The 170,005-nt window shown below is 61.3% G+C and carries 140 protein-coding genes, 1 tRNA gene, 1 CRISPR repeat array and 1 riboswitch; of the genes, 22 read left to right on the top strand and 119 right to left on the bottom strand.

All coding sequences use genetic code 11. The features are described from left to right. The 6 genes from JQN68_RS11735 to JQN68_RS11710 form a co-directional block, all read right to left on the bottom strand. Positions 1-205 (bottom strand): four helix bundle protein (locus JQN68_RS11735; protein ID WP_249621200.1); only part of this gene is annotated, 205 nt, incomplete at its 3' end. A 526-nt stretch (positions 206-731) separates the two neighbouring features. Next, positions 732-1,628, bottom strand: a complete 897-nt coding sequence (locus tag JQN68_RS11730; protein ID WP_225072343.1) for a virulence RhuM family protein/type II toxin-antitoxin system death-on-curing family toxin — start codon at positions 1,626-1,628, stop codon at positions 732-734. Positions 1,629-1,682: 54 nt separating this feature from the next. Next, positions 1,683-1,874 carry a nucleotidyltransferase family protein gene (locus JQN68_RS11725; protein WP_225072344.1) on the bottom strand — a complete coding sequence of 64 codons (192 nt, stop codon included), beginning with the start codon at positions 1,872-1,874 and terminating at the stop codon, positions 1,683-1,685. Between the two features lie 179 nt (positions 1,875-2,053). Further along, positions 2,054-5,500: a pyruvate carboxylase gene (locus JQN68_RS11720; RefSeq protein ID WP_225072345.1), complete on the bottom strand. Its 3,447-nt coding sequence runs from the start codon at positions 5,498-5,500 to the stop codon at positions 2,054-2,056. Between the two features lie 298 nt (positions 5,501-5,798). Next, the gene (locus JQN68_RS11715) at positions 5,799-6,548 is read right to left on the bottom strand and encodes a slipin family protein (RefSeq protein ID WP_225072420.1); all 750 of its coding nucleotides are present in this window, start codon (positions 6,546-6,548) and stop codon (positions 5,799-5,801) included. Between the two features lie 54 nt (positions 6,549-6,602). Next, the gene (locus tag JQN68_RS11710) at positions 6,603-7,925 is read right to left on the bottom strand and encodes an NfeD family protein (RefSeq protein ID WP_225072346.1); all 1,323 of its coding nucleotides are present in this window, start codon (positions 7,923-7,925) and stop codon (positions 6,603-6,605) included. 161 nt (positions 7,926-8,086) lie between these two features. Here JQN68_RS11710 and JQN68_RS11705 point away from each other — a divergent pair, with 161 nt between their 5' ends. Continuing rightward, on the top strand, positions 8,087-9,478 hold the full coding sequence (locus JQN68_RS11705; RefSeq protein WP_225072347.1) for a sigma-54-dependent transcriptional regulator: 1,392 nt from the start codon (positions 8,087-8,089) through the stop codon (positions 9,476-9,478). Between the two features lie 41 nt (positions 9,479-9,519). Here JQN68_RS11705 and JQN68_RS11700 read toward each other — a convergent pair whose 3' ends face one another. The 12 genes from JQN68_RS11700 to JQN68_RS11645 all read right to left on the bottom strand — a co-directional run bounded on the left by JQN68_RS11700 (position 9,520) and on the right by JQN68_RS11645 (position 22,006). After that, complete coding sequence (locus tag JQN68_RS11700) at positions 9,520-10,734, bottom strand: M24 family metallopeptidase (protein WP_225072348.1); 1,215 nt, start codon at positions 10,732-10,734, stop codon at positions 9,520-9,522. A gap of 2 nt (positions 10,735-10,736) precedes the next feature. Beyond that, positions 10,737-12,401, bottom strand: coding sequence for an AMP-binding protein (locus JQN68_RS11695; RefSeq protein WP_225072349.1), 1,665 nt, complete (start codon positions 12,399-12,401; stop codon positions 10,737-10,739). A gap of 198 nt (positions 12,402-12,599) precedes the next feature. Beyond that, positions 12,600-13,334: a TIGR02266 family protein gene (locus JQN68_RS11690; protein ID WP_225072350.1), complete on the bottom strand. Its 735-nt coding sequence runs from the start codon at positions 13,332-13,334 to the stop codon at positions 12,600-12,602. 108 nt (positions 13,335-13,442) lie between these two features. Further along, on the bottom strand, positions 13,443-14,144 hold the full coding sequence (locus tag JQN68_RS11685) for an MgtC/SapB family protein (protein WP_225072351.1): 702 nt from the start codon (positions 14,142-14,144) through the stop codon (positions 13,443-13,445). A gap of 10 nt (positions 14,145-14,154) precedes the next feature. Continuing rightward, positions 14,155-14,652 carry a MogA/MoaB family molybdenum cofactor biosynthesis protein gene (locus tag JQN68_RS11680; RefSeq protein WP_225072352.1) on the bottom strand — a complete coding sequence of 166 codons (498 nt, stop codon included), beginning with the start codon at positions 14,650-14,652 and terminating at the stop codon, positions 14,155-14,157. Continuing rightward, entirely contained in the window at positions 14,649-15,110 is a 462-nt protein-coding gene (locus JQN68_RS11675; RefSeq protein WP_225072353.1) for an MOSC domain-containing protein, read from the bottom strand. The genes JQN68_RS11680 and JQN68_RS11675 overlap by 4 nt, the downstream gene beginning before the upstream one ends. Before the next feature lie 77 nt (positions 15,111-15,187). Then, positions 15,188-16,012 (bottom strand): hypothetical protein, encoded by an 825-nt coding sequence (locus JQN68_RS11670; protein ID WP_225072354.1) that lies wholly within the window; start codon positions 16,010-16,012, stop codon positions 15,188-15,190. Positions 16,013-16,175: 163 nt separating this feature from the next. Then, positions 16,176-18,254: an elongation factor G gene (gene fusA, locus JQN68_RS11665; RefSeq protein WP_225072355.1), complete on the bottom strand. Its 2,079-nt coding sequence runs from the start codon at positions 18,252-18,254 to the stop codon at positions 16,176-16,178. Between the two features lie 218 nt (positions 18,255-18,472). Next, the gene (locus tag JQN68_RS11660; RefSeq protein WP_225072356.1) at positions 18,473-19,240 is read right to left on the bottom strand and encodes a type III pantothenate kinase; all 768 of its coding nucleotides are present in this window, start codon (positions 19,238-19,240) and stop codon (positions 18,473-18,475) included. 69 nt (positions 19,241-19,309) lie between these two features. After that, complete coding sequence (locus JQN68_RS11655; protein WP_225072357.1) at positions 19,310-20,293, bottom strand: biotin--[acetyl-CoA-carboxylase] ligase; 984 nt, start codon at positions 20,291-20,293, stop codon at positions 19,310-19,312. 16 nt (positions 20,294-20,309) lie between these two features. Continuing rightward, positions 20,310-21,134, bottom strand: a complete 825-nt coding sequence (nadC, locus tag JQN68_RS11650; RefSeq protein ID WP_225072358.1) for a carboxylating nicotinate-nucleotide diphosphorylase — start codon at positions 21,132-21,134, stop codon at positions 20,310-20,312. 239 nt (positions 21,135-21,373) lie between these two features. Continuing rightward, complete coding sequence (locus JQN68_RS11645; RefSeq protein ID WP_225072359.1) at positions 21,374-22,006, bottom strand: hypothetical protein; 633 nt, start codon at positions 22,004-22,006, stop codon at positions 21,374-21,376. A gap of 576 nt (positions 22,007-22,582) precedes the next feature. On the opposite strand from JQN68_RS11645, the gene JQN68_RS11640 reads away from it, so the two are divergent. Beyond that, positions 22,583-25,984, top strand: a complete 3,402-nt coding sequence (locus tag JQN68_RS11640; protein ID WP_225072360.1) for a DEAD/DEAH box helicase — start codon at positions 22,583-22,585, stop codon at positions 25,982-25,984. A gap of 64 nt (positions 25,985-26,048) precedes the next feature. On the opposite strand, the gene JQN68_RS11635 is transcribed toward JQN68_RS11640, so the two are convergent. After that, complete coding sequence (locus tag JQN68_RS11635) at positions 26,049-26,321, bottom strand: 4Fe-4S dicluster domain-containing protein (protein WP_349632319.1); 273 nt, start codon at positions 26,319-26,321, stop codon at positions 26,049-26,051. Positions 26,322-26,543: 222 nt separating this feature from the next. Then, the gene (locus JQN68_RS11630; RefSeq protein WP_225072361.1) at positions 26,544-27,848 is read right to left on the bottom strand and encodes a hypothetical protein; all 1,305 of its coding nucleotides are present in this window, start codon (positions 27,846-27,848) and stop codon (positions 26,544-26,546) included. A 178-nt stretch (positions 27,849-28,026) separates the two neighbouring features. Between JQN68_RS11630 and JQN68_RS11625 the strand changes: the two genes are divergently transcribed. Further along, a complete protein-coding gene (locus JQN68_RS11625) occupies positions 28,027-28,749 on the top strand; it encodes a UDP-2,3-diacylglucosamine diphosphatase (RefSeq protein WP_225072362.1) in 723 nt (240 codons plus the stop codon). On the opposite strand, the gene JQN68_RS11620 is transcribed toward JQN68_RS11625, so the two are convergent. From JQN68_RS11620 to JQN68_RS11585, 8 genes are all read right to left on the bottom strand, one after another. Then, positions 28,725-30,062 (bottom strand): YihY/virulence factor BrkB family protein, encoded by a 1,338-nt coding sequence (locus JQN68_RS11620; RefSeq protein ID WP_249621199.1) that lies wholly within the window; start codon positions 30,060-30,062, stop codon positions 28,725-28,727. The genes JQN68_RS11625 and JQN68_RS11620 overlap by 25 nt on opposite strands. 86 nt (positions 30,063-30,148) lie before the next feature. Next, positions 30,149-30,703 carry a YkgJ family cysteine cluster protein gene (locus JQN68_RS11615; protein ID WP_225072364.1) on the bottom strand — a complete coding sequence of 185 codons (555 nt, stop codon included), beginning with the start codon at positions 30,701-30,703 and terminating at the stop codon, positions 30,149-30,151. A gap of 27 nt (positions 30,704-30,730) precedes the next feature. Further along, positions 30,731-32,143 (bottom strand): M16 family metallopeptidase, encoded by a 1,413-nt coding sequence (locus JQN68_RS11610; protein ID WP_225072365.1) that lies wholly within the window; start codon positions 32,141-32,143, stop codon positions 30,731-30,733. 2 nt (positions 32,144-32,145) lie between these two features. Beyond that, positions 32,146-33,636, bottom strand: a complete 1,491-nt coding sequence (locus JQN68_RS11605) for a M16 family metallopeptidase (RefSeq protein WP_225072366.1) — start codon at positions 33,634-33,636, stop codon at positions 32,146-32,148. Positions 33,637-33,710: 74 nt separating this feature from the next. Next, the gene (gene lon / locus JQN68_RS11600; protein WP_225072367.1) at positions 33,711-36,098 is read right to left on the bottom strand and encodes an endopeptidase La; all 2,388 of its coding nucleotides are present in this window, start codon (positions 36,096-36,098) and stop codon (positions 33,711-33,713) included. Positions 36,099-36,298: 200 nt separating this feature from the next. Beyond that, positions 36,299-37,267, bottom strand: a complete 969-nt coding sequence (locus JQN68_RS11595) for a polyprenyl synthetase family protein (RefSeq protein ID WP_225072368.1) — start codon at positions 37,265-37,267, stop codon at positions 36,299-36,301. A 59-nt stretch (positions 37,268-37,326) separates the two neighbouring features. Continuing rightward, positions 37,327-37,791, bottom strand: a complete 465-nt coding sequence (locus tag JQN68_RS11590) for a phosphate-starvation-inducible PsiE family protein (protein ID WP_225072369.1) — start codon at positions 37,789-37,791, stop codon at positions 37,327-37,329. Between the two features lie 80 nt (positions 37,792-37,871). Next, complete coding sequence (locus JQN68_RS11585) at positions 37,872-38,636, bottom strand: J domain-containing protein (protein WP_225072370.1); 765 nt, start codon at positions 38,634-38,636, stop codon at positions 37,872-37,874. A gap of 533 nt (positions 38,637-39,169) precedes the next feature. On the opposite strand from JQN68_RS11585, the gene JQN68_RS11580 reads away from it, so the two are divergent. Continuing rightward, positions 39,170-41,323, top strand: coding sequence for a methyl-accepting chemotaxis protein (locus tag JQN68_RS11580; RefSeq protein ID WP_225072371.1), 2,154 nt, complete (start codon positions 39,170-39,172; stop codon positions 41,321-41,323). Between the two features lie 212 nt (positions 41,324-41,535). Here the strand turns inward: JQN68_RS11580 and JQN68_RS11575 are convergent, their stop codons facing one another. Both JQN68_RS11575 and JQN68_RS11570 read right to left on the bottom strand, forming a co-directional pair. After that, entirely contained in the window at positions 41,536-42,219 is a 684-nt protein-coding gene (locus JQN68_RS11575; RefSeq protein ID WP_225072372.1) for a YkgJ family cysteine cluster protein, read from the bottom strand. Positions 42,220-42,292: 73 nt separating this feature from the next. Continuing rightward, positions 42,293-43,606: a citrate (Si)-synthase gene (locus JQN68_RS11570; protein WP_225072373.1), complete on the bottom strand. Its 1,314-nt coding sequence runs from the start codon at positions 43,604-43,606 to the stop codon at positions 42,293-42,295. 203 nt (positions 43,607-43,809) lie between these two features. On the opposite strand from JQN68_RS11570, the gene dusB reads away from it, so the two are divergent. The 3 genes from dusB to JQN68_RS11555 all read left to right on the top strand — a co-directional run bounded on the left by dusB (position 43,810) and on the right by JQN68_RS11555 (position 47,404). After that, entirely contained in the window at positions 43,810-44,787 is a 978-nt protein-coding gene (dusB, locus tag JQN68_RS11565) for a tRNA dihydrouridine synthase DusB (RefSeq protein WP_225072374.1), read from the top strand. Beyond that, positions 44,784-45,905 carry a two-component system sensor histidine kinase NtrB gene (locus JQN68_RS11560; RefSeq protein WP_225072375.1) on the top strand — a complete coding sequence of 374 codons (1,122 nt, stop codon included), beginning with the start codon at positions 44,784-44,786 and terminating at the stop codon, positions 45,903-45,905. The genes dusB and JQN68_RS11560 overlap by 4 nt, the downstream gene beginning before the upstream one ends. A 65-nt stretch (positions 45,906-45,970) precedes the next feature. Further along, positions 45,971-47,404 (top strand): sigma-54-dependent transcriptional regulator, encoded by a 1,434-nt coding sequence (locus JQN68_RS11555; RefSeq protein ID WP_225072376.1) that lies wholly within the window; start codon positions 45,971-45,973, stop codon positions 47,402-47,404. An 80-nt stretch (positions 47,405-47,484) separates the two neighbouring features. On the opposite strand, the gene dnaB is transcribed toward JQN68_RS11555, so the two are convergent. The 14 genes from dnaB to JQN68_RS11485 all read right to left on the bottom strand — a co-directional run bounded on the left by dnaB (position 47,485) and on the right by JQN68_RS11485 (position 60,148). Beyond that, positions 47,485-48,852, bottom strand: a complete 1,368-nt coding sequence (gene dnaB / locus JQN68_RS11550; RefSeq protein WP_225072377.1) for a replicative DNA helicase — start codon at positions 48,850-48,852, stop codon at positions 47,485-47,487. A gap of 68 nt (positions 48,853-48,920) precedes the next feature. After that, positions 48,921-49,367, bottom strand: coding sequence for a 50S ribosomal protein L9 (rplI, locus tag JQN68_RS11545; protein ID WP_225072378.1), 447 nt, complete (start codon positions 49,365-49,367; stop codon positions 48,921-48,923). Positions 49,368-49,387: 20 nt separating this feature from the next. After that, positions 49,388-50,353: a DUF2232 domain-containing protein gene (locus tag JQN68_RS11540; protein WP_225072379.1), complete on the bottom strand. Its 966-nt coding sequence runs from the start codon at positions 50,351-50,353 to the stop codon at positions 49,388-49,390. A 13-nt stretch (positions 50,354-50,366) separates the two neighbouring features. Beyond that, complete coding sequence (gene rpsR / locus JQN68_RS11535) at positions 50,367-50,645, bottom strand: 30S ribosomal protein S18 (RefSeq protein ID WP_225072380.1); 279 nt, start codon at positions 50,643-50,645, stop codon at positions 50,367-50,369. Positions 50,646-50,673: 28 nt separating this feature from the next. Further along, a complete protein-coding gene (gene rpsF / locus JQN68_RS11530; protein ID WP_225072381.1) occupies positions 50,674-51,042 on the bottom strand; it encodes a 30S ribosomal protein S6 in 369 nt (122 codons plus the stop codon). A gap of 137 nt (positions 51,043-51,179) precedes the next feature. Beyond that, entirely contained in the window at positions 51,180-52,274 is a 1,095-nt protein-coding gene (gene ychF / locus JQN68_RS11525) for a redox-regulated ATPase YchF (protein WP_225072382.1), read from the bottom strand. A gap of 79 nt (positions 52,275-52,353) precedes the next feature. After that, complete coding sequence (locus JQN68_RS11520) at positions 52,354-54,366, bottom strand: sodium-translocating pyrophosphatase (RefSeq protein WP_249621202.1); 2,013 nt, start codon at positions 54,364-54,366, stop codon at positions 52,354-52,356. 19 nt (positions 54,367-54,385) lie between these two features. Beyond that, positions 54,386-54,961, bottom strand: coding sequence for an aminoacyl-tRNA hydrolase (pth, locus tag JQN68_RS11515; RefSeq protein ID WP_225072383.1), 576 nt, complete (start codon positions 54,959-54,961; stop codon positions 54,386-54,388). Between the two features lie 14 nt (positions 54,962-54,975). Then, complete coding sequence (locus JQN68_RS11510; protein WP_225072384.1) at positions 54,976-55,572, bottom strand: 50S ribosomal protein L25/general stress protein Ctc; 597 nt, start codon at positions 55,570-55,572, stop codon at positions 54,976-54,978. 53 nt (positions 55,573-55,625) lie between these two features. After that, positions 55,626-56,564 (bottom strand): ribose-phosphate pyrophosphokinase, encoded by a 939-nt coding sequence (locus tag JQN68_RS11505; protein WP_225072385.1) that lies wholly within the window; start codon positions 56,562-56,564, stop codon positions 55,626-55,628. A gap of 142 nt (positions 56,565-56,706) precedes the next feature. Then, a tRNA-Gln gene (locus tag JQN68_RS11500) sits at positions 56,707-56,781 on the bottom strand. Between the two features lie 38 nt (positions 56,782-56,819). Then, complete coding sequence (ispE, locus tag JQN68_RS11495; protein WP_502799361.1) at positions 56,820-57,689, bottom strand: 4-(cytidine 5'-diphospho)-2-C-methyl-D-erythritol kinase; 870 nt, start codon at positions 57,687-57,689, stop codon at positions 56,820-56,822. A 133-nt stretch (positions 57,690-57,822) separates the two neighbouring features. Then, positions 57,823-59,229, bottom strand: a complete 1,407-nt coding sequence (locus JQN68_RS11490) for a DUF8689 domain-containing protein (RefSeq protein WP_225072387.1) — start codon at positions 59,227-59,229, stop codon at positions 57,823-57,825. 199 nt (positions 59,230-59,428) lie between these two features. Then, complete coding sequence (locus tag JQN68_RS11485) at positions 59,429-60,148, bottom strand: uracil-DNA glycosylase (protein WP_225072388.1); 720 nt, start codon at positions 60,146-60,148, stop codon at positions 59,429-59,431. A 59-nt stretch (positions 60,149-60,207) separates the two neighbouring features. On the opposite strand from JQN68_RS11485, the gene JQN68_RS11480 reads away from it, so the two are divergent. Further along, positions 60,208-61,122 carry a zinc dependent phospholipase C family protein gene (locus JQN68_RS11480; RefSeq protein ID WP_225072389.1) on the top strand — a complete coding sequence of 305 codons (915 nt, stop codon included), beginning with the start codon at positions 60,208-60,210 and terminating at the stop codon, positions 61,120-61,122. Here JQN68_RS11480 and coaBC read toward each other — a convergent pair. The 16 genes from coaBC to JQN68_RS11400 form a co-directional block, all read right to left on the bottom strand. Continuing rightward, positions 61,116-62,345, bottom strand: coding sequence for a bifunctional phosphopantothenoylcysteine decarboxylase/phosphopantothenate--cysteine ligase CoaBC (gene coaBC, locus JQN68_RS11475; protein ID WP_225072390.1), 1,230 nt, complete (start codon positions 62,343-62,345; stop codon positions 61,116-61,118). The genes JQN68_RS11480 and coaBC overlap by 7 nt on opposite strands. 10 nt (positions 62,346-62,355) lie before the next feature. Then, positions 62,356-62,997, bottom strand: a complete 642-nt coding sequence (locus JQN68_RS11470; protein WP_225072391.1) for an MBL fold metallo-hydrolase — start codon at positions 62,995-62,997, stop codon at positions 62,356-62,358. Continuing rightward, positions 62,994-64,133 carry a 3'-5' exoribonuclease YhaM family protein gene (locus JQN68_RS11465; RefSeq protein ID WP_225072392.1) on the bottom strand — a complete coding sequence of 380 codons (1,140 nt, stop codon included), beginning with the start codon at positions 64,131-64,133 and terminating at the stop codon, positions 62,994-62,996. The genes JQN68_RS11470 and JQN68_RS11465 overlap by 4 nt, the downstream gene beginning before the upstream one ends. Further along, positions 64,130-65,722 (bottom strand): NAD(P)/FAD-dependent oxidoreductase, encoded by a 1,593-nt coding sequence (locus JQN68_RS11460; RefSeq protein WP_225072393.1) that lies wholly within the window; start codon positions 65,720-65,722, stop codon positions 64,130-64,132. Before JQN68_RS11460 ends, JQN68_RS11465 begins: the two co-directional genes overlap by 4 nt. An 84-nt stretch (positions 65,723-65,806) precedes the next feature. Next, entirely contained in the window at positions 65,807-66,970 is a 1,164-nt protein-coding gene (locus JQN68_RS11455; protein ID WP_225072394.1) for a hybrid sensor histidine kinase/response regulator, read from the bottom strand. Positions 66,971-67,160: 190 nt separating this feature from the next. Next, positions 67,161-67,607 (bottom strand): universal stress protein, encoded by a 447-nt coding sequence (locus JQN68_RS11450; protein ID WP_225072395.1) that lies wholly within the window; start codon positions 67,605-67,607, stop codon positions 67,161-67,163. 31 nt (positions 67,608-67,638) lie between these two features. Next, entirely contained in the window at positions 67,639-68,031 is a 393-nt protein-coding gene (locus tag JQN68_RS11445; protein WP_225072396.1) for a response regulator, read from the bottom strand. Positions 68,032-68,137: 106 nt separating this feature from the next. Continuing rightward, complete coding sequence (locus JQN68_RS11440) at positions 68,138-68,977, bottom strand: purine-nucleoside phosphorylase (RefSeq protein WP_225072397.1); 840 nt, start codon at positions 68,975-68,977, stop codon at positions 68,138-68,140. After that, positions 68,970-69,671 (bottom strand): helix-turn-helix domain-containing protein, encoded by a 702-nt coding sequence (locus JQN68_RS11435; protein WP_249621198.1) that lies wholly within the window; start codon positions 69,669-69,671, stop codon positions 68,970-68,972. Before JQN68_RS11435 ends, JQN68_RS11440 begins: the two co-directional genes overlap by 8 nt. 3 nt (positions 69,672-69,674) lie before the next feature. Continuing rightward, positions 69,675-70,430 carry a tetratricopeptide repeat protein gene (locus tag JQN68_RS11430; RefSeq protein ID WP_225072399.1) on the bottom strand — a complete coding sequence of 252 codons (756 nt, stop codon included), beginning with the start codon at positions 70,428-70,430 and terminating at the stop codon, positions 69,675-69,677. 25 nt (positions 70,431-70,455) lie between these two features. Continuing rightward, positions 70,456-71,319 carry an S-methyl-5'-thioadenosine phosphorylase gene (gene mtnP, locus JQN68_RS11425; protein ID WP_225072400.1) on the bottom strand — a complete coding sequence of 288 codons (864 nt, stop codon included), beginning with the start codon at positions 71,317-71,319 and terminating at the stop codon, positions 70,456-70,458. 33 nt (positions 71,320-71,352) lie between these two features. After that, complete coding sequence (gene rlmN, locus JQN68_RS11420; RefSeq protein ID WP_225072401.1) at positions 71,353-72,396, bottom strand: dual-specificity RNA methyltransferase RlmN; 1,044 nt, start codon at positions 72,394-72,396, stop codon at positions 71,353-71,355. Positions 72,397-72,506: 110 nt separating this feature from the next. Continuing rightward, positions 72,507-72,920: a nucleoside-diphosphate kinase gene (gene ndk / locus JQN68_RS11415; RefSeq protein ID WP_225072402.1), complete on the bottom strand. Its 414-nt coding sequence runs from the start codon at positions 72,918-72,920 to the stop codon at positions 72,507-72,509. A gap of 21 nt (positions 72,921-72,941) precedes the next feature. Further along, positions 72,942-73,817 (bottom strand): ATP phosphoribosyltransferase, encoded by an 876-nt coding sequence (gene hisG / locus JQN68_RS11410; protein ID WP_225072403.1) that lies wholly within the window; start codon positions 73,815-73,817, stop codon positions 72,942-72,944. After that, positions 73,814-74,221 (bottom strand): phosphoribosyl-AMP cyclohydrolase, encoded by a 408-nt coding sequence (hisI, locus tag JQN68_RS11405; RefSeq protein ID WP_225072404.1) that lies wholly within the window; start codon positions 74,219-74,221, stop codon positions 73,814-73,816. Before hisI ends, hisG begins: the two co-directional genes overlap by 4 nt. Before the next feature lie 134 nt (positions 74,222-74,355). Further along, the gene (locus JQN68_RS11400) at positions 74,356-74,886 is read right to left on the bottom strand and encodes a ferritin family protein (protein ID WP_225072405.1); all 531 of its coding nucleotides are present in this window, start codon (positions 74,884-74,886) and stop codon (positions 74,356-74,358) included. Positions 74,887-75,725: 839 nt separating this feature from the next. Between JQN68_RS11400 and JQN68_RS11395 the strand changes: the two genes are divergently transcribed. Then, entirely contained in the window at positions 75,726-75,953 is a 228-nt protein-coding gene (locus JQN68_RS11395) for a ribbon-helix-helix domain-containing protein (protein WP_249621196.1), read from the top strand. 109 nt (positions 75,954-76,062) lie between these two features. Continuing rightward, positions 76,063-83,171: a CRISPR direct-repeat array (repeat unit 32 nt; unit sequence GTTTCAATCCACGCCCCCGCGCGGGGGGCGAC). A 175-nt stretch (positions 83,172-83,346) separates the two neighbouring features. Here the strand turns inward: JQN68_RS11395 and cas2 are convergent. From cas2 to JQN68_RS11325, 14 genes are all read right to left on the bottom strand, one after another. Next, positions 83,347-83,637, bottom strand: a complete 291-nt coding sequence (gene cas2 / locus JQN68_RS11390) for a CRISPR-associated endonuclease Cas2 (RefSeq protein WP_225073860.1) — start codon at positions 83,635-83,637, stop codon at positions 83,347-83,349. A 4-nt stretch (positions 83,638-83,641) separates the two neighbouring features. After that, on the bottom strand, positions 83,642-84,673 hold the full coding sequence (gene cas1c / locus JQN68_RS11385) for a type I-C CRISPR-associated endonuclease Cas1c (protein WP_349632317.1): 1,032 nt from the start codon (positions 84,671-84,673) through the stop codon (positions 83,642-83,644). Further along, entirely contained in the window at positions 84,609-85,292 is a 684-nt protein-coding gene (gene cas4 / locus JQN68_RS11380) for a CRISPR-associated protein Cas4 (RefSeq protein WP_225073384.1), read from the bottom strand. The genes cas1c and cas4 overlap by 65 nt, the downstream gene beginning before the upstream one ends. Before the next feature lie 21 nt (positions 85,293-85,313). Continuing rightward, positions 85,314-86,180 (bottom strand): HEAT repeat domain-containing protein, encoded by an 867-nt coding sequence (locus JQN68_RS11375; protein ID WP_225073385.1) that lies wholly within the window; start codon positions 86,178-86,180, stop codon positions 85,314-85,316. A gap of 91 nt (positions 86,181-86,271) precedes the next feature. Next, on the bottom strand, positions 86,272-87,132 hold the full coding sequence (gene cas7c / locus JQN68_RS11370; RefSeq protein WP_225073386.1) for a type I-C CRISPR-associated protein Cas7/Csd2: 861 nt from the start codon (positions 87,130-87,132) through the stop codon (positions 86,272-86,274). 2 nt (positions 87,133-87,134) lie between these two features. Continuing rightward, positions 87,135-88,883 (bottom strand): type I-C CRISPR-associated protein Cas8c/Csd1, encoded by a 1,749-nt coding sequence (cas8c, locus tag JQN68_RS11365; RefSeq protein ID WP_225073387.1) that lies wholly within the window; start codon positions 88,881-88,883, stop codon positions 87,135-87,137. After that, positions 88,880-89,545, bottom strand: a complete 666-nt coding sequence (gene cas5c, locus JQN68_RS11360) for a type I-C CRISPR-associated protein Cas5c (protein ID WP_225073388.1) — start codon at positions 89,543-89,545, stop codon at positions 88,880-88,882. The genes cas8c and cas5c overlap by 4 nt, the downstream gene beginning before the upstream one ends. Positions 89,546-89,841: 296 nt before the next feature. Further along, positions 89,842-92,037 (bottom strand): CRISPR-associated helicase Cas3', encoded by a 2,196-nt coding sequence (cas3, locus tag JQN68_RS11355; protein ID WP_225073389.1) that lies wholly within the window; start codon positions 92,035-92,037, stop codon positions 89,842-89,844. A gap of 155 nt (positions 92,038-92,192) precedes the next feature. Further along, on the bottom strand, positions 92,193-92,624 hold the full coding sequence (tnpA, locus tag JQN68_RS11350; RefSeq protein ID WP_225073390.1) for an IS200/IS605 family transposase: 432 nt from the start codon (positions 92,622-92,624) through the stop codon (positions 92,193-92,195). 447 nt (positions 92,625-93,071) lie between these two features. Then, positions 93,072-93,722, bottom strand: a complete 651-nt coding sequence (locus JQN68_RS11345; protein WP_225073391.1) for a transposase — start codon at positions 93,720-93,722, stop codon at positions 93,072-93,074. 67 nt (positions 93,723-93,789) lie between these two features. Further along, the gene (locus JQN68_RS11340; protein ID WP_225073392.1) at positions 93,790-93,936 is read right to left on the bottom strand and encodes a hypothetical protein; all 147 of its coding nucleotides are present in this window, start codon (positions 93,934-93,936) and stop codon (positions 93,790-93,792) included. Between the two features lie 203 nt (positions 93,937-94,139). Further along, on the bottom strand, positions 94,140-95,978 hold the full coding sequence (locus JQN68_RS11335) for a PAS domain-containing sensor histidine kinase (protein WP_225073393.1): 1,839 nt from the start codon (positions 95,976-95,978) through the stop codon (positions 94,140-94,142). A gap of 260 nt (positions 95,979-96,238) precedes the next feature. Continuing rightward, a complete protein-coding gene (locus JQN68_RS11330) occupies positions 96,239-100,144 on the bottom strand; it encodes a translocation/assembly module TamB domain-containing protein (RefSeq protein WP_225073394.1) in 3,906 nt (1,301 codons plus the stop codon). After that, complete coding sequence (locus JQN68_RS11325; protein WP_225073395.1) at positions 100,138-101,922, bottom strand: autotransporter assembly complex protein TamA; 1,785 nt, start codon at positions 101,920-101,922, stop codon at positions 100,138-100,140. The genes JQN68_RS11330 and JQN68_RS11325 overlap by 7 nt, the downstream gene beginning before the upstream one ends. Positions 101,923-102,178: 256 nt before the next feature. On the opposite strand from JQN68_RS11325, the gene JQN68_RS11320 reads away from it, so the two are divergent. Then, positions 102,179-103,105, top strand: a complete 927-nt coding sequence (locus JQN68_RS11320) for a L,D-transpeptidase family protein (RefSeq protein WP_225073396.1) — start codon at positions 102,179-102,181, stop codon at positions 103,103-103,105. A 28-nt stretch (positions 103,106-103,133) separates the two neighbouring features. Continuing rightward, the gene (locus JQN68_RS11315; protein WP_225073397.1) at positions 103,134-104,501 is read left to right on the top strand and encodes a sodium-dependent transporter; all 1,368 of its coding nucleotides are present in this window, start codon (positions 103,134-103,136) and stop codon (positions 104,499-104,501) included. Between the two features lie 47 nt (positions 104,502-104,548). On the opposite strand, the gene JQN68_RS11310 is transcribed toward JQN68_RS11315, so the two are convergent. The 10 genes from JQN68_RS11310 to JQN68_RS11265 all read right to left on the bottom strand — a co-directional run bounded on the left by JQN68_RS11310 (position 104,549) and on the right by JQN68_RS11265 (position 113,691). Further along, positions 104,549-104,878 (bottom strand): hypothetical protein, encoded by a 330-nt coding sequence (locus tag JQN68_RS11310; RefSeq protein ID WP_225073398.1) that lies wholly within the window; start codon positions 104,876-104,878, stop codon positions 104,549-104,551. Between the two features lie 154 nt (positions 104,879-105,032). Then, positions 105,033-105,620: an XTP/dITP diphosphatase gene (locus JQN68_RS11305; RefSeq protein WP_225073399.1), complete on the bottom strand. Its 588-nt coding sequence runs from the start codon at positions 105,618-105,620 to the stop codon at positions 105,033-105,035. A gap of 2 nt (positions 105,621-105,622) precedes the next feature. Then, entirely contained in the window at positions 105,623-106,357 is a 735-nt protein-coding gene (gene rph / locus JQN68_RS11300) for a ribonuclease PH (RefSeq protein ID WP_225073404.1), read from the bottom strand. 2 nt (positions 106,358-106,359) lie between these two features. After that, positions 106,360-107,418, bottom strand: coding sequence for an N-acetylmuramoyl-L-alanine amidase (locus JQN68_RS11295; protein ID WP_225073400.1), 1,059 nt, complete (start codon positions 107,416-107,418; stop codon positions 106,360-106,362). Between the two features lie 74 nt (positions 107,419-107,492). Further along, the gene (locus tag JQN68_RS11290; protein WP_225073401.1) at positions 107,493-108,563 is read right to left on the bottom strand and encodes a DHH family phosphoesterase; all 1,071 of its coding nucleotides are present in this window, start codon (positions 108,561-108,563) and stop codon (positions 107,493-107,495) included. A 1-nt stretch (position 108,564) separates the two neighbouring features. Next, positions 108,565-109,029: a TIGR00725 family protein gene (locus JQN68_RS11285; RefSeq protein ID WP_225073402.1), complete on the bottom strand. Its 465-nt coding sequence runs from the start codon at positions 109,027-109,029 to the stop codon at positions 108,565-108,567. 97 nt (positions 109,030-109,126) lie between these two features. After that, positions 109,127-110,377, bottom strand: coding sequence for a tetratricopeptide repeat protein (locus tag JQN68_RS11280; protein WP_225073403.1), 1,251 nt, complete (start codon positions 110,375-110,377; stop codon positions 109,127-109,129). A gap of 116 nt (positions 110,378-110,493) precedes the next feature. Next, entirely contained in the window at positions 110,494-111,030 is a 537-nt protein-coding gene (locus JQN68_RS11275) for an O-acetyl-ADP-ribose deacetylase (protein WP_249621194.1), read from the bottom strand. Positions 111,031-111,042: 12 nt separating this feature from the next. Next, the gene (locus JQN68_RS11270) at positions 111,043-111,720 is read right to left on the bottom strand and encodes a hypothetical protein (protein WP_225072899.1); all 678 of its coding nucleotides are present in this window, start codon (positions 111,718-111,720) and stop codon (positions 111,043-111,045) included. 48 nt (positions 111,721-111,768) lie between these two features. Beyond that, a complete protein-coding gene (locus tag JQN68_RS11265) occupies positions 111,769-113,691 on the bottom strand; it encodes an ABC-F family ATP-binding cassette domain-containing protein (RefSeq protein WP_225072900.1) in 1,923 nt (640 codons plus the stop codon). Between the two features lie 339 nt (positions 113,692-114,030). On the opposite strand from JQN68_RS11265, the gene JQN68_RS11260 reads away from it, so the two are divergent. Then, positions 114,031-116,361 carry a ribonuclease E/G gene (locus JQN68_RS11260; protein WP_225072901.1) on the top strand — a complete coding sequence of 777 codons (2,331 nt, stop codon included), beginning with the start codon at positions 114,031-114,033 and terminating at the stop codon, positions 116,359-116,361. Between the two features lie 47 nt (positions 116,362-116,408). Here JQN68_RS11260 and JQN68_RS11255 read toward each other — a convergent pair whose 3' ends face one another. The 5 genes from JQN68_RS11255 to JQN68_RS11235 form a co-directional block, all read right to left on the bottom strand. Beyond that, entirely contained in the window at positions 116,409-117,086 is a 678-nt protein-coding gene (locus JQN68_RS11255) for a Smr/MutS family protein (protein WP_225072902.1), read from the bottom strand. Between the two features lie 5 nt (positions 117,087-117,091). Further along, positions 117,092-117,817, bottom strand: coding sequence for a tetratricopeptide repeat protein (locus JQN68_RS11250; protein ID WP_225072903.1), 726 nt, complete (start codon positions 117,815-117,817; stop codon positions 117,092-117,094). A gap of 74 nt (positions 117,818-117,891) precedes the next feature. Continuing rightward, positions 117,892-119,565, bottom strand: a complete 1,674-nt coding sequence (locus JQN68_RS11245; protein ID WP_249621193.1) for a LysM peptidoglycan-binding domain-containing protein — start codon at positions 119,563-119,565, stop codon at positions 117,892-117,894. Then, positions 119,558-121,222, bottom strand: a complete 1,665-nt coding sequence (gene hflX, locus JQN68_RS11240) for a GTPase HflX (RefSeq protein ID WP_225072905.1) — start codon at positions 121,220-121,222, stop codon at positions 119,558-119,560. The genes JQN68_RS11245 and hflX overlap by 8 nt, the downstream gene beginning before the upstream one ends. Before the next feature lie 81 nt (positions 121,223-121,303). Further along, the gene (locus tag JQN68_RS11235) at positions 121,304-122,071 is read right to left on the bottom strand and encodes an enoyl-ACP reductase FabI (RefSeq protein WP_225072906.1); all 768 of its coding nucleotides are present in this window, start codon (positions 122,069-122,071) and stop codon (positions 121,304-121,306) included. Positions 122,072-122,329: 258 nt separating this feature from the next. Here JQN68_RS11235 and JQN68_RS11230 point away from each other — a divergent pair, with 258 nt between their 5' ends. Continuing rightward, a complete protein-coding gene (locus JQN68_RS11230; protein WP_225072907.1) occupies positions 122,330-122,446 on the top strand; it encodes an entericidin A/B family lipoprotein in 117 nt (38 codons plus the stop codon). 3 nt (positions 122,447-122,449) lie between these two features. Here the strand turns inward: JQN68_RS11230 and JQN68_RS11225 are convergent, their stop codons facing one another. From JQN68_RS11225 to JQN68_RS11215, 3 genes are all read right to left on the bottom strand, one after another. Next, on the bottom strand, positions 122,450-125,902 hold the full coding sequence (locus JQN68_RS11225; RefSeq protein ID WP_225072908.1) for an acyl-[ACP]--phospholipid O-acyltransferase: 3,453 nt from the start codon (positions 125,900-125,902) through the stop codon (positions 122,450-122,452). 246 nt (positions 125,903-126,148) lie between these two features. Continuing rightward, positions 126,149-126,718: a TetR/AcrR family transcriptional regulator gene (locus JQN68_RS11220; RefSeq protein ID WP_225072909.1), complete on the bottom strand. Its 570-nt coding sequence runs from the start codon at positions 126,716-126,718 to the stop codon at positions 126,149-126,151. Positions 126,719-126,825: 107 nt separating this feature from the next. Beyond that, on the bottom strand, positions 126,826-127,791 hold the full coding sequence (locus JQN68_RS11215) for a chemotaxis protein CheV (protein WP_225072910.1): 966 nt from the start codon (positions 127,789-127,791) through the stop codon (positions 126,826-126,828). Between the two features lie 353 nt (positions 127,792-128,144). On the opposite strand from JQN68_RS11215, the gene trpB reads away from it, so the two are divergent. Then, on the top strand, positions 128,145-129,368 hold the full coding sequence (gene trpB / locus JQN68_RS11210; RefSeq protein WP_225072911.1) for a tryptophan synthase subunit beta: 1,224 nt from the start codon (positions 128,145-128,147) through the stop codon (positions 129,366-129,368). A 117-nt stretch (positions 129,369-129,485) separates the two neighbouring features. Here the strand turns inward: trpB and JQN68_RS11205 are convergent, their stop codons facing one another. From JQN68_RS11205 to JQN68_RS11150, 12 genes are all read right to left on the bottom strand, one after another. After that, on the bottom strand, positions 129,486-130,295 hold the full coding sequence (locus JQN68_RS11205; RefSeq protein ID WP_225072912.1) for a DsbC family protein: 810 nt from the start codon (positions 130,293-130,295) through the stop codon (positions 129,486-129,488). 159 nt (positions 130,296-130,454) lie between these two features. Then, complete coding sequence (rlmKL, locus tag JQN68_RS11200; protein WP_225072913.1) at positions 130,455-132,596, bottom strand: bifunctional 23S rRNA (guanine(2069)-N(7))-methyltransferase RlmK/23S rRNA (guanine(2445)-N(2))-methyltransferase RlmL; 2,142 nt, start codon at positions 132,594-132,596, stop codon at positions 130,455-130,457. A gap of 113 nt (positions 132,597-132,709) precedes the next feature. After that, complete coding sequence (locus JQN68_RS11195) at positions 132,710-134,257, bottom strand: SLC13 family permease (protein ID WP_225072914.1); 1,548 nt, start codon at positions 134,255-134,257, stop codon at positions 132,710-132,712. Further along, positions 134,254-134,805: a molybdopterin adenylyltransferase gene (mog, locus tag JQN68_RS11190; RefSeq protein WP_225072915.1), complete on the bottom strand. Its 552-nt coding sequence runs from the start codon at positions 134,803-134,805 to the stop codon at positions 134,254-134,256. Before mog ends, JQN68_RS11195 begins: the two co-directional genes overlap by 4 nt. A 279-nt stretch (positions 134,806-135,084) precedes the next feature. Next, the gene (locus JQN68_RS11185; protein ID WP_225072916.1) at positions 135,085-135,585 is read right to left on the bottom strand and encodes an FKBP-type peptidyl-prolyl cis-trans isomerase; all 501 of its coding nucleotides are present in this window, start codon (positions 135,583-135,585) and stop codon (positions 135,085-135,087) included. 196 nt (positions 135,586-135,781) lie between these two features. Beyond that, positions 135,782-136,252 (bottom strand): FKBP-type peptidyl-prolyl cis-trans isomerase, encoded by a 471-nt coding sequence (locus JQN68_RS11180; protein ID WP_225072917.1) that lies wholly within the window; start codon positions 136,250-136,252, stop codon positions 135,782-135,784. Further along, the gene (locus JQN68_RS11175; protein ID WP_225072918.1) at positions 136,227-137,036 is read right to left on the bottom strand and encodes a phosphorylase family protein; all 810 of its coding nucleotides are present in this window, start codon (positions 137,034-137,036) and stop codon (positions 136,227-136,229) included. The genes JQN68_RS11180 and JQN68_RS11175 overlap by 26 nt, the downstream gene beginning before the upstream one ends. Positions 137,037-137,039: 3 nt before the next feature. Then, the gene (gene hpnH, locus JQN68_RS11170) at positions 137,040-138,059 is read right to left on the bottom strand and encodes an adenosyl-hopene transferase HpnH (RefSeq protein ID WP_225072919.1); all 1,020 of its coding nucleotides are present in this window, start codon (positions 138,057-138,059) and stop codon (positions 137,040-137,042) included. Positions 138,060-138,187: 128 nt separating this feature from the next. After that, positions 138,188-138,925, bottom strand: coding sequence for a tetratricopeptide repeat protein (locus tag JQN68_RS11165; protein WP_225072920.1), 738 nt, complete (start codon positions 138,923-138,925; stop codon positions 138,188-138,190). Further along, positions 138,922-139,749, bottom strand: a complete 828-nt coding sequence (locus tag JQN68_RS11160) for a phosphate/phosphite/phosphonate ABC transporter substrate-binding protein (protein ID WP_225072921.1) — start codon at positions 139,747-139,749, stop codon at positions 138,922-138,924. The genes JQN68_RS11165 and JQN68_RS11160 overlap by 4 nt, the downstream gene beginning before the upstream one ends. Before the next feature lie 2 nt (positions 139,750-139,751). Further along, a complete protein-coding gene (locus tag JQN68_RS11155) occupies positions 139,752-142,430 on the bottom strand; it encodes an MMPL family transporter (protein ID WP_225072922.1) in 2,679 nt (892 codons plus the stop codon). A 3-nt stretch (positions 142,431-142,433) separates the two neighbouring features. Further along, the gene (locus tag JQN68_RS11150; protein WP_225072923.1) at positions 142,434-143,810 is read right to left on the bottom strand and encodes an aspartate aminotransferase family protein; all 1,377 of its coding nucleotides are present in this window, start codon (positions 143,808-143,810) and stop codon (positions 142,434-142,436) included. 377 nt (positions 143,811-144,187) lie between these two features. On the opposite strand from JQN68_RS11150, the gene JQN68_RS11145 reads away from it, so the two are divergent. The 3 genes from JQN68_RS11145 to draG are packed head-to-tail and all read left to right on the top strand — an operon-like array spanning position 144,188 to position 146,520. Next, positions 144,188-144,751 carry an ANTAR domain-containing response regulator gene (locus JQN68_RS11145; protein WP_225072924.1) on the top strand — a complete coding sequence of 188 codons (564 nt, stop codon included), beginning with the start codon at positions 144,188-144,190 and terminating at the stop codon, positions 144,749-144,751. 10 nt (positions 144,752-144,761) lie between these two features. After that, complete coding sequence (locus JQN68_RS11140; RefSeq protein WP_225072925.1) at positions 144,762-145,556, top strand: NAD(+)--dinitrogen-reductase ADP-D-ribosyltransferase; 795 nt, start codon at positions 144,762-144,764, stop codon at positions 145,554-145,556. Positions 145,557-145,563: 7 nt separating this feature from the next. Continuing rightward, positions 145,564-146,520 (top strand): ADP-ribosyl-[dinitrogen reductase] hydrolase, encoded by a 957-nt coding sequence (draG, locus tag JQN68_RS11135; RefSeq protein ID WP_225072926.1) that lies wholly within the window; start codon positions 145,564-145,566, stop codon positions 146,518-146,520. A 92-nt stretch (positions 146,521-146,612) separates the two neighbouring features. Here draG and JQN68_RS11130 read toward each other — a convergent pair whose 3' ends face one another. The 3 genes from JQN68_RS11130 to JQN68_RS11120 are packed head-to-tail and all read right to left on the bottom strand — an operon-like array spanning position 146,613 to position 149,593. After that, positions 146,613-147,539 (bottom strand): glycosyltransferase family 2 protein, encoded by a 927-nt coding sequence (locus JQN68_RS11130; RefSeq protein WP_225072927.1) that lies wholly within the window; start codon positions 147,537-147,539, stop codon positions 146,613-146,615. Between the two features lie 13 nt (positions 147,540-147,552). Continuing rightward, the gene (locus tag JQN68_RS11125) at positions 147,553-148,563 is read right to left on the bottom strand and encodes a UDP-glucuronic acid decarboxylase family protein (RefSeq protein WP_225072928.1); all 1,011 of its coding nucleotides are present in this window, start codon (positions 148,561-148,563) and stop codon (positions 147,553-147,555) included. Positions 148,564-148,597: 34 nt separating this feature from the next. After that, entirely contained in the window at positions 148,598-149,593 is a 996-nt protein-coding gene (locus tag JQN68_RS11120) for a glycosyltransferase family 8 protein (protein WP_249621192.1), read from the bottom strand. 540 nt (positions 149,594-150,133) lie between these two features. On the opposite strand from JQN68_RS11120, the gene JQN68_RS11115 reads away from it, so the two are divergent. Next, entirely contained in the window at positions 150,134-151,192 is a 1,059-nt protein-coding gene (locus tag JQN68_RS11115) for a diguanylate cyclase domain-containing protein (protein ID WP_225072930.1), read from the top strand. Between the two features lie 47 nt (positions 151,193-151,239). On the opposite strand, the gene JQN68_RS11110 is transcribed toward JQN68_RS11115, so the two are convergent. The 4 genes from JQN68_RS11110 to JQN68_RS11095 all read right to left on the bottom strand — a co-directional run bounded on the left by JQN68_RS11110 (position 151,240) and on the right by JQN68_RS11095 (position 156,187). After that, on the bottom strand, positions 151,240-152,448 hold the full coding sequence (locus tag JQN68_RS11110) for a methionine adenosyltransferase (protein WP_225072931.1): 1,209 nt from the start codon (positions 152,446-152,448) through the stop codon (positions 151,240-151,242). Positions 152,449-152,517: 69 nt separating this feature from the next. Further along, complete coding sequence (locus tag JQN68_RS11105) at positions 152,518-153,831, bottom strand: hypothetical protein (RefSeq protein WP_225072932.1); 1,314 nt, start codon at positions 153,829-153,831, stop codon at positions 152,518-152,520. 310 nt (positions 153,832-154,141) lie between these two features. Continuing rightward, on the bottom strand, positions 154,142-155,332 hold the full coding sequence (locus tag JQN68_RS11100; RefSeq protein WP_225072933.1) for a vWA domain-containing protein: 1,191 nt from the start codon (positions 155,330-155,332) through the stop codon (positions 154,142-154,144). A 15-nt stretch (positions 155,333-155,347) separates the two neighbouring features. Further along, complete coding sequence (locus JQN68_RS11095) at positions 155,348-156,187, bottom strand: AAA family ATPase (RefSeq protein WP_225072934.1); 840 nt, start codon at positions 156,185-156,187, stop codon at positions 155,348-155,350. Between the two features lie 809 nt (positions 156,188-156,996). Beyond that, a riboswitch (cyclic di-GMP riboswitch) is annotated at positions 156,997-157,074 on the top strand. 36 nt (positions 157,075-157,110) lie between these two features. Between JQN68_RS11095 and JQN68_RS11090 the strand changes: the two genes are divergently transcribed. After that, entirely contained in the window at positions 157,111-158,805 is a 1,695-nt protein-coding gene (locus tag JQN68_RS11090) for a Calx-beta domain-containing protein (protein WP_225072935.1), read from the top strand. A 100-nt stretch (positions 158,806-158,905) separates the two neighbouring features. Here the strand turns inward: JQN68_RS11090 and JQN68_RS11085 are convergent, their stop codons facing one another. The 3 genes from JQN68_RS11085 to JQN68_RS11075 all read right to left on the bottom strand — a co-directional run bounded on the left by JQN68_RS11085 (position 158,906) and on the right by JQN68_RS11075 (position 163,160). Next, positions 158,906-159,682, bottom strand: a complete 777-nt coding sequence (locus JQN68_RS11085) for an SIR2 family NAD-dependent protein deacylase (RefSeq protein ID WP_225072936.1) — start codon at positions 159,680-159,682, stop codon at positions 158,906-158,908. 138 nt (positions 159,683-159,820) lie between these two features. Beyond that, complete coding sequence (locus JQN68_RS11080) at positions 159,821-161,449, bottom strand: tetratricopeptide repeat protein (RefSeq protein WP_225072937.1); 1,629 nt, start codon at positions 161,447-161,449, stop codon at positions 159,821-159,823. Positions 161,450-161,594: 145 nt separating this feature from the next. Beyond that, the gene (locus tag JQN68_RS11075; protein WP_249621191.1) at positions 161,595-163,160 is read right to left on the bottom strand and encodes an MASE3 domain-containing protein; all 1,566 of its coding nucleotides are present in this window, start codon (positions 163,158-163,160) and stop codon (positions 161,595-161,597) included. A gap of 32 nt (positions 163,161-163,192) precedes the next feature. Here JQN68_RS11075 and JQN68_RS11070 point away from each other — a divergent pair, with 32 nt between their 5' ends. Beyond that, a complete protein-coding gene (locus JQN68_RS11070; protein ID WP_249621190.1) occupies positions 163,193-163,378 on the top strand; it encodes a hypothetical protein in 186 nt (61 codons plus the stop codon). On the opposite strand, the gene JQN68_RS11065 is transcribed toward JQN68_RS11070, so the two are convergent. The 3 genes from JQN68_RS11065 to JQN68_RS11055 all read right to left on the bottom strand — a co-directional run bounded on the left by JQN68_RS11065 (position 163,359) and on the right by JQN68_RS11055 (position 166,621). Further along, on the bottom strand, positions 163,359-164,132 hold the full coding sequence (locus JQN68_RS11065) for an AMP nucleosidase (protein ID WP_349632318.1): 774 nt from the start codon (positions 164,130-164,132) through the stop codon (positions 163,359-163,361). The genes JQN68_RS11070 and JQN68_RS11065 overlap by 20 nt on opposite strands. 261 nt (positions 164,133-164,393) lie before the next feature. After that, on the bottom strand, positions 164,394-165,848 hold the full coding sequence (locus tag JQN68_RS11060; protein ID WP_225073758.1) for an SLC13 family permease: 1,455 nt from the start codon (positions 165,846-165,848) through the stop codon (positions 164,394-164,396). After that, entirely contained in the window at positions 165,848-166,621 is a 774-nt protein-coding gene (locus JQN68_RS11055) for a hypothetical protein (RefSeq protein WP_225073757.1), read from the bottom strand. The genes JQN68_RS11060 and JQN68_RS11055 overlap by 1 nt, the downstream gene beginning before the upstream one ends. Before the next feature lie 571 nt (positions 166,622-167,192). Between JQN68_RS11055 and JQN68_RS11050 the strand changes: the two genes are divergently transcribed. Beyond that, positions 167,193-167,759, top strand: a complete 567-nt coding sequence (locus JQN68_RS11050; RefSeq protein WP_225073756.1) for a retropepsin-like aspartic protease — start codon at positions 167,193-167,195, stop codon at positions 167,757-167,759. 48 nt (positions 167,760-167,807) lie between these two features. Here the strand turns inward: JQN68_RS11050 and JQN68_RS11045 are convergent, their stop codons facing one another. Then, positions 167,808-168,194, bottom strand: coding sequence for a YajD family HNH nuclease (locus JQN68_RS11045; protein ID WP_349632316.1), 387 nt, complete (start codon positions 168,192-168,194; stop codon positions 167,808-167,810). Between the two features lie 245 nt (positions 168,195-168,439). Between JQN68_RS11045 and JQN68_RS11040 the strand changes: the two genes are divergently transcribed. Beyond that, positions 168,440-168,922 carry a YchJ family protein gene (locus tag JQN68_RS11040; protein ID WP_225073755.1) on the top strand — a complete coding sequence of 161 codons (483 nt, stop codon included), beginning with the start codon at positions 168,440-168,442 and terminating at the stop codon, positions 168,920-168,922. A 126-nt stretch (positions 168,923-169,048) separates the two neighbouring features. Here the strand turns inward: JQN68_RS11040 and JQN68_RS11035 are convergent, their stop codons facing one another. After that, the gene (locus JQN68_RS11035; RefSeq protein ID WP_225073754.1) at positions 169,049-169,651 is read right to left on the bottom strand and encodes a VOC family protein; all 603 of its coding nucleotides are present in this window, start codon (positions 169,649-169,651) and stop codon (positions 169,049-169,051) included. Between the last annotated feature and the right edge of the window lie 354 nt (positions 169,652-170,005).

The raw sequence follows: 170,005 nt of genomic DNA, 5'->3' as shown, positions 1-170,005 counted from the left end.
GAGCAATCCTGAAAAACCGCTTACGATCCGCTGAAGGCGGCTTTCCATTGCCCTCGGCGATATTCAGCGGAATCGATTGAGAGGAGCGCAGGAGTTGATCCCGGGCATGACGGTCGATACCCTTGAGCCCCTTGCACAAACTATAGGCCCATGTAACAAACGTTATGCTGACCCGGTATGCATCGAGTTTTTCATGGTCGAACATTGTGTTTCCTGTCGAGTACGCGTACGAGTACGATTACCGCCCCTTCGGGGCTGAGTACGAGTACGCATCTAACAGCAGGAGCAGCAGAATTTGCCTGCTACCTTTTCCTGAATCATCAGCCCGAAAAACCAAAAAAACCGCCCGCGCCTTTCCGGCGCAGAGCGGTTTTTAAACACTTTTCGACCGATTTTCGATCAACACCCTACCCTCCCAAAAATCAGATCCTAAAAACAAAATTAATCCGGTTAAAAGTACCGCCGGCGCGGGCAGTGGGTCAAGGGTTCTAATGTGATAACGGCGGTCCCGGGTCAGAAATCTCCTGTCGGAAATCAGGCCCTGGTCCAGCCCAATTCTCTCCGCAGTGCGGAGAGAATTGGGAACGTCAGGAAAAAGTGACGGATGTTCCAGAGAGCCTGTTCGGAAAAACCTCTTCCAAACTTGAACTGAATGATTGCGGAACAGAAATGCGCCGTATTCTGCCGGCTCTTCCCCCTGCCGCCCCCCCGCCATCTGCCTCAAAAGGTCATCAATCGTTGCTTCGATTGATCAGGTTGACGATGACCTTGACGATAGTGTCCTTCTCCTCAGGTCGGCCTTCGGCAATCAGCAGGGTGAGCGCGACCAGCGCGTTGTCTGCCAGGCGTTTGCTGCCGTCGGGGCGGTAAAGAACACCGTTGCCGGCAAGAAAATAAATGAAGATGGCCGCGGCGATCCTTTTGTTGCCGTCGGTAAACGCATGGTTCTTGACGATGAAGTAGAGCAGATTGGCGCTCTTTTCCTCAACGGTTGGATATACATCCTTCCCGTCGAAATCACCCTTCATGGCGTGAACGATCGAGATGGCCTCTTCGTATTCGAGCATGAAACTTGCGGGCCCGCTAGTCTTTTCGATGGCCAGGGTGCCGTGGTCGTAACGGTCGAGGGTGGCCAAGGCGTAGGCGTAATCGGTGATGACCTGGAGGACATCTCGTCCGGTGGCGGTCACCAACTCGTGATTGGCCAGGGTGCGGGACAGCAGGTCGATGGTCTTCTGCATTTCCCTAAATTTGGCGCCCTCTTCCCGCAGACGCTGTTCGTTGAGGGTATAGCCCTTGACGAGATGTTCGCGCAGGATGCGTGTTGCCCACTGGCGAAACTGGGTACCGCGCTGCGATTTGACCCGGTAGCCGACAGAGATAATAACGTCGAGATTATAAAAAGCGACCGGTCTGTCGGAATTTGCAATGTGCATATTTTGCACATTGCTTTTTTTATTCAGCTCTCCCTCGCGAAATACATTGCCGAGATGTTTGGTGATGACCGAGCGCTCACGGCCGAAAAGTTCGGCCATCTGCGCCTGATTCAACCAGACCGTATCTTTTTCAAGCTGCACTTCGAGAGTCGTTTGTCCCTCCTCCACCTGATAAATGACAATCTCGCTCATCGCCCCCTCCCCATGCGTCTGCCGCCTCACTGACTTGAGATCGAAATTACGACTTCAAGCCCAAAAACTGCGAAACGTGTTGTCGCTTTGCAATCGGACGATGATATCAATGTCGCTTTCAGCGTTGGCATCGCCTCGAGCATAACTACCGACCAATCCCAGCCGTTTCACCCCGAAGCGCGCATGCATCTCGTCCTTATGATCCCTGAGAAACCCCAGGATTTGCTCTCTGTCGATTTTCACCATGCCCAACCTCCGGTCAGCAACCTGAGTTTGATGATATTCTGGCATGATTTCAGTAGGTTGTAAACTTTTGCTGGTTGTAGTGCACCAGACACGGCGCTACGCGCCGTCCTTAACGCACAAAACAAAACCGGATCCCTGGTTGGGGATCCGGTTTTGTTTTTACCCTTTGTGTAATACGCCTATTCCAGAACCACCAGCAGCTCTCCCTGCTCGGCGCGGGCGCCTTCCTTGACGAAGATTTCCGAGACCACGCCGTCGCGCGGGGCCTTGACGTTGGTTTCCATCTTCATGGCTTCCGTGGACAGCAGGATATCGCCGGTTTTGACCTTGTCGCCGATATTGACCATGATCCGGAACACCTTGCCGGCCATGGGCGCACCGACGTGATGCAGGTTGTCGGGATCGGCCTTACGGTGCTGCAGGGTCTCGGTACCGACGGACAGATCAGGCACGGAAACGGTGCGCGGTTCGCCGTTGAGTTCGAAGAAGATGTCGCGGCAGCCGTTTTCCATGATGCGGCCGATGGCGTTGAGCTGGACGATGAGGGATTTGCCCGGCTTGATGTCGATGCTGACCTCGTCGCCCAGATCCATGCCGTAGAAGAATACCGGCGTCGGCAGCACGGAGGTATCCTGGTATTCCTCGCGGTGCTTGTCGAATTCCTCGAACACCCCGGGATAGAGCACTGCCGTGACCACGTCCCGCTCGCTGACGGGATGGCCGAGCTTGCGCTCCAGTTCCTGCTGCTTGGCGGCAAAATCCACCGGCTCGAGGAATTCGCCCGGGCGGCAGGTGATGGGCTGTTCGCCCTTGAGGATGATCTTCTGCAGTTTTTCCGGGAAACCGCCCACCGGCTGGCCGATCATGCCCTTGAAGAAGTCCACCACGCCCTGGGGGAAGGTCAGTTCCTGGCCGCGCTCGTAGACGTCCTCGGGCTGCAGGTTGTTCTGCACCATGAACATGGCCATGTCGCCGACGATTTTCGAGGACGGCGTCACCTTGATGACATCCCCGAACATGTCGTTGACCTTGCGGTACATGGTCTTGCATTCCTCCCAGCGATCGCCCAGACCCAGGCCTTCGATCTGCGGCTTGTAGTTGGAATACTGGCCGCCGGGGATTTCATGCTCGTAGACGTCGGCGGTGCCGCTGCGCAGTTCCGATTCGAAGGGGGAATAGTAGGTGCGCACCGTCTCCCAGTAGTTGGCCAACTGCTGCAGGTTGCGCTCGTCCAGTTGCGGATCGCACTCCTGCCCCTTGAGGGCGGCCAGCAGGGCGTTGAGGTTGGGCTGGGCGGTCAGGCCGGATACGGAGGACAGGGCCGTATCGACGATGTCCACCCCGGCCTGGGCCGCCATCAGGTAGGTGGCGCCGCCGTTGCTGGAGGTGTCGTGGGTGTGCAGGTGGATGGGGATGCCGATTTCGTTCTTCAGCGCCCGCACCAGTTTTTCCGCCGCAAAGGGCTTGATGAGGCCGGCCATGTCCTTGATGGCCAGGATATGGGCGCCCATCTTTTCCAGTTCCTTGCCCAAATTGACATAGTAGGACAAGGGATATTTATCGCGCTTGGGATCGAGAATATCACCCGTGTAGCACATGGCCGCTTCGCAGATGGCGCCGGATTTGCGCACCGCTTCCATGGCGACCTGCATGCCCTTGGTCCAGTTGAGGGAATCGAACACGCGGAAGATGTCGATGCCGCCCTCCGCCGCCTTGGCGACGAACTCGCGCACCACGTTGTCCGGGTAGTTGCAGTAGCCGACGGCGTTGGATGCGCGCAGCAGCATCTGGAACAGGATGTTGGGGATCTTCCAGCGCAGGCGCTCAAGACGCTCCCAGGGATCCTCCTTGAGGAAGCGCATGGAGACGTCGAAGGTCGCCCCGCCCCACATCTCCAGGGAGAACAGGCCGCTGCCCAGATGGCTGGTGGCCGGCGCGATCTTCAGCAGATCATGGGTGCGGAAGCGGGTCGCCACCAGGGACTGGTGGGCGTCGCGCATGGTGGTATCGGTGATGAGCAGCTGCTTCTGCTGCAGAATCCACTCGACCAGGCCGTCGGCGCCCTTTTCCAGAAAGACATCGCGGCTGCCCCGCGGCCGCGGCAGGTCGTAGGGGATGCTGGGTACCTTCGGCGTCCGCAGATCCTTGTACTTGAGGGGCTCCTTGATGCCGGGGTAGCCGTTGACGGTAACGTGGCCGATGTAGGACAGCAGCTTGTGGGACTGATCCAGGACCACCCGGATCTGGAACAGTTCCGGATGCTCGTCGATGAAGGAGGTATCGCAGTTGCCGGACAGGAAGGTCGGGTGCCGGATGACGTTCTCCAAAAAGCCGATGTTGCTCTTCACCCCGCGCAGGCGGAACTCCTCGAGGCTGCGGTGCATGATCTGCGCCGCGTCCCGCAGGGTCAGGCCCCAGGTGCTCATCTTCACCAGCAGCGAATCGTAGTAGGGCGAAATGCGGGCGCCGGGATAGGCGCTGCCGGCATCCAGGCGCACGCCGTAGCCGCCGGAGCTGCGGTAGGCGGTGATGGTGCCGAAGTCCGGGGCGAAATTGTTTTCCGGATCCTCGGTGGTGACCCGGCACTGGATGGCAAAGCCGTACAGTTGGATGTCCTTCTGCCGCTTGATGCCGATTTCGGGATCGGACAGGCGATAGCCCTCGGCCACCCGAATCTGGCTCTGGACCAGGTTGCGGCCGGTGACCATTTCGGTGACCGTATGCTCCACCTGGATGCGGGTATTGACTTCGATGAAATAGAAATTGCTCTCGGCATCCATGAGAAATTCCACGGTGCCGGCATTCAGATAGTTGACGTGTTTGGCGATGCGCAGGGCGTGATCGCACAGTTCCTTGCGCTGGGCGGCGCTGAGATTGGGCGACGGCGCCACTTCGATGACCTTCTGGTGGCGGCGCTGGATGGAGCAGTCGCGGTCGTAGAAGTGCACCAGGTTACCGTAGCGGTCGCCGAGGATCTGTACTTCGACGTGCTTCGGCTTGATGATGTATTTTTCAAGGAATACCGAAGGGTTGCCGAAGGCGGCCCGGGCCTCCGAGGAAGCCGAACGCAACCCCTCCACCAGTTCCTGGCGATTGTTGGCGATGCGCATGCCGCGCCCGCCGCCGCCGGCGGCGGCCTTGATGATGATGGGATAGCCGCTCTTGGCGGCGAACAGCAGCGCCTCTTCCTCGCTGGTCACCGGGTCTTGAGTTCCCGGCACCACCGGGACCCCGGCGGCGATGGCTACCTTGCGGGCCGCGACCTTGTCCCCCAACTGCCGCTGGATATCGCCCGTCGGGCCGATGAAAACGATGCCGGCCCGTTCGCAGGCTTCGGCGAAATCGGGATTTTCCGAGAGGAAACCGTATCCGGGATGGATGGCATCGACCTCTTTTTTCTTCGCCAGATCGATGATTTCATCGATACCCAGGTAAGCCTCGATGGGACCCTTGCCCTTGCCGATGAGGTAGGCCTCGTCCGCCTTGTAGCGGTGCAGGGAGATGCGATCCTCCTCGGAATAGATGGCCACGGTCTTGATGCCCAGCTCGATGCAGGCCCGGAAGATCCGGATCGCGATCTCGCCGCGGTTGGCCACCATGATTTTATTGAATTTCCTTATTTCCATGCCATTGTCCTCCCTGATACCGATAATGTACGAAGTTTAGATCGTGAGTTTAACAGATACAGTCCTGGCCGGTCAATGCCGGCCTCCAGGCATTGGTCCGGCTGCGTGCTTTTTTCCGTGCCGAGGAGGCTGTCGGACTATCCATGCGCTGGCTGCAAATTCGGCTCTTTGGCCCATATTTCAGCTCCTTTTCGGCCCATAGCTACGGCTATGAACCTTCAAACGAGCTAAAATCTGTGCTCAAACATCCAAATTTTCGCTTCAACCCGGATAGTCCGACAGCCTCCCAGGAGCGGCCTTAATCCTGGCGTTTGGAATCCAGGAAGGGCTTCAGCAGATCGATGGGCATCGGAAAGATGATGGTCGAATTCTTTTCCGCGGCAATTTCCGTCAGGGTCTGCAAAAAGCGCAACTGCAGGGAACCGGTCTGGCTCGACATGATCTCCGCGGCGTTGGTCAGCTGCTGCGACGCCTGGAATTCCCCTTCCGCATGAATCACCTTGGAGCGCCGCTCCCGCTCGGCCTCGGCCTGGCGGGCCATGGCACGCTGCATTTCCGCCGGCAGATCGACATGCTTGATCTCCACGTTGGAGACCTTGACGCCCCAGGGGTCGGTCTGGCGATCGAGAATCTCCTGCAGGTGCTGGTTGATGCGATCCCGGTGGGCCAGCAGGTCGTCCAGTTCGGACTGACCGAGGACGCTGCGCAGGGAGGTCTGAGCCAACTGGCTGGTGGCATACAGGTAGTTCTCCACCTCGATGATGGCCTTTTCCGGTTTCACCACGCGGAAATAGATGACGGCGTTGACCTTGATGGACACGTTGTCGCGGGTGATGACATCCTGCGGCGGCACGTCCATGGCCACGGTACGCAGGCTGAGTTTCACCAGGCGATCCACCAGGGGAATGATGATGCGCAGGCCCGGTCCCTTGACACAACTGTAACGACCGAGACGAAACACCACGCCGCGCTCGTATTCGTACACGACCTTCACGGCGGTGACCAGCACCAGAACGGCCAACACCAGCAGAAACAACGGAAAAGCCATCATGTCCACACCTCCTGGCCGCCCTGCGGCGACCGTTAGGGGAAGAGTTTCCGATCAGGGCTCCGGATCAGGTGCGGCGGCACGCCGCACTTCCAGTCGCAGATTCTCGCCCATTTGCACCACTTCAATATTCTCACCGGCGGCGATGGGCTCGCGGGAGTAAGCCTGCCAGTATTCACCGTGCACGAATACCCGGCCGTCCGCGCCGATATCCGTCACCGCCTGCCCCCGTTCGCCGGTCATGCCTTCGGCGCCGGACTGGAAGGTGCCGCGCTGCGCCCGCACCACGGCGTACAGCACCAGCAGCAGCAGACCGCTGACCACCGCGACAGTGGCCGCAATCAGCAGCGGAGAAATGCGCCAGAAAGGTTCCAGACCGGCCGTCAGCATCATCGACCCCAGGGCCATGGAGATCACCCCGCCGATGGACAGCAGGCCGTAGGACTCCACGGAAATTTCCAGCACAAACAGCACCAAGGCCAGCAAAATCAGCAGCAACCCGGCGGTATTGACGGGCAGCGACTGAAACGCGAACAGGGCCAGCAGCAGGGCCATGGCCCCGATGGCGCCGGGGAAAATCGTCCCCGGTTGGGCAATCTCGAAGAAAATCCCGAGCATGCCCAGCATCAGCAGCAGGTAGGCGACATTCGGATGACTGATGGTTTTCAGCACCCGCTGCCGCCAGTTCATCGCCACCGGCCGTATCTCTATATCGGCGGTGGCCAGGATCCGACTGGCATCGCCGCGCCGGTAACTGCGCCCATCCAAGGCCCGCAGCAGGGCCGCCCGATCCTCGGCCACCAGATCCACGACCTGCAGCGCCACGGCCTCCTCGGCCGCCAGGGACAGACTGTCCCGCACCATGCGCTCCGCCTGCTCGGCGTTGCGGCCCCGGCGCTGGGCAATGCTGCGGGCATAGGCGGCGGCATCCTCGACAATCTTGCTGAGCAGTTCCTTCGGGGCCTGCTCTCCCTGGCTGCCGATGGGCAGGGGATGGGCCGCGCCAATATGGGTGCCGGGCGCCATGGCGGCAAAATCCGCCGCCAGGGTGATCAGAGCTCCAGCCGACGCCGCCCGGCCGCCCGAGGGATAAACATAAACGACCACCGGAATATCCGAGGTCAGAAACGCCTGGATGATGGTCCGCATGGCCCCATCCAGGCCGCCGGGGGTATCGAGCTCGACCAGAAACGCCCCATGTCCGGCCTGGTTGGCCTGAACCAGTTCGGCGGCCACGAAATCGGCCAACACCGGCGTGATGGGATCGGCGATGCGTACCGAACTCCAAACGCGGGAACCTTCGCCGGCGACCGCTGCCGAAAGCCATGACAACCACAGCAGCAGCGCAAAAACACCGGAACGACCAGGTTTTTTCATATTATCACCGATTCCAAAGCAGCTTGCGTCAAGAAAATGAATCGAAAATCAAAAAACCGCCATTTTTTTAACGCAACAGACTTGTATCAGCGGCTCCATCATGATACGTTTTCCCTCTGGCGTCAATAGGATGACAAAACATTTTTTTCGAGGTCACAACCATGAAGAATATTTCCCAGATTCTGGTCATCGAAGACGAGCCGGCCAATCGTGAAGCCATTGCCCTGCTGCTGGGCAACGCAGGCTACCAGGTCAAGACCGCGGAAAGCGGTGAAAATGCCCTGGAATTGCTCAAAAAGAACGCCTTTGAAGTGATCCTTACCGACCTCTGCCTGCCCGGCGTCAGCGGCATCGATATCCTGAAAAAGGTCAAGGAGGATTCCCCTTACACCAACGTCATCCTCATCACGGGCAAGGGCTCGGCCGAAAGCGCCGTGGAGGCCATGAAGGAAGGCGCCTTTGATTACATTACCAAACCTCTGCATTTTGAAAAGCTGCAGGTGTTGATTGCCAAGGCCTTGGAGAAAAGCCGACTGGTGGCGGAAAACCTCTATCTGCGGCAGCAATTGCGGGGCAAGTACCGGTTCGACAACATGATCGGCACCAGCCTGCCCATGCAGCAGGTGTTCTCACGCATGGAAAAAATCCTCAACACGGATTCCACCATCCTGATTCTGGGAGAATCGGGCACCGGCAAGGAATTGGTGGCCAAGGCCATCCATTTCAACGGTCACCGGCGCGAAAAGCCGTTTGTCGCCATCAATTGTGGCGCCATTCCCGCCGAACTGCTGGAAAGCGAACTGTTCGGCCACGTCCGCGGCTCCTTCACCGGCGCCGTGGCGGACAAGATCGGCAAGTTCGAACAGGCCAACCAGGGCACCATCTTTCTGGATGAAATCGCCACCATGCCCCTGCATCTGCAGACCAAACTGTTGCGGGTGCTGCAGGAGCAGGAACTGGAGCGGGTCGGCTCGACCAAGAAGATCAAGCTCAACGTGCGGGTCATTTCCGCCACCAATGCCAATCTGGAAGAGGAGATCGAGCAAGGCCGGTTCCGCAACGACCTCTATTACCGCCTCAACGTCATCCCCGTGCATCTGCCGGCCCTGCGCGAACGCCGGGAGGACATCGCCTTGCTGGCGCGCCACTTCCTGCAAAAAATCTGCGAGGAGATGAACCGGCCCATCATGTCCATCTCACCCACGGCCATGCGTTTTTTGGAAAGCTATCACTGGCCCGGCAACGTGCGCGAACTGGAGAACGTCATCGAACGGACCGTGACCCTGACCGATGGCATTGTCATCGAAAAGAAGGATCTGCCGGCCAACATTACCGGTTCGGCGGCCGAAGAGGAGGAGGAACCGGCCCTCACCTGCCCGGCCCTGACGGATGCCGGCGTCGACCTGCCGCAGGTGGTCGCCGACCTGGAACGCCAACTGATCCGCTCGGCCCTGGAGCTTTCCGCGGGCGTCAAGGCCCGGGCGGCGGATTTGCTCAGCATCAAGCGCACCACTCTGGTGGAAAAGATCAAACGCCTGGGTATCGAGGAGTAGAGGCGGGTCTGGAGGGCGGGGACGGGGCTCAGAAACTGCCCCTACAGAATGGCCAGGGCCGGATCGGAACAGGTCAGAGGTTGGAGCCCTTGGGCCGTGACCAGGTAGGTATTTTCGATGCCGACGGCGCCCAGACCGGCAAAAACCGCCTTGGGCTCGAAGGCGAAGGTCATGTTCTCTTCCAGCACCTGATCCCCGAAACCGCGGGCAATAAAGGGATACTCGTCGATCTCCAGGCCGATGCCATGCCCGATGAAGGCAACCTGCCAGCCGGGCAGGCCCATGAAATGGTCGGCATAGCCGGCCTGCCCCGCCAGGTCGCAACAGGATTCGTACAGCGCCCCCCAACTGATGCCCGGACGCGCCCGTTCCCGCAGGTGCGTCTCGATGGCGAGCATCTGGTCGTAGGCACGGCGCAGCCGGTCATCCAGTCCGCCAAAGGCCAGCACCCGGGTTTGATCCGCCAGATAGCCGCCCCACATACCCAGACAATCGACCACCACCGGCTCCCCTCGACGGATGGAGGCCCCGCCGCTGCCGAAGCCCACGGACGGATGCAGACCGGGACCACCCAGAGGCGTATTGCGGTAGGCGGGCACCGCCGCCTCGGCACCCGCCAGCACCAGGCCCATACCGCTTTCGCTGTTGAAAGCGCGCATGCGGGAGCGCCCCGGGTGACCGGCGCGGCGCGCTTCGGCATCCAGTTCGATGGTCAGTTCGAGACTGCTCATGCCTTCCCGAGCCACCTGCAGGGCATGGCGCCAGACCCGCTCCGTCTGTTTCCCGGCCACCCGCATCAGCTCGATTTCGTAAGGGGATTTCACGGCGCGAAGGGCGCGAATGAGGGGCGTGGCATCGACGCTGCACACCCCGGGCAGGGCTTGCATCAGGCTCTGATACAGGCGGACCGGCAGCACGTCCAGTTCCAGACCCAGGGTTGCAGGCTGGGGCAGACCGGCTTCGGCCAGCCGGACGGGCAGATCCCGCGGCGCACGGAAAGGCAGCACCGCCGTCAGGGCACTCTCGCAGCGGGCCCGTTCCAACTCCCGGCGCACCAAATAGAGCGGTTCACCAACGGCGGGGAGGTACAACAAACCGCTCTGCAGGGTACCGGAAAAATAATACAAATCGGCATTCTGCAGCACGATTACCGCATCCAGACCGGCCCGCTGCATCTGCTGCTGCAGTCGCCGGCAGCGCTCGCGCACTTCCCCCGCCGGTACCGGCGGGGGACTACCGGTCAGATCGGCGGTCACCTTCAGGCGGTTTCCACCGAAGCGGCATCCTGCAGGTTCAATTCCTTGATGGCCATCTCGCGCAGTTTGAAGACCTGGATTTTTCCGCTGGCCGTCATGGGGAATTCATCCACGAACTTGACGTAGTAGGGAATCTTGTAGTTGGCAATCTGGCCGCGGCAAAACTCGCGGATCTCGTCCTCCGAGGCATTCACCCCCTCCTTGAGCTTGACCGCCGCCATGACCTGTTCGCCGTATTTGCGATCCGGCACGCCATAGACCTGGACATCGGCAATCTTGGGATGGGTATAGAGAAACTCCTCGATTTCCCGGGGATAAATGTTCTCGCCGCCGCGAATGATCATGTTCTTGATGCGGCCGGTGATTTTGCAGTAGCCGTTTTCATCCATGACCGCCAAATCCCCGGTGTGCAGCCAGCCGTCGGCGTCGATGACCCGGGCGGTTTCCTCGGGCATTTTGTAATAGCCCTTCATGACATGGTAGCCGCGGGTGCAGAGTTCCCCCTGGCGGCCGGCCGGCAGGGTGGCGCCGGTATCGATGTCGACGATCTTCACTTCGACATCCGGCAGGGCCCGTCCGACGGTGGCCACCCGCAATTCCACCGGATCCTCGGTGCGGGTCTGGGTGATGACCGGCGAGGATTCCGTCTGGCCGTAGGCGATGGTGATCTCGCTCATGTACATTTCCCGGATGACGCGCTTCATGACCTCGATGGGACAGGGCGAGCCGGCCATGATGCCGGTGCGCAGGGAACTCAGATCATACCGGGCAAAGTTGGGGTGATCCAGTTCGGCGATGAACATGGTCGGAACGCCGTGCAGCGCCGTACAGCGCTCGGCTTCCACGGTGCGCAGCACCGTTTCGGGGTGGAAGGTTTCCACCGGCACCATGGCGCTGCCGTGGGTGACGCAGGCCATGACCGCCAGCACGCAGCCGAAGCAGTGGAAGAACGGCACCGGGATGCAGAGCCGGTCCTGCTCGGTGAATTTCATGCATTCACCGATATTGAAGCCGTTGTTGATGATATTGAAATGGGTCAGCATGACCCCTTTGGGGAAGCCGGTAGTGCCCGAAGTGTACTGCATGTTGATGACTTCATGGGCATCCAGTCCGGCCTTGATCTCATCCAGACGGGCCGTCGGCACCTGCTCCCCAAGGATCTCCAGTTCCGACCAGGCATGCATGCCCGCCGGCGCCTCATCCCCCAAAAACACCACCTGCCGCAGGCAGGGCAGTTTGTCGCTCTGCAAGCCGTCCTTGCCGGAGGTCGCCAATTCCGGCACCACGGCGCCAAGAGTGGCCACGTAATCCGTGTCCTTGAAACCCTGCACCAGGAACAGAGCCATGGCATCGGATTGCTTGAGGATGTATTCGAGTTCGGCGGCCTTGTAGTTGGTGTTGATGGTGACCAGAATGGCCCCGATTTTGGCGGTAGCGAACTGCAACACCACCCACTGGGGAACGTTGGTGGCCCAGATGGCGACATGATCGCCTTTGCCGATGCCCAGGGCCAGCAATCCTCGGGCAATGCCATCGCACAGCTCGTTGAACTGCCGGTAATTGTAGCGCAGGCCGCGCTCCGGATAGACCAGGGCATCGTGCCCGGGAAAGCGGCGGGCAATGTCTTCAAGGAGTTCGCCCATGGTACAATTCAGGGTTTTAGCCATATTTTCCATCCTTCTCGGTTAGCGGACTCCCAGAACGAAGTTTGAGGCCATCAAATTTCTGTAAAAACAGTGTTATTTTATGGGGTTCAATACCACAAAGGCGGATTCAGGTCAAACCCTGGTTGCCTGAGCAGAACAATTCCCCGCAACCCCTGCCGGCGCGGCGGCAACAATACGGAGCGGGCGTCAACCAACCGCCTACCATTCCGGGGTCACCAGGGCGCGGGTCACAAAGGAGCGGATGAGGGACATGTCCTTGAGGGATAGATCCTGAAACTGGACCCCCATGCCGGCCGGCAAACGCCGGTTTTTCTTGTCCGTCGGCTGGTTCACCCAGGCCACCTGGGCGCTGCAGCGGATGGGTTCCGTGTGGCCGGGCAGGGAAAATTCCAGGGACAGGGGCGTGCCGGGCGGCAACGGCTGCTGTGATTCGAGAAAAAACCCGCCGGTACTGACATTCACCGTGTAATCGGTCAGGTAATGCTCGCCGTCGGCAAGCCGAAAACGAACCTGGAGCCGCATTTCAACCCGCGGGGCCGCGCGCCGCGGCACCTGCAGGTGCTTTTCGACGGCCTGCAGAAACAGGTGCTGGCGGGGCGGTTTCAGCAACACGCCGTCGCAGCCGGCATGCCGGCAACGCAGCAGGTCCTCCGGGCTGTTGGACTGGATCAGCAACAGCACCGGCACATTGCAGAGCACGGCATGGGATTTGATGCGCAGGCAGACCTCGTCGCCGGCCATCTCCGGCATGTTCAGGTCGAGAAACACGATATCCGGCTCCTCGGACAGAACAATTTCGTAGGCGCGCCGGCCATTGTCGGCCAGGAGCACCCTGAAATCCTGCCGCCGGAAAAAGGATTTTTCCATCTCCAGCAGAGACTCGGAATCATCGGCCAGCAAAACCTTGATCTGATCGGCCGCAGCCAGTTCCATAACCAACCTCCACACGTATTGGATGCCATCCGGTAATCATTCAGTAACGGGTCTCGGCGCGCTGCCTGGCCCACCTGGCCGACCGGCGTTCTGACGGTCCGGTCCGCGTCAATGCAATCGGACTTTGCGCATGCCCGGCAGGCGGCTTGCCGCCTCGACCAGGGCCACACTGTCACACTGGCCGAAACAGGCGACCACCAAATCGAAGCGCAGGTGGCCGTTGACCAGATCCTTGTCCACGGCCATCTCGGTCACCCGCAGGCCGTTGCGCTGCAAAAACTCATCCACCCGCTGGCGCTGACCCGGCAGATCCTCGCAGAGCAGGGTCAGGTTGTCGTAATGCTCCCGCGCCAGACGCCGTTCCATCTTTTTGAGAAACAGCAGGCTGCCCAGCGCCAGGGCGGTAACGGCCAAACTCGGAATGTACAGCCCCACACCAACCGCCATGCCGATACCGGCGGCGACCCAGAGACAGGCCGCCGTGGTCATGCCCCGGACCAGGGCGCCGTCCTTGATGATGGCGCCGGCGCCCAGAAAACCGATGCCGGTGACAATCTGCGCCGCCACCCGCGCCGGGTCCAGACGCACCGCACTGAGGCTGTCGAGGGCATGGTATTTGACGAAAAAATGTTCCGACACCACCATCATCAGGCAGGCGCCGACGCTCACCAGCAAATGGGTGCGAAATCCGGCCGGCCGCCCATGCACCTCGCGCTCGACCCCGATGGCCGCGCCCAGCAAAGCCGCCAGCAGCAGGCGACCGATAACGACCAGATCGTACGGCCAGGGTTCCGGGAACCACCCCTGCATGCTCGATTCCTCAGCCGGCGCAGTCGGCCGGATCGCCCTGCAACTTGCGCAGGCCGTGTTCCAGCGCGGGCAGCACCACCGCCAGGTTTTCCCGCACCCCTTTCGGACTGCCGGGAAGGTTGATGATCATGGCCCGGCCCCGAACCCCGGCTTTGGCCCGGGACAGCATGGCGTGGGGGGTATGCTGGAGGCTGGCCATGCGCATGGCCTCGGCCATGCCCGGAATTTCCCAGTCCAGCACCCTCGCCGTCGCCTCTGGGGTGACATCGCGGGGGCTGAGTCCGGTGCCGCCGGTGGTCAGCACCAGGTCCAGCCGCTCCGTGTCGATCCATTCTACCAGAATTTTAACGATTGTTTCCACATCGTCCGGCACAACCTGGTAATGGGTGACCTCGCCGAGACCGGCGACCATCTCTCGCAGCACCTGTCCGCTCACATCTTCCCGCTCGCCGCGGGCGCCCTTGTCCGAAAGGGTCAGTACACCGATGGAGAAACCCCGCTGACTCATAGGCGCGGCCCCTGGGGCGCGAGAATAACTTGGATGTCATCGCCGCTGTGTACCGGACCGCCTTCGAGGACGATGGCGAACACCCCCTCACGAGGCATGACGCAATCACCGGCCTGGTAATAAATGGCACAGCGTTCATGGCAGACCTTCCCGATCTGGGAAATTTCCAGCAACGGTCCGCCGGCAAACTGCAACCGGGTACCGACGGGCAGATGGTACAGATCCACTCCGGATGTGGTCAGGTTTTCCGCGAAATCGCCGGGACCGACATCGAGGCCCTTGGCGCGCATCTTGTCGATACTCTCAATGGCCAGCAGACTCACCTGGCGATGCCAATCGCCGCCATGACCGTCCCCTTCCAGGCCGAAGCCCGTTACCAGCACACCCTGCCCCACATCCTTTTTGCGGCCGCCCTTCTCGGGACTGACACAGACCGCCACCACTTTTCCCTGCTGCATACTTCGCTCCTGTTAAGGCCGTCGGTTCCTGGCGAACCTCCGGTCGTATGATGGTTGTTGCGGATTTTTCGTACCCTTTATCCCTGCCGCTGTTTGCCGAGCAGCATGCGCCGGGCCTGGTTGACCAGCACCGGCGACACCTCGCGGCTTTTGGCCAGGCTCTTGAGGTCTTTTTCGCTCAAAATGCTCATGAATCGCAGGGCCTGGCCAACCGGAGTACGCGGATGGCAGACCAGGGCCTGCTTGATGGCATAACTCTTCATCCATTCCCGATTCAGCATGATCAACCGAATCAGTTCGTCCCCGGTACTGCGGTTGCGGGCCAAAGCCAGCACCTCGCCTTCGGTGATGCGGGGGTTCTTCAGCACCGCCGAGGAGACCAGTTTGTTGGTGTCGTTCACCAGCAGCGCCCGCCATTCCTTGTCGCCGGTCAGGGCAGCCTTGATTTTCTCGGCCACCCCCATGTGCAGGGATTGCTGGTATTTGCTTTCGTGTTCGTCCGTCGCGTCGTCCGGTTCGGCGCCGTCGGAGGCCTCGCCGCGCTCCAGCAACTGCTGCCGCCCGCTATCGGAAAGGGCCGGATTGGACAGCAGGACAGCCCGCAACGCGGGTTCGGCACCCCGCCGGGAAGCGATAAAATCGAGGATTGCGGGGTGCAGGGAAGCATCGCCCGCCAGCCGGCCGAGTTCCGCCACCGGCCAGTTCCGCAGAGTTTCAAGGGCCGCCTGGCGCAAATCCCCGTCGCGGCCGTGAGCCACATAAAACAGGATCGTCAACTGCTCCCGGCCCGCCACATCACCGCGCCCGCTGACGGCCTCCCGCAGGGCAGCGGACGAAGTCTGGCCGGAGAGCAGCTCTGCAACCCGGGGCGACACCTTTATGCGCACGGTTTTTTCCGACATGGACCTTTCTACAACAAACGGGGGAGTCATGGCCAGCAAAACCATGAGTCCGCCTGGAAATGCGGGAAAGCCGCCGGCCTGTTGCCAAGCCGGCGGCTTTCCCGGACCACTTCATTCCTCCCCGATAACGGTATCCGCGTGAGGTCAGGACCGTGCCGGAGGGTCAGGATTCCTTCTTGACCTCGGCCAGCACCTTTTCGGTCATGTGCGACGGCACTTCCTCATAATGGGAAAACTCCATGTTGAACATGCCGCGATCCGAGGTCATGGAACGCAGTTCGGGGGAATACTTGAGCACTTCGGCCAGGGGTACCAGCACATTGACCACCTGGCTGCCGGCCTTGGGGTCCATGCCCAGGACCTTGCCGCGCCGTGAGTTCATATCGCCGATAATATCACCGACGCATTCGTCCGGCACGGTGATTTCCATCTTCATGATGGGCTCCAACAGCACCGGACTGGCGGCTTCCATGCATTTCTTGAAGCCCATGGAGCCGGCAATCTTGAAGGCCATTTCCGAACTGTCGACGGAGTGATAGGAACCGTCGAACAGGGTCACCTGGAAATCGACGGTCGGGAAACCCGCCAGAATTCCCGTGCGGGCCGCCTCGGCGATGCCCTTTTCCACCGCCGGAATATACTGGCGCGGCACCACCCCGCCGACGATCTGATCGACAAAGCGGAAGCCCTCGCCACGCCCCAGGGGCTCCATTTCCAACCAAACATCGGCGAACTGGCCGCGGCCGCCGGACTGCTTCTTGTAGCGGCTCTGCAACTTGATCTTGCCGCGGATGGTTTCCCGGTAGGGTACCTTGGGCTCTTTGAGCTGCACCTCGGCATTGAATTTGCGCTTGAGCTTTTCGGTGGTGACTTCGATATGGATCTGCCCCATGCCCGACAGGATCAGCTCATGGGTTTCCTCGTCGCGATGCACCTGCAGGCTGGGGTCCTCCTCCACCAGGCGCTGCAGACCGCCGTGGATCTTGTCCTCATCGTTCTTGCTGCGGGCTTCGAGGGCAAAGGAGATGACCGGTTTCATGGGCGCGGGGAATTCGTAGCGAATCGGCTGGCCGGGATCGCACAGGGTATCACCGGTGACGGTCTCCTTGAGCTTGGCCACCGCGACGATGGCGCCGGGACCGGCTTCGGCCACCGGTTGCTGCTTTTTGCCCTGCAACTGGAACAATTGCCCGTAACGCTCGCTGAGATCCCGGTTGGGATTGAAGAAACTGCCGTCGGACTTGAGGGTTCCGGAGAAAATGCGCATCAGGGTCAGCTTGCCGGTATAGGGATCGCTGATGGTTTTGAAAACCAGGGCCGAAAAGGGCGCATCATCGGCCGGATGGCGCTCCGCCACATCCCCCGACTTCGGCGACGTTCCCAGAGTCGCCCCCCGCTCGACGGGCGACGGCAGACACAGGCCGATGGCATCGAGCAGTTGGATCACCCCGCGATTGCTCACGGCGCTGCCGCACAGCACCGGCAACAGGGTGCCGGAACTGGCGCCGGCCCGCAACCCCAGACGAATATCGTCATCCTCCAGGGTTTCCTCTTCCAGATATTTTTCCATCAGGCCGTCATCCGTTTCGGCGACGGCCTCGATGAGGATGATGCGCTGGGTCTCCGCTTCGTCCTGGTACTCGTCCGGAATGGCGATTTCCTTCAAGGGCCCCTGGGGGCCGTCGGGGAACAGGAAAGCCTTCATGTTGACCAGGTCAATGAGCCCACGGAAGCTGTCTTCAGCGCCGATGGGCAGCACCATGGGCACGGTCCGGCAGCCCAGATCTTCGCCCATGCTGCTCACCGCCTTGGCGAAATCGGCCCGTTCCCGGTCCATCTTGTTGACGAAGGCCACGGCCGGAATGCCGTACTCCCGGGCCCATTCCCAGACTTTGACAGTCTGGGCCTTGACCCCCGAAATGGCCGAAGCCACCACCACCAGGCCGTCCATGACCCGCACGCTGTTGCGGGTGTCATGCAGGAAGTTGGCGTAGCCGGGAGTGTCGATGATGTTCAGATGATAACCCTGCCAGTCGCAATGCCCGATGCCGGAGCTGATGGAAACATGGCGCTTGGTTTCTTCCGGTTCAAAGTCCATGGTGGAACTGCCCTCATCGACCCGCCCCAGCCGTTCGACGGCCCCGCTGTTGAACAGCATGGCCTCGACCAGGGAGGTCTTACCCGCACCGCCGTGGCCAACAACTCCCAGATTCCTCACTTTTGCCGTGTCGTACTTTCCCATAGTCTCTCCCTTCATGTTCCCCGTGGGGAAGTTGCCTAAGAGGATCGCATTTCAGGAAACAACGAACGTTCCGCGGAGTTCCTTGGGCTCCGCGTTTTGCCAAGGCTGCATCGGTGCCTGCGCACCGTTTCTATTGAATGAGGAAGGTACCTTGAACCGTTTCACACCGCCTTTGCCATGCAGAGCCCGGCCGGGCCCGGCCGAAAAAATGAAAAAAATCACCCTTTGTTGCGCAGGTACAAAATCCGCAAACCCTCCAGGGTCAGGTCCGGAACGACCTCTTCGATGGTCTGGGAGTCGCCGGCAATCAGCCCGGCCAGGCCGCCGGTGGCCACCACCTTGGGGCTGTCTCGCAACTCCTGCTTCATGCGACCGACGATGCCGTCCACCAGGCCCACATAGCCGTAATATAAACCGGATTGCATGCTTTGCACGGTATTCTTGGCCACCACCTGGGCGGGACGGGCAAGTTCCACCCGCGGCAGCTTGCTGGCCCGTTCGAACAGGGCCTCGGCGCTGATCTTGAGTCCGGGAGCGATGGCGCCGCCCTGGTACTGCCCTTTGGAGCTGACACAGTCGAAGGTGGTCGCGGTGCCGAAATCCACCACGATCAGGCTGCATTGCCAGCGCTCGTAGGCGGCCACGGCGTTGACGATGCGATCCGCGCCGACCTCGCGCGGATTGTCGTACAGGATGGGCATGCCGGTGCGGATGCCCGGTCCCACCACGTAGGGCGGCCGCCCGATATACTTGTGACAGAGGGTTTCCAGAGCGTACTGGGTGGGCGGGACGACGCTGGATATGATCACATCCTTGATGGCCCGAAAGGGAACCTCGGCCAAGCGCAGCAATTCATGCAGCAGCAGGGCGTATTCATCGCCGGTACGGGCCTTGTCCGTGGCGATGCGCCAGTTATGGGCCAGGGACTCGTCCTCATAGAGCCCGAGAACCGTGTTGGTGTTGCCGACATCGATGACCAGTAGCATGATACTCCTGCATCTTTGGAAAAGCAGCTGCAAACACAACTGTTCAGTAACGGGTCTCGGGGCGGGCCCTCAGAGGGGCCGCACATCCCCCGCCAGCACCCGTTCCGTCCGGCCGTCGGCCAACTCCAGCAACAGGGCGCCGTCCTCACCCAGGCCGGCCACCTTCCCGCGCAGCCGATATTCCTGACAGTCCACCTCCACCTGGCGTCCGACAAGATCGAAATACGCCTGCCAGGCGGCCATGATCGGAGCGAAGCCGGAACGCCGGTAGAGACCGTAGAGTTCATCGAGAGTCCGCAACAGGGTCCGGGTGAAGCGTTGCCGGGAAACGGGTTCGCCGCGTTCCAGCAGCAGGGAGGTCGCGGGATAGCGCAGATCGTCGGGAAACTGTTCGGCGGCCATGTTCAGGTTCACGCCGATCCCCAGCACCAGGTACCGGATGCGATCCGTCTCGGCATCCAGTTCATTGAGCAATCCTGCCAGCTTGCGACCGTTGACCAGGATGTCGTTGGGCCACTTGACCTGCGGTGTCACCTCACCGACGGCGGCCACCGTACGGGCCACGGCCACGGCGGAGAGAAAGGTCAAGTGGCAGGCATGGCGCGGTGCGATGGCCGGACGCAGCAACACCGAAAGATAGAGATTGACGCCGGGCGGCGACAGCCAGGAACGCCCCATGCGGCCGCGACCGGCATTCTGAGCGTCGGCGATGACCACGACGCCCTCCGCCACCCCGCTCTTGCCCAGTTCATGGACCCGCAGATTGGTCGAGTCCGTTTCACTGTAGAAAACGACCTCGCGGCCGATGCAGGCCGTGCCCAGTTCATTCTGCACCTCGGCGGCCAGCAATACGTCCGGGGCCTGCAGCAGGCGATAGCCCTTGGCCGGGGCGGCTTCGATTTGGTAGCCCAATTGCCGCAGTTGCCCGATCTGTTTCCAGACCGCGGTCCGGGACACACCCAACGCCGCGCTGATTCGGGCCCCGGAAACGAACTCCCGGTCCGCCTCCCGAAACAGCTTTAGAATGGTGGCTTGCGAGTGCGAATGGGTCATCCCGGCTCCCGGTGGCTCACTGAAACAGCATGGAGATATCGACGGCCGGACTCGAGTGGGTCAGGGCCCCGACGGAAATGAAATCGACCCCGGTTTCAGCGATTTCCCGCACCGTATCCAGGGTCACTCCACCCGACGCCTCGGTCAGGGCGCGGCCGTCGATGAGCAGCACGGCCTGGCGCAGTTCGGCGGGGGCCATGTTGTCCAGCATGATGATATCGGCACCGGCGGCCACGGCCTCCTCGACTTCCTGCAGATTACGGGTTTCCACCTCCACCCGCAGGGTATGGGGCGCGCGTTGACGGGCACGGGCCACCGCGGGGGCGATGCCGCCGGCAGCGACCACATGATTCTCCTTGATAAGGACCCCGTCATAGAGGGAGGTGCGGTGGTTGCGGCCGCCACCGACGCGCACCGCGTATTTTTCCAGCACGCGCAACCCCGGAGTGGTCTTACGGGTATCGACCACGGCCGTGCCGGTGCCTTCCAGGGCGGCCACGAACCGGGCGGTATGGGTGGCAATGCCGCTCAAGCGCTGCAACAGGTTGAGAGCGACCCGCTCGCCCTGCAGGAGCATGGCGGCATGGCCCTTGAGCCAGGCCAGCACCTCGCCGCGTTCGATGCGGCTGCCGTCCTCACGCAGCTTTTCAAAGGCCACCGTATCGTCCAGCAGCGTGAAAACGCGGCGCGCCACATCCATGCCGGCCAGTACGAAGGATTCCTTGGCCACCAGTTGCGCCCGGCCGGCGGTCCCGGGCGCCACCGTAGCCAGAGTGGTGATATCCCCGAGTCCGATATCCTCGTGCAGCGCGTTGCGGAGGATGGTATCGATTTCAAACATGCGCCCTCCCGGCCCAACTTGATTTGTTCCTACGGCTCTGCCATTGCGTTCCAACCTGGAAACCCGTTGTGACTTTATGCAGTTATATAGCATGCGGCAAGAACCGCCCGCAACCGAAAAGCCTGTCGCCCGGCGTTACCTTAGTGCCCGGCCGGCGCCCGACAAACCGCGCCGCAGGGTGATGCAAAGCACACCTGTTCAAAAGGACGGCATGGCAAGAACCACTGCGATTCGGACCTTTACAGGGCATCGAGTTCGGTCAGCAGGCGGGCCAGCGCGATTTCCTGGCGTGCCGCCACCCCGAAACATTCGAGAATGCCCAGAAAGATGGGCGCCGCATGGGGCAGACACAGGCCCTCCACCATGCGTGCTTCATGCTCGGTGGCAAAATCAAAACACAATCGCGCCAACTCCGGGCCCTTTTCCTCGCCCACCAGTTTTTTCAGGTGGGCGTTGTTGGTCAAAAAGATATCCCGCAGTGCGTCGAGGATATCCTGCTCGAGGGTGAACAGCCTGTTGACTTCGGTCAATGCTCGCGGCGAAAAGGGCGTACCTTCGGTGATCTGCTTCCGCATGGGCAATGCCAGCTCTCCCAGGGCCTCGGTCACCACCTGCAGATGGGAAAGCATGCTGGACAGCTTGATGAACAGACGGTGTTGGTCTCCGGGACCGACAGCCAGCAGGGCATCGATCTTTTCCGTGGTCAGGGCAATTTCCTGTTCCGTCTGCACCCGCTGCCGGATCAGCTCGTTGAGCAGGTGGTTGCTTTGCTGGTTGAAGGCGTTGCGCGCCGTTTCCAGCATGCGCTGTACCTGGTCGAGAACGACCATGAACAATTCCAGTTGTTTCTTCAGTTCCTCTTGGGCAATCATGCGCTTTCCTTCCCTGAAGGTTTTCCCTGCCGCCGTGACACGCCTTGGGGAAAGTTCCATCCGGCCTGGCCGGACCCGATAGAAATAGTATCAGATCCCTTCCGGCCCGCGCGTCACCGCAACAACTTTATGCAACGGTTGCGACAGAAGTTATCATGAGCCTCCATGACCCATTTCCTTCTGCCAAGACCAAGATAAAACATGCCCCGAAGCATGGCAACCTCCCTTTTACCTGCTGTCATGGCCGGATCGAATGGTCGGGGCAGAAAGATTTTTCCCGTGCATCCTGCCTGCCCATCGCCCCCAAAAAGGTAACGCTACGAGTAACGTTACTATATTGACAGTTAGTTTATCATTTCCATTCAATCAATTAACCATATAAGTTCATGTTATTTATATATTTTTATCCGTATCAGAATCGCCCTTGCGATTTCCGTTCCGCGCCCCGGAAAGGTCCCGAAGCTTGATGGGTGTCCCGTGCAATCTTGACCAGAGAATCCTTTTATCCTTGCAGCAGGAATGCTAAGGTAAGCGTTTCGCCCCCGGGAGCCCCCCTTTTCCCATAGCAGGCTTTGCATGGCCGAATCCATGGACACCAACCCAATGCCGCCGCTATTGAAGGCCATTCGCCAACTGCCCACCGGTTCCCTGTATGGCCGGGCGGACAAAGAGCAGATCACCGAGGCGCTGCACCTCTGCAACAGCAATGCCGTCGCGCCGCCCCAATGGGATCCGTCCCGGACGCAACTGTCCGTCGAGGTCGGCCTCAACCGGACCAGGACCGTCGTCCTGACCCTGCAGGACCAGATGCTGCACATCGATTGCACCTGCGGACAACCCCTGGACAGGCACCTGTGCCGGGATGCGCTGGCGGTGCTCTTCGCCCTGAAAAAAGCCCTGGATCCGCAAAGCGTGCCGGGCTGGCGAGGCTCTCAAAAGTCGCTTGAGGCCATTCGAAGCACCCTCTGCCAGCCCGCCGGGCTGACACACCGCAGCCCGTCGGAGCAGGCTGAGCCCACTCATCCTTTAGCCGTGGTGCTGGCTGTCGAGGACGACCTGTTGGCCATCGAGGTGTGGCACCATGGCCGGCCGGTGCAGCGCCCCGCATCCTTTCTGCCCGAGGAACTGCAATCCCTGCTTTCTTTGCCCCACGGCCCCTCCGCCTACTCCGGCCTGGTTTTGGGGCGACTGCTGGACCAAGGCCCCCCGGCTTGGCCCCTGCTGCTGCGCGACCAGCAGGGCCGGCGCCGGATCCAGGTGGAACCGCCCTTTGCGGAAGCCGGTGCCCTGCTGCTCGACGCATGTCAGGACGGCCTCTGGCTCAGCCGCATCCTGGCGGATGGCAGCCGCCTGGGCACCGCGTTGACGACCCTGGGCAACTGGCTCCTCGACATTCGGGCAGCGCGCCTGGTGAGATGCCCATGGTCGCCCGCCTGGGATCAATGGGAAGAACTTGCCGACCAGTGGACGCCGCAACCCGACGGCGCCCTCCGCCTGGCCTGGGACAGTTTTTTCGGCCTGCAGAGCCATGCTCCCCCGGGACAGGCGCCGCCCACGGCCGGATTCCTGCTGCAACGGCAGGGCACCCCCCAACAGCCCGCCAGGGAAACCCTGAAAAGCTACCTGCTGACCGCCGACACCTCGCAGGACGGCCAGGAAACCCGGATTCGGGCCGGCGCCCGCCACGGCTCAGCCATCCTGTCCCTGGATGGCCGCGGCCTGGCCCTGTTCGGCGAAGACCTCTACCGCCGGCTGAGCCCTGCCCTGCGCACCCTGAAACGTCGGCGCATCCTCTGCGAAGCCTTCCTGGCCGCCTGCCAGACCGACTCCGTTACGGAACAGGGAAAAATCCTGCGGCGATTCCTGAAAGGCCCCGAATTCATCAAGCGGGCGGTCACCCGCGAAGCCCGTGAATTGCTGAAATATCTTCTTGATTTTAAACACATGGAAAGCTGGAGCCTGAACTTTATCGACCGCCAATGGTGCTGCCTGCAACGGGATGGAAGCCTCGAAATCCGTCTGCTTGAGCTCCTTCTGAAGCATTTCGATCAGGCCACGTTTCGTAACAGCGAACATCCCGGCCGGTTTTCGGTGCCCAGTTCCCGTTTTCGCGAGCGCCTGCCGCAACTGCTGGCCGACCTGCACCGGGAGGGCATCGACCTGTTGTGCGACGGCCGACCGGCCATGCCGATCCAGTTCGACATCACCATTACCGCCACCGCCGCCGGTATCGACTGGTTTGAATTGCAGCCGGAAATCCGCTGCCAGGGCCAGCTGCTGGAGGAGAGCGAGTGGCAGCAAGCCCTGCAGGAGGGTTTCGTGCAGGTCGATGGGCGCCTCCTGCTGGTGGATTCCGCCAGCCAACAGGTCCTGCGCGAACTTCAGCTCCTGAGCGGCACGGAACGGCGCCAGCGACGCCGGGTCGTACGCATTCCCCGGCTGCATATTCTCGACTGTCTGGCCCTGCGACGGCTTGGAGCGACCCTGCGTCTGGCTCCGGAGGATGAGGCCATTCTGCAGCGCCTCGAACATTTCAGCAGCCTGCCCCAGGCGCCGCTGCCGGAGTTGGGCACCACCCTGCGGGATTATCAGCGTCAGGGCTATGACTGGCTGGCCTTTCTCTACCAGAACAAGTTCGGCGCCTGCCTGGCCGACGACATGGGCCTCGGCAAAACGGTCCAGGCCATCAGCCTGCTGGCGGCCCTGCATCAGGGGCGAATCCCGTCCCATGGGGCCGAGGGTTGGCCGCACCTGGTGGTGGTTCCGCCCAGCCTGCTGTTCAACTGGGAAATCGAATTCGCGCGCTTCGCTCCGGAATTGCGCATCGTCCTCTACCGCGGCCAACAGCGCAAAACGGACTTCAACGGCAGCGATGTGGTGCTGACCACCTATGATCTGGTGCGGCGCGACCTGGAGCAACTGGCCGCCCTGGACTTTCACGTCATCATCTTTGATGAAGCCCAGGCCATCAAAAATGTCCACGCCGCCGTAACCGGCGCCGTACGTCGCCTTCGCGGTACATTCAAACTGGCCCTGACCGGCACCCCGGTGGAAAACCACCTGGGTGAATTCTGGTCCATCATCGATTTGGCTCTGCCCGGTCTGCTGGGCGATTACCGCCGCTTCGGCGCCCTCCAGAAAGCCGCCGACCATGACGGCCTGTCCAGGCTCATCCAGCGTACCCGGCCCTTCGTGCTGCGCCGCAGCAAGGAAAAGATCGCCGACGAGTTGCCGGACAAGGTCGAAATCGATATGCACCTGGAAATGACCGACCTGCAGAAGCGGCTCTACCGGAAAACCGTTGAAGAGGTGCGCCGAACCGTGGACGACGCCTACCGTGGGCAATCGGCGGCCCAGGCACGGGTCACGGCCCTGGCCGCCCTGACCCGCCTGCGCCGCCTGTGCCTGGACCCGCGCCTGGTTGACGACCAGGCCGCGGAGGGGGTCGCCTCGCCCAAGATCGCCGCCTTATGCGAGCAGTTGTTGGAACTGCGGGACGAAGGTCACAGCGTGCTGGTCTTTTCCCAGTTCACCAGTTTTCTCGACCTGGTCGAGGAAGGACTGAACCATGCCGGCCTGCCCTGGCTGCGCCTGGACGGTCGCACACCCGTGGCCGCTCGTAAGGACCTGGTGCGGAACTTTCAGCACAGCAGCGAACCGCTGGTGTTTCTCCTCAGCCTCAAGGCCGGCGGCCGCGGCCTGAACCTGACCCGGGCCAGCTACGTGGTGCATCTGGACCCCTGGTGGAATCCGGCGGTGGAAAATCAGGCATCGGACCGCGCTCACCGCATCGGCCAGCAACGCAAGGTGACGGTATTGCGCCTGATCATGCGCCACAGCGTGGAAGAAAAGATGATGCTGCTGAAGGAGGGGAAACAACGGCTTTTTCGAGCGCTGCTGGAGGAAGGCAGGGATGTCGGCCGCATCCCCTTGAGTCGCGAGGATTTCGAATTCCTGACGGATCGAAGTCCGGAGTGATGGGTGGGCAGCAACGAACCGGCAAGCTTGGTGCGCGTTGAGAAGAGCCCCGGCGCGGACGTTGTCAGCCGCAGAGGGCGGAGACCATTCTGGAATAGGGACCGAAGGAACGGCCCAGGGTGCCGGTGAATTCGTTCTTCTGCGAGCTGAAGACCTTGATGGCCAAATCCGGACACATACCGGCGCATAATGCACAGCCGACGCATTTGGCTTCATCGACTATTTCAGCGTGGGGATATTCTTCGCCGTTCTGTTTATACCTCAATTGCAGCAACTTTCTTGGGCAGGCCATGGTACATAGTCCACAGCCTTTACAGATTGAAGAATCTATTTCCATATGAGCAAACATGTTTTCCCCCTAGGTAAATTCAAACACCAATTTGCCATATTCGAAGACAATCTAGCCTGAACTTCACTCGGGGTCAATCTCCACGGGTTGTATTAGGACCTTATTTTGATTGGACTAAAAAACATATTTGCTCATTCGAAAATTACTCTTAAGTATTCAGCATCGTGAGCAGGGTCTCGGGCCGCCCTCCCGGAAAACATGGCTGTCCGCCTAAAACTCCTTGGACCAGGACAGGCTCAGCGCCGAGGCCCCGAATTCCGCATTCTCGCCCCGCCGGCGCAACAGGCCGAAGTTGTAGCTGTAGCCCAACTCGATCTGGGAGTTCCAGGGCGCACCGCTGGTCAGGGCCACGGCCAGAGCCGGCAGCGAATCCGTCTGGCGGCTGACCGCACCACCCCGCAAGCGGAACCGATCCAGGACCGCCCATTGGCCGCGCAGGTGCAGAAAGCAGAAAAACAGCAGTTCCCGACGATATTCCAGGTTGGCGATGGCGTAACCCCGGCTGTAGAACTCATCGAACAGGGCGCCGAGCACATTCGGCCGCGCCAGGGCCTCGGTCTCCCCGCCGGCCGGCTCGCCCCCCAACCGGAAGGCGCTGAACCGATCCAGGTCCGTACCCAGGCCGCCGTAGAAGGAAGCGACCAGGCGGTGGCGGTCGTCTGCCAGGCCGGGGACCGGCAGGGCTGCCAGGGCATGAACCCGGGCCGCCGCCCAGGTGCGTTGCCCTGCCCCGCCCTGCCGACCGCCAAGGGTATCGCCGCCCCAATCCCGCCAGCGCGCACGATGTCCATACCAGCCGTCGAAACCGGCCGCCCACCCCCCATGGGGCAGTTCCAGCAGGTTGCGCTCCAGGGCATCGGCCCGCAAACGCAGGTGCACCCGTCCCTCGTAGGTATCCCGGGGCGGACGGAAATCCGCTGCCGTATCGCTGCCACGGCGAAACCAGAGCAGGCCCGGCTGGTAACTCAGGGCCGCCTCGAGGACGTTATCCTGGTGCCCCGGCGCCAAGGGGGTGCGCCAACCCAGCCCGATACCGAGATGTACCCGATGCCATTCCAGTTCCTCTTCATCGATGCGGGCCCCGTCGATGAATTCCTGGCGCGCGGTCGGTACCGTCAGGTTGTCCAGGGTCAGGATTAGATCCGTCGGCGCCAGCCAGGTCGGGCGCACATCGTAGCGGAGTTCGTTGTAGAGCCCCGCCAGCACCGCCCGCAGCCGACTGTGCCCGTCTTCCGGGTTGCGCCAGAGATACAGGGCGCCGAAGGGCAGCACTTCATAATCCTTGGGGGCCTGGGGCAGCCACTGCACCCCGAGGTTGAGAGCCGTTACGGAACGACGGTTACGCTCCGGAGCCCGCGCCGGAGTTCCGAAGAGCTCCGTGACATACGCCTCTCCGGCCCGCGGAGCCCGGTATTCTTCAGCCCAAACCGTTCCTGTCAAGAAGCCCGTCAGGGCACCGGTCAATACCCCAAAAAGCGCCGAACACCAGCAAATTTTTCGTAACAGACACCACATGGCAACCCTCCGCTACACAAGAAAAGGCCCGAGGCAGGCTCGGGCAGAACATTCCAAATTTTTACCTGTCGTACTTCCGCCTTCCGCCTTCCGTCTTCAGCCTTCAGCCTTCAGCCTTCAGCCGTCAGCCTTCAGCCTTTCTTGACTTCCACGCCTTCCCTCTCTATAGTGAGGCGCCATGAAACACCTATTTTTGGCCGACACCCATCTCAGTGATCCCGCCGATCCGATCTACCGCCAGGTCATGGACCTGCTGGAAGAACATGCCGGCCAATTGGGCACCCTGGTGCTGCTCGGGGATATCTTCGAGTTCTGGATCGGCTACCGCCACGTGGTGTTCAGCAATTACGTGCCGCTGTTGGAGAAACTGCGGCAACTGCGGGAAGCCGGTACCCAACTGGTGTTCGTCGAAGGCAATCACGACTTTCATCTCGGTCCCTATTTCCGGGACATCCTCGACTGCCGGATCCTGCCCGATGGCGGTCCTCTGGAACTGGACGGCCGGCGCATCTTCCTGACCCACGGCGATCTGGTCAATCCCCACGACAAAGGCTATCGTCGCCTGCGCCGGGTGCTGCGCCACCCCCTCACCCGCCGCCTGCTGTCCTGGATTCCGCCCGATGCGGCCTGGGCCGTCGCCCGCCGCGCCAGCCGTCTGAGTGCCCGGAAGGGCGGCGGCCGGCAGCGCCGCAGCATTCCGGAACAGGCCCTGCTGGCCTTTGCCGACGAGCGCTTCAAGGAAGGCTACGATACCGTCATCACCGGTCACTTCCATGTGCCCCTGCAGCGCTGCCGGGATGGAAAGTGTCTATTGGCCCTCGGCGACTGGGGCCACGGGCCTTCCTTCATCCTGCTGGAGCAGGGTGCCTTCACCTGCTATCCCGATGCCCCTTCCCCCTGAGCGGCGGCGCTCCCGGCCCGCGCCAGATCGCGCAAGGTCAATCCATCCAGAGCCTGGGCGGCGGCCCGCTCCAACCACGCCTCGACATCATCCACCACCGGCACGGCCGGAATCCGGAACTCCTCGGGGTAGGTCATCCCGTCAAGACGCAAAGCCGTGCGAATTTCCTGCAGGGTGATGGTCTCCGGCGCCCGGGCGGGATGATAGACCGTTGCCTCTTCCCCGGCTTCGTGCAGGGCGGCCAGAAACCCGAGCCGTTCCAGGTCCATGAGCAGATGCCGCGCCAGGCGCGGCGGCAGGCGCAGTTCGGTGCAAATTCGGGCATGGGTCCAGGACCGGTTTTTGCCGATGAACGACTCGGTCACCAGCAGCAGCACCGCCAGCGCCAGGCGCTCCCGGCTGGCGAAATTGACCGGCTTTTCCCCCAGCTCCTCACGCAGGATGGCCAGGTTCTGGACGGCGTAACTCAGTTCCAGACCGAGCAGAACAATCACCCAGGACACATACAGCCAGACCATGAAGATGGGCAGGGCCGCCATGGTGCCGTAAATGGCGTTGTACTTGGATACGCCGATCTGAAAGTTGACGTATAACCATTGCGCCAGTTGCCACAGGGTGCCGCCGAAAATGCCGCCGACCAGAGCCGGCCCGAAACGGACCCGGGTGTTGGGCATGAATAGATACATGAAGGTCAGGGCGGTCCACAGGGCCACGTAGGGGACCAACTGGAACAGGATCAGCAGCGCCTCCCCGACCACGGGGGTCTCCAGCAGGCTCTGCACCAACGCCTGGCTGCGCAGGGAGGTGCTGATGGAAAGCGCCGCCAGGACCAGCAGCGGGCTGAGCAGCACCACGGAAAAGTAATCGGCGAAGCGCCGCAGCAGGGACCGGGTTTCCCTGACCCCCCAGATATGATTGAAGCTCTGTTCAATGTTGGACAGCAGGGCCAGGACCGTGGCCACCAGCAGAATCAGCCCCAACGTTCCCAAACGACGGAAATTGGTATTCTCGATATAACTGAGGATGGCGGTGATGATTTCCTCGGAACCGCGGGCCAGATGGCCAAGCAGCAGGGGCTCGAGGATGTTCTGCCCCCCCAGGCCCTTGACCAGGGAAAACATCAAGGCCAGCAACGGTACGATGGACAGCAGGGTCGTGTAGGTCAGGGCCGAAGCGCGCATGATGCAGCCGTCGGCGACAAAACCGCGCGCCACCATGGCCACCACCTGCACATGGCGCAGCAAGACCAGGCGGAAGCGGCCCATTTCGCGGCCATCGCCGGCCCAAAGGCCCTCCTGAAAAAAACCCCGCATGCGTCCAAATCGTTTTTTCAGCACATCGCCTCCCAACTCGAGGTAACGGGGCCTGGCAGCCTCCCGATACCACTATGAATCCTGCATCAATCGGCCGTGGAAAGAATGATGGCGGCCATGGACAGCCGTTCACCGGCCGCCCCGGCTCCACCCGTTGCCGCCACGAACAGCCGATTGATGGCCGCCAGGGCGGCATTGATGCGATCCACATCGATGACCGCGCTGCCCGGCAGGGACGTACACCCGGAAAAGTTGGCCGGACAGGCGTCCACTCGGCGTTGACCGTCCAGGCAGGTCATCACCGGCAGGCCGTGAGTCCGGCAGATAATGGGTCGCGCCGCATAGACGCGACAGGCGCCGCTCTCATCCAGCAGCGGGCAGGCGTCCGCCGGACCGACCGAGCCGGCCCGGTCCTGCAGCGCCCGCAGCTCGTTGGGCGGCAACGCCAGCAGAGCCTCCCGCACCACCGCGACTTCGACGGGAAACAAGCTGATATGCCGACAACAATCGGCACAGCCCTTGCGGCAGGCCAGTTCCGATACATAACGTTCCGTAATGCTGCGGCACAAATCATCGACCCGCGATACCAATTGCCGATAGTTTTCCAGTTCGGGCCGCGCGGCGTTATTCATGGCTGACATGGCTCTCTCCCCCCTGAGCCTCCCGACTCAAGGTTGCTGGTTCAGGCGCCGCAAGGGCAACCCCAGCGCTCCGGCCAATTCATCCACGGCCGGCGGCGCCCCGACCAAAACCACCTCCTGCCGTTCCGGCTGCAGATGGCGGCGGGCGGCGGACTGGACATCGGCGGCGGTCACGGCGGCCAGGCGCTCCCGGTAGCGAAGCAGAAAATCGGCCTGGTAACCGTAAAAATCCAGATTCAGCACCTGGGTGACAACGGAGTGGCTGTCTTCAAAAGCGAAAACGAAGGAGTTGATGAGGCTGTCCTTGGCCAACCGCAATTCCTGCTCGGTAACGGGCTCCTCGGCCAGGTGCCGCATCTCGCTCCGCATCAGGCCGAGAACCTCCGCCACCGCTTCGTTCTTGGTCTCGCAGCCCATCAAAATCATCCCCGGCAGGCGCCGGCCAATCTGAACATGACTGTAGACCGAATAGGCCAGACCGCGATTGGAACGAATCTCCTGCATCAGCCGGGAGTTGAAGCCGCCCCCACCGAGAATGAAATCCATGACTCGCAGCGCGTAGAGCCCCGGATCGTCCTTGTCGATGCCCCGGGTTCCCAGCAGAATGGTGGTCTGGGGCAGTTGCCGGACGTCCAGCCACAACGCCGGCGATGCGGCCGGCGGCAGGTCCGGGACGGGTGGGTCGGAGCCGGCCGGTGCCTGCCAGTCGCCGCAGAGTTGCTGCAGCAGGGCCTCCAGGGTCGGTCCGTCGATGGCCCCGGAAACGGCCAGCCAGAGATTGTCCGGCCGGAAGAACCGGCGGTGAAAGGCCTCCAGGTCGCCGCGCCCGATGGCCGTAACGCTTTCCGGGGTGGCGCTGCGGCCCAGAAAATGTCCTTCGTAGAGGGCGGCGGCAAGGGCCCGGAAGGCCGTGCCGGAAGGCTGGTCGTTCTCCCGTCGGATGGCTTCCAACCGCTGCCGCCGGGCCAGTTCCACCCCCTCCGGCGCCAATCGGGGATGCCGCAGCAGGTCCAGCATCAGCCCCAAGCCTTGACGCAGGTCCGTATCCTGCACCGAAAGGCGCAGGGTGGTGGCGTAACTTTCGGCGCTGACAGTCAGGTCGGCGGCCAGGTCGGCCAGAGCGGCATCGACCTGCCGCGGATCCCGGGCACCCGCTCCACCGGCACGCAGGGCCGCGGCATGGAGTTGTGCCAGGCCGGCCCGATTTGCCGGCTCGCCGGCGGCTCCGGCCTCGACCATGGCCGTAACCGTCACCAGAGGCAATTCGTGATCTTCGCGCAGATAGACGCGGATGCCGTTGGCCAGGGTGAACCGCTGAACTTCGGGCAAACCAAACTCCAGGGCTGGTTCCGGCAGCAGATCGGGATGGGCGACCAGGTCGGGCCGACCGCAGGCCGTGAGCAGGAGCGCCAGGCTCAACAACATCAGCCAGGGCCGCATGGTCAGGATCCTTTCCGTTCGAGGGTGGCGACGGTACGGTTGGCGGTCCGGAAGGTCTTGCGGGCCAGGCCCATGATCTCCTCGGCGCTCACCGATGCAATCTGATCATCGTAATCCACCAGGTAACGCCAATCGCCGGCCACCACCTGAAAATAGGTCAGCATGCGCGCCAGACCGCTGTTGGACTGCAAAAAACGCAACCGATCGAGCCGGAGTCGGGTGCGGGCGCGCTGCAGTTCCTCGGCGCTGACCGGTTCCCGGCCCAGGCGCTCCAGTTCACGAAGGATGGCCTGTTCCACCTCGGCCAGGCTGTGGGGGTGTCGCGGAGTGGCGGCAATCACGTACAGATGGGGGTAGCGCGCCCCCGGAGCGGTATAGCCGGTCACCGCCGTTGCCAGATGCTGTTCCACAACCAGGGAGCGGTAGAGGCGTGAAGTACGTCCGGCGGTGAGAATCTGATCGAGGACGTCGAACACGTAATCCTCTCGCTGCGGCAGGGTGGCCTTGTGGAAGGCCAATGACAGCCGGGGTTCGGCATCGTAGAAAACCTGCACCCGTCGCTCGCCGCGCTGCTCGGGCTCCACAGCAGCTACCGGCGGACGCGGCAGGCCGGCGGGGATGGCACCGAAATAGCGTTCCACCAGGTCCCTGGCAACCTCGAAACGCAGATTGCCGACCAGGGCGATCACCGTGTTGGCCGGCGCATAGTAGGCATGCATGAATCGGCGGGCGGCCGCGGGCGACAGGTTGCGGATATCCGATTCCCAACCGATGATGGGATGCCGGTAGGGATGGACATTGAAGGCCGTCGCCAGCAGGTGCTCATAAAGCAGGCCATCCGGATCGCCGTCGTAATTGCGGCGGCGTTCCTCGAGCACCACCTCGCGCTCCGTGTAGAATTCCCGCAACACGGCGTTTCGCATCCGATCGGCTTCGATCCAGGCCCAGAGTTCCAGTTTGTTGGCCGGCAGGGAAACCACGTAGCTGGTCTGGTCCTTGCTGGTGAAGGCGTTGAACCCCACCGCGCCGTGCCGGGCGTAGATCTGCGCCGCCTCGTCGGTCACCACGAAACGCCGATGCTGTTGCTGCAGTTCCGCCAGACGCTCCTCGAGACGCTGCACTTCGTCCGCCGCCGGCCGTGGCTGCCGACGCAGGGCATCGAGGGCGTTTCCGGTGGCCTCGATGGCTTCCAGCAGCGGCTGCTCCGCCCGATAGTCGGTGACCCCCAGCACCCGGGTGCCCTTGAAACGCAGGTGTTCCAGGAAATGCGCCAGGCCGCGATTGTTCTCGCTCTCGTCTACGGAGCCGACATTGACGGTGAGTTGGGCGCTGAAGGTCGCCGCGTCGGGACGTTCCACCACCAGCAGGCGCAGGCCGTTGGCCAGAGTGTGTTCCTGAACCTTCTCGACCAGAGTGGCGGCACCAACGGCACCGGCCGGCAGCAGACACAGCAAAACAGCGGCCAGCAGCCGCCTTGGGGAAAAGGCGCTCAAGATATCCTCCCAAAAAAGCAAGTTTCTGAATATACCGGAGAAGGTTCCGACAGGCAAGGACTCAGGCTCTGAGCTCAGGAGCCGGGCGGTACCGCCACGGGCGGGCGCTCGACGAAGCGCGGCGCCAGGGTCGCGGTGGCGGCAGGCAACAGGGCATGCGCCACGACTTCGGTCATGCTGTCGACCAGGATGAGTTCCATTTCCCGGCGGGCCTCTTCGCCCAGTTCCCGCAGGTTCTCACCATTGCGGGCCGGCAGCAGCACGGTCCGCACACCGGCCCGTCGGGCCGCGAGGATTTTCTCCTTGACGCCGCCGACGGGCAGCAAGCGCCCGGACAGGGTCAATTCGCCGGTCAGAGCGACACTGCAGCGGGCCGGCCGCCCGGTGAGCAGGGAAATCAGCGCCGTGGCGATGGTGATGCCGGCCGAGGGGCCGTCCTTGGGAATGGCCCCGGACGGCACATGGATATGGATGTCCCGGTGCTCGAAAAAGTCCGCGTCAAACCCGAACTCCTCATGCCGGGAACGGACATAGGACAGGGCGGTTTTGGCGGATTCCTGCATCACTCCGCCGAGACTGCCGGTCAGGGTCAGACCTTTGCTGCCGGTCATGGCCGACGCTTCGACGAACATGATATCGCCGCCCGATTCGGTCCAGGCCAGGCCGGTCACCACCCCGACCCGATCCTCTTCCGCCGCCACATCGCTGAAATAGCGGCGCGGTCCCAGCAACCGCTCCACATCCGCTGCGACGATGCGGTCGAGGGACGGGCGGTGGCGGGCGATGTCCCGGGCCACCTTGCGACAAACCGAGGCAATCTGGCGCTCCAGGCCGCGAACCCCGGCTTCGCGGGTATAGTCCTTGATGATTTTGAACAGCGCCGCTTCCTCGAAGACCAGGGCATAGTCCTCCAGGCCGTTGGCCTGGCGCTGTTTATCGACCAGATAGCGGAAGGCGATATGCAGTTTTTCCTCATCACTGTAGCCCGCCAGGCGCAGCACCTCCATGCGATCGCGCAGGGGCGGCGGCACCGTGTCCATGACGTTGGCGGTGGTGATGAACATCACCCGGGACAGGTCGAAAGGCACGTCGAGATAATGGTCGGTGAAGGAATCGTTCTGTTCCGGATCCAGGACTTCCAGCAGGGCCGCGGCCGGATCACCGCGGAAATCCTGGCCGATCTTGTCCACCTCGTCAAGCATGAAGACCGGATTGTTGGCCTCGGCGCGGCAGATCTCCTGCATGATGCGGCCCGGCAGGGCGCCGATATAGGTGCGCCGGTGTCCGCGGATTTCCGCCTCGTCCTTCATGCCGCCGAGGGAGATGCGGATGAACTTGCGCCCCAGGGCCCTGGCGATGGAACGCCCCAGGGAGGTCTTGCCCACCCCGGGCGGCCCCACCAGGCAGAGAATCGGCCCCCGCAGAGCGGCCTTGAGGGAGTGGACCGCCAGGAATTCGAGGATCCGCTCCTTGATTTCTTCCAGGTCGTAATGGTCCTCATCCAGCACCTGTTCGGCGCGATCCATATCCAGCAGATCTTCCGTGCCCCGCTGCCAGGGCACATGACAGAGGGTGTCGATATAGGTGCGGGCGACGGTGTATTCGGGCGAAGACGGATTGATGCGCTCCAGCCGCGCCAGCTCCTTTTCCGCCACGCTGCGCACATAGTCGGGCATCTCGCCCTGCTCCACCAGGAGCTTGAAATGACGCAGGTCGGCCTGGTGCGGATCTTCGTCCCCCAACTCGTTCTGAAGCTGCCGGAGTTGCTCCCGCAGCAGAGACTCTTTCTGGTTGCGGCCGCCCCGCCGTCCGGCATCCGTTCCGGTCTGGTTCTGCAGCTGCAGGCGCTGTACCTCGGCCGCCAGATGAAGATGGATTTCCCGGATCCGCTCCAGGGGATCGAGGAGTTCCAACAGGCGCTGCTGCTCCTTGAGTTCCAGGTTGAGATGCACGGCCAGGATGTCCGCCAACCGGCCCGCCTCATCGTTCTGTTCCAGGGCCCGCTGGACCTCTTCCACGACCGGCTGACCGAAGGATTGGATAATCTTCAACAGGGCGGCAATGCTCTGCATCAGAGCCTGGGCCACGGGGTTGCGATTGGCCCGCACCGGAATGAGACTGACAGCAGCGGTGAGAACCGGTACGGACTGGCGGGTGGCGATCATCCGGATGCGGTGCAGGCCCTCCAGCAGCACCTTACAGCCCCCCTCGGGGAACCGCAGCACCTGACTGATGCGGCAGACCGTGCCGATGCGCGCCAGCTGTTCGCGGCCGCTCAGGGGATCCACCGCCAGCACCGTCATCACCCCGAGCAGGCGATCCGCCGTCAGGGCTTCCTCCACCGTCGGCAACAGAGGCTTGTCGACGAACAGGGGGAATACCATGTGCGGGAAGATCACCTGGTCGTGAAGGGGATAAATGGGCAAAACCGGAGGAATGAGATCCAGAGGTTGCTGAGGCATGGCGTTCTCCCGCGGAAAAGAATGATGGCGCAGTTCCGCGGCCAATGCCGGGTCCACGCCCCTCCCTTTCAAAGGATAACAACCGTCAGGAACCTGTCAAGAAACGGAAAAGACTGTTTTTTCAGCAGGTTGGAATGCAATCGCCGGCAAAAGCGAAGCCCTGTTGCACCTCTGGCAGGCCGCTCCGCCAGCCCCGCGGCTCAGCCGCGTCTTGCCAGCAAGCTATCCGCCAGCTCTTCCAGGGCGTCCCGGCTCGGATCGGCGGCGAAGCCGGCCAGATGCTCCCGGCCCTCTTGAACCATTTGGCGGGCGCGGCGGCGGGTATAACCGATGCCGTCATGCTGCAGAATCAGCCCGATGATGAAACGGCGTTCCGACTCCTCGAAATGCCGTCGGGTCAGAATCTCCGCCACCCGCTGCCGGTCGGCGGGCCGGCAGCAGCGCAGCGCATGAATCAGGGGCAGAGTCAACTTGCCCTCAGCCAGATCGTGGCAGGGGAGCTTGCCGGAATCCGCTTCGGCGGCGACATAGTCGAGGACATCATCCAGCAGTTGAAAAGCCATGCCGAGACGCAAGCCGAAGGCGGCCAGGGACTCCTCGTCCGCCCCTCCCCGCGCGGCAAGAATCGCCCCCAACCGGCAGGCGGCGGAAAACAGGGCGGCGGTCTTGCCGATGACGACGTCGAGATAACGGCCTTCATCCAGCTGCACGTCCCTGCGGTTCATCAACTGCAGGACTTCCCCTTCCGCCATGCGGCCGGCAGTCGACGCCAGCACCTCCGCCAGGCGCAAATCGCCCGCGGCCACGGCCAGGCTGAAGCAGCGTGCAAACAGATAGTCGCCGACCAGCACGGCGGCCTGGTTGCCCCAGGTGACATTGGCCGAGACCCGGCCACGGCGCACGGCCGCTTCGTCGACCACATCGTCGTGCAACAGGGTGGCCATGTGCAGCAGTTCCACCACCCCGGCCAGGGCGATGCGGGCCTCGCCCCGGTAACCGCAGAGCCGGGCACTGAGCAACAACAGCATGGGGCGGATACGCTTGCCGCCGCTGCCCAGCAGGTGCTCGCCGACCTGCCCGATGAGCGGCGCGCCTGCAGCCAGGACGCCCTGCAGAAAGAGTTGCACGCGGGCCAGATCGTCCTTCAGCCACCCTGCGGCGCGTTCCATGTGAATACCGACTCCATATCACGTAACGAGGCCCGCCCGAAGGGCGCCTCAGGTCCGGATCAAGGTTGTTTATCGCTGCTGCCCGCCTCCGACCGCAACCAGGACAGGCCCAGCAACGGCCCTCGCCCCGAAGCCCGCTTGATGATGGCGTAGGTGAGAGCCAGGGCCAGCAGCATGGCTGCCAGACCGAACAATTGCATTATATTGTATTCGGAAAACTCCCACACGATCACCTTGCGGGAAATGGCGATGATGGCCACCAGCACCACGATTTCCACGTGCACCATTTCCTCCTTCAAAAAGGCCTTGACGGTGTCCAGCAGTTCGATGCCGATGAGGATCACCAGAAACAGGCCGAACAGTTCCTGCAACTTGGCCGCCGAGAATGCCACCAGCGGGTTCATCACCAAACCGGTCACAATGGTCAAAAACACATTGATGGTCGCCACCAGCAGGATCAGGGACATGAGAAACAGCAATAAAAAGATGATGGCCTTCTGAAGAAGCTTCACATACTTGAGCATGGGACCCCATTTCGTCGCCGTCTGCGGTCCCGCCCCCGGGACAGCTCCGGCAGCGTGCAACCGGATTTGCCGCGTGAATATTAAAAAGAGGAAAAAGCGCCGGACACCTGAAAGTTGTGCTCGCGCAGTTCAGCGACCAAATCTTCCATGGCCGTCGGCGACAGCAAGCCCTGCTCGACAAAAAACTGGCCGAATTTGCGCTGTTGAGAACGCTGGTAATACAGCAGGGTGGTCAACTGGCGGTGGTCCAGATAATTCAGGGACACCGCCTTCTCACCGAAACGCGTCACATTGCCGCGATAAGCCAGAATTTCGCGCACATGCTGCGCCTGCAGCCAGCCCCAGCGTTGCGCGATATCGCCGAGGTTCGGCCGTTGCCGGCGCTGCCAGACCAAGGCTTCGATCAACTGATGATAACGGATGATGCCGCGGTAATAAAGAAACAGCCCGGTGGGCAGCGCCCGCTCCGGAACCTGTTCCATACCGGCGTAAAACCGGCCGGAATCCTCTGCGGCCGCGGCCCGAAACCCGGCCGAAGGCGGTTCGGATGGAGCCGGCGCCGGTGCTTCCGGCCGCCACAAGCCCCGTTCCCGCTCAGAAAAAAAATCTTGAATCAGCTCATAGGAGGCCACCACATCCTGAAAAGCGGTCGCGGTCGAAGCCGCGCCGGCGGCCGGAAATCCACCCAGGGCATCGGGATGGGTCTCCTTGACCCGCTGACGAAAGGCGGATTTTGCGCCGCTCGGCTGCAGATAGGCCAGAAACTCCGAACTCAGTTGCACGTCCGGCCCGAACAGCAATCGGCAAGCCTGCAACAGCTCGTTATCAGAAATGCGAAAGGCCAATCCCGCTCACTCCATTTTGACGGCCGACGTCCCGGCCCTGCATCCCGAACCAATCAATGCAATAATTCCCTCGCCAAATCCGTTGTCGCGTTCTGCCGTGTACCCTTTTGTCGTAATTTTGTCAACGCTTTTGCGCATTCTTGTCAAAGTCATGACTTAAAACGCCTTGTCAAAATGAGCGAATCGGGTTCAGCATCTTGACACGCGGCCCGTTTTACTTGAGACAACCGCTCCACAACGGGGTCCATGGAGGCAACAACCGTCCGCGCCGGATCTGCAAGCAAAATTTCTGCCGTAGACGCCAAAGCCGGTTATTTTCCCCTACTTAAGGTCAGGCAAAGCCCTCTATTTCCGGACCGACGAAAAAAACCGCCCAAATTTCAAGTCTTACCTCGGCACGGAACCCCGGTGGCGGCTCACTGCCGGGGCGAAGACACGGCCCAGGCAGCCAGGATGGTTCGCAACGGAAAATCCGGCCGACTTTTTGCAGTGAGCATTGACAACTCTGTCATGCAACGTCAAGGGAGGCGACATTGAAAAACCTTAAAATTTCCACCAAGATTTTCCTGCTCTGCGGCGGCATCGTTTTCATCTTCAGTCTGGTGGCGACCTGGGTCTATATCAAGGCGCGCAGCAACCTGATCGAGAACCGTCGTGCTGAAATCCAGCACATCGTCGAAACCGCCTCGGGCACCCTGGAATATTATGCCCAGCAGGCCCGCAGCGGCCGGATGGATGGGGAACAGGCCCGGGAACAGGCGCGCAGCCAGCTGCGCAACCAGCGTTTCGGCGACAACCACTATTTCTGGATCAACGACCTGGAACCGCGCATGATCATGCATCCCATGCAGCCGGAACTGGAAGGCAAATCCCTGACGGACCTGACGGACCCCCACGGCAAGCGCATGTTCGTGGAGATGGCCGAACTGGGCCGTCAACAGGGTCAGGGCTTCGTCGAGTATGCCTGGGCCAAGGAGGGTTCGAAAAAACCCGTCGACAAAATCTCCTTTGTCAAGGTGGTGCCGGAATGGAACTGGATGGTCGGCGCCGGGGTCTACAACGACGACATCCAACGGGCCCTGCGACACATCTTCTATGCCACCTTCGGCACCCTGGCGGGCGTGATCATCGTTGCCTTGCTGCTGGCCTATTTCGTGACCCGGGCCATTGCCCGTTCCCTGGCGGAAACCGCCGAAGCCATGGAGAAGATCGGCAAGGGCGATTTCAGCCTGCGCCTGAACCTGGACCGCGAGGATGAAATCGGCCGTCTGGCCAAGGCCATCAACGAATGCGTCGACAGCGTACGGGACATGTTCCTCAACATCCGCACCATGGGAGTCAGGATCGCGGTCAATTCCCTGCAACTGAACAGCAAGGTGAAGGTCTCCTCGGAAAACGCCCAGGAACAGGGCAAACTGGCCCAGGACATCTTCGCCAGCAGCGAGGAAACCACCTCGGCCCACGGCGAAATCGCCACCAACACCCAGCACATCTGCGCGTCGACCTCCAGCAACCTGGAAACAGCCAAATCCTCCTTCAAGGAGATGATGGATACCAATGCCGGCATCACCAGCATGACCGACAAGATCGCCAGTTATACCGTCACCATCGGCAAGATGGACGCCGAATCCCAGGACATCAAGAAGATCGTCTCCCTGATCAAGTCCATCGCCACCCAGACCTCCCTGCTGTCCCTCAACGCCGCCATCGAAGCCGCCCGGGCCGGCCAGGCCGGCAAGGGCTTTGCCATCGTCGCCGACGAAGTCAAGAATCTGGCCGAGCAGGTCAACCTGGCCAGCGAGGACATCGCCAGCAAAATCAACACCATGCTCGCCCACATTGAAAGCTGCATCGGCGAGACCCAGGAAATCAGCGAAGCGGCCCAAAATGCCCGCGCCGCCGTGACCCGCTCCTGTGAGCGGTTCAAGACCATGATCGCGGATTTTGAGAAAACCGACGATCAGCTGCAGAGCATCACCGCCTCCGTCGAGGAGCTTTCGGCGGCCAACGACGAGGTGCACAACAAGGTCACCCATATCAACCAGATGAGCCGCGAAGTCGCCGAGTTCATGGATGAAGCGCGCCATTCGGCGCAGGAGTTGCGGCTCGTCACCGAGGATCTGCAGCGCCTCAACGCCCGCTTCAAGACCGGCCGCGGTTACGGTGAGCAGATCGTCCTCCAGGGCCTGGCGGCCCGCAAAAAAATCGGCCAGGCCCTGCAAGGACTGGTCGACCGCGGCATCGACCTGTTCGACCAGGACTACCGGCCATTGCCCGGCACCAATCCGCAAAAGTTCCAGACCGCCTACAGCGAGGCCTTTGCCCGGGATATCCAGCCCCTGCTGGACAAACTGGTCGGCGAGGTGCGCGGCGGCGCCTTTGCCCTGTGCGTCGACAGCAACGGTTATGCGCCCACCCACAACAGTTGGCTGAGCCATCCGCCCACCGGGGACCCGGCCATCGACAGCAAGCAGAGTCGCGACGGCCGCATTTTCAACGATGACACCGGCCTCAAGGCGGCCCGCAACACCATGCCGGTACTGCTGCACACCTATCAGCAGGGCGACACCGGCCTGATCTTCAGCGAGTTCGTCCTGCCCATCAAAGTGGCCGGCAAGCAATGGGGTGCCCTGCGCATCGCCTGCGATCCGGAGGTGGCCGCCGATATGGAATACAAGGTTTCCTGATCCCTGCCGGCTATTCTGTTCCAAAGCCCCGAAGCCATCCGCCTGTCGGCGGGCAAGGCTTCGGGGCTTTGTCATTGGGGACCCAGGTGGCAGGTCAATCGACCCGAGGCGGCATACGGACGGGAAACCCAGGCGCACGGATGGCGCGAGCCCCTCTGATGAATAATGACAAGGCTCTCAGTTTGCCAAAGGCGGCGGCAACGGGCGGATCGTCAAGGATTGGGCAATTGACCCGGCGCCGGCGGACGGGAAAAGTCGATGAGCAGGGCGGTGGGGATAAAGGTATCCAGCTCGTTGCGCGGCTGACCCAGCCAGGCCTGCGTGAACTCGCGGAACAGAGCCAGTTCTTTTTCGAAGACGGTCCGAAAATGCCAGCGCAGATGCGCTATAAGCATGGGATCGCCGTCACTGAAATTCAAGGTGCAGCACAGATCGGAAAAACATTCTCCGGAGTAGTCCAAATTGGGCAGGCCATGGGTCCGGCAGATCATGGGACGCCAGGCATACACCAGGCAGCGCCCATCGTCACCCAGCAGCGGGCATGGGGTGGGATCGTCCTCCGGCATCTCCGTCCAGTGTTCGTCGGCCATGGTGTTCAGGACAAAGGGCGGACCGAAAGCGGGCCAAGCGACCTGCAGCTCGGCCAGGCGCGTTCGGGCCCGTTCCCGTACGCGTTTTTGCACTGCGGCGGGCAAACGGGCGAGCCCCTGCTGCAGCAGAAAAGCATCCAGCAGGGTGATGTCGAACAGTCCCCGACAGCAGTCGGCACACCCCGGACCGCAGCGCACGGCCGCACCGGACCGGGCCTGGCAGCCGGCGAACCAGCCGTCCACTTCGGCCAACAAGGCCTGGTAGCGACGGGCGATGGGGAGCAATGCGTTCCGCTTGCCCCTCATCGCTTCCCATGCCGGGATTGCGGCCGGGGCGGAGACGGCCGCACCCGGCCTCGAAAACAGGTCCGGTTTGACATCAGCCCCGGCCTGAGATGCCGGCCGCAGCTTCCAGCATGTCGAGGGTCACGGACTTGGGGCGCTCGATGGGATAGCCCAGGGCGCGGTCCCAGGTGATGTTGGCCAGCACCCCGATGGCCCGGCCGACGGCAAACAGCACCGTATAAAAATCGTATTCCTTGACACCGAAATACCATTGGATGACCCCCGACTGGGCGTCGACGTTGGGCCAGGGATTGCGTGCCTTGCCGTGCTCCTCCAGCACCCTGGGCGCAATGCGGTAGATCATGCGGACCAGTTGGAACATGGGATCGTCGGGCAGATGCTTTTCGCAGAAGTCCATCTGGGCGGTAAAGCGCGGGTCGGTGCGGCGCAGTACGGCGTGACCGTAGCCGGGAATGACCTGACCGCTGTTGAGGGTATCCCAGAGGAATTTTTCCAACTCCGCCTCCGTCGGCAGCACGCCGCCGAGCTTGTCCATGGCCGCCTGGATCCAGCGCAGGACCTCCTGGTTGGCCAATCCGTGCAGCGGCCCGGACAGGCCGTTGACACCTGCCGAAAAGCTGTAATAGGCATCGGCCAGGGCCGAGGCGACCAGACGGGTGGTATGAGCCGAAACGTTGCCCGATTCATGATCCGAATGCAGGATGAAATACATGCGGGCAACGTCGTCATAAGGCGGCGCAATGCCCATCATATGGGCGAAATCGGCCCCCAGATCCAGCTCCGGACTGGAGGGAATGGAGGTATCGCCCTGGTATTTAAGGCGGTAGATGAAGGCGGCAATGGCCGGCAGCTTGGCCAACAGGTTGCAGGCATCCTCGTACATGGGATCCCAGTAGTCGCCTTTGCTCATGCCTTCGCTGTAGCGGCGGGTGAAGATGGATTCCCGCTGCATGACCACTACCGCGGCCGACAGCATGGCCATGGGGTGAAGATCGCGCGGCATGGCCCGAAGCGCCTCGAACACATAGGCGGGCACCTCCCGGCGCCGCTGGAAGTCCGCCACCACCGCCAGGGTCTGGGCCATGGTCGGCACCTGACCGGTGAGGAGAAAGAACCAGAACCCCTCGACGAAGGGATAGGCCGAACCGGGAGCCTTGGGCAATGCGGCGAAGGTTTCGCCGATGGTCTTGCCGCGAAACCTTACGCCCTCCTCGGGATCCAGGTAGGAAATATCCGTCACCAGGCACTTTACCCCGCGAGCTCCGCCGATGGCCTGGGCGATGGTCACCTGATCGATGAGGACCTTGCCGTATTCCTTGCTCAACCGCCGGACCCGCGGGCGCTGTTCGAGAATCTTGCCGTACAGTACCTGTTTCAGTTCATCCATGCACCACTCCTTTACGGCACGAAGGGCGTTCCCAGGCCCGTTTGCCAGGCCCTTCGCCCGCAGGAAAAGACCCATTCCATGATAAGCGTTCGGCGATTATAGGGCCAAGCCGGTTTTCAATCAATCCCGGCGGGCACGCTGCGGACTGGAAATTTTCTTGCATTCTCAAAATGCCGTGATAAACTGCGCAAAAATTGTGCAATATGAAGATTCAAAACCTGAACCTAGTCAATAATATCCTGCTGGCTCCCATGGCCGGCATTACCGATCTGCCCAGCCGGTTAATCGCCCGACAATATGGCGTCGGCCTGGCCTTCACGGAGATGGTCAGCGCCAACGGTCTGATCCGGGAAGGGATCCGTTCCGTGGAACTGCTGCGCACGATCCCCGAGGATCGGCCCCTGGGCATCCAGCTGTTCGGGGAAGACCCGGCGGTGCTGGCCGAAGCGGCGCGCATGGTGGAAGGTTGGGGCGATTTGCTGGACATCAACATGGGCTGTCCGGTGAAGAAAGTGGTCCGCTCCGGCGCCGGCAGTGCCCTCATGCAGACCCCGCAACGCGTGGCTGCCATCGTCGCCGCGGTGCGCAAGGCCACCGCCGGACCCCTGACGGTCAAGCTGCGGGCCGGCTGGGATGCCCAGTCCGTCAACTTCCTGGAGGTCGCCCGCATCGCCGTGGCGGAGGGCGCGGATGCCGTCATTCTGCATCCCCGCACCCGCAGCCAGGCTTTTTCCGGCCAGGCCGACTGGCGTTTGATCGCCGAGTTGAAAGCGGCACTGCCGGTGCCCGTCATCGGCAGCGGGGATGTCTTCTGCGCCGCCGACGGTCTGCGCATGCTGCGGGAAACCGCCTGCGACGGCATCATGATCGGTCGCGGCAGCTACGGCAACCCCTGGTTGATCCGGGACTTGCTGCTGGCCCTGCAGGAGCGGCCGGCACCGCCCTGCACGCCACGTGAGCGCCTGGCAACGGCCATGCGCCACCTGCAGTTGACCGTCACCTGGCGCGGTCCGCGCCGGGCGCTGTTGGAGATGCGCAAACATTTGTGCTGGTACGTGCGGGGCATGCCGGGTGCCGCGACTTTCCGCATCCAGGTCAACCAGGCTGCCGACATTCCAGAACTCATGACCGCCCTGGAACACTTTTTCCGGGCTGTTGAAAAAGGCGAATCGCAACCATGACCGATGAACGCCCGCAGGATCTTTCCCTCTACATGAGGGTTCTGGAGAACATGGAGGAAGCGGTCATCGCCGTCGACGACCTGGAACGTGTCGTGCTGTTCAATCCCGCCGCCCAGGTTTGCTGCGGTTTTTCCGAGCGCCAGGCGCTGGGACGTCACCTCGCCGACCTGTTCAGCGACCAAAGCGAGCTGTTGAGCATGACCCGCACCGTGCTGGAGACGGGTCGCTCCTTCACCAGCCACGAGGACGTGTTGCTGCCACGCTATCTCGGCGACCCTTTGCCGGTGGGTCTGTCCGTGGCGCCCTTGTACAGCCTGCAGGGAAGGCTGGAGGGCGCCGTCCTGATCCTGCGGGACCAATCCCAGGTACGGCAACTGGAAGATACGGTTCGTCAAGCCGATCGACTGGCCATGCTCGGCACCCTGGCCGCCGGTCTGGCCCATGAAATCAAGAACCCCCTCGGCGGCATCAAGGGCGCCGCCCAACTGCTGGATTTGGAACTGCCACCGGAAAGCCCCCTGCGGGAATACACCACGGTCATGACCCGCGAGGTCAACCGGGTCAACGATCTCATCGAGGAACTCCTGGATCTGGCGCGCCCCCACCCCCTGCGGCCGGGCGCGGTCAATTTGTCCCGGGTGCTGAGTGACCTGGTACTGTTGCAGAAGCAGAGCTATCCGAACAAGAGCATCGACTTCCAGATGCAACTCGACCCCAGTATTCCTCCCATCCGCGGCGACGAGAGCCTGCTGGTCCGACTGTTTCTGAATCTGCTCAAAAATGCCGCCGAGGCCATCGACGAGGCAGGCACGGTGACCATCACCTCGCGGGTCTCGGGCCAGTACCGCATCAACCGCTCCAGCGATCAGCGACCGGTCCCGCTGGTGACCATCGAGATCCGCGACACGGGCCGCGGTATCGAACCAGACGCCCTGGATCGCATCTTTACCCCGTTTTTTTCCACCAAGGTCAAAGGCTGCGGCCTGGGTCTGGCCATCTGTCAGAAGATCGTCACTGATCACGAAGGGTTTCTCAAGGTGGAAAGCACCTCCGGGCAAGGCACGGTATGTACCGTGGCGTTGCCCATGCACCGCGGCCCGTTCCAGGCAGGCGCCTGATTCGCCCTGCAGCAAACGTTCCGGCCGGGATTTCGCTCCCCACGCCGCCAATTCAGGATTTGCCCATGTCCATCCAACGTATTCTGGTCGCCGATGATGAAGAAAGCATTCGCTGGGTACTCCGCAAGGCTTTGACCAAGCAGGGTTTTACTGTCGATCTGGCGGCCGACGGGGCTGAAGCCAAGGCCCTTTTCCTGCGGCGTCGCTATGACCTGGCCATCCTCGACATCAAGATGCCGGATGTCTCCGGTCTGGAATTGCTGAAATTTTTCCAGGAGCAGCGACCGGAGATGCTGGTCATCATCATCACCGCCGAATCCTCCATGAAGAACGCCGTCGAGGCCATGAAACTGGGCGCCTACGACTACCTCACCAAACCCTTTGACCTGGACGCCCTGGACGCCATCATCGTCAAGGCGCAGAAGGCCGCCGTGGCCGCCGAGGAGGTCTACCGCCTGAAGTCAGAGCTCAAGGACCAGTATCCTCTGGAGCGGGCCATCATCGGCAAAAGCAAGCCGATGCAGGAGATCTACAAGATGCTCGGCCGGGTCGCGCCGACGGACGTCACCGTCCTGATAACCGGAGAAAGCGGTACCGGCAAGGAACTGGTGGCGCGGGCCATCCATTACAACAGCCCGCGCGTCGGCAAGGCCTTTCTGGCCCTGAACTGCGCCGCCATTCCCCGGGAGTTGCTGGAGAGCGAACTGTTCGGCCACGAAAAGGGCGCCTTTACCGGCGCGACGGAGCGCAAAATCGGCAAGTTCGAACAGGCCGGCGGCGGCACCCTGTTTCTCGATGAAATCGGCGACATGCCTCTGGATCTGCAGGCCAAGCTGCTGCGGGTGCTGCAGGAACGGGAGATCACCCGCACCGGCGGCACCACCTCCATTCCCGTCGACGTGCGCATCGTTGCCGCCACCAACCAGAATCTGCGCGAGCAGGTCCACAACCGCGAATTCCGGGAAGATCTCTTCTACCGCCTCAACGTGGTGCCCATTGCCATCCCGCCCCTGCGCGAGCGACGGGACGACATCCCGCTGCTGGTGGAATATTTCATCACCCGCGCCCAGGAAGAGCTGAACGTGACCGCCCGGGGCTGCACCAAGGAAGCCATTGCCCTGCTGAAACGCTACGATTGGCCGGGCAACGTGCGGGAACTGGAAAACACCCTCAAGCGAGCCGCCCTGCTCTCGTCCGACCAGTTGCTGACTCCGGCGGATTTCCCCGGACTGTCCGCGGACGCCCCGCGCAAGGAAGCGGATGAATCCCTGGAGGCCCTCATTACCAACAAGCTTCAGGCCACCTTCTCGCCCATGGACGTCAACGAACTCTGCAATCTCTATCAGATGGTTCTGCACCAGATGGAGCGGCCCCTGCTATCCCTGATCCTCGAGAAGACTCGCGGCAACCAGGTTCGGGCCGCCGAAATCCTCGGCATCAACCGCAACACCCTGCGCAAGAAAATTCAGGTGCTGGACATTGATCTGAAGCAGTTCTGATCCGGCCCGACCAGAATGCGACACGGCCCCGCAGGTGATTCCTGCGGGGCCGTGTCGTTGGTATCATTGCAGCCGTAACGCTACCCGTCCGTGCGTCGCGACTGGTTTTCAAAGCGCGTGAACTGGCCAAGGAAAGTCAGGTGCACGGTGCCGATGGGACCGTTACGCTGCTTGCCGATGATGATTTCGGCATCCTTTTCATGCCCCTTGTCGCAGGTTCGCTCCTTGCTGCGGCAATCGTCGCAATAGACCGCCTCACGATAGATGAACATGATGACGTCGGCATCCTGTTCGATGGCGCCGGATTCACGCAGGTCGGCCATGATGGGACGTTTGTCGGTACGGTTTTCCAGGGAGCGGTTCAGCTGCGAGAGCGCCACCACCGGGACGTTCAATTCCTTGGCCAGAGCCTTGAGGGAACGGGAAATCTCCGAGATCTCCTGCTGACGGTTCTCGGAGTTGCGGCCCTGCATCAGTTGCAGATAGTCGACCACGATCAGTCCCAGATTCCGCTCCGCCTTCAGGCGACGGGCCTTGGCACGCAATTCCAAAACCGTGATGGCCGGCGTATCGTCGATGAAGATGGGCGCTTCCGAGAGCCGATCGGCACCGTCGGTCAGCTTCTGCCAGTCGGAATCCACCAGATGACCGGTGCGCAGGCGGCTGGCATCGACTCGGGATACGGAGCAGAGCAGGCGCTGCACCAGCTGCTCCTTGCTCATTTCCAGGGAGAACACCACCGTCGGCACCGGCGTGCCGGCATGCACCCCGGCATTTTCGATGAGATTGAGCACGAAGGCGGTCTTGCCCATGGACGGGCGACCGGCGATGATGATCAGATCCGCCGGCTGCAGGCCGGCCGTCATGTTGTCCAGATCGGCAAAGCCGGTGGGCACCCCGGTGACCAACTCCTTGCGGTGATAGAGCTGTTCGATCATCTCGAAGGTGCTCTTCATGATTTCCCGCGTGGAGAAATAGGACGGCCGGTTCTGCATGCCGCTGATTTCGAAGATGGATTTTTCCGCCCAGTCGAGGGTCGCCTCGATGTCCCCGCCTTCATAGCCGCGGCTGGCGATCTCCGTAGCCACATTGATCATCTGCCGGGCCAGGGACTTCTCCTTGACCAGTTTGCAGTAATAACCGATGTTGGCGGCGGTGGGGACGAAATCCACCAGGGTTCCCAGATAGGAGGGACCGCCGATGGCCTCCAACTCGCCCTTTTTCTGCAGCTCGGCGGTCAGGGTCACCAGATCGGCGGGTTCGCCCCGTTCGGACAGGTCGATAAGAGCGGAAAAGATGCGGCGATGGCTGTCCCGGTAGAAATCCTCGGGCCGCAGGATTTCCAGGGCCTTGTTGAGGGCGGCGTTTTCCAGCAGGACGCCGCCCAGGACGGACATCTCCCCTTCCAGGTACTGCGGCGGGAGACGGTGAGCGTTCAAGTCGGTCATGGAGGCATCAACGGCAAAGATGGGAAACGGGCTCACCGGACGCGAAGGACCGGTGAGCCCGCGGGGTATTACTCAGCGGCCGCGACGGTGACGCGAACGGTGGCGATGACGCCGGCATCCAGTTTCACCGGCACTTCGAAATCGCCGAGGGTTTTCAGGGGTTCCGCCAGCTGGATCTTCTTGCGGTCGACGTCGACCCCCTTGTCGGCCAGTTGCTGCTGGATTTCCATGCTGGTCACGGAACCGAACAGCTTGCCGTCTTCGCCGGCACGCATGGCAAAAGTGCAGGACAGTTTTTCGATCTGCGCCTTGAGCACCTGGGCCCCTTCCAGGACCTTCTGAGCCTTACGCTCCAGCTGCCGTTTTTGATGTTCCAGTTCCTTCACGTTGCGCAGGCTGGCTTCAACGGCCAGCTTGCGGGGCAGCAGAAAGTTACGGGCATAACCGGGCTTGACCTTGACCAGGTCACCGATCTGACCGAGACCTTCCACGTTTTCCACCAAGATGATGTCCATAGGTTCCTCCAATAAGGATCTCAATCCTTACGAATTCTGGGTTTACGGAAGTCAATCCATAAATCGAACACGCCGACTCCGGCCAGAAGCAGCCGCAGGGGGAAATAGGCCAGCAACATGAAATAGCCCATGCCCCGCAGAATCGACGGTGTGCCTTTTACGCCAAAATAATACCGGACAATTGCCAGCCCCTGAAGAAAATAGAGGCTCAGGATCACCAGCAGCATGTTCCAGGCCAGCCGCTGCAGGCCGCCGCCGAAGAACTGGCTGCCCAGACCGCAGACAATCAGCAGCCAGATCAAGTGCTCCGGCGCCTTCCACAGGGGGAAGGGTTTGCCGGCCGGCTCCCAACGGCCCCGGTTCAAACGAACCAGCATCAGGGTCAGCAGCAGCAACACGCTGCCAACCATGATCGCCGCCATGGCCGGATAAACGGCCATGATGGTATTTCCCGCCTGGCGCATGGCCGTTTCCCAGCTGGACGCGATCTCGCTCCCGGGGGCATTCTGGCCGATGACCGTCACGGTGCGGTCGATCTGCTGACGAACCCAACTGTCGGCCAGGATCAGAGGATTCTGTCCGCGGCGCCAGGCCCAGACCCCCCAACCCGCACCGGCACCGGTCAGGACGACACCGGCAGTCAGAGCCACGGCCCGATCCCAGGGCTGGTTGCGCCGCAGCAGCAACGGCAGCAGCCAGGAACCCAGGCCAAATTGCGCCAGGTACAGAAGCACCGCCGAGAAGGGCGCCAACCCGGCCAGGACCAGGGTAACCGTTGCCAGCGCCAAACCTGCCGCCACCGGTCCGCCCCGCAAACCCAGCAGGGCGACGGGGAGCGGTGTCAGGAACACCAGCGGCCCGCCCAGCAGCAGATGCATCTCAACCGGAACCGGACCAATGAGCCCCAAGGCCAAGGCCTGCAGGAGCAAAGTGGCCCCGACGGCGTACATCCAGGGCACCACCAGCCGGGTCAGGTCAACGCGCATGCCGCCCCGGCTGTCAGTCGAGGTAATGACCGGCGGTAAAGGGCATCAGGGCAATATTGCGGGCGCGCTTGATGGCCTCGCGAACCTTGCGCTGATGATCGGCACAATTGCCGGAAATACGCCGCGGCACGATTTTCCCGCGCTCGGTGACGAAATAACGCAGGGTCCGGACTTCCTTGTAGTCGATGGTCAGAGCCTTGTCGGCACAAAACCGGCAACCTTTGCGGCGGGTGAAGCGGCGCTTGAAAGGGGTGCGACCGGCGGCGCCGGAGGGTTTTCTATCTTCAGCCATGTGCATGTCTCCTTTGAGTGATGGGGGCTTATTCCGCTTCTTCCGCGTCAGCTTCTTCTTCGTCCTCATCGGTCATTTCGACCGAGGCGGCCGGAGCCGGCGCCTGCAGACCGTTTTCCAGCAGTACCGTCTGGAATTTGATGATGGACTCATCGATGCGCATGCGCCGTTCGAATTCCGCCACGATACCGGGTTCGCCTTCGAACACGGTCAGCACATAGCTGCCGCGACCCTGCTTCTTGACGGGATAGGCCAGCTTGCGCACCCCCCACTCCTCCTGCTTCAGGATGGTCGCGCCCAGTTCATTGAGCACCCCCTGAAACTTTCCGACCACGGCCGCGTACTCGTCACCGACCTTGTCCGGATGCACGATCAAGATGTTTTCGTAAGTCCTCATGCAACAATTCTCCTCTCGAGTGTTTAGCCCCGGTCCAGCCGGAGCAAGGAGTCGGCACCGAGGTGCCGCCAAAATTCCGAATTACGCTTAATAGCATATCGGCCTGCAAGTTTCAATGCCAATCTGGAAACCTGCCCTCAGACATTGAACCGGAAATGCATGACGTCGCCGTCCCGCACCACGTATTCCTTGCCTTCCAGCCGCAGCAGACCGCGTTCCTTGGCCTTGGCTTCACCGCCGGCGGATATGTAGTCGTCAAAGCCGATCACTTCGGCACGAATGAAACCCTTTTCGAAGTCGGTGTGGATGACCCCGGCGGCCTGGGGTGCCTTGGCGCCCTGGTACACGGTCCAGGCGCGCACCTCCTTGACCCCGGCGGTAAAAAATGTAATCAGCCCCAAAAGGCCGTAGCCGGCCCGGATCATGCGATCCAGCCCGGCGCTGCCCAGGCCCAAATCATGGAGAAATTCCAGCCGTTCGTCGCCGCTGAGTTCGGCGATCTCCGCTTCGATTTTGCCGCAGATGGGCACCACCTCGGCACCTTCGGAACGGGCATGCTCCCGGACCTGATCGACAAACGGATGCCGTCCTTCGAGATCGTCTTCGGCGACGTTGGCGATATAAAGCACCGGTTTGGCCGTCAACAGGTGCAATTCCCGCAACAGACCGGCTTCCTCGTCCGTCAACCCGGCGGCGCGGGCCGGCCGGCCCTCATTGAGCACGGTGCGCACCTTGACCAGCACCTGTTGCAGAGCCAGCATTTCCTTGTCGCCGCTGCGGGCCTGTTTCTCGATGCGGGCCATTCTCCGTTCAATGCTATCGAGATCGGCGAGGTTGAGCTCGGTCTGAATCACTTCGATATCGCGCAGGGGATCGACCCCGCCGTCGACGTGCACCACATTCTCGTCGTCGAAACAGCGCACGATATGGGCAATGGCATCCACCTGCCGGATATGGCCCAGAAACTGGTTCCCCAGGCCTTCACCGCGGCTGGCGCCCCGCACCAGTCCGGCGATGTCGACGAACTCGATGGTGGTCGGCAGCACCTGCACGGGCTTGACAATGGCGGCCAGTTGATCCAGGCGGGGATCCGGCACCGCCACGACCCCGACATTGGGCTCGATGGTGCAGAAGGGGTAGTTGGCCGATTCCGCCCCGGCCGAGGTGATGGCATTAAAGATGGTGGACTTGCCGACGTTGGGCAGGCCGACGATGCCGCATTTGAATCCCATGTTCCGCTTTCCTCACAAATAACGATAGCCGGGACCCAGGGTCCCGGCTATGGTTCGGCTTCTGGCCCTTATGGGGGCGTTATACCAGCAACGGTGCGATGACCAGCGCCACTACGCTCATCAACTTGATGAGGATGTTCATGGCCGGGCCGGAGGTGTCCTTGAACGGATCGCCGACGGTGTCGCCGACCACGGCAGCCTTATGGGCGTCGCCGCCCTTCTTTTCGCCGTCCAGGGAACCCTTTTCAATGTATTTCTTGGCGTTGTCCCAGGCGCCGCCGCCGTTGGACATCATCAGGGCCAGCAGCACACCGGACAGGGTAGCGCCGGCCAGCATGCCGCCGAGAGCTTCCTTGCCGATGATGAAACCGACCGCCACCGGAGCGATGACCGCCACCATGCCGGGCAGGACCATCTCCCGCAGAGCGGCGCGGGCGGAAATGTCGATGCATTTTTCCGGTTCGGGCTTGGCGCCCGGCTTGCCTTCCAGCAGGCCGGGAATTTCCCGGAATTGACGGCGGATTTCATCCACCATCTTGCCGGCCGCGCGGCCGACGCTGGTCATGGTCAGGGCGCCGATGAAGAACGGCAGGGCACCACCGATGAGCAGGCCGATGACCACCAGGGGGTTGATCAGGTTGATGGTGCTGAGCTTGACCGTGGAAGCATAGGCCGAGAACAGGGCCAGGGCGGTCAGGGCGGCGGAACCGATGGCGAAACCCTTGCCGATGGCGGCGGTGGTATTGCCGATGGCGTCCAGGCCGTCGGTAATCTTGCGGACTTCGGGACCGAGACCGGCCATTTCGGAAATGCCGCCGGCGTTGTCGGCGATGGGGCCGTAGGCATCGACGGTCATGGTGACGCCGACGGTGGCCAGCATGCCGACGGCGGCGATGCCGATGCCGTAGAGGCCGGCGAAATAGTTGGCGACGAAGATGCCGACGCAGATGATCAGGATGGGCACCACGCAGCTTTCCAGACCCACGGCCAGGCCGTGGATGATATTGGTGGCCGGACCGGTCTTGCTGGCTTCGGCAATGCGTTCAACGGGTGCGGCGGCGGTGTAATATTCCGTTACCTGGCCGATGGCGATGCCGGCCAGGGTACCGGCCAGAATCGCCCAGAACACGCCGTTATCGATATGGAAGGCCCGGATGATGAAGAAGGCCGCCACCAGAAAGCCGCCGGCGGCGACGAAGGTGGTATAATGCAGGGCCTTGGCCGGATCGATGGATTTGAGGAACTTCATGGAGCCGATGCCGATGAGGGAGAACACCAGCCCGACCATGGCCAGCAGCAGGGGCAGCAGCATGGCCGCCTGCTGGACGCCTTCCGCGCCGCCGAGTTGGAGCAGCAATTCCGGGCTGGCCGCCGCGGCGATGGCGATGGTGGCGATGATGGAGCCGACGTAGGACTCGAAGATGTCGGCGCCCATGCCGGCCGTATCGCCGACGCAGTCACCGACGTTGTCGGCGATGACGCCGGGATTGCGCGGGTCATCCTCGGGGATGCCCGCTTCGACCTTGCCCACCAGGTCGGCACCGACGTCCGCGGCCTTGGTGTAGATGCCGCCGCCAACGCGGGCGAACAGAGCGATGGAGGACGCGCCCATGGCGAAACCGGTCATGTACTGGGCCGCTTCCGGCGTGCCGAAGAGAATGTAGGCCACCCCGACCCCGACCAGGCCGAGGGAGGCCACGGCCAGACCCATGACGGCACCGCCGTTGAAGGACACCAGCAGGGCCTTGGCCTGGCCGGAAATCCGGGCCGCTTCGGCGGTCCGCACGTTGGCGCGGGTGGCGGCCTTCATGCCGATGAAACCGCAGGTCATGGAGCACAGGGCGCCGCCGAGAAAGGCGAAGGCGGTCTGGAAGTTCATGCCCATGGCAATGACGAAGAACACCAGCACGATAAAAATGGCCAACACCCGGTATTCACGACCGAGGAAGGCCATGGCGCCGTTGTGAATGGAGTCGGAAATTTCCCTCATCCGCTCATTGCCGACCGGCTGGGCTTTAACCACAGTGTACAACACGATGGCGAGCACGAAGCCCACCGCCCCCAGAATCGGAGCATACATTTGCAGTTCCATCACGAATCATCCCTCTCTGTTAATTGAATAAGTCCCGGTTGTTAAACTCGTTCATGGCCTGCTGTGCGCCTCCCTGCAACAGCATCTCCACGGCCGCAACCGAGTTTGCCAGCACATTCTCCAGCTCTCGTCTTTCACTCCCGGAAAAAGGGCTCAAAACATGGTCGGCAACATCGCCCGCGCCGACCGGCCGACCAACTCCGATGCGGACCCGAGCGAACTCGCCGGTCCCCAACAGGCCGACGATGCTGCGCAACCCGTTGTGTCCGCCATGCCCGCCACCGACCTTGACGCGCAATGCGCCGTAGGGCAAATCGATCTCATCGTGCACCACGATCAGATCCCCGGCGGCGGTTCCGGTTGCCTGGCAGGCCGACTGGATACTGATACCGCTGCGATTCATATAGGTTTGGGGCAGAAGAAGCATGATCTCCTGCCCGGCAAACCGACCGACACCATAGAGGCCCTGGTGTCCCTTTTTCTTGAGTGCGATGCCTACCCGGTCGGCAAACCGCGCCACCACCATGAAACCGATGTTGTGACGGGTGTCACGGTATTGCGTACCCGGATTCCCCAGGCCAACCAGCAATTTCAAGGCGACCTCGGCCCTTATTCGGCCTCGCCTTCAGCGGCCGTCTCATCCGCACCGCCGCGGCCGGTAACGGTGATCACCGTGAAGTTGACGTCCGGGGGCAGTTCCACGCCGACCGGCAACACCACGTTCTTGACGTGCAGGGCATCGCCAATGGCCAGGGCGGTCACGTCGATTTCGATGGCGCTGGGAATCTGGTGCGGCAGACAGACGACTTCCAGCTCGTGCCGGATGACCTGCAGCACCCCGCCCTCCTTGACACCGGCGGCTTTGCCGACGGCGTGGACCGGAACCATGACATGAACCTTGCTGGTCAGGTCGATGGCCTGAAAATCGGCATGAATCGGAACCATCTTCACCGGATCGGTCTGCAGCTCCTTGAGAATGACGACTTTGCCATCGAAAGCGCCGTCACCCTTGAGGGCCAGCAGGGTGTTCCAGCCGGCCTCGCCGCTGATGGCCTGCTTGAGGGCCTTGGGATCCACGGCCAAGGCGCAGGGTTCCGTGCCCCGACCGTACATGACGGCGGGAATCAGACCCTGACGACGCAGACTGCGAGAAATCCCCTTACCCGACGACTGACGCGAACTGACGTTGAAATCCATGGGTGCCATTTATCCAATCCTCCAAAACTGAAATGGGTGTTGTCCTGCCAAAAACGCGATTTTCAGACAAAAAGGGAGCTGACCGATTCGCCGCCGTTGATGCGACGGATGGCTTCCGCCAGCAATTCGGCCACGGAGAGCTGCCGCAGGCGCGGGCAGGCCGACACCTTTTCCTGCGCCGGAATGGTGTTGGTCACCACCACCTCCTGCAGACAGCTGTCATTGATGCGTTCCAGCGCCGGCCCGGAAAGCACGGCATGGGTCGCGAAGGCATAAACCGCCGTGGCCCCATGGTCCTTGACGGCCTGGGCGGCCTGGCAGAGGGTCCCGGCCGTATCGATCATGTCGTCCACGATCATGCAGGTTTTGCCTGCGACGTCACCGATGATGTTCATCACCTGGGAGACGTTGGGGCCGCTGCGACGTTTATCGATGATGGCCAGGCTGGCATCGAGATGCTTGGCATAGGCCCGGGCGCGCTCGGTGCCGCCGGCATCCGGCGAGACGATGACCAACGGCTCGGTGAAGCGGCGCTTGATATCCTGCAGGATAACCGGCGCGGCGTAGAGATGATCCACGGGAATGTTGAAAAAGCCCTGAATCTGCCCGGCATGCAGGTCCATGGTCAACACCCTGCCGACCCCGGCGGTGGAGATCAGATCGGCCACCAGCTTGCTGGTAATGGGGGTCCGGGGGGCAACCTTGCGATCCTGGCGGGCATAGCCGAAGTAGGGAATGACGGCGGTGATGCGGGCGGCGGAGGCGCGCTTCAGAGCATCCGCCATAATGAGCAGCTCCATCAGGTTGTCATTGGCCGGAGCACAGGTCGACTGGATGATATAGACATCCCGGCCGCGAACATTTTCACCGATCTCCACCATCAACTCGCCGTCGGAGAAGGGCTTGACCCGGGCCGAACCGAGGGGCACGGCGAGATGCCCGCAGATTTCGCGGGCCAGCGGCATATTGGAATTGCCGCAGAAAATCTTCAGGTTGTTCACAACGGTACCCCTGTTCTTTGATTAAAAAAACGGCAGGCCATGGAAACCATGACCCGAAATGATGCCTTGCGACCCACCACGATGCTCCAGGAGGCAGACCGGAAAGTCACCGGCGATACCTGAGCGGGTCTGGCGTAGAGAGTGGCTGGGGCGCCAGGATTCGAACCTGGGAATGCCGGAATCAAAATCCGGTGCCTTACCGCTTGGCGACGCCCCATCAGAAAAACACAAGAGAAACTCAACGAATGCCTGCCATCACAGGGTGCATTCGTCGTCGACGGCAGCCACCGCGAAGGCCCGCCAGCCCGGTTCGGCCGCCAGCGCCTCGGCGGCCGCCCTGGCCGTCCGCTCCTCACGAAACACCCCAAAAACCGTCGGCCCGCTGCCGCTCATCAGGGCGCCTTCGGCACCCAAGTTCCGCAACCGCTGCTTGATGTCGCCGATCAAGGGAAAGTGCGCCATCGTGACCTGCTCCAGGTCGTTATGCAGCAACTCCAACAACTCTCCGAGCTCCCCGGAAAACCGCGGTATTTTAAGATCGCTGCGCGGGCTTGTCAACCGTAAATTTTGATAAACCCAGGCCGTCGAAACCTGCAGACCGGGATTGACCAGAACGTACCAGGCCTGCGGCACAGCGGGGACCGCCGCAAGTTCTTCACCGATGCCCGTCGCCCAGGCCGTGGTCCGGAAGATGAAAAAGGGCACGTCCGCCCCCAACTTCACCCCCACATCCATCAATTGACGCGGCGTCAAGCCCAAATCGAGCATTTCGTTGAGCCCCATGAGCACCGTCGCGGCATCGGAGGAACCGCCGCCGAGGCCGGCCGCCACCGGGATTTGCTTGTCGATGTCGATTTCCAGACCCTGCCGGCGTTCCGTCAGTTCCAGCAGGGCACGAACCGCACGGGCGGCAATGTTTTCCTGTCCCGGCGGCAGTTCGACCCCGGCACAGGAAACCCGCAGACCGTCCTGATCACGCAGGGTCATGGTGATGCGGTCGTAGAGGCTTACCCGTTGCATGAGCATGGCCAGGTCATGGTAACCGTTGGCTCGCCGACCCAATACATGCAGACACAGATTGATTTTGGCCGGAGCCAGAAAAGTTTTCGTCGTCACAGGCGCCATCCTCGGTTGGCCGCCATGGTTCCGGCATAGTCAGGAACCGAAAAAACGGCAGGGCGCCTATCTATTAATAAATCGCTCCGGGAATGTCAAGTCCTATCGGACCGGCCGCCGGCAGGCGGCGACCCCGCCGGACTCACCGGCAGACGAAATAATCCTCCCAGGCGGCAGTAATATGCTCGCGATCCATGACCGGCGGCGAGCCATGGTAGGAGGCATCCTGGAGAATATGGTCCACCAGATCCTGAGGATGGCAGGCGCTGAAGCGAATTTGCAGCCGCTCGTAGAAATTTTCCACCAGATAATCGAAAACCTGTTTGTCGAACACGATGCCGTTCAAATGACAGACCTGGCGGAAAATCTTTTCGTACTCCTCGTCGCTTGGATAGTCCACCTTGAATTTGTAGTGGATGCGTCGCAGGAAGGCTTCATCCACCAAATCCCGCGGCTCGATGTTGGTGGAAAAGATCACCAGGGTGTCAAAGGGGATCTCGAACTTCATCCCGGTGTGCAGGGTCAGGAAATCAATGCGCCGATCCAGGGGCACCATCCAACGATTCAGGAGTTGTTGCGGATCGACATGCTGACGTCCGAAATCGTCGATGATGAACACGCCGTTATTGGCTTTCACCTGCAGTGGAGCTTCGTAATATTTGGTGATGGGATTGAAGTCGAGGTCCAGGGTCCTCAGGGTCAGTTCGCCGCCGGCGATGACCACCGGCCGCCGCACCAGCAGCCAGCGTTGGTCAAAATCATCACCGCTGTGCTCCGGCGGCAGCGCTCGATGGCTGACCGGATCATAGACGTTGATGATTTCCCCCCTGACCAGCAGGGCATAGGGCATGTAGACCGCCCCGGGCAGCAAATCGGCGATGGTCTCGGCGATGGAGGTCTTGCCGTTGCCCGGCGGCCCGTAGAGGAATATCTCCTTGCCGCTGCTCAGGGCCGGTCCGAGGCGCCGTAACAAGCGCTGGCTGACCACCAAATGGGAGAACACCTTCTGCACCTGCTCTTCGCCGACCAGCACGCTGCGCACCGTCTGCATATCGATGACTTCCCGGTAGTCCTCCAGGACGACCGGTGCCGGTCCGACGTAGCGCGAGACATCCAGCAAAGCATTGGCGCGGCGGATGCCAGGTTCGGTAATGGAAAACTGGTAGCTGCTCTTGGCGTAGAGGGCCGCGCCCTTGACCTTGACGAAATGGTCCCGGCGCAATTCTTCCACCGCCAGGTCGAGGATGGGTGCCGGCAAGCGGACCCGGCCGACCAGTTCGGCCAGGGTGAAATCGCCCAGAAACAGGATATGCTTGAGAATCAGATCGGCGATGAAGTTCAGGTCCAGTCCCGTGTCCTCCACGGTCTGGGGCGGTTCCGGAGCTTTGCTAAAGGACGATTGCAGTTTTTTCTCATCCAGGTAACCCAGAGCACAGAGATTCTGGCCCAGACGGCCGCCCCGCAGGCGTTGGCGCTGCAACGCCATGTCCAGTTGCTGCGGCGAAATCAGACCTTCATCGACCAAGCGCTCTCCCAACGGTTTTTTCATTCTATGTCACCTCCCCGCGCAATCCATACCAAGTTCGGTCCGCGAACTCCCCCAAAATAGAAGTGGTGGGCTTCAGTGACATTTTACGGCAAATTTCTCCTTCGGCCAGCCTTTCCGAAAATAAATCTCGGGCCGGGCCGGCCTGCTCATGGGCATGGCAGCGCCGGCGGGCCAATCCGGATCGCACTGCGTCGTTGCGTCAGCCATCACTCTGGCGCAGGCGCAGCATGACCTGCTTGAGATCCTCCCAAGCTTCCCGCTTGGCAGCCGGGTTGCGCAACAAAAACGCGGGATGATAGGTCGGCATCAGGGGCAGCCCCTGGTAACTGCGCCAGTGGCCCCGAAGACGGCTGACGGGGGCATCGTCCTGCAGCAGGGTCTGGGCGGCGAAGCGCCCCAGGGCCAGGATCACCCGGGGCCGGATGGCCGCCAATTGCCGCGCCAGGAACGGTTCACAGGCGGCGATTTCCGGGGGTGCGGGATCGCGGTTGCCCGGCGGCCGGCACTTGACGACATTGCAGATGTAGACCTCGTCCCGCGACAGCCCCATGGCAAACAGCATGCGATCCAGAAGCCGGCCGGCCTCGCCGACAAAAGGTATCCCCTGCAGGTCCTCTTCCCGACCGGGACCCTCCCCGACCAGGACCAGTCGCGCGGTGGCGGAGCCGCAGCCAAACACCAGCCGGGTACGACCCCGGGCCAGGGGGCAGCGTTGGCATTCCCCGAGATCGGTGCGAATCTCCTCCAGGGTTTCCGGACGGCACAGGTCCCCGCCTGATCCGTCCACCGGGCACAGGGGCAACTCCTCGGGCCGAGGCACCCGGCCCAGTTCATCCACCCCGAGATCCTGGAGTTCCTGCAGCAGACTGCGCATCTGGCCTGCAGCTTCCCGCCATTCGCGATATAATTTCTGCGGCATGTCTTTACTTTCACCCCTGGACGGCATTATTGTAGCAAAAACAATTTTTCATGGAGCCCATGCCTGTCATCCTAGCCATCCTGACCTTTTGCTCCCTGCTGCTGATACCTGGCGAGGCCTGGGCCTGGGGCATGGGCGTTCACGTCCAACTGGGTTCCCAAGTGCTGGCCAACCTGGATCAGCTGCCCGAGGCCACGCGGCTCCTGCTGGGTGCCTACCCCTTCGATTTTCTGTATGGCTGCATCAGCGCCGACATCATCGTCGGTAAACGTTTTACCCACTACCTCAAGCACTGCCACTCCTGGCAGGTGGGCGAGCAGGTGCTGGCGGCGGCCGGCAACGATGCCCAACGCGCCTGCGCCACGGGCTATCTGGCCCATCTGGCGGCGGATACCATCGCCCACTCCTATCTGATTCCCTTCAAGCTGGTGCGGACCTTCAATACCGTCATCCACGGCCATGCCTACTGGGAAATGCGTTTTGAAGCACGGGTCAAGGCCGAATCCTGGGACTTGATTCGGATCCTGTGCCGCAAGGACTTCCGCCAGCACGACCAACTGCTGCAAAGCACCCTGGCGCGGACCCTGTTTTCCTTCCGCACCAACAAGCGCGTCTTCAACAGCCTGTTGCTGCTCAGCCGCCTGGAACAGTGGCAGAAGATGCTGCGCTCCCTGGGGGTTCATTCCCGGTGGGCCATGGACGAAACCGATCAGGATGAATACCTGGAGTTGGCCGCCCAGGCCGTCGGCAGTGTCCTGAGCCAGGGCGAGGCCAGCCCCTTCCGCCGCGCCGATCCGGCCGGAGAACGGGCCCTGCTCGCGGCACGGGCCATCCGCAACAACCTGAACCTGCTTTGGCTGGACGGCAAACTGCCCGCGGACGAGGCGGAACGCCTCCTGCAGGAAGTCAAAGACCGTTTTCGGCAGAGCATCACCGCTCCGGAACACCTGCTGGAACTGCTCTCAGGTTATTGACCGGCGCAACCCGGTTCCGGCAGCGGCTCACCCCGGCGCAGGGCACGAATCCGATCCAGCAGGCGATGGGCCACCGCCAGCTTGTCCAGCAGCAACCACTCCTCTACCCGGCCACCGCGATACAGCAGGGTCACCCGGTTGGTGTCGACCTCGAAGCCGGCATCGGCGGCGGACACATCGTTGGCGACGATCAAATCGAGGTTCTTGGCCTCCAGCTTGCGCCGGGCATGCTCCAACACCTGCTCCGTTTCGGCGGCAAAGCCCACCAGCAGTCGCTGCGCCTTCTTGCCCCCCAATTCCGCCAGGATGTCGGGAGTCTGTTCCAGCTCCAGGGTCGTCCGGGAACCGACCCCCTTTTTTATTTTCTGCCCGGCGCGGCTCGCCGGGCGGTAATCCGCCACCGCCGCCGCTTTGACAATCACGCTGCTCTCGGCGAGGCGTTCCAGAACCGCCTGCCGCATCTGCTCGGCGCTGGTCACCCCACAGTATTCCACCCCCGCAGGCGGCTCGAGGGCCGTCGGACCGGACACCAGCAGCACCCGGGCGCCCCGCCGCCGGGCCGCGCGGGCGATGGCGTAGCCCATCTTGCCGGACGAATAATTACTGAGAAAGCGCACCGGATCCAGCTCTTCGCGGGTCGGCCCGGCGGTTATCAGCAGGGTTTCACCGGCCAGATCCTGGGGGCTGAGCAGGCGAACGCTTTCCTCGAAGATGGTCGCCGGCTCGGCCATCTTGCCCTGCCCTTCCCAACCGCAGGCCAGCAATCCGACCACGGGATCGACAAAATGGAACCCGGCGGCGGCCAGCCGGGCCTGGTTTTGCTGATAGAGGGGATTGGCCCACATGTTGCTGTTCATGGCCGGTGCCAGCAGCACCGGCGCCCGGGTGGCCAGGATGGTCGTGGTCAGCAGATCATCGGCCAGCCCGCCGGCAACCTTGCCCACCAGGTTGGCGGTGGCCGGGGCCACCACCAGCAGTTCCGCCCGGTCCGCCAGGGCGATATGACCGATATCCCGTTCCTGGATCAGGTTGAACAGCTCATAGTGGACCGGGTTGCCGGACAGGGTCTGAAAGGTCAGGGGCGTGACGAACTGGCGGGCGGCATCCGTCATCACCACCTGCACCTCGGCGCCGGCCTTGACGTACCATCGCACCAGTTCCGCCGCCCGGTAGGCGGCAATGCCGCCGGTCACGCCGAGTACGATCCGTCTGCCTGTCAGCATGCCGTCCTCCTCAGAGCAGGTGCCGCAAAAAGGGATTGCTGCGCCGCTCCTCGCCGATGGTGGTTTGGGGACCGTGGCCGGGATAGACCTCGATGGCGTCCGGCAGGACCAGCAACCGATCCCGCAAGCCGCACATGAGGGCATACTGGTCGCCGCCGGGCAGATCGGTTCGGCCGATGGAGCCGGCGAACAGCACATCGCCGGAGAACAGCCGCCCATCGAGCAGCAGGCAAACGCTGCCCGGGGAGTGCCCCGGCAGGTGAATGACCTGCAGACGCAGGGTACCGACCTCCAGGACCTCGCCGTCCTCCAGCAGCCGGGTCGGTTCCGGCGAAGCCGGAATCGGGGCACAGCCGAAGACCGCGGCATGCTCCGCGGCGCCGCGCAGCAGGGGCAGATCGGCGGGGTGCATCCAGAGTTCCGCGCCACCCTCCTCGACCAGGGCGCGGTTGCCGCCGACATGGTCGAAATGCCCATGGGTATTGATCACGGCCTTGAGGCGAAACCCCTTTTCCTGCAGCATGGCCAGGATCCGCCGGCCGTCGCCGCCGGGGTCGACAACCAGCGCCTCGCCGCTGGTCCGGCAGGCCAGCAGATAGCAATTGGCCCGCAACTCCCCCGTCATGATGCCTTGCAGCCACAGTTGGCTCATCGTTCCTCCTCGCGCCCGAACAGGTCCAGATTCTTGTCCCGCAACTGATCCCCCAAGGTGCCGAATCCGCGCCGCCGATCGGCCGGTTCCCGGCGTTTCTTGTCCACCGTTTCCCTTGCCATGACCGCACTGGCCGAGACCAATTCCGCCGCCGTTTCTTCAGGGACCCCTGCGGGATTATCCGAGGCCGGCGTTTCCTTGTAGAAATACCGATCGTAGATGCGATGATAACCGGTCCAGGCAGAGGTGTTGTCCGGTTCCCGACTGATGTGGGTCTGGACGCCGTTGATTTTGGAATCAAGATCGTCGACGTAGTTCAGAATCACCGCCTCCAGGGTTTTCGGCCGCTTCGGGGAGCCGAATTCATATTGCCCGTGGTGGGACAGCAGCAGATGTTTCAACAGGGTAGCCAGGGTCGACGGGAATTCCGGCAGCCGGGCCAATTGCCGTTCCAGCATCTCGACCCCGATGACGATATGGCCCAAAAGCTTGCCGGCGTCCGTATAGCCGAAGGTCCGCTCGTAACACAGTTCGCTGATCTTGCCCATGTCGTGCAGCAGGGCACCGGTCAGCAGCAGATCGCGATGGACCCCCGGATAACGGCGGCAGATGTCGTCGGCCAGACGGGCCACGGCCAGGGAATGCTCAAGCAGGCCGCCGAGATAGACGTGGTGAATGGCCTTGGCCGCCGGGGCCGCGGCATAGCCGGCGACAAACTCTTCGTCGCCCAGAAACGACTCCATCAGGGCGCGCAAAGGTGGATCGGTCATGGTAGCGACCAGTTGCCGCACCTCGTCCAGCATGATCTCCCGGCTGCGTTCCGCCACCGGCAGAAAATCGGCCAGGTCCACTTGGGCATCCTCGAGGCGCTCCAGGTCCTGCACCACCAACTGCATCTTGCCCAGATAGACGCTGGCTTTGCCCTGCACGCGAATGAAATCGTCCCGCTCGAAGCGGCCGCCCAATTCGTCGACCCGGTCCCATACCCGCCCTTCGATCTCTCCGGTCCGGTCCATGAGTTTGAGGGTCAGATAGGGCTTGCCGTTTTTGGCCATGGCCGTGATTTTATCCCGGACCAGAAAGGCATCGTCCAGCTGATCCCGTTCCCGGATCTGTTCCGCAAATTTCCGCTTCAATGGCTGCTCCTGCTTGGTTCAAGGCTTATGATGTGGTCCGCCGCCCGCAAGCCGTCCAGGGCGGCGCTCATGATGCCGCCGGCATAGCCGGCGCCTTCCCCGGCCGGATACAGACCGGCCAGGCTGACGGATTGCCCGTCGGCTCCGCGCAGAATGCGCAACGGCGCCGAAGTGCGTGTTTCGATGCCGATCAGGGTGGCCTCGGCGGTGATGAAGCCGCGCATGCGCCGTTCGAAATGGGGCAGAGCGCGCCGCAGTCCGGTGGCGACGAACGCCGGCAACACCTGGTCAAGATCGGCTTCCCGCACTCCCGGCCGACAGGTGGAGCGCACCGGACCCTGTCCGCGGCCGAGAAAGGCCAGCAGATTCTGGGCCGGCGCAAGATAATCGCCGCCGGCCGCCCGAAACGCCCGTTCTTCGTACCGGCGCTGAAAGCGGACGCCGGCCAGGGCATCGGCGGCGCCGAAATCCTCCGCCCGCACCGCCACCACCAGGGCGCTGTTGGAGAATTCGCCGGCCCGTCGCCAATGGCTCATGCCGTTGACCACCAGCCCGCCGGGCTCGGAGGAGGCCACCACCACTTCGCCGCCGGGACACATGCAGAAGGAATAGCAGCCGCGGCCGCCGTCCGGATCGTTCCAGGCCAGGGCATACTCGGCATGCGGCAACCTGGGATGCCGGGCCAGACCGTACTGGATGGTATTGATCCATTCCGCCGGATGCTCGACCCGCACCCCCATGGCGAAGGGTTTCGGCGCCAATTGAATCCCGGCGTCCTGGAGCATGGCATAGGTGTCGCGGGCGCTATGACCGCAGGCCAGCACCAAGGCCTCGCAAGGGCATTCCTCTCGCCCCTCCAGAACCCCGCCGGCGATCCGACCGTTGGCGACCAGCAGGCCGGTGAGCCGGGTTTCATAGCGGATGGTCACGCCCAGATCCAGCAGGGCCTGCCGAAATCGCAGCAGCACCAGGCGCAAGCGATCGCTGCCGACATGGGGCTTGGCCTGCTGCAGAATCTCCCCCGGCGCCCCGAACTCCACCAGGGTTTCCAAAACCGCCCGGGTCCAGGGATGATTGACGCGGGTCGTCAACTTGCCGTCGGAAAAGGTCCCGGCGCCGCCTTCGCCGAACTGGATGTTGCTGGCCGCGTCGAAGGCCCCGCCGGCCCGAAAGCGGCGCACGTCGCGCACCCGGTCCTCCACCGGTCGGCCCCTTTCCACCAGGGTTACCGCCGCGCCGGACCGGGCCAACTGCAGGGCGGCGAACAGGCCGGCCGGTCCCATGCCCACCACCAGGGTCCGCAGAGGCCGGATCCGCTGCGGCAGCCGCGGCGCCGGTTCCTCCTCCAGCCGTTGCAGGCGCGGGTTGTCCTGCCGGCGGGCCAGCAGACCGGCTTCATCCGCCACCCGGAAAGCCACGGAATAGACGCGCAGCACATGGGGCTTGCGACGCGCATCGATACCTTTGCGCAGGATCCGCAGCTCCAGAATCTCCGCGATGCCGATCCCCAACTGCTCCGCCACCTTGGCGGCAAGCCGGCCTTCATCTTCGTCGAGGGTCAAAGGAATTTCGCGTAATACCAGGGACATTGGGCCAGATCCGTATTTGCAGCGGCAGAGAACAGTCAGAAAAATGCGGGACGCAGGCACCCCGGCTCCTGCGCGGGCGATGGCTCACTCCAAGGGGAACTCCAGGTCGAACACGGTCCCTTCACCCGGAATACTGTTCACCTTGATGTGGCCGTTGTAGGTCTTCACGATGCGCAGCACCACGGACAGGCCGAAGCCCGTCCCCTTGGGTTTGGTGGTGAAAAAGGGATCGAAAATCTTGCGCAGGTTTTCCGCCGGAATGCCCCCGCCGGTATCGGACACGGTCACGAACACGCGAGAACCGTCGTGACGAACCCGGATGCCCAGGGTCCCGCCTTGCTGCATCTCATACAGAGAGTTGGCCAACAGATTGGTGAAAATCTGTTCCATTTCCGTGGCATCGGCCAGCAATGGCGGCGGAATCTGCTCATAAAGCTTTTCCAGCTGCACCCCGCTGGCCCGCAACTGGTCGCGAAATTTGCCCAGGGTCCGGTCGATGATCACCGGCAGGGAGACCGGCTCGGTTTTGATCCGGGGACGGTTGCTGGCATCCAGCAATTTGATGAGGATGGCATCGATACGGTCCACTTCCTTCAGCAATTTGTCCACGTAGCCGGATTTTTCCCCATCCCCGGCCAGGGCCGGCTTGAGAATCTGGGCGAATAAACCGATGGCATTGAGGGGATTGCGGATCTCATGGGCCATGCCGGCCGCGACATGACCGAGGGAGGCCAATTTTTCGGCCTGCAGGATTTCCGTGTGCGCCAGTTCCAATTCCCGCGATTTTTCGGCGACGCGGCGCTCCAGTTCCAGGTTCCAGCCTTCAATCTCCATCAGCAGGCGTTCCCGCTCTTCCCGCAGGTCGCGGTTGTGGATCTCGATACGGCGGATGCGCAGGACATTGTCGATGCGTTCCATGAGATCCTTGTTTTTGAAGGGCTTGAGGATGTAATCGGCGGCCCCCGCCTTCATGACATCGACGGCAATCTGTTCGCTGCCCTTGCCGGTCAGCATCACCACGTAGGTATCGGGGAATTCCTCACGCAACCGCTGCAGGGTGGCCATGCCGTCCATGCCCGGCATCATGTAGTCGAGAAGCACCAGGGCCGGGCTGTAACGGGCCACCGTCGCCAGGCAATCGGTACCGCTTTCGGCGGTCAGCACTTCATGGCCACGACTGGCCAGCACCATGCTGGCCAGTTCGAGGATGATGGGTTCGTCATCCACCACCAGAATACGGTCCGCCATTCCCAACTCCTGTCCGGAAAAAAACAAACGGCACTATCCGTGCCGTTCAGCATAACCTTGCTGCCGCGAGCCATGCAAGGCGTATTTGAGAGTGCCTCAGGGGTTCAGTGCACCAAAATTCCCCAGGGGGCCCGGCAACCGGCCCCCCTGGGGAATCCATGCTTCGGTTCAGACGGTCAACGACCGGAAATCAGTCCCGGGCCCGTACGGTCATGACCGGAATGGGAGACTTGCGCACCACCTTCTCCGCGGTACTGCCGAACAGCACGTGATCCAATCCGCTGCGGCCATGGGTGCCCATGATGATCAGATCCGCCGACAGTTCCAGCGCCTTCTTGATAACCTCGTCGTAGGGTACCCCGGGCACGATAAAGGTCATCACCGGCTCATAATCACGCACATGGCTGCGGCAGAAGCGATCCATCATCTTGCGGGCGCCTTCCTCGATTTCCTCCTCAAGGGATTCGAAAGAGATATGCGGCACATAAAAACCGCGCAGGTCCACCGGCTCGTTGATGACGTGAATGATGGCCAGCAGGGCTTCGAACTTCTTGGCCAAGGCCAGGGCATATTCGAAGGCGTATTCCGAATTGTCCGAAAAGTCCGTAGCAAAAAGAATGGTTTTAAAGTCTTTCATCGATCCTCCCTCAAAACGAATGGAACGGGTATCAATTGGCCTTGGCGGTACGGCCTTCATTGAACATCTTGCTCATCACCCACTTCAGCTCTTCCACCCTGACCGGTTTGTGAATGTACTCGAAAGCACCGAGATGGATGGCTTCCAGGTAGGATTCAATGCCGCCGTGGGCGGTAACCATAATCACCCGGGTACTGGGGTAGCGCCGGTTGAGTTCCCGCAGAAACGCCAGACCGTTCATCTGCGGCATCTTGATATCGCTGATCACCACGTTGACCCGATGGCGCCGCAGGAATTCCAGGGCCTCGAGCCCATTGGCCACGCTGTCCACCTGGTAGCCTTCCTGCTGCAAGATAACCCGCAACGCCAGGCGGGCATTTTCCTCATCGTCAACCACCAGTATTTTCGGTACTTTATGCCCCATGGGGCACCCCCTCAGCTGAATTTGCTTCAAGCATACCATCGCCCTTTGCCCTGTCAAGCTTGAGCCGATTCGCAGGTGGGGTGATTTTTTATGCAATTTCAATTAGTTAACAATCAGGACCGGTCCTCTGCCAGAGGCGGCAGAGCTCACGGATCAGCTCCGCCAGCCCCATGCCGCCGTCCCGCGCCGCCGCCAGTACTTCCTCATGGCTGAGGGGTCCGCCGGCCAGGCCGGCCGCCCGGTTGGCAATGAAGCTCAGTCCGGCTACCTCCATGCCCAGATACCGGCCCAGGATCGCTTCGCTGACGGTGGACATGCCGACCGCCGCAGCTCCCAGCAGGCGCAGGGCCCGCACCTCGGCCGGTGTTTCGTAGCTGGGGCCCGGCACCGCCGCCAGCACTCCGGACCGCAGCGGAATGCCGGCGCGGACGGCGAAAGCGGACAGCTCCGGCCAAAAGCGGCGGGCGTAGAGGGTGCTGAGATCGAGGAAGGTGTTTTCCCTCAGGCCGCGCAGGGGATTGTCGCCCAGCAGGTTGAGGTGGTCCTCGATAAACAGGAAGTGGCCGGGAACCAGTTCCGGATCGATGCCGCCGGCGGCATTGGTCAGCAATAGCCGACGGCAGCCGAGGCGATGGGCGATGCGTACCGGCAGCCCCGCCTGCAGGGCGGTGAGCCCCTGGTAAAGATGGAAGCGCCCGGCAAAGACCAGCACCCGCAAGTCGTCCAGGCGACCGACCACCAGTCGGCCGGCGTGACCGGCAACGGCGAGGGGCGGAAAACAGTCGTAATCGGCGTAGGCCAGAACCGCCGCCGTCTCCACCTGGTCGGCCAGGGCACCAAGCCCGGAGCCGAGGATGATGGCCAGCTCAAAGGGTTCGGAACCGGCCGCCGCGTTGATGGCCGTCAGCAGCGGCGTCACTTCCGACGGGGCCATACCGTCATTCACGCGGCTCACTGCCCGATTCGACCGCCCCCGGGACGGGCAGGACGGAAGGCGTCTCTGCCAGGGCCGTGTCGTTCCGACCCTCGCCGGTAGCCGGCGGCAGGCGCGAGCCGGCCGTGGCGGCCGGCACGGTGGGACGGCGTACCGGCCGGGACGGTGGCATGGTTCGGGGCGGCGTCGTCGGTGGCGGCTCCTCCACCAAAGCCACCCGGGGCAGCGGTAAATCCGCCGGATTCGCCGCGGCCTCATCAATCGGAGCCTGCACCGGCACCGCCTCCTCTCCTCGGTGGGTCAGCCACCAGCTCAGCACCAGGATGGCCGCCAGCAACAGCAATGCCACGCCAAAGCGGCGACTGACCATCCCGCGCCGTCGCCCCGGTCGGGTCCGTTGCAACTCGAGGAGCCCCACATCCCGGGTCGGCTTCACCTCCCCGCCACGCTGCCGGTATTGCCGGGCCAAAGCCTCGGCATCCAAGCCCAGCAGACGAGCGTAGGTCTTGAGAAAACCGAGGACGTAGGCATCGCCGCCCGGCAGTTCCCCCACCCGCTCCGCCTCCAAAGCCTCGATAAAGGGCTTGCGGATGCGGGTCCGTTCGGCGACCTGTTCAAGTGTCAGTCCCAATTCCCGCCGTCCGGCCTGCAACTGCTCGCCGAAACCGGAAGTTTCGCCGGATTTCCATGGCTCGAAGTTATCCATACCTCACCGCAACACTTTCAGATATTGGTCCGCCCGCCGCGCCAGTTCCGTGTCCGGCACCAACTGCCGCACCCGATCGAAGAACTCCGCGGCCAGTTCCGGCTGGCCGTCTTCCATGTAGATCATGCCCAGTTGAAAATGGCCGCGGGCCAGATTGGGGGCTCGCTCCAGAGCCTGTTCCAGGGCGACAATGGCCCGCGCATCGTCATCCAGGGCGCGATGCGCCTCGGCGGTCCGCAGATAGGCTTCCAGGTAGCGGGGATTCTTGTCGAGGGCCTGGCGGTAGGCGCCGAGAGCGCCAAGGTGGTCGCCCTGCATGGCGCGAGCGATGCCGATGCCGGTCAGGGCCGCCTCGGGACGGGTAAAGGTCAGCGTCGCGGCGGCCTTCTCAAAAAACGGCAGGGCCTGTTCCGGACGCTTCATGTCCAGAAACAGGCTGCCCAGGTTGTTTTCCAGGGTCGGGTCGTTGGGGCGCAACTGCAAGGCCCGCCGGTAATGACGTTCGGCCTCCTGGAACGCGCCCTTGAGCTGATAGGCCTGTCCCAGCCCGGCCTGGATGTCGGCATGGTTCGGGTTGAGGGCCGCGGCCTTGAGAAATTCATCCAGGGCCCGGGTCGGATTCTCCTCCTGCAGATAGGCCACCCCCAGCAGATAATGAACCTCGGCCTGGCTGCCGCGCGGCGTGGGCGCGGCGCAACCGGCGGCAAGCAGCGTCATCAGCAAAACGATGAACATGGAACGGTGCAGAGTCCTGACCATGGAACCTCCCGACACGCAAAACGGCTCAGAAATATTTATCCAGCAACAGGGCCAGCTGTTCCCGGGTCGCAGGCGGAATGCGGGCCGGATCCGTCATCACCGCATACCGCAGCGCGGAACCGCAAGCACAGCCCGGGTCAGAGTCCAGGCGCAGGGCGGCGGCGCGAAGGATGCGCCGGGCCAGGGCCACGTTCTGCCGGACGATGGCCATCACCGCCTCCACCGTCACATCGTCATGTCCCTCATACCAGCAGTCGTAGTCCGTGGCCAGGGCCAGGGTCGCGTAACAGATTTCCGCCTCGCGCGCCAATCGCGCCTCGGGCAGATTGGTCATGCCGATGACATCCACGCCCCAGTTGCGGTAGAGGCGGGATTCCGCCCGGGTGGAAAAGTTGGGTCCTTCGATGCACAGATAGGTACCGCCCCGGTGCACCGTGGCGCCGACCTCCCCGGCCGCCTCGGCCAGCACTCCGGACAGATCCGGGCAGACCGGATCGGCAAAGGCGACATGGCCGACGATGCCGTTGCCGAAAAAGGTCGAGGCACGTTTGCCCTGGGTGCGATCGATAAACTGGTCGGGGATGACCATGTGCCCCGGTTCGATGGCTTCACGCATGCTGCCCACCGCCGAAACGGAGAGGATCCGGTCCACGCCCAGCTGTTTCATGCCATGGATGTTGGCCCGATAGGGGACCTCGGATGGCAGCAGCCGGTGACCGCGCCCGTGCCGCGGCAGAAACACCATGCGCCGGCCCTCCAGCACACCGGTCACGAAAGCGTCGGACGGTGCGCCAAAAGGGGTTTCCAGGACCACTTCCCGCACTTCGGTCAGCCCCTCCATTTCATACAGACCGCTGCCGCCGATCACGCCGATTGCCGATGCTGTCATGCCTGCCGTCCTCCCTCGCAGTAAGATTTCAGATCAAAGTTGGGCCGCCTCGTCCATGCGCCCCTTCAGCTGTCCGCAGGCGGCCGAAATGTCCCGCCCCTTGCTGGCCCGGCGCACGGCCACCAGGCCGTGATCCAACAGCAGGGTCTGAAACGCCTCCAGACGCTCCGGGGTCGGCGCCCGGAAGGCGGCACCGGGATGCTCGTTGAAGGCGATGAGATTGACCTTGGCCTTGACCCCGTGCAGCAGTTTGACCAGCCGCCGCGCATCCTGATCGCTGTCGTTGACGTCGCGAATCAGAATATATTCAAAGGTGATGCGCTGTCGCGGCGCCAGGGGATATTGGCGGCAGGCGGCCATGAGCCGGGCCAGGGGATAGCGGCGATTGACGGGCATCAACCGATCGCGCACCGCGTCGGTGGTGGCATTCAGGGACACCGCCAGATTGACCCGCACCCGCCGCCCCAATTCCAGCATTTCGGGCACCAACCCGGCCGTGGACAGGGTCACCTTGCGCGGACTGAAGTTGAAACCCTGCGGTTCGTAGAGAATCTCCAGGGCCTGGACGACGTTGTCGAGATTGTCCAGGGGCTCGCCCATACCCATCAGAACGATGTTGTTGATGGGCGCGTCGCGCAGGCCGGCACAAACCTGGTTGACGATTTCCGCGGCCGTCAGGTTGCGCACCAGGCCGAAGGTGCCGGTCAGACAGAACGCGCAGGCCATGGCGCAGCCGACCTGGGTGGAGATGCACAGGGTGGCGCGCTCCTCCTCCATGGGGATGCGCACCGCCTCCACCGTTTCGCCGTCTTCGAGGCGAAACAGATACTTGCGGGTGCCGTCGGCGCTCTGCTCCACCACCTCCGGCACCAGCTCGGAGATGCGCGCGCGGGCCGCCAGTTCCTCCCGCAGGCCCTTGGCCAAATCCGTCATGGCATTGAAATCGCTCACCCCGCGCGGATAGATCCAGCGCAGAATCTGGCCGGCGCGGAAGCGCTCCTTGCCGATCCCGGCCAGGAACTCCACCATTTGCGGCAGGGTCAGGGATTTCAAATCGATGCGTTGGTCGTCTGTCATGCCGCTCCGCGGCGCCATCGGACGCCGATTCATGAAAAAAGAAAAGCCCCCCGGATTGTATCGGAAGGGCTCCCGGGTTACAAGACCCAAGGCAAATTGCCTGGATGAAACTACAACAGTTCCAGGCCGGAAAAGAAGAAGCCGATCTCAAAGGCGGCCGTATCGTCGGCATCCGAGCCGTGCACCGCGTTACGCCCCAGGGAGGTGCCGAATTCCTGCCGCAGACTCCCGGGCGCGGCATCGGCCGGATTGGTGGCGCCCATCAACCGCCGCCACCCGGAGATGGCCTCGGTTGCCTCGAGGGCCATGACCACGCACGGCCCGCTGCTCATGAAACCGGTCAGATCGTCGAAAAAACCCTTGCCGCGATGCACGTGGTAGAAGGCCCCGGCCTGCTCGGCGCTCAGGGTCAGCTTCTTCAGCCCGACGATGCGAAAGCCCTCGGCGGTGATGCGGGCCAGAATCGGACCGGCATGGCCGGCGGCAAAAGCGTCGGGCTTGATGATACCCAGGGTACGTTGCATGCTGCCCTTTCCTTTCCTCCCTCAGATGATCTTGCTGAGGGGATATTCGATAATGCCCTGGGCGCCGAGTTTCACCAGCTCCGGCACGATGCGGCGTACCTCGCCTTCGTGCAGTACGGTCTCGATGGACACCCAGTCCGACTGGTAGAGATGCGCCACCGTCGGGCGGTTGAGACTCGGCAGGATGCCGGTAATCGCTTCGACCCGCTCATGGGGCGCGTTCATCTTCAGGCCAACCATCTTCTCGGCCCGCAGGGCCGCCTGCAACAGGGTATTGAGCTGTTCGATCTTGCGTCGCTTCCAGGGATCCTGCCAGGCCTGGCGGTTGACCAGCACCACCGGGGTGGACTCCATCAGGGTCTCGACGATGCGCAGACCGTTGGCCTTGATGGTCGAACCGGTCTCCGTCACCTCGACGATGGCGTCGCACAGCCCCTCCACCACCTTGGCCTCCGTCGCTCCCCAGGAGAACTCCACCTCCACCGGCACGTTGCGCTCGGCGAAATAGCGGCGGGTAAAACCGACCAGTTCCGTGGAAATGGTCTTGCCGGCCAGATCCTCCGGCTTCTGCACCGGCGAATCCTGGGTCACCACCAGCACCCAGCGGGCCGGCCGCCGGGAAACCTTGGAATAGACCAGATCGCTGATGATCTCCACGTCGCTGTCGTTTTCCATCACCCAGTCGCGACCGGCGATGCCGACATCGATGGTGCCGCGCTCGACGTACTTGCTCATCTCCTGGCTGCGGATCAGGCTGCAGGCCATCTCCTCGTCGTCAATGGCCGGAAAGTAGTTGCGCGACGACAGGCGGATGGTCCAGCCCGCCTGGCGAAACAGTTCCACGGTGGCGTTTTCCAGGCTGCCCTTGGGGATGCCGAGTTTGAGTAGCTGACTCATTTCTTGTACACCTCGTCCGGATCGAACAGCGGTTCGGAGTGTTCCACCCACTGGCCGTCCTCCCAGCGCACGTAAAAACAGGTGCGATTGCCCGTATGGCAGGCGGCGCCGCCGTTCTGGCGCACCTTGATGACCACCGTGTCGGCATCGCAGTCGGTCAGCACCTCCATGACATCCTGGGTGTTGCCGGACTGTTCGCCCTTCATCCAGTATTTGTTGCGGCTGCGGCTGAAAAACCAGGTCTTGCCGGTTTCCAGGGTCAGGTTGAGGGCTTTTTCATCGAAAAAGGCCACCATCAGCACTTCGTTGGTCTGGTAATCCTGAATCACCGCGGGAATCAGACCACCCATCTTATCGAAATCGATCTTGATCATGGTTTGCCGTCGCGCCTCCGTCCTTGGCATAGGGGTGAATAAAACCCCTTTCTCATACACTGCGGCGCCGCAAAATGTCAACCATTTGCGCTGGTTTTGGAAGGGAATATCCCGGCCGGAGAAAACCGGGAAGCAGGCTGCGCACCCCAATCCAAAAGGCGTGTTCAGGAAAGCCGGTTCAATACCCGGCCATCATCCGGGCGAGCGCCGCCATGTCCATCTGAACAGGTTGCGGGCAGAGCCGCCAAGGATTTTTGGAGCATCTCGACATGCTGCCGATCAGCGGCCATCATGGCCTCGAAGAGACTGGAGCAGGATTTGTCCTTGAAGGTCGCAGCGGTGTCGAGATGAAACTGGCAAAATATGGTTTCGCAGTGAAGGGAAATTTCCAGCGCACGCCGGCAATCGGGCGGATCCTGGCGCATTTTGGCCATAATGTCGCGCACATAGGTCAGATGCCGCTCCACTTCCCGGGCGGTAATTTTCAAATCCCGGATCAGCGGCACGAACCGCTTGGCCGCGAGCCTGATTTGAGCTTCATGGTTGATTTCTTCGGCCGCCGTTTTCCGAAACAGCCCGGCCAGCTCCGGCTGGTCGGGACACAACGCCGCGAAGAACTCATACATTTCCGCCATGGCCTTTTCAATATCGGCGCAGCGTTCCAGGGTGTTTACCAGAGCCATATCGATGGCCATTGTTTTTCCTCGCTTTGCGTGATCCGGCGGTGCCGTGGTTGATTTCCGGTCCCCAAACTTGCGTTATTCGTCGCGCAAATTACAACAAATACAGAGAAAAGGAAATGGGTAGATGGTCAGGGCGGACACGTGGGTCAGGGCGGACACGTGGGTCCGCCCCTACGGGGTCATTTCCGTCACGGGCAGGGCGCACACGTGGGTCCGCCCCTACGAATGATTGGCCGGGTTTTCCCGGTCCGTCTCCGACCGGGCCGGATTGTTTTCAATATATCTGCGGGCACGGTCCAATTCATCGTCATTGCGGATGATGCGTTCGTCATCATTGCGCTGCCACAACCGTCCGGCGAATGGTGGCCAGCGGTCTGTTTTGACGGCACGGATGTTCGCACTGGTGGTTATAATGCCCCGTAGGGGCGGACCCGCGTGTCCGCCCTGACTTTGAATTGAACGCCAATAATTTAGGCGGGCATGATACAGATCAGGGCGGGCATGATACAGATCAGGGCGGGCATGATACAGATCAGGGCGGACACATGGGTCCGCCCCTACGATCTATATTCTCCCGTGGGAATGGTTGGGCATGCTTGTTCTAGTGATGGGAGGGGATAGAAATGGAGGTTTTTCCCCGCCTGAGGAAGGAACACCGGCAGAGGTGGATGGCCCGATTCAATTACGCTTATATTCTTCCACATCTGGGAGCCTCTGTTCTCTGCCGCTAGCACCAGCTCCTTTTGACGGTTAATGTTGTTATGGGTTCCTGTTGACAGCCACTTAGGTATGACCTATCGTCATCCCTACTCCACACCACGATGAAACTCCTTCCGACATGAGGGACGAACATGCCAAAAATCAAAATTGCCGTCACTCTTGACAAAAGAATTCTGGAGGAGGTCGATCAGCTGGTGGCCAGAAATATATGGCCGAGTCGCAACCAAATGATTGAAGAGGCTCTTCAGGAGAAACTGGCAGGCATAACCCGCAACAGACTGGCCCGTGAATGCTCCAAACTCGATCCCGGTTTCGAAAAAATCCTGGCCGAAGGAGGCATGCGGGGAGAAGATTGGTGATGGCCTCGAATATTGACAAACCAAGCGCAGGTAAATTACTGGGTTTCAATCCAATCTTCCGCACAAGGTGCGACCGATGGAAACGGTCATCATGATTGCGGGATAAAAAATTTCAATCCACGCCCCCACGCGGGGGGCGACCCAAATCCTGCTCGGCCTTGGCCTTGCGGTAGTTGTTTCAATCCACGCCCCCGCGCGGGGGGCGACTGCTCGAGAGTTTGCCAAGAAAGAATTCGGGGAGTTTCAATCCACGCCCCCGCGCGGGGGGCGACGTCACAGACGGCCTTGTGCGCGTCGATTTCGGCGTTTCAATCCACGCCCCCGCGCGGGGGGCGACTCGGATGCAGGTCGATCCGATGATGTTCATGCAGTTTCAATCCACGCCCCCGCGCGGGGGGCGACCGTGCGCGAGGTGCGCCTGAATTACGCTCGCGGTGTTTCAATCCACGCCCCCGCGCGGGGGGCGACAGCACAGCCGAAGTGTTGGACGCGGTGGAAGTGGAAGTTTCAATCCACGCCCCCGCGCGGGGGGCGACACCTGGAGGCCGCATGATTGAAAAAGTCAAGGTGTTTCAATCCACGCCCCCGCGCGGGGGGCGACACTTCCTCCGCAGGGGGCGCAGCTTCCGGGGCCTGGTTTCAATCCACGCCCCCGCGCGGGGGGCGACCCATGCTCCCCTGCACCTGTGACACAACCGGAAAAGTTTCAATCCACGCCCCCGCGCGGGGGGCGACGTGCCCGAATGTGTACCCGCGTGTACCCAAGGTGTTTCAATCCACGCCCCCGCGCGGGGGGCGACTAAAGTGCTATAATAGAGTTTGGAGGTGCCAACATGTTTCAATCCACGCCCCCGCGCGGGGGGCGACTCCGATGATTTAATAGCGGGTTTTTCGGCTTTGCGTTTCAATCCACGCCCCCGCGCGGGGGGCGACACGCTGATCTCAAGGCTTTTTGGGGCCGTTGCCGTGTTTCAATCCACGCCCCCGCGCGGGGGGCGACGCAACGATATGGGAAAATCAGCGGCACAAATGGAGTTTCAATCCACGCCCCCGCGCGGGGGGCGACCAATCAATTCAATCAATTCAATCAGTCAATCAAGGTTTCAATCCACGCCCCCGCGCGGGGGGCGACTCAGTATTCAGGTTACTCTCAATAGGAGTATAGATGTTTCAATCCACGCCCCCGCGCGGGGGGCGACCTTTTGGTTTTCCGATACCAAAACGACTGGTATCGGTTTCAATCCACGCCCCCGCGCGGGGGGCGACCAGATCCATCTGGCGTCCAAATTGCAATCAATCGTTTCAATCCACGCCCCCGCGCGGGGGGCGACTGATTTTGATTCTGACAAAGGATCAGAGTTTATTGTTTCAATCCACGCCCCCGCGCGGGGGGCGACGATTTTGATTCTGACAAAGGATCGGAATTCATCGTTTCAATCCACGCCCCCGCGCGGGGGGCGACCATGTCTGAAAATGAAAGGCTTATGCTTTATATGTTTCAATCCACGCCCCCGCGCGGGGGGCGACATTGTGTTTTGGCAATCCTGATCGGCTGGCATGTTTCAATCCACGCCCCCGCGCGGGGGGCGACGGGTTTTGATTCGGCGGGCTTGATTGTGGGAGAGGTTTCAATCCACGCCCCCGCGCGGGGGGCGACGGCATATTACAATCAGTAATCTAATCGGATATTGTTTCAATCCACGCCCCCGCGCGGGGGGCGACCTTGAGGCGTTCTGGGCTGCAATTGAGTCTAGCGTTTCAATCCACGCCCCCGCGCGGGGGGCGACGCAGGGCGGCGCGAGAAGCGCTATAGCTGGCGGTGTTTCAATCCACGCCCCCGCGCGGGGGGCGACGGCCCAGAGGTCCAGCCCTCAACGGTTACTGGGTGTTTCAATCCACGCCCCCGCGCGGGGGGCGACGGCTGGTCGATAATGTCGTCTTGTCCGATAATATGTTTCAATCCACGCCCCCGCGCGGGGGGCGACTGCTGATGGTTGGGTTGCCGGTGGCGTTTTTGACGTTTCAATCCACGCCCCCGCGCGGGGGGCGACGCCGTCGGGGTTGCACACCCGGTCGGCCTCGACGTTTCAATCCACGCCCCCGCGCGGGGGGCGACTTACCACTACGGCGCCGCCGCCGATCGCGCCAAGTTTCAATCCACGCCCCCGCGCGGGGGGCGACGTATGGTTGTTCGTGCGAGTCCTCTCCTGCTGTGTTTCAATCCACGCCCCCGCGCGGGGGGCGACATCCTGCGGGCTGTAGCGATGCAGGGCGCTCATGGTTTCAATCCACGCCCCCGCGCGGGGGGCGACCGCAATGCTGGCAGAAATCGGTGGCCACGGTGGTGTTTCAATCCACGCCCCCGCGCGGGGGGCGACAAAGGTCACCGCCAAGCGCTTCACGAGCTTGGAGTTTCAATCCACGCCCCCGCGCGGGGGGCGACTTCTCCCCCTTTCGCATCTGCGCCGCCTCTGCCGGGTTTCAATCCACGCCCCCGCGCGGGGGGCGACCAAAATACTTACGCTCATTCCCTCACCTCGCTTTGTTTCAATCCACGCCCCCGCGCGGGGGGCGACCCTGCTGGCCCTGGCGCCGCGCTCCTGGTGGGAGTTTCAATCCACGCCCCCGCGCGGGGGGCGACCCGACATCGACCCCGAATTTTTCAGCTTCGAACTTGTTTCAATCCACGCCCCCGCGCGGGGGGCGACGATAATATCCCCGATTTTCCCCGCCGCGAAATACAGTGTTTCAATCCACGCCCCCGCGCGGGGGGCGACCTGCTGCGTGACGATGTTGAACACGACCGGATAGGAGTTTCAATCCACGCCCCCGCGCGGGGGGCGACGCTGCGGCAGGGTTTCGGAGACATCCAGATGCACGTTTCAATCCACGCCCCCGCGCGGGGGGCGACCCGGTGCACTTTGTACCCCGCAGCGACGATTGGGGTTTCAATCCACGCCCCCGCGCGGGGGGCGACGGCCCAGCCGGTGCCCCAGCCGCGATAGTCGATGCGTTTCAATCCACGCCCCCGCGCGGGGGGCGACGTGAACTGGCGCACGATGCGCGCCGCCAGGTCGCTGTTTCAATCCACGCCCCCGCGCGGGGGGCGACCCCTCGACGTGCTGCGCTATCACGGGAGCTGACATGTTTCAATCCACGCCCCCGCGCGGGGGGCGACCCGGTACCAGGGCCAACGCCAGGATGATCGTGGTGTTTCAATCCACGCCCCCGCGCGGGGGGCGACACGCGTCAAAATAGTGCCACCGCCGATCGGGATCGTTTCAATCCACGCCCCCGCGCGGGGGGCGACCGCCGAAGCTGTCGCCGAGGGGCATTGCGTCGGGTTTCAATCCACGCCCCCGCGCGGGGGGCGACAAAACAGCAAATAAGTAATAACACCATCGGCAAAGTTTCAATCCACGCCCCCGCGCGGGGGGCGACGTCGGACAGGCTTTTCCTAGTGCAACGCTCCTAGTTTCAATCCACGCCCCCGCGCGGGGGGCGACGGCACCCGGCGCAGGGAAGGGATGTTGCCGGTGCCGTTTCAATCCACGCCCCCGCGCGGGGGGCGACGTCGCGGTCGTCCACCGACTTGATGTTTAGTACGGTTTCAATCCACGCCCCCGCGCGGGGGGCGACCTTCATCCAGAATCTGGGCGGTGGATTTTATCGGTTTCAATCCACGCCCCCGCGCGGGGGGCGACGACGTCCTCCGGGCCGACCATGCGCGCCTTAATGTTTCAATCCACGCCCCCGCGCGGGGGGCGACCGTTGTTGTTGCCAATAAACCCGCAATGACTCTTGTTTCAATCCACGCCCCCGCGCGGGGGGCGACCCCAGAAAACCTGGGACAACGTCTGGCGCGACAGTTTCAATCCACGCCCCCGCGCGGGGGGCGACGTTCTCGTTGCCGGCGGCGGCCACCCATTGCCCGTTTCAATCCACGCCCCCGCGCGGGGGGCGACGAGGGGGCCGCAGGGATGACGGCCGGCAAGTGCGGGTTTCAATCCACGCCCCCGCGCGGGGGGCGACACAGGGAGTTCCCCGCAGGTGTCCCCGACTATGTGTTTCAATCCACGCCCCCGCGCGGGGGGCGACGATGTCCGCGCCGCTGCCCTCCGTGCCAACAGAGTTTCAATCCACGCCCCCGCGCGGGGGGCGACACCACGCGCCGGGGCATCATCGAGTTTACCGACGCGTTTCAATCCACGCCCCCGCGCGGGGGGCGACGGAACATAGGAGGGCACGGTCAGCATGGCTGTCGGTTTCAATCCACGCCCCCGCGCGGGGGGCGACCCGGGCACGGGACCACGACCAACGAGGCGCCGAGTTTCAATCCACGCCCCCGCGCGGGGGGCGACGTACCCCATGGCCTCCAGCTCTGGGTGAAACTGTGTTTCAATCCACGCCCCCGCGCGGGGGGCGACTTATGGTCTCAGGGTCCAGCTGAGACAGCCAATGGAGTTTCAATCCACGCCCCCGCGCGGGGGGCGACTCCGTTTCCAGGGGCGTCAGGTAGCCGTAGGGGTTTCAATCCACGCCCCCGCGCGGGGGGCGACGCTTGGTGATATATGCACCAGTGGAAACGTGTACGTTTCAATCCACGCCCCCGCGCGGGGGGCGACACAGGGGCCGGCCGACAGCCTCGCGCATCTGCTGCAGTTTCAATCCACGCCCCCGCGCGGGGGGCGACTAGAGCGCACCGGTGATTTTGTCGAGGCCCTGGGTTTCAATCCACGCCCCCGCGCGGGGGGCGACCGCCGGCAACATCCGTTTTACCGCCGAACGCAGTGTTTCAATCCACGCCCCCGCGCGGGGGGCGACAGTAATCTGATTTTTCATTTTGATTTTCCTTTCCTGTTTCAATCCACGCCCCCGCGCGGGGGGCGACTTGAGCAATTTGTGATGACGTTCCAGCCATGCGATGTTTCAATCCACGCCCCCGCGCGGGGGGCGACTCCAACAGATTGAAGTGGATAATCGCCTTGTTTCGTTTCAATCCACGCCCCCGCGCGGGGGGCGACGGTTATGAATCGCCTGGGCCGTGGGCTGAGATTCGGTTTCAATCCACGCCCCCGCGCGGGGGGCGACGCGCTGCGCTCTGTTGAGCGGGCTTACATAGCCGGGTTTCAATCCACGCCCCCGCGCGGGGGGCGACATCGAATTTTTGGCCGAACAACACGCGAACAAAAGTTTCAATCCACGCCCCCGCGCGGGGGGCGACGCTATTCGGGTTTATTCTCAATTGCCTGATGTAGATGTTTCAATCCACGCCCCCGCGCGGGGGGCGACAACCGCTCTATGTCTCACATGATCAAATAGCCTAGTTTCAATCCACGCCCCCGCGCGGGGGGCGACTAACCGCTCTATGTCTCACATGATCAAATAGCCTAGTTTCAATCCACGCCCCCGCGCGGGGGGCGACATGATGAAAAAGCATGTAAAAGTAATCCGAGACGTTTCAATCCACGCCCCCGCGCGGGGGGCGACAGGCAATGGTGCCGATGACTAAGGGAGGGAATGATGTTTCAATCCACGCCCCCGCGCGGGGGGCGACTAGATTCAACAACAACGGGTTTAATTGTGGGAGGTTTCAATCCACGCCCCCGCGCGGGGGGCGACTGAAGCCCATGCTGTAGGCTTTGCCCAAGGCCACGGTGTTTCAATCCACGCCCCCGCGCGGGGGGCGACGCAGGCAGTCGAGCACCCGCAAATCGGCGGTGTAGTTTCAATCCACGCCCCCGCGCGGGGGGCGACGCGAGCCAGCGGATGACCGTATCGGGGCGCATGGGTTTCAATCCACGCCCCCGCGCGGGGGGCGACTTGGCCCAGTTGTTATCTTCGGTGGCAGAAACGAGTTTCAATCCACGCCCCCGCGCGGGGGGCGACCGGCGCTTCCGCGCCCATGCCCGGCCATTCCCAGGTTTCAATCCACGCCCCCGCGCGGGGGGCGACCCACCGCACGCACCGCTGCCGTGATGTCGATGGGTTTCAATCCACGCCCCCGCGCGGGGGGCGACTCCAACTCCGCGACGGCCCGACAATGGCCCGGCGTTTCAATCCACGCCCCCGCGCGGGGGGCGACGCTTTATCAGCCTGCACTGTAACGGGGCTGACAATGTTTCAATCCACGCCCCCGCGCGGGGGGCGACCCAAATCCATATCGGCGACAATCACCTCCAACTGAGTTTCAATCCACGCCCCCGCGCGGGGGGCGACGAAATCTCCGACCCGCCGCCACCGAAGCGGATGGTGTTTCAATCCACGCCCCCGCGCGGGGGGCGACACCTGATTACCGAGGATGGATGGGTGCGGGACCTGTTTCAATCCACGCCCCCGCGCGGGGGGCGACCCGCAGTTCGTAGCCCATGGCCTCCAGCTCGCGGCGTTTCAATCCACGCCCCCGCGCGGGGGGCGACTGCTCGACGTCAGGTCCAGGGCCTGGAAAAATGAGTTTCAATCCACGCCCCCGCGCGGGGGGCGACGGTGCCGCCGAGTTGGGAGATGTTGAGTCCGTTGTTTCAATCCACGCCCCCGCGCGGGGGGCGACCCAACGCGCACCGTGCGCAGGCACACACAGCGGAGGGTTTCAATCCACGCCCCCGCGCGGGGGGCGACTTCGACGGTCTTGCCGACGATACTGGCTCCCCAGCTGTTTCAATCCACGCCCCCGCGCGGGGGGCGACCTGTTGCTGTTCGCCGGGCAGTGCCACCTCGACGTTTCAATCCACGCCCCCGCGCGGGGGGCGACGGTCTGCGGCGGGGTGAGCCGCGCCAGTTCTTCGAGTTTCAATCCACGCCCCCGCGCGGGGGGCGACCCAATAGCGGTGTACCACCGAAATGCCATACCCTTGTTTCAATCCACGCCCCCGCGCGGGGGGCGACTCGTGCAGTTCCTTCGCGAACCCGACCAGCATTGTTTCAATCCACGCCCCCGCGCGGGGGGCGACGCTGTCTTGATTGGCTGCCATTCGCCGTTGATGAGGTTTCAATCCACGCCCCCGCGCGGGGGGCGACGTGCTCTATTGGGACAGTCCTCGTCGAAAAAGTAAGCGTTTCAATCCACGCCCCCGCGCGGGGGGCGACCGTGGGCGATGAGGCCGTTTTCGAGGGTTTCGGTGTTTCAATCCACGCCCCCGCGCGGGGGGCGACTCGGTGTCCCATTTCAACTCGCCCCAGGTTTCTCGTTTCAATCCACGCCCCCGCGCGGGGGGCGACAGCACTACTGTAAACCATTACTTCAAAAAGAATATTTCCTCTTACTCCGCGAACCCGAGAAAAGAATGATAGCCAATTGCTCCCTACGCAACATCCAAACCTTTTTTATCGTATAAGAACAATCACTTGAAAAGCCCGCGAACCTGCCCGTTTTTCCTGAACCGCTTGGGGTTCGCTAAAGTATCAGCGGCCCCTCTTGGTCAATGGTTTCTTTTGCGCCGACGTGCTCAACCCTCTTCCGCCAATTGGCACCGAGAAAATAAAACCGCAGGCTGTCCTGCGTCTCATCAATGGCCTTTATCAACTGCTGCCGCATTGCAACCCACTGCGCCGGATCGACAATGCACTCGAAGACGGAAAACTGCACACGTTGGCCATGGTTGGTGCAGATTTTTGCGACCCTGCGCAGGCGCTTGGGGCCGGCCGGGTCGGATGTCGCCACATCGTAACTTACCAGAACCATCATCTCTTCACCTCCAGATAAATGGAGGATATTCATCCAGATCGCCGCGCAAATACCGGCTGAGCAATTGCGCCTGGGCGAACATCAGCATGCCGAGAGGCATCTTTTCTTTGAGAAACGGATGCTCGATCTCGATCTGCTTCCGTTTCTGATATTCCGTGAGCAATGTCTTCCGTGTGTCGTCATCCATGATCACCGCTCCCGACTCAGTGACCGTGAATCCTTTCTTCCGGGCCTGCCCGAGATTGATCAGGGACAACGCCAGACGATCCCCCAGCACGGGACGGAATTCCTCCATCAGATCCAGGGCCAGACCCAGGCGGCCCGGGCGATCCCTGTGCAGAAAGCCAACGGCAGGATCGAGACCCACCGTTTCGAGGGCGGAGCGCGCATCGTGGTAGAGCAGCGAATAGAGGAAGGAAAGCAGGCAGTTCACTTTGTCAAGCGGCGGTCGACGGTTGCGGCCGGCAAAGATGAAATCCTCTTTCTGCGACACAATCAGATCATTGAAGAGGGCAAAATAATCGTTGGCCGCCCTTCCCTCGATACCGCGGATATTGTCCAAATCCTCCTCACGAAGCAGTTTCCGGGCGATCCTGGAAAACTGCCTGACAATGCCTTCCATGCCGGAAGAATCGATTTTTCCGGCATGATCCCGCATGGCCCGGCCCAGTACCGTGCGACAGTTGGCTACCTTGCCTAGCACGAACATCCGCGCCAACCGCGCCGAGGCTTTCAGATCGTCCGCCTGACGGTATTGCTCCCGGCGAAGCAGAACATTGCCGGCCACCGGCCCCTGCACCCTGGCCAGAAACTTCCCGTAGCCGGTCATAAAGCTGACCGACACGTTGTTCTCTGCGCAGTGCCCCAGCAGAAAGGGGCTGCAGGTCACCTGGCCGAAACAGACGATAGAGCCGAGGGTGTGGATCGGCAGACGAAGTCGGGTTTCCCGCTCAATGTTGACGACGACCGTTTCACCCTCCTTGTTCAAATAGGCTCCCTGAGTCGTCACGTAAAGCGTGTTGAGCATCTTTCTCATCGCTCCCCCTCAGCATTCCCGCCAGGTATTTTCTGACCGACCGACCGGCGGTGCAGCTTTTCGGCAGGCAGGCAGAATACAGCGAGCATTGGTCGCATTTTTTGGAATAGACAGCCATTGGCGTTGCCCGGCGGTCCAGCAAATCGTGCACTTGGGCAACGGTCTTATTCGTCAACCGCCTGAGTTCGTCATCGAAAACAACAGGATGACGGCGCCGGCTCTGTCCGTAAAACAGCGCTCCCTCCGGAATTTCTACCTTCAGCATCTCTTCCAAGCAGAGCGCCTGGGCACAGAGCTGTACCGCATCGCAACGGTCCTTTTTGGGCCTGCCGCGCTTGTATTCCACTGGGAAAACTCCGCCGTCTTCATGAAATTCCACCACGTCGGCCTGTCCGCTCAAACCGAGCCGCCCGGACCGTATCGGCAGGGCCCGCACGGTGCTAATCTTCCCCTGTTTTTGCGAAAGCCCGCTGTCCGTTCGTTCATGTAGCACCCGTCCTTCGGCCGTGAACCGATTTTCTGCCCAGACCTGCTCGAGGTGGATCAGGGCGCACTGACGCGGGCAGAACAGGTAGTGCTGCAGGGCCGAGAGCATGATGTATTCGGACTCAGCGTACATCGAACCATCCTTCCGATCGGCTCACGTGAATTTTGCCAGCTTATCCAGCAGAACCTCGCTCATCAGCGGCTTATCATCAGGGTAGAGGGAGATGAGCCGCTTGCCCTGCTGCTGGTAGAGTTGTTGCTTTTTGAGCATGCCGATCTTGTAATCGGCGGTGTCCATGCCCCAATATTCGATATAAACGTCAAATTCCGGCAGGTAAAAATCCGGCCGGATGGCGTAGCCGTCAAGAATGCGGAAGCGTTCGTCATAGCGGTAATGGATCTTTTCCGCAGCCAGGATTTCGCAGATTATGCGCTCGCCATCAGATTGCACCCAGGTGCCGTCTTTAGCCCGGATGTTTTTCTGCAATTGGACCTTGGTTTCGAAGTTGCGCCGCTCCAGAAACACCTCATCGAAACAGTAGTTGCAGAAAGAGCGCTGAAAGGCTTTTTGACTGCGGACGTATTCGTCCGGCTCGAGCTTCACCCCGCAGCGCTGGCAGTAGTGGATCACCTGCCTCTCGGCGATATCGACCGCCGCACGGATCAGCTTGCCCGCCGCCAGAACACTCCGCTTCACATAGTCGCGCTCCACCGGATTGCTGTACAGATCACGAAGATCCGGCAGAGCCGCTTTCGCAGCGACACCAAAGGCCCCCAGCGCCTTGGCTGAATATTGCCGCACCTGCGGATGTTCATCCCGCAGGAGAGAATGAAGTGCATCGACGGCGGCAGTGGCAGGGACAATGCCGGCCAGTTTGCCGATGGCCGAAGCCGCAAGCCTCCGGACCTGAGGCGATTTCGAAACGACCAACTGCGCCAACTCAGGAAATGCCTTTGGATCGGCGCTGTTGCCCAACTCCGTCGCACGCTTTGCCAGCTTCTTTTCGTTGGCGCTGTTCATCCCATTTCTCTCCGACTTGTTGCGGCTCTTCGGACCCTCCATGGCGTCACCAGCCGAAACGAGTCGGCGTGACGCCATGGAGGCTGGTCTTCTACAACATTTCGATGATTTCGACCCCAGCAGGAGGGTTGCCTACCGTCACCGTGTAGTCCTTGAAAGAACGTGCCGGACCTTCGGAATCTGCCTTGCGCTGGATGTCGATCAGGTCGAAGAGCTTGTGGGCGGGGGCGTTGCCGAGCTTGTCCTTATGTTTGAAGACATACAGCTTCTGGCTGCTCATCATCCCCCGGGCGGCAGAGCGGTCATGCTCGAACATGTTGATCAGCGCATTCCAGAGCAACTCCAGATCCTCTTCACTGAAACCGGTCTTCTCCGCCAGCGGCGCGGAGACAAATCCCTGAGCAACATAAAGACCGTAAGGGACGATATGCTTGCGCCCCATGGTCCGCTCTTTCTCGAGATCTTTTTCGTTGGTCACTGCCATGCGGGTGATGCTGACCTCCTGCGATACGATCGGCTCGACGCTCTTGGCGAAAGCCATCTGCACCGGGCCGCGCACCTGACCGCAATTGACCTCGGTAGTCATGACCGCACCAAAGCTGCGGATATCGAAAAAGTTCGCACACATCCAGCCGGTAACCTTCTGGGCGTCCTCGATCTTCTTCGGCAACTTCTTGGTTTCAGGGATTAAATTAAGCTCTTTATAAGCGAACTCATGAGTCTGGTTAAGAACCGCCTTTTCCTGGATATATATCTTGAAGCCCACAGCACCCTCTTTCGCCAGTGCCACATGGTTGCGGATCTTGCGTTTCAGACAGACGTCCGTCACCAGCCCATGACCGGTCTCGGGATCGAAACGCGGCATGTTGCCGGCATCCGGATCGCCGTTGGGGTTGCCGTTCTGGACATCGAACAACAGAGCGAATTCATAGCGATTGGCAATTGCGGTCATGGTCATCCCTCCTGATTTTTCTTGGTATAGAAATCTTTGCGTTGGTGGTAGTAACCGATCATGAAGAGCCCCTGTTCCTCGGCCTTCATGGTTTTGGGATAATCGGAGAATCCGGAAATGATCTCCTGGGTCATGACGTCGTAATGAAACGCCCGCCCCTTCTTTTCCGGGTCTTTTTTCAGTTTGGCAATGTGATTGGCCGAGTTTTTCAGCAGCATGTGGAATACTTGACCCGGTGTGGCCGCCGCGGATGCCAGATAGCGGTCTTTGATGGTGGCGCTTGCACCGGGAATCGCTTCTTCCTGGGCTTTTTCCAGCACGGCGAAAAGCCGTCCCAGCAGATAGGGCCGGTCGGTCCGATTGAGATCGAGAGACACGGAAACCTCCATACGTCTATTGCGTCGCAGATAGGCTTTAAGCAGCGCGGCGCGAAAATAGGTGACGTTATGCTCGGCACGAATGCGTTCCAGCACAACGGGCAACAGATTCTGGGGATAGAGGGAGCCGGTCAGGACGGCGCGAGCCATGCCGCCGGCCAGAACGGGTGAGATATTTTCCGGCTTGCCGAGACTGGCGGTTTGACAAAGCAGTCTCCACAAGGGCGGGAATTCCGGCTCGCTGTCGAACTGCCGAACGATGTTCATTTGCTCGTAGTGCTTTCCAACGCGCTCCAGCAGCGTTCCCAGGCTGCTGGCCTCCCAAAAACGGATCGACAGTCGAGCGGCATTGGGCGCCAGGCCCAAGATGAAAAACTGTACTTCTTCATCAAGGCCGGGAAGGAAATCGGTAGCTTTTTTGCCGTCCCGGATCGCCTTAAGCAAATCGCGGATCTGGCCAGTTGTCTGCTGGTCGTCCTGTAAGGCAGCAGCTTTTTCCGCATCTTCGGCAGGCGGATCGAACAAATCGGCAAAAATGGTCTCCACCGGATTGTTGCAGGCGGCCCAGAAAACGTAAGTCGCATCGCCGATGGTGATATTCTGGCGACTGTTCCTGGAAAGTAAGGCATTGAGAGCAGTGGTATAAGCGAACGCGGATTTCTGGCTAACCGGGGCGTTAAAAGACTGTTCCTTGCCGTAGGACCCGAAGGCGGAAAGGTTGAAGGAGACGATGGATGCTCCTGAAGATTGGGCATTTCTCACCCCCTTGATTGAAGGATGGAGGCGGGCGATAGGTTGGTGATCAAGCCCGGAGACCAGACATTGCCCCAATTCCTCTTCTCCTCGGACGGCAAGACAGGTCTCCAGGGCCTTTCGGGCAGCAGGGCGCTCATGGATAAAGCCCGGAACGCCATCAAGTCGAAAGACCAGGTTGTTGCCACAGATCTCGGGCCAATCCTCACGCAAGGCCAGGTCCTTTCCCCAGCCCCCATCCAAAAAGGCGATTACGGCTTTGAGCCCGGGATCGGAGCCATCGCAATACGTTTTCACCAACTCGATAAATGTCGCATGGCACCGGTCGGTTCTCTCCTGTTTGCCCTTATCGTCCAGACCTAGCACATAACTTGTCGCATCCCAGAGGAAATTGGCCTTGATGCCGCTCGCTTTCTTTTCTGCTGCCGGAACCAGCATTCTTCGAGGCCGCAATTTTTTGCCATCCGGCTCCCGCAGATCCTCAACCCCTCGCAAGGTGCCGTCTTCGGCAAGCACCAGGGCAAAAGAGATGTTTTCGATACTGGTACCGAAAGAAGGCATTCCCGAATCGGGGGTATCTAGCATCCGTTCGTAGTAGCCGTTGAGAGCGTGCAGGATCATGAGCAAACCTCCATGGATAGGGGCGACGGCGGGGAAATGATGCCGTTCTCCATGGTGGCCCGGAAAAAGAGCGGGGTCATGCCGTTGCCGAAGTCGATATCGAGCAGCATGTAGCCCAGATCTCTGGATTGTCCGGCATAACAGGATGACGGCACATCGTCCTCGATCAGCTCGAAGGACGCCGGAAATTCCCGGCATCCCAGGGAGGGCTGATGAAAGAACTGCCCTTTTCCGGCTCGCCTCCGGAAGATGTCGAGATGCTTCCCCTCGTTGTCCTCCGCGCCGGCTTTGTCGGTCATTTCAAAATGGGCCTCGATCACATACTCGACATCGCGCAGCAGGGTTGAGGCCCGCTGTTGGCGGTTACCCCCATCATCAACCAGAAAGTAGAGAGGCTTTTTGTCCCGCATGGCGGTGGTGGGATTCGGTTTGGGGATCTTGGAACTGACTTCGTTGCGACGAACGTTGTCGAATTTGATGGGGCGCAGAACGTGGATCTTGTCGATCACCCAGCGGATGGCGGGCTTCCAGTGGATGGCCTCCAGAATCCCCCGTGCCGCCGACGGGGTCATCACGTCGTAGGAGACGCGCTCAACCTTCATTTCGGGGCGGGTAAAACAGGCATAATCCCCCCAGACCCGCAGCTTGATGCCATACGCCATAGGCTCCTCCTAGAAATGAGAGTCGCGGGCCGCCAGGAAGGCGGCCCGAATTTTACCCTACTTTTCTTTTGCTTCCTTTCCTCTATGTTTCAACCCACACCCCGTATTGGGGTGACAAAAATCAGGCCACCTATGGGGGCTCCAGCACAATTTCAAAACTCAGAAACTCTCTGCCGAAAAATTTAACTCGAGCTCGAATGCGCATAGCACCCTCCTTTCTGATTCATTAACCCTAAAACAGAAAGAAGGTTAAGTCAATCAAAAATATTCATAGAAGAAAGTTAGCACAAGCAAGATTAAAAAATCAAATTTTCGGGATCCCAAACCTCCCCCTCCGAAACACACAGACCGACATCCTTCCGGTAGGCAGCCAAATTACCCAGAACCGGAAATTCCCCGCGAACCATCTCCAGGGCTCCGGCGGCATCAAGGGCGGCAAACTCCCTGGTTCTTACCGAGACACTAAATTGCTGCAGCTTCCGGATAGTTGCCCGGGGGAATTCCGTAAACCGTAATTCCTGGACGAGTTTTTCCGCCTCGGGCCCCTCCGGAATGATGATCCCGATACTTTCATCTTCGATGAAGCGGAAATCCCCGGCGACCTCCGCGAAGGGGAAATAGAGGTCCCTGGTCAAAACGTTCAAGCGCGCCATGATCTGTTTCTTGTCCAATTCCTGAACATCATAAAGCAGCTCGAAATACCTGCGCATGGCCTCGAGTCCCAGAGGATCGGCTTCCGGCAATGTTCTCAGCGTTTCGGCGGCACGCGACATACAGCGCTTGAGCCAGGGCATGGACGGGAGTTGTTCGGTTTCGAAAACGAAGACTTTTCCCTTACCCTCCATCTTTCCCTCGCGGTTGCATCGGCCGGCCGCCTGGGCAATGGAATCCAGGCCGGCCATGGCTCGATAGACAACGGGAAAGTCAAGATCGACCCCGGCCTCCACTAGAGAGGTCGAGATGACCCGACAGGGCTTCCCCTCTTTCAGCCGGTTGCGAATCTCGCCCAGTACCTGCCTGCGGTGCTCCGGATACATGTTGGTCGACAGATGAAAAATACCCTCCATGCCGCGAAGCAGTTCAAACACGGCCCTGGTTTGAGGTTTGGTGGGAAGGATACAAAGCACCCGATTTTCCGCCCCCAGGCGCTCTGCCAGAGCTTCATTCGAAAGCTTGCCGATGAACTCGACCTCCGTCCGCGAAAGCTCCTGGTAAAGCCGGGTGGGGTCATCGACAATCTCGGTTACGCTCGGCAGAGCCATGCGCAAGCTGCTTTTGTCATCCAGCGCAGGTTGAGTGGCCGTGCAGAGTAAGACCGTACAGCCGTAATGCTCCACCAGTTCACTCAGAGCCGCAAGACATGGCTCAAGATACTCGGTGGGAATCGCCTGGGCCTCGTCAAGAACAATAACACTTTTGGCAACATTGTGTAATTTTCGGCACCGGGAAGGTTTGTTGCTGAAAAAAGATTCGAAAAACTGAACATTGGTGGTGACAACTACGGGCGCATCCCAGTTCTCAGCCGATAGACCCCGCATGCGGTTGTAGGTATGATCTTCCGGAACGTCGCTTTCCTTGTAGTTACAATGATGCTCCAGAACGTGCTCGCGTCCGAGGACGTCCTGGAACACTTTGGCATTCTGTTCGATGATAGAGGTGAACGGGATCGCGTAGACGATTCGGCGCAAGCCGAAATCTTCCTTGTTTTGAACAAGGTGTTCGAGAGCAAAAGCCAGGGAGGAACAGGTTTTGCCACCGCCGGTAGGAACAGTGAGGGAGAAAAATCCCGGGGCTAGTTTGGCTTTTTCCCGACATTGGGTCAAAACGGTCTGACGCCATTTGTTGACGGGAGTGGGAGCGGCTGTGAGGGCCTTTTCAGCAAGATGTTTGTCGAGCCGTTGCTTAAGATCAAGAAACAACCGGTTGGCTGCGACTACCGGCCGAAGCCGGGCTTTGTCAGGATCGCAAAAGGCCTCGGTATCCAGAAAATCAGCATCGACCAGACAGGAGAAAAGCATGCGGGAGAAAAACGACAGGCTGAAGCCGCCCCGGTCTTTGGCGGGTCTGAATGGCGGCGGCAATTCATGAAGAGGCGGTATTTCCGAGAGTAGCTCGACATCCTCCGGCACCTTGCCATGCTTCAGACGGAAATGCAGTTGCCCTTCCTGTGCGCCGCCATCCGGCATGCCCCCATGGTGCCCGGCAAGGGCATAGGCCAGGATCGGCCAGAGAAGTCCGCATTTTTCGCTGGCCAGGCGTGCGCCAAAGGTTGAATGATCAACCTTAACCTGCTGCCCCTCCAACCTGCGCTGGAAAGCCGCCGAGGCCTTGCCGGCATCATGCAAAAAACCGGACAATTCTCCCCACTTTTCTGCGCCAAAAACCGATGAAAAACTTCGAGCCCGGTCGGCAACATTTCGAAGGTGCTCTTCAAGAGATTGCCAATCCTCTTTGTGTTTCGATCCGGTTGAGTGAGCATAGTATTTTGACATAAGAGACTCTTTCAGCTGTATAAACCAATTCCGCCGTCGCCAATATCGTCAACAAGGCATGTATAAATCCTGTAAGTATCCCCCGGTCAAACCGGGGACTTTATAGGTGAACCGCTCAAAGCGGTAAGCTCAAACCATGGGCCGCCTGAAGGCGGCTAGCTGAGCAGTTTCAATTGATCCAAACGGCGGTCTTCGTGTTCCAGGTGCCGAATATAATTGTGGATTATCTCTTCGTCTCGCCCTACGGTTGAGACGAAATATCCCCATGCCCAGAAGTTTTCTCCGGTGAAGTTCCGTGCACGGCCTGCAAATGTCCTGGCAATATGTATTGCGCTCTTGCCCTTTATGTACCCTACGACCTGAGCAACCGCATATTTCGGCGGGACCGAGATATACACATGGACATGATCAGAGCACAAATGGCCTGCCAATATTTGGCTCGCGCGTTGCCGAGCCAATTCTCGTATGACCTCCCCAAGGTTCTGCCGAATCCGACCATACAGAACCTTCCGGCGATATTTGGGTATCCATACAACATGGTACTTGCAGTCCCAAACCGAATGACTTAGGCTTTGGGTTTGGTTCATCGAAAGCCTCCTTCTCTGAGAACTTTGAGCGGTTCACAGAGGGGAGGCTTTCATTTACTCCCGGAACTGTCAAACTTTGGAGGTCCCCCGGCAAAGCCGGGGGGTTTCCTGTTTTACTAAATATGCGTCTGAGAACCGTCCTTATCCCGTCGCTTGACCAAGCTTTCGCAATAGCGATAATGCCGTACACATGGTTCGACATCACCACCAAAGCAGCCGTAAGCAAATAAGATTAATGCTCCGGCATTTTATCTTAGCTCGGGCACACTGTATGCCCCCGAACCAACTGCCAAGAACACCAACTACATGCAAAATGGTCCGCCTTCCGTTTCAACCTCCGCCACAATTCTACCCACCCCTTGCGACAGAATACGTCACACAGGCCTAAAAATTGGTTAGGTCCAAACCAGGGCGGACACAAACCAGGGCGGACACGTGGGTCCGCCCCTACGAATGATTGGCCGGGCTTTCCCGGTCCGTCTGCGATCGGGCCGGATTGTTTTCAATATATCTGCGGGCACGGTCCAATTCATCGTCGTTGCGGATGACGCGTTCGTAGTAATTGCGCTGCCACAGTCGTCCGGCGAATGGTGGCCAGGCGTGGTTTTTAACGGCACGAATATAGGCGTTGGTGGTCATGGTTTTGAACCATTGCACAATACCCCGTAGGGGCGGACCCATGTGTCCGCCCTGCCCCATGCCCATGTGTCCGCCCTGACCCGCATCACCGGCTTTATCATATGAAATAAAACCGACATCCGGGCGGACACGCGGGTCCGCCCCTACGGGGTCTTTTCCGTCTTCGGCAGGGTGCACACACGGGGGCGCCCCACCGATCCATATGATCCCGTGAAAATGGTTGGGCATGATGGAATATTGATCCAATCGGGAATTAGGAAATTTTTCTGTTAATTTCTGCCAAAATTCATCGACCATGGCCCCTGCATCATTCAAAACCATCTTTCCGCCGGATATCTTACCCAAAAGACATTCCCGTCCCTGAATGCACACGGTAACGAAATACGCCCCCGCCGTAGCGTAATCGTATCCCTTCAGGCGGATCGAACGGCGGTGGTGAACATCGGGGTTGTACCTCATGCCCTCCTCCATGCAGTCTCAATAAATGCCACCCTCCAGCCCCATCCACGACATCCGGCGTCCCAATTTAAAAAAATTTCCCGCGCTTAGTGCGCTGGACGGTTTTGGTGCTCAGTGCGAAATGGCGGGCGAAATGGGAGGCGGTGGGATAGCGGTTGTTGCGAAGCTGACGGTCAAACCAGCAGAAGCGCTCGAATTTGAGATGCTCGGCCATGCGGCACCTTCCTTCGCGGCTCGGAACGCAAAGGGGCGCACCGGGTCATTTTAATTAGAAGCAAATTCAATGAAATATGACATATATAACTACCAGACCGTGAACGCTTTTTCAACAAATGTAAAATTAGAATCCGAAGGCGAGGGGAAATTCAGCCGCCCCGGCCGTACGGCCGGGGCGAAGGAGGCGGATGGAGGGGTGAATCAGTTCCAGAAATCGAGGGTGAGGAAGAAGGTGCTGCCGCAACCGGGGGTGCTCTCCAGCCAGATCTCGCCGTTGTGGGCCTTGATGATCTCCTTGACCAGGGTCAGGCCGAGCCCGGTGCCGCTGATGGGATGGCCTTCGGCGCGCACGCGGAAATAGCGATCGAAGATTTTTTCCTGGTGCTGGGGCAGAATGCCGATGCCCTGGTCGCGGACATAGAGGACGGCGCGGCCGTTCTCTTCGTAGGCACCGAGGACGATGTCGCCGCCGTCGGGGGAATATTTGACGGCGTTGGAGAGCAGATTCTGCAGGGCGCGATACAACTGGTTCTCGTCGCCGCACAAAGGCGGCAGTTGGGCGGGGCAGTCGATGTGAAAACGTCCGCGATCGTCGGCACGGGAAAACACGTTGAGCACGCCGTGCAACAGGGGCAGGACGGCTACCGGCTGGATGTGGGCGACACCGAACCCGGCCCGCAGGCGCTGCAGGTTGAGATGGTTGTCGACCAGATCCTTGAGGCGTTCCCCCTGGTGCTGGATGACCTGCAGGTATTCCTGCTGCTTATCCGCGGGCAGGACACTGCGCTGCAGGAAGTCGGCATACCCGAGGATGGCCGTCAGCGGGGTGCGCATCTCGTGGCTGACGGCGGACAGCATCTCGTCCTTGAGGCGTTCGATGCGGCGGCGCTCGCTGACATCGCGGAAGAAGCCGGCCCGGAAACGGCGCCGCCGCCAGCGGAAATCGCCCAATGAAACCTCGACCTCGAAGACGGTGCCGTCCTTTTTACGATGCGCCACCAGGGGAAAATGGGTGAACTGTCCTTCCTCCACCTGGCTCATGCGCACCCGGGCCTGGTCCGGCTCTTCGGCCAGATCCACGATGCTCAGCCCGGTGAATTCCTGGTGGCTGTAACCGTACAGGGCCAGGGCCGCGGCATTGGCGTCGACGATGCGGCTGTTGCGGGCGTCGAACAGGATGATGGCCTCGGAGCCGCAGGAGAACAGCAATCGGTATTTTTCTTCGGATTCCTGCAGGGTGCGTTCGGCCCGCCGCCGCTGGCTGATATCGATGAAGGAGGCCATGAAGCCGGCCGGCTGGTCATGATCATCCTTGACCACATGTGCCGACAGCTGCAGGATGAGGGGACGTCCGTCATGACGGCGGGCGATCATTTCTCCGCACCAAACGCCCTGCTGCTGCAAGGCCCGCAGCACCACCATGGCCCGTCTGGAATGTTTCCAGAAGGAGGCCACATCCCGGCCGGACAGCTCCTCGGTGCCGCAAACGCCGAACAGCTTGGCAAAGGCGTCGTTGACGTAGGTCAGCCGGCCATCCAGGTCGGTCATGGCGATGCCGTTGATGGAGGAGTCGATGGCGCGCTGAGCGAGGCCGAGCTGCAGCCGGCGTTGCCGATCCCGGGTGACGTCCTGCAGGCAGCCGAGGACGACGGTGGGGCCGTCGGCGCGAAAAACCGAACGACTGCGGTCCGCCACCCACACATAGTGCCCTTGCCGGTGCTGGACCCGGTATTGGCGTTCGTCCGGCCCGCCCCGCCACAACCAGTCCTGCAGCAGGGCAGGCGCTGCCGGCCGATCCTGGGGATGCAGCCGCTGCCACCAGCCGGCGCTGTCGAGCCCCATTTCCGCTTCGGTCCAACCGAACATGTTCCGGCACTGGGGGGACCAGCTCAGTCGATCGCTGTCGGGTCCATATTGATAGAACACCCCGCCCGTCACCTGGCACAGGGTTTCAAAATGGTGGTCGACCGCAGTTGCATCGCCGACCTGACGTTGATTGTTCTGTGGCTCCATGGCGTGTGGCCACGTGCAGGAATCCATCCTCCGCTCCTCATCCCGGCAGACACCCCGCCAGGCCCCGACCGCACCGGGAGGGAACCCGAATGCGGACAGGCTGGGGTGGACGGCCAGGGCAACCCCTCTACCGGGCGATCCGAAATATGCTGAAAGGGGAAGTGTGGTGCCCGTTGGGATGCAGCGAAATGCCCATATCGTTTCGAAATGGCTCAAGCCCACCGCATTGCATGGAATCCTGTTATTCTAGCAGACCATGGCGGGCATGTCAGAGAAAAATTATTTTTTTAACGAAACTCAATACGGTAATACAGGTCGATGCCGCTCTCGGTGCCGGTTTTGGACTCCACTTCCCAATGTTTGCCGAAACTGTAGCGCAGGCGCAACTCGCTGCTGTCGCCGAACAGGGCTTGTCCGAAGCCGACATAGAGGTTGGGACTGAGGTATTTGCCGATGGTGACCATGGCCGCTTCCAGTTCGCCGTTGCCGCTTTCGATGCCGAGCACGTCCAGGCCCAACTGACTCTTGAGACGATCCTGCAGCACCACCGATTCGCCCTGGGCGAGGAGGGCGCCGGCGGCGGCCATGAGCAGATCGGTGTCGCCGCTGCTGCGCACCAGGGGCCGTCCCAGGACGATGTAGGACAGCTGGTCGGTGTCCGACATGGAGGGCTCGGAGTAGAGCTGCAAAAAGGGATCGCGGGGCGTGCCGGTGACCCGTACCCCGGACTTGACCTGACCGACGGTGCGCAGGGCAAGCAGATCGAGGCTCGGTTGCTCGACGGGCCCGCCGCTGAACTGCAGATGACCACGCTCGATCTGCAGCCTTACCCCATAGGCGCTGAAGGCGCCCTCGGCCACGGAGATGCGGCCTTGGGCGGTAACCCGCTGCAGGTCGGTGGCCCACAGGTCCACGGCGCCTTGCAGGCGGGCGTCCAAGCCGGCCGCCTTGACCAACACCCGATCGCCCAGTTCCAGGCGGATGCGGGCATCAAGGGCGATGGGCGACTTTTTGGCGGCGTCCACCGGAGCGCCTTCGAGAATCACATCCGGGCTGGGCCGCACCGCCACGGGTTGGACGCGGTCGGCGATGAGCATTTCGGGGACCTTGACCGTACCGCGCACGCGCAGGGTCTCCAGGTCGCCGTCGAGGGTCAGTTGCGGCGAGACGGACAATTGCAGTTCCGGCAGGCGCACCGCCTGGAAGTTCTGTCCCTCGGCGCTGAGCTGAAATACCGTCGGGCGCCACTGCTCCAGACGGCAGGAGCCGCTGCCCTGCAACCGGCCGCCGCCGGAGACCACACTCCAGGAATCCAGCAGCAGGCGGTCCTCGACCAGGCGCCCCTGAAGGGCGATGTCGCGCAGTTCAATCCCGGCGGCGGGCAGATAGGCCGAAGCCTGATCGAGCTGCAACCGGCCGCCGTAGCGCGGCTGTTCCCAGGTGCCGGTCACATCCACCTGCGCCTGCAGGCGGCCGGCGGTCTCCTGGATCAGCCCCGGAAACAGGCTGGCCAGCAACCCGCGTTCCTGCAGGGTGGCACGCAACCGAGCCTGGAGCGGGTCAGCTACGGGTGCCAGAGGCCAGCGGGCCGGCAGGGGCAGCCGCCAGTTGCCTTCCAACCGGCCGTGGTCGGCCAGAGTCAGCTCCAGATCCCCCGTCAGGCGGTCGTCGCGCCAGTCCCACCGGCTGACGGCCCTCTCAAAGGACAGGCTCAGACGGCCATCGGGTCGTTGCCAGTCCAGTCGGCCGTCGGTCAGATCGGTGGTCGCCGAAAGCCTCCACCGACCGTCGCCATACCATTGACCCTGCCCCTGACCGCTGACCAGGCCCTGCCCCTGCCAGCCTTCCGGAAACCAGGGGGCAAACCGCCGCAGATCCAGCCGGCGCCACTGCAGGGACCAGTCGATCTGTTCCGGCCAGGCGCGGCCGGCCGGCTGCCCGGAGGCCCAAGACGCCGCGGCCTGGCCGGCATCCCCCAGATCCGCGGCCAGGTCACCATCCAGCCCGCTCCGGTTCCAAAGGGTGCGCAAAGTCACCTGGTGCAGATCCACGAGGCCATCGCGGTGGGCCACGGCACCCTGCAGATCCGCCTGCAGGGCCAGCTCCGGAGCACCTTCGGCAGGCCACTGCAACTCGAACCGTCCCTGGGAACGCCCGGACCATTGCAAACCCGGGGTCCAGGCATCGAGCCGGGCCAGATCCATCTGCCGCCAGCCGCCTCGTAGCGCCCCGCTGACATCGGCGAAAGCCAGGCGACCGTCCAGTTCCAACCGTTCGTCGCCGCTGCCGGCCAAGCGCAACCCGGCCACCCGGACCTCCTCGGCGGAGACGGTCAACTCGGCCGGTTGCAGGAGGCTCCAGGGGGCTTTGCCGTCGTGCAGGGACAGACTCTGCAGCCGCCCCTGCCACTGTTCCCTGTCCCAGCCGCCGTCCAGACTCAGGCGCAAGTGGCGGGGCGGATCCTGCAGCTCCAGGGAGGCGCTGTGCCGGCGCAGGGTGCCGGTTGCCTGCAGCCGGGCCTGGTTCAGGGGGGCGAACGGGGTGGTCACCCCGGCCAGGCGCGCATCGATGCTGCCGGGTCGGTCGACGCCCTGCCAATCCACGGCCAGCGACACCCCTTCGGCGCCATACTGACGGAATCGAATCCGGTCGCCGCGGCCGGTCAGGGAGCCCTGCCAGTTCTGCTCCCGGTAACGCAGCCAACCGTCCGCCTGCAGGGTTCCCGAGGTTTCCGGCACCAGGCCGGCCAACTCCCCGACCCGCAGTTGCACCGCCAACCGTTCTTGGAGACGGCCGGAGGCGCGCACCGACAATCGATCCCCCTGCACCTCCAGCTGCCGGAAATCCACCTCCGTTCCGGCAAAGCGCGCATCGACCCGGCCTTGGAAGCGATGACCGCGCCAACGACCGGAGGGCACCTGCAGCTGGATCCGCCCCTGCCAGTCCTCGGCTGCGCGCCGCGCCTCACCGGTCAGAGACACGGCAAGATCCTGCGGCCATTCGGGCTGCAGCACGGTGAGCTGCACCCCCCGACCCTGCAGTTCCGCGCCGACGGTCAGCTCCGGTTGCCAGGCAAAATCCAGCTTGCCGGACAGCTCACCCTGCAGCCAGCGGCCGCGCAAGGAGGTAAGGGACACCTGTCGGCCATCGCCCTGCACGGCACCGCTCAGGGTCAGGTTCCGCCACCCCGGTCCACGATTGGCCAGTTCCAGCCGCCCTTGAAAATCATCCAACCACCCCTGCACAGCCAACTGCACATCGAGGTCCGTTTCCAGGTCGGTGAAGGCCTGGAGATTGGCCTTGCGAAGGCCCAGTTCGGCCTTCAGCCGCGGTTGCTCCCCGGTCATGTCCAGGGCCATGCGGCCGGTAACGGGCTCCGGCAAGGGCGCGACGCGGGCCTGCAGATCTTCCAGGCTCAGCTGTCGGCCGACCAGGGTCAGGCGCGACCGCAACCGCGCTCTTTCCACCTGGGGATGGCGCAGAAACAGCCACAGCCGGCCGTCCAGGGCCTGGCCGGCGGGGCGCTCCTGAAGTTCGGTGCGCAGGGCCAGACGCAGGGGGCCAGCCGGTTGCTGCCATTGTGCCGTGGCCCGCCAATGCAGGCGCCGGGCAACCAGGTCGAGTTCCAGGGCGGTGGCCGCGGCCTGTTCCGGCCCGAGCAGGGTCAGCCGCGGCACCACCAGGCGCGCTCCGGTCCAGAACAGGCGTCCGGATACGGAGGTCATGGTCACCTGCTGGCCGGAGGGCAGAGTCACCTGCAGGTCCGTCACCAGCAAATAATCCAAGCTGCCGCGCAGCCACCGGGCCCAGGACGGCAGGGGCGGCAACCGCCAGTCCAGCGGCGGTTCGGGCGTCTCGCTTTCCCGCAGTTCCAGTCGGACCCCGTCGCCGGTCAGGGACGGCAGCCCCACCCGGCCACGCCACAACTCGGCCGGCTGCCAGGTAAACTGCAGCCGCCGGACGGTCAACTCCCCGTCCGGCCAGGTCACCTCCAGATCATGCAGGAGCAGGCCCTCGACCAGGGTGCCCTCAACCCGGGCAAAACGTGCCATGCCGCTGTGTTCCGCCAGGCGGTGCAGCAACCAGCGGGAACCTTCCGGTCGGGCCAGCAGCCAGTAGCCGGCACCGACGGCGAGGCTCAGGAGCAGCAACCCCGTTGCGCCCAGGATGATGAAAATCCAGCGTCTTACCATCCGAACCCGATACTGAAGTGAAGGCGGAAGGAAGGATCGTCCGCGTCGATTTGTCGTGCGACATCCAGTCGGATGGGACCCACCGGCGTATAGTACCGCAGCCCCAGCCCGGCCCCCATGGCCAAGTCAAAATTGGAAAAACTGTTGAAGGCGTTGCCGGCGTCGAAAAATCCCGCGACACCCCAGTTCACGCCAAAGGCCCGTTCCAGTTCCAGGCTGCCGACCAAAAGGTGACGGCCGCCCACCACATCCCCGGCGCTGTCGCGCGGTCCGAGGGTCTGGTAACCGTAGCCCCGCACGCTGCGATCGCCGCCGGCAAAAAACCGCAATGAGGCAGGCAGGGCCTTGAGGCCCTCTTCCTGCAGGGAAAACGCCGTATCCAACCGTGCGAACAGGGACCACCGGGCCGGCAACGCCACCAGGGTATTGCCGGATGCCAGCAACTGCAACACGCCCGTATCCGAGCCGAGCCAGGGAAAGCCACCGCGGGCTTCGAGGGCATAATGATAGCCGCCGCGGGGCCGAACCATGTCCCGGTAACCGCGCTGGGAGAAACGTACCCCGGGCAGAATCATGCGAAAAGAATCCTCCTGCTCCCCGATGGTGAAATTCTCCTGAAAAAAATTGAGGAATACCGAACCCTTGCGGCCACGCCCGAACTCCCGGACCCGCTCCACCTCGGCGCTGACCTTGCTGCTTTCGACGTTGGCGACATCTTTGTGCTCCAAGCCGGCGCGAAATGCCGTCAGGCTCTGCAGACTGTAGGGATCGGGCCATAGGTAGGCCACCCCGACCAGTTGGGTCTTCTCGGCCAGGTTCAACTCCGCCGACCATTCATGGCCGCGATCCCAGACGTTCAAATCCTTGTAGGTCAGGGACATGCGGGCGCCGGTATCGGTACCGTAGCCGATCCCGGGCCGCAGACGCCGCGAGGGGGATTGTTCGAGTTGCACCGTCAGGGGAATCCGTCCCTCCCTTTCCTGTTCGCGATCCGGTTGGAAACGGACGTCGCGGAAGCGATCGGAGTTGAGCAGATTGATCTGGCTCTGGCCAATACTGTGTTGAGAATAGGCATCGCCGGGCTCAAAGGTGAGATAACGCCGCAAAAATGGTCGGGGATAGTCCTCGGCACCCTCGAAACTCACTTCACCGAAGTAGTATCGCGGCCCGGTTTCAAGCACCAGGTTGATGGCGGCCCCGCGACGTTCGGCATCGATGCGGATCTCATGCCGGCTGAAGGCGGCATCCAGATAGCCCAGGGACATGGCTCGGCCGAGGAGTTCGCGTTTGCTGTCTTCGTAGGGCTGGTGCAGCAGGATATCCCCTTCCTTGAGGGGGAAAGCTTCGACCAGTCGCCGCAGGGCGCCTCGCGCCGCCCCCGGTCCGGCAACCTCGACCCGAACCTCGGAGACCCGCACCGGCTGACTCGGCTCGACCGCCACCTTGAGCAGCCAGTTGCCGGGTCGTGGTTCCTCCAGGGACGACTGGATGCGGGCCTGGTAATAGCCGAAAGGCTCGAGAGCGGTACGCACCAGATCGGGAACCTGGCCGGCAAAGCGCTGCAGCCAGCGTTGATCCACCTGCCCGTTGCGGATCAGACCCGGCGGCCAGGCCAGCATGGCCAGAACGTTGTCCCGAGCCGGACCTTCAACCCCGGTCAGCTCCAGGCGTACCGGCTCCGCCGCCCGGACCGGCGTGCCGGTCAGGCTGAAGAACAGGACGACCAGCAATCCGATCCAACTTCCCCGGCCTGGCCGGGGCCCCTCACTCCGAGCCATTAGAGCCTCCGCATAACAACCACACTGCAACTGCGAACATCATGACATGAGGGATTTGATTCAGGAAAATCCCAAACCAAATCATGACCGTGTCTGAAGTATAGCCGAATCGGATACGGAAAGGAATGACCCGTGCAGCATCTGCTTGCGGAATCGCCGGAGTGCGAAAGCCCATGTTTTCGGCTAGAATAGGAACAACCTGCGCCGCCTGGCCGGCCTTCACCCTGCCCGGCCGAGGCTTTTCCGGAGACCCAGCATGCCGCATCGATTGCCGATCTGTCTGTACCTCGTCGCCGTCCTCGTCCTGACGTCACTGCCATGTCAGGCCTGGTATCATCTGCCCGGCGAGGCGGCGATAATTCCCGAAGGCAGCCGGGGGGTGCTCATGGGCCGCAACCGGACCTACGTCATCCGTCCTGGCGAGACCCTGATGGAGATTGCCCGCAGCCACGGGCTGGGCTTCACCGCCCTGCAGCGGGCCAATCCGGAGTTCGATGCCTGGTCGCCCGGCGCGGGACGGGAACTGCTGCTGCCTTTCGCCTTTCTGCTGCCCTCCGAGGTGGAACCGGGCATCACCATCAACCTGGCCGAATTCCGCCTCTACCATGTGTGGCGGGAGGGTGCCCGGCGCCGGGTGCGGGTCTATCCGACGGGTATCGGCAGCGAAGGCTACGACACGCCCCAGGGGCGCTTCACCATCGTCAACAAAATCGTGAACCCGAGTTGGACGGTGCCGCCCTCCATCCGCGCCAAAAACCCTCTGCTGCCGGCGGTGGTGCCGCCCGGCCCGAACAATCCCCTGGGGGAATACTGGCTCGGCCTGTCCATCCCCGGCTACGGCATTCACGGCACCAACCGGCCCTTCGGCATCGGCCGCCGCATCAGCCACGGCTGCGTACGCCTCTATCCGGCCGACATCCGCGATTTGTTCGGCCGGGTCAGCATCGGCACCCCGGTACGGATAATCCATCGTCCCATCAAAGCGGCCATCCACGATGACCAATTGCTGGTCGAGGTCCATACCCTGGCCGGTCCGGATCCGGAGGGCCTGCTGGCGGAAGCCCTCACCCGGATTCGCGAAACGGGCTGGACGGGTCCCCTGGATCGGGACCGGCTGGACCTGGCCCTGCGCCAGGGTCTCGGCATACCGGTGGTGGTGTCACCGCCGGACCGGGAACCCTGAACCTGTCGTTGCCAACCAGGGAGGCTCCATGCAGAAATCCCCCGCGCCCCGTGCCAATTGGGCGACCCGGTTCGGCTTTATTCTGGCGGCGGCGGGCAGCGCCATCGGTCTGGGCAATATCTGGAAATTCCCCTACATCGCCGGCCAGCACGGCGGCGGCGCCTTTGTCCTGGTCTATCTGGCCTGCATCACCCTGGTCGGCATTCCCATCATGATGGCGGAGTTGGCCATCGGGCGCCAGGGGCAGCGCGACGCCGTCGGCTCCTTCGTCGCCCTTGAGGGCCCGGGCAGCCCCTGGTGCCTGGTGGGCTGGGGCAGCGTCATCGCCGCCTTCATCCTGCTGTCCTTCTATGCCGTGGTGGCCGGCTGGAGCTTTGATTATCTCCTCAAGGCGGCTAGCGGCGGCCTGCGGAACCGCAGTCCCGGCGAAATCGAAGCGCTCTTCGACCAGTTGGTGGCGTCGCCCGGGCGGGTTATTTTCTGGCAGGCCCTATTCCTGACGGCCAACGTCGCCATCGTTTTGGGCGGTATTCGCACCGGCATCGAGCGCTGGAGCAAAATCCTGATGCCGGCCCTGTTCGCCCTGCTGCTGCTCCTCTTCATCCAGGGCATGCGCTCCGACGGCGGCGGCCAGGCCCTGGCCTTTCTGTTCCGTCCCGATTTTTCCCGTCTCACCCCCCGGGCGTTGCTGGATGCCTTGGGCCACGCCTTTTTCACCCTGTCCCTGGGGGCGGGGGTGATGATCACCTATGCTTCCTACCTGGAGCCTGAGGCCGACATCCGGGCTCTCTCCCTGCGCATCGCGGTGCTCGATACGGTGGTGGCGCTGGTGGCGGCCCTGACCATTTTTTCCGTGGCCTTTTCCGCCAATCTCGAAGCCGGTGCCGGGCCGGGACTGGTCTTCAAAACCCTGCCCATCCTGCTGCTCAGGCTGCCCTTCGGCTCGTTGCTGGCTTTACTGTTCTTTTTGCTGCTGGCCTTTGCCGCCCTGTCTTCCTCCATTTCCATGCTGGAAGTGGTGGTGGCCTATCTCATCGATGAAAAAGGCTGGTCACGCCGCCTGGCCACGATTCTGGTCGGCTTTGCGGTATTTTTACTCGGCCTGCCCAGCGCCCTGTCCTTCAGCCTCTGGCAGGATGTCCGGCCCTTTTTCGGCCACACCTTTTTCGAGGCCTTCGATGCGCTGGTCTCCTCCTGGCTGCTGCCCCTTGCGGGCCTGTTCGTGGCGCTCTATGTCGGCTGGTTCTGGGGTTCGAAACGGCCAAATAAAACCCTCCCCGGCGGCTCGCTACAGGGAGGGTTATCGGCGGGCTGGCAACTGCTGCTGCGCTTCGTCGCCCCGGCTGCGGTGATTCTGATCCTGCTCAACCAACTCGGCCTGCTGCCATCGGGTTGACGCCGGGTCACGAACCGCAACCGGATTGCCGTTGTGCAATCGAAGCCCTATTTTCTCTGGCTCATTTCAAAGGCCTTGGCGGCCTTGGCGGCACTCTGTTCCGCCGCACCGGCGCTGGCCGCGGCCGCCGCCGCGGAATCCGCAGCCTGCTGCGCCGCCTGCTCGGCCCGCTGGGCCGAACTTTCAGCCTGCATCGCGGAAGCGTTGGCCGCGGTCGCCGAAGCTTCAGCCTGCTGGGCCGCTGCCGTCGCCACCTGTCCGGCCGCAATGGCCTGATCGACCAGTTTCCGGTCGGCGTCGCACAACCGCCCCGCACATCCGGAAAGCGTCAGCAGAGCGATCAATGCTCCGCCCCCAACTTGTTGCCATTTGCGCATCGATGTCACCTCCGTTTCGGGTTGTTCCCTCCAATTCCCATGGCAAAGGTATGTGACTTCATGCTTCCATTATGGCAGGTTGGAATGGGTCTGCAACCGCGGCAGGCTCACACCAGAGGTTGGCAGCCATCCGATCCGTTGGGTGGGAACCCGGTCAGGAGAGCCGCAGTTGGGCCACCACCTGGCGCAGCGCCTGACCGCGGTGGCTGATGCGGTTTTTGACATCCAGAGGCAGTTCGGCGAGAGTCCGCCGATACTCGGGCACCCAGAACAGGGGATCGTAGCCGAAACCGTCCTTGCCCCGCGGCGCTTCCAGCACCAGGCCGGGCAGCATACCTTCGAAAAACCGGCAATCGCCGTCGGGCCGGCACAGGGCCATGACGCAATGGAAGGCCGCCTGGCGCTGCCCGGCAGGAATCCCGGCAAGCTCCGCCAACAGCTTGCGGTTGTTGTCGTCATCGCCGGCATCGCTGCCGGCATAGCGCGCCGAATGAATGCCCGGCCGGCCGCCCAGGGCATCCACCGCCAGGCCCGAATCGTCGGCCAGGGTCAGTCGGCCGGTCAGACGGGCCACCGTGGCCGCCTTTTTGCGGGCATTTTCGGCAAAGGTCAGGCCGTCCTCGACGACTTCCGGCAGGCCCGGAAAATCCCCCAGACCCAGCACCTCGATGCCGCTGTCCGCCAACAGGCGCCGGATTTCCCGGAGCTTGCCGGCATTCCCGGTTGCCACTACCAGCTCCATGTTCAGCCCTCCAACGCCAGTTGCTGCAGGCGGCTCAATTCCCGGCAGCCGGACATGGCCAGATTGCGGAGACTGTCGAACTGCTCGAGGGAAAAAGGTTCCTCTTCGGCCGTACCCTGAATTTCCACGAACCGGCCGCTGCCGGTGATCACGAAATTCATGTCGACGGCGGCGCCACGATCTTCCTCGTAGTCCAGATCCAGCAGCGCCCGGTCAGCCAAAAATCCGACGCTGACCGCGGAGACGCTGTCCCGCAGGGGCCAATCGGCCAGCAGTTGCCGTTGGCGCAAACCGTGAAGGGCGTCGCACAGGGCCACATAAGCGCCGGTAATGGCGGCGGTTCGGGTGCCGCCGTCGGCCTGCAGAACGTCGCAGTCGATGAGGATGGATCGTTCGCCCAAGGCATCCAGATTGGTGATGGCCCGCAGGGACCGGCCGATGAGGCGCTGGATTTCACTGGTTCGGCCGCTGACCTTGCCGCGGGCCGCTTCCCGGGGATTGCGTACCTGGGTGGCGCGCGGCAGCATGGCGTATTCAGCGGTAACCCAGCCGCGACCGCAACCCCGCAGGAAGGACGGAACGCTCTCCTCGACGCTGGCGGTACAGAGCACCCGGGTTTCTCCGAAGCAGACCAAGACCGACCCTTCCGCATAGCGGGTAAAACCGCGGCAGAAGGTCACGGGACGCAACTGGTCGGCCTGCCGGTCGTGGGCACGGCCGCCGGACACGTTATTCATCATTACAACTCCTGTTGTTCTTCAGCAAAGGTTTTGAGAGCCTGAAAGATCAGCCGGGCGGTTTGTTCCTGGCCATCGGCGGAACCCAGGCGCGCCTGGTCGGTGGGATGGCTCAAATAACCCAGTTCGATGAGGACCGTCGGCAATTCCCCTGCCGTCAGGGGCAACAGCGGCGCGCCGACCACGCTGTTGACCCGGATGCCGGCGCCGCGGAATGCCGCTTCCAGATGTCGGGCCAGGCGCACGCTGTCATCGCCGACGCCTGGCCGGGCCGTTGTCTGTCGAACCGGACGCACGAACAGAGTCACGCCATGGGTGCGGGCGTCCATGGCGGCCTGGGCATGCAGCAGCAGCAGGACGTCGACCTCCGGCTGGTTGAGGGCGGCCAGGCGCTGCACCCGGGACAGGGCATAGTCGCCGTTGCGGCTCAGATAGACCGGGATGCCCAGATTCATCTTGATCTGGCGTTCCAGGCGCCGGGCGACGGCCAGGGTTACCTGTTTTTCCATCAGGCCGTCCATGCCGATGACACCGGGGTCGTCGCCGCCATGGGCCGGATCGATGGCAACCGCCCGCAAGGCCGGAGCATCCAGGGCTTTTTCACGCCGCAGCAGGAAAGCGAACAGGCGATCCAGGGTGGATTCAGGCTCCGCCGATTCCTCCGGCGGCGCCAGATCTCGGAAGTGCACCGGACGGCCCAGCAGGTCGGCCAGTTGGGACTGGACCGTTGCGGCCGAAATCCGCAGGCGGCCATCGATGAAACGGGGGGGATGGGACAGGGGCAGCAGCCGTTCGCCATGCCTCAGGTAGTGGCTGTCCGGCGCAATGAACACGGCACCGTGCGGGGTGACAATCCGGTAGCGGTGTTGCACGGAGTTCCATTCGCCCTTCAGGCCCAGGGCCGCCAGAACCTCTTCAACGGCCAGAAACACCGTGCCGTCGCGCCGATACACCTCTTCGAGGACCACCGGATCCCGACCGGGCAGACCCAACTCCACCGCCGCATAAGCGGAATGGACACGGAGACTGAGAAGCAGCACAAACAGGACGATACGCAACATGAATCTCCTCGGATTTCTGGGAGATTCCTTATAACCCGGCGGAGACGCGGGTGTCAATGCAGCGGACCGGTCCCTCAATCGCTGACCAGGGGCAGGCCCGGAGCGGGGTAACGCCCCAGGTGCGCCAGCAAACGCTGGGTGAGGGTATGGGCAAGGTGCTCCTGCGCCTCACGGGACCCGTCGGTGCCGCGGATTTGGCCGCCGGCCATCATGCCATGGCCGCCGGCCGTGCCCAATCCGGTCACCACCGCCTGCATGACCGCGCCGGCATTGAGGTCCGACCGCAAGGTGCGGAAGGACAGGACGACCGTGTCCCGGAACCTTCCCAGGCCCATGACGATGGCCACCTCGTCGACCCGCAGCAGAAAATCCGCCATCTCCGCCACCATGTCGGGATTGTCGATATCGAACAGATTGAACACCAGGATGTCCCCGAAGATCAAGGCATTGCGAATGGCATGGTGGAAATGGCGGAAATAGGCGCGGGGCACCTCGGGATGGGTGATGTCGAACAGGATGCGGTTGTTGGCCAGGGGCAGCAGATACATATAGGCACGCCGATCCGCCCGACTCCACTCGCGGCCCAGATCCTGGGTTTCGGACTTGATGGCATAGAACAGAATGGTGGCGAGCTTGGTCCCGAAATTGACCTTCTGGGCCAGCAGGTATTCGAACACCATGGTGGCCGTGGCACCGTAATCCTCGCGGACATCCACCCAGCGTACCTTTTGGCAGGCTTCGAGGCAGGGATGGTGGTCGATGACCAGATGCACCGGGCGTTCGACAGGAAAGGAGTTGTTGCCGGTACCGGGCTGGGTATCGACCATGCAGACCACCGGATAGCGATCCAGATCGAGGCTTTCGAGGGGTACGATGTCGATTTCCAGGGACTCGACCATGACCCGGTTTTCGCCTCGGCCGACAACGCCGCCATAAGCCACCGTGGTCGGTTGCCCGGTTTGGACCAGAATGAGATGTTTCAGGGCCATGGCCGAGGCCAGGGCATCGGGATCGGGATGATCGTGGGTTACGATGAGGACATGGCCCCGTCCCCGGAGCCACTGCAGCAACTGATCCGTAAAAACCCTCGGCCGATGGAGATCGGTGGCCGTGGTTTCGCTCCGGGCAAGGGACGCATCGGCCATCTCAGTGACACTTTCCAAGCCGTGCAAAAGCCAGTTGCACCGCTTCTTCGGCGGAACCGGCATGAATGATGCCGGGCAGGGACGGCCAGCTGTCGAGGGCGATGACCGGCCGACCCAGTTTGAGGGCGATGGCCATTTCCGCCAGGGTGCCGTACTCACCTTCGATGGCGATGAGAGCCCGGGCGGTATGGGCGATGATGATATTGCGGGCATGGCCCATATTGGTGGGTACCGCCAGGGTCACAAACGGGTTGGCCTCGCACGGATCCCCGCCGGGCAGCAGCCCGAGGGTTTCGCCGCCAACCTCGCAAGCGCCCTGGCAGGCCGCGGTCATGACACCGCCGAGGCCGCCACAGACCAGCACTGCACCGCCCAGGGCGATGAGACGCCCGACCTGCCGGGCCCGATCGCAACCCCGAGCACTGGCCCGGGAAGCCCCGATGACACCGATGAGCAAACGCTGCATAACCCTCCCCGCCCCTTTCGAATTTAGCTCTTGCCTTTCCTTCCGCCTTCCGCCTTCCGCCTTCCGCCTTCCGCCTTCAGCCTTCAGCCTGCTCTTATCAACCCTCCGCCTTCTTCATTTTAAACAACCGCTGAAAGGACGGCAGATTGCGTACTCCGTCGAAAGCATGGTCGAAGGCGGCGGCCTGCAGAAAACCGGGGTCGCCGTCCGCCGCCCGGCTCAGAGCCTGGATGGCCAGACGCGGCCGGCCCTGGCGGGCCAATACGCAGGCCCGATGGTAATCCACCTGGGGATCGCCCTCGGCAAGTTGCAGCACCGCGTCAAAACAGCGCAGGGCTTCTTCAAGACGCCCGAGAGCCATGAGCACCCGGCCTTTCTCCTTCTGGGCATACAAGGCATCCGGCTCCAGGGCCAGGCATCGATCCAGGGCGGCCAAAGCTGCCGGCCAATCCTCCCCGGCAGCCCGCAGCAGGCCCAGACAAAAATGCCATTCACAACGCTTGGCGGCGCCTTTCTTCACTGCGGACAGGGCCGCCCCAGCCTCCTCCAGGCGCCCCAGGCGAATGAGCAGAAGGATTTTTTCCCAGAGGGCCGGCCAAAAATCCCGACCCCGCTCCCAGGCCAGGTCGAACTGCCGCAGAGCGGCATCGTCCTGCCCCATACGGCACAGGGACAGGCCGCAGTTGAAGCGGAAGCCGGCCATCTCCGGCGCCAGGCGGGCCGCCTGGCGAAAGGACTTCAGGGCCTGGTTTTCCTTGCCCAAGCCGGAGAGGGCGTAGCCCCTGCCGTTCCAAGCCGGAGCGGAGCGGGGCTGCAACCGCAGAACACGATCGAAGCAATCCAGGGCTTCGGCAAAGCGTTCCAAACGGTTGAGCGCACAACCCTGGCTGAAATAGACATCGGCGACATTGGGCGCTGCACGCCGCAACGCTTCGGTAAACAGCGGCAGGGCCTCGGCGGGGCGGCCTGCCTCATCCAGGAGATTGCCCAGACTGAGGTAGATTTCCGGAAAGTCGGGCTGAAGTTCCAAGGCCCGCTGCAAATGCCACAAGGCGGCCTCGCGCAGCTCCATCTGCTGCAGCAGCATCCCGAAATTATAGTGCATGGCGCCATTGTCGGGATCCAACAGCAGAGCCTTGCCATACAGGGCCAGGGCCTTGGCACCGTCACCGACATTGCCGGCGGCCACGGCGCACAGGTTGAGGGCATCCACATTCAGTGGAAAATCCGCCAGATAGTCCTCGGCCAATTCCAGGGCCAGAGCGTCATCCCCCTGGTTGAGGGCTCGATGGGCCTGTATCAGGCGCGTGTCGTCTTCCTCGGCAAAATCTGTGTAGTCTTGATCCATGAGGGCTCCCGGTTGCGCCGGTTCAAATTATTCAACGAGTCATGTCATTATAGCAAATAGCGAGCCCGATCATGAAGCACCCGGGGCACAACCGCCCCAAACGGTGCAGAAAGGCTTTATCGGTTCTCCGCAACCCGCAGCAGTTCACAGTACAGGTCATAAAATTCCGGTGAAAACAGTACGAACAGCACGGTCTCCGGCAAGGCGTGGGAGGCGAGAAACTCCTGCACCGTGCGCACCGCGATGCGGCTGGCCTCGTCGATGGGATAGCCGTAAATGCCGCAACTGATGGCGGGAAAGGCGATGGACTGCAGGCCCTGGGCCGCGGCCAGCAGCAGGCTGTTGCGGTAGCAGGAGGCGAGGAGCCTGGCGTCCTCGGGCCGACCGTGATAGACGGGGCCGACGGTGTGAATGACATGCCGGGCCGGCAGGCGGTAGCCACCGGTCAACTTGGCCTGACCGGTGGGACAGCCCTGCAGAGTACGGCATTCCTGCAGCAATTGGGGTCCGGCGGCGCGGTGTATGGCACCGTCCACCCCGCCGCCGCCGAGCAGGCTGCTGTTGGCGGCATTGACGATGGCATCCACCTCAACCCGGGTGATATCCCCCAACCTCACTTCGATGCGTCCAAAACGGGTGCTGGTCCGGTCCATGCTGTCCTCCCCTCACAATTCCGCCGCCTCCCGGCCGGGTCCGGCAGCCATCAGCGCCTCTTGCCAGATCTGCAGCAGATCGATGTCCTGCAACAGATCGGGACGCTCCGACGCCGTGGACCAGTCGGCGCGAATCACATCGATTTTGGCGCCCGGCAGCCAGGCCACCGAGGCATTGAGTTCCGCCTGCTCGGCGAGTTCCTGTGCCCCGTCGTGAAAGAACCCGAGAGGGACGCCGGCCTGGTAGAAAATGAGCGCCGCACGCTCTGCGGCCCGTACCAGCAGACCGCCGTTGAAGCATTCCTCCCGCAATTGGCCGAGGAGATAGGGAATGTCGAGAATCTCGCGGTCCTGGCCGCGATACAGGAATTCCCCGGCCAGCAGATCGTGCACCCGGCCCGCCAGGGCGGGGGTCAGGCGAAAGATGCTGAGACTGGCGGCACCGCTCAGCGCCAGGGCAAAGAGACGGGACAGGGCCGGCCCACCGTCCTGTCGGCCGGCGCCACAACTGAACCGCGCCAGGGACAGGGCGCCCTGCACGAACAGCACCAGGCCGGCATTGCTGCCGGCGGAGCAGTGCAGATAGCCGGAAAACCGGCCGCCGTGGAGCTTTTCCAGGGCCTCCAGCCAATCCATGCGCACCGGGTTGATGGCTTCCTTGACCGCTTTGCCGCGCGGCAGTTGTATCATGTTTCCTCCTTGCTGCCAGCCCATGGGCACGGTCCGCCTGGGAGACTGTCAGGCGCTTTCCTCATACTGCAGGTCCTCCCAACGCTGGTAAAGAGCCGCCACATCCTCCTGCAATTGCTGATAACGGGCGGCCAGAATCCGGCTACGGTCCGGATCCTGGTAGAATTCCGGATCGGCCAACTGCTCTTCGGCGGCAGTCAATTCCGCCTCCCGCTGCTCGATGCAGGCTTCGATCTCTTCGATCTCCTTCTGACGACGCCGCTGTTCGCGCTTGGCAGCCTTGCGCTCTTCCTGGTTCTGGGCACCGGCGACGGCGACGGCAGCCGCGGCGGTCGGGGTCCGGCCTTGCTCGACCCGCTGCGCGGAATGGGTAACGTCTCCCTGAGCGGTCTTGGCGCGCAGAAAATCCTCGTAGTTGCCGAGATAGGATTGAACCTTGCCGGCGCCCACCTCCACTACCCGGGTAGCCAATTGGTCGACGAAGTACCGGTCATGGGAAACGAAGACGATGCTGCCCCGGTAATGGCGCAGGGATTCGAGCAACACTTCCTTGGATTGGAGATCAAGGTGATTGGTCGGTTCGTCCAGCAACAACAGATTGGCCGGCCGCAATAGCAAAATGGCCAGGGCCAGGCGGTTTTTTTCGCCCCCGGACAAGACCGCCACCGGTTTCTGCACATCGTCCCCGGAAAACAGGAAGGCGCCAAGGATGTCCCGCACCCGCGGCACCATGTCGAAGGGCGCCGCATTCGTGATCTGCTGCAGCACGGTGGCTTCCGGATTCAGGACCCGGGCCTGATCCTGGGCAAAATAGGCCAACTGCAGATTATGGCCCTCCCGCCGCGTACCCCGGCGCGGCGTCTCGGCTGCCGCCAGCAGGCGCATCAGGGTCGATTTGCCGGCGCCGTTGGCACCGACCAGGGCCAACCGCTCGCCCCGCTCCATGGCCAGGTTCACGTCCTGCAGCACGCTCAGGGACCCGTAGCCATGCTCGACCCCCTCCAGGGCCAGAACCTGCCGGCCACCGGCGGGTGGATCGGGGAAGCGAAAAGCGATGGTCTTGCGCTGCGGCGGCACCTCGATGCGTTCGATTTTTTCCAGCTGCTTGATGCGGCTTTGAACCTGCGGCGCGCGATTGGCCTGATAGCGGAAGCGGCTGATGAAAGCCTCGATACGGGCGATTTCCTCGTCCTGACGCTGGCGGGCCGCCCGCAAGGCAGCCACGCGCGCCTCCCGGGCAACCAGGTACTGGCTGTAGTTGCCCGGATACTCAGTGAGGCTGCCGTTCCACAGTTCGACAATGCGCCCGACCACGCGATCGAGAAAGAACCGATCATGGGACACCAGGACCACGGCGAAGGGATAGTTGATCAGGTATTCTTCCAGCCAGTCGCGGGCCGGCAGGTCGAGATGGTTGGTCGGCTCATCGAGCAGCAGCAGGTTGGGCCGGCGCAGCAACAGTTTGGCCAAGGCGATGCGCATCTGCCAACCACCGGAAAAATGCTCGCAGGGACGCTCCCAGTCGGTCTCGGCAAACCCCAGTCCGGCCAGGACCTTGCCGATTTCGGCGGTCATGGTGTAGCCGCCGCCCTGGCGGAACGCCTCCTGCAGCGTTGCGTAGCGTGCCATCGCCTCCGGGCGGCCGGCGGCGGCAATCTGCTGCTCCAGATCCTGCAACTCGGTTTCCATGGCCATCAATTCGGCCAGGGCTGAACGCACCTCTTCGTAAAGAGGCCGGCCGGCATGGCTCAGGCCCTCCTGAGGCAGGTAGCCGAAGCTGGTGCCCCGGGCGACCTGCAGGTTGCCGGCATCCACCGTGAGTTCGCCGGCCAGCACGCGCAGCATGGTGGTCTTGCCGGAGCCGTTCTCACCGCACAAACCGATGCGGTCAGCGGGCCGAATATGCCAGTCGATGCCGGAAAAAATCCGTCGCTGCCCAAAATCCTTGGTAATATTTCGTAGTTGAAGCATGGCTCTTTTTATAGCACAATATGCAAACTTGGTAAAACCTTGAAACGCGGCCTCTTCCACCGTTGCTTGCCGCTGCTCAGCGGGCCCAACCGCGCGCCCGTTGTCCCCTCTGGCACGTTTTACCGGATTCGTATCTGCGCTACGGTCGGGCTCCGCGCCCTGACGATAGAGAAAAGTTTAACCACCGAATTGCGTGTCTTCCGTCGATGCGGCAGCGGACCACAGCGTCGTTTTTCATCTACGCTGTTCCGCCTTGCTCCGGCAGAAGACAAAACGGTCCGACTCCCAAGGACCGTCACACCTGTTGAGACCGCCGTCACGGCGGTCGGAAGGATTTATATGGCTAAAAAGATGTTGATCAACGCCACCCATCCCGAGGAACACCGGGTGGCCATTATCGAGGACGGCAACCTGACCGAACTCGACATTGAAATCGCCGGCAAGGAACAGACCAAAGGCAACATTTACAAGGCCGTTGTCGCCCGGGTGGAATCGGGTCTGCAGGCGGCCTTTGTCGATTTCGGCAGTGAGCGCCTGGGTTTTCTGCAGATCGGCGAAATTCATCCCACCTTTTTCCGCGACGCCGAAAGCCGGACCGAGGCGGGCAAACGGCCGCGCATCACCGATCTGCTGCGCCGCGGCCAGGAGATCCTGGTGCAGGTGGTCAAGGAAGAGCGTGGCACCAAAGGGGCGGCGCTGACCACCTACCTGTCCCTGCCCGGTCGCTATATGGTGCTGATGCCGGAAACGGATACCAAGGGCATCTCACGCAAAATTGAAAAGGAAGGCGACCGAAAAAAACTCAAGGAGATCATGGAGAGCCTGGAATTGCCGGACCACATGGGCTATATCGTCCGGACCGCCGGCAGCGTGCAGAAGAAAACCGATCTGAAACGGGATGTCGATTACCTGCTGCGCTTGTACGAAAAAATCCGGCAACAGGGCCAGGCCAGCAAGGCACCAGCCCTGATCTACAAGGAATCCAACCTGGTCATCCGGTCCATCCGCGATTATTTCAGTGACGAGATGGACGAGGTGCTGGTGGATGATGCCCGGGTGGCCGCCGAGGCCCGGGAATTTTTCCAGGAGGTCATGCCGGAATACGCCCAATTGGTCAAACTGCACCAGGAGCGGCGGCCCATCTTCTCCCGCTACCAGATTGAAGAGCAAATCGACACCATCACCAAGAATAAGGTCATGCTGCCGTCCGGGGGTTCCATCGTCATCGACTCCACCGAGGCCCTGGTGGCCATCGACGTCAACTCCGGGAAGATGGCCAGCGAGCAGGGAGTGGAAGCCACCGCCTTTAAAACCAATTTGGAGGCGGCCGTGGAGGCGGCCCGGCAGTTGCGCCTGCGCGACCTCGGCGGCCTGGTGGTCATCGACTTCATCGACATGCGGGACCGCAAGCACACTCGCGAAGTGGAAAAAGCCCTCAAGGATGCCCTCAAGTACGACAAGGCCCGGGTCACCATCGGCCGCATCAGCCAGTTCGGCTTGCTGGAAATGAGCCGGCAGCGCATCAAATCGGCCCTGGCGGCCGCCGCCTATCTGCCCTGCCCCCATTGTCACGGCAGCGGCCGCATCAAGACCTCAGAATCCCAGGCCCTGGCCCTGCTGCGGCGCATCCATGCCGGCCTCGCCAAGGGCAACATCGGACGCATCGAAGCGCAGTTGCCCCTGGATGTGGCCGCCTACCTGCTCAATAACAAGCGCGAGGAACTGCTGGCCATCGAACGCAAGAATGATGTCGCCCTGTACATCCACGCCTGCCCGGATTTTATCGCCGGCCAGGCGGAAGTGGATTTCCAGCGCCGGGAAAAGGAAAAAGTCGAAGAGACCCAGTATGTCGAGGCCAATCGGGTGCTGCTGGAAGGGGCCGAGGCGTCCGATATGGAAGAACCGGCGGAAGCAACCGAAGCCACTGCGGCAGCAGAACCGTCAAGTGCCGACAAGCCCGCGAAAAAGAAACGCCGCTCGCGGCGCCGGAAGAAACCGGCAGCCGTTGAGGAACCGGCACTGGCCGTGGAAGTGGTGGAGAACATTGAGAGTGAAGGGACTGCAGAGACGACAGGGACTATCGTGACTGCGGAAACTGTAGAGACTGCGGAGACTTTAGAGCCTTTACAAATTGTGGAGACTATAGAAGGGCCTGCAGTGACGGCAGAAACTGTTGAACCGTTGGACGAGGCCCCCATGGAGGCCGCCGCAGCCTCGAAGCCGGAGTCCCAGGACGGGAAGGCGCCCTCCCGTCCCCGGCGTCGGCGCAAACCGGCTACAAAGCGGGAACAGCCCGCGGCAACCGGAGGGGAAAATCCACCGCCGGCCGGAAATGAAACGGCAGCAGCGATGGGTGAACCGCCTGCGGCCGGGTCTGACCAGGCGGCGGCCAAACCGCCAGCGCGTTCCAACCGGCCCCGGCCTCGCCGGACCACCAAGGCAAAGCAACCGGGTACCGGCAGCGCAGTTGCCGAAACGACAGAAATGCCTGCATCTGCGGGCGAAAGCGCCCCAGCGGAAAGCCCGGTACCGGCGACGGATGCCAAAAAGCCCGCGCGCCGCGGGCGTCCCCGCAAAAATGCCGCCGCAAAAGACCAGCAACCTTCCGGACAGGAAAGCCCTTCCGAATCCGGGGGTGAAGGTGACGACAAGGCCGACAGCCCGTCCTGATCCTGTTTTTAACCAAAGAGGCCGGAGCACTGCTCCGGCCTCCTGCTTTATGGCCGCCCGCGGGCCTTGAGAAAAACCACCAGGGCGCCATCGCCCCCGTAGCGGGCCGGGGCGCGGCCCCATTCGGCCACCCAGGCTCCGCCGGCCTCGGCGAGATAGCGCTCTACGGCCGCCCGCAACACCGGGCCGTCCTCGGAGCGCTTGCCCTGACCGGTAATCACCAGGACCGTACCCCAGCCCTGGTAGGCCGCATCCTGAAGGAAAAACCCGACCCGCTCCAAGGCTGTCTCACGGGACAGGCCATGCAGATCGAGCTGTGCTTGGGGCGTCAGGCGTCCCTGGCGCAACTGCTTCATGCGGGCCGGTTGGGCGCGCAACTGCGGCTCTTCCGGAAATTCGTCCCGAAACACGGCATCCATCTGGCCGAGGGCATGCAGGAACAACTCCCCATCGTCCTTTGGTGGAGGGGTAGGCGCTGACCTTCGCTCCTGCGCCGTCTCCGGCGGCAGTGCCCGTCCCGGCATGGCAGAAGGCTGCTCCTTGACACCGAGACGCTCCATTTCATGGGCAAACAGCTCTTCCTCCGGCAGTTCTTCCACCTTGCCTTGGGGTTTGGTCACCGGTGCAGGAACCTCTTCCTTGGAAACGGCAAACCCCTTCAACTGCTTGAAGGGGTTTGCCGAAAAAACCTGTTTGCCGCTCGCTTTGTCCTTGTTTCGAGCCATGCCGTCTACCGCCTGACGATTTTGCGCCGTCCCTGTACGGCCTTGGTCTGTTGCTTGACCAGCGCACCGGTCTTCTCCAGATGGAATTGGTACCAGGCGTCGCCGTAAACCTGCATCTTCATCTTCTTCCCGGCTTGCAGCGCCGCCAGATTTTCCGCCAACCGCTCATCGCCGCCGACCTTTTTCAGGGCTTTCTGCAGCACCTCCTGCGCCTTGCCGACCTCGCCGACCTTCTCGAGACAGAACGCATACAGGTTCCAGAGCAGAGGCTCCTTGCGGGTAACGGCCAGGGCTTTCTCGAAGGTGGCCGACATCTGCTGGGTCTTGTTCCGCTTCATGTAACAGATGGCCAACATGCCCATGGCCGGCCAATGGCGGCTCATGCCCTTCTGCAAATAGTCGAAGGCTTTGCCGAAATCCCGGCGCAGATAATGAATGCTGCCGATCTGGGCGTTCAACTGCCCGGCAACCGTGAACTGCCACTTGCCCATGGGCAGCAGCGCTTCCAGAGATTTGATGGCCTTTTCGGCACGTCCGGCCTGCAGATCGCGCTGTACGCTTTCCATGGTGGCCGTCAGCATTTTGGTGATGCGTCGACTCAGCAGAAAAAAGCTTCCGGCGAAGGCCAACAGGCCGGCCAGTATCGCCCAGATCCACTCCAGACCGGCTCCGGCCCGCAGCAGCGTCACCGTCAGGACGTAAATGGCCAAGGATATCGCCAGGTTGATCATGATTGCCTTCATCCTTTCAGAATGGGAACAACTGCCGGCGAAGTTTAGCAACGCCCTGAAAAAAAGTCAAAAACTTATCCGCGTCCATCCCTTGGCAGCAACAAAGTCAGCTTCTGGCCGGGTTGCAGGACCTGATTCCTATCCAACTGGTTCCAATCAAGGATCTGGTGGACATCCAGAGCGAATCGTTGGCTGATGGCCCACAGGGTATCGCCGGGACGCACCTGGTAGACAATCCGCTGCCCAGCCTCATCCCGCTGTGCCGCCGCCAACTGGATGGTGGTGCCCGGGTGCAGAACACTTTGCCGAGTCAAGCCGTTCCAGGCTGTCAAATCCTGGACCTTGACCTGAAACCGCCGCGCGATGCTCCACAGGGTGTCGCCCTTGCGTACCTGGTAGGTGGGCGTTGCCTGAGCGGCGCCTGCTACCGGCCTCGCATCGGACGCCACGCGGGCACCGTCGGCGGGCACGATCAGTTCGTCACCCACCTTCAGGGAACGGGGATTGTCGATGCGGTTCACGGCCAGCAAATCCTGGACCTTGATCCCGTACTGACGAGCCAACTTGTACGGGGTGTCCCCGGGACGGATGCGGTGACGCTGCGCTCCGTTCAGCTGACCGGCCGGTACCCGGGCAAGGGCCAGCTTGAAATCCTGCTCCTGGCCGAAGGGGATGCGCAGGGGGTATGGGCCGGCATCCGGCGGGACGGCCAAGCGCTTGAGTTCCGGGTTGAGATAGCGAATGGAATCCTTGTCGTTGTCGCAAAAGTCGGCGACCATGGCCAGATTGGTTCCCCCTGGAAGCTGCACCGTGTCGAAGGTCAGGGGCGGCTGGTATTGCAGATTGTCCAGGCCGTAGCGGGCCGGATCCTGCACAATGTGCAACACCGCATACAATTTCGGCAAATAGTTGCGGGTTTCCCGTGGCAGATGACCGCCCCGACTGAGTACCCAGAAATCATCGCTACCGCCGCTGCGGACGGCGTTTTCCACCCGCCCGGAACCGGCATTGTAAGCGGCGATGGCCAGCGGCCAGTTGCCGTTGAAGCGCTGGTGCAGATCCCGCAGATGGCGCGCCGCGGCGCGCGTCGACTTGACCGGATCGCGGCGTTCGTCCCGCCACCGGTCGTTTTTCAGGTCGTACAGACGGGCCGTGCCTTCCATGAATTGCCAGGGACCGGTGGCCGAAGCACTGCTGACGGCGAAGGGGTTGAAACCGGATTCGATGAGGGCCAGGTAACTGAGTTCCGGAGGCAGCCCCTCACCGGTAAAGATTTCCTGCATCATGGGCAGATAGCGCCCGGAGCGTTCCAGAACGCGGCGCAAGCCGTTTTGACCGCGCCCCGTGTAGTATTCGATATAATGCCGGACTTTGTCGTTTTCGACTACCGGCAGTTGAAACACCAACTGGTCTTCGAGTTCCGTCCGGCCTTCATCTTCCGGCGCAGCCTCGTCGGCGGCGGCCAGGACCTGCATGTCCTCCTGGGCTTCAGGATCCTCGGGATCGCCTTCCTCGTCACTGCAGACTTGGCCAATTTTGGTCCGTGCGGGACCGAGTTCATCGAGGGCCTCGGCGACCGGCAACGGTCCTCGTTTGCGGCCGCCACCGGCAAGGGGTTCCGGGGCGGGTGCGGTTCCAAGGGCACCGGCCTCGCCGGGTGAGGGCGGCGGCGCCAGGCAGCCGGACAACACCAGCATGGCAAACATCATGATCAATCGGGAAACTACCGGGGTTTTCAACCTATTCATCTGCATCATGTGATCCTTCCGTGGCCCCGCTGGCCGCCGCAGGCCAACAACGCTCCTGCAACGCCATGAGCAGCGGGGCAAAGGTTCGGCGATCCCGGGCACTGACACCCAAAGCCGCGTAACGGCGGCACAAAGCCGCAGCTTCATCCTCTGGAACCAGATCGATCTTGTTGAACACCAGCAAGCGGGGAATACGATCCAGGTCCAGCTCCTGCAAAATTCTTTCCACCGCTTGAATCTGTTCTTCAAAGCGCGGATTCGCCAGATCCACCAGGTGCAAAAGCAGATCGGCATCGGCCAGTTCCTCCAGGGTTGCACGAAACGCACCGAGCAGACTTTTTGGCAACTGACGGATAAAACCCACCGTATCGGTGATGATGACCTCCCGCTCTTCAGGAAAACGCAGGCGGCGGCTGGCCGTATCGAGGGTGGCGAACAGCAGGTCTTCGGTCAGCACCTCACTCTGGGTGAGGGCATTGAGCAAGGTCGATTTGCCGGCATTGGTGTAGCCGACGATGGAAATGATGGGAATCCCGGCCCGTACCCGCCGCTGCCGGCGTTGCAGCCGACCCCGGGACAGCTCCTTGAGCTGGTTTTCCAGCCGGGCGATGCGGTCTCGAATGCGCCGACGATCGACCTCCAACTTGGTTTCGCCCGGTCCGCGACCGCCGATGCCGCCCATCAGACGGCTGAAGGCGACCCCGCGGCCAACCAGGCGCGGCAGGATATATTTGAGCTGGGCCAGTTCCACCTGCACCTTGCCGTCCCGGGTCTGAGCCCGGCGGGCGAAGATGTCGAGAATCAGCTGGGAACGATCTATGACCTTGAGGTCGGTGATTTCGCTGATGGCCCGCACCTGGGCGGGGGTCAGATCCTGGTCGAAGATCAGCAGGGTGGCGCCGCGCTGCATGGCCCGAATGATGACCTCCTTGACCTTGCCCTGCCCCATCAGATATTTGGGGTTGATCTGGCGCGGTCGCTGGATGAAGCGATCCAGTACCACGACGTCGGCGGTCCGGGCCAGTTCCGCCAGTTCATCCAGGGAATCTTCCGTGTCGTGACGGCTCTGGGTGCTGACGGAGATCAGAATCGCCCGCTCCCGGGGATCGGACAGATCCACCGTCTCCGCCATGCGGGCTTCCAGTTCCTGTTCCAGGGAACGGATCAAGGCCGAGAAGTCCCGGTCCAGATCGTAGACCGAGGGGGCCTGCAGCACTTCCACCGTCCGACCGGAGGGGTTGGGGGGCAGCAGATGGGCATAATGCACCGCCCCCGGCAGACCCCGATCGCCGACCTCGATGGCCGCCAACAGATCGAGACGCAGCAACGCCAGGTCGGTCAGGTCGTCTTCCGAAAGGGGTTCGCCGCGCAGGTGGGTGTGGACGCAGCGCAGGCCGCGCAGACCGCTGCGGCCGCAGCCGTAGGCGGACAGATCGGGAATGAAAATCTCCCGATCGTCGCCGACGATGACATGTTGGATCTCCCCGGCGCGATCGATGATCAGGCCCAACTGGCGATGGATTTGGAAGGACTGCTCGGTCAGATAACGGGCCAGTTCGCCGCTGATCAGTTGATCAGCCGGCACCCGGCGCCGGTAGATACGCTCCAGTGCCTGGATCTGACTCGGCTTGAGCCCCTTGTCATTGCCAAAAATCACCGTGGTTCCGCTTTCCGACAAAAAAAGGGCCCCGCAGGGCCCTCGTTATGTGCGTGCGAAAAATCGGCCGGTCTCCTGTTCTCAGGCCACAACAAAATTGAAGCCGGCGTCAACATAGTGGACTTCCCCGGTCACCCCGCTGGCCAGATCGGAGAGCAGGTAGAGTGCCGATTTCCCCACTTCATCCTGGGATACGGTGCGCCGCAGGGGCGCGCGTTCGTCCATCATCTTGAGCTTTTCCTTCATGCCGCTGACCGCCGAAGAGGCCAGGGTCTTGATGGGCCCGGCGGACAGGGCATTGACGCGGATGCCGCGTTCGCCCAACTCTGCCGCCAGATAGCGGGTGGAAGCCTCCAGGGCGGCCTTGGCCACGCCCATGACATTGTAGCTGGGCACGGCGCGCTGGGAGCCGAGGTAGGTAAGGGTGACGATACTGCCGCCCTGCTTCATCAGGGGAGCGGCCCCCCGGGTCACGGCCACCAGGGTGTAGGCGCTGATGTCCATGGCCAGCAGGAAGTTTTCACGACGGGTCTGGGAAAAGGGATTTTTCAGGTCGTCCCGGTTGGCGAAGGCCACGGCATGCACCACGAAATCCAGGCTGCCCCATTGCTTTTCCACCTCGGCAAAGACTTGGTCGATATCTTCATCCCGGCTCAGATCGCAGGGCAGAATCAGATCCGCGTCGACGCTTTCGGCCAGCGGCCGGACCCGCTTTTCCAAAGCTTCATTGAGATAGGTAAAGGCCAGGGTGGCCCCGGCGGCATGGAGCTGCTGGGCGATGCCCCAGGCGATGCTCAGTTCATTGGCCACACCGAACACGATGCCGCGTTTTCCAGCCATCAAACCCATGGATGTACCCTCCTCGAACATAAATTGGAACGTATACTACTAGCAAAATGCCGCCGGCAGATCAAGCACCAAATCCCTGTTTCTCAAAACCCCCCGATTCTGCGAGGTTATTTTTTCAGCACAAAAAGCTGTTGCCGGCCCGGCGAAACCGAGGAAAGGAATTTCAACCATTTTGGGGCTTGCCTTCGACCCCGATTCGCCCCTATCTTTTGAACCATTCAGGCCGTTTCACTGCCGTTATGTTACCTGGAGGAGAGTATGAAAATCACCATCCTGATCCTGCTAATTTTATCTCTGGCTGCCTGCAATACCATCTCCGGCATCGGCAGGGATATCGAAAAGGTCGGCGAAGCCATTCACCGCGGAGCCAACTGAGTCTCAGCCGGCGGCGCAGAACTGCTGAGCCCATTGCTTTGCCGTCCCCAAATCGGTCTTGCCGGTGCCGAGTTTCGGGATCGCCGGCACCGGATACAGGGCCGCCGGCATCATGATGGGAGCCAGTTCGCCCTGCAGCGCTCTTTTCAGATCCTCGAGGGGATGGTCGGAGACCACCAGGGCCACGATCCGCTCTCCCTTTCTGGCATCCGGCAGGGCTACGGCCAGTACTTCGCTGCCGGCCGGGGCCACTTTCAGCAGCGCATCCTCCACCATGGCCAGACTGACCATTTCACCGCCGATTTTGGCAAAACGGGAATACCGGCCGAGGATGGTGAGAAAGCCGTCCTCGTCCAGGCACCCCTTGTCGCCGCTCTTGTACCAACGGATGCCATCCTTTTCGACAATTGCTTCCCGGGTCCGCTCGGCATCGTCCAGGTAGCCCTGCATGATCTGGGTCCCGCCGATGAGAATCAGGCCGGCCTGCCCCCGGGGCAGGTCTTCCAGGGTGCCGGGATCGACGATGCGGAAGGTGCTGCCCGGCAGGGGCAGGCCCACGGTGCCCGGTTTGTTGCCCCTCTGCACGGAAAAATCCGCCAGATTCATGGCATCGTTGACATTGACGCTGGCCACCGGGGTGGTCTCCGTGGTGCCGTAGCCTTCGTGAATTTCCAGCCCGAAACGGTCGCGAAACGTTTTGCGGATATCCTCGGACAACCGTTCGGCGCCGGCCACTACCTGGCGCAGGCTCCGGAACATGAGGGGATGCACCTTCTTGTTGCGGGCATACAGACCCAGGAAGGTCGGGGTGCCGCAGAGAATGGTCACGCCGTGAGCCGCAACCAGGCGTCCGACCTTGGCGCCGTCCGTAGGATCGGGCTGGCAGACCAGGGGGATGCCCTCCATGAGGGGCAGCAAAGTGGTGATGGTCAAACCGAATGCATGAAACAGGGGCAGAGTCGAAAGGATGACATCATCCTCACGGGCATTGAGCAGACAGGCCACCTGGCGAATATTGCCGACCATATTGGCATGGCTCAACATGATGCCCTTGGGAACGCCCTCGCTGCCGCTGCTGAACAGAATCGCCGCCGTGTCGGTCCGCTTCACCCGTTTGCAGAACCAGGCCTGCAGCAGAAACACCGGCAGCAGTCGCGCCAGCAGCAGACAGGTCAGCAGCAGCGGTTTGCCCAATTCGCGCTTGACCTGTTCCAGATGAACCACCCGGCGACCGGCAAAAGCCGCTTCCAGATGGAAGCCCTTGGCCTGCAGACGGGTCAGGAACCGTTCGGAGGTGACAATGGTGTCGACCCCGGCCCGGCTCAGGCACGCATCCAACACGCCGGTACTGCTGGTATAGTTCAGGTTGACCACGGTCTTGCCGCGCAGCAGCAGGGCCAGGTTGGCGATGATGCCGCCGGCACTGGGAGGCAGCAATACGCCGACATTCTGCCGCCCGGCCGCCAACCGCCCCAAGCGGCGGGACATGGCCAGACAGGCCGCCAGCAACCGCGTTCCGGAAAAAGCCGCCCCGTCGGCATCGATGACGCAGGTCGCGGCCGGCCGCTGTTTCACGCTCTTGAGCCAGGTTGCGCCCAAGGGCTCAAAAGTTTCGGCATAATGTTGCCAGGCTGCGATGGAAAGTTGAAACACCGCCGACTTGACCTCCTTGGCCTCGGTCGCGGCCGGCAGCGGTGCGCCGAAGCAGATGGTCACTTCCCGCACCATGCCGATGCCGGTGATGCGACGCAGCTTTTTTGAGGCAAAGGAAAACACGCTGCCCCACAGGCCGTGCAGATAAAAGGGCACGATGACACATTCCGCCCGGCGGGCGGCCTCTTCGAACCCGCGCTTGAACTCCCCCATCTGGCCGTTGCGGCTCACTGCTCCCTCGGGGAACAGCACCACCACCTCGCCCCGCTCCAGGGAACGGCTCACTTCCCGCAAGGCCCCGCGATAGCCTCGCGCGGAGATGGGAATGGCGCGAAACAGGTCCAAGGCCCAGCGCCAATACCAGCGTTCGTAAATGGCCCGGTCCATGACAAAACGCATGCGGCGCGGCACCGCCAACTGCAGCACCGCCCAATCCAGAAAGCTGGTATGGTTGCCGAGCAACAGCACCCCGCCCTGGGAAGGAATGTGTTTCAGGCCAAAGACGGTGATGTCATAACGTTGCGCCATGACGGCCCGCAGCAGAAAGCGCAACAGGGATTGGGGCAACTTCCAGAGGGAGTAGGCGGTGCCGAGCAGCACCACCAGGGCCAGGACGCGAAACAGGGGTACGCTGCTCACCCCATGGCGGGCGGCCGCCACCGTGCCGCCGAGAAACAGCAACATGGCCAGGGTCTGGAGAAAATTGTTGCCGGCCAACACCCGACCAAGGTCCCGCTCCCGGGCATTGAACTGGATGAGGGCATTGAGAGGCACCACCAGCATCCCGCCGGCCATGCCGTACACGAACAGCAACGCGCCCAGCACCACCGGATGGGTAAAGCCGGACAGGAGGAAGAGAATCCCGGTCATCACCACCGCCGCCGCCGGGATCAGACCGGTTTCGATGTAATTCTTGCTGAACTTGCCGGCGGACATGGAGCCGAAAATCAATCCCACCCCGCCGAACATGAGCAATCCCTGAGCCACCACCGTATTGGTTTCGCCAGTGGCGGATTTCAGATATTCGCCGAAGGAGGCCAGCAGGACCTGGTTTACCGCCCAGAACAGGCTCAGACCGAATACCGACAGTCGAATGACCTCGTTGCCCGATACCAGGCGCAGGTTGGCACGCAGATAGCGCCCCCGCAGATAATCGGGCCAGGCCAGATGCATGCCGGGGTTGCCCTTGGAGGTCAGGGGCAGCACAAAAGCCAACAGGGTTTCAGCCACCGCCCCCGCCAGCAGCAGGTAGCCGCAGGGTGCCACAGCCTGCAACATGGCTGCCGGCGTCTGCTCGCCGCCGGTCAGAAACGTTTCAAAAAGGATCGAATAGATCAGACCACCGGCAAGAATCGCGACGATGGTCACGGCCTGCACCAGGGCATTGCCTCCGGCCAACCGTTCCTTGCCGACCAACTCCTTGAGATAGGCGTATTTGGCCGGTGAATAGACCGCGCTCTGGGCCGCCAGCAGCAGGGTCAGGGCAAAGGCGGGCCAGAACAGCCCCAGCCGGTAACAGACCACAATCATCGCGGTCAGAGGCACGGTACAGGCGGCGCAGATGCGGATGATGCGATGTTTGGGGAAACGATCCGATAAAAAGCCGCTCGGGGTGAACAGGAGAACAAAGGGCAGCAGGATCAAGGCATTGACCACCGCGGTCAGGGCAATCTGCGGCGGGCCCTCATAGCTTTTGAAGATCGTGTTCTGGATGACGATCTTATGGCCCAGATCCGTCATCGCATTCAGCAGCACGACGAGAATATAGGGCCCGAATCCCCTGATGGCGAACAGTTTTTTCATGAATGTCCTCCTGGCTGGTCGAGCCGGGCCGGTGTCGCACCCTGGCTTCATCTTGGAGCATTAGATACTGCAAAGAACTGGAAATCTACATCCGACTAATTAGACTGTCAACATTATTTCAACGGCCATTTGTCTCAGGTCACAACCTCCGGCCGGCCGCCCCCGCCCGACATGCAGGAAGTTCATAAATAAGTATTCGTTTACTTATTAATGAACCGGAAATTTTCCCCTGGTGCCGGCACCGATTCAGGCCGCACCCGTCAGCCTCAGGCAGGCGGTCACCACCTCTTCGACCATGGTCTCGCTGACCACCAGGCGCCCGTAGCGTTGCATGACCAGCGGCTGCAATACCGCGCCCATTATCAGCGCGCTCTGCAATACCGGATCTCCGGCCGCCACCGCACCTTCCTCCATGGCCCGGCGCATGAAACGAATGGCCATGTCGTTGGGATTGGTAAATTCATCCAACAGCTTCTGGCCGGGAAAGTTATGCTGAGTGAGAAGGATGAAGGCGAACACGTCCGGCTGCCCACGAAAGTAGTCGTAGATGAAGCGGATGGCGGCGGCCAGTCGTACCGGAAAGGGTTGCGAACTCTCGAGCAGAGGCGACAGCAATTCCGCAAAAGCCTTCAACTCCTCGCTGAACAGCTGCCAGGCCATATCGTCCTTGCTCTGGTAATGCCGGTACAGGGCGCCTTCCGTGGCTCCCGCCTCGCGGGCGATATCCTTGAGGGTGGTGGCGGCCAGGCCCTTGCGGGCGAACAACTTGATCGCCGCGGCCTCGATAGCCCTTTTCTTGCTGACAGGTCGCGCCATGCAGGTCTCCTTCCTTCGTGAATAAGCAAGTAAATATTTACTTACTAAAAGGGCCGTGTCAAGCAGCTTTTTTCAGTTCCGGCCGCAGGGGTCGGAATGATTTGCCCTCAGCTGACCAGGGCCTCCGGGCAGAAACCGTCCACCAATTCCACCAGGGCCGGAATCTGCGGCTTGCTGATCCAGGCGTCCGCGCCGACGGAACGGCATTTGTGCGCCATCTGATCGGTAATCAGGGACGAAAACATGACGATTTTCAGTTCGGCCAGCCCCAATTCTTCCCGCACCTTTCGGCACAGGGTCAGGCCGTCCATCTTCGGCATTTCGATATCGGTGATCAGCACTCGGACATGGCTCAGGAACTCCGCCTCCGACGTCACGCTGCCCTGGATGTCCAGCAGGCGGCGGTAACACTCGTCGCCGTCGGCAAAGGTCTGCAGCTGATCGTATCCGGCCCGGCCCAGAACTTTGGCAATCCCCTGCCGAATCAGCACCGAATCTTCCGCCAGCATCAGCTTGACACGGCTCCGACCGGTGGAACGGACGACCGGCGCCGAAGGCGTCGGAGTCCCCTCGAAGGACATGCTCATCTCCGGATCCACTTCAGTCATGATATGCTCCAGGTCGACAATCAGAATCTCCCGTTCCTGAATGTGGACGCTGGCGGTAAAACGGGGCCGGAACCGCTCGATGAGGGGCGCCATGGGACTGACATCCTTCCAACTGACCCGATGAATCTGATTCACGCCATCCACCAGAAAACCGGTCACCTTCCGGTTGAACTGGCACACCAGCACAATGGGCCGCAGCGCAGGATCCGGCTCTCTACAAGGCCGGCCCCGCAGATGCGCGGCCAGATCGATCAGGTTCAGGGAGGCTCCGCGCACCATGTAGACACCCAGAACCGATGGCAGGGATTGCGGCAAAGTGGTGCGCTTATCCGATTCAAATGGAATGATCTCGCGCAGTTTCTGGACATTGATGCCGAAGGACTGGCCTGCCAGGTAAAATTCGAGAATCTCCATCTCGTTGGTGCCGCTTTCCAGCAGAATTTCCTGGGCCGAAGGACTGTTCATGCGCATAGCTCCACAAAGGACTCATCCGAAAGCGACTTCCCGAAACTTTCCAGAAGTCAAAAATTTGGTCAACCGGGTACCGGATTTGGTCAAGAACCGTTGCATGGTCTCTTCCTGCAGGATTCATGACAACTTTCCCGCATCGGCAGCATTCCCGACTTACAAGACCCGGCCCGGCACCGTACCGGGAATAGCGAAACCGCGTTTTTACGTTGAATTTTTCCCGTCCATGCTTTACGTTGCTGCCTGTACCAATCCCGCGACCGGCCAGCCCCGACGAAACGTTTTCGCAGCAGGAACATGACGGATCTCTGGCTCGGAGACGGCGAACCAACATTTTTGGGAGGATATATATGAGCCGCAGATTATGTGATATGCCCCTACCGGATGAAAATGGCTATTTTGGTGAATATGGCGGCAGCTTCATTCCCGAGGAACTGCAACAGGTGATGGATGAAATTACCGCGGCGTACCTCGAGATCAAAAACGACCCGGCTTTTCAGGAGGAGTTGCAGTCCCTTTACCGGCACTATGTGGGTCGTCCCAGTGCCCTGTTTCACGCCCGCAACCTGTCGCGGAAAATCGGCGGCGCGCAACTTTACCTCAAGCGCGAAGATCTCAACCACACCGGAGCGCACAAGATCAACCACTGTCTGGGCGAAGCTCTGCTTGCCAAACGGATGGGCAAGAAGATCCTGATCGCGGAAACCGGCGCCGGACAGCACGGGGTCGCCCTGGCCACGGCCGCGGCCCTGGTCGGCCTGCAATGCCACATTTACATGGGGGTGGTGGATATCGCCAAGGAACGGCCGAATGTGACCCGCATGCAGATCCTCGGCGCTCGGGTGGTGCCGGTAACGCGCGGCACCCAGACCCTCAAGGACGCCGTGGATGCCGCCTTCGAGGCCTACCTGCAGGATCCGGTCAACCAGCTGTATGCCATCGGCTCCGTGGTCGGCCCCCATCCCTTCCCCATGATGGTACGCGACTTCCAGCAGATCGTCGGCCAGGAAGCCCGCGCCCAGTTCCTGGAAATGACCGGCCGTCTGCCGGACAACCTGGTCGCCTGCGTCGGTGGCGGCTCCAATGCCATCGGCCTGTTCACCGCCTTTCTGAATGACGAGCAGGTCGCCATCCACGGCGTCGAGCCCTCCGGCCGCAGCCTGGAAGACGGGCAGCATGCCGCCACCCTGTCCCTGGGCAAACCGGGAGTGATGCACGGTTTCCGGTCCTACATGCTGCAGGACGATCAGGGCCAGCCTATGCCGGTCTATTCCGTGGCGAGCGGTCTGGATTATCCCGGCGTCGGCCCCCAACACAGCCTGCTCAAGGATTTGAAGCGGGTCACCTACGTCACCGCCGGGGACCGGGAAACCATCGATGCGTTTTTTGAGCTGTCGCGGGTGGAGGGCATCATTCCCGCCCTGGAAAGCTGCCATGCCGTGGCCTACGCCCTGCGCCTGGCGGCGCAACTGCCGCCGGAGCAGACCATCCTCATCAATCTTTCGGGCCGCGGCGACAAGGACCTCGACTTCGTCATGGAGAATTACGGCAAGGAATATTGCCAGGACATCTGACACGGGGGCCCCAATTGATCCAGAAAAAACCGCCCTTCGCAGTTGCTGCGAAGGGCGGTTTTTTTTGCATCGTTGATGGGCCGGAGCTGGCCGGTTGTGCGCCCGAATTCGCGCGGTTTACCGCCCCGGACGCCCTTCGGGCCCCGATGGCTGCACTTTGGACCCCAGCAACCTGAGAAGAGCGGCCGCATCCCGATAGCCGGAAACGATACGGCCATCGGGCAGCAACAGGGTCGGCGTCGAGCGAATCCCCAACTGTCGGGCCAGGGCCAGGGTCTGATCGACCTCCTGTCCCTGGCAGAGGGGGGGCGGCACGAAGCGATCGGCAAAACTGTCCTCGAGCAGTGCCAGGGAACGGTTGCAGACGATGCTTTTGGCAATCATGTAGGCATCGGGATGAAGATCCAACGGCATCATTTTGATGTAGAAGGCGATGTCCGGATCGAGCTTCACCACCTTCTTCAGTTCCTCGTGCAATTTCCTACAGTAGCTGCATTTGGGATCGGTAAAAACGACCACTCGCATCGGCGCACGGCCGGTGCCCACCAACAAGGCATCCTGCAGAGGGATGCGGCTGACATCCACCCGGTTCATGGCCTCTTGACGTGTGCGGGTCAGATTTTCGCCGTCCGTCAACCGGATGACATCGCCCTGCAGCAGCAAGGTTTTTCGGAAATCGATGTAAACCAACTGCCGGCGCCGGTTCTTTTCAATCTCAACGGCCCAGAAGGACGGAATTTCCGACGCTTCGATGCGCAGGACCCGGTCGGCGCGCTCCCCAAGCAACTGCTGGGCTTCCTGGCGGCTCAGGGTCGGGACTTCCGCTCCGCTCGGCTCGGCCTGCAGCCCCAAGGGCAGCAGGCCGACCACCGCCAGCAGCCCAACCACCAAAACGATTCTAGCCAATCTCATGCCAACGCGTTTCATGCCACTCTTCCTCCAAATATGAGCCCTGCCCCAAGCCGGACCAAAGGCATTTCAAAACACCCTTATAATCCCCTTGTGCAAAAGAAACAAGTCCTTTGCAGCACCGTCGCCCTCGTTCAGACCGGTTCGAACCCGCCATTGAAAAGGCTGTGGGAGCGGTCAGCGCCGGGTAATCCGCCAGCAGTTGTGAATGCGGGGATTACGCGTGAAATCCGGCGGGATGGTAGCCGCCGTGATATCCTCGATGGACAGCTCCGGCAAACCCTCCCGGTCCATACGGAACTTGCGGAAGTTGTTGGAGAAGATCAGTATCCCGTCCGGGGCCAGCAGGGTTGCGGCCAACCGCAGCAATCGCACGTGGTCGCGCTGGATGTCCAGGGTGCCGCTCATGCTCTTGGAATTGGAAAAGGTCGGCGGATCGAGAAAGATCAGGTCATAGCGGCCGCGCTCCCGCTCCAGAAACTGCAACACATCGGCCTGCAACAGGCGATGCTGCGGGCCGGCCAATCCGTTCAGGGCCAGGTTGTCGCGGGCCCAGTCCAGATAGGTGCGGGACAGATCGACGGTCAGGGTGGAGCCGGCGCCGCCCCGCGCGGCATGCACCGTGGCCGTGCCCGTATAACCGAACAGATTGAGAAACCGCCGCCCGGCCGCCAACTCCTGCAGCAGGAACCGGGTCGGACGGTGATCCAGGAACAGTCCGGTATCGAGATAATCGTGCAGGTTGACCCAGAACCGGCAATTACCCTCCCGCACCACAAAACGTTCCCCGGCGCCCGCCTGGCGGCCATACTGGGAGGTCCCTTTCTGACGTTGCCGCACCTTGACGGCCACCGCCTCCGGCGAGACTTCCAACACCTCCGGCAAGACCCGCAACGCCTCCCGCAAACGGCGCGCGGCCGCCGCTGCGTCCACCGTAGCCGGGGCCTGATATTCCTGAACATGCAACCGATCCTCATAACGGTCGACGGCCAGGGCGTATTCGGGCATATCGGCATCGTACAGGCGATAGCAGGTGACGTTCTCCTGCTGCGCCCAACGCTGCAGCGTACGCATATTTTTCCGCAGCCGGTTGGCGAACATCCGGGCCCCTTCACTCAGGGGCGCCTGCGGCGCGTTGGCACCGAAAAACCATTGTGGTTCGACCTGGAACCGCAGCAACCGGCAAGCCAGGGCGCCATTGAAAAAGGGATGCAGCTTGTACGCCCGCAGGCCGAGGTTTTTGGCCAATTCGGGGTTGCCGGTGAAAACCGCCGCCTGCCAGCCGAGAAAATGCTGCCGCAGACGCTCCCCGAGCAATGCATACAGACCCCGCAATTCAGCCATTTCTCCCAGACGTTCTCCATAAGGGGGATTGGCCACCACCAGCCCCCCGTTTCCCGGGTGCCGGTCCGGTGCCTGCAACTGTTCCAATGGCCGCACTTCGAACGTCAAACGGTTGCCGAGCCCGGCCCGTTGGGCGTGATCCCGGGCCGCCTGCACGGCCCGCGGATCGCTGTCATAGCCCAAAATCGCAGGCAGTCGCTCCAGACCGGCACGACAACGCTGACGGGCTTCCTCCAGCAGCTCCTGCCACAAGTCGGGACGGTGGCCGAGCCAGCCGTTAAAACCCCAGTATTCGCGCAGCAAGCCGGGTGCGCAGTCAGCGGCCAGCAGAGCCCCCTCGATGGGCAGGGTTCCGGAACCGCACATGGGGTCCAGCAAGGTGCCGCCGGCGGCCGCCAATTCCGGCCAGCCGCTGCGCACCAGGATGGCGGCGGCGAGATTTTCCTTGAGGGGTGCCGCCAGGCCTTCGCGGCGGTAGCCGCGGCGATGCAGACTGTCGCCGGAAAGATCGAGACTGAGCTGGGCCCGGTTGCGATCCAGATGCAGGTTGATGCGGACCTGAGGCCGCTCGACATCGATCCCGGGGCGTCGACCGGTCTGGTCGCGGAACCGGTCGACAATGGCATCCTTGACCTTCAGAGCGGCAAAGCGCGAATGGGTCAGGGCCGAATTACGCACTGTCGCGTCCACCGCCAAGGTGCCGTCATCGGCCAAATGCCGCTCCCAAGGCATTTCCCGCACCCCATCGTACAACTCTTCGGCGCCGGCGGCCTCGAACTCGGCCAGGTGCAACAGCACCCGACTGGCCAGGCGCGACCACAGGCAGATGCGATAGGCCTCCCGCAAGGCTCCCTGAAACAGCACACCGGCCCGGGTTTCCCGGACCTCGGCCCCTCCCAGGCTGCGCAATTCCTCGGCCAGCAGGCTTTCCAGGCCACGCGGTGCCGTGGCAAACAGGTTCAGAGGTGCTTCCATCAACGATCTCTTTCCTTCAAAGGCAAAGGGGATATTGCCGTACTGGTAATGCTGAAATGATCGGTATCTGGGACCGGGATGGCTCGCGCCGCCGGCGGGAGCCATCCCGGGCATCAAGGCATGAAACCGGAAGGGGCGCCGAACAGGGGAAGAACCAACAGCCAGGTAATCAGGGGGATCAACACCAACCCGATGAGATTCAGGACAAAGCCACTGCGGGCCATCTGTGGAATGGTCACATAGCCGGACCCGAAAACGATGGCATTGGGCGGCGTTGCCACCGGCAGCATGAAGGCGCTGGAGGCCGCCAGGGCGGCCGGCACCAGCAGCATCATGGCATTATGGCCGATGCCTTCGGCGACCGCCGCCAACAGCGGCATGGCCATGGCCGCCGTAGCCGTATTCGAGGTCAGTTCGGTTAAAAAGATGATCAGGGTCGTCACCATCAGCACCAGCAACAGCAGGGGTGCATCCCCGAACAGTTGCACGCGACCGGCCAGCCAGGCCGAAAGGCCGGTTTTATCAAAACCGGCCGCCAGAGACAGACCACCCCCGAACAGGATCAACACCCCCCAGGGAAGACGCTCCGCCCATTCCCAGTTGAGCACGAAACGCCCCTGCCGCCAATCGATGGGAATCAGAAACAGCAACAAGCCCCCCATCAGCCCGATGCCGGCATCGCTCAGACTGGCCGAAACCGGCAGCAACTTCACCAGCAACGGCCGAAAAATCCAGGCCAGGGCGGTGACGGCGAAAACCAAGCCGGTCCAGCGTTCCCCCTTCGACCAGGAACCCAAGGAACGCAACTCCGCCTCGATAAGGCGGCGGCCGCCGGGCACCTTGAGCAGTTTCATGGGATGGGCGATGCGGGTCAACCACAGCCAGCACAGCACCAGCATGACCGCGGAGAGAGGCACGCCGACCAGCATCCAGCGGGCGAAGGTGATTTCCAGGCCGTAGTGCTGCCGAACATAGCCGGCCAGCACCGTATTGGGCGGGGTACCGATGAGGGTCGCCATGCCGCCGATGGAAGCGGCGTAGGCGATGCCCAGCATCAGGTTGATGCCGAAGGCAAAGCGTTCCGGAGCGAAATCAATGACCTGGTCCAAGCCCTCGCGCCGGCCCTCCTCCACTATCTGACTGATGACCGCCAGCCCGATGGGCATCATCATGAGGGCGGTCACCGTATTGGACACAAAGGCCGAAATGGCGGCGCTGGACAACATGAAACCAAAAATCAGACGACTCGGCGAGGTACCCACGAAAAACACGATGCTCAGCGCGATGCGACGGTGCAGGTTCCAGCGCTGCATGCCCAAAGCGATGAGAAAACCGCCCAAAAACAGAAATATCAGCTCATTGGCGAAAGGTGCGGCCGCGTCTTTGATGGGCATCACCCCGGTCAGGGGCATGAGCACCAGGGGCAGCAGGCTGGTAGCCGGGATGGGGATGGCTTCGGTAATCCACCACACCGCCATCAGCAGGGCGATGGCCGCCATGGGCCAGGCGGCAGCGGGCATATCGGCCGGCACCGGCAGCATCAGCATTCCGAAAAACAACAGCGGTCCCGCCAGCAAGCCGATGCGGCGCCGCAGGCCCAGGTTTTCCACGATCTGAGTGGCGCCGTCCCCCGCTTCCGGGCGTCCCGTTTCCGGGCTCATGCGCCACCTCCCTGGCCGGGCCGAAAAGCGACGATACGCTGTTCGTTGGTGGTCAGGCGCGGTCCGCCGATGAGATCGATGCAAAAGGGAATGGCGGCAAACACCGCATCCAGGCACTCGGCAATGGCCCGCGGCTGCCCGGGCAGGTTGATGATCAGACTGCCGCCGCGGATGCCGGCGGTCTGGCGGGAGAGGATGGCCGTCGGCACCTTCTGCAGGGACACCTGCCGCATCAACTCACCGAACCCCGGCAGCAGTTTCTCACAAACCCCCTCGGTGGCTTCCGGGGTCACGTCGCGGGGCGCCGGACCGGTCCCGCCGGTGGTGATGATCAGGCAACAACCGGTGGCGTCGGCCAGTTCCATGAGGGTTTCCTGCAGACCGATGCGATCGTCCGGGACCAGACGGCTGTGCTCCTCCCAGGGTGAAGTCAATACCTCGTTCAGATAATCGCGAATGGCCGGGCCGCCCCGATCCTCATAGATGCCCTGACTGGCCCGATCCGATACGGTGACCACGCCAATGCGGGCCACGGTTCCATCCACCATTTGAGCCCCTCCTCCCCGGGCGGCCGCGGCCGCCATCCAATCCCCAAACTTGCCCGGAAATCGTAACCGGCACGACTCCTGAAGCCGGAGCCACAACCGCCGACCGCCTGCAAACCGCGCCCTTCCCGGTGGGTTGTTCGGAAGTCTGTCGGACTTGGGGAACCGTCACCGAAAAATGGGCAATCGAACTCCGCTCTGCGCGGCCCCTGATCCACAGCCTGCTCATTCCGAAGGGGCCAGGATACGGATATCCTGGCCCCGGAAAAAATGCAAATCAATTCAGTGTTTGCCGCAGCCCTGGCAGCCCTTGTGACCGGTGCCGCAATGCTCTTCCTGAGCCTTCGCTTTGAGGCCGGTTTCGACCACTTCGATGTCGAAAACCAGGGTTTTGCCGGCCATGGGATGATTGGCATCAAGGCGCACGATGGCCTCTCCGATTTCGACCACGGTAGCCGGCACCGGCTTACCCTGGTCGTCGCGCAGATGCAGACGCTGACCGATGGTCAACTCCATGTCGGCCGGAACCCGTTCGCGCGGAAATTCGACCAGCAGTTCCGGACGCGTTACGCCGTAGGCATTTTCGGGCGGAATGGTTACGGTGGTTTTATCGCCGGCCTGCAGGCCGATCACGGCGTCATCAAAGCCCCTGATGAGCTGGCCGGCACCAACGGTGAACTGCAGCGGTGCGCGACCTTCGGAGGAGTCGAAAACCTCACCGTTTTCGAACCGCCCCGTGTAATGGACCTTGATGGTATCGCCCGACTTGATGGTTTCTGCCATGAAAAACATCTCCTTGTTCTGGTATGAATCGACGGCGCCCGACCCGAATCCGAGTCGGCCCGCCGGGTAAGGTCCGGATACCGCAATCCCAACGCGGAACATATTGGAAATCCGGACGGTTCCAGGTCCGGCCCGGACCATCAAGGGTCATTCAAGGCCAGGAGCGGACCCGGTGCAAATCATGGTCATCGAGTGATCAGGCCGGATCTGGAGCAGCAAACAGATCCGTCGGCTTCAGCCCCGTGGCCAGCACTTCGATGTCATACTCGATGATACGGCCGGACAGAGGATGATTGGCATCCAGGCGCACGGTATTTTCGTCCACTTCCACAACCCGTGCCGTCACCACCTGTCCGCCCTGCAAGGGCAGTTTCAGCTGCAATCCGACGCGCAATTCAAGGGGCGCCGGAAAGCGATTGCGTGGCAGGCTGAACACCAGATCCTCCCGGTGGACCCCGAAGGCCTGCTCCGGCGGCAGGGAAACAGTCTTACGCTCTCCGGCCACCATGCCGATGACGGCTTGGTCAAAACCCTTGAGCAGGGGAGCCGTCCCAACCACAAAGGTGAACGGAGTTCGAGTGGTGGAATCGTCGAAAACCTCGCCCCCCGCAAAGCGCCCCTGGTAATGAACCCGGATGATGTCACCGTCCTTGATCGCAGCTGTCATACGCCCCGTCTCCCAAATAAGAAAAACAATCCGATTCCTGCAACCCCCGCCAACCCTGCCCCAAGGCCGTCAGCGCGCACTTGAACTGGCGCTGCATGCGCCACATTTCCAGCAGCGAAAGGGGACGACGCAACAGAGTTTTGAGAATTCGCAACACCTGCGGCCGGCCCTGCTCGTCAACCAATCCCAACAGCTCCGGCGGGATTCGGCAGTCGGCCGGATCGCACACTGCGCGCAGTGCGAAAAAGGGCAAGGCCGCCTCTCGGGCGACCTCCGCCACGGCGGCACTTTCCATATCCACCGCCAGCGCTCCACATGATTGAAAAGCGCGATTTTTCGCCAGGGGTTCCAGTACCGGACGAGCCACGCTCAGCAAGGGACCAAACCGCACGGGGAGGTTGCGATGGGCCAGATTCCGGCACAGCCTGCCCGCCCAATCCGGGGGCAGGAACTGGTCGACACGGCCCGCCAACGGCAGAACCTGGCTGGCCAGCACCAAATCGCCGCTACCCATGGCCGGATCCAGCCCCCCCGACACACCGAGCACCGCCAACGCCGTCGCGCCCTGTTTGACCAGCCAGCGGCTTGCCGCCGCCGCCCGGCAGGAGCCCATGCCGCCCTGCACCCACAGGGCCTGGCGGCCGCCGCCCAATTCATGGCGGCAGGTCAGGTATCCTTCCAGATTCCGCCAACCAGAGCGGCCGGCCATGGCGCGCCCTTCCGCAGGCAGCGCCACCACCACCCCCAACAGGGGTTCCTTGACTGCCCTTTGCGCTTTCCTCATGGACTACCCTTGCCCATTTCCGGGTCCCCGCAGCCATACCCCGAGAGCTTTCAATGGATGCAGGGCATTGTCCAGGACCGCGGTCGGTTCGAATCCGCAATGCACCATACAGTCGGCGCAGCGCGGGTCGTTCCCGGTTCCGTAACAACTCCAATCGGTCTCGGTCATGAGTTCCGAAAAACTTGCCGCATAGCCGTCGTTGAGCAGATAGCAGGGCCGCTGCCAACCGAAGAGATTGGCCGCCGGGGTACCCCAGGGAGAACAGCGATAGGCCTGACGGCCGGCCAGAAAGTCGAGGTACAGGCTGCTGTGGTTGAAATGCCAGTTGCGTGTCCGGGACATTTTCAGTAACTGCCGAAACAGCGCTTGGCTGCCCTGGCGGCCAAGAAAATTTTCCTTCTCCTCCGCGCTCTCGTAATTGAAGGCCGGCGCCACGGTCATGCCCTCGACCCCCAGGGACATGAGGAAATCGAACAATTCCGAGGCACTTTCGACGGTTTCGTCCCCGAAAAAGGTGGTATTGGTGGTCACCCGAAAGCCGCGTTCAACCAGCAGGCGAATCGCCGCTACGGCCTGATCGAAAACGCCCTGCCGATTGACCAAGGCATCGTGTTTGGCCCCCATGCCGTCGATATGCACGTTGAAGGTCAGATAGGGTGAGGGGTGGAAGTCTCCGATGCGCTTCTCTACCAGCAGCGCATTGGTGCACAGGTAGACAAACCGCTTGCGGGCCATGAGTTCACGGGCGATGAGATGGATCTCCGGATGCAGCAGGGGTTCGCCGCCCGGCAGGGACACCATCGGCGCACCGCATTCTTCGGCCATGGCGACGCATTCCTCGACGGTCAGGCGCCGCCGCATGACATCCGGTGGATGGTCGATCTTGCCGCAGCCCTTGCAGCGCAAATTGCACTGGAACAGCGGTTCCAGCATCAAAACCAGGGGAAAGCGGCGCCGACCGGCCAGCAACTGCCGGGCGATGTAGGCGCCGATGCGAATCTTCTGAATGGCTGGAACGCCCAAAATCTTCTCCTTGAAACGTGGTACGCGCCGAAAGGGTGACTGAAAAGATCGCCCTTCGGTTTTCAACCCAAAGCGAGTGGAAGCAAGGTTCCGGAAACTCTCTGGAAACTAAGCGACGGCGAACTCTTTCATGTCCCGCCGATGGCGGTGCAAAGCCGCTGCTGCAGTTCCAACGTGCGCCGGCCCAACCCCTCGGCATCCGCTGCCGACTGCAACTGCCGCCAAGCCTCTGTCAGCTCTGAACAGGCGGCTGCCGGTTCCTCGATGGCCAGCAGAGCTTCGGCGAGCCCAAGCCGGTTTTCCGTAAAATCGGCGGCCCGCCGCACCGCCTCGCGAAAATAGGTCACAGCCTGATCCGGATCGCCGATGCTGACCGGAAAGGCCGGGGCCCGCAGGTAGAGATCCCCCAGCATGCGGGCGGGACCGGCATGGTCGAGCACCGGATCGAGCTGCAGCGCTTTCAGTGCCGCCGCCTCGATGACCTTGACCAGCGGCAGGGCCTGCAGCGGCGCCCGTTGCGCCTCCAGCCCGGCCAGGTACCCGGCCAGATAGTGCGCCGTGCCGCTGGTGGGAAAGGCCGCCGCGGCCTGCTCGGCCAGAGCGCGGCCGGCGCGGGCGGCGGACAAATCGCCGCCTTGCTTTTCCACGAGGGTGGCATAACAGGCCGCGCCCTGCAGGGCGGCGGTCGGATCCTGCTCTGCCGCGGCCGCCAGGGACCGCGCCTCGGCCAGAGTACAGGGCTGCCAGAGCGCCACTTGCGGAGCCTCCCCTTCCGCCACGGCAACTGGACGCGTCAGGCGGGAGGCGGGCAGGCAGCCGTAAAGCAGGAATAGTAACCCAAGAACCGGCCAGAGCGCAACTTTCATGGCCGCGCCAATTTCAGGGTGGCTAGACGCCCGTCAACCGGGCCGAAACCCTCCGTTTGCAGCAATTGCAGCAGACTGGCGGCGGCCGGATCCTGCTCCATGCCCTGCAATACTTTGGTCAGTTGAGCCGTCCGGGCATCGGGCGCACCGAAAGTCACCACCGGCGAGGTGGGCAGCGGTTTGCTTTGCAACAAAACCCGCAGTTGCGCGAACTGAGGCAGGGCCTGCAGAGCCTCCCACTGCGGCCGATCCAGGACCGCACCGGCAATACGCCCGGCAAGCACCGCCCGCACCGCCGCCAGAGGCTGAAAAGTCCCTTCCAGAGCAAAGGGCAGCTGGCCGGGGTGGCTGGCGAACAGCAACTGACCGGCGGCCGCCTGGTCGAACAGCATGGTTCCCGAGACCTTGCCCTGGAGTTGGCGCCACTGGGCCGGTCCCTTGGGACCGACTACCAGCCGCCAGAGATCCTGGTCGCTGCCGCCGGGACGGGTGGCGGCGGCCGGCCGCAGATCGAACCGCTCGCGATTTTCCAGAAAAAACCCGAGGCCGACAATGCCCCAACGGGGTCGGGCGGTCTGCAGGTAGGCCTGGGCGCTGTCGGCCCGGTTGAAATAGCGTCCCTGTATGGCCACCTGTTTGCCGAGCTTGTTCTGCAGATATGCCGCCAAGGCATCCATCACCGGTTGGGCATCCTCGGGGGTGCCGGGCTGACCGGGTTGAATGATGACAAAATCGAGGCGCTGCTGGGCCAGTGCCGGGCGAACACCGACCAGGACCGGCAGCATCATTAATACGATCAATACGGTTGTCGTGCAACGTTTCATGGTTATTCCTCCATGGCGCCGCCTTGCGGCAGCACCAGTTTGAGAACCGCCGGCAAAACCAGAATGCAACTCAGCATGCAAGTCAACGACCCCAGCACCATGACTCCGCCCAGGCTGGCCAGGCCGCGGTGATGGGCCAGCAGCAGACCGCCGAAACCGATCATGGTGGTGGCAAAGCTGAGGGTCACCGCCATGGGGGTACTGGTGTCGAACAGGCTTCCGGACGACATGGTGTTCCAACGTTCCTGCAGATGGACCCCGCCATCGACGCCGATGGCGATGAGAATGGGAATGGCGAAAAAATTGGCCAGGTTGAAGCTGAGGCCGAGCCAGCCCATCAGTGACAGCAACCAGATCAGCCCTACGCTCAGAGGCAGCAGGGCGAGCAGGACATAGCGGATGGATCGCGACGACAGCCAGAGCAGCAGGCTGACCAGCAGCAGAGTCAGCACCGCGGCGCTGAGAAACGTCCGCCGCATGAGTTGCGCCGATTCATAGACGCTGATGGGCACGCCGGTGACACCGTCATCAACCTGCCGCATTTCAGTAACGAACCGCGTCAACTTCTCAAACTGCCAGATATCTTCGCGCGGCACGATTTTGACCTGGATGCGGCCATCGCGTCCCACAAACAGGTTGCGCAGGCTTTCTGGCATGGTGTCAAAAGTCACCGGCGCCGCCGTCAACCAGGTTCGCAGCTGCCGGAGCGCCACCCGGATATCCTGCTGCACCTGGGCCTGAAACGGCACCAGCCGCCGGGCACGCTGCGGTTCCTCGGACAACTGCGCGCGGGCGCTGTCGATGGCGTTCAGCAGAGCATCGACCCGGGCCGTCTCGGCTCCGGCGCCGGCCGCAAACAATTTTTCGACCAGACTGTCCAGGGCGCCGCCAAGCCGGGCCAGAGCAGCACCCAGAGCGACCCCGTCGACGCTGTCCGACAGCGAATCCGCGGCCGGTTCCGCCCCCAAGGCTGCAGCGGCGGCGGCGAACAGTTCCGCCTTGCGCTGTTGCGCATCGGGCAGGTAATCGCTCAGGCTCTCCACATGGCCCACCGTCGGCAGAGCGGCAAAACGTTTTTGCAACTCCTGCTCCTCGGCCAGATCCTCGGCCACGGCGATAGCGTACCAGGTGGATTCGTCGGAGGCTGCGATGAGTAACTTTTCATATTCTACCGACTCCAAGCCGCTAGCCTGGAGTTCCAGCAGGTTGTAACTGAATCGTACGCGCGGCAGACCGGGCAGCAACAACAGGGTGACGAGGCCCATAATCCCCAGCAGGCGCTTGGGATGTGCAGTCAGTCGGCCCATGAACGGCAGGGACACCATGCGGGGCGGGGCCTTGGGGGCCCTGCTGTGCCCTCCCACCAAAAGCAGCAAGGCCGGCAGGATGGTCAGCATGGCGGCCAGACAAAGCAGAATGCCGGTGCCGCCGATCAGTCCGAGTTGGGCCAGACCGGTAAAATCCGAACCGACTACGGCATAAAACGCGCACACCGAGGTCACGGCACCGAGGATGACGCCCGGTCCGGTATGGATCAGGGCGATGCGCACGGCATCCTCGACGCTGCGCCCGGCATGCCGGCACTCCACGTACCGCATCACCACATGAACACCGAAATCGACGCCGATCCCGATGAGCACCAGCACGAATACGATGGACAACAGGTTCAACACCCCCAGGGTGGCGGTGGTGAAGCCGAAAGTCCAGGCAATGGCCATGGCTTGGGCGCAAACCACCAGCACCGGACGCAGCCAGCCATGCAGCACCACCATGAACAGGACCCCGACCAAGGCCGCGGCAATGAGGGAGGCGCGAGTCATGTCACGATTGGTGGTGGCCATTTCATCGGCCTGTAACACCGGTCGCCCGGTAAGGCCGGATTTGACCTGGGGAAACTCGGCCTGGGTTTCGGCCAAGGCTTCGCGAATCGCCGCCAGGGGAGCGGCGATGACGTCCATGGTGCCGTAATCCTTGGCCGGCAGAATGCGCATGATGAGCAGACGCTGATCGCCGGTAAAAAAGTAGTGCCGGCTCTGGTCGCGAAGGTCGAACACCGGGCCGCTCAGGGTCTGGCCCATCAGGGTCCCATCGATACCGCCCAGCAAAGACTCGAGACCATCCAGGGCCGGCGCCAGCATGCGCGGATCGAAACCGGCCCCCTCCCCGCCGCCGGCGAGCAGACCGGCCATGCGGTCGACGAGTTCGACCAGGCTGCCGTTTTGCAGCCAGGCATTGCCCTGGGGGCCGAGGGCCGACACCATGTTGCCGAGTTCGGCGGCCTCTTCCAAAGAGGCGTAATAGAGCGCACCGGGCCCCAGGTCATCGGCCGTCATCCGGTAATAGAGGGCCTCGACATGCTCGGGATGGGCCCGCAGGCGGGCGGCCAACGCCTCGGAGAAAGATTCGGCCTGACGGCGGCCATCCGGGGTCGGTTCCGCTTCGATCACGACGTATAAATATTCCTGGTCGCCGAAATTCTCCAGGGCTTCCAGATAGCGCTGCTGATAGGGCACCTTCGGCGACACCAGCTTGTCCTGGTCGCTGTCCAGCTTCAAAAACAGTACCGAAGCCAGGGCGGAAAGAGCCGCCAGGATCAGTCCGGTCCCGATGATGGTCCGCGGCGCCCGGGAAACCAGGCGCCACAAACCCGCAACCAAGCCGTCAATCAGCCGGGATACCATGGTTCAGGCACTCTGGAGGGTGCGGACCGCCATTTTCTTGGTGGTCGACCAGGCGGCGCCGGGGAAGCGATGCACATCCTGGAGCACATCCTCCATGGCATTCAGGAACAGGTCGGCCTCCTCCCGGTCGATGACCAGGGGCGGCAGGATCTTGACCGTATCGAGGCCGTGTCCGGCCACCTGGGAAAGGATGTGGTGCTTTTCCATCAGGGGCATGGTGATCATCTGCCCGAACAGATCGGCGTTCATCTTGTGCACCAGCTTCCAGCCGGTTTTCAGGCTCAGAGATTTGGGCTCGCCGAACTGCAGCCCGATCATCAGGCCCCGGCCCCGCACTTCATGCAGCATTTCGTAACGACCGATCTTTTCCCTCAGGCCGGCCAAGAGGTAATCACCCACCTCGGCGGCCCGCTCCACCAGGGCCTCGCTCTGCAGCACGTGCAGGGTGGCCAGCCCGGCGGCCATGGCCAGATCGTTCTGACCGAAGGTATTGGAATGGGCAAAGCAGCGCTCCATGCTGTCGAACACCCGGGCATGAATGGCCCGCTTGGTGATCACCGCGCCGATGGGCACGAAGCCCCCGGACAGGGCCTTGGAAACCGCCATGATATCCGGCACCACGTTCCAGTGGTCGACGGCGAACATCTTCCCGGTGCGGCCGAATCCGGTCTGGACCTCGTCGGCAATCATCAGGGTGCCGAAACGATCGCACAGGGCGCGGGCGCCGGGCAGATAATCGTCATCGGGCACGAACACGCCCTTGCCCTGGATGGGCTCGAAGATAAACGCCGCCACGTCACCGCCGGCCAGGGCCTGTTCCAAGGCATCGAGATCGTTGAAGGGCACCTGGATGCAGCCGGGCAACAGCGGCTCGTTGCGATCCCGGAATTCCCGGTTGCCGTTCACCGAAAGGGCCCCGAGGGTCAAGCCGTGAAAGGCATGAGCACAATGCACCACCTTGTGACGCCGGGTTGCCTGGCGAGCGAACTTGAGGGCGCCCTCCACGCTTTCGGCCCCCGAATTGGTGAAGAACACCGCATCGAGATCGCCGGGTGCCACCGCCGTCAGGGCTTCCGCCAACAGGCCGGAAATGCCGCCGAGATCCATCTGCACCATGTTGGGCGGATCGGCATCCAGCATCTCGTGCAGGACCTTGGCCACCAGGGGGTGATTGCGACCGATGTTGAAGACCCCGAATCCGGCAAGAAAGTCCAGCACTTTCCGCCCGTCGGCATCATACAGATAGGCCCCTTTGCTGCTGGTGTAATTGCGGTTGAAACCGATGACCTCCAGCACCCGCACGAACTGCGGGTTGATATAGCGACGATGCAAATCGTAGGTTTCTTCGAGGCGGTTTTTGACCAGGGAAACGATATCCATGACAACAACTCTCCTTTGTGGAACAGATGCATGTAAACGGAAATGAAAGCGCCCGGCGGTCCTCCCGACCGTTTCCATCGCGCGCCCGACGGCAATCAGCCGGGCAAAAAACCGTGCGGCACATGGAAAGACGGACCGGAAAACTCCCGGGCAAACATTCGGCTTGAATCTTCGCGAAAATCGTATTTTAGGGCAGCAGGGGCAAGCATGTCCACCCGAAAATGACAGACCTTGCCCGACCGCGCGCGTTTCCGGTGCGGCCACCAGCCGGGCCGAAGGGCCCTGACCTGCCTCCCAACGACCCGGCACCTTTCCTGCACATGAAGCAACAGTCCGTTAATAATTTCCGTCTTCATATCCTGTTGGAGGATTGCGCAGTGAAAAGCGTCCTGGTCGTCGATGACAAACCCGAAATTCGCCGCAGCATCGCAGATGCCCTGATCCGTTACGGATTTACCCATATCCTTGAAGCGGAAAACGGCCGGCAGGCCGTCGACCTGGCACTGGCCAACCAGCCTCTGCTCATCGTCATGGACTACGTCATGCCGATTATGGACGGCATTACCGCTGCTGAAATAATCAGCAAAAAGTGCCCGACGCCCATCGTGCTGCTGACGACACGGGCAGATCCGGAAACCGTGGAAAAAGCGCGCCTGGCCGGCATCAGCAACTATGTGGTGGAACCTTTCCGCGAGGACCAACTGTTTCCGGCCGTGGATCTGGCCATCCATCATTTCATAGAAGTCGCCAGCCTGCGCCAGGAGGTGGCCAAGCTGAAAGACACCCTGGAATCCCGTAAGGTCATTGAAAAAGCTAAAGGCGCCCTGATGAAACAGGGGCTGTCCGAGGACGAGGCCTACCGCAAGATCCAGCGCATGGCCATGAACAAGCGCAAGAGCCTGCGCGAGGTGGCCGAGGCCATCCTCCTGACCCTCGACTGAGCCGGCCCCCATGCAGACCAGCGGCGTCAACTTTTGCAACCTGCCCCCCTGGGTGCTCGCCTCGCGGCACTTCAACCGCAACCCGCAACCCATCGAGTTGCAGGGGGTGTGTCACGGTCATCGCAACCTGTTCCAGCGCCTGGCAGAGATGGACGATCCGGAGCAGCGGGCGACGCTGTTTTCCGACTACATGGACGTCACCTTTCAACTGCACCAATGGCGTGAGCAGACCACTCCCGGCGGCCGCAAGAGTCTGAAAAACAGCTACTTGCGCTTCTTGCGCGGCTGGATGTTCGATTCCAACAGCCGCGAGGGCGCGGTATTGAAGGGCTGGGTGGAAAGCCGCTTCGGCCTGCCGCCCACCTTTCACGGCCAGCCCATCGCCTCGCCCCAGGCGGAAGCCTATTTCGCCTACCTGGTGGATCGCATGCGCGGCAGCGCCCGCACCAGCGCCATCCAGGCCCAGTTCGACCTGCTCTTCGAGTTCGCCCAGTACGAGTTGCGACGCCGTTTTCCCGGGCAGACCTTTTTCCCTCTTTACCGGGGCATTTACGACTTTGCCGAACATCCGATCCTGGAACAACCGGCCAAGAACCGCTGCCTGGTGCGCCTCAACAATCTCAATTCCTTCACCGCCGACTTCGAACGGGCCTGGGAGTTCGGCAACCGGGTCCTGGCGGCCCGGATTCCGGCCTGCAAGATCCTGTTTTTCAGCGGTCTGTTTGCCTCGGCCTTGCTGCGTGGGGAAGAGGAATACCTGGTGATCGGCGGTGAATACGACGTCGAAGTGCTGACCGGAGGTTGACCGAACCATGCCCGAATCCGACCTGAACCTCCTCATCGAGAAGACCCGGGCGGCCTTTCTCGGCGTCGCCCTGGGCGATGCCCTGGGCGCCACCACCGAATTCCTGATGCCGGGGGAAATCCGCCAGCGCCACAAGGTTCACCGGCGCATCATCGGCGGTGGTTGGCTCAACCTGAAACCGGGCCAGGTCACCGACGATACCCAGATGAGCCTGTGTATCGCCCGCGCGGTGGATCAAGCCGGAGGCTGGAACCTGCAAGGGGTGGCGGAACAGTTCGCCCTCTGGCTGAAAAGCAAACCCGTCGATGTCGGCGCCACCTGCCGGCGCGGCATCAGCGACTACATCGTCAAGGGCCAACTGGTCAAACCCTACAGCGACTGGGACGCCGGCAACGGCGCGGTCATGCGCATGGCGCCCGTCGCCCTGCTGACCCTCGGGGATGAAACCCTACTGGAGCGTCTGGCGCTGGAACAGGCGCGTCTGACCCATCACAACAACCTGTCCGATGCCGCCTGCCTGACCATCGGACGCATGGCCCAACAGGCCCTGCTCGGCGCCGGCCGTCCGCAACTGCATGCCCTGACGCGGGAACTGTGCGAGCAATTTCCCAAATTCCGCTTCAACCACTATCACGGCGGTGCCTCCGCCTACGTGGTGGAAACCCTGCAGACCGTGTTCCACTATTTCTTCACTACCGCCGAGTTCGAAGAGTGTCTGGTCGGGGTGGTCAATCAGGGCGGCGACGCCGACACCACCGGCGCCATAGCCGGGCTCTTGGCCGGCGCCTATTATGGTCCGGAAGCACTGCCCCCAAGATGGTTGAAAAAACTCGACCCGGCAGTCAAGGAAGAAATCACCACCCTGGCAGAGCGCCTGGTGCGTCTCTCGCCCCTGGGCCGGCGCCTGACCCGGTCCAACAACTCCTGCGCCGGCGTCGTTCGACGCCCGGCAGCGGAGTCATGAATCAGGACAACTGCAACAGTTTGGGCTCATCGGTCCTTTCTACATCACCCCTCGATCGTCGGAACCGAGCGGTGAATATTTAAAGAATTCCTTCAGGGACCCTTGGCATTTTTTATCCGTTGATCGAGTTTGCGTCCGGCGCGCCAGCGCCGAAGTCGCGACTCTCTCGCCAACTGTTTCAAAGCCCGGCGATATTGCCCCAGCAGGGCCGGGTTTTTTTGACCGGTGGCCGCCTCCTCAAGCAACAGCTTTCCCAAGTCGGCACCGTTGAGATAACGATACTGCCCATTGATCTCGGCGGCCCAGGCCAAGAGCCGGGCACAACTCAAGGTACGGCGATATTCCGCATCCGGGTTCCGGACACGGCCAAAAAAATGGTTATGGTCGTGAACCCGGTAAGCCAACGAAGGCTCTTTCAAATAAAATTTGCGGCCATTGAACAGAGAGGCGAGCCAGACCAGGCAATCATCCGCGCGGATACGCCATTCCGGTTCAAAAGGGATGGGGAAAAACTGGTCCGCCAAGGACCGGCGCAGGGAAAGGGTCGAGGTGGGCTCCCCGATCCAGGTCCGCCGAAAGTAGGTCACCAAGCCCGTATATCCCAGATCGGTCAACCGGTCGGGAAATCCCTTGACGACGGGCTCATGAACCGCGCCGAACCGCTCATAGGCACAGAAGAGAAAATCGCAGTCCTGCTGCGTCCGATACACCTCCACCGCTTTGGCTATATAATCCGGATGGTACAGATCGTCGGCGTCCAGAAAAAACAGGAGGTCGCCGCGCGCCAGGGCATAGCCGGCATTGAACGCAGACAACTGGCCGCCATTGGATTTACAGCACGCCACAATCCGGGGATGACCATTGGCCAGGCTCTCAATAATCTGCGGGGAATCGTCCGTGGAGCCGTCATCGACGATGATCAGTTCCAGATTTTCGTGTGTCTGCGCCAGAACCGAAGCAACCGCCTCGCCTAAATAGGCGCCGTAATTGTAGTTATTGATCAATACGGAAACCAGCATTCAAGTTCTCCAATCATATCAATGCACCAGCGTCAGCGGAGGCCTGCTGAAACCTTGCCACGTCTCCGGACGCTGTGAAGCGGCCGGTTTGGGCTTGCAGCAGTTCGCTGAAGTAGGCAATGGTGTACTGCAAGCCCTTCTCCAACTCGACCTGAGGCCGCCAATCCAAGGCACGCCGGGCACGCTGAATGCACGGTCGGCGGCGTCCCGGATCGGCGGCGGCCGGCGGCAGGAAATGGATCGGCGCGGCGCTGCCGGTCAGGCGCAATACCAGCCTGGCCAGATCGATGACCTGCATTTCGCGGGGGTTGCCCAGGTTGAATACCGGCAAATGCTCCCCCGGCAAGTCCATGAAACGCACTAAAGCATCCACCGTGTCACTGACAAAACAGAAGGAACGGGTCTGGGAGCCGTCGCCATAGATGGTCAAAGGGCGACCCGTCAGAGCACTGACGATAAAGTTGGACACCACCCGGCCGTCATCCTGATGCATGAAGGGGCCGTAGGTATTGAACAATCGGGCAATGCGCACGGAACAGCCGCGTTTATGATATTCGTAACACAATGTTTCGGCCAGGCGCTTGCCTTCATCATAGCAAGCACGCTCCGTCAAGGTTCCCACATTGCCATGATACCGCTCCCGCTGCGGATGCACCTCGGGATCGCCATAGACCTCTGAAGTGGACGCATGCACCAACCGGCCCCCATTGCGCAAGGTCGCCCGCAGCAGGTTGCGTACCCCCACGGTACAAGCATCGATGGTTTCCAGAGACAAGCGCTGATAGTGGGGCGGAGACGCCGGACAGGCCAAATTAAAAGCAGCATCGAATGGAATATGGAACGGATCGGTAATATCCGCCTCCATAAACCGGAAATTCGGATTTTCCAGGAGTTCCTCAATATTGCTGACAAACCCCGTAGACAAGTTGTCGACACAAACCACTTCGTGCCCTTGCGCCAAGAGCCTGCGCATCAGATGAGAACCGACAAAACCCGCACCACCCGCAACCAATATCCGTGGCATCATTCTTCCTTTCAGGATTCTTGAAAAAAACTGTTCAGCAAATGGAGAACTCCTTTTTCTTCCAATCGACGATATAAAGGCCCATAATTCGAATTATTCTTCTATTCGAGGTAAGATGAATACGCAAAATCCATCTTTTGCATTTCTTGAATGTTAAATTTTTTAATTGTTTTTTCAAAAATAAAAAACAGGGGAATTGGCGAATGCCAGAGTAGAATTTTGTTTTTTTATAATACCAATAGTAATCAAGCCAAAATTTATGCAAAAATTGACTTGCTCCATCAAACCACAACGTCGATCTGTTTGCATAATGTATTATTTTAGGATTATTATTATAGTATTTAAATTTTTTATTGTTGTAAAATCTATTTTGACAATGTATACCATTTTTACGAAAAACAATTTCCATAACATTCCACCAAGGTTCGACAAATTTAACTTTTCCAACAAATAGAACATTCAATAAATCCTGATCATAATAATCCAAAAATTTTTCATATTTATCCAACAGCGGAAGTATTTGTGAAAACACAGCATCTGTTCTGATTTTTTTTAGGTTCAACAGGAGGACACCCGAATTAAAATAGCGGGACCCAGCAGGAAGATTTAGAACAGCTTTTCTCTCATCCATCAATATATTAAAATCTTCAACGACAGCAGCATAATTTTCTTCAAGATCGATCGCAAAAAATTCTCCAAGACAACAGTTCGCGACTACATCACAATCCAGATATATGGCTTTATCGATTTCAGGTTTCAATTCATGAATAATGCATCGATAATAGCTGGCCACCGTAAATCGTTCTGAACATGGAAAATCATCAAAAATATCATTATCAACAGGAATGAATTCAATCTTTGACATTGGACTATTATTTAATAAATCTAAAATAATGCTTTTTTTATATTCGGAAATTCCACCGTCTAAAATATGAAAATTAATAGGAGACTTGGAATGAGTCAATACCGAAGAAATGGAAACACCAAGGTGTTGAGCATAACGATCGTCGCTGGCATAAAAAACGTCCATACTTCTCACTCCATGAACTTTTCAGAAAATAAGAATGTATCCCTATATTTTTAATTTATCTTTTTACCGCCCTGCGTCTCGATATGAATATCGTCCGAAAATTTTCCAGACCAATTCAACGGCAAGAGCAACCCGGCTACTTCCAGAACCATTCCCATTTCAACCTCTCAACATCTTTTACCAAAATTCAATAATTAATTCCAGAACATAGATCCTAAAAACCAAATAACCATCGGGATTTCAATCAGATAGCGGTTTGAACTTAAGCATCAGACGCTGCAGTGTCCTTGAAAAAAACATCAAGGAGACACCGCGACCCTTGATGGGATAACTATGGAACTGATAACTTATCTCCATCCTGCAAAAATCTTTTCCCCATTTTTCGGATTGACAACACCGGCTTCACATTAGAAGATGACAGCCAATTCGATTCCGGCCCGCCGATTCAGCCGAATCCCAAGACAACACCAGCCATGCCTGCCTCGGAAAGGCCCTCCAGTCCGGCAGGCAGCGCGACCTTATCGGCGCGCGGAGGCCTGCATGGACGTTTTTCAACACACCGATTTGAACATTGTGCAACTGTTGGAACGCATCAAGGACCTCAAGGCAGAAAACCGCTCCTTGGCTGCGACCTGTGACAACCTGGCCGCCTCCGAAGCGGCCCTGGAGCAACTGTTCGCCACGGTCAACCAGAAACTGCTGGCCGCCGAGATGCTGGCCATGGAACTGGAACAGGTCTTTTCCTCCTGTGCCGACGCCAGTTGGGTGGTGCGGCAGGACGGCGTCGTCGTTCGGGCCAATCCGGCCATGCTGCGGTTTCTCGGCCGCTCCCAGGAAGAGGTGGTGGGTCGGCGCTGCAAAGACCTTTTGGAAGGCCGCCTGTGCTGCCAGGGCCCCTGTCCCCTGACCAATGCCCACCTACCCCAGTCCGTTTGCGAATTTGATATCGAACGTCAAAAGGAGGGTGGTGCCTCCGAGTATTTTCTGGTTTCCACCGCTTCCCTCATCACCCTTGACGGGTCTCCCGGCATCGTCGCCCAGTTCAAGGACATCACCCCGCGAAAACAGGCCGAGGCGGCCCTGGCCCGCCTGGCCCGCATCGATGGCTTGACCCAGGTAGCCAATCGCCGCACCTTCGACGAAACCCTGATCCGGGAGTGGCAGCGTCTGGCTCGGGAAAAGTCGCCCCTGTCCCTGGTCATCTGCGATATCGACTGTTTCAAGAAGTTCAATGACTATTATGGTCATCAGGCGGGCGACGAATGTCTGCAGCAGGTGGCCCGGGCGCTGGCTGACTGCGGACGGCGCCCGGCCGACCTGGTGGCCCGGTATGGCGGTGAAGAGTTCGTCATCCTGCTGCCCCAAACGCCTTTGGAAGGGGCATTACAGGTTGCCGAAACGGTCCGGCAACAGGTGGAAGGACTGGGGCTGAAGCATGCGGCTTCCGACGTCAAACCGGTCGTCACCCTCAGCCTTGGGGTGGCCAGCCTGATTCCGGCCTTGGATGGGGATGGAGACCGCCTTATCAAAGCCGCAGACGAGGCTCTGTACCATGCCAAAAAAACAGGCCGCAACCGCGCCCTGGCCGCCCGAGATTGAAACAGGCCCATGAACAGCCCCGGCAACGAACCTCGGTGACGCCCTGCTTAAATGGGCACCCCGAGATACTCTTTTCCCCGGCAAAGGCGCCGGCACAGAGCCTCTGCCTCGGCCAACTCCGCCTCCAGTATCGCCTGCGCCTGGCGCTGCAAAATCATGAAATCGCCTTCCCGGTCGGGCAGCAGGCGGACCGCAGCCAGCAGGGGTCGGTCCACCGATTGGCCGATGCGGCTCACCAGCAGCACCTCTACCTCCCGAACACCACTCAACTGTTCGCCGATGGCCCGCGCCGCCCGGTGTGCCAGAACGTTGTAAATCTTGCCCGTATGACTGACCGGATTCTTTCCGCAGACCGCCTCGGTGCCAATGGGCCGATTGACCGGTATCAGGCCATTGACCCGGTTGCCGCGCCCTACCTGTCCGGAATCGGCATCTTCGGCGGAGGTTCCAAGCAGACTCAGATACACGCCCTGCAATCCCCGACCGGGTTCGTCGAGAGCATTGAACTGCACGGCAACCTCAAAAGCCAGGCGTTCCGCGGCCCAGGCGGCCATATCCCGGCGGATCGTCTCCTTGCGGGCAAAGTATTCGGTTTCCGAAGCAACATGGGTGCTTAACAGCGGCATGGCCACAGTCAGATCAAGGCTGCGACCACGGCGAACTCCCATCACCTTGACATCCTCCGCCGTCTCCGGATAGCGTTGCTTGAAAGCCTGGGAATTGAGCCGGGTCTCCAGTTCCAGGACGGCCGTCTCGGTGGGAGTCAGGGGGAAATAGCCCACGGCCGCCGAAGTATCGTTGGCGGGCAGCAACCGGCCCGGACGTTCGAACAATCCGGCCAGTTCCTCGGACGCGGGAGCCAGAGCGACGCGGATGCGGACATCTCCCTGCGATCGGACCTGGGGCAGATGGCGGTCGATCCAGTCCCGCGCCGCGGCCACGGCAATCTCCTCCACCGGGATGATGCGACCGCCAAAGCGGCTCGTCGCCCGATCGCCGATGATCACTTCCATGGGCTGAACCACGCGACCGCCGCCGAACCACTTTTCCACCTGACCGGCAATCAGCAATCCCTTGTCGATATTGTTGTGCAGCACCCGTCCGAAGGATTCCAGGTAGACGTTATTAAGGGCGATCGAAACGGCTTCCATGATACCGTCGCAGATGGTGTCGGGATGCCCAAGGCCTTTGCGTTCGACGACTTCCACCTGCCGGTCGGTCATGGCCGGCCCCGGCATCCGCTCGACAATGATCATGACTTCACCTCCCTGGGCACTGCCGAAAACCTTTAGCCGCGGACGAAAACCGTCAGTCCAGCCAATCCATCAGGACGACCCGTTCGGTCCCGTTCCCTGGCCGGCGTGCCAGCGCGCCAGATGTTCGGCATGGGTCTTCAGATAGGCACCGGGCTGATAATACTCATCGTAAAACTCCAGGTCGAGATGCTGGGCCTGAAGATACATCAGGACGAACATGGAAGGCACGGTGGCGGGAAACTTGCCGAAGGTGTCGAACAGGTATTGCGCCTGATGCGCCACGCAGTCCCGAAAGCCCTCATCATGCATGGTTGCGGCAGAACGGACCTTGCGGCTGTCCTTCCAGACACCGGGGGTGTCGGGATGGAAGGGGCCGCCGGAGCCGAACTTGCGTTCGCACAAGGCTTCGACGGCAGCCCGCAGATCCGGGTAATGCGGTGGGCAGAAGCCCTCCATGACCCCCGGCAAACCGGTGGGATTCGGATAGGGCCAACGCTCGTCCAGATCATAACGAAAACCGAGACCCGGCACCTCCGGGTTGCCGCTGGTCCCCAGCATGGCAAAGGGATCGGCGCCGTTGAACATCCAGCCGCCAAGGCCCATGGCCTGAAGCATCAAGGTTCCCGCATAGCAGCTGGTTGCCAGCTCCACTGTCAGTTCCGCCAGGGACAACTGCTCCACAAAAGTGACGGGCCAGACATTGGCCGTATCCACCATCCCGCCAAACTGTTCGATTCCGGGAATCGAACAGTTGTGAATGTCGTCATACAGAACCAGACCGTTCTGCAGCATGTAACACAGATTGAGCAGAACATGCTGGGACAGATCACCGACCGGAATCACCACCAGGGTGGAGGGTTGGTTGAAGACCCAAGTGTTATGCGGTTCCGTATAGGGCACCTCGGCCGGAAAGCGGAGGCGCCCATCCTGGATTTTTCGCACGGATTTTCGGACATTGTCGATAAATGCACCCAGATCCAGGTCGCCATCCGCGGCACGGTCGGCAAAGGCCGGGGCATCGCGCATGGGCAGCAGGTAAACCCCTTCGTCATCCGTGAAGAAGGTCTGGCTGGTATGAAAACCCGCAGCGGAAGGAAACACACGCCCGCCGGCAGCGCCGGCGTAATTGGACAGGTGTGGCGCATAACGGGCGGCCCGGTAAATCATGTGGTGCCAGGAGGTGTTGCCTCCACAGGCCGATACCACCAGCATTTTTTCAAGTTCATCCAACGGCATCGGATTTTTTCGGGATTTGAAGGCCAATACGCCATCGGGGATTTCCGCCCCCATGAAGAATCGCCGGGAACGGCGCCCCAGCAACGCCTCAATAAGGGGAAATGTCAACAGATCCTGAAAGCCTGGAGGAGTCGCCATGTTCTTCATGCCCTGCTCCTTTCGTCTTCAAGGGATTTGGTCCTCGCACGGCGCCGAAGCTATGGCCGGCGACGTATGTGAATGATGCAGACAGACGGCCTTGCCACCCTAAAAGGATACTGTTTCAGCATAGCCGCTCGGATGACATCCTCAACCCCATTCCATGCGGTCGACGAAATTATTCTCCGGATGGCAACCGAATCCCGTCGGTTGGAAGAAGCGATTGAAGCGGGGGATGAACCAGAGCTTCGCAGGGTACCGCCTGGCGAACCCAGCAGAGCCGCCACCTGACCGGGGTTCTGCGAGGAGACGGCCACTGTCAGCGGGCCACCAGATGCCGCACCGCCTGCTCCAAGCCGTTGAGGGTGAGGGGAAACATGGGGATGATGTGGCGGATCCGGGAGATGGTCTGGCCGTAATCCCAGAGGGATTCGGAAATCGGGTTGAGCCAGGCGGCGTGGGGGAAGGCGCGCGACAGTTGGTGGAGCCGTTCGATGCTCGGCAGCTTCTGCCGATACTCGATGGCGATGCCGCCATTGATCTCCAGCAATTCCTCGGGGGCCATGCTGGCGTCGCCGACCACGATGAGGCGGGTTTCGGGGTCGCGTTTCAGCAGGTCCTCGACGGGCTCGGGACGCCGGTAACGTTCGGCGTCCTGCCAGACCCGATCCGTCACCGTGTTGTGGAAGTAGCGGATGGAGAGCTCCTTGAACTGGGCCCGGGCATAGTGGAACAGGGCCTGGACCGTTTCCACGTAGGGATTCATGGACCAGCCACCGTTGTCGATAAGCAGCAGAACCTTGAGCCGATCGGCCAGGCGCCGGTCGAATACCAACTCGATTTCACCGGCGTTGCGCATGGTCTGGTAGATGGTTTTGTCGATGCTCAATTGGTCGCGCGGGCCTTCCGGCACCAGGCGGCGCAGCCTTTTCAGAGCTTCGCCGACCCCGGACCGGGTCAGGGGCGCCGTAGCCGCATAATCCTTGTAACGCCGCTCCAGGGCCACCTTGGCGGCGGAGCGATGGCGCGACTCCCCTCCGAGGCGCATGCCGCCGGGCCGTTTTCCCGAATGCCCCACGGGCGACACGCCGCCGGTGCCGATCCACTTCCGGCCGCCATGGTGCTGTCCCTTCTGATCCTTGAGGCGCTCCAGGAAATAGGCGATCAGCTCCTCGCCGCTCAAACGCCGCAACTGTTCTTCGGACAGCCCCAAGGCCTTGGCCAGCTCCTGTGGCTCTTTGAGCCACTCTTCCAGCAGGGAGCGCACCGTATCGTCAACGGTGATACCGGCGAAATCTTCCCCTTCGGCACCGGTGAAAAGCTCGGCGAAGACCCGGTCGTAAGTATCGAAATCCCGCTCGCTTTTCACCAGAACCGCCCGGGCCACGGTGTAGAAATCATCCAGGGACAGGATCAGGCCGAGGCCCAGGGTCTTCTGCAGCCGCAGAAAGGCGGTCGGCGTCACCGGCACCCCGCGTTCGCGCAGTTCGTAGAAAAACGGCAGGAACATGTTCTCCCCCTCGTCTCAGATTTTGTCCTGAGTCGCGGCTCGTTCCAGATCGGAACTCTTTTTAAAGAGGATACCCAAGTAGGGCAGCGGCCCTCCGGACAGTGCCTCGGCGCGAAAATCGGAGTCCGCCTTGAGAGCCCGGATCCAGTTGAGCAGTTCCCGGGTCGCCGGTTTCTTTTCGGTTCCTTCGATGTTGCGCAGGCGATAGAAAGCGTTGATGGCGGCGTGGGCCAGATCGTCGCTGAGATCCGGAAAGTGAACCGCAATGATGCGGCGCATCATCTCCGGTTCGGGAAAGGCGATATGGTGGAAATTGCATCTCCCCAGGAAGGGATCGGAGAGATCCTTCTTGGCATTGGAGGTGATGATGACCACCGGCCGGTGCCGCGCCTTGACGGTGCTGTCGATCTCCAAGATATCGAATTCCATTTGGTCGAGGACATCGAGCATGTCGTCCTGGAAGTCGGTATCGGCCTTGTCGATCTCGTCGATGAGCAGCACCACCCGCTCATCGGCGACAAAGGCCTGGCCGATCTTGCCCATGCGGATGTATTCGGCGATGTTGCTGACATCCCGGCTCGAATCGCCGAAGCGGCTGTCGTTGAGGCGGGTCAGGGTATCGTACTGGTAGAGAGCCTCGACCAGCTTCATGCTCGATTTGACGTTGAGCACCAGTAACGGCATGTCGAGACTCTCGGCAATGGAATGGGCCAGCATGGTCTTGCCGGTACCCGGCTCGCCCTTGAGCAGCAGCGGCATTTCCAGGGCCATGGAAACATTGACGATCTTGGCGAGTTCATCGTCGAGAACATAATGGCTGGCGCCGCTGAAACGGGGCAGATGGGTTTCGATCATGATGATATCGACTCCTCGGTTTCGGGAAAAGTCATGGATCGGAGTTGCTGATTTCGAGCGGTTATCATAGCCCAGCCAGACCCCTCAGGCAAAGCCTTTCCAAACTTGGACAAGCGCCATTCGTCCGCCATGTCTGCACCTTGGCAGACATTCTCGGACCGCATTTTCCACCAGGGCTGTGAGGGATAGGATTGGCAGCACCATTCCCATAAGGAATCCTCAATCCATCCCCGAACCGGACCTTGTCGCCCCTTGCCGACAATTTGCGTCCCCAGGCCTCCCCAAAGGACTCAATTATGCTTCCAGCCCTTTGACATTGTCCTAACATGTCGGAATGAATGGTCATGACTTTGAGAGAACGCCGGGAATCCCGGCATTGAATTGTCTCTATTGCCCGACATCAGAAACTCGCATTTCCCGTTCGCTTCATCTTCCAACACCATGACTACCCTTTTTCATCTTTTAAGACAAAAAAGTCTTAATAAATTAAGCAAAGATTAAATAAAAAAACCAATAATATGTGGATTGCGTGTCTATATGCTTATTGTAAAAATATAACGTAATTTTTACATACCATCTCGCTGAGTCCATAACAAATTGAATTCATAGCACTTTAACCAAACCTCAGAGAGCCATAAGAGAAAAATGGAACCTTATTGGCACAAGCATTGCTAATTCAAGTATCAGTCAGAATCCTTCCTGATTTTTTCCTGATTTTCCTGTGCAATGCAACAATCAATCTGACACAAAGAATAAATCCAATCATCCCAAGAAAGGAGGTAAGCAACAATAATAATTTTGAATAACTATTTCGACAAAGGCAAAATCAGAGCAATCTGATGACGCAAAGCCCAGGGTCCAATCACAGGGATGGCCGGGTTGCCGTAACAATTAATGAAGCAACAAGTAATCAGTGAGAAGAAATGATGAAATTATCCAATTTTAGACAAAACAGGTGGTCCTTTTTAAAGATCGCATTTGGTTTTCTGGTGGCTTTCCAGATGGCAGGTTTCCAGGATGCGGAAGCCTCGCGCTGGGGCCAGTGGAAAAAAACCGATTCGTCCCCAACCGTCAACCATGGCAGCTTTGAGTTGTCCGCCAACAGGTACTCGGTCCGCGAGGATGCGGGCAGAGTCAACATCGTTGTCAAGCGGGTGGGAGGCTCTTCGGGTACGGCCACCGTCGACATCCGCACCCTTGCCGAAACGGCTAAAACTCCGACGGATTATGTCGGAATGAGCTGGACCACCTTGCGCTTCGCCAACGGCGAAACCCAGAAGACCCAAAGCATCACCATTGTGGACAACAAGGTGGTGGACGGCGACAAAACCTTCCGGGTCCTGATCGGCAATCCGACGAGCGGCGCCACCCTGGGCAGCGTCACCAGCGCCACGGTGACCATCGTCGATGATGATAAACCCTCCTCCTCCACCACAACCGGCAATGAATCAACTTCCAGCACCACTTCTGGAAGTTCGACGTCCAGCCCATCCCTCGCACGAACCCAGTTTTCCTTAAGAGGAGATCCCAACTTCTCTTCAAGCAAACTTTCCAGTGAAACCAGGCTCTGGCATGATCGACTCTGGTCAGCGATCAACAATTCCCGCCAAACACCTAATGCCTCCGATTTGGCGGCTTCAAACAACGTTTATGATTATGGAAGAGGTCTGAATACCTATATTACGACATTGCTTCATGGCTTCAGGGCAACAGGCGATCTTCGACTGCTTGACGAAGTAGATCGACTAACCGAAATTATGCGGTCAAAGTTGAAAGATAGCTCAATACTGACAAAAGGTGGCACAAAGTACCAATCTGATGGATATTTGAATTGGCTTTACTTGAGGGAAAAACATTCAGATTGGCACGAGACAGATCTTCATGAAATGGACGAAATACTCACTCATTCCATGATTTCTGCCGCAGCTTATGCCTTTTATGTAAACAGAGACATAAACAAGAAATATGAAGAACGCTCTAAATTTTGGACCAATTATTTAAAGAACCACTTTGAAGCCAAGTGGCGCGCACGGAAAAGAAAGTCGAGTGGATTTCCTTTCCTGGAAAAAAAATTGACTCATGCCTATGCGCAATGGAACCGCTATCATTACTACATGTATAAGTTGACGGGAGAAAAAGGCTATCATGATGAAGCGGCAAAAATGGCCCAGGTCATAAAAAACGGCGTTAAAACAGTCAATTCATCGCTCGGACAGGCAGCAATATGGGACCATGGCATGCCTCATTTTGGTGGAAAATCGCACGGACCGCAACCGGTGAACTACGCAAGGTATACCATTCAAGCAATGGCCGATCTGCATTTTGAAGGTTTTAGCGTCTATGCCGAACCGGGGTTTATGGAAAAGGTTGCAAATACCGTCTCCGCTTTTGTGCTGAAAAAAGCTCCATCGGCCCTTGCTGACAAAATCGACGGGTCTGGATCTTCAAGCATCAGCATTTATGGTATTTCACCCTTCGCCACAATGTCCTTATGGGATCAATCAGGCCTGGTAAAAACCATTACCCAGCAGATTTACCACAATATTGAAAGCAACACGAGCAACCCGCGAAGAGTTTATATGCCGACCGGATTCATAATGTCGACCATGAAAAAATAGGATCTATTAGGACAATCACTCAAAAGCCCTCGCAATTGCGGGGGCTTTTGAGTCGGCATCCCATCGGCAGGTAGATGCCGGGCTTGCCGCCGGTTCATCGTTACTCGTTGGGGCCCGCAATCTCCGTGGTGCGTACCAGGTCCGGCAACACCCTTCCGGCCGCTTCGGAAAAACATACCTCGGCCAAATGATCATAGGCGGTTACCGTACGGTTGATGAACACCAGGTTGCTTCCGGCCTCCGCCGCGACCAAGGGGACCCGGGCGGCGGGTTGCACCTCGAGGGACGAGCCAATCATGAGCATCAGGTCACAACACCGGGCCCAGTCGAAAGCCTCCGTCAGGGCCTGCTCCGGCATGCTCTGACCGAAAGAAACGGTATCCGGCTTGATCAGCCCGCCGCAACCGGAGCAACGCGGCACCGCCTCGCCCGCCTCGAGACGGGCCTGCACCGCGGCGATGGGCCAACTCCGCCCGCAGGTAAGGCAGCTGGCCCGCAGGTTGGTACCGTGCAGTTCGATGACCTCCGTGCTGCCGGCGGCCTGGTGCAGACCGTCGATATTCTGGGTAATCACCGCTTGCAGCTTGCCCAGGCGCTGCAATTCCGCCAACGCCCCATGTGCCGCATTGGGTCGCGCGGCAAGCAGGGCGGGAATCAGCTCGCGGCGCATGCGCCAGTATTCGGCACGCGCCGCCTCGCTGTCCAGGAACTCCTGGAAGGTAACGATACGATAACGCTCCCACAACCCGCCCGGGCTGCGAAAATCGATCAGGCCCGACTCGGTGGAGATGCCGGCTCCGGTGAAAGCCACTACCGTCCGGGCCTGCCGCAGCAAGGCGGCGGTTGTTTCGAGGCGCTCCGGATACGTGCCGGCCATGGCCCTCCTCCCCTTCAGACGCAGGTCACCGCTCCACTTCCGCAGGACGAATCACCAGATGACCTTCCGGCGCCCGGTCGCCATGCCGGCCCCGGGCAGCAAGCAACAATTGGCCGAGGGGAAACCCGCTGACCGCCATCAACGCATTTTCAGGTACCTTTTGGCTTGTTCGATTTCCGCGCGATGGGTATCGGCCTCGGCCGTCAAAGTGACCAACTTCGTGTAGTATTCCCGCGCAGCCTGCCGGTTGCCGGCCACCTGCGCCGCACGGGCGGCCCCGTAAAGACCGCGCAAGCGGTTGGGATCCCGCTGCAGGGACTGTTCGAATTCCGCAAAGGCTTCGCGTGGTCGGTTCATGGCCATAAGCATGTCGCCCAGCAGTTCCCGACTCGGCACGACATTCCCGGGGGTAACCGGATGCTTGTCGCTGGCCACTTCCAGGGCGACAGCCTGGCGCATCCGTTTAAGGGCTTCATCATGATGTTGTTCGGCGAAGGCGATCCAGGCATCGACGGCCTTTATCTGGAAATCCGTCTGACCTGCCCAGTACATGTTCTTCGCCGCAGCCATCGCCTCCTTCAGTGCCCGCAGGCGTTCCCGATCCCGGGTCGCTGCAGGGACATCCCCGCTGCGCGCGGCCCCCAAGCCGCGGGCAAAGACGAGAATGGCCTCCGCTTGCGGGAACTTATCCCAGGCCAGGTCCTTGGGTGAAAGTTCCAGTTTGGCGGCCTGCACCCAGTCGCCCCGCTCCAAGGCATAACGGGCCGGAATCGCGGCAAAGGCGTAGGCGGCAACAAAATTTTCCACGTTGACCTGGCGAATCGCCAGCACCTCATCCACCAATTCCCTGGCCGCCCGGTCCTGGGCCTGCTGCAGGTAACCGAACACCAGATAGTCCATGGCGTGCAGCGCATCGTAGGTGCCGATGCCAAGGGTGGTTTCCTTCAATTCATCCTTGGCGGCCTGGTAGGAGGCTCGGTCGCTGGCCACCATCTCCGACCACAGGCCGAGCCGGCTGAAGATATGCGAAGGCATGTGCAGGGCATGGGGCACCGAGGGTGCGATGCCGCTGTAGACCCGTGCCGCCGGGAGGCCCTTCTCGGCCAATTCAGCGTAGTCATAGGTATGGATCAGGTAATGGGCCACGCCAGGATGATTGGGATATTTCTTGAACAGGGGCTCCAGAATGGCCGCCGCCTTGAGCTGGTTGGCAAAGGTTTTGTCCGTGGGTTGAGCGGTGACGTTCAGCACCAGAGCATAAAGAATCTGTGCTTCGTCGTCTTCGGGATACTTTGCCGCCAGCGCTTCCATGGCCTTTTCCAGGGCCAGAGCCCGCGATCGATGCTCGACAGTTTGCCAATCCTTGAAAAACTCGGCCAGGGATGCGATGTAGTCCGTCTCGCGCGCGCTCCTGGCCCCCACCCTCCGGGCTTCGTCCATGGCAGCGGCGCCGGCCTGCAGCGCCTGAGGATTGGGCGGCCAGGCGAGGGGATTGCCCATGGACATGAAGGAGATGCCCCAATACGCCATGCCGCAATCGGCGTCATGCTCCAACACCCGGGCGAAGGAAGCCTTGGCGGGTTCAAACCAGAAGGAATGAAACAGGGCCATGGCTCGATTGAACTCCTGCTGTGCAGCGGCATTACAGGAGACAGGGAAATTGACTTCTCCGAGCTTTTCCGACGGGCCGTTCACGGCGCCCGCTTCGGGCACCAGAAAGCAGAACATAATGGTCAGCGTCCAGACAATGACGGTGGTTTTTTTCATGGCTGCCTCCGTTGTTGAGGATACCATTCAGTTTAATGCAACTTTTCGACACGTAAAGGAAAGTTATCCCCAAGTTCAGCCATTGGGAAGCGGACCGAAAGGGAGAGAGATAAGAGTCAGGCGGAACAGCCAGGAAAAAGACGTATCAGGCGGGTGCGTCCTGCAACTCCACCCAGAAGGTCGCGCCGCCGCCGGACGTCTCTTCAACCCAGTAGCGACCTTCATACAGGAGAGTGATTTTTTGAACGATGGCCAATCCGATGCCGGTTCCGGCATGGCCTTGGGCATTGACACCACGAAAGAACACTTCGCTCAGCCTTTCCCGCTCTTCAGCCGGGATGCCAGGGCCGTGATCACGAACAAAAAAGCGCACTCGATGGGAATTACGCCAGCCGCCGACAATGATGGGACGTTCCGGTCCCCCCGCATAGCGCACGGCATTACCGATGAGGTTGGCCCATATCTGATAGATGAGGGTGGGATGGGCGTGCACTTCGGGGAGGGATTCGACCCGCACCTGGCTGCCGCTGGCCGTAATCTGTGTCTGCAGATCATGAACGGCCCGGTTCGCAACCTCAGCCGAATCCACCATTTCCGCCGGTTGCTTCAGACGACCGATGCGCGCCAGTTGCAGCAGGTCTTCCAGCATGCGTGCCATCTGCCAGCCCTTTTCCTCCATGCCATGGAGGACCTGCATCACCGCCTCGAAGCCCTGGCCGGGGATTTGGCGGCGGACCAGTTCCGCACCGGAGATAAACACGGTCAGGGGTGAACGCAGATCGTGGGCCACGGTACGCACGAAAATGTCCAATTCAAGATTGGCGGCCCGCAACTGCTCTTCCGTCCGCCGGCGTTGAGCCAATTCCTGGTCGAGGGCCTGATGGGAGAGGCTGAGATCACGAAACAGGCTCTGATAGGGTGCCCGGAGCGTACCCAGTACCAGGGCACGATAGACAAAAACCACAGAGCCCACCTTGAGCAGATGGCCGACGCAATTGGCCAGGCCATAGACATCCTGGTAGATGGTAAAAGCCAGTTCCGAAAGTATGGCCAGGCCGATGGAGGTCAGCAGCAGGTGCAGGAGCGACCGATCCAGCAAGAAACGCCGGCGCCAGTAAAGCCAGCCACTGACTGCCAGCAGGGCGCTGATCAGGTACTCGGCCCCGATCTTGAAGGGGGTCAACCCCGATTCGGTAAGGCAGCTGGGAAAAATTTCAAGGGGCCAGATGGCGAGCCCCAGGAGTCCTGCGGCGACCAGAAAACCGATCGTCCACTTCAGAATCTCGACCTGGTGCCGACCGCCCAATACCAGGCCTGATGCCACATAGGCACAAGCCTGCAGACTGCGCGCGGCAATCCAGAATTGGGTGGGCATGTCCACCCCGACATTCGGAAAAACACCCATGCCTTTATAGGTTAAGGTATGCAACAGATCGAGGCTGCCGACGGAGAGATAAGCCACTGCCAGCAGTGCAAAGGAATCGTTGCGGCTGATATGGCGGGAATGCCAGCCAATGCTGAAGGTCGTGATGGCGACGGCCACACTGGACATTTCCACCAGACCGTGAAAAAACAGATAATTGGCGCGACTCAGGAAATACAGGGCGATGCCGGCGACCAGCAGGACAAGCAGAACCAGCATGGGGCGCCGGCCGACAGAAGACTCGATGGTACTTAAGGAAGAGGCGTTCAAGGCAGAGGTCGGATCCATGAGAGGCGGCCTTCTGAAGAACCAAATGATACATGAGCCAGATCATCAGTGTTTTTCAATTTGCCACTAATGCCAATGATTTCCAAACAAAAAGTCACCAAATGTCAAAATCACCCGCAAAAATTTCGCGTGGCTATTTGGGATTGTTTTGGAAGAAGGGGGCCAAATTCTTGCCGGTGCACCGGCAAAAAACGGCTTTCAATAGCGGAAATGCTTGATCCGCTCGCCTTTTTCCTCAATCTCGGTCATGGCTTCGATGCCGATTTGCAAATGGATGTCGGTCCATTGGCGGGAAACCAACTGGTCCATCTCTTCGGTCTTGACCCCTTCCGGAGTCAGGGGCAGGTCCGAAACCAGCAACAGGGCCCCGCGGGCAATGGAATTGTAGTGACCGACGATGAACAGGGTAGCCGTCTCCATGTCGATGGCGATGCAGGTCATGGCCTGCAGCCGCTGCAGAAAGGCCCGATCGTGTTCCCACAGCCGGCGGTTGGTGGTATAGACCACGCCGGTGCGGTATTCGTGACCATGGTCTACGATCTTTTCCGACACGAATTTGTGCAGTTTGAAGGAAGGCAGCGCGGGAACTTCTGGGGGAAAATATTCGTCACTGGTGCCTTCCCTGCGAATGGCCCCGATGGGCAGAATGAAATGCCCGATCTCCGACGATTGCTTGAGCCCGCCGCACTTGCCCAGCAGCAGCACCCCGCTGGGAGTGCGGGCACTGAGGAGGTCCATGATGGTGGCGGCATTGGCCGAGCCCATGCCGAAGTGAATCATGGTCAGGCCATGGGCATTGGTCGCGGCCGGCATGGGCCGGTCGACACCGCGAATCTCACAGTTGAACCGGGCTGCGAATTTGTTGAGATAGGGGCGAAAGTTGGTCAGCAGGACGTAATCCCCGATTTCATCCAGAGTCAAACCGGTATAGCGCGGCAGCCAGTTTCTCGCGATATCCAGCTTTTCGGTCATGGGCATGGTCACCTCCCCTTCCCGCAAGGAAATATCTTCAAATAACAAAAAACCGAAGCCCTCTGGCCACGAACCGTCAACGGCCAAGATGGCAGCACCACACGCAAAACCGCCTTTCAATGGTACTCTGGCGGATTGCTTCCGCCGTCAAATCATAGCACAGTCGACGGCGTTCCTCGAACAGGTGTATGAGCCGGCCCTCCATGGATAATCCATGGACAATCTGTACGGGCCCTGCCCGTCGGACGAATGCGGGAATCGCTAAGGCTGGATACGGAGCCCCAGCAACGGCCAGATCAGCCAGGCAGAGCCAAGAAACAGCAGCCAGGCAAGGATTTGAATAATCAACCCCGGCACGATCATGTCCCGAACCCTGAGAAACCCGGAAGAGAAGACGATGGCATTGGCCGGGGTCCCCATGGGCAGGCAAAATGCAAGCCCGGAAGGCAGGGCGATGGCCAGGGTCATGACCCGCGGATCGATGCCCATGGTCTGTTCCAGGCTCATGCCGATGGGCATCAATATGGCGATGACCGCCGCATTACTGATGCATTCGGTCAACACCAACGACAGCAGGGAGATGACCGCCAGCACCAGCAAGGGGGACCCGGACAAACGGGCGAGCCCCAGATCGGCCACCCAGCGGGCGGCCCCGCTTTGATCCAGGGCGCTGGCCAGGGTTATGGCGCCACCGTACATCAGGATGACTCCCCAATTGACATATTCCTCGATGCTTTTCCAGTCGACTACCTTGAAAACGAAAAGTGCAACGGCAGAGAGGATGGCGATATTGGCCAAACCGAACCGGCTGCCGTAAAAAATCCATCCGCCCAAGGTCAGCACCATGATCGCCGCAACGATCTTTTCCGGCAAAGTGATACGGCCCGTTTCAAGACGCTGCCGGCTCAAAACCCGGATCCCCTGCTCCACCGAGGCCAGGTCGCATGGAAAAATCCGGCACAAAAACAGGAACCCTGCCAACATCAAGGGCAGCACAATGGGCAGCGCCGCCGCGGTCCATTCCCAGAAAGAGAAATCGAGTCCCCTCGCCTCCCGCAGCATGCCCACCGCCAGCGGAGCGCGGGCGCCGCCAAGAAATGTGGCAATGCCGCCGATGACGCAGCCCCAACCGATGGACATGAACAGGAGCTTGCCGTAGCGACTGCCGCCGACGGGCAACTCCAGGCTGCGCACGATGGTCGCCACTACCGAAAACATCATGGCCGCCACCGCATGTTCGCTCATGGCGAAGGATAGCAATGCCGACAGGAGGAAAACCGTCAGTGCCAGACGAAGGGGGGTCCGGCCGAAGCGGACCAGCAGGCTCCTTCCAATACGGCTGGAAAGGCCGGTTCGGGTCAGGGCGGCAGCCAGAATAAAGGCCCCAAGAATGAAGAAAACCGCCTCGTTGGCAAACAGGGCATAGGTCTGCCGCCGTTCCAGAATCCCCATGAGGGGGATGGCCGCCATGGCCAACAGGGAGGTGACGGCCAAGGGGATAATCCCCGAAACCCACAAAAAGGTGCAGCCGACAAAGAGGATCAATGCGCGATACCCGCTGATGGACAATCCCGCGGGGGGCTCCAGACCCAGCAGGAAAGCCAGGAGAAGAAAAAGGCCCGCCAGCACCTGGTAGCGTCGGGTCCGGTCGGCCAGCACCCGCCAAAGCGGCCGGCGATCGATCTGGAGGGGTTTGTCGTAATAGTTCTCCACCATCACAACCCCGCCGAGGCAAAGGACTCTTCAACTTCCCGCACCCGCAACAGGCGCCGCAAGTCTGAGCTGGTCCGCAGCCGGGCACCGTCGACCTTGTCGAAAAGCCCCTGCATGCCCCGTTTTGCCGGTGGCAGGACCAAGGGCGTGGTAAGACGCAACAGCGGATGGAGAGGCTTGACCGGGACTTTCTTGCGGCGCCAACCAGCGGCAAGATGTTCGAAAAACGCCGCGATGTCGCCGGCCGGGCAGCGGCCGTCCGCCTGGTCGATGGCACCCAACGGCAGGATGTCCTGTCCCAGCAAGGCATCCATATCCTTGCGGGCGACGGTCAAGGACTGTATCCCCGCAAACAGGGTGGAAGTCACCGACCAACGGGGAAAAATGGATTTGGCGCAAAGCAGCGCCGCCCGGCTTTTTTCCTGCTCCCCGAAAAGAGGTATATCGACATAGTCGATTCCTGCCGCATAGGCATGCTCGAGTTGTTGGGGCAATGGTGCGGTCATGAACTGCCCGACCAGGAAGCCCTTGCAGTTTCGCTTTATGGCCCTGATCAGAGCTTCCGCGCCGGCAAACTCCGCCGGTTCGCCAAAGCGGAAGACAAAGAGTTCCACCGGAGACCGGCCATCGCTTTCCAGAATGGATTCCACCGCCTGATAGGGCGCCAACTGTGCGCCGACGAAAAACACCTCGCCATGGCGACGCAATTCATCGCCGGCGGCCGGCAGGACCGGTCGGGCAAGCAGCGTCCGGGTTCTTTCCAAGCTGACAGTCATGCTCTTCACCTCTGCCGAATACAGTCGTTTGACAACCAAAAACACAATTCAAAACGAAGCCTAGTTTTTTATAGCATTTTTGTCAACTTTATTTTACACCATTTAGCTTTATAATTTTTATTATTACACACTATTTTGATGTGTTTATCACGCAAAGGCGTTTGCCTCACCACAGCCCGGTCGACTCAGGTACCGGCGACCTTGAGGACCCGGAGTCGGCCAAAATCCAGTCTGTCTCGAAAGCAAGCAAAGAGGGAAAGGGAGGGAGGCTGCCTACTCGGCGGTTCTGACGACGCCAACCCGGGCCCGCGGGCGGCGCGTCCGGTGGCGATGGCTGTTCGAATCTGGAAAGGAAGCTCTGAGCCTCGGCGCCAAAAGCTCTATGCAGAAGAAAAAATCGGCTATAATAAAACACCGAATCTAATCGAGGACGGACCTGCTGCTGGCGGAATCGGATCGATCCCCCTATGTTGCCGAAACGGAAGGACCCTCTAAAATCATGGGACACCAAAGAGGATATCTATTAGAAGGGCACGAACTCTTACTCCGCCGGGCAAGGGGCGGTTGCTGCATGATGCTGCTGTTGGCCGTCATCCTGCTGCTGCCGCAAGCCGGTTTCGGGGAAATGATTCGCTACCTGGATGAACATGGCACCCCCGTCTATGTCGACGATCGGGACCTCACCCCGGCGGAGCGCCGGGCCCTGCGGCAGAAAACCCAGGCCGCCGAACAGGCCCTGCGGCGTTCCAGGACCACCTCGGTGGAAATCCTCGGCAACCAGGTGCTGGTTCCCGTGGAACTCAGCGACGGCAACCGCCGGATTCAGGTCCGGTTGCTTCTCGACACCGGCGCCTCACAGACCGTTTTCCATCGTCACGCCATAACCTCCCTAAGCACCAGGCAGCTGGGACGAGGCTGGTCGCGCCTTGCCAGCGGTCAACGGATCGCCACCGATCAGGTTCGCCTCGGGTCCCTGCAGGTCGGCCCCCACGCCTGGCAGAACCCGACGGTGTACGTCATCGACATCGAGGATTCGGATGCCCCCTTCGACGGCCTCCTCGGCATGGACTTTCTCAGGAAACATCCCTACCGCATCGATTTCCGGCAGCAGGTCATCCACTGGCAGGCGGCCGACTGAAGGGCTCCCGAACCGGTTTCGGCAAAGCTGAACGCACTGGGGCCGCAGTCAGGATTTTTTCGCTGGGTTCAACCTGGCCTCGAGGGCCGCAAAGGGAGAATGACTCAGGGAAGGCCTGCCTGCAGCGGAAGCGCCTGTCCGGCCGCGGTCCTCCTGCACGCCGCGGGTGTGCTCATGATCATGACAATAGATGCAGAGCAGTTCCCAGTTGCTGCCGTCAGGCGGATTGTTGTCATGGTTGTGATCCTTGTGATGGACCGTCAGTTCCCGCATCTTTTTGCCTTCAAATTCGCGGGTGCAGCGGCCGCATACGTGGGGGAAGAGTTTCAACGCCTGTTCCCGATAGCCGGCCAGACGATCCTGTTGTTCCCGGCGCATTTCGGCAACCAGACGGTTTTGTTGTTCGGAGAGATGATTTTTTTCTGAATCGGGCATACCGCCTCCCAAAATCGTTGCAGGGTCCTATTGGAAATCGTGTTTCATTCAAAATCGCAATGTGCCGGTTGACGGCCCGATTGTCAATTCCGGATTCCGTGTCCGCCCCTTGATGCACGCCTTTTTCCTCCTTCCTGCAGCACGCCCGTCCAGCTGCCACCATGCGGAGCAATGGCCTTGACACGCCCCTCCCAGGTGCATAGACTTCCCAAACTTAAAAAACCGCCCCTTGAAGGAGATACACCATGAACACCTGTCCCTGTGGCAGCGGCAGCGATTACGCTGACTGCTGCGAACCCATCATTACCGGCAAACAACCCGCCGCAACAGCCGAACAACTCATGCGTGCGCGTTACACCGCCCATGTCAAGGTCGAGGTCGACTTCATTTACGAAAGCACCCACCCCGATCACCGGCAGGGCTACGATCACAAAGGCACCAGGACCTGGGCCGAAAATTCCGATTGGCAAGGCCTGGAGATTGTCGCCACAAAAGCGGGCGGGCCTGATGATGAGCGGGGCGAGGTCGAATTCATTGCCCGCTTTCGCGACGGGGATGGGATCCACAGCCACCACGAACGGGGTCAGTTCGAGCGCCGAAACCAGCAATGGCTGTTCACCGAGGGCATCATGGTCAAGCCCAGGCCGTTGAGCGTGACCAAGGTCGGCCGCAACGATCCCTGCGTCTGCGGCAGCGGCAAGAAATACAAGAAATGCTGCGGGCAGTAGAATAGCCAATCAAAATGAATGGGGGGACTTGTTTTGCCGAACCGGTCCCCGTCACTGCTTACCAACCCGGAAATTGTCTTGCTCCGCATATCCGTGCCGCCTATAACAGCATAACCAAACCATCGGTTAATGCTGTTCCCCTTCCCTTCCCTCTTTCAAACAATGAAACAGTTCGCTGCCGGCGGCCTTGACGATCTCCTTCTCGCTTTCCGGGGTCGGATTGGTCACCGCCGGCCAGTGTCCCGCCACCGGTTCGGCACCTTCCCTGGCCAGGGCGACGGGAGCGGTGTCGGCCATCTTCGGTTTTTTGCGCACGTCGATACCGCTCACCGGCCAACTGAACTCGATGGGGATGCCGTTGGGGTCGTGGGCATAGATGGAATGGATGAAGCCGTGATCCTTGACTCCCGTACAGGGGAAGCCGGCCGCCTCCAGTTTGTCCTTCAACGCCCACAGGTCATCGCTGTTCTCCACCCCGAAGGACACATGATCGAAAACGAACGGTCCCTTCACCGGCGCCCCGTGTACCTTGGGCGAAACCGGTTCGATATCCGGCCATTCGAAAAAGGCAATCAGATCTTGGGGAGAGATTTCAAAGAAGTAATGCCGGAATCCCGGTTTTCCCAGGCCGGCGACCAGGCGCATTCCCAATAGATCACGCCAGAAGCGGATGGTCGCATCCATGTCGCCGGTAGCCATGGCCAGATGGTTCACACCTGTGAATTTCATGACGCCTCCATACTGTGTGTGAGTGATCAAGGGCGTTGGAGTGGCCGCTTCATCATACTATCACTTTATGGATAATTTAGACTTTGGCTGCCCTCGCCTAAAACGATTATTCCTTTTCCGCATAGCGCTCTTCTTGCAATACCCTAACCTTTAATCAGTCAAATAATAGCTTTTAATAATTAGTCTTGGCATTTTATATTGTTTATGCTAATTTGTTCAGACTTAAATTTTTCTCCCTTCGATTCCGCACGGTCAATCCCTGAACACCGCACGCCATAAGCGATCCAAAGGAGACGACACCATGCCCAAATTTGCCGCTACCGTCGGCGACCATCACATCTGCCCCAAGGTCGA

The organism is Desulfuromonas sp. CSMB_57 (genome assembly GCF_020194955.2).
Lineage (GTDB): Bacteria > Desulfobacterota > Desulfuromonadia > Desulfuromonadales > Syntrophotaleaceae > JAFCIY02.
The sequence above is the reverse complement of the archived record's forward strand: the minus strand, read 5'-3'. Positions and strand labels throughout refer to the sequence as shown.

What these genes read in the sequence shown, in the direction of transcription:
- JQN68_RS11730 (WP_225072343.1), bottom strand. Translation starts at nt 1,628, where the DNA reads ATGAGCGAGATTGTCATTTATCAGGTGGAGGAGGGACAAACGACTCTC.
- JQN68_RS11725 (WP_225072344.1), bottom strand. Translation starts at nt 1,874, where the DNA reads ATGGTGAAAATCGACAGAGAGCAAATCCTGGGGTTTCTCAGGGATCAT.
- JQN68_RS11720 (WP_225072345.1), bottom strand. Translation starts at nt 5,500, where the DNA reads ATGGAAATAAGGAAATTCAATAAAATCATGGTGGCCAACCGCGGCGAG.
- JQN68_RS11715 (WP_225072420.1), bottom strand. Translation starts at nt 6,548, where the DNA reads ATGGCTTTTCCGTTGTTTCTGCTGGTGTTGGCCGTTCTGGTGCTGGTC.
- JQN68_RS11710 (WP_225072346.1), bottom strand. Translation starts at nt 7,925, where the DNA reads ATGAAAAAACCTGGTCGTTCCGGTGTTTTTGCGCTGCTGCTGTGGTTG.
- JQN68_RS11705 (WP_225072347.1), top strand. Translation starts at nt 8,087, where the DNA reads ATGAAGAATATTTCCCAGATTCTGGTCATCGAAGACGAGCCGGCCAAT.
- JQN68_RS11695 (WP_225072349.1), bottom strand. Translation starts at nt 12,401, where the DNA reads ATGGCTAAAACCCTGAATTGTACCATGGGCGAACTCCTTGAAGACATT.
- JQN68_RS11690 (WP_225072350.1), bottom strand. Translation starts at nt 13,334, where the DNA reads ATGGAACTGGCTGCGGCCGATCAGATCAAGGTTTTGCTGGCCGATGAT.
- JQN68_RS11685 (WP_225072351.1), bottom strand. Translation starts at nt 14,144, where the DNA reads ATGCAGGGGTGGTTCCCGGAACCCTGGCCGTACGATCTGGTCGTTATC.
- JQN68_RS11680 (WP_225072352.1), bottom strand. Translation starts at nt 14,652, where the DNA reads ATGAGTCAGCGGGGTTTCTCCATCGGTGTACTGACCCTTTCGGACAAG.
- JQN68_RS11675 (WP_225072353.1), bottom strand. Translation starts at nt 15,110, where the DNA reads ATGCAGCAGGGAAAAGTGGTGGCGGTCTGTGTCAGTCCCGAGAAGGGC.
- JQN68_RS11670 (WP_225072354.1), bottom strand. Translation starts at nt 16,012, where the DNA reads ATGTCGGAAAAAACCGTGCGCATAAAGGTGTCGCCCCGGGTTGCAGAG.
- fusA (WP_225072355.1), bottom strand. Translation starts at nt 18,254, where the DNA reads ATGGGAAAGTACGACACGGCAAAAGTGAGGAATCTGGGAGTTGTTGGC.
- JQN68_RS11660 (WP_225072356.1), bottom strand. Translation starts at nt 19,240, where the DNA reads ATGCTACTGGTCATCGATGTCGGCAACACCAACACGGTTCTCGGGCTC.
- JQN68_RS11655 (WP_225072357.1), bottom strand. Translation starts at nt 20,293, where the DNA reads ATGACCCATTCGCACTCGCAAGCCACCATTCTAAAGCTGTTTCGGGAG.
- nadC (WP_225072358.1), bottom strand. Translation starts at nt 21,134, where the DNA reads ATGTTTGAAATCGATACCATCCTCCGCAACGCGCTGCACGAGGATATC.
- JQN68_RS11645 (WP_225072359.1), bottom strand. Translation starts at nt 22,006, where the DNA reads ATGATTGCCCAAGAGGAACTGAAGAAACAACTGGAATTGTTCATGGTC.
- JQN68_RS11640 (WP_225072360.1), top strand. Translation starts at nt 22,583, where the DNA reads ATGGCCGAATCCATGGACACCAACCCAATGCCGCCGCTATTGAAGGCC.
- JQN68_RS11635 (WP_349632319.1), bottom strand. Translation starts at nt 26,321, where the DNA reads ATGGAAATAGATTCTTCAATCTGTAAAGGCTGTGGACTATGTACCATG.
- JQN68_RS11630 (WP_225072361.1), bottom strand. Translation starts at nt 27,848, where the DNA reads ATGTGGTGTCTGTTACGAAAAATTTGCTGGTGTTCGGCGCTTTTTGGG.
- JQN68_RS11625 (WP_225072362.1), top strand. Translation starts at nt 28,027, where the DNA reads ATGAAACACCTATTTTTGGCCGACACCCATCTCAGTGATCCCGCCGAT.
- JQN68_RS11620 (WP_249621199.1), bottom strand. Translation starts at nt 30,062, where the DNA reads ATGCGGGGTTTTTTTCAGGAGGGCCTTTGGGCCGGCGATGGCCGCGAA.
- JQN68_RS11615 (WP_225072364.1), bottom strand. Translation starts at nt 30,703, where the DNA reads ATGTCAGCCATGAATAACGCCGCGCGGCCCGAACTGGAAAACTATCGG.
- JQN68_RS11610 (WP_225072365.1), bottom strand. Translation starts at nt 32,143, where the DNA reads ATGCGGCCCTGGCTGATGTTGTTGAGCCTGGCGCTCCTGCTCACGGCC.
- lon (WP_225072367.1), bottom strand. Translation starts at nt 36,098, where the DNA reads ATGCCTCAGCAACCTCTGGATCTCATTCCTCCGGTTTTGCCCATTTAT.
- JQN68_RS11595 (WP_225072368.1), bottom strand. Translation starts at nt 37,267, where the DNA reads ATGGAACGCGCCGCAGGGTGGCTGAAGGACGATCTGGCCCGCGTGCAA.
- JQN68_RS11590 (WP_225072369.1), bottom strand. Translation starts at nt 37,791, where the DNA reads ATGCTCAAGTATGTGAAGCTTCTTCAGAAGGCCATCATCTTTTTATTG.
- JQN68_RS11575 (WP_225072372.1), bottom strand. Translation starts at nt 42,219, where the DNA reads ATGAGGGGCAAGCGGAACGCATTGCTCCCCATCGCCCGTCGCTACCAG.
- JQN68_RS11570 (WP_225072373.1), bottom strand. Translation starts at nt 43,606, where the DNA reads ATGGATGAACTGAAACAGGTACTGTACGGCAAGATTCTCGAACAGCGC.
- dusB (WP_225072374.1), top strand. Translation starts at nt 43,810, where the DNA reads ATGAAGATTCAAAACCTGAACCTAGTCAATAATATCCTGCTGGCTCCC.
- JQN68_RS11560 (WP_225072375.1), top strand. Translation starts at nt 44,784, where the DNA reads ATGACCGATGAACGCCCGCAGGATCTTTCCCTCTACATGAGGGTTCTG.
- JQN68_RS11555 (WP_225072376.1), top strand. Translation starts at nt 45,971, where the DNA reads ATGTCCATCCAACGTATTCTGGTCGCCGATGATGAAGAAAGCATTCGC.
- dnaB (WP_225072377.1), bottom strand. Translation starts at nt 48,852, where the DNA reads ATGACCGACTTGAACGCTCACCGTCTCCCGCCGCAGTACCTGGAAGGG.
- rplI (WP_225072378.1), bottom strand. Translation starts at nt 49,367, where the DNA reads ATGGACATCATCTTGGTGGAAAACGTGGAAGGTCTCGGTCAGATCGGT.
- JQN68_RS11540 (WP_225072379.1), bottom strand. Translation starts at nt 50,353, where the DNA reads ATGCGCGTTGACCTGACCCGGCTGGTGGTGCCCTGGATGTACGCCGTC.
- rpsR (WP_225072380.1), bottom strand. Translation starts at nt 50,645, where the DNA reads ATGGCTGAAGATAGAAAACCCTCCGGCGCCGCCGGTCGCACCCCTTTC.
- rpsF (WP_225072381.1), bottom strand. Translation starts at nt 51,042, where the DNA reads ATGAGGACTTACGAAAACATCTTGATCGTGCATCCGGACAAGGTCGGT.
- ychF (WP_225072382.1), bottom strand. Translation starts at nt 52,274, where the DNA reads ATGGGATTCAAATGCGGCATCGTCGGCCTGCCCAACGTCGGCAAGTCC.
- JQN68_RS11520 (WP_249621202.1), bottom strand. Translation starts at nt 54,366, where the DNA reads ATGGAACTGCAAATGTATGCTCCGATTCTGGGGGCGGTGGGCTTCGTG.
- JQN68_RS11510 (WP_225072384.1), bottom strand. Translation starts at nt 55,572, where the DNA reads ATGGCACCCATGGATTTCAACGTCAGTTCGCGTCAGTCGTCGGGTAAG.
- ispE (WP_502799361.1), bottom strand. Translation starts at nt 57,689, where the DNA reads ATGGCGCCTGTGACGACGAAAACTTTTCTGGCTCCGGCCAAAATCAAT.
- JQN68_RS11490 (WP_225072387.1), bottom strand. Translation starts at nt 59,229, where the DNA reads ATGAAAAAACCGTTGGGAGAGCGCTTGGTCGATGAAGGTCTGATTTCG.
- JQN68_RS11485 (WP_225072388.1), bottom strand. Translation starts at nt 60,148, where the DNA reads ATGCCGCAGAAATTATATCGCGAATGGCGGGAAGCTGCAGGCCAGATG.
- JQN68_RS11480 (WP_225072389.1), top strand. Translation starts at nt 60,208, where the DNA reads ATGCCTGTCATCCTAGCCATCCTGACCTTTTGCTCCCTGCTGCTGATA.
- coaBC (WP_225072390.1), bottom strand. Translation starts at nt 62,345, where the DNA reads ATGCTGACAGGCAGACGGATCGTACTCGGCGTGACCGGCGGCATTGCC.
- JQN68_RS11470 (WP_225072391.1), bottom strand. Translation starts at nt 62,997, where the DNA reads ATGAGCCAACTGTGGCTGCAAGGCATCATGACGGGGGAGTTGCGGGCC.
- JQN68_RS11460 (WP_225072393.1), bottom strand. Translation starts at nt 65,722, where the DNA reads ATGTCCCTGGTATTACGCGAAATTCCTTTGACCCTCGACGAAGATGAA.
- JQN68_RS11455 (WP_225072394.1), bottom strand. Translation starts at nt 66,970, where the DNA reads ATGGCGGACCGTATTCTGGTGGTGGATGACGAACCCATCATCCTCGAA.
- JQN68_RS11450 (WP_225072395.1), bottom strand. Translation starts at nt 67,607, where the DNA reads ATGAAAGACTTTAAAACCATTCTTTTTGCTACGGACTTTTCGGACAAT.
- JQN68_RS11445 (WP_225072396.1), bottom strand. Translation starts at nt 68,031, where the DNA reads ATGGGGCATAAAGTACCGAAAATACTGGTGGTTGACGATGAGGAAAAT.
- JQN68_RS11435 (WP_249621198.1), bottom strand. Translation starts at nt 69,671, where the DNA reads ATGGATAACTTCGAGCCATGGAAATCCGGCGAAACTTCCGGTTTCGGC.
- JQN68_RS11430 (WP_225072399.1), bottom strand. Translation starts at nt 70,430, where the DNA reads ATGGTCAGGACTCTGCACCGTTCCATGTTCATCGTTTTGCTGATGACG.
- mtnP (WP_225072400.1), bottom strand. Translation starts at nt 71,319, where the DNA reads ATGACAGCATCGGCAATCGGCGTGATCGGCGGCAGCGGTCTGTATGAA.
- rlmN (WP_225072401.1), bottom strand. Translation starts at nt 72,396, where the DNA reads ATGACAGACGACCAACGCATCGATTTGAAATCCCTGACCCTGCCGCAA.
- ndk (WP_225072402.1), bottom strand. Translation starts at nt 72,920, where the DNA reads ATGCAACGTACCCTGGGTATCATCAAGCCCGACGCTTTTGCCGCCGGC.
- hisG (WP_225072403.1), bottom strand. Translation starts at nt 73,817, where the DNA reads ATGAGTCAGCTACTCAAACTCGGCATCCCCAAGGGCAGCCTGGAAAAC.
- hisI (WP_225072404.1), bottom strand. Translation starts at nt 74,221, where the DNA reads ATGCCAAGGACGGAGGCGCGACGGCAAACCATGATCAAGATCGATTTC.
- JQN68_RS11400 (WP_225072405.1), bottom strand. Translation starts at nt 74,886, where the DNA reads ATGGCCATCGATATGGCTCTGGTAAACACCCTGGAACGCTGCGCCGAT.
- JQN68_RS11395 (WP_249621196.1), top strand. Translation starts at nt 75,726, where the DNA reads ATGCCAAAAATCAAAATTGCCGTCACTCTTGACAAAAGAATTCTGGAG.
- cas2 (WP_225073860.1), bottom strand. Translation starts at nt 83,637, where the DNA reads ATGATGGTTCTGGTAAGTTACGATGTGGCGACATCCGACCCGGCCGGC.
- cas1c (WP_349632317.1), bottom strand. Translation starts at nt 84,673, where the DNA reads ATGAGAAAGATGCTCAACACGCTTTACGTGACGACTCAGGGAGCCTAT.
- cas4 (WP_225073384.1), bottom strand. Translation starts at nt 85,292, where the DNA reads ATGTACGCTGAGTCCGAATACATCATGCTCTCGGCCCTGCAGCACTAC.
- JQN68_RS11375 (WP_225073385.1), bottom strand. Translation starts at nt 86,180, where the DNA reads ATGAACAGCGCCAACGAAAAGAAGCTGGCAAAGCGTGCGACGGAGTTG.
- cas7c (WP_225073386.1), bottom strand. Translation starts at nt 87,132, where the DNA reads ATGACCGCAATTGCCAATCGCTATGAATTCGCTCTGTTGTTCGATGTC.
- cas8c (WP_225073387.1), bottom strand. Translation starts at nt 88,883, where the DNA reads ATGATCCTGCACGCTCTCAACGGCTACTACGAACGGATGCTAGATACC.
- cas5c (WP_225073388.1), bottom strand. Translation starts at nt 89,545, where the DNA reads ATGGCGTATGGCATCAAGCTGCGGGTCTGGGGGGATTATGCCTGTTTT.
- cas3 (WP_225073389.1), bottom strand. Translation starts at nt 92,037, where the DNA reads ATGTCAAAATACTATGCTCACTCAACCGGATCGAAACACAAAGAGGAT.
- tnpA (WP_225073390.1), bottom strand. Translation starts at nt 92,624, where the DNA reads ATGAACCAAACCCAAAGCCTAAGTCATTCGGTTTGGGACTGCAAGTAC.
- JQN68_RS11345 (WP_225073391.1), bottom strand. Translation starts at nt 93,722, where the DNA reads ATGAGGTACAACCCCGATGTTCACCACCGCCGTTCGATCCGCCTGAAG.
- JQN68_RS11340 (WP_225073392.1), bottom strand. Translation starts at nt 93,936, where the DNA reads ATGGCCGAGCATCTCAAATTCGAGCGCTTCTGCTGGTTTGACCGTCAG.
- JQN68_RS11335 (WP_225073393.1), bottom strand. Translation starts at nt 95,978, where the DNA reads ATGGATTCCTGCACGTGGCCACACGCCATGGAGCCACAGAACAATCAA.
- JQN68_RS11330 (WP_225073394.1), bottom strand. Translation starts at nt 100,144, where the DNA reads ATGGTAAGACGCTGGATTTTCATCATCCTGGGCGCAACGGGGTTGCTG.
- JQN68_RS11325 (WP_225073395.1), bottom strand. Translation starts at nt 101,922, where the DNA reads ATGGCTCGGAGTGAGGGGCCCCGGCCAGGCCGGGGAAGTTGGATCGGA.
- JQN68_RS11320 (WP_225073396.1), top strand. Translation starts at nt 102,179, where the DNA reads ATGCCGCATCGATTGCCGATCTGTCTGTACCTCGTCGCCGTCCTCGTC.
- JQN68_RS11315 (WP_225073397.1), top strand. Translation starts at nt 103,134, where the DNA reads ATGCAGAAATCCCCCGCGCCCCGTGCCAATTGGGCGACCCGGTTCGGC.
- JQN68_RS11310 (WP_225073398.1), bottom strand. Translation starts at nt 104,878, where the DNA reads ATGCGCAAATGGCAACAAGTTGGGGGCGGAGCATTGATCGCTCTGCTG.
- JQN68_RS11305 (WP_225073399.1), bottom strand. Translation starts at nt 105,620, where the DNA reads ATGGAGCTGGTAGTGGCAACCGGGAATGCCGGCAAGCTCCGGGAAATC.
- rph (WP_225073404.1), bottom strand. Translation starts at nt 106,357, where the DNA reads ATGAATAACGTGTCCGGCGGCCGTGCCCACGACCGGCAGGCCGACCAG.
- JQN68_RS11295 (WP_225073400.1), bottom strand. Translation starts at nt 107,418, where the DNA reads ATGTTGCGTATCGTCCTGTTTGTGCTGCTTCTCAGTCTCCGTGTCCAT.
- JQN68_RS11290 (WP_225073401.1), bottom strand. Translation starts at nt 108,563, where the DNA reads ATGGCCGATGCGTCCCTTGCCCGGAGCGAAACCACGGCCACCGATCTC.
- JQN68_RS11285 (WP_225073402.1), bottom strand. Translation starts at nt 109,029, where the DNA reads ATGCAGCGTTTGCTCATCGGTGTCATCGGGGCTTCCCGGGCCAGTGCT.
- JQN68_RS11280 (WP_225073403.1), bottom strand. Translation starts at nt 110,377, where the DNA reads ATGGATCAAGACTACACAGATTTTGCCGAGGAAGACGACACGCGCCTG.
- JQN68_RS11275 (WP_249621194.1), bottom strand. Translation starts at nt 111,030, where the DNA reads ATGGACCGGACCAGCACCCGTTTTGGACGCATCGAAGTGAGGTTGGGG.
- JQN68_RS11270 (WP_225072899.1), bottom strand. Translation starts at nt 111,720, where the DNA reads ATGATACAACTGCCGCGCGGCAAAGCGGTCAAGGAAGCCATCAACCCG.
- JQN68_RS11265 (WP_225072900.1), bottom strand. Translation starts at nt 113,691, where the DNA reads ATGCTTCAACTACGAAATATTACCAAGGATTTTGGGCAGCGACGGATT.
- JQN68_RS11260 (WP_225072901.1), top strand. Translation starts at nt 114,031, where the DNA reads ATGGCTAAAAAGATGTTGATCAACGCCACCCATCCCGAGGAACACCGG.
- JQN68_RS11255 (WP_225072902.1), bottom strand. Translation starts at nt 117,086, where the DNA reads ATGGCTCGAAACAAGGACAAAGCGAGCGGCAAACAGGTTTTTTCGGCA.
- JQN68_RS11250 (WP_225072903.1), bottom strand. Translation starts at nt 117,817, where the DNA reads ATGATCAACCTGGCGATATCCTTGGCCATTTACGTCCTGACGGTGACG.
- JQN68_RS11245 (WP_249621193.1), bottom strand. Translation starts at nt 119,565, where the DNA reads ATGAATAGGTTGAAAACCCCGGTAGTTTCCCGATTGATCATGATGTTT.
- JQN68_RS11235 (WP_225072906.1), bottom strand. Translation starts at nt 122,071, where the DNA reads ATGGGTTTGATGGCTGGAAAACGCGGCATCGTGTTCGGTGTGGCCAAT.
- JQN68_RS11230 (WP_225072907.1), top strand. Translation starts at nt 122,330, where the DNA reads ATGAAAATCACCATCCTGATCCTGCTAATTTTATCTCTGGCTGCCTGC.
- JQN68_RS11225 (WP_225072908.1), bottom strand. Translation starts at nt 125,902, where the DNA reads ATGAAAAAACTGTTCGCCATCAGGGGATTCGGGCCCTATATTCTCGTC.
- JQN68_RS11220 (WP_225072909.1), bottom strand. Translation starts at nt 126,718, where the DNA reads ATGGCGCGACCTGTCAGCAAGAAAAGGGCTATCGAGGCCGCGGCGATC.
- JQN68_RS11215 (WP_225072910.1), bottom strand. Translation starts at nt 127,791, where the DNA reads ATGAACAGTCCTTCGGCCCAGGAAATTCTGCTGGAAAGCGGCACCAAC.
- trpB (WP_225072911.1), top strand. Translation starts at nt 128,145, where the DNA reads ATGAGCCGCAGATTATGTGATATGCCCCTACCGGATGAAAATGGCTAT.
- JQN68_RS11205 (WP_225072912.1), bottom strand. Translation starts at nt 130,295, where the DNA reads ATGAAACGCGTTGGCATGAGATTGGCTAGAATCGTTTTGGTGGTTGGG.
- rlmKL (WP_225072913.1), bottom strand. Translation starts at nt 132,596, where the DNA reads ATGGAAGCACCTCTGAACCTGTTTGCCACGGCACCGCGTGGCCTGGAA.
- JQN68_RS11195 (WP_225072914.1), bottom strand. Translation starts at nt 134,257, where the DNA reads ATGAGCCCGGAAACGGGACGCCCGGAAGCGGGGGACGGCGCCACTCAG.
- mog (WP_225072915.1), bottom strand. Translation starts at nt 134,805, where the DNA reads ATGGTGGATGGAACCGTGGCCCGCATTGGCGTGGTCACCGTATCGGAT.
- JQN68_RS11185 (WP_225072916.1), bottom strand. Translation starts at nt 135,585, where the DNA reads ATGGCAGAAACCATCAAGTCGGGCGATACCATCAAGGTCCATTACACG.
- JQN68_RS11180 (WP_225072917.1), bottom strand. Translation starts at nt 136,252, where the DNA reads ATGACAGCTGCGATCAAGGACGGTGACATCATCCGGGTTCATTACCAG.
- JQN68_RS11175 (WP_225072918.1), bottom strand. Translation starts at nt 137,036, where the DNA reads ATGAGGAAAGCGCAAAGGGCAGTCAAGGAACCCCTGTTGGGGGTGGTG.
- JQN68_RS11165 (WP_225072920.1), bottom strand. Translation starts at nt 138,925, where the DNA reads ATGAAAGTTGCGCTCTGGCCGGTTCTTGGGTTACTATTCCTGCTTTAC.
- JQN68_RS11160 (WP_225072921.1), bottom strand. Translation starts at nt 139,749, where the DNA reads ATGAAACGTTGCACGACAACCGTATTGATCGTATTAATGATGCTGCCG.
- JQN68_RS11155 (WP_225072922.1), bottom strand. Translation starts at nt 142,430, where the DNA reads ATGGTATCCCGGCTGATTGACGGCTTGGTTGCGGGTTTGTGGCGCCTG.
- JQN68_RS11150 (WP_225072923.1), bottom strand. Translation starts at nt 143,810, where the DNA reads ATGGATATCGTTTCCCTGGTCAAAAACCGCCTCGAAGAAACCTACGAT.
- JQN68_RS11140 (WP_225072925.1), top strand. Translation starts at nt 144,762, where the DNA reads ATGCAGACCAGCGGCGTCAACTTTTGCAACCTGCCCCCCTGGGTGCTC.
- draG (WP_225072926.1), top strand. Translation starts at nt 145,564, where the DNA reads ATGCCCGAATCCGACCTGAACCTCCTCATCGAGAAGACCCGGGCGGCC.
- JQN68_RS11130 (WP_225072927.1), bottom strand. Translation starts at nt 147,539, where the DNA reads ATGCTGGTTTCCGTATTGATCAATAACTACAATTACGGCGCCTATTTA.
- JQN68_RS11125 (WP_225072928.1), bottom strand. Translation starts at nt 148,563, where the DNA reads ATGCCACGGATATTGGTTGCGGGTGGTGCGGGTTTTGTCGGTTCTCAT.
- JQN68_RS11120 (WP_249621192.1), bottom strand. Translation starts at nt 149,593, where the DNA reads ATGGACGTTTTTTATGCCAGCGACGATCGTTATGCTCAACACCTTGGT.
- JQN68_RS11115 (WP_225072930.1), top strand. Translation starts at nt 150,134, where the DNA reads ATGGACGTTTTTCAACACACCGATTTGAACATTGTGCAACTGTTGGAA.
- JQN68_RS11110 (WP_225072931.1), bottom strand. Translation starts at nt 152,448, where the DNA reads ATGATCATTGTCGAGCGGATGCCGGGGCCGGCCATGACCGACCGGCAG.
- JQN68_RS11105 (WP_225072932.1), bottom strand. Translation starts at nt 153,831, where the DNA reads ATGAAGAACATGGCGACTCCTCCAGGCTTTCAGGATCTGTTGACATTT.
- JQN68_RS11100 (WP_225072933.1), bottom strand. Translation starts at nt 155,332, where the DNA reads ATGTTCCTGCCGTTTTTCTACGAACTGCGCGAACGCGGGGTGCCGGTG.
- JQN68_RS11095 (WP_225072934.1), bottom strand. Translation starts at nt 156,187, where the DNA reads ATGATCGAAACCCATCTGCCCCGTTTCAGCGGCGCCAGCCATTATGTT.
- JQN68_RS11090 (WP_225072935.1), top strand. Translation starts at nt 157,111, where the DNA reads ATGATGAAATTATCCAATTTTAGACAAAACAGGTGGTCCTTTTTAAAG.
- JQN68_RS11085 (WP_225072936.1), bottom strand. Translation starts at nt 159,682, where the DNA reads ATGGCCGGCACGTATCCGGAGCGCCTCGAAACAACCGCCGCCTTGCTG.
- JQN68_RS11080 (WP_225072937.1), bottom strand. Translation starts at nt 161,449, where the DNA reads ATGAAAAAAACCACCGTCATTGTCTGGACGCTGACCATTATGTTCTGC.
- JQN68_RS11075 (WP_249621191.1), bottom strand. Translation starts at nt 163,160, where the DNA reads ATGGATCCGACCTCTGCCTTGAACGCCTCTTCCTTAAGTACCATCGAG.
- JQN68_RS11070 (WP_249621190.1), top strand. Translation starts at nt 163,193, where the DNA reads ATGAGCCAGATCATCAGTGTTTTTCAATTTGCCACTAATGCCAATGAT.
- JQN68_RS11065 (WP_349632318.1), bottom strand. Translation starts at nt 164,132, where the DNA reads ATGACCGAAAAGCTGGATATCGCGAGAAACTGGCTGCCGCGCTATACC.
- JQN68_RS11060 (WP_225073758.1), bottom strand. Translation starts at nt 165,848, where the DNA reads ATGGTGGAGAACTATTACGACAAACCCCTCCAGATCGATCGCCGGCCG.
- JQN68_RS11055 (WP_225073757.1), bottom strand. Translation starts at nt 166,621, where the DNA reads ATGACTGTCAGCTTGGAAAGAACCCGGACGCTGCTTGCCCGACCGGTC.
- JQN68_RS11050 (WP_225073756.1), top strand. Translation starts at nt 167,193, where the DNA reads ATGATGCTGCTGTTGGCCGTCATCCTGCTGCTGCCGCAAGCCGGTTTC.
- JQN68_RS11045 (WP_349632316.1), bottom strand. Translation starts at nt 168,194, where the DNA reads ATGCCCGATTCAGAAAAAAATCATCTCTCCGAACAACAAAACCGTCTG.
- JQN68_RS11040 (WP_225073755.1), top strand. Translation starts at nt 168,440, where the DNA reads ATGAACACCTGTCCCTGTGGCAGCGGCAGCGATTACGCTGACTGCTGC.
- JQN68_RS11035 (WP_225073754.1), bottom strand. Translation starts at nt 169,651, where the DNA reads ATGAAATTCACAGGTGTGAACCATCTGGCCATGGCTACCGGCGACATG.